Source organism: Metabacillus niabensis, assembly GCF_020524345.1.
Classification (GTDB): domain Bacteria; phylum Bacillota; class Bacilli; order Bacillales; family Bacillaceae; genus Metabacillus; species Metabacillus niabensis_B.
In genome coordinates this window covers 1-190467 of the sequence record NZ_JAIVLH010000013.1, presented here as the reverse complement: position 1 = coordinate 190467, position 190467 = coordinate 1, and the positions used below count along the sequence as shown (strand labels likewise).

At 36.5% G+C, this 190467-nt stretch carries 157 protein-coding genes, 5 pseudogenes and 2 riboswitches; of the genes and pseudogenes, 29 read left to right on the top strand and 133 right to left on the bottom strand.

What is annotated here, in order from left to right; genetic code table 11:
* Positions 1–1218: pseudogene (locus tag LC095_RS15645) on the top strand (IS110 family transposase); the annotation flags it as partial.
* Positions 1219–1408: 190 nt separating this feature from the next.
* Here the strand turns inward: LC095_RS15645 and LC095_RS15640 are convergent.
* From LC095_RS15640 to LC095_RS15615, 8 genes are all read right to left on the bottom strand, one after another.
* Positions 1409–2080, bottom strand: a complete 672-nt coding sequence (locus LC095_RS15640; protein ID WP_226529031.1) for a hypothetical protein — start codon at positions 2078–2080, stop codon at positions 1409–1411.
* A 184-nt stretch (positions 2081–2264) separates the two neighbouring features.
* Complete coding sequence (locus LC095_RS15635; RefSeq protein WP_226529030.1) at positions 2265–2660, bottom strand: DUF6262 family protein; 396 nt, start codon at positions 2658–2660, stop codon at positions 2265–2267.
* Entirely contained in the window at positions 2653–3771 is a 1119-nt protein-coding gene (locus LC095_RS27110; protein ID WP_319005805.1) for a tyrosine-type recombinase/integrase, read from the bottom strand. Before LC095_RS27110 ends, LC095_RS15635 begins: the two co-directional genes overlap by 8 nt.
* Before the next feature lie 69 nt (positions 3772–3840).
* A complete protein-coding gene (locus tag LC095_RS27105; protein ID WP_319005804.1) occupies positions 3841–4305 on the bottom strand; it encodes a hypothetical protein in 465 nt (154 codons plus the stop codon).
* 48 nt (positions 4306–4353) lie between these two features.
* The gene (locus tag LC095_RS27100) at positions 4354–4791 is read right to left on the bottom strand and encodes a transposase (RefSeq protein WP_319005803.1); all 438 of its coding nucleotides are present in this window, start codon (positions 4789–4791) and stop codon (positions 4354–4356) included.
* A gap of 30 nt (positions 4792–4821) precedes the next feature.
* Positions 4822–4962 carry a hypothetical protein gene (locus LC095_RS15625; protein ID WP_226529037.1) on the bottom strand — a complete coding sequence of 47 codons (141 nt, stop codon included), beginning with the start codon at positions 4960–4962 and terminating at the stop codon, positions 4822–4824.
* A 232-nt stretch (positions 4963–5194) separates the two neighbouring features.
* Complete coding sequence (gene ltrA, locus LC095_RS15620) at positions 5195–6997, bottom strand: group II intron reverse transcriptase/maturase (RefSeq protein ID WP_226529029.1); 1803 nt, start codon at positions 6995–6997, stop codon at positions 5195–5197.
* A gap of 1366 nt (positions 6998–8363) precedes the next feature.
* The gene (locus LC095_RS15615; protein WP_226529028.1) at positions 8364–9296 is read right to left on the bottom strand and encodes a DnaD domain-containing protein; all 933 of its coding nucleotides are present in this window, start codon (positions 9294–9296) and stop codon (positions 8364–8366) included.
* A 1057-nt stretch (positions 9297–10353) separates the two neighbouring features.
* Here LC095_RS15615 and LC095_RS15610 point away from each other — a divergent pair.
* Both LC095_RS15610 and LC095_RS15605 read left to right on the top strand, forming a co-directional pair.
* A complete protein-coding gene (locus LC095_RS15610; RefSeq protein WP_226529027.1) occupies positions 10354–11838 on the top strand; it encodes an aldehyde dehydrogenase family protein in 1485 nt (494 codons plus the stop codon).
* A gap of 342 nt (positions 11839–12180) precedes the next feature.
* Complete coding sequence (locus tag LC095_RS15605) at positions 12181–13140, top strand: DUF3231 family protein (protein WP_226529026.1); 960 nt, start codon at positions 12181–12183, stop codon at positions 13138–13140.
* A 215-nt stretch (positions 13141–13355) separates the two neighbouring features.
* On the opposite strand, the gene LC095_RS15600 is transcribed toward LC095_RS15605, so the two are convergent.
* From LC095_RS15600 to LC095_RS15570, 7 genes are all read right to left on the bottom strand, one after another.
* The gene (locus tag LC095_RS15600) at positions 13356–14534 is read right to left on the bottom strand and encodes an MFS transporter (protein WP_226529025.1); all 1179 of its coding nucleotides are present in this window, start codon (positions 14532–14534) and stop codon (positions 13356–13358) included.
* Between the two features lie 112 nt (positions 14535–14646).
* Positions 14647–15210 (bottom strand): TetR/AcrR family transcriptional regulator, encoded by a 564-nt coding sequence (locus tag LC095_RS15595; protein WP_226529024.1) that lies wholly within the window; start codon positions 15208–15210, stop codon positions 14647–14649.
* Positions 15211–15540: 330 nt separating this feature from the next.
* Entirely contained in the window at positions 15541–15969 is a 429-nt protein-coding gene (locus tag LC095_RS15590; RefSeq protein WP_226529023.1) for an organic hydroperoxide resistance protein, read from the bottom strand.
* 52 nt (positions 15970–16021) lie between these two features.
* Positions 16022–16450 carry an organic hydroperoxide resistance protein gene (locus tag LC095_RS15585; protein WP_319005807.1) on the bottom strand — a complete coding sequence of 143 codons (429 nt, stop codon included), beginning with the start codon at positions 16448–16450 and terminating at the stop codon, positions 16022–16024.
* 115 nt (positions 16451–16565) lie between these two features.
* Positions 16566–17387 carry a D-alanyl-D-alanine carboxypeptidase family protein gene (locus LC095_RS15580; RefSeq protein WP_226529022.1) on the bottom strand — a complete coding sequence of 274 codons (822 nt, stop codon included), beginning with the start codon at positions 17385–17387 and terminating at the stop codon, positions 16566–16568.
* A 128-nt stretch (positions 17388–17515) separates the two neighbouring features.
* Positions 17516–17959 carry a carboxymuconolactone decarboxylase family protein gene (locus LC095_RS15575; protein WP_226529021.1) on the bottom strand — a complete coding sequence of 148 codons (444 nt, stop codon included), beginning with the start codon at positions 17957–17959 and terminating at the stop codon, positions 17516–17518.
* 13 nt (positions 17960–17972) lie between these two features.
* Positions 17973–18629 carry an FMN-dependent NADH-azoreductase gene (locus tag LC095_RS15570; RefSeq protein WP_226529020.1) on the bottom strand — a complete coding sequence of 219 codons (657 nt, stop codon included), beginning with the start codon at positions 18627–18629 and terminating at the stop codon, positions 17973–17975.
* 207 nt (positions 18630–18836) lie between these two features.
* On the opposite strand from LC095_RS15570, the gene LC095_RS15565 reads away from it, so the two are divergent.
* The 5 genes and pseudogenes from LC095_RS15565 to LC095_RS15545 form a co-directional block, all read left to right on the top strand.
* Positions 18837–19328, top strand: a complete 492-nt coding sequence (locus LC095_RS15565) for an RrF2 family transcriptional regulator (RefSeq protein ID WP_226529019.1) — start codon at positions 18837–18839, stop codon at positions 19326–19328.
* A 331-nt stretch (positions 19329–19659) separates the two neighbouring features.
* Positions 19660–21174 carry a spore germination protein gene (locus LC095_RS15560; protein ID WP_226529018.1) on the top strand — a complete coding sequence of 505 codons (1515 nt, stop codon included), beginning with the start codon at positions 19660–19662 and terminating at the stop codon, positions 21172–21174.
* Positions 21164–22243 carry a Ger(x)C family spore germination protein gene (locus tag LC095_RS15555; protein WP_226529017.1) on the top strand — a complete coding sequence of 360 codons (1080 nt, stop codon included), beginning with the start codon at positions 21164–21166 and terminating at the stop codon, positions 22241–22243. Before LC095_RS15560 ends, LC095_RS15555 begins: the two co-directional genes overlap by 11 nt.
* Positions 22243–23355 (top strand): GerAB/ArcD/ProY family transporter, encoded by a 1113-nt coding sequence (locus tag LC095_RS15550; RefSeq protein ID WP_226529016.1) that lies wholly within the window; start codon positions 22243–22245, stop codon positions 23353–23355. The genes LC095_RS15555 and LC095_RS15550 overlap by 1 nt, the downstream gene beginning before the upstream one ends.
* A 166-nt stretch (positions 23356–23521) precedes the next feature.
* Positions 23522–23716: pseudogene (locus LC095_RS15545) on the top strand (aldehyde dehydrogenase family protein); the annotation flags it as partial.
* Between the two features lie 194 nt (positions 23717–23910).
* Here LC095_RS15545 and LC095_RS27275 read toward each other — a convergent pair.
* The 6 genes from LC095_RS27275 to LC095_RS15515 all read right to left on the bottom strand — a co-directional run bounded on the left by LC095_RS27275 (position 23911) and on the right by LC095_RS15515 (position 30599).
* Positions 23911–24138, bottom strand: coding sequence for a putative holin-like toxin (locus LC095_RS27275; RefSeq protein WP_226529015.1), 228 nt, complete (start codon positions 24136–24138; stop codon positions 23911–23913).
* 188 nt (positions 24139–24326) lie between these two features.
* Positions 24327–25121, bottom strand: coding sequence for a fumarylacetoacetate hydrolase family protein (locus LC095_RS15535; RefSeq protein WP_226529014.1), 795 nt, complete (start codon positions 25119–25121; stop codon positions 24327–24329).
* Positions 25122–25338: 217 nt separating this feature from the next.
* Positions 25339–26751, bottom strand: a complete 1413-nt coding sequence (gene nhaC, locus LC095_RS15530) for a Na+/H+ antiporter NhaC (RefSeq protein ID WP_226529013.1) — start codon at positions 26749–26751, stop codon at positions 25339–25341.
* A 102-nt stretch (positions 26752–26853) separates the two neighbouring features.
* Entirely contained in the window at positions 26854–28287 is a 1434-nt protein-coding gene (gene aspA / locus LC095_RS15525; RefSeq protein WP_226529012.1) for an aspartate ammonia-lyase, read from the bottom strand.
* 59 nt (positions 28288–28346) lie between these two features.
* On the bottom strand, positions 28347–29360 hold the full coding sequence (locus LC095_RS15520) for an asparaginase (RefSeq protein ID WP_226529011.1): 1014 nt from the start codon (positions 29358–29360) through the stop codon (positions 28347–28349).
* 234 nt (positions 29361–29594) lie between these two features.
* A complete protein-coding gene (locus LC095_RS15515; protein ID WP_226529010.1) occupies positions 29595–30599 on the bottom strand; it encodes an asparaginase in 1005 nt (334 codons plus the stop codon).
* A gap of 419 nt (positions 30600–31018) precedes the next feature.
* Between LC095_RS15515 and LC095_RS15510 the strand changes: the two genes are divergently transcribed.
* Positions 31019–31387, top strand: a complete 369-nt coding sequence (locus tag LC095_RS15510; RefSeq protein ID WP_226529009.1) for a helix-turn-helix domain-containing protein — start codon at positions 31019–31021, stop codon at positions 31385–31387.
* A 582-nt stretch (positions 31388–31969) separates the two neighbouring features.
* Here LC095_RS15510 and LC095_RS15505 read toward each other — a convergent pair.
* Positions 31970–32421, bottom strand: a pseudogene (locus tag LC095_RS15505) (hydroxylamine reductase); the annotation flags it as partial.
* On the opposite strand from LC095_RS15505, the pseudogene LC095_RS15500 reads away from it, so the two are divergent.
* Positions 32422–33154 (top strand): annotated as a pseudogene (locus tag LC095_RS15500) (aldehyde dehydrogenase family protein); the annotation flags it as partial.
* Between the two features lie 882 nt (positions 33155–34036).
* On the opposite strand, the gene LC095_RS15495 reads toward LC095_RS15500, so the two are convergent.
* The 4 genes from LC095_RS15495 to LC095_RS15480 form a co-directional block, all read right to left on the bottom strand.
* Positions 34037–34804, bottom strand: coding sequence for an ABC transporter ATP-binding protein (locus LC095_RS15495; RefSeq protein ID WP_226529008.1), 768 nt, complete (start codon positions 34802–34804; stop codon positions 34037–34039).
* A 155-nt stretch (positions 34805–34959) separates the two neighbouring features.
* Complete coding sequence (locus LC095_RS15490; RefSeq protein ID WP_226529007.1) at positions 34960–37302, bottom strand: FtsX-like permease family protein; 2343 nt, start codon at positions 37300–37302, stop codon at positions 34960–34962.
* Between the two features lie 402 nt (positions 37303–37704).
* Positions 37705–38379 (bottom strand): NAD(P)H-dependent oxidoreductase, encoded by a 675-nt coding sequence (locus tag LC095_RS15485; RefSeq protein WP_226529006.1) that lies wholly within the window; start codon positions 38377–38379, stop codon positions 37705–37707.
* Positions 38380–38552: 173 nt separating this feature from the next.
* Entirely contained in the window at positions 38553–40226 is a 1674-nt protein-coding gene (locus LC095_RS15480) for a sigma-54-dependent Fis family transcriptional regulator (protein WP_226529005.1), read from the bottom strand.
* Positions 40227–40555: 329 nt separating this feature from the next.
* Between LC095_RS15480 and fdhA the strand changes: the two genes are divergently transcribed.
* The 4 genes from fdhA (at position 40556) to LC095_RS15460 (ending at position 45007) form a co-directional block, all read left to right on the top strand.
* Positions 40556–41770 carry a formaldehyde dehydrogenase, glutathione-independent gene (gene fdhA, locus LC095_RS15475; RefSeq protein ID WP_226529004.1) on the top strand — a complete coding sequence of 405 codons (1215 nt, stop codon included), beginning with the start codon at positions 40556–40558 and terminating at the stop codon, positions 41768–41770.
* Between the two features lie 12 nt (positions 41771–41782).
* Complete coding sequence (locus LC095_RS15470) at positions 41783–42541, top strand: MIP/aquaporin family protein (RefSeq protein WP_226529003.1); 759 nt, start codon at positions 41783–41785, stop codon at positions 42539–42541.
* Between the two features lie 628 nt (positions 42542–43169).
* Positions 43170–44036, top strand: coding sequence for an endonuclease/exonuclease/phosphatase family protein (locus tag LC095_RS15465; RefSeq protein WP_226529002.1), 867 nt, complete (start codon positions 43170–43172; stop codon positions 44034–44036).
* The gene (locus LC095_RS15460) at positions 44036–45007 is read left to right on the top strand and encodes a metallophosphoesterase (RefSeq protein ID WP_226529001.1); all 972 of its coding nucleotides are present in this window, start codon (positions 44036–44038) and stop codon (positions 45005–45007) included. The genes LC095_RS15465 and LC095_RS15460 overlap by 1 nt, the downstream gene beginning before the upstream one ends.
* A 116-nt stretch (positions 45008–45123) precedes the next feature.
* Here the strand turns inward: LC095_RS15460 and LC095_RS15455 are convergent, their stop codons facing one another.
* From LC095_RS15455 to LC095_RS15410, 10 genes are all read right to left on the bottom strand, one after another.
* The gene (locus LC095_RS15455; protein ID WP_226529000.1) at positions 45124–45849 is read right to left on the bottom strand and encodes a GntR family transcriptional regulator; all 726 of its coding nucleotides are present in this window, start codon (positions 45847–45849) and stop codon (positions 45124–45126) included.
* A gap of 59 nt (positions 45850–45908) precedes the next feature.
* Complete coding sequence (locus LC095_RS15450; RefSeq protein WP_226528999.1) at positions 45909–46733, bottom strand: PfkB family carbohydrate kinase; 825 nt, start codon at positions 46731–46733, stop codon at positions 45909–45911.
* Positions 46734–46739: 6 nt separating this feature from the next.
* The gene (locus LC095_RS15445) at positions 46740–47630 is read right to left on the bottom strand and encodes a carbohydrate ABC transporter permease (RefSeq protein WP_226528998.1); all 891 of its coding nucleotides are present in this window, start codon (positions 47628–47630) and stop codon (positions 46740–46742) included.
* Between the two features lie 5 nt (positions 47631–47635).
* Positions 47636–48520 (bottom strand): carbohydrate ABC transporter permease, encoded by an 885-nt coding sequence (locus LC095_RS15440; RefSeq protein WP_226528997.1) that lies wholly within the window; start codon positions 48518–48520, stop codon positions 47636–47638.
* A gap of 73 nt (positions 48521–48593) precedes the next feature.
* A complete protein-coding gene (locus tag LC095_RS15435; protein WP_226528996.1) occupies positions 48594–49877 on the bottom strand; it encodes an ABC transporter substrate-binding protein in 1284 nt (427 codons plus the stop codon).
* A gap of 35 nt (positions 49878–49912) precedes the next feature.
* Complete coding sequence (locus LC095_RS15430) at positions 49913–50887, bottom strand: SIS domain-containing protein (protein ID WP_226528995.1); 975 nt, start codon at positions 50885–50887, stop codon at positions 49913–49915.
* Positions 50888–51335: 448 nt separating this feature from the next.
* The gene (locus tag LC095_RS15425; protein ID WP_226528994.1) at positions 51336–52094 is read right to left on the bottom strand and encodes a CPBP family intramembrane glutamic endopeptidase; all 759 of its coding nucleotides are present in this window, start codon (positions 52092–52094) and stop codon (positions 51336–51338) included.
* Between the two features lie 245 nt (positions 52095–52339).
* Positions 52340–52987: a vWA domain-containing protein gene (locus tag LC095_RS15420; RefSeq protein WP_226528993.1), complete on the bottom strand. Its 648-nt coding sequence runs from the start codon at positions 52985–52987 to the stop codon at positions 52340–52342.
* A gap of 85 nt (positions 52988–53072) precedes the next feature.
* Complete coding sequence (locus LC095_RS15415) at positions 53073–54068, bottom strand: macro domain-containing protein (protein ID WP_226528992.1); 996 nt, start codon at positions 54066–54068, stop codon at positions 53073–53075.
* Positions 54069–54268: 200 nt separating this feature from the next.
* Entirely contained in the window at positions 54269–54433 is a 165-nt protein-coding gene (locus LC095_RS15410) for a hypothetical protein (protein ID WP_226528991.1), read from the bottom strand.
* 291 nt (positions 54434–54724) lie between these two features.
* On the opposite strand from LC095_RS15410, the gene LC095_RS15405 reads away from it, so the two are divergent.
* Both LC095_RS15405 and LC095_RS15400 read left to right on the top strand, forming a co-directional pair.
* Positions 54725–55999 (top strand): erythromycin esterase family protein, encoded by a 1275-nt coding sequence (locus tag LC095_RS15405; RefSeq protein ID WP_226528990.1) that lies wholly within the window; start codon positions 54725–54727, stop codon positions 55997–55999.
* Between the two features lie 848 nt (positions 56000–56847).
* The gene (locus LC095_RS15400; RefSeq protein ID WP_226528989.1) at positions 56848–57492 is read left to right on the top strand and encodes a ThuA domain-containing protein; all 645 of its coding nucleotides are present in this window, start codon (positions 56848–56850) and stop codon (positions 57490–57492) included.
* 363 nt (positions 57493–57855) lie between these two features.
* Here LC095_RS15400 and LC095_RS15395 read toward each other — a convergent pair whose 3' ends face one another.
* Positions 57856–58590, bottom strand: a complete 735-nt coding sequence (locus LC095_RS15395) for a polysaccharide deacetylase family protein (RefSeq protein WP_226528988.1) — start codon at positions 58588–58590, stop codon at positions 57856–57858.
* Positions 58591–58889: 299 nt separating this feature from the next.
* On the opposite strand from LC095_RS15395, the gene LC095_RS15390 reads away from it, so the two are divergent.
* Positions 58890–59822: an alpha/beta fold hydrolase gene (locus tag LC095_RS15390; RefSeq protein ID WP_226528987.1), complete on the top strand. Its 933-nt coding sequence runs from the start codon at positions 58890–58892 to the stop codon at positions 59820–59822.
* A 975-nt stretch (positions 59823–60797) separates the two neighbouring features.
* On the opposite strand, the gene LC095_RS15385 is transcribed toward LC095_RS15390, so the two are convergent.
* The 5 genes from LC095_RS15385 to LC095_RS15365 all read right to left on the bottom strand — a co-directional run bounded on the left by LC095_RS15385 (position 60798) and on the right by LC095_RS15365 (position 65274).
* Positions 60798–62081 (bottom strand): TRAP transporter large permease, encoded by a 1284-nt coding sequence (locus LC095_RS15385; protein WP_226528986.1) that lies wholly within the window; start codon positions 62079–62081, stop codon positions 60798–60800.
* A gap of 1 nt (position 62082) precedes the next feature.
* Positions 62083–62565: a TRAP transporter small permease gene (locus LC095_RS15380; RefSeq protein WP_226528985.1), complete on the bottom strand. Its 483-nt coding sequence runs from the start codon at positions 62563–62565 to the stop codon at positions 62083–62085.
* A gap of 108 nt (positions 62566–62673) precedes the next feature.
* A complete protein-coding gene (locus tag LC095_RS15375) occupies positions 62674–63711 on the bottom strand; it encodes a C4-dicarboxylate TRAP transporter substrate-binding protein (protein ID WP_226528984.1) in 1038 nt (345 codons plus the stop codon).
* 86 nt (positions 63712–63797) lie between these two features.
* Complete coding sequence (locus tag LC095_RS15370) at positions 63798–64973, bottom strand: UxaA family hydrolase (protein WP_226528983.1); 1176 nt, start codon at positions 64971–64973, stop codon at positions 63798–63800.
* Complete coding sequence (locus LC095_RS15365) at positions 64960–65274, bottom strand: UxaA family hydrolase (RefSeq protein WP_226528982.1); 315 nt, start codon at positions 65272–65274, stop codon at positions 64960–64962. The genes LC095_RS15370 and LC095_RS15365 overlap by 14 nt, the downstream gene beginning before the upstream one ends.
* A 331-nt stretch (positions 65275–65605) precedes the next feature.
* On the opposite strand from LC095_RS15365, the gene LC095_RS15360 reads away from it, so the two are divergent.
* Positions 65606–66310: a FadR/GntR family transcriptional regulator gene (locus tag LC095_RS15360; protein ID WP_226528981.1), complete on the top strand. Its 705-nt coding sequence runs from the start codon at positions 65606–65608 to the stop codon at positions 66308–66310.
* A 57-nt stretch (positions 66311–66367) separates the two neighbouring features.
* Here LC095_RS15360 and LC095_RS15355 read toward each other — a convergent pair whose 3' ends face one another.
* The 3 genes from LC095_RS15355 to LC095_RS15345 are packed head-to-tail and all read right to left on the bottom strand — an operon-like array spanning position 66368 to position 69095.
* Positions 66368–67258 (bottom strand): fumarylacetoacetate hydrolase family protein, encoded by an 891-nt coding sequence (locus LC095_RS15355; RefSeq protein WP_226528980.1) that lies wholly within the window; start codon positions 67256–67258, stop codon positions 66368–66370.
* Between the two features lie 34 nt (positions 67259–67292).
* Positions 67293–68063 (bottom strand): SDR family NAD(P)-dependent oxidoreductase, encoded by a 771-nt coding sequence (locus tag LC095_RS15350; RefSeq protein WP_226528979.1) that lies wholly within the window; start codon positions 68061–68063, stop codon positions 67293–67295.
* An 18-nt stretch (positions 68064–68081) separates the two neighbouring features.
* Complete coding sequence (locus LC095_RS15345; protein ID WP_226528978.1) at positions 68082–69095, bottom strand: zinc-binding alcohol dehydrogenase family protein; 1014 nt, start codon at positions 69093–69095, stop codon at positions 68082–68084.
* A 147-nt stretch (positions 69096–69242) separates the two neighbouring features.
* On the opposite strand from LC095_RS15345, the gene LC095_RS15340 reads away from it, so the two are divergent.
* Positions 69243–70109 (top strand): AraC family transcriptional regulator, encoded by an 867-nt coding sequence (locus LC095_RS15340; protein ID WP_226528977.1) that lies wholly within the window; start codon positions 69243–69245, stop codon positions 70107–70109.
* 149 nt (positions 70110–70258) lie between these two features.
* On the opposite strand, the gene gucD is transcribed toward LC095_RS15340, so the two are convergent.
* The 9 genes from gucD to aspD form a co-directional block, all read right to left on the bottom strand.
* Positions 70259–71731 (bottom strand): alpha-ketoglutaric semialdehyde dehydrogenase GucD, encoded by a 1473-nt coding sequence (gene gucD, locus LC095_RS15335; protein WP_226528976.1) that lies wholly within the window; start codon positions 71729–71731, stop codon positions 70259–70261.
* Positions 71732–71776: 45 nt separating this feature from the next.
* On the bottom strand, positions 71777–72673 hold the full coding sequence (locus tag LC095_RS15330; RefSeq protein ID WP_226528975.1) for a fumarylacetoacetate hydrolase family protein: 897 nt from the start codon (positions 72671–72673) through the stop codon (positions 71777–71779).
* 471 nt (positions 72674–73144) lie between these two features.
* The gene (locus tag LC095_RS15325) at positions 73145–73378 is read right to left on the bottom strand and encodes a hypothetical protein (RefSeq protein WP_226528974.1); all 234 of its coding nucleotides are present in this window, start codon (positions 73376–73378) and stop codon (positions 73145–73147) included.
* A 9-nt stretch (positions 73379–73387) separates the two neighbouring features.
* Positions 73388–74572 (bottom strand): Ger(x)C family spore germination protein, encoded by a 1185-nt coding sequence (locus LC095_RS15320; protein ID WP_226528973.1) that lies wholly within the window; start codon positions 74570–74572, stop codon positions 73388–73390.
* Between the two features lie 23 nt (positions 74573–74595).
* Entirely contained in the window at positions 74596–75693 is a 1098-nt protein-coding gene (locus LC095_RS15315) for a GerAB/ArcD/ProY family transporter (RefSeq protein ID WP_226528972.1), read from the bottom strand.
* Positions 75694–75698: 5 nt separating this feature from the next.
* Positions 75699–77336 (bottom strand): spore germination protein, encoded by a 1638-nt coding sequence (locus LC095_RS15310; protein ID WP_226528971.1) that lies wholly within the window; start codon positions 77334–77336, stop codon positions 75699–75701.
* Between the two features lie 31 nt (positions 77337–77367).
* Positions 77368–78462: a GerAB/ArcD/ProY family transporter gene (locus tag LC095_RS15305; RefSeq protein WP_226528970.1), complete on the bottom strand. Its 1095-nt coding sequence runs from the start codon at positions 78460–78462 to the stop codon at positions 77368–77370.
* Positions 78463–78714: 252 nt separating this feature from the next.
* Positions 78715–79200, bottom strand: a complete 486-nt coding sequence (locus LC095_RS15300) for a DUF1456 family protein (RefSeq protein ID WP_226528969.1) — start codon at positions 79198–79200, stop codon at positions 78715–78717.
* Between the two features lie 226 nt (positions 79201–79426).
* Entirely contained in the window at positions 79427–81052 is a 1626-nt protein-coding gene (gene aspD / locus LC095_RS15295) for an aspartate 4-decarboxylase (protein ID WP_226528968.1), read from the bottom strand.
* A 519-nt stretch (positions 81053–81571) separates the two neighbouring features.
* On the opposite strand from aspD, the gene LC095_RS15290 reads away from it, so the two are divergent.
* Entirely contained in the window at positions 81572–81781 is a 210-nt protein-coding gene (locus LC095_RS15290; RefSeq protein WP_226528967.1) for a hypothetical protein, read from the top strand.
* Between the two features lie 64 nt (positions 81782–81845).
* Here LC095_RS15290 and LC095_RS15285 read toward each other — a convergent pair whose 3' ends face one another.
* The 33 genes from LC095_RS15285 to LC095_RS15120 form a co-directional block, all read right to left on the bottom strand.
* Positions 81846–82283 (bottom strand): GNAT family N-acetyltransferase, encoded by a 438-nt coding sequence (locus tag LC095_RS15285; protein WP_226528966.1) that lies wholly within the window; start codon positions 82281–82283, stop codon positions 81846–81848.
* A 34-nt stretch (positions 82284–82317) separates the two neighbouring features.
* The gene (locus LC095_RS15280) at positions 82318–83352 is read right to left on the bottom strand and encodes a cysteine synthase family protein (RefSeq protein ID WP_226529034.1); all 1035 of its coding nucleotides are present in this window, start codon (positions 83350–83352) and stop codon (positions 82318–82320) included.
* 74 nt (positions 83353–83426) lie between these two features.
* Complete coding sequence (locus LC095_RS15275) at positions 83427–84887, bottom strand: argininosuccinate lyase (RefSeq protein ID WP_226528965.1); 1461 nt, start codon at positions 84885–84887, stop codon at positions 83427–83429.
* Between the two features lie 16 nt (positions 84888–84903).
* Positions 84904–85422 (bottom strand): sterol desaturase family protein, encoded by a 519-nt coding sequence (locus LC095_RS15270; protein ID WP_226528964.1) that lies wholly within the window; start codon positions 85420–85422, stop codon positions 84904–84906.
* 146 nt (positions 85423–85568) lie between these two features.
* Positions 85569–88091: a non-ribosomal peptide synthetase gene (locus tag LC095_RS15265; RefSeq protein ID WP_226528963.1), complete on the bottom strand. Its 2523-nt coding sequence runs from the start codon at positions 88089–88091 to the stop codon at positions 85569–85571.
* Positions 88092–88120: 29 nt separating this feature from the next.
* Positions 88121–92581, bottom strand: coding sequence for a non-ribosomal peptide synthetase (locus tag LC095_RS15260; RefSeq protein ID WP_226528962.1), 4461 nt, complete (start codon positions 92579–92581; stop codon positions 88121–88123).
* 12 nt (positions 92582–92593) lie between these two features.
* Complete coding sequence (locus LC095_RS15255; protein WP_226528961.1) at positions 92594–93307, bottom strand: thioesterase II family protein; 714 nt, start codon at positions 93305–93307, stop codon at positions 92594–92596.
* Between the two features lie 91 nt (positions 93308–93398).
* Positions 93399–96509 carry a cyclic peptide export ABC transporter gene (locus LC095_RS15250; protein ID WP_226528960.1) on the bottom strand — a complete coding sequence of 1037 codons (3111 nt, stop codon included), beginning with the start codon at positions 96507–96509 and terminating at the stop codon, positions 93399–93401.
* A 108-nt stretch (positions 96510–96617) separates the two neighbouring features.
* Positions 96618–103964: a non-ribosomal peptide synthetase gene (locus tag LC095_RS15245; RefSeq protein WP_226528959.1), complete on the bottom strand. Its 7347-nt coding sequence runs from the start codon at positions 103962–103964 to the stop codon at positions 96618–96620.
* A gap of 42 nt (positions 103965–104006) precedes the next feature.
* Entirely contained in the window at positions 104007–111275 is a 7269-nt protein-coding gene (locus tag LC095_RS15240) for a hybrid non-ribosomal peptide synthetase/type I polyketide synthase (protein ID WP_226528958.1), read from the bottom strand.
* A 29-nt stretch (positions 111276–111304) separates the two neighbouring features.
* Positions 111305–112723 (bottom strand): aminotransferase class I/II-fold pyridoxal phosphate-dependent enzyme, encoded by a 1419-nt coding sequence (locus LC095_RS15235; RefSeq protein ID WP_226528957.1) that lies wholly within the window; start codon positions 112721–112723, stop codon positions 111305–111307.
* A 28-nt stretch (positions 112724–112751) separates the two neighbouring features.
* Positions 112752–117275, bottom strand: a complete 4524-nt coding sequence (locus tag LC095_RS15230; RefSeq protein WP_226528956.1) for a non-ribosomal peptide synthetase — start codon at positions 117273–117275, stop codon at positions 112752–112754.
* 86 nt (positions 117276–117361) lie between these two features.
* On the bottom strand, positions 117362–118630 hold the full coding sequence (locus LC095_RS15225) for an ATP-grasp domain-containing protein (RefSeq protein ID WP_226528955.1): 1269 nt from the start codon (positions 118628–118630) through the stop codon (positions 117362–117364).
* A gap of 28 nt (positions 118631–118658) precedes the next feature.
* On the bottom strand, positions 118659–119354 hold the full coding sequence (locus LC095_RS15220) for a 4'-phosphopantetheinyl transferase family protein (RefSeq protein ID WP_226528954.1): 696 nt from the start codon (positions 119352–119354) through the stop codon (positions 118659–118661).
* Positions 119355–119454: 100 nt separating this feature from the next.
* A complete protein-coding gene (locus LC095_RS15215; protein ID WP_226528953.1) occupies positions 119455–120177 on the bottom strand; it encodes a thioesterase II family protein in 723 nt (240 codons plus the stop codon).
* A 558-nt stretch (positions 120178–120735) separates the two neighbouring features.
* Complete coding sequence (locus tag LC095_RS15210) at positions 120736–121887, bottom strand: enolase C-terminal domain-like protein (RefSeq protein WP_226528952.1); 1152 nt, start codon at positions 121885–121887, stop codon at positions 120736–120738.
* Positions 121888–122466: 579 nt separating this feature from the next.
* Entirely contained in the window at positions 122467–123429 is a 963-nt protein-coding gene (locus tag LC095_RS15205; RefSeq protein ID WP_226528951.1) for a Gfo/Idh/MocA family protein, read from the bottom strand.
* Between the two features lie 93 nt (positions 123430–123522).
* Entirely contained in the window at positions 123523–124362 is an 840-nt protein-coding gene (locus LC095_RS15200) for a sugar phosphate isomerase/epimerase family protein (protein ID WP_226528950.1), read from the bottom strand.
* Between the two features lie 62 nt (positions 124363–124424).
* Positions 124425–125399 carry a Gfo/Idh/MocA family protein gene (locus LC095_RS15195; protein WP_226528949.1) on the bottom strand — a complete coding sequence of 325 codons (975 nt, stop codon included), beginning with the start codon at positions 125397–125399 and terminating at the stop codon, positions 124425–124427.
* Entirely contained in the window at positions 125396–126406 is a 1011-nt protein-coding gene (locus LC095_RS15190; RefSeq protein ID WP_226528948.1) for a Gfo/Idh/MocA family protein, read from the bottom strand. Before LC095_RS15190 ends, LC095_RS15195 begins: the two co-directional genes overlap by 4 nt.
* A gap of 41 nt (positions 126407–126447) precedes the next feature.
* Positions 126448–127425, bottom strand: a complete 978-nt coding sequence (locus tag LC095_RS15185) for an ROK family protein (protein WP_226528947.1) — start codon at positions 127423–127425, stop codon at positions 126448–126450.
* 28 nt (positions 127426–127453) lie between these two features.
* Positions 127454–128266 carry a carbohydrate ABC transporter permease gene (locus tag LC095_RS15180; protein ID WP_226528946.1) on the bottom strand — a complete coding sequence of 271 codons (813 nt, stop codon included), beginning with the start codon at positions 128264–128266 and terminating at the stop codon, positions 127454–127456.
* A 17-nt stretch (positions 128267–128283) separates the two neighbouring features.
* Entirely contained in the window at positions 128284–129225 is a 942-nt protein-coding gene (locus LC095_RS15175) for a carbohydrate ABC transporter permease (protein ID WP_226528945.1), read from the bottom strand.
* Between the two features lie 126 nt (positions 129226–129351).
* A complete protein-coding gene (locus tag LC095_RS15170; protein ID WP_226528944.1) occupies positions 129352–130611 on the bottom strand; it encodes an ABC transporter substrate-binding protein in 1260 nt (419 codons plus the stop codon).
* A gap of 126 nt (positions 130612–130737) precedes the next feature.
* Positions 130738–131952 carry an ROK family transcriptional regulator gene (locus tag LC095_RS15165; protein ID WP_226528943.1) on the bottom strand — a complete coding sequence of 405 codons (1215 nt, stop codon included), beginning with the start codon at positions 131950–131952 and terminating at the stop codon, positions 130738–130740.
* Positions 131953–132407: 455 nt separating this feature from the next.
* Positions 132408–133973 carry a SagB family peptide dehydrogenase gene (locus LC095_RS15160; protein WP_226528942.1) on the bottom strand — a complete coding sequence of 522 codons (1566 nt, stop codon included), beginning with the start codon at positions 133971–133973 and terminating at the stop codon, positions 132408–132410.
* Positions 133974–133990: 17 nt separating this feature from the next.
* Positions 133991–135937: a TOMM precursor leader peptide-binding protein gene (locus LC095_RS15155; protein ID WP_226528941.1), complete on the bottom strand. Its 1947-nt coding sequence runs from the start codon at positions 135935–135937 to the stop codon at positions 133991–133993.
* 2 nt (positions 135938–135939) lie between these two features.
* The gene (locus tag LC095_RS15150; RefSeq protein ID WP_226528940.1) at positions 135940–137844 is read right to left on the bottom strand and encodes a putative thiazole-containing bacteriocin maturation protein; all 1905 of its coding nucleotides are present in this window, start codon (positions 137842–137844) and stop codon (positions 135940–135942) included.
* A 145-nt stretch (positions 137845–137989) separates the two neighbouring features.
* Positions 137990–138292, bottom strand: coding sequence for a heterocycloanthracin/sonorensin family bacteriocin (locus LC095_RS27270; RefSeq protein WP_404810054.1), 303 nt, complete (start codon positions 138290–138292; stop codon positions 137990–137992).
* 239 nt (positions 138293–138531) lie between these two features.
* On the bottom strand, positions 138532–140829 hold the full coding sequence (locus LC095_RS15135; protein WP_226528939.1) for an ATP-dependent DNA helicase: 2298 nt from the start codon (positions 140827–140829) through the stop codon (positions 138532–138534).
* 145 nt (positions 140830–140974) lie between these two features.
* On the bottom strand, positions 140975–141928 hold the full coding sequence (locus LC095_RS15130) for a DUF4097 family beta strand repeat-containing protein (RefSeq protein WP_226528938.1): 954 nt from the start codon (positions 141926–141928) through the stop codon (positions 140975–140977).
* Positions 141929–142525 (bottom strand): DUF1700 domain-containing protein, encoded by a 597-nt coding sequence (locus LC095_RS15125; RefSeq protein ID WP_226528937.1) that lies wholly within the window; start codon positions 142523–142525, stop codon positions 141929–141931. It lies immediately after the preceding gene.
* Complete coding sequence (locus LC095_RS15120) at positions 142518–142838, bottom strand: PadR family transcriptional regulator (RefSeq protein ID WP_226528936.1); 321 nt, start codon at positions 142836–142838, stop codon at positions 142518–142520. The genes LC095_RS15125 and LC095_RS15120 overlap by 8 nt, the downstream gene beginning before the upstream one ends.
* Before the next feature lie 244 nt (positions 142839–143082).
* Between LC095_RS15120 and LC095_RS15115 the strand changes: the two genes are divergently transcribed.
* Entirely contained in the window at positions 143083–143559 is a 477-nt protein-coding gene (locus LC095_RS15115; RefSeq protein ID WP_226528935.1) for a DUF2975 domain-containing protein, read from the top strand.
* 10 nt (positions 143560–143569) lie between these two features.
* Positions 143570–143803 carry a helix-turn-helix domain-containing protein gene (locus tag LC095_RS15110; protein ID WP_226528934.1) on the top strand — a complete coding sequence of 78 codons (234 nt, stop codon included), beginning with the start codon at positions 143570–143572 and terminating at the stop codon, positions 143801–143803.
* A gap of 229 nt (positions 143804–144032) precedes the next feature.
* On the opposite strand, the gene LC095_RS15105 is transcribed toward LC095_RS15110, so the two are convergent.
* Together LC095_RS15105 and LC095_RS15100 are read right to left on the bottom strand one after the other, a co-directional pair.
* Positions 144033–144989, bottom strand: coding sequence for an alpha/beta hydrolase (locus LC095_RS15105; RefSeq protein WP_226528933.1), 957 nt, complete (start codon positions 144987–144989; stop codon positions 144033–144035).
* 102 nt (positions 144990–145091) lie between these two features.
* Positions 145092–145271, bottom strand: coding sequence for a hypothetical protein (locus tag LC095_RS15100; protein WP_226528932.1), 180 nt, complete (start codon positions 145269–145271; stop codon positions 145092–145094).
* 37 nt (positions 145272–145308) lie between these two features.
* On the opposite strand from LC095_RS15100, the gene LC095_RS15095 reads away from it, so the two are divergent.
* Positions 145309–145899, top strand: coding sequence for an MFS transporter (locus LC095_RS15095; RefSeq protein WP_319005806.1), 591 nt, complete (start codon positions 145309–145311; stop codon positions 145897–145899).
* A 96-nt stretch (positions 145900–145995) separates the two neighbouring features.
* Here LC095_RS15095 and LC095_RS15090 read toward each other — a convergent pair.
* Both LC095_RS15090 and LC095_RS15085 read right to left on the bottom strand, forming a co-directional pair.
* Positions 145996–146722 (bottom strand): annotated as a pseudogene (locus tag LC095_RS15090) (DUF421 domain-containing protein).
* On the bottom strand, positions 146722–147420 hold the full coding sequence (locus LC095_RS15085; RefSeq protein WP_226528930.1) for a carbonic anhydrase: 699 nt from the start codon (positions 147418–147420) through the stop codon (positions 146722–146724). The pseudogene LC095_RS15090 and the gene LC095_RS15085 overlap by 1 nt, the downstream one beginning before the upstream one ends.
* A 263-nt stretch (positions 147421–147683) precedes the next feature.
* On the opposite strand from LC095_RS15085, the gene LC095_RS15080 reads away from it, so the two are divergent.
* The gene (locus tag LC095_RS15080) at positions 147684–148184 is read left to right on the top strand and encodes a YhcN/YlaJ family sporulation lipoprotein (RefSeq protein WP_226528929.1); all 501 of its coding nucleotides are present in this window, start codon (positions 147684–147686) and stop codon (positions 148182–148184) included.
* A 149-nt stretch (positions 148185–148333) separates the two neighbouring features.
* On the opposite strand, the gene LC095_RS15075 is transcribed toward LC095_RS15080, so the two are convergent.
* From LC095_RS15075 to LC095_RS15065, 3 genes are all read right to left on the bottom strand, one after another.
* Positions 148334–148558: a cyclase gene (locus tag LC095_RS15075; RefSeq protein ID WP_226528928.1), complete on the bottom strand. Its 225-nt coding sequence runs from the start codon at positions 148556–148558 to the stop codon at positions 148334–148336.
* Positions 148559–148645: 87 nt separating this feature from the next.
* Positions 148646–148918, bottom strand: coding sequence for a DinB family protein (locus LC095_RS15070; protein ID WP_226528927.1), 273 nt, complete (start codon positions 148916–148918; stop codon positions 148646–148648).
* Between the two features lie 330 nt (positions 148919–149248).
* A complete protein-coding gene (locus LC095_RS15065) occupies positions 149249–149782 on the bottom strand; it encodes a dihydrofolate reductase family protein (RefSeq protein ID WP_226528926.1) in 534 nt (177 codons plus the stop codon).
* 117 nt (positions 149783–149899) lie between these two features.
* Between LC095_RS15065 and LC095_RS15060 the strand changes: the two genes are divergently transcribed.
* Complete coding sequence (locus LC095_RS15060; protein WP_226528925.1) at positions 149900–150835, top strand: helix-turn-helix transcriptional regulator; 936 nt, start codon at positions 149900–149902, stop codon at positions 150833–150835.
* Positions 150836–150968: 133 nt separating this feature from the next.
* Here the strand turns inward: LC095_RS15060 and LC095_RS15055 are convergent, their stop codons facing one another.
* The 6 genes from LC095_RS15055 to LC095_RS15030 all read right to left on the bottom strand — a co-directional run bounded on the left by LC095_RS15055 (position 150969) and on the right by LC095_RS15030 (position 156653).
* Entirely contained in the window at positions 150969–152144 is a 1176-nt protein-coding gene (locus tag LC095_RS15055) for a hypothetical protein (RefSeq protein WP_226528924.1), read from the bottom strand.
* A 175-nt stretch (positions 152145–152319) separates the two neighbouring features.
* Positions 152320–152715 carry a GNAT family N-acetyltransferase gene (locus tag LC095_RS15050; RefSeq protein ID WP_226528923.1) on the bottom strand — a complete coding sequence of 132 codons (396 nt, stop codon included), beginning with the start codon at positions 152713–152715 and terminating at the stop codon, positions 152320–152322.
* Between the two features lie 50 nt (positions 152716–152765).
* A complete protein-coding gene (locus LC095_RS15045; RefSeq protein ID WP_226528922.1) occupies positions 152766–153332 on the bottom strand; it encodes a hypothetical protein in 567 nt (188 codons plus the stop codon).
* 359 nt (positions 153333–153691) lie between these two features.
* A complete protein-coding gene (locus LC095_RS15040; protein ID WP_226528921.1) occupies positions 153692–155317 on the bottom strand; it encodes a DUF4179 domain-containing protein in 1626 nt (541 codons plus the stop codon).
* The gene (locus LC095_RS15035; protein ID WP_226528920.1) at positions 155298–155861 is read right to left on the bottom strand and encodes an RNA polymerase sigma factor; all 564 of its coding nucleotides are present in this window, start codon (positions 155859–155861) and stop codon (positions 155298–155300) included. The genes LC095_RS15040 and LC095_RS15035 overlap by 20 nt, the downstream gene beginning before the upstream one ends.
* Positions 155862–156128: 267 nt before the next feature.
* Positions 156129–156653: a GrpB family protein gene (locus tag LC095_RS15030; protein ID WP_226528919.1), complete on the bottom strand. Its 525-nt coding sequence runs from the start codon at positions 156651–156653 to the stop codon at positions 156129–156131.
* A gap of 274 nt (positions 156654–156927) precedes the next feature.
* Here LC095_RS15030 and LC095_RS15025 point away from each other — a divergent pair, with 274 nt between their 5' ends.
* Genes LC095_RS15025 through LC095_RS15015 form a run of 3 tightly spaced genes read left to right on the top strand, consistent with a single transcriptional unit; the run spans position 156928 to position 160771 of the window.
* Positions 156928–158427: a spore germination protein gene (locus LC095_RS15025; protein ID WP_226528918.1), complete on the top strand. Its 1500-nt coding sequence runs from the start codon at positions 156928–156930 to the stop codon at positions 158425–158427.
* Positions 158417–159637 (top strand): Ger(x)C family spore germination protein, encoded by a 1221-nt coding sequence (locus LC095_RS15020; RefSeq protein WP_226528917.1) that lies wholly within the window; start codon positions 158417–158419, stop codon positions 159635–159637. Before LC095_RS15025 ends, LC095_RS15020 begins: the two co-directional genes overlap by 11 nt.
* A gap of 15 nt (positions 159638–159652) precedes the next feature.
* Entirely contained in the window at positions 159653–160771 is a 1119-nt protein-coding gene (locus LC095_RS15015; RefSeq protein WP_226528916.1) for a GerAB/ArcD/ProY family transporter, read from the top strand.
* 646 nt (positions 160772–161417) lie between these two features.
* Here the strand turns inward: LC095_RS15015 and LC095_RS15010 are convergent.
* From LC095_RS15010 to LC095_RS14895, 25 genes are all read right to left on the bottom strand, one after another.
* On the bottom strand, positions 161418–162620 hold the full coding sequence (locus LC095_RS15010) for a CbiX/SirB N-terminal domain-containing protein (protein WP_226528915.1): 1203 nt from the start codon (positions 162618–162620) through the stop codon (positions 161418–161420).
* Between the two features lie 61 nt (positions 162621–162681).
* Positions 162682–163521, bottom strand: a complete 840-nt coding sequence (locus LC095_RS15005; RefSeq protein ID WP_226528914.1) for a class I SAM-dependent methyltransferase — start codon at positions 163519–163521, stop codon at positions 162682–162684.
* A 293-nt stretch (positions 163522–163814) separates the two neighbouring features.
* Positions 163815–164369, bottom strand: coding sequence for a nitroreductase (locus tag LC095_RS15000; protein WP_226528913.1), 555 nt, complete (start codon positions 164367–164369; stop codon positions 163815–163817).
* Positions 164363–165124 carry a uroporphyrinogen-III C-methyltransferase gene (gene cobA, locus LC095_RS14995; RefSeq protein WP_226528912.1) on the bottom strand — a complete coding sequence of 254 codons (762 nt, stop codon included), beginning with the start codon at positions 165122–165124 and terminating at the stop codon, positions 164363–164365. The genes LC095_RS15000 and cobA overlap by 7 nt, the downstream gene beginning before the upstream one ends.
* The gene (locus LC095_RS14990; protein ID WP_226528911.1) at positions 165121–165750 is read right to left on the bottom strand and encodes a bifunctional precorrin-2 dehydrogenase/sirohydrochlorin ferrochelatase; all 630 of its coding nucleotides are present in this window, start codon (positions 165748–165750) and stop codon (positions 165121–165123) included. Before LC095_RS14990 ends, cobA begins: the two co-directional genes overlap by 4 nt.
* A complete protein-coding gene (locus LC095_RS14985) occupies positions 165719–167104 on the bottom strand; it encodes a cobyrinate a,c-diamide synthase (protein WP_226528910.1) in 1386 nt (461 codons plus the stop codon). The genes LC095_RS14990 and LC095_RS14985 overlap by 32 nt, the downstream gene beginning before the upstream one ends.
* Positions 167101–168237: a cobalt-precorrin 5A hydrolase gene (locus LC095_RS14980; RefSeq protein ID WP_226528909.1), complete on the bottom strand. Its 1137-nt coding sequence runs from the start codon at positions 168235–168237 to the stop codon at positions 167101–167103. Before LC095_RS14980 ends, LC095_RS14985 begins: the two co-directional genes overlap by 4 nt.
* Positions 168230–169012 carry a precorrin-4 C(11)-methyltransferase gene (cobM, locus tag LC095_RS14975; protein ID WP_226528908.1) on the bottom strand — a complete coding sequence of 261 codons (783 nt, stop codon included), beginning with the start codon at positions 169010–169012 and terminating at the stop codon, positions 168230–168232. The genes LC095_RS14980 and cobM overlap by 8 nt, the downstream gene beginning before the upstream one ends.
* Positions 169012–169716, bottom strand: a complete 705-nt coding sequence (gene cobI / locus LC095_RS14970; protein ID WP_226528907.1) for a precorrin-2 C(20)-methyltransferase — start codon at positions 169714–169716, stop codon at positions 169012–169014. The genes cobM and cobI overlap by 1 nt, the downstream gene beginning before the upstream one ends.
* Positions 169713–170909 carry a precorrin-6y C5,15-methyltransferase (decarboxylating) subunit CbiE gene (cbiE, locus tag LC095_RS14965; RefSeq protein WP_226529033.1) on the bottom strand — a complete coding sequence of 399 codons (1197 nt, stop codon included), beginning with the start codon at positions 170907–170909 and terminating at the stop codon, positions 169713–169715. The genes cobI and cbiE overlap by 4 nt, the downstream gene beginning before the upstream one ends.
* Positions 170884–172020, bottom strand: a complete 1137-nt coding sequence (locus LC095_RS14960) for a cobalt-precorrin-5B (C(1))-methyltransferase (RefSeq protein WP_226529032.1) — start codon at positions 172018–172020, stop codon at positions 170884–170886. The genes cbiE and LC095_RS14960 overlap by 26 nt, the downstream gene beginning before the upstream one ends.
* Positions 171995–172669 (bottom strand): precorrin-8X methylmutase, encoded by a 675-nt coding sequence (locus LC095_RS14955; RefSeq protein WP_226528906.1) that lies wholly within the window; start codon positions 172667–172669, stop codon positions 171995–171997. The genes LC095_RS14960 and LC095_RS14955 overlap by 26 nt, the downstream gene beginning before the upstream one ends.
* Complete coding sequence (cobK, locus tag LC095_RS14950) at positions 172650–173426, bottom strand: precorrin-6A reductase (protein WP_226528905.1); 777 nt, start codon at positions 173424–173426, stop codon at positions 172650–172652. The genes LC095_RS14955 and cobK overlap by 20 nt, the downstream gene beginning before the upstream one ends.
* A 9-nt stretch (positions 173427–173435) precedes the next feature.
* Positions 173436–175058 carry a precorrin-3B C(17)-methyltransferase gene (gene cobJ, locus LC095_RS14945; RefSeq protein WP_226528904.1) on the bottom strand — a complete coding sequence of 541 codons (1623 nt, stop codon included), beginning with the start codon at positions 175056–175058 and terminating at the stop codon, positions 173436–173438.
* A 140-nt stretch (positions 175059–175198) separates the two neighbouring features.
* Positions 175199–175377: riboswitch (cobalamin riboswitch) on the bottom strand.
* Between the two features lie 113 nt (positions 175378–175490).
* The gene (locus LC095_RS14940; RefSeq protein WP_226528903.1) at positions 175491–176246 is read right to left on the bottom strand and encodes an ABC transporter ATP-binding protein; all 756 of its coding nucleotides are present in this window, start codon (positions 176244–176246) and stop codon (positions 175491–175493) included.
* On the bottom strand, positions 176246–176965 hold the full coding sequence (locus LC095_RS14935) for an ABC transporter ATP-binding protein (RefSeq protein WP_226528902.1): 720 nt from the start codon (positions 176963–176965) through the stop codon (positions 176246–176248). Before LC095_RS14935 ends, LC095_RS14940 begins: the two co-directional genes overlap by 1 nt.
* Position 176966: 1 nt before the next feature.
* Positions 176967–177794 (bottom strand): ABC transporter permease subunit, encoded by an 828-nt coding sequence (locus tag LC095_RS14930; protein ID WP_319005802.1) that lies wholly within the window; start codon positions 177792–177794, stop codon positions 176967–176969.
* Positions 177795–177807: 13 nt separating this feature from the next.
* Positions 177808–178737 carry a nickel ABC transporter permease gene (gene nikB, locus LC095_RS14925; protein ID WP_226528900.1) on the bottom strand — a complete coding sequence of 310 codons (930 nt, stop codon included), beginning with the start codon at positions 178735–178737 and terminating at the stop codon, positions 177808–177810.
* Positions 178738–178746: 9 nt separating this feature from the next.
* Positions 178747–180294 (bottom strand): ABC transporter substrate-binding protein, encoded by a 1548-nt coding sequence (locus tag LC095_RS14920; protein WP_226528899.1) that lies wholly within the window; start codon positions 180292–180294, stop codon positions 178747–178749.
* Positions 180295–180486: 192 nt separating this feature from the next.
* Positions 180487–180686: riboswitch (cobalamin riboswitch) on the bottom strand.
* Between the two features lie 78 nt (positions 180687–180764).
* Complete coding sequence (locus tag LC095_RS27085) at positions 180765–181385, bottom strand: hypothetical protein (RefSeq protein ID WP_319005801.1); 621 nt, start codon at positions 181383–181385, stop codon at positions 180765–180767.
* 39 nt (positions 181386–181424) lie between these two features.
* Positions 181425–182231 (bottom strand): serine hydrolase domain-containing protein, encoded by an 807-nt coding sequence (locus tag LC095_RS27080; protein WP_319005800.1) that lies wholly within the window; start codon positions 182229–182231, stop codon positions 181425–181427.
* An 84-nt stretch (positions 182232–182315) separates the two neighbouring features.
* The gene (locus LC095_RS14910; protein WP_226528898.1) at positions 182316–182870 is read right to left on the bottom strand and encodes a TetR/AcrR family transcriptional regulator; all 555 of its coding nucleotides are present in this window, start codon (positions 182868–182870) and stop codon (positions 182316–182318) included.
* A gap of 205 nt (positions 182871–183075) precedes the next feature.
* Positions 183076–183687, bottom strand: a complete 612-nt coding sequence (locus tag LC095_RS14905) for an FMN-binding negative transcriptional regulator (RefSeq protein WP_226528897.1) — start codon at positions 183685–183687, stop codon at positions 183076–183078.
* Positions 183688–183709: 22 nt separating this feature from the next.
* A complete protein-coding gene (locus LC095_RS14900) occupies positions 183710–184228 on the bottom strand; it encodes a GNAT family N-acetyltransferase (RefSeq protein ID WP_226528896.1) in 519 nt (172 codons plus the stop codon).
* A 23-nt stretch (positions 184229–184251) separates the two neighbouring features.
* Entirely contained in the window at positions 184252–184704 is a 453-nt protein-coding gene (locus LC095_RS14895) for a MarR family winged helix-turn-helix transcriptional regulator (protein ID WP_226528895.1), read from the bottom strand.
* A 120-nt stretch (positions 184705–184824) separates the two neighbouring features.
* Here LC095_RS14895 and LC095_RS14890 point away from each other — a divergent pair, with 120 nt between their 5' ends.
* Positions 184825–185274, top strand: a complete 450-nt coding sequence (locus LC095_RS14890; RefSeq protein ID WP_226528894.1) for a GNAT family N-acetyltransferase — start codon at positions 184825–184827, stop codon at positions 185272–185274.
* A 62-nt stretch (positions 185275–185336) separates the two neighbouring features.
* Here LC095_RS14890 and LC095_RS14885 read toward each other — a convergent pair whose 3' ends face one another.
* The 8 genes from LC095_RS14885 to LC095_RS26835 form a co-directional block, all read right to left on the bottom strand.
* Positions 185337–186440, bottom strand: a complete 1104-nt coding sequence (locus tag LC095_RS14885) for a GerAB/ArcD/ProY family transporter (RefSeq protein ID WP_226528893.1) — start codon at positions 186438–186440, stop codon at positions 185337–185339.
* A gap of 386 nt (positions 186441–186826) precedes the next feature.
* Positions 186827–187300, bottom strand: a complete 474-nt coding sequence (locus LC095_RS14880) for a GNAT family N-acetyltransferase (protein ID WP_226528892.1) — start codon at positions 187298–187300, stop codon at positions 186827–186829.
* Positions 187301–187402: 102 nt separating this feature from the next.
* On the bottom strand, positions 187403–187657 hold the full coding sequence (locus LC095_RS14875; RefSeq protein ID WP_226528891.1) for a hypothetical protein: 255 nt from the start codon (positions 187655–187657) through the stop codon (positions 187403–187405).
* Positions 187658–187785: 128 nt separating this feature from the next.
* Entirely contained in the window at positions 187786–188274 is a 489-nt protein-coding gene (locus LC095_RS14870; RefSeq protein WP_226528890.1) for a hypothetical protein, read from the bottom strand.
* Between the two features lie 86 nt (positions 188275–188360).
* On the bottom strand, positions 188361–188831 hold the full coding sequence (locus tag LC095_RS14865; RefSeq protein WP_226528889.1) for a GNAT family N-acetyltransferase: 471 nt from the start codon (positions 188829–188831) through the stop codon (positions 188361–188363).
* Between the two features lie 276 nt (positions 188832–189107).
* Entirely contained in the window at positions 189108–189554 is a 447-nt protein-coding gene (locus tag LC095_RS14860; protein WP_226528888.1) for a hypothetical protein, read from the bottom strand.
* A 127-nt stretch (positions 189555–189681) separates the two neighbouring features.
* Positions 189682–189894, bottom strand: a complete 213-nt coding sequence (locus tag LC095_RS26840; RefSeq protein ID WP_264196055.1) for a DUF3231 family protein — start codon at positions 189892–189894, stop codon at positions 189682–189684.
* A 53-nt stretch (positions 189895–189947) separates the two neighbouring features.
* Entirely contained in the window at positions 189948–190286 is a 339-nt protein-coding gene (locus LC095_RS26835) for a DUF3231 family protein (RefSeq protein WP_264196054.1), read from the bottom strand.
* Positions 190287–190467: the final 181 nt, after the last annotated feature.

The window sequence follows — 190467 nt, the reverse complement described above, 5'->3', positions numbered from 1 at the left end:
GGATGTATCTAAAGGTGAGAGTCAGGTACAAGCATTCTTGGATAAAGGTCAACCTTATCGTAAAAGTTTTAGTGTAAAGCATACTGTGGAAGGCATTGAGAATTTATTAGAATTCTTAAAAGAGATTGAAAGAGTAACTGATGGTAAGAAACCTTCGGTTATATTAGAATCGACAGGACATTACCACTCTCCTATTATTCAATTTTTGGAGGAGCAGCAATATGTTTATATAATGGTGAATCCACTTATTTCTCATCGTGCAAGGAGTACAAGTTTAAGAAAGGTAAAACAGACGCTGTCGATGCCTATCTTCTATGCGAACTATTCTATAAAGAAGAAGTTGAGCCGTATAAGAAAAGAGGTATCCAACTCTTAAATCTTCGTAATCTTACAAGACAACAAGAGACAATTTCAGGTATCTCTACACAAACCAAGGTACAGCTTTTAACAGTCCTAGATCAGGTATTTCCTGAATATAGGGGTGTCTTTGGTGACTTATATTCAAAAGTTTCTTTACAGACGCTTTCCTTATTTCCTACTTCTGAACATGTACTAAATACGACCGAATCAATCTTAACTGACAAGATTGTATCTTTATGTACCAGACGTTCTGAAAAGTGGGCAAAAGAAAAAGCACAAAAGCTTATGGAAGCAGCATTACGAAATCCATTTCAAACCAACTTGTATGAAAGCCATATTTTTAACTTAAAGATGTTAATTTCCATTGTTCTTCAATATCAAGAGCATCTATCAAAATTAGAAGCAGAAATAGATGCCCTCGCTAAAGAAATGGAAGAATATAAGATTATCCAGTCTATTCCTGGTATCGGAGGTAAGATTGCGGCAACAATCATTTCCGAAATTGGAGAAATAGATCGGTTTAATCACCCTAAAAAATTAGTTGCCTTTGCAGGAGTAGATCCTAGCGTTTACTCTTCTGGAAGATTTACAGCAACCCAAAATCGTATAACTAAAAGAGGATCCAGAAGGTTAAGGCAAGCATTATATATGGCTGTATACTGTGGAATTCGAGATGCCCGAAAGCAAAAGACGAGCGATACTGTTATTCCTCGGAATAAAAAATTAAGAGCGTTTTACGATAAAAAACGCGACGAAGGTAAACCATATAGAGTAGCAATTATCGCTTGTGTTAATAAGCTTTTACACTTGATTTATGCGCTTTTAAAGAACAAGACCACTTTCCAAGAATTAGCTTAAGAACTATATTTAACAAAATAAAACAAAACCTTCCAATTATGAAAAACAGGAAGGTTATTTGGCATACTCATTTTTAGTATATCATCTATATTTTAATTTTTTTATTGAAAAATGTTGACAACTATTAGCTGGTTTTGCTGAAGATTGATCTTAGACAAAAGCTACCTATTAGTTCAAATAACAAATTAAGTTAATAATTATATCTAAAAGTCTCATAGTTACCCGACTTGACAACAGTTTTAAATTCTTTTCCACCCAGTTTATCCTTTAACATAGAGTCAATCATATCTTCTTTAATGTTGTAATGTCTCTTATTTAGAAAGCTTACACTTCTGATTGTCGGATGGTCTAATATTGGTGACAAGTCCCCATCTAACACATTAGTATCAACAAATCGAAAGTCAATTAGCTTAGGAAATTGATTTAAAAAATGTAAGTTCTCAAGATTACCACAAGAATTAAGGGCAAGAACACGAAGATTTTTAAGAGAGAATAATTCCTCGCTTGGGGCGAATTTTTTTGATTGATCAATGCGTAAATGTTCTAGGGTATCTGCTAATCCAGACAAACCAAAATCATTTTCTAATTTAGTACAATAATGTAATTCTAGACGTTTTATTTTATTCATTTTATCTATCCCTAGGAAATCTTTTATATTGGACCAACTTAATTCTAGATAGAGGAGATTCTCTGGAAAACCTACAAAGTTGCCCCGCTTATTCTTTTTATGATGCCAAAGAGTTAAATATTGAATATTTTCAAGTTGCCTCTCATTAAATTTATCTTCTTTTAAGTTTATGTTAGCCTGAAGATTATTTGATATTTGTTCAAACCAAATCGTATTATTTCTCCAATTATCCATTTTGAATCTCCCCTATTTACACCAATATTTCTTTTATCCTTCATTTGTACTTATTAAACTAAACTGATCTTTAGGTTTGAGTGTAACTCTTCACAATTTCAATTTCATTCTGATCTTCTCCAATCTGGCCTGTTTGCGGAACAAATTAAAAATTTATTCTTCAACTAAACTCCTTTAGTTGAATTTATAACTTCGCAAAATAGTCAGAAAGTTTTTCTTTTTCTTTATCACGTAGTTGTTTGTTTTCATTCTCCAGTTCTCTATTCCTTTTTTCCAACTTTTCAATCCTTCTTTTAAGAGATTCGATGATGGCGTTTTGATTATTTTCATCACGTTTAATCCTAGAGTCTACATATGCTTTTTCTTGTTGATTTCGCAAGATATTTGTACGTTCTTTAATCTTTGAATGATTATACAGCGTAGCTTTACTCACTCCAGCTTCTTCTGCTACACTATTAAAGTTTATTGCCTTAGAATTCTTTGAAAGGCGTTTAATAGCATCGTCAACCTTTTTCTTGGTTGCCTTCTTTCGGTCCTCATGTAACTTCTTTAATTGCTCTTCACGATCAAAATTATTCATGTGCAACACCTATCTTTTTTGTCCGTTCTAATTGTCTCTTCATGCGGTCAAATCGACCAAAAATAACATTTCCATCTTTGATTGTTTCGTAAATATTTTGGTACCTTTCCAAGTTCTTTTCGTTTGCTTTAACCATATCTTCACGACCATATTCTTTCGACGCTTCAATCCACTTTGTAGTTGTTTCTATGAGAAGCTCGTACTTCTTAACGTCAAAACTTGACATACCTACTGCTAAATCAAAACAAGGTTTTCCATCGTTTGCAGTAAGACAAGGGGGTTCTGCTGCTAATGGGCAATTCCCATTGATTCTTGCACGACAGGTCCCATAAGGGTTATCTAAGGCATTTAACTTCTCGTCTTTCCACAACATATCAAGAATGTCTTTAGGGACATCTTCCCTTTCTGAGATCTGGTTAATTTCCCCATTTATATCAAAGGTAAACACACCTTGTTTCACAACCTTCTCGAACTCTTTACGTTTGGTATCATCTAATAGCCGAGCATATTGCAAAGTCATTTCGGGTGATGCATGGGCTAATAACTCCTGCACCGTTAAAATATCAGCTCCACCATTTAACATTTTTACTCCAAAAGTATGTCGAAACTGGTGAGGTCTGAAGCGAAACAAATTGCCTGATTCATCAGTAATATTCTTTTTTAAAGCTAATTTGTTTAGTTCTTCTCGAACAAAATTCTGGCTAAAGGGTCTTCCCTTACGGGGACCTCGGTAGCGAACAAAAAGGTATCTTTCAGGATTGTTATCATCATTGCTGTTTTGCTTAGAACGGTCAATTAAAACGGCAATTATATCTGCTAGATGATCATCAATGGGTATTTTGTGACCTATTACATACGTCTTTTCAATATCTGTTGTAAGATTTGATTTTCCGTTTATTTTACCTAAACAATCCTGAGTCAATTCCAATGTATCGCTTAAGCGAAGCCCTGTTTTGAAAGAGATCCAGACAATTGGCTGTACATCTGGATGAAGGTCATTTAGATTATTAAACAGTTGTTCCAATACATAGTCAGGTATGTAATCAATATCATCCAATGATTTTTTAGGGAGATTAGGAAAGTCTTCAGGATATATTAAACAAAACACCATTTCTTCAGGTGCAAAATCTTCGAACTTCTCTAAAATTTGAAGATCTCTTATAAAAGCACGAACACACTTTTATGCTTGACGAACATATTTTTTAGGGTTGGAATTTTTCTTATTTAATTTGGTTTTAGTATGCTCCTTTAACTCTTCTATGTACGTTTCTATATGCTTTCTTTCAAGTTTTTTAAAATCGTTCCATTTAGGATTTTGTTTTGCAATTGAGTTTAAAAAAGGAATAGTGTATGTTCCATAACTTCGAGCTGTACTCCAGGTGAAGTTTTTGCCGCTGATTAGACGACCTTTTATATATTCTTTAAATATCTTACTAAAATTTTTATTCTCTATATTTGAAAAATCAATGCAATGACAACTAGTTGATTCATTGAAATCTATCCCGTATTTTTTATTCAGTACCCGTACATCCCATCGATCCCTCTCCCATTCATCACGGGTATCAGTTAATTGAAAAAGTGTATTATAAATCCTTGCTAAAAAGCCATCTATTTCCGTACGGGCTACGATCTCTTCCCCTCTCATCTTCTTGATGTAACTCGTCTTTTCACCTTTACCATTCAACCAAAAGGTTCAAAGCTTTTGCTCTTTATTGATGTCTAAATCAAGAAGGGAAGTGAGATTTGGGTGCCTCTCGTTTAAATATTCAGCCAGTTTTTTTAGCGAGCCTGATATACTTTTAAATATAGTCCTTATTCCCCAACGGTCTGAAAAAATTTGATTGTAGTAAACAAACTTAATCTCCATGTTGACGTTTGGATTTGCACAGTTGAAGTAAATGTTATTTACTATTCCTTTTCTCTTGTTATATTGCTCTTCAAAATTAGGGCTTTTACCAATCTCATGTATATTCCAAACATCATTGACTAAAAAGTAATCATCATTCACAATTCTTCTTGTTACTTTTCCATCGTTGGAAATATCTTTAACCTCGTAAGTGGATAGAGTGGAAGTGATCAAGTCCCAATATTCACTTTTGAGGATTGAATTATTTGGTATGATTTTATCCAATGTTTGTCCTCCTAAAATACTAATCTACCTCTAAAAAGGAACTACCTCGTCAGGAATACCTGATTGAAAAATTTCCTCTTTGTTCTCTATGCCTCGCCCAATTTCAAAGGCAGGAGAGGCTTTCTCCCAATCCTTACGAATATCATCTTCAGAAGGGTGAACCATTGTCAAATATATCAACGATCTCGTTACCCATTAGAGTGTAGGTATACTGATAACTTGAAGGAATCTGCGTTTCTGTATTCGGATATGTGATGAATGCTTCAAAATTCGTAGCTCCACCTGCACTACGAATCGCGTCTTATAGCAATAGGTAAGATTTTGATGTTATCTCCGTCTTTTCCCCTGCTCCGCACGGTACGTGCGACTTTCATCGCATACCGCGTTCCATCTTAAAATTCTTTTAAGATAAACTAAATAAATTACATTCTTTACGAAACTTGTTTACTTTCTCCAATTGTTTTCCATTCAATCGGAGACGGTTCATATATTTTACAATCGTTTCAGTAGTTGTTGCGTGTATAAGTTTATGGATGTCTCTGTCTATGCCTACTAAATTTCGATATTCATCAGTACCACCTAAGCTTACAGGTTTTATGTGATGGAAGTGAACTTCATTGGCATATAAGAATTTGCCAGTTACTGAACAATTCCCTTTTTGGGCTGAGTATTTAGATAGTTTGTTATCTGCTAGTTCAACTGAATTGTGTTCATATATTGTTCTAGCAATTTTGTGAAGTTCTATCGTTACGTCAACTTTAAGCTCAGTGTGTATTTTGAGTCTACCATTTTTAGTATAATTGCATATATCTTGTTTAAAATTCATAACATTCTTAGTTTGAATATCCATTACTGGATGAAGATATAGGTCACACACTTTAAATGTTTTATAATTATTCTTGTTGAATCTTAAGTATGTTTCATCTGGTTTTAGAGGTATTCCATATTTACCTACTGTTCTTAATCGATTGTATAAGGTTCTGGAAATCTGATGGGCTATTTTTATGAAATCAATGTTTATGTGGGTTGCATATTTGTAGTAGTTTTTGATTCCCATTACATATATGTTGTACGCACTTACGTTTTGGCGAATAGGGTTTTTATGTATCGTCTTGATTAGTGTTCTAAGCTTGGTTTTGATACTTTCTACCTTTTTATCCTGTACGAAAGTGTGTGCTACATATTTTGACTTTTTCTTCGTTGCCTTGATTTTAAAACCAAGGAAGTCTGAGGTTCGTCTTCTTAGGTTAGTAATTTGGGATTTTTCAATTGATATATCGAGTTTAAGATTGTCTTTAAGATAGTTTTTGACTGAGTGAAATATACTATTTGCTGTTTTGCTGTGTCTTGTGAAGATTTTAAAGTCATCAGCGTACCTTACTATATACATTTCTTTAAGTTTGGTACTTTTTAAAGCTCTATATTTCTTGTCATTTCTACTATATTTATGGTTTGTTACAAAGCTTTCCCATTGGTTACTAATCCACCAATCCAGTTCATTCAAGACGATATTGGAAAGAAGTGGGGATAGAATACCGCCTTGTGGTGTACCTTTGATTGGTATTCCTTCTCCCTTGATGGGTGCTTTTAACATTTTGCTCACTATCTTTAGAACTCTTTTATCTTTGATTCCTATGTCATACATTTGTTTTAACAATTTTGTATGATTTACGTTGTCAAAGAAACCCTTAATATCTACATCTACTACAAAATGCAATCCATTGTTATTGATTAGGTGTTGACTTCTTGCCATAGCGTGGTGCGTAGACCTATTTGGTCTAAACCCATATGAGTGATTGTGAAATCTAGCCTCACATATTGGTTCCAAGACTTGTTTGAACATTTGTTGAATAATTCTATCTCTTATAGTTGGGATACCTAACGGTCTTAACTTCCCGTTAGGCTTTGGTATCTGAACCCTTCTAACAGAGTTAGGTTTGTAGTCTTTTAGAATTGCTCTAATTTCATCAATAAATGTTTCTTCATCAATAATCTTGTAGTCGTCTATGGTCAATCCGTCAGTACCCATAGTTTTACTTCCCGTGTTTGCCTTTATATTTCTGTATGCAAGTAGTATGTTTTCCTTGGATGTTATGATTTCGTATAATCTAAGACCATTGGTGGCTTTTTTCTTGCTTCTATCATATAACCAATCAAACGTGTCTTGCATATCATAATATTCATTGTGTCGTAACGACGTACTCATCGATGGTTTGTTGTTCTCCTTTCATAAGAAAGTCCCATCATCTTACCTGACCCTATGAGTTTCATTTAAATAGTTTATTAATCGAAAGTTAAGACTTGGGGCTATCCCTCCACTACTTATTATCATAGTTTCATAGGTAATGTGCCCCTACTTTCACAAAGGTAAATTCACTTCGGTGTTATAATCACCTTATAGAAACCAGTCCGATTAGTAGTCGTTTGAGTAACTGTCCTTTGCTTACAACGTTCCGATTGACTTAGCTGTACATATATCCGTAGGTGCTTACTATGAGCCTGTTAATTTATATCCTCATTGTTAGATATCCCGAATTTCTTAACATGGATTCATACTTTTCGGTAATTAACTCTGTTAAGTACAGACATAACATTTCTGTTAAGCAGCGTTCTAGACCCTTACATTCGCAAGTTCGTCAGTTCTGAATGAACATTCTCACCATAGATATTTTATAGCACTCCGACCTATCTTACACTCAACCACCTCTGGTTGCATTTCGTGGGTAGGGTATTAACCTTTATTCCTTACGGTGTAGTCTCAGCCGACTTTACCACGCTTTAGACCCTACATAACTACTAATTATATAACGCCTAGTGGAGTATCAAGTAACTCGTTTCAGCCGACATGACGGCTTTCATTCCAAGTTTCAGTCAATCAGTTAGATTAAATTGTTTTAATCCTCTCATTTCGTGCTAGGCACTTGTAGAGAAACGTTTCGCACCCATATAAGCTTGATCACCGTGTCGATTGAGTATGCTATCTTGTGGGGTAATATTATAAGCATTCGATACCCCTCCGATTGAATCAGCAATGATATGTCCTTCATCTAAAACGTCACTTTCGACAACAGGAACTTTAGCCTCGTCAGAATAGTATCTACCAGAAGACCTAATAGCTTCTTTACTTTTTTAACTACCTATCCACCATATATTTAAAAAGTATAGTGGGTAGATTTTCTTGTCATAACCTACATATTTTTTGTTAGTAACTCTTAATTTCGAATCACTATTTTGGAGAGTAAGGGACTACTGTTTCAGTAAATTAACAGCTGTAACGGGTAATATGTTTTTCTTTTCCCGTTCCTTCCAACGATCAAGTATGAGCTTTTCTATACTCTCAAATTTTAACATCCGTATATGATGCTGCTATGAAGATAAGACATTCAGCCAAATTATTCGAGTTCTGGTATGGTTGTTAAGATGATTAAATCAATATTGGTTACATTCTACCATTCTACGCACCAGTAATTCCTGATAACATGTTCCTTCCATATTCTTGGATTTTATAACAATATCCTTAAGCAGGTATTCCACCTTAATTCAGGTACCTAGGAACGACTTTTCCGTAATCCTCACCAATCCTCACCTGCTGTTATATCAAGGTTTGCTTCAGTTGGAATTGCTCTTCCAGTAGGAAATGAATGCTTATTTTTAGAAAAATGCTTTTGGTTCTCATGATAAGAATCAATTTCTTCAACGGTCAGTAATGATTCATTTCTCCAGTTTTTCAGAATCCCCACGATATAATTGAGCTTTCTCTTATTATTCGCACAGGCAATCTCCATAGCCTTTAGAATCACAGCTTTTGGCTGTAAAAAGCTAGAATTTTCTAGCCAGGATATCAGCTGCTGTTTCCCATTAAAGTTCGTAAGGCCAAAGCCATTGTTGTCCCAAAATCCAAAAATTTCTTTCACATCTTGTGATTGAGTTTGTGTTAGGTCCTCTATTTCTGGATTATGATCTATACTTGACTGTTGTCGAAGTACAGTATCACGAGGTTTATTTTGATCGTCAACTTCAACACTCTCAGTATCTGGATATGTATTATCATCAAGTTGATGGCTAAGTTCCTTCTCTACATCTTGTTTACAAAAAGATTCATATAGGCTGCTAATTTCCCCTTTTGGAATGGTTTCGGCAACGTATGAAATAAGCGAGGTATCCTCTACATCTTTTAATTCAGTTTTTATACAATCCATAACAGGCTTCCCGCCCTTATGCAGGTTATCTTTCCCCCAGTTTTTAATCGCGAGTTCCCTTGTAATCGGATTGTAACGGATTAACTTGTGATGCTCGATGAATCGTTCCATTAATGATTGTACAGTCTCAATCGAATACCCTAAATCGAACGCCATTTGTTTCTTCGTCATTCGATATATACCTATTTGCGTCGTATTTGAATTCGTAAGAAGATAAAGGTAAAAATACTTATCTTCAGGAGTCATTTCTTCTAAAATAATCGGATTTTTCCAAAAATCACCTCTCACCATACGATATTTTGCCATTTTCAACCACTATCCTTTCATCTTGTAATATTCATTTCACAGAATATATAGGGAAAGTGAGATGAAAAGTAGCGGATTAAAATGTGAATATTTTGTGACATTTCCTTTCTGGTAACTATTCCTCTCTTGGTCTAAAAAAATTTGGTAGAAATACTGATTATAAAATAAAAAACGTTCCTCACAATGGTAAGAACGTTTTATGCTAAACAACAACTACCTTCACCTCGTATGTTTTTTTGAAAATGTGATTGACGCTCTTCTTCTTGATTATTATCTATACTGGGTTTAAAGTTTTTCCTTTTTGTTGTTGTTTTTATTTTTCATTTTCTTTTCTTTTTATTTTTGTCCACGCATCGTAGAACGACGCATGAAAGGATCTACTACATCACCATATTCTGTTTCTGATTCAGTAATATCTCTCCTTCCTCATACGTATTTGGTATACCTATTTAACAATAATATTTACATGCAAATTAACTTTCTTATTAATACTGTCTTACCAACTTTTTCAATGTTGATCTATTTTTTCAATTTTTGCACTTGAGTTTTCCACTAATTTCGACTCAAAACTCAAATAATTTTCCATCCTTTGTAGTAACAGCTCACTGAAATGTAGAAGCTCGATTTATGTTTACCTCATCAATGATAGTAAAATCTACTCTTTCTCTTTGAAATCTGGAATAATATTATTTGTAATTTCTCTCTTTGTTTCATCAAAGTCACTTTGAGGACTTATCTTGGATATATACCGATAGTAACTCTTATTATAGATAGATCCTATTATTACATTTGTCAAAAAAGCAGCCCTCACAACTTGCGTTTACATGACAAATTTCACAAGCCTTTACTAACTATCATTCTAGCAGCTTCGACAAATCTTGACTGTAACAGTCAACCACCCTCAATCACTTTGTCAAATTATATCTAAATATTTGGAAGCGTTTTCCTTGCACTTCTTCCTCTTACTATGTAAAACTAGTTTTGTAAGTGTAATATTTTGACACTTATTTTTTCTTGTGTCGACCATTACATAATACAAATCATGAGGAGGAATAGCATGAGCCAATTAGTCGTTCAATTAAGAGAAAGAGTAGAAAAGTTTCTGAATGGAAAGAAGAAGCTCTTTATTAATGGAGAGTTTGTGGAAAGTGTTTCGCAAAAAACATTTGAGACATATAACCCGGCTACAGGTGAAGTGCTAGCACATGTATTTGAAGCAGGACCTGAGGACATCGATTTAGCTGTTAACGCTGCTCGCAAAGCCTTTGATGAAGGTCCATGGTCTAAGATGGGAACTGCTGAGAGAAGCCGCTTAATGTACAAGCTGGCAGATATAATGGAAGAACATAAAGATGATTTAGCTCAATTAGAAACATTAGATAATGGTAAACCAATTAGAGAAACAACGAATGCAGATATTCCTTTAGCGATAGAACATATGCGATATTACGCAGGCTGGACAACAAAGATCGTCGGACAAACAATTCCTGTCAATGGGCCATATTTTAACTATACCCGTCATGAGGCTGTTGGTGTAGTTGGACAAATTATCCCTTGGAACTTCCCGTTATTAATGGCAATGTGGAAGCTGGGAGCTGCTTTAGCAACTGGCTGTACAGTCGTATTAAAGCCTGCAGAACAAACACCTTTATCAGCCCTATACTTAGCAGAATTAGCTCAAGAAGCTGGATTCCCGCCAGGTGTTCTTAATATTGTTCCTGGTTTTGGTGAAACGGCAGGTCAACCGCTAGTCGATCATCCAAAAGTAGATAAAATTGCCTTCACAGGATCAACTGAAGTTGGAAAACTCATTATGGAAAAGGCTGCTAAAACGTTAAAACGAGTTACACTTGAATTAGGCGGAAAATCTCCGAACATCATTTTACCTGATGCAGACCTTACACAAGCCATTCCTGGTGCATTGAACGGGGTTATGTTTAACCAGGGGCAAGTTTGCTGCGCTGGATCTCGCGTGTTCGTTCAAAAGAAACAATTCGATAATGTCGTGGCAGACATGGTGAGTCATGCAGAAAAAATCAAACAAGGATCAGGAATCCACGCTGATACGGAAATTGGTCCACTTGTTTCGACAGAACAACAAAACCGGGTATTAGGCTATATTGAAAAAGGAATAAATGAAGGTGCTGAACTATTAGTAGGTGGATCAAAACCGTATGAAGAAGGTTACTTCGTCTCTCCTACTATTTTTGCAAATGTGAATGATGACATGACGATTGCGAAGGAAGAAATCTTCGGTCCAGTCATTTCAGCTATGCCTTATGATGATATAGATGATCTGATTGCTCGTGCAAATAACAGTGAATATGGACTAGCTGCCGGTGTTTGGACAAGGGATGTAGCAAAAGCCCACTATATTGCGGAAAACCTTCGTGCAGGAACTGTATGGGTAAACTGCTACAATGTCTTTGATGCTGCGTCACCATTTGGCGGTTACAAGCAATCGGGTATTGGCCGTGAAATGGGATCTTACGCATTGAACAACTATACAGAAGTTAAGAGTGTTTGGATTTCTAAGAAATAAGTAACTGAATGATCTAAGAAAATGGCAATGTTTTTTCAAACATTGCCATTTTTTATATACCGAGAAGCCCAAAATACCTTTTCGTACAAAGTCATACACAATCTATCGTTTAAGAATCAAACATATAAAGTCTGTCCATGATTCTGTTAGTTAGCTGATAAAGACTATTTCTTCCTCTTCCCTTTTATTTTAACAAGACATGTAAAGTATTCGTTAAAAGAGGGTTCTGCAATCCCATCATTATACTCGAGAGTCTTAAAATCTCTTCCCGATAATGAATATTCAAGAATAATATTGACAAACTAAAAAAGAAATTGGACCTTTTGGGGGTATAACTTAACAATGAACGTTAATGAATTAGGGTTTCTTTGGTACTTAAAATCAAGTTCAAACATGATGAAATTTTTATTAAAATATCTTTGCGATACTGCTGAGGATACTAATTTAAGGAATATTTTAAATGAAGTTTATGAAATCTCTACATATCAGGAGCATGAGGCTACTCAATTATTATCTGAGGAAGGTTATAAAGATACACCTTTCTTCAAAGATGATGATCTTTATAATTCAACAGCAAAGCTTTTTTCAGACCAATTAATTATAGAAATCTTAAAGCATATAACAAGTAATGGAATGCAGGCGCTTACTGCTCAATATGTTGAATTAACAGATTATAAAGTGAAGAATTTTTATAAAAAATTACTTGATGATATTATTCAATTAGATTTTTCTCTATTAAAATTGCTTAATGATAAAAATTTATTACAAGATAATTCCTTTTCTTACAAAAAAGCAGATGACAGGGACGGGAAACTATTCAAAGTTGCAGCAACTCAGCAACGACCACTTAATGCGGTAGAATTGGCAACTATGTTCGGTTCTCTTCAATGTAACAATGTTGGAGTTGCTCTTTGTATTGGTTTTTCCGAAGTCGCAGAGGATATGGACACAAAAAAATTTATTTTAGAAGGAAGTAAGTTAGCATTTTACCAATCAGCCTTTTTAACGGATATCTATAGAGAAAATGGAATACCTACAACAACTGGTCTAGAGGCACACGTTAATAAAGTAAAGGAATCACCTTTTTCAGATAAATTAATGGCAAACTTAATATTGTTCCTAAATCCAGTAAGTATAAGAAATCTACAGAATGCAGTAGTTTCCAGTTATAAAAACGATCATATAGAGTCTTTAAAGGAGCTAATCAGGATGGTCGAAGACTACTCAGAAAAAGGGCTAAAGTTATTAATTAGGAAAAATTGGTTTAATGAACCTCCTGTCTCTAATTGGTCACACAAATAGATGCATAAAGCGTATAAATACGAGACAATATAAAACACCTTTGAATTGTTACTCTTAAAAAAGTAATAGTTCGAAGGTGTTTTTGTATGGATAAAATAAAATCAAGAGAAACAAACTGGTTTCCCCTTCATCGCTGGCTAACCTATGGTGTCACGATAATTTTGGGATGTTGCAATTCTTTTTCTACTTTAACATGTAAAATGCGTGATAATGATTTATTTTGATGTAACGATAGAATCACGGTTAAATTTAATTGAATAAATCAGCACATATACTACGATTAACACAGCAAACAAGTTTAACACGATCAGCGAAGTGTTTAAATTGAAAAATTGAGTAAGTGCTCCTACTCCTATAACCGGAACGATAAATCCAGAGTACGCGCACAAATAAAAAGCCGAAATGACCCTTGACTGCGCTTCTGGTTCAGGTAACTGACCGGCAAAACGTAACGAAATTTGAAAAGTCCATCCGCCACCGATCGCCTGGATGAAAATGCCGGTCCAGAGTATAGGCAAGCTTGATGTTAAACCAGAAGAAACAATAAACCATGACCCGATCACAAGAAGCAAGATGCCGAATCGGATACGTATAACTGGATGATTCGGCCAAGGTATGAACTGAGCTAAAGCTGCTCCACTTAGAAGCACGAAAATGATCAAACCTGAAACGGAGAGGTTAGACGAGTGAATGACATTTTTAACGAAAGTAGGAATAAGGGAAAACGCTATACCTTGTATTGTGAAAACAGTGAAGATAGGCAATCCGGCCATTGACCAAAAATGAGAACGAATATTACTAGGTACACCAAGTGATATCTTCGTTTTTACACGTTTTTGCTCAAGAGATACAACATCTTTAGGAATTGTTTCCAGTATGATGAGCGAAATGATAAGCAGAACGAGCAGAATCCAAAATGGCAATCGAATTGACGGCACAAGTTGTAAATATTGTAAGATTAGACCTGCAATAGCTGGGCCCAGACCAAAGCCAACAAGAATTGTAACTCCTGATAACTTGAGAACCGTGCTCACTTTTTTTGATAGAGTTTTCTTCATTAAAAAAGCAACAGCTGTACCTGTAAAGGCTCCGTACGCGATACCTTCCAAAAGCCTGGCAACATAGAGCATCCAGACATCTATACTCCAAAGGAATAACAGGGTGGATAGGATGGAGATCCATATGCTACTGCGAATAACCCTTTTTAGTCCCCATCTGCTACCTTTGGCTCCAGTGACTAGCAAAGTCGGCAATAGGAAAGCAGCATATATGGCAAACAAGACCGTGATTTGCAAACTGTTCAATTGAAAAGTCTCACTATACAACGGAAATAATGGTGTAATAAAGGTTGCACCACTCGACATTAAAAGAGAAACGAATAGCATTCTTTTCATTACGATACTCCCAACTTTCTAATATTATTTCTCCCAAATATTTTTAATTAGATGGTTGATAATTTATCCTTACTTACTAGAAGGTAAGTATTCGATAATAAAAAAACCGTTCTTACGAATTTCTTAAGAAACGGTTTACCTGGTTTTGTACTGAAACTAAAACATCGTCACCTAACACTCGTCTGTATAATAATGCTCCTTTTATACTTGATAATATCGTTACCGCTAACGATTGAACGTCTTCAGAACCATTTATAATCTTTTCGGTTTGTGCCTGAGAAACTATTTCTTTCATTATTGTAAGTTCCAGCCTGCTAACTTCCTCAATCTTTTCTTGTAAGGAATGTGGCAATGATTCATAATCCGTTTGTAACGATGAGATTGGACAAATTTCAGTACACTCAAACCTCTCAGCTTGTTGCTGAATAAACTTCTTAAGTTTCTCTTCAGCAGAAACCGCCGGATTTTTAATTAACAACAATGAGTTTTCTAAGCTTTTTGAAAGACGTTCGGTAATTGCCGTACCTAAATCCTCCTTTTTCTCAAAGTGATAATGAATACTTGCCTTGGTCACCCCAAGTTGTTTAGAGATGTCATCATAACTAAAGGCTACATACCCTTTTTGCTGAATCAGCTTTATTGCTAAATCTACGATTTGTGTTTTTCTATTTTCCATATTTTTATATTAACTTACTAATAAGTAAGTGTCAATGTAGAGCATACTGAGTCAAAATTTATATAAAAATCTCTTTTCGGAATTGTTGTGCTACCTTTCGACCTTCAACCTGCTACTAAATCAATTATTGTCATGACAAACACGACTGTGCTGGCAATCCAGCCTGAGCAGCAAGGCTGAAGTTACAGACCATGCATCACCGACAAGTATGCCATACTCACAATCGTGTCATTATGTGCAAAGGTGATTAATCCTCTCCGGATAATCAACTAGTTTGCGTATTCTCTCATCTTATTGCTAAGTTGCTGACGATACTCTAACAGTAAAAGATTAACCAACAACGTTCGATATTACTTCGATATTTCCATGGGTTGCTTTGGCATAAGGGCAAACCTTATGAGCTTCCGCAACGATTTCTTCTGCTACACTAGTTTCTACGCCTTTAATCGTGATGTCCATCGTAATTGCCAGCACATACCCATCTTCCACATCCTTGCCGAGCGTCACATGTGAATCAATTGTTATACCCTCTGTTTTAATATTTCTTTTTCTTAGAACCGTACCCATTGCACCTTCGAAGCATGCTGCAAATCCTGCAGCAAACAGTTGCTCCGGATTGGTTCCAGCTCCGTTACCACCTAATTCCTTGGGATATCTTAAGTCAACGTTAAGATTCCCATCATTAGAAGTTGCTTTGCCTTCTCTTCCGCCTTGAACATTTACAGTAGCTGTGTACAATTTTTTTTCAATTTTCATCATTTTTGAAACACTCCTTTTCATACTGGATTATTTTGTACTCTTTGTTCGCAAATTATCCAACAACGTTCGATATTACTTCGATATTTCCACGGGTTGCTTTAGCATAAGGACAAACCTTATGAGCTTCCGCAACGACTTCTTCAGCTACACTAGTTTCTACACCTTTAATCGTGATGTCCATCGTAATTGCCAGCACATACCCATCTTCTGCATCCTTGCCGAGCGTCACCTGAGAATCAATTGTTATACCTTCTGCTTTAATATTCCTTTTTCTAAGAACCGTACCCATTGCACCTTCGAAGCATGCTGCAAATCCTGCAGCGAACAGTTGCTCCGGATTGGTTCCAGCTCCGTTACCACCTAATTCCTTGGGATATCTTAAGTCCACGAAAAGATTGTTATCAGTGGAAACTGCTCTGCCTTCTCTTCCGCCTTGAACGTTTACAGTAGCCGTGTACAATTTCTTTTCCATTTTCATCATTATCAGAACGCTCCTTTTCATAATTAATTCATTTATATTAATGTCATATTGGTGCACACTTGGGTTAAACAATTTTTTTAAGATTACCAATTTTGACTTCATAAACATCACCAAGTTAAATCTTTTTCACCTTTTGGAAATATTCTTCTAATGTAAGATTATTCTCATGAATGACTGCCGCCTTTTCCTTCCCAACATAACGTAAGTGCCATGGTTCATATTGATAACCGGTAATTAATTCTTTCCCTTTAGGATAACGGATAATAAAGCCTGCTCTATGAGCATTTTCTTTCACCCATTTTCCTTCTTTTGTTTCACTGAATTCTTCTTTTAACCCAGCACCTTTGCTTGTTACATCAATTGCCAAACCGGTTTGATGCTCACTTTTTCCTGGTAAAGCCACAGCCTGCAGCGCCTTTTCAACACCTTTTTTTTCTTTTTCGGCATTAAATATTTCCTGCTGCCTTGAATACGATCTATATCCTGATACAGCAAACAATTCAATTCCATCTTGTTCAGCAAGAGCAAATAATTCCTCTAATGCTCTTGCTGCCTCTTCTCTCAAATAACGCTTAGGTACATCTGCGTCGCCAAAAGAAAACTCTACATTAGGAACAACTAAGTTAGCAGGTACATATGATTCCGGCAAGCTGAACTCTTTATTTAGCATAACAAGTATATTGGCTGGATTTTCAATCATTTTATGACCATTTACCTCTTTCACTACATTAAAATATTGTGAATCTAACAAGAAGTCTTTATCAATTTGTTCTTCATTTTGCTTTATATTTTGTTCTATATTGTTTTTTTGACCAGGTTGTATATTATCCTGTCCCTCATGTTCACCCCTAATAGAAATTCCGTCAGGTAATGAGAAATTCATACACGCGGATAATGATACACTCAGAAGGAAAATAGCCGATTTTTTTAAAATCATTTGATCACCCTAACTTCGATAGATGACATTCAACAACTTAATTTAACTTCAATTACTTACTAGTAGGTAAGTTATCTTCCAAAAAAAATTTTTCTAAGTTAGATTCCTACTTTTCTTTCTTTAAAGTATTAATTTTCAGCTGCTATATTCCCCATTGCAATAGAAATTCTATTCCAACTGTTGATTTGGTTAATTATTAGAACAAGGTCCACATATTCTTTTTCACTAAAGTGTTTACGGATACGATGATATAAGTGATCAGGTACACGTTTATTCGGTATTAAAGTCACATGTTCAGTTAACTCTAAAGCTGCTTTTTCTGCATCAGAGTAAAATGTGCACTCTCTCCAAGTACTGATACAATATAAGCGTTGCTCCGTTTCTCCCATTTTTCTAGCATCTACTGTATGCATATTCAAACAAAATGCACAGCCGTTGATTTGAGATGCAAGAATTTTAATGAGCTCACGAAGTTTACGGTCTATACCTGTCGTTTTAGTATATTTCTCCATTTCCATCATTATATTAATTGCTTCTGGAGCTACATTGTAATAATCAATTCGTTGTTCCAATTTTATCACCACCTTATAAAAGTATATTTTCTTGTGCCGCTAATCTAGAAGCAGCTTCTTCAGCTTCTTTGTTTGCTTTTTGTAATACTTCATTTGGTTCTAGTAATGCAGTTCCTTGTGCCCTAATGATTTGATAATCTTCAATACCAAGGAAATTGAACATTGACTTCAAATATTTATGAGAGTATTCCACTTCTGTATACCAATCATCATTTGTATAGATTGACCCACTTGCTTGTATGACGAGCATTCTTCGCCCATCTTTCAGTAGTCCTACTGATCCATTTTCAGTATATTTAAACGTTTCACGAGCGATCATAATATTGTCCATATAATCTTTTAATTTTGATGGAATATTAAAATTATGCAAAGGTAAAACGATGATATACGTATTTGCCCATTTAAATTGCTGTAAGATTTCAGCCATACGCTCGGTTACTATTTTCTCTTCTTCCGTTAGCTCCTGTTCTTTCCGTTGTTTATCCCAGGCACTTAAAACTGTTTTATCTATCATAGGCACTTCATCACTATATAAGTTAATCTGTTCAATTGCGTCACTAGCAGGAATTAATTCTTTATACGTTTTCAAAAAGTGGTTAAAAACTTGTATGCTCATTGAAGATGTATCATCTATTTTTGGATGTGCATTAATGATAAGTGTTTTGTTCATTTACATTACTCCTTTACAATGAAATTCAGGTTACAATTAACGATCAAGTTAATCGACGATTAACCTTGTCTCCAATATAAGGTCTATCTTTACTTTTGTCAAATGAATAAAATTTACCATAAAAAGATTTATTTTAATTGACTAACACTTTAAATACTCCTAAGATACAATTTGATAAGCTTTAAAATGAAAAGTAGGTGAGTTTATATGCAATATAGTGTTGGCGTTGAATATGCATTACATTGTCTAGTTTATTTAATTGATGTTCCTACGGATGAAAGTATTGGGATAAAGGATCTTGCAGTATTCCAAGGGCTCTCTGAGACATTTCTTTCAAAAGTATTTGGTAAGTTATCTAAAGCTGGTATCGTAAGTTCTGTCCCTGGTGTAAAGGGCGGATATCGATTATCTAAGTCCCCGGAAGATATCTCCTTTTGGGATGTAGTTAGAGCAGTTGAAGGTCCAAAACCTATTTTTCAATGTAAAAATATTAAAGATAATGGGTATTTGTATAGAGAAAACTGTTGTACAGCCCCCTCCTCTTGTACCATCAATTTAGTTATGCTCTCTGCGGAAGAAAAAATGCGTGATTTCTTGCGTAGTAAAACACTTGCATGGTTAAGTGAAGAGCTTGATCGGGTCTTATCCAAACAAATACGTGAAGATACGAGGAAATATTTTTTGAAGGGCGACATATAAAACAAACCTCTCGCTATTCCTTAATTAAGAGGAATTTAGAGAGGTTCTTTTTTCGTTCCTTGTCTTTTAAAAACAACAACCAATTTTCAATTCACCTCCCCGTTCGTATTATAAGCTAGCCGTGATAGAACGAATCCACCCTGGCATCCTATCCCCTTTTGAGTTTTCCTGTAAATTACGAAAAAGAACCACATGTCGTTTTTTAATTTTTATACCTTTCATTATTTCATTTCTCCGTTTGTCTACATCAATAATAAAAATGGTAAAGTGAATACAATTTGTGTTAGTAAAGATAATAAATATTGACTGTAAATTAAGGAGTTCATTTATTATGTTTAAGAATAAAAATAATCAGAGCCATGCAGAAAATCAAACACTTGCTGAAATAGTGAAAAGAGCTAAAAAATCATTTGATTTTAAAGAGCTAAAAAAAAACATTTCAGGAATCCAGATATTTATTTTATATTTCACTTCACTTATTGATCAAAAGACGATGGAACGAGTCCTTCTTCCATATATTAATGAATATGAAAAAAACAAAGATCAAACTCTGGATATATATCAATTTAAAAACAATCTTCCTCTTGAAGATGTAATTAAGACTCTTGATACAAAAGAAATTGAAGAGAAAATCCATCAAGGTTATGCCCTAATAAAGTTTGAAAATACCTCAAAAGATTGTCTTTTAGTGAATGTAAGCAATTTATCTAAAGGGATTAGAGAAACGAATGAAACTGAGAATGAGTTTAATGTTATAGGTCCAAAACTAGGGTTTGTTGAAAGTCTTGATACCAACATTCATTTACTCCGATCTAAGTTAAAATCTCCTTTATTAACTACTGAAGAGATCGTGCTAGGCACTCTGTCAAAAACAAGAGTTGCCATTGTTTATTTAGATGGTATTACTAATGAAAAACATATAGAAACCGTAAAGAAAAGGCTCTCTGAAATAGATTTTGATATTATTTGGGATACTTCTGCATTAATCCAGTTAATTAAAGAAAATTCTCATACTCCTTTTCCTCTTTATTTTTCTTCAGAGAGGCTGGATAGAATTTCTTATACAATCACTTCAGGCCAGGTCGTTATATTTAGCGATGGCTCACCATACGCAATATCCGGACCTACTACCATATTCGATTTTTTTCTCTCATCTGAAGATTATTATTATAACTGGATTATTGGTTCTTTCTTTCGTATCACCCGAATACTTGCGATCATTTTTTCAATCTTTTCTACCTCCATTTATGTTGCGGTTGTGACGTTTCATTATGAAGTTATTCCCGCAGATTTACTAGGTCCGTTAATAGAGTCAAGAGCAAACGTTCCATTTCCGCCGTTGCTGGAAGTTCTTTTTTTAGAAATGACAATTGAATTATTAAGAGAGGCAGGAGCCAGATTGCCAACTAAGGTAGGACAAACATTAGGAATCGTAGGAGGTATTGTCATTGGGCAGGCAGCAGTTGCTGCAGCACTGACAAGTAATATTTTATTAATTATTGTCGCTTTATCAGCCTTAGCTTCATTCACTACACCAACTACCGTTATGTCCAACACGATTAGAATATTAAGATTTCCCTTTATCATCATGTCCTCAATTCTAGGAGGATTAGGTATTGTAATAGGACTAGCAGCATTACTATGTCATTTGTTTAAACTAAAATCGTTTGATACTCCTTACATGGTTCCTTTATATCCGTTTCGCCTTAATAATTTAACAGATAGTATTATAAGGCCACCCTATAATAAATTAAACAAAAGACCAGATTATTTGAGACCTATAGATAAATTGAAATACTCCCCTAAAGAAAGAAACAAAAAGAAGGATGATATAAATGACGAATAACATATTTGTACCTATAGGTTTTGTTATTATATCTCTAATCCTGGTTGGATGTGTACCTCACAATACTATTAATGAAATTTCTTTAATGCATAATGTAGGCTATGACGAAGAAGATAAAATGTTAAAAGCAAGTGTCGTTTATCCGAATTATGATGAAAGTAATAAACCTGCTTTAATGACATCTGTTGCTGAAAATCCTTCTAGTCTGCATGAAGAACTTGGCCATAAGTCTCAATTCCCTTTTGAAATAGGTCAAGTAAGATTAATGATTTTTGGAGATAATCTAAGTAAAAGAGGTTTAGCAGAGGTATTGGACACCATCTGTAAGGATCCAAAGATCGGTATTATCAGAATGGCAATTACAGATGGATCACCTGATAAAATACTCAATCAATCCTTGAATGAGCGTCCGCTATTTTTAATGAATTTGATTGATAAAAGTATTGAAAATGAAGGTATTCCTGATTCAAACCTCCATGTCATGTTTGACCAGTATTTTGGCAGCGGAATTGATATGTCCTTTCCAAATCTTACAGTAGATTCTCAAGGAACAGTTAAAGTCGATGGAATGGGGATTTTTAAAGATGATAAATTAGCACTAAAGATTTCAGATAAAGAAACATTCTTATTAAAATTAATGACAGACAAAAACAAACGGGGAGTTTACAGTTTTAGCCTCAACATGAATGGACATAAAGCAAATATTGGAGTCAGAACGATTGAGGGAAAACATAAGGTGAAAGTCAACAAGGAAAAGGCCAGAAAACAAGCCAAAGTGAAACTAAATTTAGACGTAGAACTTGATTCTTTGCCTGAATGGATCAATTTGGAAAAGGAAAAGGATCTAACATCTTTTAAAAACGCCTTACAGAAATCCATTTCAGACGAAGCTGAATCACTTCTTAAGGATTTTCAATCTAATGGTGTAGATCCTATAGGTATTGGAAGATTAGATAAAATCAATCACAAAAATTGGTCAGAGAAAAGTTTTTACGAAAAGATTTATCCTAGTATTACATTTGATGTAAAAACTAAAATTGTTGTTAGACAAACCGGGGTGGGAAAATAGTGACCGTAAAAGTAGAAAAACAATTTCAAGTTTCGGGATTTTTCACATTTTTTCTCATTCACTCTTCACAAACTGGAGTTGGCATTCTAAATTTTCAAAATCAAGTTATTAAAGGTGCAGAACAGGATGCATGGATTTCATTACTAATAACTGGTGTTATGACCCATATCATACTCTATATTATCTTTAAGCTTTTAGATGAAGAAAACAGAGATTTAGTAGCTGTTCATCACTATTGCTTTGGGAAAAAGGCGGGTAATATGTTGTCCGTCTTTACACTGGTCTATTTCTGGTTAGCATCTTTAACGGTTTTTCGCGCATATATTGAAGTCATCCAAATATGGGTATATCCTACAATAAAAACGTGGCAACTTTGTTTAGTATTCGGTCTTTTATTTTATTACATAATATCTAGTGGATTCCGTACTTTAACCGGTTTTAGTTTCTGGGGAGTTATTTTACCTTCTTTTCTGTTCTTTTTAATTTATTTCCCAATGAAGCATACGAATTATACTTATTTACTCCCAGTGTTCAGTCATTCTCTCAGGGATCTCTTTGAATCTTCTAAAGCTTATTCCCTGCTTTTTCTTGGTTTCGAATGGATACTCATGTACTATCCATTTATTAAGGATTCGAATTCTAAAAATATTTCTAAATGGGCACATTTTGGGAACTTATATACCATCATTGTGTATCTAATTGTAACTATGATTTCATTCCTATATTTCAATCAAGAAGTTCTACAGCAATTGCCTTGGGCAACTCTAATGATGGTAAAAATCGTTAAATTTTCCTTCCTGGAAAGATTTGAATATGTGTTCATTTTTATATGGTTGTTAGTAGTTTTATCACCTATCTGTATTTCTTTGTGGGCATGTACAAGGATTGCAAAAAGAGCTTTTTCAATGCCCCCAAAAAAGACTTTAACACTTTTACTTATTGCAATAATGCTTGCTTCCGTTAACTTTAAAGAGTTCAAAAGTATTGATCATATCATCAATCTTACGGCTAATGTAGGATCTGTTTTTATTTATGTATATTTACCATTCCTTCTTGTACTCAAATGGATTAGGAATTATTTTCAAAAAAATATTAATTCTTCTGGAGGTTAGTAGATTGCTCAGATGCCCAACTTCCACATAGCCATTAATAATTGGAAGTTCTAAGGAAGCGATTTATTTCATTTATACGTTTATATATTACAACGTAAATCAGCTGAACAGTGTATCCTTCTCAAAATATTTTGTTTGTTCTAAAGGATGCTTTTAGTCATTAAAGACAAGGGATGTGGCAAAAGCCCACTATATTGCGGAAAACTTACGTGCAGGTACTGTATGGGTAAACTGCTACAATGTCTTTGATGCTGCATCACCATTTGGCGGTTATAAGCAATCGGGAATTGGCCGTGAAATGGGATCTTACGCATTGAACAACTACACTGAAGTTAAGAGCGTTTGGATTTCTAAGAAATAACAACTGAATTTCTTGGCATCTCTAACACAATGACTTTTCAACATAGATATCTTTGGTTATAATAATAGTAGATTTGAATAAACTAAAAAAAAGACTGTTCGGTGCTGTAACACCAAACAGTCATACAATAGCAGGTTCCCTACAAGGGAGTCAGCGTTTTAAGGTAAAGGGCTCACCCTATTGAACTCCAACGCTCAAGGGTGGGTTATTTTTTGTACGTTTAAAATAGATAAATTGGCAGCTAGAAGATGACTCGACGTAGAGGCCAATTTTAAGTCTAAAGTATAAGGGCAACTACGCACCACGCTTCGCCTTTCAGGCTCGCCATTCGGCGAGTTTTCTTTATCTCTAAAAGATATGATTGACAACACCAAACTTGCAAATGCAATCATAAGCATTAGCGTTTGAAATACTGTCAACATAAGCATCACCCCCTTTTCTACGGGGTAACGCTGACCACCCTTGAGTTTACCTAACTATCGCCATTCTATTATACCACAAAATAGAACGTTTGTTTTGTTCCCTTCGAGTTTCAGGCCCACTAAATGCAGTCTTCCAAATTCCTCAAATTATTTTAAATCACATATTCAATATTGCTTTGCTAGTAGATTTACTTTACATAGTTACAAAGCTTACCAATATTCTCCACTTCAACTACTACTGTATCCCCAGATTTCATTGGACAACTCCCTGAAGGTGATCCAGTAGCTAGAACATCGCCTGGCTCAAGTGTCATAACTTGTGAAATCCAACTGATGAGATAAGGAATTGAAAGTGTCATTTGATTCGTATTGCCATCTTGTACTACTTTTCCATTTAAGGTTGTAACAATTCTTAGATTGGTTGGGTCGATCCCTGTTACAATGTATGGACCCAAAGGGCCAAATGTATCGAAACCTTTGCCTCTTGTAAATTGAGGGTCAGATTTAGTAAGGTCTCTTGCTGTCACATCGTTAAAAATAGTACAGCCAAAAAGATAATCTAATGCCTCTTCTTCTTTTATATTTTTGCCCCGTTTTCCAATTATAAGGGCTACTTCCCCCTCCATTTCTACCTGTTCGGTTAAGGTAGTGGGAGGAAGAATGATTTCACCCTGATCCGCTATGATCGAAGAAGTAGGTTTTAAAAACAATAATGGTTCACGAAGGTTAGCCGTTCCCCCAGTCTCTTTTGCGTGTCCAGCATATGTCCAACCAAAATTGACAATTTTCGATGGGGATACTGGCTCTACTATCTTTACTTCATTATATTTAACCCTTACTCCGTCATACTTTAGCTCATTGTTAACAATTTGTGTAAAATCACTAGACAATTGTACTATATCATCACCTTCAATAATTCCATAATACTCTTTCTCACAATGTAGATAACGTACAATCGTTTGTGTTTTTTGTAATGTCTTCATTTATCAAAATAACCCCTTTACTCAATTTAAACATGTTTACGGTTTAATTTATTTTATCCTTATTTTTAGCTATTTCTAGGTAACCAATGACTATGACCATTTTCATTTTCAAGCTTTCTAAAAAGGGGACAATTTAAAGATTCCTTCCCTTTATGGAGTGAAAAAAGCATTGAGGATTCCTCAATACTCTTAACTAAAAGACTTAATGATCATTTAATTAAAATGTTTGTTGAATCTGTCCTTCGCCTTGTTTCTGTTTGACGTACCAGATACATTTCCCTGTATAGCCATATATAATTGCTAGGGCAATTGAGACAAAGCTTAACCACATAAATGGAACATAAGCAAAGGTAGAAACACCTAGAATACCAGCCATGAAGATTCCGTTGTCCGTCCAAGGAATCATTCCAGAGGTTAATGTCCCCCCGACTTCTGTGTTTCGAGCTAATACCCTTCGGTCAATGTTTAAGTTGTCATAGCTTTCTCCCATAATTTTAGGAGTCAAAATTAATGAAACATACATAGCGCAACCAAAAATATTCGCAAAAAATGCAACAATTATAGTGGATAATGTTACATTTCCAGCTGATGTTAAGAAACTCTGAAACTTGGAAACAATCACTTTTAGAACTCCTAAATGCTCAAGAAGACCACCAAAACCTAATCCAAATATGATGACAGCGACTGAAGCAAGCATTCCTTCTATTCCACCACGGTTCAGAAGTTTATCCATAAACTCAACTCCTGTGTTAATAGAAAAACCGTTATAAGCAGTACCAACAGCATCGGGGACATTCATGCCTTGGAACACAACTGCCCAGATAGCCCCAAGAAGAGCCCCTATAGCAATAGAAGGAACAGAAGGTTTTTTCATAGCAAGCATCACAATAACAAATATAGCAGGTATTACCATCCAAATTTGAATATTGAATGTATCAAGTATTGCTGACTTTAAAAATTCTACTTTATCTAAATCTGTGCTATCGCCAGCATATATAAATCCTGCTACAGTAAATAGGATTGCTGTAATAAGGTAGGCAGGAATGTCTAGATATAACATGGCACGTACGTGTGCTATAACATCTACTTTTGAAAGGGAAGCTGCAAGGACAGTACTGTCAGAAAGTGGAGATAGTTTATCACCAAAGTATGCTCCTGAAAGAACTGCTCCAGCTACAAGAGGAAGAGGCATACCTAATCCTTCTCCAATTGCCATCATAGCAATGCCAGCTGTTCCCACCGTTCCCCATGATGTACCTGTAGCTAAAGAAGTGATTGAGCAGACAACTAATGTTGCTAATAAGAAAATACTTGGATGTATAAATTCCAATCCGTAATAAATAAGCGTTGGTACGACTCCTCCTGCAATCCATGTCCCGATTAGAGCACCGACTGCAACAAGTATCAATATTGCCTCAAGTCCGTTTGAGATTCCGGTTGTTATGGCTTTCTGCAGCTCATCATATCGGTACCCTAATCTCATTCCAAGTAAAATCACAAGGAACCATGAAATAAACAGTGCCAACTGTATGGGTAAATCGAAAAAGGCAGTAAACGAAAATACAATGACAAGAAACAACCCTAATGTACAAACAATTTCTAAAATTGATGGTAATCGTACATTTTTCACTTCTATTCCTCCAATAACAAATTATTATGTATCCTCTAAAAATAGATATTTTCTTGTACGTAACCCGCTTCCAAGATCATGCTAGTTGTATTGAGATATTGTTTACTCTCGATCAAAAAGTGATACCCCTGCAATTCCTGGATTTGTCATTTCGTAAGGATTTAAAATCAAATCAAGCTCTTCCTCTGTTAGCACATCATATTGAAGGCAAAGCTCCCTTACAGATTTCCCCTTCAAAATGGCTTCCCTAGCAATTCGAGAGACTACTTCGTACCCTAAATGAGGATTAACAGCTGTAATAATACCAACACTCTTTTCTACGTATTCCCTCATTCTATCTTCATTTGCTTCGATGCCTATTAAACAGTAATCTGTAAAGCTTTTAAAACCATTTCTCATAATACTGATAGATTGTAATAAGTTAAATACAAGTACAGGTTCCATTACGTTTAACTCTAACTGACCAGCTTCAGAGGCCAGACAAATTGTATGGTCATTTCCTATCACTTGGAAGGCAATTTGGTTAATTAACTCTGGCATGACTGGATTGACTTTTCCAGGCATAATAGAGGATCCAGGCTGGCGCGCCGGCAAACTAATTTCTCCTAGTCCTGCCCGAGGTCCGGATGCCATTAACCGAAGATCGTTTGCAATTTTTGACATGTTCATCATACACACCTTTAATGCAGCAGATACCTCTGTATAAGCATCTGTATTTTGTGTTGCATCAACGAGATGCTCTGCACCAACGATCGGAAACCCACTAATATCTGCTAAGTAGCTTACAACATATTTAATATACTTAGGGTCTGCATTTAATCCTGTCCCTACAGCTGTAGCTCCCATATTAACTTCATATAAATGCGTACGTGTTTGTTCAATTCGCTTAATATCTCGTTCTAGTACTCGACTATATGCCTCAAATTCTTGACCAAGGCGAATGGGTACAGCATCTTGGAGGTGAGTACGTCCCATTTTTATAACATGGTCAAATTGTTTAGCTTTGCTTTTAAAAGCCTGCAACATGTCGTTCATCGTATCAAGAAGCTGTTTTAATAAGTTAAGTGTTGCGATATGAATAGCTGTTGGAAACACATCATTTGTAGACTGTGACATATTCACATGAGAGTTTGGACTCAAGTGTACATATTCACCTTTATGATGGCCGAGTAGCTCTAGAGCACGATTGGCAATCACTTCATTTGTGTTCATGTTCATAGAGGTACCTGCACCGCCCTGTATTGGGTCAATAATGAAATACTCGTGCCATTTCCCTTCCAGAATTTCATCTGAAGCTTGAACAATGACTTCACCGATTCCACTATATAAACGTTTTGTTTCCATATTGGCTAATGCAGCTGCTTTTTTTATCATAGCTAGGGCGTTGATCATCTCTTCATGTATTCTGTATCCTGTAATAGGGAAATTTTCTATTGCGCGTAACGTTTGTATTCCGTAATATACATGTTCCGGAATTTCCTTTTCACCAAGAAAATCACGTTCCATTCTATACCTTTGACCAGTTTCTCTTATCATTTCTATCATTACCCCACTTTCATTTACTAATTGAATAATAAAATCATATTTTTACCTTTTTATAAAACTACCCAATTATTTTCCTGAATTTGCAAATCATTTGCTACAGGTGTTTCCATTATTTTTTTCACTTGTTCCAAATTACTTGTCTTACCTAATGCCCACATTAATTTAGGGACAATAGCTTCTGTGTTCATATCTCTTGAAGAAATAATGAGTTTTTTGGATATCTTTCTTCCAACTTCATACCTTTGTAAGTCGGTCCCTTCCTCAAGGCACTGAGTTGTAATCACTACTGCAACCCCAGCTTCTATTAGTTCATTTATTTTTGGAAGTAAATTTCTCTTTTCAAATGGAATCCCGCCATTTCCGTAACTTTCTATTACTACACCTCGATAAGAGTGTTTAATATAATCGAAAATATCTGGGGTTATTCCTGGAAAAAGCTTCAGTAAAAGGACATTACTACAAATGGAGGTATCTAATTTTAATAAACCGTTCTGTTTTACCGGGGTATTCCCTAAATAGGTAACCTCTGAACCCTCTAAACGAGCGATGTAAGGACAGTTAATACTCTTGAAAGCGTTATTACTTTTTGATTTTACTTTGACCGCTCGAGTGCCACTAATCACCTTTCCATCAAAAACAACATAAACTCCACTAATACTCTCACAAGCAAACCTAATTGCATTCATCATATTTTTCCTTGCATCGGTTTCCCCATAACTAATAGGAACCATAGATCCCGTTACGATTACTGGCTTTGCTAGATTTTGTAGTATATAGGAGAGTGCTGATGAAGTATAACCTAACGTATCCGTTCCATGGGTAATAACAAACCCATCATACTGGTCATATTTGTTATAAATAGTTTGTGCAATTTCCACCCAGTATTCAGGCTGCATATTTGTACTATCCACATTCATCAACACCATACTGTGAAGCAATAATTCCTCTTTATATTCCGGTAAATAACCAATGATATCTTGATCTGATATTCCTGGTGTGAGACCATTTTCACCTTCAACTGAAGCTATTGTACCACCAGTAGTTAATAAAAGAATTCTTTTCATAATTCCACCTCTTACATAAGTAATTTCTTTTCCCTGTGAGTCATAACCATTTAAAGGATTGTTATCGGACTCGTATTGAGAACTTTTAGTAAAAACAAACATTTTTGTTTGCGATTCGCGAACAAAAGGACATAGATATCCAATTTTTCAATCATTTTAGAAATACATTTTGAGAGGAAGAACACTTTGAAGCCAAAGGAACTAGCCCCTCTTGTTTTAAGATCTAAAGAATCGTTATTTTTTCATATTATGTGGTGTAATGTCATAAGCAATAGGTTTTGCCATGATGTTCTTCACCATTTCAGTATCGTTTGACTGGCCTAGTGCCCACATTAATTTTGGAATAATTGCTTCAGTATTCATATCCCGTGTACGAATGATCATGTTATCAGACACTTTCCTGCCAACTTGGTAAAGCCCTAGGTCCTCACCTTCTTCAAGTACTTGGGTTGTAAACACCATTGTAATACCAGATGCAATCAGTTCATGTATTTTCTCAACTAGACTTCTCTCTTGAAAAGGGATTCCCCCGGTTCCAAAACTTTCAATAACGACACCTTTGTATAAGTTCTTTATATAGTCAAAAAGTTCAGGTTTCGTTCCAGGATGCAGCTTTAACAAAAAGACATCTGGACAGATAGAAGAGTTAAATTTCATTCTCTTACCTTTTGTTGTAGGAATTTTCATTTGATATGTAACTTCAGAATGATTCACACGAGCAATATAGGGGAAATTAATGCTTTCAAAAGCATCATAGCTTTTCGTCCTTAATTTGACTGTTCTTGTCCCGATAATCACCAGTCCATTAAAAACAGTAAAAACACCACCAATATCTTCACACGCAAACCGAACAGCATCACTAATATTTTTCTTAGCATCTGTACGCTTATAATTAATTGGAATTTGAGAACCTGTTATCACAACTGGCTTCGCAAGATTTTGTAGCATGTACGAAATGGCTGCTGACGTATATGCCATAGTATCTGTTCCATGCGTGATAACAAATCCATCATACTTATCATAATGTTCATTAACAGCTTCTGCTACTTTAACCCAAGATTCTGGTTGCATATTCGTACTGTCAATATTCATTAGGTTTTTACATTCTACTTTATATCTAATATGTTGTTCAGGTAAATAACTGGCAATTTCCTCAGCAGGGATTTCTGGATATAAACCCTCTTTCCCTAATACAGATGCAATAGAACCTCCAGTAGTTAACAATAGGATTTTTTTCATATGCACTCCTCCTTCTAAAAGACCTTTTTTTCCTGTATTTTATCACATATAATTACTTTTTCGAGGTATTCATTATCTTTACTTTTTCTTGAAGCAAAGAACATAAGGCAGTTTTAGAGTAAACTAAGATTACTAGATTGTTTTCTAGGTATAAAAACGAATAATGTTAACTTTTTTATGTCTAAGATTATGTAAATAAATAATCTTATGAAGCTAAAGAAACTCTTTTTTGAATTCGCTTCCAATTAAACATTCCAAAGCAAAAATTCGCGCTTCGAGAACTTGTAATTAAATTCTAGAGAATTATCAGGAAAATTACAAGAGTTTTTATTCAATTCGCGAACATTTTATGTTTTACACATGCAAGCTTATTATAAATAATGTTATAATAAAGGGAATTATTTTGGAGGATATGAAAAATGTTAAATCGATTAGCTGAATTACGAAAAAGTAGAAAGTGGTCAATGCAATATATAGCCGACCAGCTAGAAATTGCCAAAAGTACATATGCAGGATACGAGTCTGGTTATCGCGAGCCATCACTTGATACGACAAAAAAGATTGCAGAATTATTTAAAACATCCGTTGACTATTTATTAGAAAAAACAGATGATCAACACTTTCCCCCACTACAAGTGAAGGAAAATTCCCCTGTGGAATTAACAGATCAAACTCAGTTGGCTAACATTCAGCTGGCAATCGATGAAAAAATCTTGTCTCCTGAAGAACTTTATCATTTTATTGCATTTATACGAGCAAAACGTGAAATTGAGAAAAATGGAATTTGAATGATGTTTTGTCTTTTTTCTTCCTTTAAGCAGCCTCTTGATCTCCCAAATGCTGCTGTCATTCACGATTGACCCTAACATAGCGCGTATCATCGACATCAAAAATGATCGTATCCATTCACATAACCCCCCCTCATATTATGATGTTAATAACTTGAGATAGTAACTTGATGATGAGTAAATCTTCTAAAAATTTCACCCTTCTCACTTTCAACAATTTTATTTTCTGTGTGTATTCAATCTTATTTTTCAAATTAGTTAACGAAGAAATTGGTTTGATTTCCAAAGGGGGTAAAACCTGGACAACTCAATAACAAGGAAACATGAACTACTTTTATTGAATATTTAGGGAGAGATCCCCAATGGCTGCATGATCAAAAAAAAGAAAATGTGCCTCTTGATGATATTACCCTTGTGACTGAAGATCAGTTTGGTCATATAAAGATTTGTTTGTATAAGTAAAACAAATCTAGAACTTTTCGATATGTGTCCTAAAATATGTTGTTCTTTTTATAGCAAAAAAACACTTCGCTCTTCCTACGAAAAACGAAGTGAAATATCAAGCACTAGTTCTCTATAAATTTAGTTCACACCAACGTTCATAAACATATCCAAATCATCTTTTGTATTCGTAATGCTTCCTACACCAAAGTTTTCTACTAAGAAGTTTGTGACATTTGGTGATAGAAATGCTGGTAATGTCGGCCCAACATAAATGTTTTTCACACCTAGATAAAGGATTGATAAAAATACGATGACGGCTATTTGCTCATACCAGGCGATATTATAAGACAATGGAAGATCGTTAACACTCTCCAAACCAAAGGCATCCTTTAGTTTTAATGCTGTCATAACAAGTGAATAAGAATCATTACATTGACCAGCATCAAGGACTCTTGGAATACCATTGATATCACCCAAATCAAGCTTGTTGTATCTATATTTGCACAACCAGCTGTTAAGATGATGGTATCCTTAGGAAGTTCTTCTGCAAACTCTTTATTATATGTTCTACTTTTATGGCGTCCATCACATCAACTGAAGTTGGAAAGCTCATTATGGGGAAGGCTGCGAAAACGTTAAAACGTGTCACGCTTGAATTAGACGGAAAATCTCCGAACATCATTTTTACCTGATGCTGATCGCATTAAACGGGGTTATGTTTAACCAGGGGCAGGTTTGTTGTGCTGGATCCCGTGTGTTCGTTCAAAAGAACAATTCGATAATGTCGTGGCAGACATGGTAAGTCACGCAGAAAAAATCAAACAAGGATCGGGAATCCACGAAGATACAGAAATTGGTCCACTTGTTTCGACAGAACAACAAAATCGGGTATTAGGCTATATTGATAAAGGTGTAAATGAAGGTGCTGAACTATTAGTAGGTGGTTCAAAACCGTATAAAGAATGTTACTTCGTATCTCCTACTATTTTCGCAAATGTGAATGATGACATGACGATTGCGAAAGAAGAAATTTTTGGTCCAGTCATTTCAGCTATGCCTTATGATGATATAGACGATCTGATTGCTCGTGCAAATAATAGTGAATATGGATTAGCTGCCGGGGTTTGGACACGGGATGTGGCAAAAGCCCACTATATTGCGGAAAACCTTCGTACAGGAACTGTATGGGTAAACTGCTACAATGTCTATGATGCTGCATCACCATTTGGCGGTTACAAACAATCGGGTATCGGCCGTGAAATGGGATCTTACGCATTAAACAACTACACGGAAGTTAAGAGTGTTTGGATTTCTAAGAAATAAGCAACTGAATTACTTAATAAAATGTCAATGTTTTTTCAAGCATTGCCATTTTTTATATACAAAGAAGCGCTAAATCCTTTTTATACCAAATCAAACACACTCTATCGTTTAAGAGCAATCATATTTGGTCTGTCCTAGAATTCATTAATTAACTGACAAAACCTATTTCTTCCTTTTCCTTTTTCTAATTGGAAATTCATTATTCCGAATTACCATCTAATCAATTGAGTTTATTTCATATCATATCTTACAAATGACTTTCCAACATAAATATCTTTGGTTATAATAATAGTAGTAATTTGCAAAACTAAAAATGACTGTTCGGTGCTCGAACACCAAACAGTCATACAATAGCTAGATTCCCACCAAGGGGAATCAGCGATTTTGGAAGATTACTCACCCTATCGCCGTGCAAAAGCTCAAGGGTGGGTTTTTTTTTGTACGTTTAAAATAGATAAATTGGCCGTTAGAAGATGACTCGATGTAGAGTCCAATTTTAAGTCTAAAGTATAAGGGCAACTACGCACCACGCCTCGCCTTTTAAGGCTCGCCATTCGGCGAGTTTTCTTTATCTCTAAAAGATATGATTGACAACACCAAACTTGCAAATGCAATCATCAGTATTAACGTTTGAAATATTGTCAACATAAGCATCAGCCCCTTTCAATCCGGGGTAACGCTGACCACCCTTGAGTTTACCTTGCTATTGCAAGTATATTATAACATATAACAGAACACTCGTTCTACAACGATGGTCTAAAATAAATTTTAAAAACAACAGGTAAAGATGTAAGATTTTTCACTAAAAATATGTTTTACTTGATTGTCTATATTAGAAGTCTGATAAATTCCCCATATGCTTTATGCGAATGGAACCAAAAATTAAAAACCATTTTCCACTAACCACTTCATAATAGTTTCTTCTCTTCTCTTTACATCACCAAGCTGCGGATCGTATTTACGCATTTTCTTTTGTGCAACAATAGTTCCATCTACCATAAACAATACTCTTTCCGTTTTGGCTGCCACCTTAACATCATGCGTAACGAGCATGATGGTTGTCCCTTTCCTATTAATCTCTGCCAGAATGGCCATAATGTCTGCGGAGGCTTTGGAATCTAATGCTCCGGTTGGTTCGTCTCCAAATAGGATATCCGGATCATTGATCAATGCTCTGCAGATCGCCACTCTCTGCAGCTGCCCGCCTGAACCTTGAGTGATTTGATGATCAGCAAGCTTTTCAATTCCCGTCATTTTCATCAGCTTTTTTGCTTTTTGATAGACAGCATGTTTATCCGCCTCTTTTGATACAAGAGCAGGAAACATCACATTGTCAATTAATGATAGATTTTTCAATAAATTAATATCTTGAAAGATAAATCCCATGTTCTTCAAACGAAGCTGTGCAAGTTCTTCTTCCTTCATGCTGCTGATTTCCCTGCCGTTAAATGTCACACTGCCGGAAGACATTCGATCCATTCCGCTTACATTATAAAGCAATGTGGATTTCCCGCTTCCGGATGGTCCCATAACCGATATGAATTCACCTTCTTCTATATCCAGGTTGATATCCTTCAAAATATGAAGTTCATGATCTTTCCCTAATGCTACTTTTTTGTTCATCCTTCTTGCTTCTACTATATGGCTCATCGATATTCCTCCCATGCAAAATATGAAGATCAAAGTCTATTTCCTCAGAGGATTCCGGGATGTTTTTTCAGGGTAAAACAGTTGGTATCAATACACAGGAGATTTCTTCTGGTTCTCCAGAAATGCCGTCTTTACCAGTAGCATGGTTAGTCCTGTTATCTTCTTAAAGCGAGAGATATATCATCTTTTACGTGTATCTTACATGACATAAATATCGTCAAACCAACGAATAAAATCAGCGCTAACGGACAAAGCAGCCAAGTCTCCCATATAATATGGACAAATTCAATTTTTGCCGCTCCCATATAGGACATGGCCATACTGACCAGAAACTCCCCTACTACATTCGACATCAGCACGCCAAGTATGATTCCCACTATCAGGACCATCATTGTTCCGGCCATATATTGATAACTAATTTGCTTTGATGTTAATCCGACACTTCGCATAATGGTGTTCTGCGACATATCTTTTGATAAGAGCATCCGAAGGAATAATGCTGTGATGAAGACAGCTATGATAATCGCGATGGCGATTCCCCCTATCACTACGGTACCCATCTGCTCGATGATATGTCCAAGCGTTTGCTGTGTATATTCACTGATATCATTTACCTGAGCCGAGCTATAAGCATTCTTGTAGTAGTCCATTTTCTCAAGTTTATCAACACCAGGAGCCAAATTTAGGCTCACAATATACCAAAGAACAGCCTCTTCATTTACGCCAAGACTCGTATGACCCTTTGCTGTTTTACCGCCATTTGTAATATCTTGATAAATGCCCGTTACTTTCAATGTCTTTTCTGTCTCGCCAGCCTTTACGACTACTTCATCTCCCACTTTCTTGTTTAATCCATCACTTCCCGCATTTGCATAGGAAAGTGAGATCTCCCCTTCACCCTCTGGTGCTCTTCCTTCCAAATAGGTTAATGGAAATACGGAAAAATCACCCGTTTCAATATTCATATAGTCCCAGGTACCTTCCGCATTTTTGACCTGATAGGAGCTTGTAATGTAGGCAGCGTGTTTTTCAACATCTGAATCATTCTTCAGTTCGTCCTGCAGATTTTCAAAATTTTCTGTAATCGTATCTGTCTTTCGAAGATCGATTCGCATGTCGGATTTCCCTACTCCCATGTAGGTGGAAAATTCCGGTGAATTCAAGGTGTTAAACATATTTAGGGGAAGAATCACGATACATGTACATACGATAAAAATAACAACCAGCAGCCTGTATAATTTGAATCGTTTCCATACATCTCTCAGTCCCATGTAAATATTGGTGCTGAAAAATTTGTTCTGAAGCAGTGGAAAACTGTATTTTCTGTTCTTTCCGCTTTCCAAAGCATCTTTCCTTAAAGCTTCCACCGCAGAAATCTTGTCGATTCTTTTGAGGACATTTTTGCAGTAGAACACAATCATGAAGTAGACAAATAACGGAGCAATAAGAGATGGGATATATTGTAAGTCGCCTGATAAATCTGAAGATAGGTAAAGTCTCATATTCCCGTTAAATAGATTGACCACTGCAAATGACATGAGATAGCCTATGATACCGGCAGCTATTGACATGACTCTGTATTTGTTTAGATAAATCTTTTTTATATCTTTTTTGGATAGTCCGATTGCTTTCATCACACCGATTTCTCTTATATCTTCATCAATTGTTGCCAGAAACGTAAGTCTGATACAGAGCGACGCAATAATAATCAACAGAATACTGATCAGTATGATAACCATTGCAACTGCGGCATCTGACATGGCATTAAATAGTAGAAAAATAGTTCCTCCTACTGTAGGCCCATTTGCCGGAAGACCAGATTCGATATAAGCAGTTTGAACAGCAGCAGTATCCCCATTTTCATTCAACTTAAATTCGATGAGATATTCCAGTTCCATCCCCTCGATTTCAAGCATTTCATCATAGTCATTCTGATTGATCACAAACCGTTTCGAAGAAGTAAGAGAAGAGTTCATTTCATAGTCTCTTGCATAATCTGAAATGACAAACAATTTTTCGTCCTTTCCACTTTTGATCCTAATCGTATCACCTATTTCTAAGTCATACTGTTCCATAAAATAAATAGGAACCGCAACGAACCCTTCCTTTACATCCAGCTTTTCATTATCCAGGTCCAATATAAAATCAAATTTCTCATTTTGTACAACAAATGAAATATCCTGTACCGTTCCAGCCATCGTTTGATTGTTACCTAAATGAATAGTATGTCCATCCAAAGTCAGAAGCTCCATCGTTTCCTGCATCGCTATATGCTCACGCTGTTCTTCTGTAAATCGATTGATTTCTGTCTGGTCATAATCTCCTGAATGCATCTGCGTTATGTCTGCTGGTATGGCACGTTCTTGTAATTCGGACATCGACTGAATGAGATTTGTCATGTTATGAATAGCACTTGCCGCCAAAATAACAGCCATTGTGATAAAGACAAATACTGCTGTTGTTACCATTTTGTTCCTAATAAAATCATTCTTAACCATTTTCAAAAACATTTTCTTTTCCTCCCTCCTGTATGCTTTTTTACAAAAGGTCCCATTAAATTTGGCCATTTAATCATCTGAACATTTTGAAATGATTCTATATTTTTACTATAAAATAAATATCACCTTTTTTTAAGCTTCCCAAGTCTGATGCTTGACTACGACCTGAGAAGTATAGCTTTCTACAATCGCATATAAGCACTTAACTGAAGAATATATGCTATGATTTGCTCTTCCTTATTATGGATAAAGGCAAAAAAAGACACGAGCCCGGTATTTAGCCTTGCTCGTGTCTAGGAGACTGCTTGTAATATTCGTGGTCTAATTTCTGCATCCGTTCAGAAACGCGAATGCATTTTGAGGTTAGACTTGCAAAATTCCTTCATGTTTATCATTATTAAGTTAGTTAATCCACTCTACAACATCTTCCATAGCACGACGCGTTTTCGGACGTACCGGATCCTCTTCGCGATAGCCGAAGGCAACCATAGCTGATACGGCAAGCTTGCCATCTTCAAGTAGTCCTTCCTTCTCTAAAATCTCATTTACTTTGTCATAACTAAAGCCTTCAATCGGACAAGAGTCAATGCCGATTTGAGAGGCAGCTGTCATCATATTGCCCAGTGCAATATATGTTTGCTTGCTCGCCCAATCAAACAATGCCCGGTCGCTTTCAAACAGACGCTGATCTTCCTCTTGAAAGCTTCTATATCTAGGCTTCAATGTCTCAAGTAAATCATCAGGCATCTGCTTCACGTGCTTCTGCAACTTCTGCACATACTCAGAATCATACCTTACATCTGTACGCGCAAGAATCAAAACAAAATGGCTTGCAGTCGGCAGTTGTCCTTGGGCACCCCATGAAACCTCTCTAAGCTTTTCACGAAACTCCTTATTTTGTACAACAAGGAATTTCCACGGCTCGTATCCAACCGAACTTGGAGACAAACGGCCTGTTTCTAAAATGAACTTAAAATCTTCCTCAGAGATTTTCTTCGTTGGGTTAAATACCTTAGTTGCATGGCGAATATTGTATGCAGCAAGGATATCTTGTTTTTTAGCTTCATGATTACTCATGTTGAAATCATCCTCTTCTTCATAGATTACAAAAACCAAGTTTGTTCAAGACATATTGTATATAAATTAGCTTACTCTTATCAAAGAATTAGCTCTAACTTTCAAACTAATCTCTCTTTCATCTTCTTCCTCTAAGAGTTTTTTTTCTTCAATTTCACCAGTCTCCCCTTGCTTCACAACTCATACTTCTTCATTTTAAGATACAGCGTATTCCGGCTAATCTCCAACATCCTTGCAGCTTTACTTATATTCCATCCAGCTGATGTTAGTGCTTGGGTGATGGCCTCTTTTTCCGTCTGTCCGAGTGAAGACGATTTTTTTTCTACACTTGCTAATGCTTGATTTTCCTGTTCATACAAATCTTCAAAGTGTAAATCACCCGCCTTAATCTCGTTTCCTACGGCCAAAAAGGAGGCTTGAATGAGGACACTTTTAAGTTCTCTGATGTTTCCTGGCCAATGATAAGCGAGGATTTTTTGCTTTGCTTCATCTGATAACGTGACCGATGAATGGTCTAATGTGTGAATGAAATGCTCAGCTAATTCAAGGAGGTCTGTTCTGTCTTTCAGCGGCGGGAGGGTAATAAAAATTCCTTTTAGCCGGTAGTACAAGTCCTCTCGAAACCGCCCTGCTTTCATTTCTTCACGTAGGTTTTTGTTTGTAGCCGCGATAACCCTTGTGTTAATCGGGATGACTTTGACACCACCGACTCGTGTCACAATATTTTCTTGTAAGACACGGAGTAAAGCCGCCTGGGCCTTTAAGGACATATCGCCAATTTCGTCAAGAAAGATGGTTCCCCCATTTGCTGCTTCAAATTTTCCTGGAGAGCCTTTGTGATTCGCTCCTGTAAATGCCCCCTTTTCGTAACCAAATAATTCACTTTCGATAAGATTTTCTGGGATCGCGCTACAATTAACAGCAACAAATGGTTCCGCAAATCGTGTGCCGTGGCTATGTAATGATTGTGCAATAAGTTCCTTTCCTGTCCCGCTTTTCCCGTAAATAATGACAGGGAAATCAAAAACAGCCGCCTTTTTAATCATATTGCGAACCTTTTCTATTTTAGGACAAGAGCCAATGATATCCGAGGTGCTGTATAGTTTTTTTGCCGAATCGTCTTTCTTGTTTGCTTTGTTTAAAGAAACGACGGAGCTGTAGACTTTCTGTGATTCATCAGAGATGACCTCAACCGAGTAACCTTTTGCGACATGAAACTCATCACCTATGCAATCTTCTCCTAGCATTAAGCGGGCTTTTTGATTGGCGCGAATGATCATATTTTCACGGTCAAGGGTAAGAAGCGGAACCGTTGATAAGTTTGATGATACCTCAAGTTCTTTTAATGCTAACACTTTTTCTTGCTTCGTCTGGTCAAGAAGTAGCCGGGTCTGTATACTTTCGGCCATCATTGTTGTTAAGGAAATCATAAAAGGGTGATACATCTCTTTTTTTGCACTAATATTAATCGCACCAATTAACTCACCAGCTGGAGAATAAATGGGACTTGCTGCACAAGTAAGGAAGTGATTTTTCACATAGAAATGGTGCTCAGCATGCGTAATGATTGGTTTCTTTTCATAGATGGCGAGCCCCATCGCATTGGTGCCTTTTCTTTTTTCAGACCAATTGGAGCCAACTGGCAAATAATCAATCGTCTCATTACGTTCCAGATGGCCTATTTTGTGAATAATCGTTCCATTTCGATCAACAATCACCGTGACAAGTTCGTGTGAGTGAATGGCAGGATAAAGGGTCTCTAAAATGAATGTTGTGTGCCGAATCATCGACTGATTTTCAGTTAATACCTCCTGTAAGGCATTACCGGTTAAAATTGAGTCGTCCATAGGATCGTAGGGTGAAAGTCCAAAGTTTTGACAACGCTTCCAAGAACGGTCGATTATATCAACCCGCTCGACAAGGTACTCCTGTAGCATTTGCTTGTCCCCCTTTAAATAGTAACGGTTTCTCTAAGTCTATTATACTACTAGGGTAAATATTTCCAAGTATAAACGAACAACTGTCCTAAAATAGGACAGTTGTTGTTCAGAAATTAAACAGGTTAATACCCGTTCATTATAAAAAGTGGCTCTAAATAAAAATTTTGGAACTTGGCACGCTTCTTGCAGTATATAAAGTGAACTACCTTACATTTATCTTAAGGGGGAATTGCAAAATGAGTGGTAACAGAGCAGTCGCATATATAAAACCAGGTAAGGTGGAAATACAGGACATAGGTTTTCCTGATTTAGAGTTAAGAGATGGTCCAGGTGTTAATCCACTGAATGTTGGTCGTAAATGTAACCATGGTGTCATTTTAAAAGTTGTCACAACGAACATTTGTGGAAGCGATCAACATATGGTGCGCGGAAGAACAACCGCTCCAACTGGACTTATTCTTGGACATGAAATTACAGGTGAAGTCATTGAAGTTGGAAGTGATGTTGAGTTCATTAAAAAAGGTGATCTCGTATCTGTGCCGTTTAATATTGCTTGTGGGCGCTGTCGTAGTTGTAAAGAGCGTGACACTCATATTTGTGAAAATGTAAATCCTGATCGTCCGGGTTCAGCGTATGGCTATGTTGATATGGGCGGATGGGTCGGAGGTCAGTCTGAATATGTGATGGTTCCGTATGCTGATTTTCAGTTATTAAAATTCCCAGATAAAGATCAGGCAATGGAAAAAATAAAAGATTTAACCATGCTCTCAGATATATTTCCAACAGGTTACCATGGTGCTGTCAGTGCCGGAGTCAAACCAGGTTCGACGGTTTATATTGCGGGAGCAGGTCCGGTTGGGTTAGCAGCAGCGCACTCAGCTCAATTACTCGGTGCCGCTGTCGTCATTGTCGGTGACCTGAACGCGGAGCGTCTTCAACAAGCAAAAAGCTTTGGATGTGAAACTGTAAACCTTCGTGACCATCCGGATCTTGGTGAGCAAATCGAACAAATTTTAGGGGTTCCTGAAGTCGATTGTGCTGTTGACTGTGTGGGATTTGAAGCATCAGGACATGGAGCAAATGCAGGCGAAGCGCCCGCAACCGTACTTAATTCAATTATGACCGTAACACGTGCTGGCGGTAGACTTGGTATTCCAGGGCTTTATGTGACTGGGGATCCTGGTGGAATTGATGAAGATGCACAAATCGGAACATTAAAGGTGCGTCTTGGCCTTGGTTGGGCAAAAGCACATACCTTTGTTACTGGGCAAACACCTGTGATGAAATACCACCGTGACTTAATGGCAGCGATCCTAAGTGGAAAAGCACAAATTGCGAAAGCTGTAAATGCAACGGTTATTTCGTTAGATGATGCGCCAAGAGGATACCAAGAATTTGACCAAGGTGCAGCGAGAAAGTATGTCATAGACCCTCATGGACTTGTAAAATAAAGGAGGTCTCTCATGGAACCCCCAGTTCTGTTCAAACGATGTGTGGCTGAAGGTATTGGAACTGCTTTACTCGTACTCATTGGTGCTGGAACAGCGGCGTTTAATGGGGTTATTACAGCAAGTAATAATGCGGCGACGACGCTTGCAGATATCGGCGTGATAAGTGTTGCCTTTGCGATTGTCGTCATGGCGATGATTTTTACAATTGGAAGAATCTCCGGATGTCATATTAATCCTGCCGTTACAATTGGTTTAGCAGTCACCGGTCACTTTGCTTGGAAAGAGGTTCCCGCGTACCTCATTGCTCAGTGCGTTGGCGGTATCATCGGTGCAATGGCAATTGTTGCTGTTCTTGGTATGGATGGTATCCACCTTGGAGGGTTAGGTGCAACATCACTTGGTTCTAGTACGGGCTATGCACAGGGCATGGTTGTGGAAGCGATCGCAGCATTTGTCCTTATGTTTGTGATTATGGGGATTGCTGTTGATTCAGAAGCCCCGGGAAACTGGGCAGGACTTGTGATTGGATTGACGGTAGGCGGACTTATCATGTTTACAGCTGGGGCAACTGGTGCTTCGTTTAACCCTGCTCGGACTTTTGGTCCCTATGTGATGAATAGTTTAGCAGGTGGTACGATCAGTTGGGCACAGTTCCCGATTTATGTGATTGGACCGATTTTCGGTGCGATAGGTGGAGCTGTTGCTTATAAAGGGTTAACGACAACAAAGCAGCAGATGGTGGGAACTGACCAGCACTCTGTTAAAGGATGAATCGTTAAAGTGTTTGAGGACTGTGTGACGCTTCGAGGCTTGTGATAAAATACCGTTTATAATTAGCCAATTTTAGTTAAAGGCAAAATTTCAGATTCAATACTTAAATTTAATGAATTCTACCTTTGAAGGGAAAACCATTGCGGTTTTCCCTATTATTACGCTACTAAAACTGCCATTCATATCTTGACTGCTATTAAAGCTAATTTACTTGCATAGACACACCTCTCCCCCCTAGCTCGTTAGAGACCATGAAACCTTTTGAACTCCGAATTTCCCTTCTATGGAAGCTCCTTTTCTATGAACTACTCAGTTTTTGATACTAAGTAAAATTCTACAAGAATTCTTATAGCTTATTTTAGATACACTCATCTCTTTGTTGGCATTCCTTACATTTTTTAATATATGTTTATAACCTCCCTTATGTTTACTTCTATGTTAAAGCTTGTCCCAATTGCAGGTTTTGTCATAGTAACTCCTTCCCTTAGGAATATATACACAGGCAATACGGCTTGCCTTAACAAACATGTAATAGAAGCTACATTCTGTTTTTACGTTAAATCAACAAAGGCTTTAATTTCATCTGTTAGCATCAAATGGTAATCAAAGTTTATTAAGGAGGTAATGAATGGTGGTTGGATTAAATCGGATAACAAGTAGGAAATGGAATTTACTCATTGTATTTGCGGTGCTTTTGCTAGTTTTAGGATTTAGCAATAATACCTTTGCCGATGGACATGGTAAACCAGTAAACATTAACGTGATGTCCTTTAATATTCATCACGCTGTAGGAGAAGACGATGTTCTAGACTTAGAACGAATTGCAAAAATCATCGAAGGATCCAATACAGATATCGTTGGTTTGCAAGAGGTGGACAACCATTGGTCAAGCCGCAGTGATTTTCAAGACCAGGCAAAATTACTGGCTGAACGTCTTGGCATGTTTTACACCTATGCAGCAAACCTTGACTATGAACCTTTACATGATGGAGACGAGCGTCGTCAATATGGCACCGCTATTTTAAGTAAATATCCAATACTATCATCTGAAAATCATTGCTTAACAAAAATCGGAAACACGGAACAACGCGGTTTATTAGAAGTAACCATCAATGTGAAGGGTAACCATTTACATATTTATAATACCCACTTGGCATTAACGTCTACTGAGCGCGAAATTCAAATCAATGAAGTTGTAGAAATTGCAAACCAATCAGAAGGACCAAAAGTGATCTTAGGAGATTTAAATGCGACTCCAGAAAGCATTGAAATGAAATCCATGTATGCTCATTATCTTGATGTTTTTGCAGATCAGCCGACTGCTTATACTTATTCTGCTGAAAATCCTACAAAGCGTATCGATTATATCTTTACATCAAATGACATTGAAACAGTGAATACCGAAGTGATTCAAAGTTTGGCTTCAGACCATCTTCCAATCACAGCTGAAATCGTATTGGACCGTGAGCAGCCATATTTGAATGGAAAGAAATAATGATTATTGGTGAAAAAGAAAGGAGCATATTTATGTTGAATGAGCAAAAAGAAAGAACAGGTCTTGGAACCAAAATGAAATACCTAACGGCGACAGCCGTACTTGGGATGGCCCTTTCAGGTGCTACATCCGTATTTGCTAAAAGCGAAGAAAAGCCAAAACTTGAATTTGGGATTGTTCCGGATGCCCAGTATTGTGACTGCGAAATAAATGGTACGCGCTACTATACGAATTCATTGGACAAGCTGATGGAAGCCGCTCAAACATTTAACAGTCAAGAGGTCGATTTCACTGTTCAAACGGGTGATTTAATCGACAGAAACCTTTCCAGCTTTTCAAGTATTCTACCAATCTACAACACTATCGAAGGCCCGAAGTATCATGTCCTTGGCAACCATGACTTCCCTGTGACAACCGATGAAGTGGTTGACATACTCGGCATGAAGAACCAATATTATGACTTCAAATTCAAAAACTGGCGCTTTGTTGTGCTTGATACCAATGATCTAAGCCTTTACGCGAACCCGGTAGATTCAGAAAAATACCAACAAGCCCAAGATATGTACAATTCGTTAAAGGCTACTAATGAAATCAATGCTCAAACATGGAATGGCGGGGTCAGCGAGGAACAGTTAACATGGCTTCGCGGAGTCCTGGAAAAAGCGTCACAAAGACAAGAAAAAGTAGTGGTATTGTCCCACATGCCTGTGTACCCTGAAAATAACCACAATGTTTGGAATGATGAAGCAGTCATCGCAGAACTAGAAGCAGCCGGAAATGTTGTTGCTTATTTCAACGGACATAATCACGCAGGCAATTATGGAGTGAAAAACGGAATTCACTATGTAAACCTCAAAGGAATGGTTGAAACCGATGACACAAACTCCTACTCAATCGTTCGCGTATACAAGGATCGATTGGAAGTCGATGGTTTTGGACGTGAAATAGATCGGATGTTAAAAATACAATAGTAAAACAGAGGGACGGTTCTTTTGCTTCGTGATTGAAAACAAAAGAACCGTCCCTACTTCTACGTCTTACCCTGCCAAAAATAGAGGGACGATGTACCTGTCCCCGTGTCCCACATTCAGTAATCCGTCTCCAGTCGTAACTTTACACGGTCTGCGATTAAATGGTAGTTTGAATAATGGACAGGGATTGATTCTTCGTTATAAATAATTTTGTCTACTAAAATGATCGGTGTCATTCGATTGACTTCCAGGTGCTTTTGTACCTCTTCTGTTGGATGTACAAATTCAAGATCTTTACAAACTTTTTTGAACTTTATTCCATACTCGTCGTTTATAATCTTAAAGGTTGAACATTCTGATGTTATTTTATCTTCAATTGAGGGGTAAAGTGCTGTTGGAAAATAGGCATAATCCAAGCTTAAAATCTGGTCATTTCGGTAAACTTTTCTCACCAATTCAATGTACTCATCGAATTTATTGTTAAATTTATGATTAATATGGGGAGTACCCTTTATTTTCACCATTGATATAATGTCTTTTTTAATAAAATCACTCTTTGTCGTCAAGCCTTCGGTGTATCCCTGAAAATGTAAAAGGTGAATTTCTTTACGGACTGTATTCACAAATGTACCTTTTCCCCGAATAATTTTAAGAACACCTTCGTCTACTAATTCTTTGATTGCACGACGAATAGATATTCTGCTTGCCTGAAAAATGTCACATAATTCCGCTTCAGTCGGAATTTGATCACCTTGATTTAACTGATTTGATTCAATATATTGTTTAATACCGGTCATAATTTCTTCATATAAATAATTTTGAATTTGATCGCGGTTACTCATTACGTTCGCTCCTATATGTTTAACGTTACCATTTATTATACATTAACTTTGGATAGCCGTTAAACTTTTTGTATTTCTTTTGGGTAACCGAATCCACCGTATTCTTGGCATGTTTTTTCAGCGGAGCTTGTTCCTTTCGCAATTGCCACTTTTATGTCATCACCACTTATATAAGAAGTTAAAAAGCCTGCGATTAAACTGTCACCAGCACCCATTGTGTCAACCACATTAATTTCCTTTAGCTTCTGCTCATAAATCTCTCCATTTTTGATAAAAATCGCCGGCCTTCCTCCTCTCGTCAATCCAATGATTTCAAATTGAAAAGTACTTACATTTTTTATAAAACGTTTGATCTCTTCCTCTGAAAGCTCAGCAGCTGAGAAAAAAGCATAAGAAATATATGGAGCAATCGATTCAATATAAGATAGGTCCTTCCTATTTGAAAAGTCATACGATATTTTTGATACTTGTGACAATTTAGGTAGTTCACTTTCCATGGAGGAATAGCAGCTCACATGGCTTAAATCAAAGGTTTTTATATAATCCAGCTCTTCTTGTACGAGCTGAATTTTAAATCGATGTTGTACGGTATTTTTAGGACCGCCAACAAATACACGGTCATGATCTTCTGTTAATGTCACTTGCGGCTGTCCTGTAATACCCGAAACGTCGCGTGAAAAACGATAATCGATGCCTTCTTGTCTTAGTACATACTTAATATGATCTGCAGGCTCATCGTTCCCAAATATACCAATATATGAAACTTCACAAGCCCCATTTCGTTTGGCGTTTACGGCTACATTGACACAGTTACCGCCGGGATAATAGTTATTTTGATCCAAGTAGCAGTCAACTACGTTATCACCGATTGTTATTAGTTTCATAGTTTATCATCCTTTCACAGATCCTTCTGCAAGACCTCTAACCAAATATTTTTGTAAGAAGATAAGTAGAACAATCATTGGGACTGTTGCAATCACCATACCTGATAACAATACACCCCAGTCTGTCCGAAGAGCATCTCGAAAGACCATTAAACCTGATGGGATCGTTTTTAATTCACTGGAATTAATGAAAACGGTGGCGAATAAGAATTCATTCCAGGCGAAATATGCGGTTAAGATAACAGATGTTACGTCAATAGGTAATGAAATTGGCAAATAAATACGCCAATAAACACCAAATTCTGTACACCCATCCATTAAAGCAGATTCAGATAACTCTTTAGGTACTGTTAAAAAGAAAGCCCGAATCAATATAATGGTTAAAGGTAATCGATAGGCTACATAGGTCAAAATAAGTGCCCAATGTGTATCTAATAAGTTTGTGATTGTTAAGATTTCAAATAAAGGGATTAAGGCAACTTGTGGGTTCATCATTAACCCGCCAAGAATAAATAAGAGTGACGCGTCAACCCATCGATTTTTATATCTGGATATGACGAACGCAGCCATAGATCCTATTATAACAGTTAACACAACCGTTAAAGCGGTTACATAAACACTATTGATAAAATAACTCGAAATCCCTTTCGACCATGCCATAGAATAGTTTTCAAATGTCCATTCTGTTGGTAAAGCCCACACATTACTGTAGATTTCCTGATAACTTTTAAATGATGAGATCAACATCCAAAATAGCGGATAGAGAATGATAACCGCAAAGCTCAGCAAACCGAGCAAGACGATATTTTTGGTGATTCTTAAATGAACTGGGGTTTTCTTTTTATTTGTAGGAAGGGTACTCGGGAATGTTGACTTCTTCAAATTCGTTTTTATCATGTCTTTCAATCCTCCTTCCCTGTTTTCGATACTTTGATTTGTATAAGCGCAAATACAGCAGATAGTAAGAAGATAAGAGTTGCTAGCGTTGATGCATAACCCATGTCATCTTTAATAAAGCCTGTTTGATACATGTGAACCGCTAATGTGATAGAACTATTTCCCGGGCCGCCATTTGTGAGAATATAAGGTTCATTAAATACTAGAATCGATCCTGTCACAGTCACTAATAAGTTAACAAACATCGCTTCTTTTACTTGTGGCACTGTTACACTAAAGAATCTTCGTATTTTTCCAGCACCATCTATCTCTGCAGCTTCATATAAATCCTTTGGAATTTTCTGAATCGCAACGATAAACAACATAGTAATAAGCCCAATACTTTGCCATTGGGACATGGCGATCACACTATAGATGGCCGTTGTTGAATTACCTAACCACGGCTTTGCAAAATGATCTAATCCAACTAGTTCTAGGAAACTATTTAATAACCCAATTTGGGGATTATAGACAAATCCAAATAATAAGGCAATAACAGAGATTGAAATCATAACCGGCATAAAATAAATAACCCGTAAAGCTGGAGCGAAGCGTCTAAAAAATTTATCCTCTAAAATAGCAGCTAGTACTAACGCAAAGAACACTTGCAGTAACACGGAAATGATGGCATATTTGACATTATTGTTTAATGCAATGAAGACTACCTCATCAACAAGTAATTCTTTTATTTTACTGAAACCAACAAACTCTTTCGACTGAGAAAATACACTAAATTCAAAAAAGCTATTATAAAAGTTTTGAATAAGTGGTATGTAAATAAAAAGTCCTAAAAATAAAATGGTAGGTAACATGAATAAGATTGGTGTTATTTTCGCCTTTTTTAGCTTCATTTCAAACCCCCCGCCCTTATTTTGAAGAATTGCCCTAACTTTTTCATATCTTAGTTAGGGCAATTCTCTTTTTTTATTGGTTACGTAATTTAGCAGATGCTTCCTGTACTTTTTTCATAATTTCTTCTGGTGTCGTTTGACCAGTTGCTAATTCTTGACCACCTCGCATGAAAATATCAGCTATTGTTATATCCACTGCATTATCAAACCAAGGGGTCGAATCTGATGCATCCAGAATAAGTTGATAGGCTTCCAGACTTGTTGGATTGGAGGTTTCTTCTGTTACACCGCCTTTAACAGCATTCATCTGACCATCTGCTTTCGTAAATGCTTTAGCCGTTTCCTCTGAAGTCAGAAACTTTAAAAACTCTACGGCTTCAGGCGGAGCATTTTTACTTAACATCCATCCTTCTGGTGCACCAGTAAGTGATTTAGGTCTTCCTTTTCCATCTTCAACTGCCGGGAAATTAAAGAACCCAAACTCCACATCGCCAGCTTCTTCTACATATCCAACCTCTGCAAATTGCATATAAAGAACTGGAACTTCACCAGCAGCAAACATATTTCGAGCTGCTTCATGATCAATAGCCGTTGAAACTTCCCCCATGTAAGTAGTTAACTCTTTAAAGATTTCCAGCCCACGAATATATCCTGGATCTGTATATTCACCTGTCTCGATGTTGTAGTCTTTAAGAAGAACATCATTTTCTATAACTCTATCAAAGATCGTTCCCATGTAATGAGAGATTGCCCAACCATTTGTTAAACCTTCAACAACTGGTGTTTCATAGCCGGCTTCCTTCAGTTGATCTAACGCATTAATAAGGTCTTCATATGACTCTGGTACCGCTATTTGATGTTCTTCAAATATCTGTTTGTTATAAAAGAATGCTTTACCATCAACAGTAAACGGTATTCCATATGTCACATCATCGAACGTAAATCCTGCATATTGGGACTCGATAATATTTCCTGACCATTCTGTATCCTCCGCCATGATATCATTTAGCTCCATAATACGTCCGGAACTTACTAGATTTGCGGCAAATGTATCTGACCATGAGGTGAAAACATCAGGAAGATCATCATTTGAAACAAGTACTCTAATTTTCTCTTTATAAGAATCATTTAAAACAGAATCAACATTAATTTTTACATTAGGATGGAGCTTTTCAAATTCTGCAATTTTCTCATCATAAAATGATTTTCTAGGTTCATTCGGCCACCTATGAAAGAAATCAATCACCACTTGATCACCATTAGATGCTTCGCCATTGCTTTCATTGGAGGAAGAACATGCTGCTAAAAACATAGAGCTAGCTAAAATAATAACTAAAAAGCTTAAAAACTTTCTCATTCATTATTTCCTCCCCGTAACCAATTTTTATTCTATTAATAGTCCATTTTCCACATATATCTTCGTACTGATAATGGGTGTCCAGTGTGTTCAGCTAAACCATCAGCGTATAAGCGTAATACAGGACCTGCTAGAGCTGAACCAAAATACTCTTTAAGATCTTCGTCTACGCCACTGTAATCAAACTCTTTTATGTTAACAACCTCAACTTTGTCGCTGAATTTTGTGACAAAATCAAGTGCGCGTTGATCAAGTGGTGTACTTGGTCCCTCTCCAACTACAACTAAAAATGGTACATCATCATCCGTGACTTCAAATGGTCCATGGAAATATTCACCTGCATGAATAGCATTTGAGTGAATCCAAAGCATTTCCATCAACAAGCAACTTGTGAATGAATAAGCATGATAGATATATGCTCCACTTGCCATTGTGTAAATCACTTTATCACGCTTATATTTCTTTCCAAAAGTGTCAGCTACATCTTTATGCTTTACCTGGTTGCTTTCTATTAACTGACCTAGCTTTGATAATTGTTCTACACCACGGAGATATTTTTCTTCCCCAGTAAGTTGATGAAGCAATTTAAAGAGTAACGTGTAGTACATCCCTATTTCACCATCGATTGCATCCGATCCATCTTTGTAATTGTAATGAATCGTATAGTCTGATTCTTGACACAGAGGAGATTCAACTTCCATTGAAATCGCAACAGTTAAAGCACCTTGTTCTCTAGCATATGTAGCAGCTCCAACGGTTTCCGGCGTTGTACCTGAATGAGATCTTAGTATGACAAGGCTGTTTTCACCTAATGCTTTTGGTGCACGATGTATGAATTCATTTGATGTATAAACAAAGCTTGGCATGTCAGTATCCTTCGTTATAAAATAATCCCCGATCGAAAGCGCTGCCATTGAACCTCCACATGCAACAAAGAAAATGTTTTTAATATCCTTCCCTTCCACAGCCCTGATAACGTTTTCAATTTGTTCTACATGTTCTTTTTTCATACTTTACCTCTCCCCTCAAGTTTTAACTTAGATTGGTAGGAAGTTTTTCGTCCTCACCTATCACTCTAAGATATTATGATGTCATATAACATCATCTATAAGGTTATAGTACATCATATGATGTCATAGGTCAACGGTTTGTTTATCATTTTCTGATAACTAATTTGAAAACCATGGGATGTTCTAAGAAAGCCTACTCTTATTCATAGGGAAAAGCATCTGACTTAAGAGGAGTTATAATGATTGAGGATGAAAAATTCACAAAAAAATACAGCCAAATATAATGGCTGTTATTGTCCAAAAACGAGATCAGATTTATTTCTTTTTTAAAATAAAACACCACAAGTTCGTAGAGTACTTGCCGAGTCCTTTCCTATATTTGTTCACTTTAACTGAAAATGTTAACATCTTTCTGCCAGAGCTTATTTTTTTAGCTAATATATGTACCCTAAATAATAAATCCGCTGTATACCATTCCAATATTAATGACGATATGAAAAATAATACTTGGATAGATGCTGTTTGTTTTAAGTGTGATTATTGCGTATATGACTCCTGCAATTGAAATCAACAAACTAAGGGGAATAGAAAAACCAATTGCAAGATGGAGAAGTCCAAAACCAACACTTGTAATTAAGACAGCAAACCCTCTCGATGTGTTTTCACTGATAGCCGAAAGCATAACCCCTCTCCAAATAACTTCCTCTAAAACTGCATTTATCAGAGAAAAAAATAGACAAAACCAGAAAAGCGATGCGATATAATCTACATCTTTTTGAACAATAAAATATAAATATACAATTCCATTAACTACTATTCCAATCATCCAAAACCAAAATATATTAATCTTATGAAACGGCAAGATAATCGGATCTTTCCAATCAGGTTTTGAATTATACCAAGACACTTTCTTCTTGTAGAGAAGTAAATGAAATACGATTCCTATTAGAATCACAACAAGCAAAAGACGATTAACAATAATCTTGAATTCCTTTGAAATTGTCAACGCATCAATGAAATGATTAGAAACGATAAATATGACAAAACTAATTAAAAATGATAACAATAGAGAAGTTATAAATCGCTTTTCCTTATTGGTAATAAACAAAAATAGGAATCCAATAAATACAAAAGACGAAAAAACGACTTGATGATAAGAAATAGATATAATACCTATAAAAAACAAAGCCGCAATAACAACTAACATAAACATCCCCCCTTTCAACCTTCATTTTAAATTTTAACATAAATATCCAGTTGGGACAGAGGGACAGGTCAAATGGTCCACCATTTATTTGAAACAGAAATTTTGGTAGACATAAAATGTATTTTTCACTAATTCACTCGGATTAAAAATTCCCCGCTAATTTCCATGCGGGAAATTACTTTCGACTAATATAAATTTATCTCTAATTTATAACAAATGTGGACCTTCTCTTTATTTTAATTCATTTATTGTGAACGACGCTCATAATCGCGCTCAATCCCTTTTTTCCAACTCCGATCAATTTCCTTCCCAGCTCGAAGCTTTATGACAGCTTCGCTTACAGACTCATAATTTAATTTTGTTCCTGAGCTGTCTGCATGATAGTCAACAGCAAAGTCCTCTTCAATTCCAAACTGTGCAGCCGTTGCAATGGCATCAATATTTGCCCCTAGGAAGATAAAGTCCCATCCATCCTTCGCTTTTTGATGTTGTATCATCTTCTTTATTTTGGTGTAGGAATATTCACGACTTGCATTTTTCATTCCATCTGTAGTAATGACGAAAAGCACCTTATCTGCTCGTTGTTCCTTACGGGTGTGTTTTTGTACATTGACGATTTTTTGGATGGAATAGCCGATTGCATCCAGTAATGCAGTTGTTCCAGCTACCTCATAATCCTTTTCACCCAATGAATCAATACCTTTAACATTGATTCGATCATGTAAAATCTCATTATGATGGTTGAATAACACAGTTGTAACAAAAGCTTCTCCTTCAGCCTTTTTTTGCTTGTTTAGCATTGAATTAAAGCCACCAATTGTGTCTGTTTCAAGTCCTGCCATAGACCCGCTTTTGTCTAAAATAAAAACGATTTCTGTTACATTCTTTTTCATCTTTGTCATCCTCCACTTATCAATTATTTATAAATGTAGGATACTAAGATTTCAACATGAATTGGTCGCTTTGAAAGCGACATTTTTAAGCACCTAGTATAGGTTGGTCAAAAGCAAATAGTGCTTCATTTATTTCGTGAATATCATACTTGCCTTGTTGGATAAAAAATTCAATAATTACATCAAATTTCCTACTACGTGACAAGGTATAACCCGCGGCAGACAGTAAATCGTTTGTTTCCGTTTCATTTAGTTTTAACGCAACCGCAAAAGCAATGGCTGTTTTCTTTTTTGGTGTGTAATCCGTTGCTTTTCGTATTTTGGAGAACAAACGACGGTCAACATTTGCTCTTTTATAGGTCTCAACATCTGTCATTCCTCTTTCATCTATCAGTCGAAGCAGACGCTGTGAAAATGTCTCTTCCAGTTCCTCTATCAGATGTGCAAGACTAAAATCCATCTCACTCTGTTTTTCATAGAGATCATCTAGGATAGCCTCAGACTCCATTCCAAAACGGTCATTACAACGACTAAACGTGGCTTCTGCTTCCTCAACAAAATGCTCATCAATATATTCATTGATTGATGTAAATAGCTTTTGACTTAATTTAAATGTAGTTTTATCGAATACAACTAAATATACAAGCATGTCATGGTGCAATAAATACGTACTAATTGTAGAAACTGCAATTTGTAGTGCCTGTTCTTTTGGATACCCATAAATACCTGTCGAAATCATTGGGAATGCAACAGACTCACAGTTATATTTTTCAGCTAGCTCGAGGGAATGCTCATATGACTTCTTCAACAGATGTGATTCTTGATGTGTACCGCCCTTCCAAATAGGTCCTGGTGTATGAATAATATATTTTGCAGGTGTATTAAATCCATCTGTGATGACAGCTTGTCCAACAGCACATTTCCCAATCTCATCACATGCTTTTTTTAATTCGTGAACGCCGGCAGCTTGAAAAATAGCACCACAAACACCTCCACCCATTTTCAATTCTGTATTAGCAGCGTTAACAATTGCATCTACGTTCATCTTTGCAAGGTCATTGCGGACAATTTCCAATGGCATGGGTTTAGTCTCCTTTCTTTAAAGCTTTATTTGAAACACGTTATGAGTATTTGATTTTATATACTTTAAAAATTGGTTCTATATTGAGATAAGTTTAACATGTAAATCTTTTTACCTTCTATGTAAGTCAAAAAACTGTTCAGCGCTGGTACACCAAACAGTCATACAATACAAAAACCTTGTCTTGCCATTATGATCGTTTAGTATCTAGGCAGATTCATATAAGGAAAATAAGGATATTTCACAAGAGTGTCTGGATCATAATCAGGTTTAATAATATATGTAGTATTCTTCGTTAGCTTTGGAGATAAACTTGCGTTACACGAACCATCATAATACATTGGTTTTGCCTGCTCTTTACTCATGTTTTAACCCCTTTTATTTAAATTTCCTTGCCACCTATAAGAGCGAGGACCTATTCTGACCAAATGATAAACTCCTCCCCTATAGATCTATAATACTATCTAAAAATAAGTCATATTTCCTGTATTTCGAGAAAATTTAGTTTATTTATGTTCTATATTCACAACATCTCAATCTTTAAACACTGGGCCTTATTTAAATATAAATAATCCATATTTATACAAAATTTAAAGTTAGTCATGTAACATCTAATTAAGGGATCCAAAGAATTCTTAGAAAAAAGGAGAAAGTTGATGATAAACATGACATTTTTAAAAAGCTGTACTTTGTTCATAGCAGTACTTTCTTTTACTGCTTTTTTATCAGGTTGTGGGAAAGGCGATGCCATAGATAACGCGGATCAATATACTTCAACTGTGGATCAAATGGACATTCCGAATGATGTTGAAGTTATAGGGCTCGGAGAAGCAACACATGGAAATGTTGAATTTCAAGAGTTAAAACAAACGGTCTTTGAAATGTTAATGAAGAAAGAAAGTGTTCGCATTTTTATCTTGGAGGGAGATTTCGGAGGCGGACAGCAGATTAACAACTTTATAGTAAATGGTGAAGGTACGGCTGAGGAAGCTGTCAATACACTTGATTATAGTATTTATAAAACCGAACAAATGATTGATCTAGTTCAATGGATGCATGATTATAACGAAACGGTTAAAGTGGATGAGAAAATTCGTTTTTATGGTAATGATATGCAGCGCTATGACTTCACTAAAAAGGAGCTGCTTGATTATTTTGCAGTTGTAAACAAGGACACTGCAACTAAATATGAAGAACAATTGAAAGATGTTTCCAACGAAACTATGCGGGAATTAACTACTGAACAATTAGAAAAAGTAGATCAGACGATCAATGATATCATACAAGACTTACATTCAAATAAAGCCATTTACTTAGAGCATTCGTCTCCAGAAGACTTTGCGTTTGCCACAGCTAATGCACAAAATATGAAGCAACGTACACAGCTGTTTTTAAATGATAAAGATTACACACATCTTCGCGATCAATATTTAGCTGAAAACTTACAATGGATTATTGAATTTGAAAAAAAACGTGGAAATGAGAAAGTATTCTTCACAGGACATAATGGCCATGTTGAAAAAACGTCTGCCTCACCTGCCGGATATAAATCGATGGGACATTATGTAGATGATGTATTTGGAGAAAAGTATTTTGCAATTGGTACTGACTTTATAAACAGCAAATTTCAAACAAAGAACGGAGGTTCTAACGAACGGAAAATTTTCAAGCTAGAGAATCATAATGAGTTAGTTGATGCATTCAGTGACATTGAGCAAAATATCTTTTATGTTGATTTTGAAAAGAGCCGTGAGTCTGATGAATTGTCGACTATCATTTCAAAGAAGCAAAAAATGGCGAATATAGGGGATGAATTTCGTACATGGTATAGGTTTATAAAGATGTTTTATACGATTGATATGATACCTGATCAGGCTTATGACGGTATAATCATAGTAAAGAAAGCAACACCAACTAAAGTGGTCGAGTGAAACTAGATGGAGAAAGCCTTTTATATTCTACCTTAATATATCTATTAAAAAATGAGGTGCGGTTCAAATGATTCATTTTATAAACAAGAGAACCGTGCCCCTGTTTTCCTCTGTTTTATCAGTTTCGTGAACGATCATGTTCATCACGTTCTATTTCTTCTTTCCAGCTTCGATCAAATCTTCTTTCACTTCGAAGATTTCTTTCGCCTCACTTCCAATCTCAACAGTCAATTTTGACCCAATAATAAAGTCACAAAATACTTTCAGCATACCCAATGTCGAATTTTATCTCATTATTAGGAATCCTCCTAACATTCCCCATTTCTTTCATCAGTTGACGTTTTACCATTTTTTCATTAGAAATAACAAGGAAAATTTATTCTAAGGGAGAATTATGTATCGGTGTAAGTGTATTCATAATTATAGACATAGGGAGATGGAATAAAATGAAACAGACTGTTTACATAACAGGTGCTGACAGAGGATTAGGACTAGCTTTGACAGAGGTTTTTCTAAAATCTAATTTTAAGCGGATATTTCCTCAGAAGCTGCTAGCTTAACAGATTCTTGGCGAAAAAAAGAATGTGGCATTGTATGTCCAAGTCAGCTTTAAACATGTAATTAACGATATTACAAAATCAATTAGTGGAAATTGGAGTTAAGGTTTTAGCATTCCATCAAGGATATGTAAGAACGTATATTTTCGGAGAGTTTAAGCCAAAAGCAACGATCGATGCAATAGAATAGGTAACTGGAATTAAAGAGCAAATTTTAAAGGCTCCTGCAATTGAGAACATATGTATTGATTATCAAGGAAATAAATTGAACTGGTAAGGGTGGTATAAACGATGGTGAAAATAGTAGCATTACTAGGAGATTATTGGCATATTGCTGATGATGCAAAGGCTGGATTAGAAGCAGCAATCAAACGATTAGTAAACAAGGAAGTAAATCTTCAATTCATTACGCATGAAGAGGTTTCAAAAGCCCTCGATGAAAAGCCTGACTTATTCATCAATGCTAAAATGGATCAATTAAATCCAAAAGATGAACGCGTGATCACATGGCTAACGGATGAATTGGATAAAAAAATTGTAAATTACGTAGAAGATGGAGGGAATGTCTTAGCATGGCATGCTGGTTCAGCAGGATATGAACCTGAAAGCAACTACATTCAAATGCTACGAGGATATTTTGAGTATCATCCACCAGGACTTCAGGATGTTACCTACATGTTGAAGGAAAATGAAAAAAGTGGAGATAATACTTTTTCCCTTTCCGATGAGCAGTATTTTGTCCAATGTGATGTAGCTAATACAGAAGTAGACCTTTGGAGTACAGGTGTAGATGGCGATTCCATCGCAGGCTGGAAACATTCCTATGGAAAAGGAAAGGTATGCTGTTTGACTCCAGCTCATACGAAAGATGGGATGTTAAATGAAAACGTCTCAAGATTGTTAGCAGAAAAAATTAATTGGACGATATCTAAATAAACACTGGATCGGAGGGATAGGTAATTGTCCCTCCGATCCCAATATGTGGTATCCAAACTTATACTTCTTACACAGAATTAATATTGCATCTCGTATATCCTACATAATATATTAAAGGATAATAATAACCTTTTTACTTTTTGAAGAGTTTAATCGTAATTAATCTAAAAGATAGAGGGGGCTGCTGCTAAATTCTTGCAGCTCCTCTACTATTATGAAGAGCAATTTATTTTAGATCTCAGTTAAGAGAAATTGGTAGCGTAAAAAATTAGTTTACATAATATTATTCCTGCTTACTAAAAGACTACACCTTGGTGTACCAAAAAGGCATTATAGAATCTGATGTACAAACCCTTACTCCCTCTACCTCCCTTCAACAACCTTTGCAAACTCATCAAGGGTCGTTGAATTCTTAACATAAAGGCGTGGTAAAAGATAAAGTTCATCTTTATCTCCCTTTTCCGAATATAATTCAGGAGTTGTTGTGAGTCCAAACGAATAATACTTTTTGGTTTCTGCAATAACCTTGTCGTTTGTATTGCCGTATGGATATGAAAGTGCAATGACAGGTTCTTCTGTTATTTTTTGAATCTTATCTTTAGATCCTTTTAGCTCTTCTTCAAATCCATTTATTTTCGTCAAATCTGGATGTGTTGCCGTATGAGATTGAATGGAGAAGATACCTGAATCGACCATCATTTTTATTTCCGATTTCGATAATCGGTTTGAACGACCAATAAAATCAGAAATAACAAAAATCGTTCCCATTGGTTTAAATTGTTCATTTGTTAGATTTTGAAGGATTTTAAATGCATGTAAATTATTTTTGTATCCGTCATCAAAGGTAATAAAAATAGGTTTTTTCACTTTCTCAATGTCTTTCCACCTATCAAACGTTAGTAAAGTAAAGCCGTGATCTCTTAGATAAATCATTTGTTTCTCAAAGTTTTGCGGGGTTACATATAATTCTTTTGAACCAAGTCCTTTAAATTCATCGATTGAATGGTAAACTAATATAGGGACTTTCCGCTGTGCAGTAGTTTGTGTTGGTAGCATTAAGATTACACAGCTAATAAACAACATGATCATTGTTTTCATAGAAAAACACCTCACTTTATCAAAACTTTGTTTTCTCTATATTTTTTCTTTGTAATACGAGAGATATACAATGGATGTTTTTATAAATATCATTTTAAACAATTACAATAATTGACAGCGCTTCCATTTCGAATTATACTTACCTTTAAGTTAATAAATTTGTGAAGAGAACTTGGAGACACACTAGATTACTATCTTAAGATTTATTTAGTATGTCTTTTTTTGTTTTCTTATAAAGGCACTACTATGGGATATTCATCTTAAAAATCTATGATTATAACAAAAACTGGAGGTATTTTATGTCTTTTCAAGAACTGAGTTTCGAATCATTTACTCAACAGGATTCCATTAAGGCTTGGATTTACACTCCTATTCGTAAACCTAAAGGAATTGTTCAGCTAGTACATGGTTTTGGTGAACATTCACGTCGTTATTTGCACATGATATTGAAGCTGAATGAAGCTGGCTTTGTGGTCGCAGCCGACGATCATGTCGGACATGGAAAGACGGCCTCAGATTCAGGAAACTGGAGTAATTGGGGAGATAAAGGATATATGACAATGGCAGAAGATGAGCATACTCTTCGTAAGATTGTACAGGAAAAGTATCCTCATTTACCCTACTTCATGTTTGGGCATAGTATGGGCTCAATGATTGCTAGAGGTTGTGTGGCAAAATATGGAGAAGGAATTGATGGATTGGTTTTATGCGGTACTTCAGGTGTTTTTCCAAAAGCTGGTGAAATGGTTCCTGCACTGAAAAAGCTTATTGACGAAGGTAAAGGAGATGAAATTAATCCTGATTTACTAGGAGAATTTTTAGGTTGGATGACAGAACGGATTGACAATCCTTCTACACCAAATGATTGGATTGCTGGCGACCCTGACATAGTTGCTGACCATGCAAATGATCCATTTAATAACTTCACATCACCTCCTAATATCCGATCATTGTACTATTTTGCTATGATGATGGAAACAATTGTTGGGACACAATGGGCTGAAAAAGTTCCAGTGTCTGTTCCCGTTTACAACATTGCCGGAGATCAGGACCCTGTAGGACTTTATGGAGAAGGTGTTAATGCAGTATCTAGTTGGTTAGAAGCAACAGGACATCAAGTAAAAACAAAAATATATTCAGGCTATCGACATGAAATCCATAACTACAGAGATATTCGAGATGAAGTCGAGGATGGAATCATAGAATTTTTAAATAGTATTGTTCATAAATAGCGAATGCATCAGGTTCGTTGTCCCTGCTCCAGAGTAAAAAAAGGGACAACGATCCTAGAACCACTTCCTTTAAACTCTTCGATTGATTGGTAAATTAAAATCGGGACTTTTCGTTGTGCATAAGATTGAGATGGAAGCATAATGATGAGAAAACATAGTAGAAATATTGTAATAGCTTTCACAGATTTCCTCACTTTACATTGTTATTTTTCCAGTTATTGTTCCTCAATAATTCTTCATTATTACTTCATCATGTTCTACGAATCCTCTATCTACAATGAGAGTTTGTTATTCCTCTTCATCAACAAAATTACAATTATTAAATAAACTTTTGTTATTTCCATTTTTATAATTATTAAACTAACTATCTCATTAACTGTCCGTCATTAACCTCTATTATTTCACCGGTTTTGTTAATGTGCTTACTCCACCTTTGATGCTGAATATGCAATACTATCTGCGCCCCTTCATTTTTGCCACGATCGAAGTAGTAATAATAATTCGGCCTTCCCTTGCTTTTTGTTACGAGATAGACAGATTTTAAATTCACATCAATAATTTGATCCCATAACTCTTCATCTATATCATCTAATCTAGATCTTTTAAATAATGCACCGCATTATTTATTAAACAATAGCATCTGCTTCGTTTTCAAAAAATGCTATAGCCGTAGATCTTACGATACCTGTGCTGCTTCCAGTAATCCATACAACTTGACCTTTAAATGAATCTATATAATCACCCTTTTTATCTATATTTAGTATATTTTCGCATTCCAGTTAAGCTTAAGAATTAGTTCGTTCCATTTCGCTCCAGACACAAGATTCGCCCGGGGAGGAGCTGAGCCTCCTCAGCTTCGCCTGCGGGTTCTCAGCCTTTCCTCTATTTCCAGCAGGAGTCAAGTGTCTTACGCTTCATTCCACTATTTTTAATAATATAGTATTCAAAGGCGCAACAATCTTTAGAAAACATGCTTTATTTAAATGTAGTTGGTAACCAAAGAGAAATACTTGGAACAAATGCAATTAGTAATGCTGCGATGATTAAGATAATTAAGAACGGTATACTACTTTTGATAAAGTCTTCAATTTTTGTACCTGTAATTGAACAGGTCGTGAACATGATCGTACCAAGTGGTGGCGTCATTGTTCCTATACTAATACATATGATAAAGAAAATACCAAAATGCACTGGATCAATTCCATATTGCGCAAGCATTGGCATGAATAACGGGGTTAGGATAATAATTGATACATTTCCTTCGATAAACATCCCCACTATTAATAGAAAAACAATAACAACTATGAAAAACAGAATAGGTGATGATACATTTGTGACCATAAACTCTGTCATTTTTTGTGGTACTTGTTCCAACGTTAAGACCCAAGCAAAAGCAGAGCCCGCAGCAATAATGATGATAATCGAAGCTGACGTGTAAACCGTCTCAACAAGTGCACGTACTAGTTGTTTTAATTTCATTTCACGATAGATCACTAAACCTAGGAATAACGCATAGAATACAGCAATTGCTCCTGCCTCTGTTGCACTGAAAACCCCTAAACGAATTCCACCAATAATAATAACTGGTAACAATAGGGCAAAAAAAGCATCTTTAAAAGATAGTAATAGGTCTTTCGCTGTAAAACGTTCTTTATTGTCTGTTTCAAGATTATGTTTTTTTGAATAAAAATGAACATAGATCATGAAAATGATACATAAAACAATTCCTGGTAAAACTCCTGCTAGAAATAAGGAACCAATTGAAATATTACCAACATACCCATACATGATTAAAGCAATTCCTGGTGGGATAATTGGTGTAATTAAGGAGGTTGCGGCTGTTAATACCGTTGCAAATGAACGACTATATCCTTTTTTCTCCATTTCAGGAACTAAAACCTTCGATTGCATGGCAGCATCTGCTATATTTGAGCCGGATAATCCACCCATAAGCGTACTTAACACGACATTTACCTGTGCTAATGAACCTGGTAACCGACTCGTTAAAATTAGAGCAAATCTTAACATTCTAGATGTAATTCCGGTGTAATTCATTAAAATACCTGCAGTAATAAAGAAAATAATCGCTAAAAGAGGAACAGATTCAATCCCCCCGACCATACGTTGAATCAAAATAGAACTTGAAAAATTATCAATGAAAAAAAAATACACTGCGGTACTCATGATTAATGCAAAAGCTATTGGTACGTTTAGTAAGAACAAAATTAGAAGAACAGATAGTACGACAGCTAAAGCCACTTTATTCTCCCCCTTCTTTTTTCAGCTCTGATTTTAGATTTCGAATGAGTAATCGGGTAAAATGAATAGCTGTTAGAACCCCCCCAATTGGTACAGCAATATCAATATATTGGTAGCTTATTGCTAAAATTGGTGTGACTTTACTTTGTGCTTGTGCTGTTAAACTGCTTCCAAGATAGATTAATACATAGAAAAGGGCTGTATAAATGGCGAGGGCCCTAATAATGATGGCGGTAATTTTTAGAGGACGTGGCATTTTATTGACAAAATAATTGACACCGATGTGGTTATCACGTTTCATGGCCGAGCTCATTCCAACAAAAACGAGCCAAATAAATAATCCGACTGAAATTTCTTCAGCCCATGCAACAGGACTATTTAACACAAACCGTAAAAAAACATTTATTACAGTAAGAGAGATAATAACAGCTAGTGCGAGTGTTGATATAATATCATCAATGGGATCAAATATTTTTTTTATCATAACTTTCCCCTTTTACCGAACAATTTTAGCTTTCTCATAAACTAGTCATATGATTTAAGAAAGTAGGATTTCCTTCATAAGAAAATCCCACTCATTTCTACTATAATATTATTGTTTATTTTCTAGTAACGTTTGGATTTTATTATATAACCCTGGAGTCCAATCTGGGAACGCTTCATACACGCTACCTACTTTTGCTTTAAAAGGTGCGATATCTACTTCATGAACTTCTACACCCTCGTTTTTAAATTCGTCTAATACTTTATCTGTTTGTTCTTCTAATACAGTACGTCCGTATTCAGCTGCTTCATTACCTGTTTCTTTTAAGATTTCTACTACATCAGCAGGTAATGATTCGATAAAACCAGTTCCTGCAATCCAAGATGTAATGAATTTTTGGTGACCAGTTAACGTTAAGTGTTTCGAGATTTCTTGTGCTTTTACACCTTGTAAAACTGGAAGTGGGTTTTCTGCACCATCAATTAATCCTTGTTGTAATGAAGTATATAAATCTCCAAGTGGAGTTGGTGTAGCCGTTGCACCTAGAGCTTCAAATGTTTTAATTGACATTTGGTTGTTAGGTACACGGATCTTTAACCCAGCTAACTCCTCAGGTGTTGTTACTTTTTCATTTGTCATTAAATGACGAATACCATATGCTGTGTTACCGTTTACAATTTCAATATCTTGTTCTCTTAATTTATCTGTTAAATCTGCATACCAATCAGTAGTTGTTAAGTATACTAATTCATCTAAATTTTCTGTTAAGTATGGAGCTGTAAGAATCCCTGCATCTGGGACATAATCCATTAAAAAGTCATAACCAGCCATAACAATAACGTTATTCCCCATTTTTGCCTGTTCTACAACATCCTTTTCAGCGCCTAATTGTGAACTTGGATAAAGATTTAATACGATTTGTCCATCACTTGCTTCAGCAGCTAGTTCTTTCCATTTATTTGCTTGTTGATCAATAGGCTCTCCTGGTTGATTACCATAAGCCACATTAATTTCAATTTTTTCTTTTTCAGAATCTCCACCACTTGATGAAGAACTACTCGAATCTCCTGAAGTTGAACCTGAAGAACATGCACTTGCCATGATCAATAAAAATACCATTAAAAATGCTACTAATGATTTTTTCATTTTCCATACCCCTTTTCTTTAGACTTTTTTTATGTAGGGAGACGTTTTCATTCACTTATAACCTTCGTTCCCCAGTAAATCTGTTATTAAAATGTTGGGCCAATTCTCCAGATACCAAAATCATGCTGTTTAAGAATTTCTGCTTTTGTAAGCTTGCCTGAGCAAACCATTCCGATTTCGTCAAAGATTCGTTTTCCAACATCTTCAACAGTTTCTTTGCCATCAATGATCGTACCAGCATCAAGATCCATATTTTCAGACATTCTTTCGAACATTGGTGTATTCGTCGATATTTTAATTACAGGAGCAATTGGTGAACCAGTTGGTGTCCCTCTTCCACTTGTAAACAAAACAACTTGCGCACCACCAGCAACCATCCCCGTTAGTTGCTCGATATCATGACCAGGCGTATCCATCCAAACCAACCCTTTTTCCGTTGGAGCTTCAGCATAATCGATGATTTCATTTAATTGACTCGTCCCAGCCTTATTTGCTGCCCCTAAAGATTTCTCTTCTAGTGAACTTAATCCACCTTTTATGTTTCCTGGACTTGGATTTCCTGTTCTAATATCAACGCCCATTAAAATGGATCGGTTTTCCATTGCTTCGATAATTTCATAAGCACGTTTGGCAACTCTATCATTTTTAGCACGATTAGCTAATAAATGTTCTGCCCCTATTAGTTCAGTCGTTTCAGCTAAGATTGCCGTACCTCCCTTTTCTACAATCATATCGCTCACAACCCCAACCGCAGGATTTGCTGATAATCCTGAGCATGCATCAGAGCCACCACATTCTGTTCCAATAATTAACTCATTAAAATCGCACCATTCTCTCATTTGTGCAGAAGCCTCTTGTACTAGTTTAGTAGCTGCTTTTGCGCCTTCAGCAATTGCTGATAAAGTCCCACCATGATCTTGAATGGAAACCATTTCCACTCGTTTACCTGTTTTAGCAATTTCACCTGCTACACTTCTAGCTTGATGTGTTTCACAGCCTAATCCTAAAACTACAACCCCATAAACATTTGGGTTAAGTCCTAATCCTACGTATGTACGGAAAGTTTGTTCATAATCTACTCCAACTTGAGCACAACCATGTTGATGAATAAACGATACTGTTCCATGTACAAGTTCAGTGATTTGCTTTGCCGCCTGAGTTGCACAAGTGATTGTTGGTAAGATGAGAACATGATTTCGTACCCCTACTTTTCCATCATGACGTCTATACCCTAAAAATTGTCTTTTATTATTTGTTTCCAACAACTTTGTCACCTCTTCCTCTCACACCTTCTAAGTTATGAACATGAACATGTTCGCCTTCCTCTATCTCTCTTATTGCTTTTCCAATAACTTCCCCATATTTCAAAATCGTAGATCCGGCAGTTACCAGTTTAATAGCAAATTTATGCCCAAATAATATGGTTTCTTTTAATATAATTTCCTTTGTTTTCTTATCTGGTAAAGTAACTGTTAATTTCGTTTCAGCTGGTATCTCTTCTAATGCAACAGCTACACTGTCTTCTGACCTCATTACAATTGTCCGATAGTTTTTTTCCTTCAAAATAATCATTTCTCCTTTATTCAACTAGTTATAAAGTGGTAGGTAGTGTGGTAGTACCACACTAGTGATTTGATTCAATCAGGTTGGTCCTCATTTATAATAACAACAGTTGATTCCAGGTATATAATAACGCTTACATTTCTTGGTTCTCTGGTAGTACCACGCTTAAAAATATCATATCATCATCATTCTGGCTTTTCAATGGAATTTTCCTACTTTTTAGAATTAAATGAAAACTGTTTAATTATCTCTTTCTTTTATCCTTTATTTTTATTAAAATAAATCCAATGGTATATTGGTAGTACCAGTTTATTGTAAAGGTGGCTTTAAAATGGTTAAGATCAATCCAATAAAAAAAATAACAGTTACAGAACAAGTGATGGAACAGATTGCTTCATGGATCACATCAAATGAGTTAAATCCTGGTGATAAACTGCCTAATGAACGTTTATTGGCTCAGGAATTTGGAGTGAATCGTGGAAGAATTCGGGAATCTTTACGCGCCCTTGCCCTAATTGGATTAATCACAATTAAACCCGGTGAAGGCAGCTTTGTAAATAAAAGTGAATCTCCCATTCCTGCTGAGACCATTGGATGGATGTATTACAATGAAATAGACAATCTAGATGAAATATATGCTGCTAGAAAACTAATTGAATCCGAGGTTTTTCTTGAAGCATCTAAACACATGACGGATGATGATATAAGGATTTTAGAAAAAAAATTAGTTGAATTAAAGAGTTTGTCCGTTAAAGAAAAGAACATTCAAGAGTTTCAACATTTACTGGATGAATTCGATTTACACATGGGATCTTGTAGCAAAAATAAAATCTATAACAAATTAATGCAAACAATTGTGCATCTTCGCTATGAATCGATGTTAAAAATTCTTAATATCCCAGGTGCATGGGAAAATAGTATTGAATGGAGAACAAAACTTGTTTTAGCGATTAAAGATCATGACGATACACTGATAAAAGAAGCGATTCAGCTTAATTTCACAAGAGCGAAACAATTCTATCGAAAAGCTGATTAAAACATTGCTCGAATTTTCCCCGAAAGTAAATTGATACTTTCGGTTTTTTTCTCTTTATTACACTTCTTGCTTAAATGAATTCGTTAAACTTCCAAGCTTTTCAATTTCAATCGTAACCTCATCACCTTCTTTTAAATAAACTCTTTCTTTTTCCGGCATTCCTAAAATGACCCCTTCAGGCGTTCCTGTAAAAATGATATCTCCTGGACTTAATGTCATATGATCAGAAATATAGCTAACAATTTCATCACACTTAAAAATCATATCTGAAGTAGTAGAATTTTGTCGTACCTCACCATTTACGATGGCTTTTATTTTTAATTGATTTGGATCACCAACCTCATCACTTGTAACTAAGTATGGGCCAATTGGGCTAAATCCATCACAAGATTTACCTAATAGCCATTGAGGTGTACGGAATTGTAAATCGCGAGATGATAGATCGTTGGCATTGCAATATCCAAAAACATACTCCAAAGCATCTTCTTTAGAGACACGCTTTGCTTCTTTTCCAATGACTATAGTTAACTCTGCCTCATAATCATTTTCTAAAGAATTGAAAGGTAGACTGATCGTGTCATGATGGGCTGAAATGGTATTATCGAATTTATTGAAAAGAATTGGATATTCTGGCAATGGCATATTTGATTCTTCAGCGTGTTTTTTATAATTAAGCCCTACGCAAATGATTTTTCCCGGTTTAGGGACAGCAGGACCATATGTGATTTCCTTTTCATCTAAAAAGATGCTTTCTTCACTATGCTCTAGCGCACCTATTACCAATGCTTGAAGAGCTTCAACATTGCTTTGATTAAGAAGGGTTTCTTCTATAGATTGGGGTACTTCTGCATTCAAAAGTTTTGCCGCTTCTTCAACATGTAAAACACCTTTATCCGTTTTAATTCCAAGCTTTAATTGGTTATCTTGCTTAAAAGTTAATAATTTCAAGGTAATGTTCCCTCCACATTTATAAATTAATAAATTAGCTAGATTTACCGTTCACAACTCCACCGTCTATCATAAACGGGGATCCCATCATAAACTTCGATTCGTCTGAAGCCAAATATAGTGCTGCATATGCTACATCAATTGGTTTACCCAAATCTCCACTCAACTGTCTTTCTTTAATCTTAGCAATAGCTGCCTCTGGGTTTGGATCTTTTGATAAGTAGTCTTCAACAAAAGGGGTATAAATAGTACCTGGCATTAAAGCGTTTACTCTTATGTTATATGGTGCGTAATCAACTTGCATTGATTTTGTTAATGATAAAACAGCTCCCTTACTAGCAGCATAAGATGCTCGATTTGCTAATCCTATTTCTGCGATACAAGATGACATATTAATGATTGAACCAGCCTTGTTTTTCATCATTAGAGGGACAATCGCCTTTGAAACAAGAAATACACCTGTAACATTTACATCAAGGACTTTTTTCCAAGTAGTAAATTCTATTTCATGCAGAGGTCCAATTCCACTAATCCCTGCGTTGTTGAACAAAATATCTAAAGATTTATAGTCTTTTTCTATTTTGTCTGCCATTTCATTGACATTTCCTTCATCCGTAACATCGACTTTGATAAATGAAGCTTCACCTATGTTCTCCTTTATTTCCTGTACAGTTGCACTTCCTGCTTCTTCATTATTGTCAGCTACTATAACCTGTGCTCCTTCTTTCGCAAACAGTAACGCAGTTTCTTTCCCTATACCAGAACCCGCTCCTGTAATTAAAGCCAGTTTATTTTTTAATCTCATAAGGTTCCTCCCATATGGTCACACTTCAATAATAGCTTTTATTATATTGTTTGTCGGATTTGTAACTACTTCAAAGCCAGCTGCAATATCATTTAACTTTAAACGTTTTGTAATAATCGGATTTACATCTATATCTCCATTATTGACGCATGAAATAACGTACTTGAAGTCTTCCCGTGTTGCATTTCGACTTCCTAGTAAACTCATTTCCCTTTTATGAAATTCAGGATCGTTAAATGTGATATCTTCCTTTACGAGTCCAACATAAACGAGTAAACCTCCATGACTAACATATTGAAAGGCATTCATCATTGATGACTTATTGCCAGTTGCATCAAAGACAACCTCTGGAAAATCTCCATTTGTAATCATTGTTATTGCTTCAACCGGATCTTCACGTGCATTAATCGTAAAATCAACCTGTGCCCAATCCTTACAAAATTGGAGCCTCTCTTCGTTAATATCCATTGCAATCACTTTTGCTCCCGCAAGCTTTGCAAATTTCATGACACCTAATCCAATTGGGCCACCACCAATAACAAGAGCAAATTGATTATCCCTAATTTTTGAACGCCTTACTGCATGTGCTCCAATACTCAAAGGTTCAATCATAGCACCTTGATCAAAACTAATGCCATTTATTTTTATCACATGATCAATAGGTAGTTTGATATATTCCTTCATACCACCGTCAATATGGACACCAAATACTTTCATATTTGTGCAGCAATTCGTTTTTCCTTGACGACAGGCAATACACTTTCCACATTCTAAGTAAGGAAGCACGGCGACTGAATCACCAGCTTTTAATTCACAATCATTCACACCAACTTCTACAATTTCACCTGATAATTCATGTCCTAACACTCTTGGATATGTAAAGAATGGTTGATTACCATAAAAAGCATGAATATCTGTACCACAAATTCCTATACTCTTAACCTTAATAAGCACTTCTCCTTGATTAATCAACGGTATCTCTTCTTCTTTTTCTGCAAATCGTTTCGGTTCTTCACAACTTATGACTTTCATGCTTCACACCCTTTTAGAATTAAATGAAAACGCTTTAAATAAATTATATACATCATTAATAAAATATAAAATTGCGAATATTGCTAATTTGTACCCTATTTTGATATATTGAAAGAAACTACAAGATCGTTTAAGGAGTTTATACGCATGAAACCTTTTAAGAAAAATTTTGATTTACAAGACTTTGTTCCATTTAGATTTGTTTACTGCCAAACCAAAACTCCTGAAAGTGAGTTACCGAATCATTTTCATGATTGGTATGAAATTGTTTATGTTTACGGAGGAAAAGGCACATTTTTCATCGATTATAGTTTTATAGATATGGAAAAAGGAGATTTTTTTGTTATCCCAGCAAATACAATTCACTACTCCATTCCAAATTCCGAGAGCCCAATAACTTCATCTGCCATTTTTTTCAACCCGCTATTAATAGCAAACCAAAGCTCTAGAGACACATTTTCTTATCTACAAATATTTGATGAAAGTTCACGTTTGAATAATTATCGCTATTCATTAAATAACGAGCAGCAAAAACATATAGAGACTTTGATTGATAATATTGAAAGTGAGTTTACTCAGAAGAAATTTGGTTATAATCAAGCGGCTGTCTTACAATTACAGCTAATATTACTCCATATCAATCGTTCAATCATACATCAACATTCATCGTATACTTCTACACAAAAAGGCATCCCTATGTGGTTAAGAATGATTTTGGAATATATAGAAGAACACTTTTCTGAAAAGATTACTCTTTCTTTTCTAGCAAAATATGGGAATGTTAGCTCTGCCCACCTAAGTCGGGTATTCAAACAAATGACTGGATTAAATGTATCGGAATATATCAAAATGAAAAAAATCTTAAAGGCAAAACAATTATTACTTAAAACAGAAGAAAATGTGTCAAGTATTGCTGATCAGTGTGGCTTTGAAAGCATGCCTTATTTTCATAGAACCTTTAAAAAAATGATGGATATGACACCTTCCCAATATCGAAATTCAACAAAAGCTTAGGATCATAATCTGATCCTAAGCTTCTGTTATCTTGCCTATCTCCTTACCTCTATGTTTTGGTCGAATATTGGATTCATAAAAAAAGAGTAGCCGCATTCCATAAATCAACCGTGGGTTAAGAAGGCATTTAATCAATTACAATATAATTTTTAAGACCCCTTCACAAAAACAGTCTTAATTGAAGTATAGAATTCTTTGGCTGCTTCACCTTGTTCACGAGTGCCTGTACTAGAAGCCTTCATTCCTCCAAACGGAGCTTGCAGTTCAACACCAGCACTTTCCGCATTAACACGAACAAGACCTGCCTCCATATCATCAATAAAACTTAGGAAGGAGCTAATATTTCTTGTAAAGATGGACGCACTTAAACCGTATTTTGAATCATTGGCAACATCAATTGCTTTTTCTAACGAATCTACTTTCATTAACGCTAATACAGGTCCAAAAATTTCTTCTTGCGCAATACTCATGTCAGAGTTTACATTTTCAAAGACTGCTGGACGAACAAAGAAACCATTTTGATATTCGTCATCAGTTAGCACTTCACCGCCATAAATAAGTGATGCACCTTCTTGCTTACCTTTTTCAATATAGCTGCATACCGTGTTGAATTGGCCCTCACTTGCACATGGTCCCATCCAAATACCATCTTTCAATCCATCACCAATTGTAATTTCATCGATTTTATTAAGCAGTAATTCTTTAAATTGATCATAAATATCTGCCTCAACAATCACACGACTTGTTGCCGTACATTTTTGTCCAGTAGACTTTAAGCCGCCGCTTAATACAGCATCAACAGCTAATTGTAAATCGGCATCTTTTGCTACGATTACTGGGTTTTTACCACCCATTTCAAGTTGGAATTTAATTCCTCTTTCTGTTGCTGATTTTGCTACATTTTTGCCAACACCTTCAGAGCCGGTAAACGTAATTCCGTTAAGTAAAGGATGATCGATAAGTCCTTGGCCAATAACGGAGCCAGAACCTGTAATAAAATTTAGAACCCCTTGCGGAAATCCCGCTTTTGCAAAGCATTCAACAACTTTAGCAGCAGTTACTGCAGCCTCTGTAGCTGGTTTAAACACAACGGTATTTCCATACACTAATGCAGGTGCTATTTTCCAAATAGGAATAGCTACAGGGAAGTTCCATGGTGTTATAACACCGACAACACCTAAAGGAGTTCTTCTTGTAAACATAAGTGCATCAGGGTCTGTTGAAGGAATTGTGTCCCCATCTGAACGCATTCCTTCTCCTGCATAATAACGGAGTATAGCCACTCCTCTTGCCGTTTCCCCTTTTGCTTCTGGTAATGTTTTACCCATTTCACGAGTCATCGTTTCTGCGATATCCTCTAGGTTTTCCTCAATAATATTGGCCACTTTATATAGAAATTGACCGCGAGCAACTTGACCTAACTTACGCCACTCTTTTTTGGCATTATGTGCTGCATTTACAGCTTCGTCTAAATCAGCGTCCGAAGATTTTTGTACAAGACCTACAACCTCTTCTTTATTTGCTGGATTATAGCTCGCAATCACATCATGATCAGAAGCTTGTTTCCATTCATTATTAATAAAATTTAAAAATGTTTGTGCTGCTGTTTTTGTTTGACTCACAAAAATCCACTCCCTATTAAAAAATTAATTTATTAAAAATCTCCCTTAGTTAGCAACAGATTCTTTTTTCACTAGTTGTTTAACCGGATTTCTAAGAGTGCCAATTTCTGAAATTTCAATTTCAATGATATCCCCGTCATTTAATGTGAATTCATTAGGAGGTACGATGCAAGTTCCAGTTAACAGTACTGTGCCATCAAAGATTTCGTTATCAAGTACCAAGTATGAAACTAATTCATCGAGTTTTCTTTTTAATTGATTTACATAAGCCATTCCCTCAAACACCTTTTCATCATGACGGAGAATGCGGCAAGTAATGGTTAATTCATATGGATCATCTACAGCATCCGCTAGTAAGATTGCTGGGCCAATTGAACATGAGTTTTTCCACATTTTTGCTTGTGGAAGATAAAGAGGATTTTCGCCTTCAATATCACGACAACTCATATCGTTCCCAGCTATATACCCTAGAATTTTTCCGTTTTTATTCATAACTAACCCTAATTCAGGTTCAGGGATTTGCCAATTCGAATCTGATCGAAGATAAACTTCCTGTCCCGGACCAACCGTTCGTGCTGCTGTTGATTTAAAGAAAATTTCCGGACGTTCAGCTTCATAAACTTTATCATAAAATGTCGTAGCATCCAGTTTCCCTTCTGTTGCTTCATAATTTCTAGCATCCCGGCTTTTTTCGTATGTAACTCCAGCTGCCCATACTTCAGGTGCTTCAAGGGGTGTAGTAAGAATGGTATTTTCATATTTTTCAACTGGCTCATTAGTCGTAAACTCTTGAGCAAATCCTAATACTGTCTTTCCTTGTTTCTCTGCATCGTGAACAAAAGACATAAAATCAGGGTATGGTAAATCAAATACAAAACTTTCATTATTAACTACTGCTAATTGAAGTGTTGCTTCATTTTTCTTATAACGGATAATTCTCATTAAAAACCCTCCCATTTTATATTATAAAACTAGGTTTTGTTATATAGATAAAAATAGGCTAAGGCCCATTTATCATATCCTTTTATATCCATACCCTAAATACCACATCAACAAATTTGAAGCCCCAAGGAATGCTTTCCATTCTCTTCACCCGATCTTACTTCCAATTAATAAAATTTGTACTTGTTAAACCAGACATTACACCGCTTACATTTATACATTGTGCAATAAGTAGTTCTATAATATAGAACAAATAGTTATATTATAGAACGTTAGGTTCATATTATTATATTTTGTTTTATTTTTCAATAAGAATTTTCCAATTTTTAATGTGTAGACAAGAGATCCAGGGTGTTATTTCTGCTGTTTTAGAGGCATGTATTATTTTATTGCAAATTAAAGAAAACTTCTCAACCTAACATTTCTTCTTCCACATTTAAAAGGCCTCTATTTGTTCAATTAACATGACATTTACATTTCTAATACTCCCTCAATCCAACGTCCGATCGGTTCAAAAATAAAATCTACACCGTTAATTAACGGTACAATCGGTAATGATGCCGGTTCAGCAATTCCCATATAAGTTGAAAAGAGAATTAAGAAAAGAAACAAATAACGTTCGCGCTTCTTTTTATCTCCTATAAATGATTTCATCCCAATAGCAAACAAGACGATATGAATCAGAATGATGAGTGAAACAACCATGTGTCACACCTACTCTCCCATTATTTTTTCAAACGGATCATTGATCATTCCAGTTCGTTCAACAGAAGCATTAATAGTAAGTTTTAATTCAATTTCTGTTAGTTTTTGGTCCCAATCTGGTTTCAATTTTTTCCACTCCTTTGGATATTTTGCATGAATTTTGCTACCGAATTGGAAGACATCTGCTTGTAGTTCTTTTGCGGCTTCCCATGTTGTGTATATATCTACTTCAATTTGTTTTTCAATTTCTTTTTCTAGCTTTTGGATATATTGTGGTTGTGTTAAATCCATATTACAACCTGTTTCCTGTAATACTCCTTCAGGTTTAATCTTTGCTTGAATAATAATTTTGTCTTCTTTGATAATTGGTTTTATTTTTGTTTTTGATCGTTCAACCTGAAAAGTTGATGTTGTCTCTTCATTTTCTGAACAAGAAAATGGGATAACGGTATTGTTGATTTCATTATTAATCCAATTAATTCCCTTGCTCTCATTTTGATCTAACCAACCTGCAAGTTTACCTTTTTTAAAGACACCAATGTCACCAATTTTTAAAACCGTTGATTTTGTTGTTTTCTTTAATGCATCTAAAGATGATTGCTGTTCTCCATCTTTTCCTTTAATCGTGATTTCTGGTGCAATAGCATTGGCAGATGAACTAACAAATGATTTTGCAAATTCACTTAATCTAATTCTTTTAACAGCTGAAAGATTGTCTTCTGTTTTTCGAAACATTTGATCGATTCCGTTTGCTGAGATTTTTTCCTGTGGTAAAAGTATTTCCAATATATCTCTGGGATCACCTTTGCTTAACGCAATATCCATCGTTTCTCTTGTTTCTCCTTCTCTTAAAAAAAAATCAATTACTTCGGATATTCCTTTTTCTTTAGCAAGATTTTCACTAATGATAAGAACTCGATTATGGGCAAAGAATGGTGTGCGGGGTGATTCCAAGTTTATTTTTTGTATTGCTTCAAGGACGGTTGTACCTGATGTTGAAAAAACAGATATAGGAGAATTCCCTCCTCCTCCTCCTCCTGTTTGTGTTGATATAGCTGAAGGGTTAATAACCTGAAATGAAACATGATATTTATCTTCCTGCCAATCGATTGAAGTACCGATAATCACACTAAGTTCATTTAGCTCCAACCGATTCCAACAACCAGTTAGAAGGACCATGAGTAAAAAAGACATAACGAGATGCAATGACTTCCACTTCATAATTTCACCTTTTTTTTTCTGTTTTTTAGAAATCCTATAAAAAATAAACATAACGGGATAAGGATGTTAAAGAAAAGAGAATATGATATACCGGCAAAATGCTGATAGAGTGCATATTCAGATTGATTTTTCCAGGAATTAAGACAAAAGGATAAGACCAATAAACCAAATGGGAATAAAAAAGGCTGTTCTTGTTTAATACGAAAGGTTTGGAAGAAACAATGCAAACTGCTGAATAAAAAGATTGTAAGTTTCATCATCATTGTGCCCATCCAGACTGCGATAAAAAGAGCATCAATTCGTTCAATAAAATTAGCCACTTCAATAATTCGGAATACACTAAATGTTGGATAATGATACATTGGCAAAATCTCGGCACTAAATACGGCAACCATACCGACCAGTGTCCATGTTAGAGTAATACCTGTTATCACAATTCCAATGACCGCTACTTTTCTTACGTCTTTGTTATGCTGTAAATACGGAGCAAGTACCAATATGATCGCCACTTCAGCGACCCATGATAAAACAGGAACACCTCCTAAAGCAATTTTGTTCCATGATGTATCAAACATAGGTAACAATTGACGGAAATCCATTTCTTTCAAGTAAAACAATGTACTAAATGCAAATGTCAGAAAGCTTACAATGATGATGATCCAATTCACTCTCGAAATCACTTCAATGCCATGATAAATCGCGTACAGTGCGATAAGAATCCCCATACCTCCAATCACAACAGGAGGTGTTTGCTCCATTACAGTATCTACCATAAAATAAATAAATGATCTTAATACAGAGATTGCATCCAAAAAATAATACAGACTCAGCAGCAACCCAATGATCATCCGAAAAAAAATGCCTAATTTATTCTCGATGATGTCGAAAATGGTTAACCCGGGATTTTTTATAAACACTGTACTATATATAAACGCAAGGATCATACCAATTCCAGTTGTTAACACAATAGAAATCCAAGCATCTTTATCCGCATACTTAAGCAAGATGGATGGTAAGCTTAAAAGAGCTGAAGGCACGATCGTACTGACAATAAATAAGATCCCCTGCCAATTCGTTATTTTCACCTCCGACATAAACATCATTCCTTTTGTGATTCGTATTCTTCATGTGATTCATTGTTTTGCACAGTTGCTTTCATCGTCGTTGAACGTGTTTTATCATCAGGATTCCCAATCAGTACCGGCCGGTTTTTCATTGCCCACCACGGCACACGAACGAAGACATCTTTTTGGTTTGATGGCATAAATGGTGCTAACGGCATTAAATAAGGTACACCAAACGAACGCAATCCAACTAAATGAATAAGGACGATCAACAATCCTGACATTATTCCAAATAAACCAAGCGTTGCAGCTAGTAGCATAAACGCAAAACGAAGTAATCTGGCTGCAATCGCCATATTAAAATGTGGAGCGACAAAGTTAGATATTGCCGTAAACGAGACGATAATGACCATCGCGGCACTAACTAATCCTGCTTGTACAGCTGCTTGCCCTAAAACAAGGGCACCAACAATGGAAATCGCAGGACCAATGGCTCTCGGCATTCGCACCCCGGCTTCCCGAAGAACCTCAAATGTAATTTCCATGATTAACGCTTCAACAAAAGCAGGAAACGGAATCCCTTCCCTTTGTGCCATTAAACTTACAAGCATTGTTGTTGGGAGCATTTCTTGGTGGAACGTAGTAATCGCAATATACAATGATGGTAAGAGCATTGATACAAAGAAAGAAGAAAAACGCATAATGCGAATAAATGTAACAATATCATAACGATGATAATAATCCTCACTAGCCTGAAAAAATTTAAAAAAAGTTACAGGAGCCATTAACACAAATGGTGTCCCATCAATTAAGATTGCGACTTGGCCTTCTAAAATCCCACCTGCAATCGTATCCGGACGTTCGGAATTTGATATGGTTGGAAAAGGCGAAAAGGTGGAATCTTGAATAAATTCCTCGATATATCCACTTTCTAGAATACTATCCGTTTCAATTCGTTTTAAGCGCTGCTTCACTTCTTCAAGGACTTTTTCATTCACAACACCTTTGAGATACATGATCACCACTTTTGTCTCGGTTACTTTTCCAATTTTCATATTTTCCATCCATAAATTCGGACTCTTTATTTTTCTTCTTATTAATGTTGTATTTGTATTTAAATCTTCCGTAAACCCTTCCTTTGGCCCCCTAATCACAGTTTGTGATTGTGGTTCTTCTACTCCTCTATGTTCCCATCCTAATGTTGAAACTGTTAGAGCTTGATGAGCACCTTCAATGAAGATAATCGTGTCTCCAGCAAAAAGCTTCGATAGGAGTTCATCAAAATAATCGACTTCTTCTACATTACTCGTTTTGATCACTTTTCTTTTAATAAAAGAAATCACATCTTTTTTTAATAAAATCGACTCTGTTGTAGTCAATTCCAGTTTATCCAGTATCGAATTCATAATGGCATTGTCAATTATGTCATTATTCGCAAGACCACTAATATAAACAACCGACATGCTGACTCCAGCCATATAGGATGGTTCAAGTCCTCTAATAATTAAATCAGGTGCATTTCCTGTAATATCTAATAATTTATTGATATTTTTTGTAAGATTCACCGAAATCGGTGCATTATGCTTAGCAGAATCAAATGGAAGATGTTTATTTTTTTCCTCATTCTTTTTTGGTATATTGCGTTTAAATAGGTTTGTTAATTTCAACACCATTACACACCTCCCTGTAGTTGAGATGAAATTATCACTTTTTCGGCTTTTTATTTAAAAAGCTATTCACATACATCAATACGAAAAGAAGCAACGGGATGAGAATATATACAAATGGCATAACATAAACAGTCATGTATTCTATGCCGAACCAAATTTGTAAAGTAAAGTTTTTTTCTAAAAAGGCCCCTGCAAAAATTAAGGCTCCAATCGGTAAGATTACTTTCTTATACTCTTTTTTTATGAATTGAGAAAGAGCTAGAACAGCAGCTAAATAATAAGCTGTTTGTTTAATAAAGACACTTATAAAAAGAACCAAAACAAAAAGCGGGTCCATTCTCTCGATGATTCCACCTATTTCAATGAGACGAATACTAGATAACAATGGAACGATATTCACTTTAGATAGTGGACCAAGAGCTGTGAGAATCATAATGTTCATCCAAATGATAAAAAATCCTGAAAATAAATATGTAGAAATCGTTATTTTTTTGATTCCTTTTTTATCTTCGAAATATTTAAAGTACATTAAAAACATAAACATTTCACTAAAGGGAAAAGAAAGAACCTTAGGTATTCCTGCTTTCATGACAGAAAATATTCCGTTTTCCAGGACAGGTAACATATATTCGAAGTTCAAAACTCCCGAACTGAAAAATAAAATAAAGATAACAAAATAAATAAATAAAAAAAATGGGAGAATAAATTCACCGATACGAAAAAATGTTTCAATCCCCTTATATACTGCATATGTCGAAATGATAACCAAAACAAGCATAACCATAGAGATTGGCGTATCAGGTAAAAGAGTAAGCAATATAATATCTCCGAACTCTCTTACATTTCGTGTCGAAGAATAAGTGAAAAATAGAATATACACGATGGAGATGATGGCACCAAGATATTTTCCGAAATAAGATGTAATTAGTTCAATAAGATTTTTATCCGGTTCTTTAGAATGAATGGTAAGTGTTATAAAAGCCAATATTACTAATCCCGCAATCATCGCAATAAAAATCGCAATCCATGAATCCTGCTTCGCCTCTCCACCAAGATAAAACAAAGAAGCACTACCTATCTCATGCAAAATAATAATCGCCGCAAGCTGATACTTACTAATTCTCTCCATCATCAACCCTACTTCTTATAGGAGTAATAACGTTAAATTCCCCCAATTCAGACAGAAAATACATACGTTTGGGTCAGAGGGACAGGTCCCTCGTCCCCCCATTAATTGGTAGCCAAAAATAACTGATAGCATAAAAAAAGACTATTCAGTGTTTTCACACCAAACAGTCGTATCCATATAGTTTTACATTATTGTTTTGTCGTACCTTCGTAATAATATGTATGACAATACACAACCTGCATTACGTAATACCTATCCCCTGTATCTGATAGCTAGCCCTTTTAAGAAGTTTCTGGCGAATTTATCTCCGCACTCCATGTAATTCTTATGCCCTTCTTTTCGTAATAAAGCTCCAAGTTCACCTTTTGTAACCCTTATTCCAGCACCTGCAAAAAGATCTATCATATCCTCTGTTGTTAATGCCAATGCTATTTTGACTTTTTTCAATAGAAGATTATTCACATTTTCACGGTTAAATGGCGTTGGTTCAGATGCATCGGGTTGTCCCGGTTTTGGCCCTCTTTTGAAAACAATAAGGCCATTCAAAAACGAATCGAACATAGTATTTGTACATAATATTTGATCACTATTTTCATTATTTTCATCTGTCTTGGTGAGAATCTGTATCACCTCTGGTACAGATACCTCCTCTCCGCCGAGTTTAAATATTTCTGCCATTTCTTTATTTTTTAATTCCAGTGCATATCTCAGCCGAATTAATATATCGTTATTATCCATTTAATGATCTCCTTATTTTTTCCATAAATTGAAATTTTATTTTTATGAATGAAAGCTGTCTCATTTTATCACACTTCCGAAAAATAAAAAATGCACCACATCACCCACAATTTTATCCTTTAATTAATAGAATCAAGGATAAAGTGAGGATTAGTGCATAATGAATTCTACTATATCGAAAACGGAAAACGCTTCCGATCATGTCATTACATTGAATAAAAACTTCCTAATTTCTCATTCCCACTTTCTTTTTCCATTCTACAACGTACTCATCGAGCACATTTTTTAATTCCTGACCAATACGTGAATATGCTTCATCATTTAAATTAGCAAGTGACACACGAATAGACCATTCTGGAGCAAAAAATCCTTCACCACTTAATAAGACTATGGCTGACTTTTCGGCAAGGCGATATAAGATATCGACCGGTTTATAATTTTCTTTGAGGAAATCAATAAATCCTTTTTCATAATGATGATGGCACCAGATTTCCAAATCAATCTCTGTGTAATAGTCTGCATCATTCGGTAAATGCTTCTTCGGTAATCCTAGTCCTTCGTATAATAGATTCATTCTTCTGTGTAGGATATCTATTGTTTTTTGCTTGTACTCATTTTTAGTATCGAGCAAAGCAAAAATTGAGAATATCGCCATTTGCACTTGTTGTGGTGTAGATAGCCCAGCTGTGTGGTTCATTGCTACGTCCCTGCTATCTGCTACCATTCGATCTATAAAGGTAAGGTGTTCCGGATTTTGGGTAAGGGAAGCATATCTCTTATTTAAAACAACCTTCTCTTCTTCCGGAAGCTCATTAATCAATTTATCAAACACATTTGTCTTGTTAATCGCGATTGTACCTAAACGCCAACCTGTTACACCAAAATATTTTGAGAATGAGTACACTCCGATTGTATTAAAAGGTAAATCTACCATTAGCGAGCGAAATCCTTCAATAAACGTGCCGTACACATCATCGGATATAATCATTAAGTTAGGGTTATGTTGTTTTACTATTTGGATGATTTGTTCGACCGATTCTTTTTTGATTGCAACAGATGGTGGATTGCTTGGATTTACTAAAAAGAGTGCTTTGATGTCCTGATCTTTTAGCCTTTCTAATTCCTCATATGGATATTGCCATGTATGGTGTCCCTCTTCATCTATTTCAGTTGCATTAATATTTACAAGTTCGTAATCATTGTCCGGTAGCTCCGGAATCTCTATGTATGGCGGAAAAATCGGGACCATAACTGCTACTTTAGATCCTATAGGTAACAAGTGATTTTTATATAAAGAGTCAAACGTGTAGCACATCGCTGCCGTTGCCCCTTCAACAGCAAATAAATCAAACGAACCACATGAAGTATCTTGACCGCACAGCTCTTTAGATAAGAAATCATGCACAACTTTTTCGGTTCTAACAAGCATCCGGTCAGGATTAGGATAGTTATCACCAATGATTCCATCTACCAATTCATATAGCCATTCATCTGGTTCAAACTGTTTTGTATTGATTCCGTAATCAACGATATTTTTAAGCAATGAAATTCCCGGTACGTGATTATTTTCATGTACATATTGATTGAAACGTTCTGCTATTCCAATTCGGCTTGGCATACCGGCTAAATCGCCTTCATTCCATACTCTTCTGGATTCTGTCACAGCAAATTGACCAAGAGCAAAAAATGCTTCCCGGGGTGCTGCTGCAATCCAGTTTGGATTTCCACGACCAGCATCAAGCATCGTTCTCGTTATTCTCATTTTGCCTTTAGCTAAATCAATTAGCTTGTCCTTTAACTCAAATGGACTTATTTTCTCTGACACACGATGTTCATTCTTTCGTTCAATCATCAAAATCCTCCTAAATAGTATTCACGTAGAGTTGATAGTTTTTAATATCTTCAACCCTGACATGTTTATGTGTGAAAGAAATAAAAGTTGTAAGGGTTAGTCAAAGACCCCGTCACGAGTATGCTTTCCTTTTTGTTGGGAATTTTATAAGGTATCTATACATACTCAGTCATCTAAGTAGGGAGGTAGTCTATTTGGTTCAAACGAATCCTATTAATGTATCAGAAATAGGTTTAATCTGGCAGACCTATCAAGAAAAGACCTTATTATGAGATTTTTGGAATACTTTATTGAAAAATCAGATGACCAATAGGCTAGGAATATTTTGGGAGGATTATGGCAGGAGCAAATTTTTATGTCAACGAGATGGAACAGTTGTTTTCTGATAAGGTATGGTTAAACCGGTTGGTTTTTCAAAAGAGGATGTTTTTTAGATGCTCCCAAATTATACGACAATGGTTTTGATATTATGTTTGTCCGTATATTAAAGGAAGTGAGATGGGACTTTACACTTTAGGTATGAATATGACTTACAAAAAAAGAGTGATGTCGATTTATGAGGGACTTACCACCGTTACTCAAAAGATTTATAAGCTATCAACTACTTATTTACTTGAAAGGGGAATTCTTGCACTTCCTCCGAAAGTAACTATGCCGAAAAAGACAGAATTTATTAAAGATAAAAAATATAATGGAAAATCGTACGGAATCATTAAAGGAAGAGATTAAAGGGACGAGGGGACAGGTTTGTTGTCCCTAGGAAATTGGGACAACAAACCTGTCCCTCTGTCCCTTACATACTCCTGCTTAAAAACACTAATCGTTCTATTTGAGAAAATCCGTGCTTTTTGTAAAAGTCTTCAGCCGGTATCCCTCTGTCAGTTAATAGTGAGATCATGCTTACTCCGTCTGTTTCTAATTCTTTTATTAAGTCATTCATCATCTTTGATCCAATGCCTGAATGTTGTTTGTCTGCCACTACACACATTTCATTGATGAAAAATTCGTCTCCACTCCACCAATGTTTTAGAGTTCCGAAAAGAAATCCAATCATTTCTTCCCCATCATAAGCGACAATCCCTTTAAAACCGGGTGTATGTGTGAAGTCTGCTAAATATTTCTTAGCCGTTTCTTTTGTCCATTCATCATTCCACGGTTCCTGATTAAAGACTTCCATAAATGTGTTCGTACATGCCAGGAGGTCCTTTTCTTCAAATAATTCTATTTTCATTTATATGTCAACTCATTTCTAATTGTAATCGGTCTTATATTTTTACAACTGTATGTTCACGATATGATGCGTAAGACCATGAATGAACAACATCATTTTTATCTACTTGTTTTGGATCAAAGTCGAGTTTCACATTCATTCCTTTTGTTTTAAGGAAATCATGATTGTAAATAGTGTTTGCATAACGGTCACCGCGATCCGGAAATATAGCAGCTATTTTCGTGTTTGGTTCGACAAAGCGGCTTACCCATCGGGCAACAGCATAAACAGAACCGGAAGAATTGCCCGCAAATATTTTTTCATGTCTTGCGAGTACATGTGTAGCAGCGTACGCCTCTTGATCATTTAGCCAGTGTACCTCATCAATTAAAGTATGATCAACATTTCTGGCAACTAATGAGTTCCCAATACCGCCCTGAAGTCGGTCAGGCCTATCTGGTTGGCCAAAAATAACACTTCCTGTTGCATCAACCGCGATTACTTTACAATTTGGATTGTATTTTTTTAATTCCCGTGCTGTTCCAGAGATAGATCCTCCAGTTCCGACTGCAACGATCAAGATATCTACTTGTCCAAGATCATCAATCAACTCTTGGGCTAAACCGGTATATGATTCAGGGTTAGAGGGATTTTCATACTGTCTTAACCAATATCCATCCGGGTGTTGCTCCAACAATCTATGCAATAATTCCAAGCGGCCTCCTTGCCATCCTTGAGCTCCCATTTTATCCACCACATGCACATGACAACCTAGAGAGTGTAATTTTGCTAGAGTGATTGAATCTAATCTTGGATCTGTGACAATATGGACAGGGTGGCCAAGTGAAGTACCAACTAGTGCGATTCCGCATGCCAATGTGCCTGATGAACTTTCAAAAATAGGTTGGCCATCCTGTAATTCACCGGACTCCTTTGCTGCAAGAATTGCGTTCTTTGCCACTCGATCCTTCATACCAAATGGGTTCTGTAGTTCTAATTTTGCGTAAACTTCCCCCATCGACTGCTTATCAAGACGAAGTTTAACTAAAGGAGTATTTCCAATGGTTTCGATAATGTTTTGATACAAGATCCTCACACCCTCAGTCATATTTTTCTTACTTTTTCTACCCAGAAGCTAGGCAATCGAAATTCCACTCTTGTTTTTTATTTCCTTATAAGGTCTGTGATTTGCTTTTTCTGTTCTCTTAAAATAGCTTTTTGTTGGTCAATCAATTGCTTGGTTTCGAGTGGATTCGTTGAGCCTTGAGTCTTTTTTCTTGAAAGACTTTCCGTGACGCTAAAGATTTCTATCAACTGATCTTCAGTGAGTGACGACGTTTTATATCCATACTCTACGCATAATTCATTTAAACATGAAAGATCTACTTCTATTGGTTTACGATTTTGTTCATTCATGGCTACTATATATTTCCCTGATATAATTTGGGATTGACGATATGGAATTGAACATTGCAATGTTAGCAAATTAGCTAGAGAAAAACCTCCGAAAAAATCATTTGCACACATTTCATACATATGTTCCTTATTGAACTTCATCTCTTTGATTACAGCCTCATAAAGCGTCAACACACTTTTTATACATGTAATCATCGGGTAAAAATTACTTCCGCCTTCTTTAGCTGTCTCTACAAGATTTGTAAAAGGTGTATTACGCTGTGCATTTAGCATGTCAAAATAATAGGAATTGATATGTACACTACGCCCGCGGATTCGTTCCAGAATCGGATAATTCTTTTTTTGCGGCATGGCCGATGATATTCCTGACATTTCATCAGGCAAAACAAAGAATTTGTATTCACTGCTGCCCCAAGTAATGAGATCTGTGATAAATCGACTTATTGCAGTTGCTAAATTCGAACATTCTGCAGCAATTTGCAGCATCCAATCCTTTGAAGCTACACTTACTAATGCATGTGAAGAATCTTGAAAGCCTAGTTTAATCGCCATTTCAGCTCGATTCCATTCAAGTTCCATGCCTGACATTGCTCCTGAACCTAATGGACATTTATTAATCTCATCATAGATTTTAATCATTCTATTCAAGGACTTTTGCAGGACTTCACTAACTGCTGTAAAGTAAAAACCAACTGTAATGATTTGAGCTGATTGATAGTGAGTATAGCCTGGCATAGGAACAGACAAATTGGCGTTTGATAATGTCAGTACTTCTTCAATAAGTTCTGTTAGTTCTTCCATGATTGTCACTAAATTTTCCCGAGCAAACATGATCTGTGCAGTAGCTTGTACATCATTCCGACTGCGGTCAACATGCCAATTAGGGACAGGATGTTTCAAACGGGATTCAACATACTGTTCGATAGCAAAGCAGATGTCAGACATATTACTTTTTGGATCTGCCGTGATGTTTTCTTTTGTTATTTGATTTAGCAGATTGACGATTTCAACCATCGATTCTTTACTTATCAGGCCCAACCGTTCATATTCAATCGTCATGACTTCTTCGATCAGAATATAATAGGGTAATAAATGCTTCAATTCATAGTCAAATTGGGGTTTTAATATCTCTTCATGCAATAGCTTGCTCGGAGAAGCAGAAATTCTTCCTGATAGTGTCTCTTCATGAAACAAATTATTTACTTTCAACCCATTCTCCCTCCATTCATTTCATTTGAGTCATGTCTTTACCTTTCATTTTTTGTGAATGACTTGGCTTTTGATGGGCTGTACCGAATAGACGGTCCCATAAGGTAATAAAAAAACCGTAATTAGCACGATAAACCTCATGATGTTTGACATGGTACTGCCCAATTGCAAAGTAACGCGTAATCCTTCCCTTAATATTCGGGTTATGATCGACAACATTTCCAGCCAAAAATACCTCGTAAAAATAATGAAAGACGAGTAAAATCACACCGGGTACAGGGTCTATTATTGCTATGATGACAACTGGTAGAGTCAACGTGATCCAAACATCCAGTGAAGCTCTCCATGATCCGAACCAGAAGAAAAAGTTTGGCCATTCAGGGAGAAACGAATCATCATACTTTACCCTGTGATGAACAAGATGGATTTTTAACAATGGATTTTTCTTACTAGGGATATGCGCAATTCTGTGTATTACATATGAATATAAACTCCAGATTAAAAAATAAATAACCAGTTTTACTAGTAAGATCATGAGAGATTTATCCCCGCTCTCTAAAGAAGATTAAAATTCGGAAAAAAGATAAAGACCTTCTTTAGAAAGCTAGTATTCTAAATCCAGTGCTATCTCTTTCTCCGTGATCCAGAGTCCAAAGGTAATTTTTTTAAAAAAATCCTGTATTAATTTCTCTGCTTCCATTTGTTTTCTAGGAAACTCGCAATAGTTGGGTATTTGTACAAATCCATTGTATTGACTGGATATCCGGCTTGTTGCAGCTGTTCAGCAAGCAGAATTAACTTTAGTGAGTGCCCACCTAATTCAAAGAAGTTGTGATCAAGTGAGATTTGTTGAATCCCTAATATATCCGTCCATATTGCAGCAATCTTCCTTTCTTCCTCACTTTGGGGAAATCTATCATCTTTTTCTTGTTGGATCCCAAAATGAAGGTCAGTTGGAACTGGAAGCTTAGTAACATCCAATTTACCACTTACTGTTAATGGAATTCGTTGAATCGGAACAAATGCAACAGGAACCATATATTCCGGTAAGGTTTCCTTCAAATACATTTGAAGATCGTAGACATCCGCATCTGCTTCTTCTGTTTGGACGATATACGCACACAGTATTTGTTCCTTGTTTACTTCAATTGGAAGAACAACTGTTTCAAGAATATCCTTATGATTAAGTAGGCAGTTTTCAATTTCACCAAGTTCAATGCGATATCCACGTAACTTCACTTGTCGATCTTTACGTCCTAGAAATTCAATGCTGCCATCATCCCGCCATCTTGCAAGGTCACCTGTTCTGTAAATCAAACGATTTTCCTGATCTTTATCTGGTATAAAATTTTCACATGTTGTTTCTGGTTTATTTAAGTAGCCTCGCCCTACACCATTTCCAGTTATGCACAATTCGCCAAGTACCCCTATTGGCTGAATCTGTCCGTCTACCCCGATTATCTTGACATTTGTACCCTTGACTGGTTTACCGATTGAGATATTGCCTTTTTCACCAATTTTCACATCATGTGCTGTCGTTAACACTGTACATTCAGTTGGACCGTATGCATTAACCAGTTTTAGCTTAGGATTCATTTGGAGAGCTTTGTCTGCTAATACAGCTGATAGCGTCTCTCCGCCTGTTAATAGTTGGGTAAGTTCTTTGAATAACTCAGGTCGATGGCTTGCTACATGGTGAAAAAGGGCAGTTGTCAAAATAGCTGAGTTGACCTTATATTTCTGAATGGCAGATTCTAATTTCATAGGTTCTATTAAGGTTTGTTTGTCTACGATCACCAGGGTGCCGCCATTCAGTAAGGTCCCCCATATTTCGAGAGTTGATAAGTCAAACACAACAGATGATGCCTGTAACATACAAGTTTGAGAATTGAATATTAAATAGTCCGGATCACCAACTAAATGAATGACATTGCGCTGTTCAATCAATGTCCCTTTTGGAAATCCTGTTGTTCCCGAAGTATATAACAGATAAGCCAAATCCTCTGATTTAGTAGAGTACGAGATGTCTAGTTGTTGATCCTCTTCTTCCAGTAATTCATTGACTTGTAGGATAGGTATTGAATCAGTTGTCAGGTTTTCCGTTTCATGATTAGTAAGTAATAATTTTGCTTTACTATCATTTAAAATGTATTGAATTCGCTCATTTGGATAATCGATATCAAGTGGGACATAGGCTCCTCCCGCTTTTAAGACAGCCAAAATCGATACGATATAATCGATCCCGCGATTCATGTAAACTGCTACAAATTCATTAGGCTTGATGTTCCAATTATTTTTTAGTACAGCTGCTAACCTGTTGGATTGATGATGCAGCTCCCTGTAGGTCATCTGTCTGTCCTTATCAATTAAAGCGACCTTGTCCACATGATTGGCGATTTGCTGTTCAAAAAATCCAACTATTGTCTTTTTTTCTTCAGCCTTCGAAAGTTGTATGTTGAATTCGTTCAAGATCATATGTTCTTCTTCTGGCAGGCAAATCGACAATTCCTTGATAGGTTTGTCGATTTGACGTACAGCTACTTGAAGAACATGATTAAAAGAGTGTAGGAATAGTCTGATGGAATCTTCCGCATAATACTCAGATGGATACTGCAGTTTGATCCCCAACTTCCCCTCACTTCGACAGAATAAAATCTGGAGTGTCTGTTCATTTATTTCACTTGAAAATGGTGCGTGTAACCCTTCAAAAGAAGCGACGAAATTGATCAAAGAATTTGTTTCATCATCTACAGATAATCCAAGCTCACTTATCAGCAAATCTAATGGAAACTGTTGATATTCATAGGCAACAGCCAGCCTTTCTCTCACTTGGAGCACCCATTCTTTGAAACTCAATTCCGATTCTATTTTGCTACGGATTGGCAGGATGCTTTCACTCTTTCTCTTTTCATCTTGATGAGGTGAACCTATTACAAAATCCTGATAGCCTGAGTATTTATACAAGCACACGTTGAGACCGGCGAACAAAAAGCAATACCAGAGAAAGTCTGATTCTTTGCAGTATTGTGTAAGGCTTCTAAATGTATCATCAACTATATTCGTTTGTACCATACCGATTGCAGGTTGCATTGTGTTGGATGTCCTGAGTTCATCGGGTAAAAGCATGTTTGACGGCTTTTCACCTGAGAGCTGCTCCACCCAAAACTCCCTCATTTTGACCGTTTCTTCTGTTAAAACAAACATCGTTTCCTTCCCCCTTTTCGCCATTTGAATTAAAACGAAAATGTATCAGCTAAATTCCCCCTGTATTCATCATTGTTTACAGCTTTATCAGCATTGAGCTGGAGCTGAATCAATGTTTTATCTAGATCACCGTGTCCCATACTTTCTAAAAGGTTGATAAAATGTCCTTCCATTTGTGTAATCGTTTCGCTTTTGAATAACTGTGTACAATATTCAAATGTGAAAGTGATCCTGCCTGATTCTTCTTTAGCGACTAAAATCAAATCTATGATACTTGTGTTTCTCTGTTGAAGATATGGAACAAAGCGCAATCCTTCCAAGTTAATTGGAGGAATGTCCATATTTTGCAAAACAAAGAGTGTATCAAATAATGGGTTACGATTAACTGAAGGGCTAATTTCCATTTTCTCTAATAACTGTTCTAGCTGATAATCTTGATTTTCAAATGCCTGAATTGTATTTTCCCGTACTTCCTGCAAAAATTCCCGCCATGTTTTGTGTGCGGAAGGGTAATTACGGAGCGGCAGTGTATTCGTCACCAAACCGAACATTTGTTGAAATTCCGCTTGATTGCGCCCTGCAACAGGAGCACCAATAATCATATCTTCCGCACCTGAATATTTGTATAATAATGTATAGTAAGCAGTAAGTAATACAGTATAGAGTGTGGTGTTTTCATTTACTGCCAATTGCTTTAATCGTTCTGTTAGTTCTTCTGAAATTTGGAAATCCACCAATTTACCTTCATACGTTTTTTCAGAAGGACGCTGAAAATCCAGTGGCAAATTCGTGGTTGGGATGGTACCTTTCATGACCTCTAACCAGAATTTTTCTTGTTGTTCCCATTTTTCTGTTTTAGAAAAGGACTGTTGCCATATTGCATAATCCTTATACTGAAATTCTAACCTAGGTAGTTGACCTCCATGGAACAAGGTAACAAACTCTTTAACTAATAATCCCAAAGAAAAACCATCTGAAATACTATGATGTATATCAAAGATTAGTAGATGCTTATCATCAGCTACTTCAATAAGTCCAATTCTGAACAAAGGAGCTTCTGAAAGATCATACGGTTGAACAAAAGTATTGATAAGATCTGGTATTTGCTCCTCTGTTCCCTTGAACATTGTCAGTTTTGATTCTAGCTTTTCAATTATCTTAAACATCAGCCCATTCTTCGTTAGGTGGTAAGACATTCTTAGCGAGTCATGCCTTTCGATCAATTGTTGAAATATATTTCTCACTCGATTAATATCCAGTTTTCCTTCTACCCAATAGATATCTGTAATGTTTTGGCTTGTATCAGAAACCCGCTTCATTTTGTCAACAATCATCATTCGTGTTTGCTGAGATGTTGCCGGGTAATACTCTCGTTTCTCAACCGATTTTACTTCTATGCCGGCACTTACTTTTTCTCTACTTCGAAGCAGCTTAGCTAAATCTTTGATTGTTGGATGTAAAAACAGATCATTTAAGCCAATGTCCACATTTAATACCTTTCGGAGTTTTGCTACAACAAGAGTAGCTTTTAAAGATTGTCCACCGACTGCAAAGAAATTATCTTTAACACCGATCGCATCTATTACTAGTATCTCCTGCCACACTTGGACAATGGTTCGTTCTAATTCATCCTCAACTTGTTGCCTTTCTGTAGGAATTGGTGCAAATTCAGGAGTTGGCAGTGCCTTTTTGTTAATTTTGTTATTCGCTGACAATGGCATTTTTTCTAGCTGCATGTAAAGTTCAGGAACCATAAAATCAGGTAGTTGCTGCATAAGCATACTTCGCATTTCCAAAGAGCTAATCAATAATTCTGCAGTATAGTAAGCACATAGCTTTGTTTCTTTATTCGCTGACTTTATCGGTATCACAACAGATTCCAAAACGTCCGGGAGCCCCAATACATGCTGATTAATTTCTTCTAGCTCGATTCGATACCCTCTAATTTTCACCTGATCGTCTTGTCGACCAAGGTAGATTAAATGACCGTCAGAGCGCCATTTCACTAAATCTCCAGTCCGGTAAACCCTTTTCCCTTGAAGAGAAGGAACAGTGATGAATTTTTCTTCTGATAAATCACTTCGATTCGCATACCCGCTCGCTACTCCATCACCGCCAATAAACAATTCTCCTGCCACGCCAACAGGTACAGGTTGAAGAAAAGAATCTAAAACATAACAGCTCGTATTCGAGATAGGTTTGCCGATTGGAATGCTTCCCGTTTCGAAGCCTGTTACATCATAAACGCTCGTATATGTTGTATTTTCAGCTGGTCCATAGCCATTCTTTAACTTCACATTTGGATGATTCTGTTTAAGCAAGCGAACATGTGGAGGTGACATCACTTCACCACCGACTATAATGGTATCAAGCGTATTAAAAATATTCGGGTCTTGATTTAGCAAGTGATTAAAGAGCGCTGTAGTTGGGACCATCAGATTGATTTGGTGTTTTAATAAAAAGGGTTTTAAGCTTTCTGCATCAAGGTAGTTTTCCTTATTTGTAAGATACAAACTTCCTCCGTTTAGTAAAGGAGCCCAGGTTTCAAATGTAAAAACATCAAATCCTAAAGCACAGGTTTGAAGCAATCGTGTTTGGTGATTTAATACTACATAATTAGTTTCTTTGACAAGGCGGGATATCCCCCTGTTCGTCACCATAATTCCTTTTGGTCTGCCAGATGTTCCAGAAGTGAAGATCATAATCGCAGTGCTATCTGGATCTGTAGATAAGGTAAGATTTGTCTTCCCTCCTGTGTACAGCATTGGATTTTGTAAATCAATGATCTCCAGATGATCAGAAATATCCTGCTTGATAGCCCCTTGTACCAGAAGCCATTCGCTCCCGCTGTCTTCTAGCATGTTTGAAATTCTTTGACTAGGATAATCCGGTTCAATTGGAACATACGCAGCTCCTGTCTTACTAACGGCAAGCATACCAACGATTAATTCCATGGATCTCTCAGCCATTATTCCAACAGCTTTTGTATTCGAGATTCCTCTAGCATGTAGTGTACGAGCGAGTTGGTTAGCTCTTTCATTTAATTCACGATATGTATAACTATGGCCATCGTATAGAACAGCAGGTTGATCTGGATGAAGAGTTGCCTGTTCCTCAAATAATTGAGATATTGTTTTAAGAGGAAAATCTGTTGTTGAATCATTGAATTCTTCAAGAATCTCCTTCTTCTCTTCTAAGCTCATGATTTCAAACTGATAGAGAAGTTGATCAGGAATTTCAGCAGCTTGTTCGGCAATGTTTGCAAAGTGCTGTGTGATTCTTTCTGCTGTTTGTTTTTCGAACAATTCCGCATTATATTCCAGTTTTCCAGATATCCATCCGTCTTTTTCCGTTAGTTCTAAGGTTAGATCGAATTTGGCACTGCACGACTTTAGCTCAAAAGGTTGAAAGTGTAAGCCATCCATATCAACATGAGCTGTGTCCATATTCTGCAAAACAAACATGGTATCAAATAAAGGATGTCTGTCAGACGAACGATTGATCTTAAGCTTTTCGACCATTTGATCTAATGGATAATCTTGATTTTCATATGCTGCTAGTGCTGTTTGCTTCACTTCTGACAGCAATTGGCGAAATGACATCGTTCCCCTTGGTTTAATACGAAGGGCGAGCGTATTGACAAACATCCCAATCACTGGTTCCAGCTCTGCATGCCTGCGGCCGGCAATTGGAGTTCCAATGACAAGGTCAGTTTGTGAAGTATATCGATGCAGAAGGGCTGTATATAAGCTAAAAAGCACCATGAACAATGTCGCGTCTTCCTTGCGGGCAAGCTCTTTCAATTGATTGATGACCGGTTTTTCAATTTGAAAATATACATACTTACCAATCCCTTCGTTCTTAACAGGACGTACAAAGTCAGTTTGCAGATCTAAAACAGGGAGTTCATCTTTGAATTGCCCCATCCAGTAACACTCTTGACTGCGAGTTTCTTGTTGGTTAAACAAATCGTTTTGCCACATGACATAATCGACATATTGCACATCAACAGGTGGCAGTTCCATGCCCTTATATAACAGCATCATTTCTTTCATGATCGTTTGAATGGAGATTCCGTCCGCAATAATGTGGTGGATATCAAAAAACAGGTAACAGTTATCATCTGATGTGTAAATGATTTTCACACAAAATAGTGGTGCTTGATCCAGTTGGAATGGTTTAATTAACTGGTCTATACATACATGAAGATTATCTTCTTCTACATTCAACACGTCTAACTTAAATGACACGTTATCTAAAATAATTTGAGAAATATCGTTATTTTCAAGATCAGCTTCAAAAGTGGTTCTCAACGATTCATGTCGCCTGATCAGCTTCACCATCGCTTCTTCCAGACGGTTATTATCCAATTTCCCGTCTACTTTAAATACAGTAGGAAGGTTATAAGCAGTGCTTTGCGGATTGAATTGTTGCTGAATATACACTCGTCTCTGTGCAGACGAAGTCTCGTAGCATTGTTTCATTTCCATCTTGTCATTCTCCTAACTAGAAATTATTTCAGGAATCGACTGATTGATGACTGAGACCAATTCTTCTTTTCTGGTATGCAGGAAAAAATGATCACCTTTTACCCATACAATCTTGCAATCATTGTTAGAATGATCTCTCCACGCTAGTATTTCTTCCTCACTGATTTCATCCTGCTTCCCGCTAAAAATAGTGACGGGACACTTCATTTTTTCTTGTTTGGGCATAGAATTATATGTATTCATAATGCGAAGATCTGATTTAAGTACTTGTCTGAATTTTTTAGCCAGTTCCGGGTGTTTCGCGATCTCATTTGGTATATCTCTACTTTGTTGAAATAACTCTCCAACCTTCTTATGAACAAGCTTGGATAAAAAACTTTTTTTTCGGGCATTTTGGGCAGGTGCCGGACGGCCAGAAAGAAATAAATGCCGAGGCTGTGGAAATCCCTCTTCACTTAGCAAATAATAGAGTTCATACGCCAAGACCGCCCCCATGCTGTGACCAAAGACCACATATTGTTTACCTCTTGCATAATGTGTTATTTGGGCTGCAAGATCGTTCCTCATGCTGGTGAAATCCGAATCAAAAGGTTCGTCATATCTGGCTCCTCTGCCGGCAAGTTCAAGCGGATAAAGTTCAATATGATTTCCAAGTAGCTGTTTCCATTGCAAATAAATGGTGGCTGAATCACCTGCATAAGGAATGCAAAACAAAATGGTTTTCATTCATTTTCACCTCTATTCCTCCAATGACCTACAGGAGTTATGAGTGATGAGGATATACAAAAAGGCTTAACCACTCACCTATAACTTCTATTTATATAGATTTTTGAGCTGCCGGTTCCAGTACCGACATTTGTCCCATGTCCATCTTAATCATGTGATCAGCAAGATGAAAATAATGATCGTCATGGGTAATAGCAATAATACATTTCCCGCTTGCTTTCATTTCCGGCAATAGAACTTCGTAAAAGAAACGACGATATTCGGGATCTTGATCTGCGGCCCATTCATCAAATAAACAGATCGGCTTGTCCTCAAGATAGGTGATGAGGAGGGCAAGCCTTTTTTTCTGACCTGTTGATAGCTTTGTCGTACTAAACACCCCATTCTGTATCTTAAGCTTATCTTGTAATTCCAAGCGTTCCAGGTAATCATTCATTTCAACTTCCTTTGCTTGCCAATCTATACCGTAAAAACGATCAAACAAATGATAATCTCCGAAAATAGCAGAATAGTATTGCCCTAATTCCATTGGTGAAACCGACTCACCATTTAGGATTATATGACCAGCATCTGGTTCATACAATCCTGTAAGCAGCTTAGCGAATGTTGATTTCCCACTGCCGTTTCCCCCTGTAATAAAAACAATGGATCCACTTCGAAACTCATAATTAATTGGACCTACCTCAAAGCTTGAATGAGTTGCATCATTTCCCACATTATAGCTGTATGTCACGTCATTCATCTTTAATTGAACAGACTCAGTTTCATTGAAATTATGGCTATCAGTTGGATGTTCCACGAGTGAATTCAACTCTTTATTCATCTGCTTGATTCGATCCCAGCTTACTCGAATTTGCGCAAAGTGTGGGACGCTATCAAGCAACTGATTGACAGGACCTGTCATGTATAAAAAAACAAATACATAGTTGCTAAGCATAATTTGATCCATCTGCTTAAAGATCTCTGGAAAAACAAAAACAACACAACCAATGACCAGGACAAATAACAGTTCACCTAATACGAAAATATCGGAATAACGCAATTGGTATATGTTTCGCTTTTCTTTGTAACTTTTACAGCTTTCCTGAATTCCTTTACGGAAATCACGACGTTTCTTGATGTTCAGTGTAAGCTCTTTGAAACCATTCAGCATGTCTGAGATAAAACCGAAAAAAACATTTTGCAAATCACGCGTTTCCTCCATGATTTTGTTGGCCCGGTTACCGACAACTAAATACAGAATGGCTAAAAAGACGATGATGACAATGGAAAGGAACAACGCGTATACATTCATCACACCTAGATAAAGAAAGCAAAAAACAAGTGTTATTAAATTCGTTGCACCTGAAATCACAATTCCGATGGAACGGCTAATAACCTCAGTATCATTGTTAAGTGTTGCCTCGACACGTCCGCGTTCCATTCCTTCCAATATTGAGAAACGCGTATTCAATAACTTATCAATTAACTCGATCCTTTTTTCATAAATAATCTCGTTAGTCAGATTTACAAGAATAGCCCGTACATAGCGTTGTCCGACCACATACATCACAATAGCTATGACAAAGTAGAAAAGTAAGCCATTTGTTAAATTGTTTGTTCGGACGATTGATTCATTAATGATAAAAATAACAAAGGCATTCCCAACACCGCTTATTACCCCGAGGACAATGGGTTTTAAAAACGATTTCTCCTTCTTTTTCGGAAAAAAGGTGAGAAGCAAAGAATAAATCGCATATAAGCCTCCTGCTATGATGATAAGCCAAACAGCCGTTAATACTGTTCCTGGCATCCAAACTTGGATAAACCGCCATGTCAGCTTATAAAACAAAATGTCAGGCACTTTATAAATAGCCATTGCCACAGCTCCAAGCACAAGCAAATGAAGCAAAAGAGAGAAATAAGATCGGATCTTGTTAAAAACTCCGCGTCGTTCTCCTCTAATAATGGCTCTAATTGTTGTAAGCACATATATAAATATAATGATGCTAATCGGCAGCAAGGCAACAATCAGTCCAACAGCAATAGAATCTACTTTTTTATATGTGTCTGACGTTACCAATGGTGGTTCTTCCCCAATCAATTGATGAAGAATTCCTTGACCAATGACCTGGGTGTAATCTGTGTTAATATTCGCTAAAACAACAACCCCAATTTCCTCACCTGGACGCATACTAATAAACGATGAAAAAGTAGGGTTATTTCCGGCATGTGAGATTTCACCTTTACCCTTCTGAAACACATCCCATCCTGCAGCATAAGAGGAGCCATTGAAATCCGGTTTGACAGAGCGGTTTGCAAGATGGGAAGCATCGATTAGAGAGAAATCGAAGCTTCCATCACGTATAGCGCCAAGTTGAATTTTAAGCCATAAAGCCATATCCCGAGCATTGCTCATGACATATCCCGCTGGTGCATTACCCACATAATATGGCGGTTCATATGGACGTGGATCAGTATAGCCAAATTTATATCCTGTCGCTGCTTCTTTTGGCACATCAGGTTCTTTCATTACAAATGTATCTGACAGTCCTAAAGGTTTAAAAATTTGTTCCCCCATATAATCGGCAAAGGATTGTTCTGTAAGCTTTTCAATCACAAGACCAAGAACATCATAATTGATTGTTGCATATTCAAAGCTTTCACCAGGCTCCCTGTTTAACTGGTAATCTTCGAGAATACGTACTGTATTCTCTAGTGCGTCCTCACCATAGCCTTCTGGGAGCTTTCCTATTGTCTCAAATGGAATCCCACTAGTATGATGAAGCAATTGCTCGATTGTAATCACCGCAGGTTTTCCATTAAACGTAACCTTCAGCCAAGGGATATAGTCTTCAACAGGATCGCTTAGTTTCAACTTACCTTCTTTCTCAAGCTTCAACACCGCAAGAGCTGTAAAGGCCTTGCTATTAGAGCCGATTTCAAAAACAGTAGCATCTGACACTGGTGTCTTTTCGGATAGATCAGAATAACCAAATCCCTGCTGATACAATGTCTCTTTTCCATTTACAATCGTGACAGACATGCCGGGTATTTCTGCTTTCTTCATTTGTTCCTGTACCCACTGCTCGATTTCACTTATCCGTTCAGGTGATACATTTGGTTGAACATCAGCAATGGTGAATGCTTTTTGAGGAAATAAAAGAAACAGAATCATCATAAAAAAACAGATTGTTAGTTTTTGTAAAATTGGAGAATTCAATGGTTATTCTCCCTTCAATTCACCGTAATCTTCCGGATCTAATTTTTGTGTTCCATATATACTTTCTCTAGAAAGCAACATCTAACCAACTATTCTAAAGATAAGCCTTTAATTTTTTGTTCTTACACGACGTTCGACTTTTTTAAAACGAATCCCTGTATCATTACTCGGTTCGATCTTTTTGTTTTCAATAACTGTTGCCAAGCTGCGAATCGTGAGAGCTTCAAACATTTCCCTAAGTGAGAGCGCACATTCAAATGTTGTGTTAATCCGTGCTACAACAGCAGTTGCTTTTAAGGAATGTCCCCCTAACTCAAAGAAACTGTCAGTTACACTGATCTCTTCCAGTTGTAATATTTCTTTCCAAATCTTCAAAACAATTGCTTCTGTTTCAGTTTGAGGAGCGACCAATTCCCGTGTTTGTTCCTGAAAGGTTTCCTGCTGAATTAAAGCTTTTTTGTCTATTTTACCGCTAGCAGTTAATGGCATTTTCTTAACGAAGTTGATCTGCTGTGGCACCATGTAGTCCGGTAGCCTTTGTTTTATATCATCTAGCAGTCCTTCAGGGTTTATTGGTCTCCAACCACATTCTTCTTTTTTAGCTGGTAGAAAGTGTTGGAACCATACACTCGGATCCTTGTAGACTCCACCACCTTTTTCAATGTCGATCCAAACAGGCTGTAACGTATCCTTTAGGTGGTAATAGCCGGTTTTTGAAAATGTTGTATTTGCCCAATGTTCCCAATCCTCTATACTACCCTCTATACGTTGTGAGGCTTCCGCATTTTTCAAGATTTCCCCACCTGCTTTGATATGTGTTCGCAGCCAATGATCAACAGGAAATCCATCTTCTCTAGTAAGTTGACAATATTCAGAAAATGAATGTTTAGGATATAAGCTTTTACCCGTTGGACGAACAGGCAGGATGATACGCTTCAGCTTATGTCCAGCAGCAATCTTCTTGAATGCTTCGATAAGTATGGATGCAAAGCCTTGCCCTTGATAGTTTTCATTAACGACACCAGCTAATACAAGTAAGGTATCAGGGATGGTATTCTTATCCGATTGTTCCATTCCGCGTACCAGTCCTTCATCCCATCCATCAGGCAGATCATCAAGTGTACCGTTCCATCTGATCGGTACGGTATTACCGACAGCTGCAATATCCCCATTTTCGAGTGTTAGCGCAAACTGGTAATCTGGAAATCTATGAAATAATTTCGGCCAATTTGCTACCATGATTTCATCTCCGAAAAAATAAGCCGGCCAAGCTTGTCTATGCAGACGATTCATCCCATCCTGTAAGTCAGGTATTTGTGAAATCGTAAACAGATTGAGCTTTTTGTCTTCTTTAAATAGTTTCATTTCATCTGCAAGCTCGACATATGCAATCAGTCCATCTTGACGTTCGTCTTTCTGATGTACGATAGCTGAACGGCCGATTTCAGGATGCTGCATAAGTACGGTTTCCACTTCTTCTAATTCCACCCTGTTGCCGCGAACCTTTACTTGATTATCTTTTCGTCCGATATACTGAATCATTCCATCTTTCAAATAGCGGACAATATCTCCTGTTTTGTATAGTTTGCTATCAGGTTCATTAGAAAATGGGTGATCAATAAAGCTTTCTTCCGTTTTTATAGGATCGTTCAAGTAACCGCGGGCCAGACCATCAGATTGAATATATAACTCACCTGGAACACCGACCGGTACAATATTCAACCATTCGTCTAACACATACAATTTCGTATTAGCGATCGGCCTGCCAATTGGAACGATATCACCTTCATATTCCCTGTTACACTCAAATACTACAGAATCAACAGTCACTTCTGTTGGCCCATAGTGATTGCTTAATCGGCAATTGAACTGCTCCTTGAATTTGTCATGTATTTTACGTGTTAATGGTGCTCCGCCACAAATGACATACCGTAAAAACGGTAACTCAGGAATCTCGTTATTCCGTCTCGCATGTATAAATTCCTCCAACATGATAGGAACAAATTGAAGAAATGCTACCCGATGTTGATAGGCCAGTTCACCTAGTGCGTACACATTTTTTAATTCTTCCTGTTGGGGTATGACAATTTTAGCCCCTTGAGCTAAAGGCCAAAATATTTCCAATAACGATGCATCAAAAGAATATGGTGTCATCATCAGCACTGAATCCTTTAAGCCAAGCGGATACTCTTGCGTTAACCATGTGAAAAGATTAACAACACCCCGGTGTTCAATTTCTATTCCTTTAGGTTTATTCGTCGTACCAGATGTGAACAATACATACGCTAGATGATGTGAATTTATCTGGTTGTTGACGTTATCTTTTGGCATTGTAGAGAGTGATAGCTTTATACGATCATATTCTAGAATTCTTCCATTGAACGCTTCTATGCTAGAGCTATTAAAGCTATTTGTAACAATGCATGATAGTGAGGCTGTCTTCGAAATCTCCAACTTCCGTGCCCCCGGCAACTCTGGGTTGAGCGGTACATAGACTCCTCCTGCCTTCATGATGGCAAGAAGTGAAATGATCAGTTCAGCAGAATGTTCGAACATGACTCCGATCTTTTCTTCAGCCTTCACACCTAAACTAACCAAATAATGAGCAAGTTGATTTGCCTTCTCGTTTAGCTGGTTATACGTTAACGTATATCCTTGTTTATACAACGCAGGTATATCCGGCGTTTTGGCAGCTTGTTTTTCAATTAGTTCATGAATGCACAGTTGATTCTCGTAATGTTGTTCGGTTTTATTCCACTCAACCATCATGTTGTGCTTCTCCATCTCATTAACCATTTGGTACTTTTTGATTGCCAAATCAGGCGAAGCAACTACCTGCTCTGTTAGCAAAATGAATTGCTCGACCAAACGCTCTGCTGTCGATTTCTTAAAAAGATCACTATTATAATTCAAATTGATTTCGATGCCATGTTCCAGCTCATCAAATGCAAATGAAAGATCAAATCGTGAGCTATCTTCAACAAAGTCAAAGATACGCGGGTTAAAGCTCAAGCCTTCAAAATGAAGTGATGTTAATAATTTCTGTTTATTATTCTGCAATCCATACATAACAGAAAATAACTTAGACCGTGATAAATCTCGATCTATTTGCAACTGATCGATGACGAAATTACTCGGATAAAGATGATTTTCATATGCTTCAATGGCCGTTTGCTTACTGTGTTCAGCCAATTGTGCAAATGTCATATTCTCTGTAATGTTACAGGATAACGGAATAGCAGTAGCAAACAATCCAATCATATGCTCAAGATTGATGTCATCTCTATTGACGATTGGCGACCCAACGGTAAAACGATTTTGTCCGCTAAGTCGGTGCAGCTGTAAATTGAGTACCGATAGCAAAAACATATACAGCGTCATGCCATTTTGCTGACAGTAGGATTCAATCTTTTGCTGTAAATCATTTTCAATATTGGCGAGAATCGTTCCCCCATTAAATGTGACGACTGGAGGCCGCTGATAATCTGTCGGCAACTCAAGTGGAGGAGGAACATCAGCAAATTTGTTTAACCAATATTGGCGTTCTTTCTCAAGTGACCCATCACGGATTGATGAATTCATCCATTCAGCGTAATCCGTATATTCAATTTGCAGTTGGGGTAAATCTGGTATTCTGTTTAATGAATAAGCATTATATAGTTCGCTAAGTTCTGAAACAAGATTCATAGATGAAGTCTCATCCCAAATAATATGATGTGCAGCAAACATCATCAAAAATTGCTTTTGTCTATATTCCACTAATCTAACCGAAAACAATGGTCCTTTTTCAAAATCAAACACTTGATTATTATGGGTATATGCAACTTTTCGAATATCCTCATTCAATTCATTCTCTAACACAAAGTTCCGATTTTCATAAATGTTATCTAATTGAAATGGTAGCTCACTTGATACGATTTGCTGAGGTACTCCGTCTTTATTTCGAAAACGGATGCGTAATGCTGAATGGCGACTTATCAGATGCTGCCATGCTTTCTCAAAGGCTGCTAAATTCATCTCACCTGTAAACATTAATTCAAAGCTCACATTGTAAAACGGATTTTCTGGTTCAAGCTCGTGAAGATACCATTCAGGCAATTGAACTGGAGCCAAATCGTATACTTCTTTCTTAGGATATTGACGAATTTGATTTCTGGTTATTTTTATTTCTTGACCTGTTTCAAGATCAATAGCAGCTGCCAGATCTTTAAGGACAGGGGTAACAAAAATTTGCTGTAGTGCCATTGATATGTTAAATTGATCACGAATACGATTGACAACTTTAACTGCATTGATTGAATTTCCACCAATATGAAAAAATTGATCTTCTCTACTTATTTGATTCTGTTCCAAAATATCTTTCCAAATAAGTGAAAGCTTTTGTTCGGTCGTCGTGTTCAACTCAACCGATTTAGGATTTATTGAAATTTCCTGTTCCGCCACTTGCAGAAGCATTTTACGATCAATTTTCTCGCTTGTCAGTAAAGGCATTTTGTCAATCTTGATATTGATTGCAGGTACCATATAATAAGGAAGCTTTTCCTGCATATAGCTTCGCAGCTGGTTTGAATCCAGTTGGTGCTTGCTTGTATAAAATGCAATTAGAATGGAATCACCGTTATTTTGTTTTTTGACGATAACGGCTGCTTCACTAACCCGCTCATGTTGATTGATGGTTGCTTCTACTTCTCCAAGCTCAATTCTGAACCCGCGTATTTTAACTTGAAAATCAATTCTGCTTGTGAACTCAAGACTTCCATCCGGTAACCAACACCCGAGGTCACCTGTCCGGTATGCTGTTTTTTCATTCGATTGCAGTGCAAAAGGGTTTTCAATAAATTTCTGTTCAGTCAATTTTTGATTTTTCCAATATCCTTTGCCTACCCCAATACCTGCGATCAAGATCTCCCCTTTAACCCCGATAGGAGCTAACTGATTAAATTGATCCACAATATACAAACGCATATTTGGAAGAGGCTTTCCTATTGGAATTCGCGTATTTTGTTGCTCATTATTCTCTTCTTTCCTCATGACATGCTGTGTGACATCATCAGAGCATTCAGTCGGACCATACGCATTAATCAACGGGATATCAGGGAACATTTCAAACCAGTTTGTCACTAACTTACTAGGCAGTTCCTCCCCATTTGTAATCATCCAACGCAATGTGGGAAGCCTGCGTTCGTGCTCTTTCATGCCATTTACTGTATCCAGGAATGCATATAACAAAGATGGTACTGTTTCAATTACAGTAATATGATGTGAGCGTAAATGGTCAAATAACAACTCCTGATCACGGCCTGCTTCAAATGTAATAATGGATGTTTCTCCACCGGCAAGAAGTGCAACTAATGATTGCCAGATTGATACATCAAAGCTAATGGAAGCATTTTGTCCAACAATATCCTCCTTTGTCAATTGCAAACTGTCTATTTTGCAATAGAGATGATTGATCATCCCGTTATGTCGTACGATCGCTCCCTTTGGATTTCCGGTTGAACCAGACGTATAAATCATATAGGCAGGGTGATCGGAACATATCTCCAATTCAGGATTATTTGACGGAAAAGCTAAGATCTGTTGACCTGTAAAAAGCTTGTGAGTTTTACCTGAAACATGCAGCTCATGCCCATACATATCAGGACAAACGACTGTTTCTACTTTATCTGTGTCAAATGCAGTAACACGTTCTACAAATGATTCTTGAGTAATTAGACATGTTGTGGCACTATCGTTCAAAACATACATCACTCGTTCGTCAGGAAGGTTCGGATCAATTGGTACATAAACCGCACCACACTTAAATATGGCCAGTAAAGACGTTAACCAAAAAATATTACGCTCACTCATCACTGCAACAATTTCACCCGGATTAACATCTTGACTGATAAGGAAATGGGCTAATCGGTTAGCTCTTTCATTCAATTCGTTATAGGTCACCTTTTCATCTAAGTAAGAAACTGCATAACGATTCGGTATTTTACGTACCTGTTCTTCAAACAACATAGGAAACGAAGCATGTACTGGGAAATCCATTGTTAAGTGATTAAAATCCTTCAAAATTTGGTTTCGTTCTTGATCTGAGAGCATGTCCATTTGACAGATTGGTTTGTCAGGATGTTCGATTGCCTGTTGAACAAGCTTTAGAAAATGATTGCCCAATCTTTCCATCGTCTCTTGATCGAATAAGCTTGTTGCGTATTGAATATACCCTTCAATCTTTCCTTCCTTTTGAAACAATTCAAAAGCGAAATCAAACGGAGAGTAACGGATGGTATTAAGCGAATGTTCAAATGAAATCGACAAACCAGGTACTATTTCCCTTATTTCTTTTTCATCGGAATGCAGGGTGTGCATTTCAAAAAGAACATCATAGACTGGGTGTCTGCTGCTGTTTCGTTGTACCCCTAAATCTTCAACGATTTTATCAAAAGGATATGCTTGGTTTTCCTGGATGGCTAAAACAACTTTTTTGATTTGTTTCACAAACTCCTGAAATGTTTCTTCCCCTTTTACCTGATTGCGGACCGGCAGCGTATTGATAAAGCTCCCAATCACAGACGTAAGTTCAGGATGGAATCGGCCGGAAAACGAAGTTCCGACAATGATGTCATCATTACGGGTATATTTTGCAAGGAGCACATTCATAACTCCAAGCAAAAACATATAGACACTGACATCCAATCGTTCACAAGATTTTTTTAAGTTTGTGAGCCATTCACCTTCAATAATTATTGGAATGGCCGCTCCCTTATAGGACCTTACTTTTTCACGTTGACGATCAAGTGGAAAGTTTAGATCAGGAAGCTCGCCAGATAACGAATCCAACCAAAACTCCCTTTGCTCTCCAAGTTCACTTGTTGACGGATGTAACATGCTATTATGCCAATGGGCATAATCACTATATTGAATGTTCGGTTCAGGGAGCGGATTTGACATCATGTTTACATTCGCACGGTACAAAGTCATTAACTCTGATAGGATAATGTCAAGCGCCAATCCATCAGCAATGCTATGGTGTGCAACGATTAAGCATACATGTTTTTCGGCGGAAAGCCTATATAACAATACTCTTACCAATGGAGCCTGTCTGAGATCGAAAGGTGTAGTTAATTCTTCTTGGATCCATTGTTCCACTTGGACTTCTGGTTGATCAGGATTCACTACTTTAACGGGTACTGATATGTCCAATTTTTGAAAAACAAGCTGCAGTGGAGTTCCATTTTCTTCTTTGAAACACGTACGCAGCGATTGATGCCGGTCTGTGAGATCTTGAATCGTTTTTTGAAAGATGGAAACGTCCAATTGTCCGGTAAGGGTAAACACCGTTGAAACATTTGACATTGAACGGATCGATTCATCATTGGAATAGTCAAACTGGTCCAAGAACCAAAAACGCTTTTGAGTATGAGAGACTTCATATTTATCGAAAGTTTGGTCAGTTTGTGTTTTCATCTTGTGAACTTCCTTTCCTTGCTATTACTTGTCACTCTCGTTTCATAAGGGTGTTGCTTTAGGAATGGAACTGATCTTTTCTTTAGATTTCGGCACATTTAATTGACTATGAACAAAAAGGCTAAGAGAATTGATCGTATCATGTTGAAACAATATATTTGCATCCAGCTGAAGTTGGTACTTTTGTGATAATTCGTAGGCAATATCGATTCCTTGTATGGAATCCCCGCCAAAGGAAAAATAGTTTTCATGTATATCAGGCTCTTCTTCTAATTCCAATACATTGGTCCAAGTAGTCGCAACAAAACTTCTAATTTCTTCAATCGATTCACTAGTGCTCGTCTGTTCAACTGGTTGTTGCATGTCATCCTGTAGTTCTTTTGACAGTTCAAAAAAGGCAATGTTTTTAACTTCTTCCAAATCCTGACTGTTGAATCCTGTAACAAGAGTATGGCTTAATTTCATCCTTAGCAATTTATGGAAAGCAGCTACACCAATCTTCGGATCAAAACCTAGGATTAGTGGTGATAATCGTTTGATGTTATGAATCATGGATTGGTCATTATCTTCTGTTGCTGCTTTTCCCATTCCTGTTAACTGCCAACCGCCCCATTGAATGGAAATGAAATTCCGTCCATATTGCCTTTGTTTTAGAGCATATTGATCCATAAAATAATTCGCACTTGAATATGGACTTTGATTCGCTTCTGGCAATACCGCATCAACAGACGAAAATAAAAAGAAGAAATCGAGCATCTGATCACTCAGTAACAGATCCAGAAAAACTGTGCCATATACTTTTGCGTCATAGACTTCATGGAAGTCATCAAGTGTGGCATCTTGAAGTGACACATGCTTCCCTTTCAAACCGGCTGTATGAATAACTCCGTCTACTCTTCCGTAAGTTGTCTTAATCTGTTCAATAACTAAACGCAAACTTTCGTAATCTGCTATATCTGTTGTATAGTATTCGACTTTTGCTCCCATATCTGATAATTGATTTAATGAGTCAAGCTGGGTTTGATTTAACTTTTCATGTTCAGTCCTTCCAAGGATTAGAAGGGTAGCATGTATGTTTGTTGCGATTGAATGGCAGATTTCCATACCAATTCCACCTGTCCCACCTGTCACAAGGTATATTCCGTCATTCCGGAAAAGTTCCCTCGGAGGAACCGTGATCTTTTGTCTTTGTAACTGCTTCACATAGCGAATACCACTGCGATAAGCAGATTCCTTCAATCCCTGCTCCCAAATCACCTCTTCATACATACAATAAGCAATCATCTCTGGTGTTTGTTCATTCTCAGAAAAATCGATGGAATAAGCGTTTAACTGTTCATATTCCTTATTGAGATTCCGGTTAAGTGATACTGTAAAACTTTGCATCGGATTTACAGGAGAATCACCTGATACTATTTTGTCGGCATTAAGGGTGAGTTGGAACATAGAAATCGGGTTATCCTTTGATCTCAAACCTAACTGTTTTCCTAGATCGGACACAGGTTGTACATGTTTGTCTACTATTGAAGCGAACTGCCCGGGAAGTCTATATAACGGATCTTGACTGTTTGCAATCTGGTTATGTTCTGGCAAGCAGACATAAGCACCTATTTTATGACCGTTTTTCTCCAGTACACGTAACACGTTTTCCAGATCTTGACTGTTAAGATTATTAATCTCAAACTCTTCTTGATTTAGTTGAATAAATCGTGTTCCATAATTGATTTTCACGACGGTTAAACCATCATTTCGTAACCTTTCAGCAAGTCTGTTTTGCAAAACATCATTATGACCAGCAATTAAAATAGATCCATCGATTTTCCGTTTTTTTCCCTTTATTAATTCAACCGGGGTCCATACCAATTGATGAAGTAAAGGCTCTTCTTCTTTTGTTTCATTCTTAGAAACATGAGTCATATTTTTGTTTTTAATTCTCACTTGACTCAGATCAAACCAATACGATTTGCGCTCAAATGAATAGACTGGTAGTGACACGACATTGCCGGATTGAATTGCTTCAAATGACAAATTATGTCCTGCCTGGTAAAGATGAGAAAGAGTAGTTAGAAAACCAGCCTTTCCCCCTTCTATTGGAAAGACATCGATCTTCCATTCATACTGGCCGTCTAATACGAGTTCTTCAGATGGACGTAAACCGACCGAAAGTATGGTATCTTCTGTTTTAAATTCTAGTCTTCTCGATGCATCATTTTCATATTTTTTTATGTTTTTCACTATGTCTGCGAACGTTGTAGAACCACTGTGTAAATCAGCAGCTGCAGCACCAACTCCCACTCCAGTCACAGCAAAGTTTAATCCAGTCCGGCTAAGAAGCTTTGTTATACCGGTCAAAAAGGAAAGATAACTCACTATTCGTTGTAAATAATCTTGTTCAGAGTAAATAGCTATAAGTTTGTTACATTCTTCGATCTCTTCACTACTTAAGAGACCTGATTGGCATAACTCTGCGAACAATTTTTCGGAACCTTCATGATAATTTTGCAACAATACGGTTACAGACTTTGGCTGTTTCGCCTCATATATATCTGCATTTGTCATTATCAGCAGTTTCTTGCTCAATTCTGAACCATTTTGTACAACAGTTGAAAACCTGTAACGCTGTTGACTTCGACGGCAATTTAGCGTGTAACTGAGATCTTCAAGAAGAAGTTCATTCCTTTCTTCCAAATATGTATGAAGATCATCAATTTTCTTTGTTAATAAAGCTTTAGATGATTCTGACACTGTAATCAGGTATGGACCCTTGTTTTGATTCGTTTTCACTTCAGTAGTATCAGATGGTGTTGTTTCGAACTTTTCCAACACGACATGTACATTCGTTCCACTTAATCCAAAGGAACTAACTCCGGCTCTCGCAGGGTGAGTACTTTGTGATGTTAGAGGACGTAATTCGGTATTAACAAAAACCGGTGATTGTTCAAAATTAATAAACGAATTTAAATTGGATGCATGAAGGGTTGCCGGGATTAGATTATGTTTCAAGCTAAGAGCCGCTTTTGCCAAGCCTGCTAATCCTGCAGCACTATCCAAATGACCTATATTCGATTTAATCGATCCGAGGCCGATAAATTGGTTCTGATCGGTATAAGATTGGTATGCTTTTTGAATACCTTTGATTTCAATTGGATCACCAAGCTTTGTCCCAGTTCCATGTGCTTCAATAAAGGAAATCGTAGATGGATCAATTCCGGCATCCTTCCACGCATGCTGCAATGTTTCTGCTTGTGCATCAGGACTTGGCGATGTGATGCCGTTTGATCTGGCACCATCCTGAACAACTGCACTTCCTTTAATAACAGAGTAGATCCTGTCATGATCATGTAAAGCTTGTTCAACTGGTTTAAGGAGTACACAGATGCATCCTTCTCCCCCAATTGTTCCATCTGCTTCATCACTAAATGGCTTGCAGCTTTCTGTAGGTGATACAATACTGGATTCCATCGCTTCTTCACGGTTTACAGGTGAAATATCCAAATGAATACCGCCTACCATTGCCATTTCACATTCATTGTTTCTTAATGATTGTATGGCTGTATGTAAAGCAGCTAAAGAAGATGAGCATGCCGTATCAATAACTAAAGAAGGTCCATTAAATCCAAAATGGTATGACAAACGTCCTGCTAAATTAGCCGGAAGATTACTAGCAAACAATTCATCTATCTTTACGTCTACATATTGATGATAAGTAGGCAGTACAGCCCCCATAAAGACACCAACTGAACGATTTTTTACTATTTCACGAGTATAGCCCGCATCTTCCAAAGTATGATATGTTGTCTCGAGCATCATTCTTTGGTTAGGATCCATATATTTGGCGATCTTTGGTGAAATGTCAAAAAACTGAGGGTCAAACTCATCAAATCCCTCTAGATAGCCGTAACGTAAATAGTTCTTTCCTTTATATCCTGTTGGATCTAACTTTTTTCTAGATTGCGGGATTTCTTTAATGGTTTCTCGGCCTTCTTTCAGCAACTCCCAGAAGGCGTCAGGTCCAGTTATACCTGGTAAGCGGATTCCTATTCCGATAATAGCGATATCTTTGTTATTCATCTGGTTATTTTGCTGATCCTTATCAGAATAAACGGGTTCCGTTCCGCTTTCCTTAGTTGGTGTTGCTATATAATCTGACAATTCAGCTATAGTATGATATGTGAAGAAATCACTTATTTCTAGCGATATATCCGGCATTTCTTTCTTTATCTTGCTATAGATCCTCATTAGTTGAATAGAGTTACCACCAAGTTCAAAAAAGTTAGAATGGATCCCGACTCTAGGGTGGTTTAGGATACTTTTCCAAATTTCAACAAGTTTGCTGTCCAACTCATGACGTGGCAAACTATTGTCATGGTGACTTTGATCTTGTTCAATTTCAAATTGCTCAAGTACTTGACGATTTATTTTCCCATTAGGTGTCTTAGGATACTCTTCAACATATTGATAAAAGGCTGGAATCATATAGTCCGGTAAATTGGATTCCAAAAATGTTTTCAGTTCACGTATTTCAGGCTTCTTGGCAGATTTCAGAAACGCACAAAGTACTGGATGATTCTGCTTGTTTCCTTGTACGACCACGACAGCATCCAAAATCAAAGGATGTTGAAGCAGTGCATCTTCAATCTCCCCAGGTTCAACACGGTATCCGCGAATCTTTATTTGATTATCAATACGGCCAATATATTGAACATTCCCATCAGGTAACCACTGTCCGGCATCACCTGTCTTGTACATTTTGACTCCAGGAACATCACTGAATGGGTTTGGAATGAACCGCTCATCCGTTAGTTCAGACTGATTCAGATAGCCTTTGGATAAACCGATTCCGCTAACACAAATTTCACCAGGAACACCAATCGGACATAACCGATGATCCTTATCCAAAATATAAACGGTTAAATTGCTGCGGGGTTTACCTACAAGTGAGATCTCGTTGTCATCATCCCCTGCAAAATGATAGGTACATGTTTCGACCGTTGTTTCGGCAGGTCCGTATCCGTTTATGATTTTCCCATTGGAATTAAGCAGCTTTTTACATTTCCGAACAAGACTTATTGGTACATATTCACTTCCTAGGGATAAGGATGTTAAATCGGGTAAAACAGGGATTTCGTCCTCTTCCTCAGCCTGCTCCACCAACACGTTCATCACGACAGGAATCTCATCCAAATTATTGATCTTATGTTGTTTTAGATACTGTAAATACTTCTTTGCATCTTTACGGACGTTTGGGTTAAGCAGATGCAAGGTTCCTCCTGAAACTAAAGGCGGAAAAATTTGTTGGACCGAGCTATCAAACGCATAAGAGTTGGATAACAATACTTGATAACCAACTTTATGTTCGTATTCCTCCACAGCCCAAAGGACAAATTCGGTAAATGCCTGCTGATCGATCATGACCCCTTTTGGCCGTCCTGTTGATCCTGATGTATAAATGACATAGGCCAATGAAAAATTAACGACCTTCCTGTCTGTTTCTTCTTGTGTACTTTTAGTTTCATTGTTAAAAGTTTGGCAGTTGCCATCATTAAGAATAACAGTAGATGATGCCATGCTACCCGCCATTTCCAAGTGTTGTTCAGACGTTACAATCGTTTTGACTTGACTATTGTTTATAATGTATCGAATTCGTTCCTCAGGATAATGAGGATCTATCGGCAAATATGCACTACCTGAACCAAGCACTCCCATGATGGCTGTCATCATATCTGTCGACCAATCCATCAGAATACCCACGATAGATCCTTCACCTTCACCTTGTTGTTGAAGATGGTTTGCAAGATGTTCCGCTCTCGTTGCTAACTCACGGTAAATGATCTGATCTTCTTTGTATACAACTGCTGGCAACTCAGGTGTTGCTTGTGCTTGTTGAACAAACAATTCATAAACAGTCTTCTCCTGATTATGATAGAATGTTTCGGTTTGGTTAAATTTCTGTAAGAGTTGATTTCTCTCTTCTCCTGTCACAAGCTCTATAAATGACAACTTTTTATCAGGCTGTGTGGTGATCTGATCTAAGACGACGAAAAAGTGATTTGCCAGCTTTTGAATTGTCTGCCTGTCAAACAAATCTGCTTGATAATCAAGTTTTAATTCCGGTTTGCCTGCTAACAGAAATGAGACAGTTAATTCGTAATGATTTACTTCTTCTTCCTCATAGCCTGTAATGGTAAAACCAGTATAGTTGCCTTCTGAAAGTTGTTGATCAAGCGGATAATTCTCAAACACCAGGAAATGGTTGAAAAGTGGTTCAGACCCACTTCTTTGAACAACAGATTGTATGTCACTAAGTGGTAAGTGTTCGACTTCTTTGAGTCGAATTAATTGCTGATGAACGTTTTGTACATAATTAACCGCTGTTAGGTTTCCTTCACTTTTTACAATCACAGGAATCGTATTGATAAACAAACCGACCATCTGCTCAACCCCGCTTAACTCTTCCGGTCGCCCCGAAACAGTTAAGCCGAAAATGGCTTCATCACTGTTATTGTATCGTTGCAGCATTAGCCCCCAAGCAGCATTGATCACCGCATTTACCGTAATCCCATAGTCTTTGGAAAATGATTCAATCTTCGGCATGATTTCTTCCATAGACAAGGATTCATGTTCAACATTCTTGTCCAATTGCTTACTATGCGAACGTGTAGGTAATTTTGTATAAGTTGATAATGTGTTCAACTCTTGTTTCCAAAATTCACCTGCTTGTTGATGGTTGTAATTTTGCAGCCATTTTATGTATGATTTATATTTTGGTTTATTCTGCTTCTTCACTTTTTCATTTCTTGTGATCTGCTCATAGGCTTGGAACCATTCGCTAAGAAGGAGTCCGAGTGACCAGCCATCTAAAATGATATGGTGAAATTGCAGTAATATACGGTACTTTCCTATGTCTTTTCGGCATAAGACCACTCGCAGTAACGGTCCTTTTGTTAAATCGAATCCCTTCTTTTGTTCTCGCCTTTTAATGATTTCGATTTGGTGCTCCTTTTCTGCAGCAGATAATGCAGAAATGTCCTCTTCTTCAATTTTGACTGCCATCTTCTTCAAGACAATTTGTACGGGCTGATTGATTTTCTCCCAGCGAAAAACAGATCTCAAGCATTCATTTTCCTGTGAAACAATTTCCAATGCCTGTTCCAATTGTTCTTTTACCACTGTTCCTTCTACCTGAAGCATCACTTGGCTAATATATAGTGGAAGCTCAGTGTCTTTTAAACAATGGTATAAAATACCTTCTTGTGTTGGCGACAATGCGATAATATCTTCAATCAGGCTATTGGTCTTTTGTTGAGTCATGCTCTCCCCTCCCTTAAATGCTTATCTTCCTAGACATGCTGATGTGTGTACATGTTTTCAATCTTTCGTAAATTTCGAATGATATTTTCCACATGATCATGAATGAGAGTGATGCGAAACCACGTTTCATTGGAGTGGACCGGAATCCCAAATACATTTCCTGGAAGCACCCCGCATTTTGCTTCATTAAATAATTTATTAAAAAAAGCATGGTCATGATCGGAATGCAGTTCAGGATTCATTTTGATAAAAAATACATTACCGATTTTCTGGTTTACATAATCAGTGAACACATTGGACTGTGTGACAAAATCAATGAGCTGTGTTAATGCATCCTCTTGAATATCGTTTGATCGTTTAATCCTAGTTTTATAGTTTTGATACAAATCCAATTCAGTCATTTTATTAAAAAGTTGTTCACCACTTACTTGCTGACTCCATCCGAATAAGCCTTGCGTAAAAAACTTCATATCTTCAAGGACTGGTTCCTCTTTAACGATCGTTTTGTATTTAAAATATAAATTCAATGCAAAGTATACGAGTGAATGAGTATTCAGACTATTTTCCATAGATGAGATCATATATTTGTACTTTTCTGTAAGGCGTGGATCTCCAAACCAATAACCAGTACGATAACCGGAATAAAATGGAGTATCTTTCGAGCATCCGTATACTTTGACGACATAATCCAAACGGTCGGTCAAATTAAAGATTTCTGTAAACCCCCTCTCCCGGGGAAAGACAAGGTCTTGATATATGTTATCTGCAATAAGATATACTTCATTTTCCTGGCATAGCTTCACGATTTTCTTTAATTCTTCCACATTATCGCCTTCATACGTTGATTGCGCAGGATTGTTGGGATAAGTAATAACAACAGCTGCCGTTAAAGGAGAAATGACACTCTCTATTTCTTCACAAGTTGGTAAAAAATGATTCTCTCGTTTTGTATGTACATATCGAGGTGTTACTTTACCTTGCAGATTTGAAAGCTGAGCTGTATAGACAGTATAATTTGGTAGAATTAAAACCACTTCGGGTTTTTCCGTCATTCCTTCCTCTTGCTTGTGCTTTAAAATGGCATTTATTACACCATTCATGACATTTGTGCAGCCATTTCCACAGCCGATTCCCGCCTGATTCACTAGGTTTCTCGCAATCTCCTCCCGGCCTGGTGCATGCTCGAGCAGTCTAGCTAATTCCAGTGCACGGATCAATTCATGCATCTCTGTATAGCCGTCCGGTGATGTATAGCCAGGTTCGATTGAGTGCAGATTTGCCATCTCGGTTCTTGTGAAAATTTCAGGAAATAGATTGATATTAAAGTTCATATTATCCAACACATCGATCTTTTCACGCCTGTCAAAAATAATGCTCCAATATTGAATCAATCGTTGGTACATTTCTAAATTTTCAATGTCTTCTTTGTAATAAGCATTTATCGACACAGAAACACTTCTTTCTATTGGGAGATTTTTAGTCCATTAATAGTAAGTCCAAATCTTCCTGATCTAACTTAACCGTGTCAAAATCAGATGGAGTAAACTCAATATTTTGTTTGTTCATGCAATGATCCACGATTTCTGTCAGCTTGTTGATCCACTTCTCCATAAATCTCGATATCCATTTCTCACTGAATTGACTAGTAGCATATGTCACAGACAATCGCAGCTGACCTTCAATGATCATCACAGATATATCTAGTAAAACGTTGAAGTTATTCATTTGTCCGAGATCATGACCTGTGAATTCCTCTGACAAAGTAAACAGGTCAGAAGTCTCCAAATTGTTAAAATCACCAAGATAGTTAAAGCGAATGATCTGTTGTTCGTTCGTTTTCGGTAGCTGTTGCTTACTTATATAGCGTTTTACTAAATAATCGAATCCTTTTTTCGGAACCTGGCGAAGCTGTTCTTTCACTGTTTTAATCTGGTCGGCTAACTCAAAATTTGGTAATGTTACTAAAACAGGGTAAATACTTGTAAACCACCCCACTGTGCGGGAAACATCGATCTCATCGTTCATTTCTTCTCGCCCATGTCCTTCCATCTCGAAAAGGATGGTTTGGTTATTTGTCATTTGCGACATTGTTATAGAAAGCGAGCTTAGTAATAAATCAACTGGTTCTGTTTGGTAAGCAGTATTCGTATGGAACAATAATTGTTCTGTTACATCTTTGATCACTTTTTGACTGACTGTTGCAGTCTGCTTCATTAGTTGTTTACTTCCGTCCGTTCTGACAATGAGTTGAGGGCTTTGATGTGCCATGTTTTTCGTCCAATAGCACTCATTTTCTGTATGTAAGCTGTCAGCATATTCTGTCACCTGTTTCGTCCATTTTTGATACGAGCTTGTTTTTGGTGGAAGCGAGATTTTTAGTAATTGCCTCTTGCTGTCTAAAATTGTTGCCAAATCCTCAAGCAAAATTCTCCATGAAATACCGTCAACAACAAAATGATGTGCGGTAATTAAAAGCCGGTTGCCTTGATTCCCTAAATAAAAGATAGCCGCTTTAATTAATAAACTGGTTTCAAGATCAAATGAGGATTTTAACTCCCTACCAATTTCAGCCATTTTATGAAGCTGGTGTTGGTAAGTCAATTCAGACAAATCAAAGGTTTTTAGCTGCACATGTTCATCTAAATGCTTTGGGTTATAATAGAAAACACCATCAGAACGAAGATTAAGCCGCAAGCTATCATGATGTTGTACTAAAACGTCCATAGCTGTTTCGATGTCTTTGGATTGTACTAACTTATCAAGTCGCAGCAATACAGATTGATTGTAATATTCCGGCTGTTGATAACCTTGATTAAAGAACCAATGATAGATCGGGGAATAGTCCAATTCTCCCTCCATTGGTGCTTGCTCATTTTCTTCGTTGGCATGTTCTTTTCTTTTCATATTAGCTGCCATTGTCGCTATATGCGGATAGGCTAATATGTCTTTCGTTCTAAGGACATAACCGATTGTGTTCAAACGAGATGATAATTGAATCGCTTTAATCGAATCACCACCAAGCTCAAAAAATTGATGGTCCAATCCAATGGTGCTAATTCCCAGTACATCCTCAAGAGCAGCTACTAACAGGCCTTCTTTATCAGAAAAAATGAAAGCTTCCTGGCTCATTTCCTCTTGGTTACCAGTAGGATCTGGAAGTTTCGAACGATCGATTTTCCCATTTGTTGTTAATGGAATTTCATCCACAGACATGATATGCACCGGAATCATATATGCCGGTAGTGAAGAGCTCAGGCTTGCTTTTATGACAGATGGGTCCATATTTTCCTTAGAAACAATGTAAGCAGACAACTGCTTACGTCCATCTGGCATTTCGCATGCCGTTACATATGCATGTGTGATAGCTGGTAAAGCTAATAATCGAGCTTCTATCTCCTCTAATTCAATCCTGTATCCATTTATTTTGACTTGATGATTTTTTCTACCTACATATTCAAGTAACCCGTTTTCGTTAAAACGTACCAAGTCACCAGTTTTGTATAATGTCTTACATGTTAAGAAATGATCCTCTATGAAATGACTTTTTGTTAAATCATCACGACACCAATAGCCTTTTGCCACTCCATCACCGGCAATGTAAAGCTCACCAATGCTTCCCATCGGTAGAGGCTGGTGATGTTCATCAAGGACATATAGCTGCACATTATTAGCTGGTTTGCCAATCGGCACCGAATGACCGGTATCTGTTTTTGGATCATATTTATGAATCATACAACCGACTGTTGCTTCTGTCGGTCCATATTCGTTAAAGATAGAAATGGTTCCTTGAAACTGATCATATACAGTTTGCGCTGTTGATACTTTAAGATTCTCTCCCCCGACAATTAGCGTTTGAATTGAGCTGTCTTTATAACATTTCTCATGAAGCAGAGCTAAATGAGCTGGTGTAAGTTTAAGTACGGTCACTTTGTTTTCTTGTAAAATATTAAATAATACGAACCCGTCTTTCGGTTCTTTATATATTCGAATTTCATGCCCTCCAATTAATGGTGTGAAAATGGATGTGACAGTTAAATCGAATGATAAGGGGGAATATAAAGCAAAAACAGCTGGTTTTTCATTTACGTACACCCTATTTGCCCACCAACAGTAATTTGTCAGGCTGCTATGTCTGATCATTACACCTTTGGGTCTTCCTGTTGAACCAGAAGTATAGATCATATAAGCCAAATCATGTGGTTCAGGCTGTCTGACATGATGATCTATATATATCGTTTCATCCATATTCTCCAACTCTGCTACATGTAAAATCTGACCATCAAAGTGAATCTCCTCTGGAAGATCGATATTTATCACGATACAAGTCAAACAGCTGTCTTCTATAATTTCTGTAATCCGCTCGTCTGGATAGGTATACTCGATCGGAACATATGCTGCCCCTACCTTTAAAATGGCGAAAATTCCGGCAATAAGTTCCATAGAATGTGAGCCAAATACTCCGATTCTGCTCTCAGGTCCAATACCTATTTGGGCAAGCTTACCTACAAGTTGACCAATTCTATTGTGCAGTTCCTCATAGGTCCAATGGTTTGTCCCACAGCTTAGGGCAACCTTTTCCGGGGTAAGCCTAACCTGCTCCTCAAACAATTCCACAACCGTTTTATCTTTTGGATAAGGTCTTGTTGTTTGATTATATGAAACTAGCATTTTTTCTCGTTCTTCTTCAGTAATGATAGAAAGATCTCGAACAATGGAATTCGTGTTTTCCATCACTAAATGTGCTAATTGAACTAGTCTACTAGACATCTGATCAATATCAGTCTCGCGAAAAACAGATGTTTGATAATCAAATTCCAATGAGAGTTGGTTTTCCGCCCATTCATTTATGACAATTTGCAATGGGAATACTTGCTGACCCGGGTGTATTTCGGTTAATTCAAATTGGTAACTGAACAATTGATGAGATGGAGAAAATGGATAATAATTAACAACGACTTGAAACAAAGAATCATACCCGTGCTTCTTAAGCTGCAGATCTTGAATCAGGAGGTCGAATGGGTATTTTTGATGATGATAGGAATTGCGGATTTCTCGCTTGACCGTTGAAAGCAGGTCAAACACTGAGGCATTTTGATCTAGATGAAATAACAAAGGAATGGTGCTCGTAAACATGCCAATTGTCTGTTTTTCCTTAGCTCCTGAGCGATTGTACACAGGCATACCAATTGTGAATTTCTGCCTTCCGTACAATTTATGTATAGATAAAGAAACTAAAAAAACAAAAAAATCATTTACTGAACAATTATTCTTTTTCGTCCATTGATAAATGGAAGTTGTTAATTTACTGTCAAGAGAATATGCTTTTCTTTTAGCCTGGAGCTGATCAGCGTTAAACTGAAAAATTGGCTCCGGAATTAATTGAAATTTATTGAGCCAATATGCTCTGTCTTTAGTTGCACGTTTAGAATCGAGGTATTTCTTTTCTCGAATAATAAATTCTGTATAAGAGGTATTTTCTATGTGATAAATAGGTTCACCCTTTGATAACTTCTCGTAGTTGCTGCCAATTTCTTTCGTCAAAATCTCCATAGACCAACCATCAAAAATGAAATGATGTAATTTAGCGAAAATTCCCCAATGATCATCGTCCATTTGATAAATTGCGAAATAATAATGCGGTTGACCATTCAATAGTAACGGCGTATTCTTCTGTTCTTGTAGCCACTGATTGAATGAATGTTGCCGATCAGCTGCACGACGAAAGTCAACAACATTTATTTTTGTGTCATGGATGTTTGAAATTGATTGGACTGTTTTCTCAGATTGTTGGGCTATGATAAGGCGAAATGCTTGATGCTTTTGAATGACAGTGTGAATGGATTGGATCAGTAGTTTGGCGTCTACAAACCCTTTAATATCTCCAATACCACAAATATGATGAATCGACGTATCAGTGTACAACTTTTCATCGTACCAAATCCTTTTTTGCGGATGGCTTAGCGGATAATAGTGTTTCTTTTCATCTGTTAGATGAATCATTAAGGTGAAAACCTCCTCTTCAACTGAATATCCTAACTTCTGTTACTTCTGACACGACCTATCCCATATCAAAAATAACACGTTTATCATATATCGAGATTTGAGATTAATTGAGACTGTTGTTCTTGTTTCACATCCACCTTTATCATGTTTATTGCTCTGTCCAATAGTAGACTTGTATCTTCATATGAAGTTGTTTTTGCAATAATAAAACCAAGACGATGTGATGCATTTTTAGGAACGTGGACTTGATCTCCTGCTTTTGAAGTAAGAGTAACCTGCTGTATTCCATCTAAATTCTTAACTTGATCGACTCCTAGAATTTCTACTAATTCACCCGGTTGATCGGAAACGATAAAATGAATCCCCGCACATCCTGTATGGTTTATTTTGATGATAAGCGTTTTTTCACCGATTGCACTCTTAGTTTGCAATTCTAGCAAATCAACTTCTGTCACAGCTTGAATTAATTCCGGAATCATTCCTCCTGCAGGTCTGGCATTTATTTCAATAATTGCACAACCTTTTTTTGTCCATTTTATCTCTGTATGTGTTACGCCATTGACAAATCCAATCGCTTCTAATGCTGCTGATACAGTCTGAATGATTTCACTCTCTAAATCACTCGTTAATCGTGCAGGAAAGATATGCTTGTATTCAATAAAATATGGATATCCTTTCACATGTTTTTCTGTTATTCCAACACAACTTGATACACCCTGCCACGTAAACATTTCAACACTATACTCTTGATCATGTAAAAATTCTTCTACAAGAACAATTTTAGAAGGTGCTTGTCCACGAGCATTATGAGGTTTATTAATAATTAAGTGGAATTGTTTGACTGCTTCTTCTTTTGTTTCACAAATACGAACATCGTTAGAACTGCTTTCATCTGTAGGCTTAACCACACACGGCAGACCGATATTTAATATTTCTTCCTGTAACTCTTCAACAGAATGAACTGCTCTAAACATTGGTTGTTTTATTTTCGCCTCTGATAAAGCAAGCCGTGTTTTATACTTATTACGGCATAGGGTCAATACATCGGGAGGGTTTCCAGGCAGACCAAATATCTTAGTTAGTTCTGAAACAATGGTTAAATAATACTCACTTGTCGTCATGATTCCGGAAATTTCTTCAGAGGTGAAGGTTGATTTGATTACTTGGATTAAGTCAGTAACAGAGTTTGTATCACAGGATATAATTTCGCAACCTGTTTCATTCAATCCCACATAAACATCTGGACGTTGTGTTAAAAATACAGGATCATACCCCCATATTTTCGTCTTATTTAATAAGATCATTCCGGTCCCTGTCGTATTAGACTCCACAAACAGAAGTTTTTTCCTCATCACTTATCACTCCATATCTTAACAACCATTAGTTTGAGATTATATTTTGAAAACGAAATGCTAAATCATTTGATGATTTCATATGTATTTGTTCAGGAAATACGGAAGTCCGGGCACAAACTGATAACGCATAACTGTCATCAATTTCATACTGATGAAAACACAAATTTTCATTGTCAGAACTGGTCTGCAATCTAATTTTCTCATCAACAAAAACGATCGAAAAAGACTGAGGTGGTATTGATAATCCCTTGCCAACCGCTTTTATATAACTTTCCTTTAATGTCCACACCTTATAAAAATGCGCCAGTGTGTTTTCTTCAGGTTGTTCATCTAATTGCGTCTTTTCTAATTGTGAGAAGCAGTAATCCGTTATTGCAAGATCAATTGGTACAATTTCTTCAATATCGATTCCAACAGGTAACTCATCAAAGACTGCTACTACCCAATGACCTGAGTGTGATAGATTAAACTGTAAGTTTGGAAATCCAGCTATTTCGGGTTTTCCAAACTTATTTTTAACAAAAGTGATCGTGTCATTACTTAATCCCCATTTTTCCATCACATAAGTCCGAACAAGCAACTCACTGAATAACGACCGCCATTGATCTTCGGGAAACTTAAAGTGACGAAGCATTTTTCTCCTGTCAGGACTCAAGTAGGTACTTAATCTATTACACAAGCACTGATCGACATCTTCAATTCGTACTGCAACAATTTCCATTTACATTAACCTCAAAAGTTATTTTCACAAAATGATTTTCATCTACGTCAATAACGAATATGTTTGTTGAATCTGACTTTTTAATTTTACTCATTGCTTTTCACGATAAAAAAGATGTCAAACGATGGTAGATATACTGCTGTAGTTTTGCATCTTGAGTGCGAATGAAAAAATGATCACCATCATACATTTTCACCACTACTGTACCTGAAGTTAATTCACTCCATTTTTCCAAACTTTCCATCGAAGTAAGATTATCCTGATAGCCACCTAAGATTGACATTGGACATTTTAATGGCTCTCTATTAATAAAGTTATATGTATCACAAAGTTTAAAATCTCCTCTAAGAACAGGTTCGTAAAGTTCAAGCGCCTCAGGGTTCTCAAGAATTTCCTTTGGCGTCCCTCCAAGAGATCGCAGCTTTTTAAGAAACATCTCTCTTGGCATATTATGAAGGAGTGGTTGCTGATTCTCCAATTGTGGTGCACTTCTTCCAGATAGAAACAGATGGGTAGGTGAAATTCCATAGTCTTGCTGTATCTTATGTGCTAATTCATATGCTATGAGCGCTCCCATACTGTGTCCAAAAAAAGCAAAAGGTGTATATAAGTATTCACGAAATTCATACGAAAGCTCGGAAACTAGAAGATCCATTTGACTAATAGGCATTTCAGTGAATCTTGTCTCTCTACCTGGCAAAATGGCTGCATGCACTTCAATATCCTCATTAAAGTCCCAATGTCGATAAATGGAACTTCCTCCACCTGCATACGGAAAACAAAAAAGCTTAATTTTCGGGAAAGCTCGAGGATTTCTGCACATAAACCAGGAAGAACAGGCGTTTCCCATTTACCTCTCCACCTTTTACTGATAAATAATATTGATTTTTAAGGAAAATAAATAATTATTTTAATATTCTAAATTATAAACCAACTGGAAGAAAATGAACATAATGCCAAAGTATGGGGATTGTTTATACAGAAATAGGTATTTCTCCCAGTTATTTTTATAGTAATTTTATTTTATATAAGCATAAAGAAACGGGTTATCCTATATGAATAACACAATTAAAAAGGTATTACGTCCTATGTTAAAGACTAAATTTGTGATTACGAACAAGACACTTTTATAAATGGAAAAAAAGCTTCCGAACTAACAATTAATAAACATGTTATAAAAGATGCTCCCTATTGCAGTTTCCGTTTAGGGATTAAGGAGGATGCCAAACACGTTGGAGGAATTAGTCTTTTCGGCCATAAGTTTGAAACTATAGACAAGATTTACTTATGAAACTCACTTTCTAAAATTTTTTTTAAGTTACTGATATAAGTAAATAAAGATCCACTCCTATTTAATAAAGGTGTGGATCTTTATTTGAAATTACCTTACAAGTTTTTTACAAAGTTTCCATCCGGATTTTTCTACCATTTTACTGTAAAAATGATGATCCAATTCAATACCGTATCCTGGTTTATCGGGCACTTCCACCTTTCCTTCATTAATAATGTAGTTAGAACCATCGATTCCTTCAACATTTATTTCATCCCATTCGATGAATAAAAAACCTTTAATTAGTGGAGCTAAATGCCCCAATACATAATTTCCATATACACACCCATAACTGTGTGGTGCTGTATATACATTTGCTTTATCAAGTTCCTGACCTAAATTTTTCCACTTATGAAAACCATAGTGAAGGATGTCATACTGTATTGCATCTAAATAACCCTTTTTCGCCCAATCAACTATTTGTGGTGCGGAATTTCCTTCACCGTCTGTTACAAGTACATTCAATCCCTCATTTTGAATCCAATTCTTTAAATTTTCAAGAAGAGGTGGATCTTCATGAAAGGCTTCCTCGATCCATGTGATGTTAGAATGGGCAGTTGCCTTCAGAACATATTTTGTAAGGTTTAAGTTATAACCATTATTAGCGTCAATCATAATTTTAGCCTCAGGACCTACTGCTTCTCGAACTCCATTTATAATGGCAATGTCTCTTTCTGTCCCCTTATCTAGAGGCATGTGCATTGCTCCCCGTCCAACTTTAATTTTGTATGCTCGATGTCCCCGTGCTTTTCCTTCTAAAGCCTGCGATTGAATCAGTTTTACCGCATCATCATCGTCCTCGAGGTGGAGGTCATCAAAATAGAGAGAAGTATCATAGCATGGAACACTTATTTTTAAATCTGTGTCACCTATTAATAACTTATAAACAGGCTTGTTCTTTATTTTTCCTAACCAATCTAATAGTGGAAATTCAATATCATAATGAAGGGGACTTACCTCTCCCCTATTATTAAATAACTCATCAACCTTTTTACCTAAAAGTTCCTGTGCTCGTTGCTCATTAATACGGGACCAACCAAAGCCTTCTTGCCCTCCAATTGTTACCCGGACGAGGTCTAAAGGAACACTATCTCCATGAACACCAAGGCGTGCATTACACCCTGCAGCACGTATCCTTTTACCTGGTAGCTTGCACCATTCCAGTCTCTCAATTTCTTCATTGGCTATATTTGACATATCCATATAATTCTCTCCTTTATATCAATCTATTATTTAGTTTCTGTAAAGGATATACATTTTAAAATTTGTTTTGAAATAGTAAGAAGGTTATATATTGCATAATTACTTTAAGGCAAAATAATAACACCGGAATCCACATCGCTTTCTATTATTCGCTATCAGCCCTTATAAAATATTTTCACTATAAAAGTTGTTTTATAACAAAAACATTGTTCCAAAAGATACAGTTTCCTTTATTATTGTTCCCTTGTTTATATTTATGTTCTACTTATCAAAATAATCTAAAAGTTGTTATAAAACTAAATAAACATCTAATATCCTATATCAATCTTTAATTACTTCTCTCTCTTTTAATCAACTCTTTAAAAGTACGTGGAAAATGCTCTATTTATCTTTAGACTTTTTAAGGTAAGCGCTTTAAAATAGTGTCAATACATAAAATATTCGTTCAATAAATAAAAAAGACTGTACGGTGTTGGAACACTCTACAGTCAAAACTCTTCTAAGTTGCTTCTAAACTCTAATTTCTGTCTCGATAAGAATTATTTGAAACCATATTAAATTTCAGACTTCGTTTCTGAATTATAATTGAACAATTATACCTTTTTCATTTGATCTATTAGCTGCAAGAGTCACGTTTAGTGTTTTAAGTCCATTTTCATAGGATGATAGAATGAAATCTTTATTTTTCGTTTTGACTGCGTCAATAAATGCATGATCTTGTATTTCATAGAAATCGACCTTTGACGAATAAGTCGTTGTTTTTTCTCCATCAATGATCGTTACATCTGTTCCATTCACTTCCACTCGGAAACCATTTCCCATTACCTCCAGGCCCATTCTGTGATCGGGCTGTGTGAGGGAACAATCTAAATGTCCTACCGCATCCGTTGCAAACGTAACATTAATAGATGAAACATCAGGGATATTCATTCCCTGTATATCTTTTAAGACATGTAGATTCATATCAGCAGAAACCGAAACGATATCTCCAGCTAAATAACGCATTATATCTACAATATGGGTGGCCTGTTCTACAAGCTGTCCGCCTGATTTTTCCATTTCCCTAAACCATGGCGTTTTGACAAAGGATGTTAAATAATAGCCTCTTACCATGGCAATCTCTTTTCCTGACAAAAATTCTTTTGCGATTGCAACAGTATCTAAGTAACGTAAACAATAGCCTGTCGCACATAGAATTCCGGCATCGTTGATTGCTTCTAACTTTTTCTCGACGGAATTCATATCCAATCCTACCGGCTTTTCAACCATCAAATGAATCCCAAGGTGTGCTGCCTTCTCCTCCATGTCACCATGTGCAAATGGAGGAACACAGATAAATAAGGCATCCAGGTTCTCATTTGAAAGCATCACATCAAAGTCTGTATAAGCACTCGCACCATATTCTTCCCCTGCTCGTCGTGCATTTTCCTCAGCAATATCGCAAACCGCAGCAATCGTTGCATCCGGGTTTTTTGCCATGTTTCGCATGTGGACAGCTGCTATTCCTCCTACGCCAACAAATCCAACCTTTACTTTTGACATCATTCTTCCCCCTTAAAGTTTTACATGGAATAAAAAAACAGAAAACTCTCTGCTAGATAGATAGGTTAAAAGAGAGAGCATCTGTTCACATCGTTAACTCGTCACCGATTCTTGCAAATTAAAAATGAACTCCATATTTCGTGAGGTATCCACAGCTAAAGGTCGAGGATCAAGTTTGTAAGGTGTGATTTCAGCTGTTATCGTATCGTTGTAGTCAATTTCTTTTAGTGCTTCAATAACATTGCGCCAATTGACATCACCTGCGAGTAATGGGACGAATCCGGTAATGTTTCCAACAGACGTATTAAAATCTTTTACATGTATTCTTTTAATCCGATGCCCTAACATTCGAATCCATTGTTCCGGGTAGCCGAACTGCAATACATTTCCGACATCAAAATAAGCTCCAGCATAATCAGAATTTAATTCGTCAATGTAGTTCACCATTTCAAGTGGTGAAAGTAAAAACTTATTCCACACATTTTCAATCCCAATCGTCACGTTGTTCTTCTCTGCCAGTGGAAGCAGTTTTCTAAGTTCAATCTGACTGCGGTCATAGCATTCAGAATAGGTTATTGTTTCTGTTACAACGCCCGGGACAACTAAAACGGTATCAATTTCCATCACAGCCGCTAATTGAATTTGCTTTTCTACCACTTTTCTACCTTGTTCCCTAATAGCTCCATCTGGATGACTAAGTGGACATTTCCATAATAAACTGGTTGATAGACTTTTCACTTTTAGATCATAGGTATCTGCAAGCTTTACGATCTGCTTTGCTTCCTCTTCTGTTGTTTCCATTGTTAGCCCTATACCGCCAGCATCATAAACATTTAATTCTACTGCATCAAAGCCTGCATCGAGACTATATTCAAATACTTGTTCAAGTGGAGTTCCTTCAGGATAGCACCATTGATTGATTCCCTTTAACATGTAAAACCACCCCTTCATGAAAAGAGGTCATCCCCTTAACTAGAAATGACCTTTACAATTTTTTAAACAAGAGATACGGGCTGTTTCTTTTCGGAAGATTCATAGGCTGCGATTGCTACTTCTAACGCCTTGAGACCATCTTCACCTGTAATGGAAGGAACCCGATTTTCTTTTACGGTTGTAATAAAATCAGCGACTAACGCATCGTCCATGTTGTCTCCCCAGAAATCCCACTGTGCACCGTCTTGATTACTATAGACAGCTGTTTTCTGTTCGAAGGCATCAACTACAAGCGTACCATTTGTGCCGATGATCTCCAATGTGACATCTCCCCATGTTGGGTAGGTTTTGTTACGGGACCAGCTGCAATCTAATGTGGCAAACATGTTATTATCAAATTCCATTGTCAATAAGCCACAATCATCAATATCATACTCCGAGATTTTGTGATCAACTTCAGCATAGACCTCGGTTACTTCTGCACCTGTATACCAACGAATCACATCAACGACATGGACCGTGTGATCGATGACAGCACCTCCACCTGATTTTTCCTTATCGACAAACCAGCCTCCAGGATTTGTTCCACGATTTGTTCCTTTAATCGCAATGATTTTCCCAAGCTCGCCATTATCAATGATTTTTTTTGCGTTTACGATTGGTGTGTTAAATCTTACCGGAAAAGCAGTTTGAAGAATGACATTGTTTTCCTTACATACTTGGATCATTTTTTTCGCGTCTTCCACTTTTGAAGCTAGTGGCTTTTCACATAATATATGAATCCCTTTCCTGGCAGCACTTACAACATGCTCGATATGAAGACTGTTTTCAGAGGTAATAATAACAGCTTCTATATCTTGATCTAATAATTCACGGTAATCCTCAAAGTACGTCGTCTGAAATTGTGCAGCTACCTTTTCTCCGCGCTCTTGATTGTCGTCTGCAATCCCAACTAGTTCAATTCCGTTTATTTTCTGTAATGCGTTGGCGTATCCGAATGCATGACCATGGGCAAAACTTATCATTCCGACTTTCATCGAATAACCTCCTTTACTTTTTCCTCATTTAAGACAACAGGTTTACCTGTTTCAATTGATTCTAAGGCAGCTAAAGAGATTTCCATTGCTTTCACTGCATCTTCTGCCGTTACTATTGGTTGTTCGTTATTCTCGATACACTGTATAAAATGCTGCAGTTCCATAAAATAAGGATTATCTTTTAACGGACTTTCAGGAACGGCAACACCACCTGTACTGCTGCTATTCCGTCCAGTCACAACAGGCTGAACCTTTGAACTATCAAATTCAATAATTCCACTTTTACCAGCGATTTCAAATTTCGTTGTAAAGGTTTGATGTGCCCAAGTTCCTTCCACGTGAGCAATGACACCGCTTTTGAACCTCAATGTGACGAGCGCATATTCTACTCTTGAATAAACACGCCCTTTGCTACTTTTCGCGTATACCCGTTCTACTTCACCGAAACACCATCTTAAATAATCAAAATCATGAATAATCATGTCTAAAACCAAGCCGCCGCTGCTGTTAAAATCAGCGTACCAGTCATTTGAGGCATTTGGAAAACCGCCACCTCGAGACGTTCTGACTACCGCCGGAGAACCGATTTTATTCGTATCAAGTAATTGCTTTGTTTTAACATACTCTGGAAAAAACCGTACAACATGCCCAACAAAAAGTTTTACATCCTTTTCTTGACAGTAGGCAATCATTTCCTTTGCATCTGACAACGTTCTTGCAAGAGGCTTTTCACAAACAACATGACTGCCTTGATTAGCAACCTTCATCAAGTATTCCTTATGAAGTGGGGTCGGTAAGCAAATGGACACGACATCAATCTTTCCAATACTTGCTACTGCCTCCTCATATGTACGAAATGCTTTAGCCCCAACCTGCTCTCCCAGCTTTTGTGCTTTCGGATAATTAGTGTCAACAATTCCCACTAACTCGACGTTTGTTAATTTTTCATAGCCCTGAGCATGAACGGATCCCATTGTTCCAGCCCCAATAACAAGTGTTTTAAACACAAGCAACTCCCCTTTAACCTTTTTAAATGAAACAATTCTCCTTACACATTAATACTTGGTTCAGTTCCTTCATTTAGAAAAAATAAACCTGATGCTCCCATCACACCTGCTCTTTTCCCTAACACAGTTTTGCTTATCACAACATCTCTACTCATTTGAGTGATACTATTACCCCTTACATATTCTTCAACTGTTGGTAGAATAAAGTCAGACATATTCATAATTCCACCTCCAAAGACGATGGCCTCGGTATTGAATAAATGGATTAAGCTTGTTACACCCGCTCCCAAGTATTCACCAACTTCATGAAGTAATGAGATCGAAAAAGAATCACCTTTTTCAGCAGCTATCGCGATCTCTTTATTTGTTATTGTTGATCGTGTTTTAAGATCATGCAGCAGGCTGGTGGAATTCTTTAGTCGTTGATTTGCCAGCCTTGCAAGTGCTGTTCCTGAAGCATACCGCTCTAAACAACCTCTGTTTCCACATACACACCGTTCACCTTTATGAACGATGGTGATGTGTCCAAATTCACCGGCACTATCATGGATTCCAGTTATCAGTTTGCCGTCGCTAATGATTCCCGCTCCAATGCCGGTGCTTACGGTAATATAGATAAGATTTCTTTTACCAATACCTGCACCCCAAATCCATTCGGCAATGGCGGCGGAATTCGCGTCATTACAAACACGAACAGGAAGGTGAAAGTGACCTTCAAGTAAGGCTCCAATCGGATAGTTTTCCAACCCTAAATTATTGGCATAGACTACTTTCTGTCGCTTCGAATCTATGACACCCGCCGAAGCAACGCCAATTCCTCTTAATCTACTCCTATCTACATGGTCGATTAATTGTGTAATCGCGTTAACTAGAGTAAATGAAATATGATTTGAATCGTGTATAGACGTTTTGCATTCCAGTTCTCTGATTACCTTACCATCAACCGAGATGAGCGCTACTAATAGTTTTGTTCCTCCTAAATCCACCCCGATTGCTAGATCTTTTTTCTCTAAGCTCATCTGTATCCTCCTAAGCAATTCTAGTAACCTATCTTCTAACACCTTGTAAGGCAATTCCGGAAATGAGATGTTTTTGGAACAAGATAAACATGATTAGCATCGGAATTGTTGAAAGTACAGCTCCAGCCATCAGTAACGGATAATCAGTTGAATATTGTCCTTGGAATGCAGCAATTCCAACTGAAAGAACTCTCATATTCTCAGAACTAGTCATCACAAGCGGCCAGAGGAAATCGTTCCATGCTGCAAGGATAGTAAAGATACCTAGTGCAATGAGTGCCGGTGTTGCATTCGGGAGAATGATCCTCCAGTAGATACCGAACAATGAACATCCGTCCATCGTTGCTGCTTCGTCCAGTTCCTTTGGTATCCCCATAAAAAACTGTCTTAATAAAAAGACACCAAAGGCACTAAACATACCAGGTACAATTAATGCATAAAACGTGTCAATCCAACCAAGCTGTGTTAAGATTGCATAATTTGGAATTAAAATAACTTGTGGAGGAACCATCAACACAGATAGAATCGCGATAAAAATGGTATTTTTAAAAGGAAATGTTAATCGTGCAAAGGCAAATGCAGCAAGCGAACATAAAAACAACTGTGCGATCGTTCTGCCAAATGTTAAAGCAATTGTGTTTATATAATATTTCACAAAATTAACACTCTCAAAAACTTCTGCATAGTTTTCAAATTTCCATTCTTTCGGTAAGATGGTTGGCGGTACCTGCATAGATTCTCCAAATGTTTTCAGCGAAGTGGAAACCATCCATAAAAACGGTACAATCATGATAAATGCCCCGAATATCAGCAAAATATGATTACCTATTTTTAATTTCATTTGTTAACAACTCCTTTTTATCCATCATAATGGACCCACTTCTTCTGGAAGACAAATTGAATGATTGTAACCGCCAGAATAGCTAAGAATAAGAGGAAAGCTTGCGCAGAAGCCATGCCCATTTGTGAATACTCAAAGCCTGTTTCATATACCCCGAATACAACTGTCCGTAATGGGTCTAACAGGGCCGTACTTTCCCCAATCATAATATAAATTAAATCAAATACTTGGAGCGAGCTAATCATCCCTGTGATGAATACGAAAAATAAAGTTGGTGTGATAAGAGGCAGTGTAATGTTGAAAAACTGTTTTATTTTTGAAGCACCGTCTATTTGTGCAGCTTCATAATAGGTTTTATCGATTCCTTGTAATCCAGCCAGAAGGAGAATGACATTATTTCCGACCGTCATCCAGACGTATACTAAAATAACGGAAACCAGAGAAATATTTGGATCAAACAACCATGACGGTTGTGGAAGCCCTAATGAACCTAACATGTAATTAATAAGTCCATATTCCGTGTTATATAGCCACTTCCAAACCATTCCAACTGCGACAGGCATCGTGACAACAGGTAAGAAGTAAAGCGTACGGTACATCACCATTCCTTTAATTCTTTGGTTCAGCAGCAAAGAGATAATAAGAGCAAAAATAACAGAAAGCGGGACAGAGACAATCGTAAAAACGATCGTATTGAGCACTGAACGAATAAAGGATTCATCATTTAGTAATGTTATGATATTTTCCAGCCCAACATATTCTGCCGTACTAATGCCATTCCATTTCGTAAACGAGAGAGCAAAAGACGCAATCGCCGGAAACATATAAAAGACGAAAAGGCCAAGAACAATCGGAGCTATAAATAGATATGCCCATAATACTTCTTTATTCGGCTTCTTTTTTCTCACCTTAGGTAGTACTGGTTCCTGTCTTTTCTCAGTAGCTAACGAATTTTCCAACTAAATCTCTCCTTCCATTTTAGATTTTTTCTCTTCCCTTTATTCAATAAAGGGAAGAGATTAAACATCTAGATTGAGAAGGGATTCAGCCATTTTCATATGTGATAGTCCCTTCTCAAACCTCTATTATTCTTTTTGTTCTTCTTCTAATATGGCATTCATTTCCGTTCCAATTTTCTCTAACGCCTCGTCAATTGTCTGTTGACCTAAAAAGGCTGCTTGGATTTCTTTTGTTTCAACATCTTGCCATTCTGCGGTACGTTTTGATACTGGATAAGCAGCTCCTGACTCTTGAGCATCAATAAAGACTTGTAAATCCAATGATGGTAATGATTCTTTCCAAACATCACTCATCGATTTAATCGCAGGGATTGAAAAACCCGTTTCAGCAATTACGCGGTTTCCATCTTCATTTGATAAATACTTTACTAGTTCCCATGTTAAGTCTTCATCTTTTGTTTTTTCATTCATTGCCCAGCCAATACCATGGACAATGGTTGCTTCCTGCTTTCCTGCCGGAAGTGGTGCAACTCCGACAGAGTCTCCTAATTCCTCCGTATATGTAGAGGCTTTAACATTGATTGCCGGTATCATTGCAAGTTTATTGGAAATAAATAATTGATCAACTTCTGTTTCAATTTGTGATTGTGTAGATGGAGATATACCTTTATCCTGTAAATCTTTTAAAAAGGTGAAAGCTTCTTTAGCCTCTGGGGTGTTAAATCCTGAAGTCGTTTTGTCATCACTGATGACAAAACCGCCTGCTTGGTGCATTAAGTTGTAGTAACCTGGCTGACTTGATACAGTATGTGCGGCATAGCCATATATGCCTTTGTCGGGGTTTGTTAATTTTTCGCCGGCAGTTTTTATGTCTTCCCATGTCCAAGATTCATCCGGGTATTCTACGCCTGCTTCGTCAAAAATTTCTTTATTGTAAAATAGACCAACAGCATCAACAAAATAAGGTGCAGCGTATAACTCTCCTTCTAATGAATAAAGATCCACAACAGCCGGGAAATAAGTATCTTTGTTAAATGAAGCATCTTCTGTAATAAATGATTCAAGATTTTTAATTAAGCCTTGTGTTGAATATTGATAAAAGTTCGGACCATTCATCCAGAATACATCTGGTCCACTTCCTCCCCCTAAACTTGTTTTTAATTTTGTCCAATATTCTGCAAATGGTGTATACGTGACATTTACTTCAACATCCGGATGTTCTTTCTTAAAGGCTTCGATTGAGGCATCAACTGCATCGCCTGCATTTTCATCCCATAATGCAACCTCTAGCGTTTTCTTATCTTTTCCACTACTAGAATTCGAACTACATGCTACTAAAGAGATAATCATTAATGTTAGCACGATCCAACTAACTATCTTTTTCATTTTTCCCTGCACCCCTTTTTATCCTTTGATTGACAAACCAAAACCAGAGTAAAGCTGAAAAACGACCTGTTGTTCTAAGATGTAGTGTCATTCTAGTAGTACCACCCCCTTAAAGGTTAAGATATATTAAGAAATTTCAAATTTAAACTTTCCATGAAGCAGCACAGCTGCCGATCCGAGTAATTCAAAATCAGGGCCAAGTGATGTACTTTGGATGTTAACCCGATCTTTTAATACCGGAATCACCTTATTTGCTACCATTTCATTAATTCGTTTTAATAGTCGCGGATTATCTTGTACTATACTTCCACTTAAGATCACAACTTGTGGATTAAACATATGAACAATATTTGTTACGGCAATAGAAAGGTATTTCACAACCTCCTCCAAAATTTCCACTGCCAATTCATCTTGACGGTTAATAGCCTCAATAAATGTCTTTGGTTTGATTTCGTTTAAATCATTTTGTGAAAGCTCTTTAATAATTGTGTTAGAACCTGTCGTGATGATCGCGGATACGATTTTTGAATATATGGTCGGCCAATTAGTGTAGTTTTCTAGACAACCTTTGTTGCCACAATCACACTTCACCCCATCTTGAACGACAGTTGTATGACCAAATTCACCTGAGCTGCCAAGAAAACCACGATAAATCGAACCATTTATTAAAATACCGGACCCTACACCATCACCAATCGTTACATATAGTAAATCTTTATAATGGCTGAATGATCCAAAAAAGTTTTCTGCTAAGACATATGCATTTGCGTCATTATCAACGAAAGTAGGTAAGCCAATTTTTTCCTCAATTATGTTTTTCAACTCAACGTTATATAGTTTCAATTTTGAGTTATAAGAAATGACTCCTTTATTTGCATCCACGATCCCTGGAGTGATAATTGAAATCCCCTGGCATTTTTCAAGATCCGTCTTATTCTTCGTAAAGCTTTCAACAATTCCTAATAAAAGCAGAATCATCTCATCTCCAAGGCAATTGTTCGTAGGGTGTACTTCTTTTTTTAGAATGTTTCCTTCAAGATCCATATCTGCAATTTTAATACAAGAGTTCGTGATCGATACACCAATGACTAAGTGGGCTTTCGGATTAAAGCGAAGTAATACCGGCTTTCTTCCTCCACTTGAACTTCCAACTCCATCCTCATAAACAAGCCCTTCATTTATGAGCTCAGCTACAGCAGATGTAACCGTTGTCGGACTTACCTTAATGGCTTTGGCAATTTCAGTTCTTGAGATTGCACCACGTTTACGAATTGTATCCAATATTAGCGATCGATTTAACTCCTGTATTAACCTTAAGTCCCCTGTACGTTGAATATCCATGTGTTTTTCCTCTTTTCACCACTTACTTTTTCCAGTGACTTTAATTAGTTTCCCGAATAATATATGTCATTATTTTATATAAAACAATATAATCCCCGTTGTTTATGAGCATACATGAGAATTCTAATGATTTCGACATGTTTGTAAGACATCCTCACAACAATTCTCCATCACTTACTTTCTCCATTGCCTTTATTAAGTATAATAAATGATCGAACATAAAATGTAAACGCTTTATTTTTTATTTTTCTTAATTTATCGAAACTTCTTTATACTCATACTATTTCTTCTTATTGACCTACTTCCACCCAATATTCTTAGTGATATTTTTTGTAGACCATTAAAAACATGTTCAACTCTTAATTAATATACGAACCATGAAAACCTTGAAAGGCAAGAGCCAATCAAGGTTTATAGTTTTATTATTCGTATTTTCTTTGAAGCCCTTTATTCTATTAAGTATGAAGCCTTCCCATCAACCATGGTCTTTGTCGATAAGGTCCAATAGGTATTTGAATAAAACTAGTTTTTCCAAGAGAGTTCAAGTTGTATAGTTGATCGCTTAGATGAACGTCAAAACCGAGGAGCGGGTGGCCACCCATTTCAAGGGCTGATGCCGCTAATAATAATTTTTGGACGAGCATTCCCGCTTCCATTTGTTGAATACGATATCCTCTGTAGCCAAGTGAATCCTTCTCGTAATCCTTATCACCAACAACATGTATGGTGATTGGTACTTGCAGGAGATTTACATTACCTAATGACATGCCTGATTGCAGTATGAGTCTGTGGTCCCCTGGATTTACCAGGTGCAATGTGTGTGCACTATTGTCATAGAAATAAGCTCCATTAGCGATCCCTTCTATATTATATAAACAGGCAAAAATAGAGACACGTGGTTCATTTATACTTCTTTGCTCTATGTCATTACGATAACGGAAAGATGCTGTTGCCTCATTTAGAAGGTGGGCAAGTTGATTTAGACTTACCTTTCCTAAAATGAAGTCCATATCAGGTGACATTCGCTTTTGACAGATTGATTTGAAATCATATGAAAGCCGATTAACCAGAGGTAAAGGTACCACCTTTCCCTCAACTGTTCTATTCTCCTTTTCCTCGATCCATCGAAAAGTAGCAGAATCAAGCATAGAAGCTTCATTCAATCTTAGTAACATTGGAAACTCTTTTATTCTCTTTGATTTAATATAATGTTTATGGTGTATAGGAGTTAATTCTTGTAAAAGTTCTGCAGCTAAGACATTCACGCCATGACGGTTTCCTGTCCAAATGGTTGGTTCTACTGATAGCGGAATGACGGCATATGTGCTTTCTTCTTGTTCGGCGAGCCCAAGAAGATGGTTTATCGCACGATCAAGATATTGATAGTACACACCGGATGCAAATCCAAAACGCTTAGCCACTTCTAATAACTGCCCCATCAGTACACCTGTATCTAACCCATGGAGACGGTAAGCAAAATTATTGTACTTGAAAAAGTTTTTCCAAAACATCGTGGAGATAAAAGCAGTGCCAAAGCAAGATGTAAGATCACATCGGTATCCTAGCGTCCGGGTAAGATAATCGTCAAAATTGCCTTCTCGCAATAGAACTAAGCGGTGGTGAGAGGGATCAAAATGATAAATGCCTTCAGGTAAGTCGTCAATTTTTAAATAGACGTATAATTCGTTTGGATACAACCCTCCACCTGAAGGAGCAAACCTTCTATAAGATTGCATCACTTCCAGATTATTCTCTGTCGAATCCATCGGGAAAACTGATTGGTTAAATTGAGTGATCCCATAAGCATACCAAAGAAAGTGACCGATTTTCCTAAGATCTGGCTTTTCTGGAGCATCCTGACCTTCCAGCGTTAATGGGATATCCAAAGAAAGCGGAATTTCGGGTAAGTCATAGAAAAGCTTGTAAGCTAGGGGGTCATCTTCCCATTCCACCTCCCAGTTTGGTATGCTAGCCTTATCGACGTCAAAATGTAAATTGTGCAAAAACTCATCAAGATTCATCCTTCCATCCTCCCTTCTTATGGAAACGGATGTGGAAGTGGATTAAGCTCTTCATATGTCAGTGGGTCTGTCATATACCCTAATTCCATAGGAACCCGCAATATCCGCTCTAAACCTGATACGCGCTTTAGATGATGCCCAAAGGTCATCGGCACCATTCCGGGTATGAGCACTTTTACACAATGCAATCCGTTTTGTTTAAGTTCAGGTGTAGTCTGATCAACGACAATGACATCCAAGTTTACGCTCCGTAACGCTTGAAGAATATCTTGAAGATCTTCTGTAAGATCAGCATGATTTGACTTCCACTTGAATTCTTCGTTAAATGCTTTTGAAGGTGAGTGATTGTTAAGTAAAAAATGCAACCGTTCTTCAGCTTGTGGTAATCCATACAGCATACCATGGTCATCCATCAGTTGGACTAAAGAAGAATCTTGTAACATACGGACATAGTCTTCTTTGTTTGCTTCCAGTTTGTCATCCAGTGTCAACATCATGCCAGCCAACTCATGAACAGCCGTTTTCACAGCCCGCACTGGATCCAAATGAGCCCCGGCTGCGCAGATTAGGTTTAACCCTTTTTGCTTTTTGTTTTTTGCTAATGCGACAATGCTAGGAATTCCGTGTTCCATTGTAGAGTTATATACATATAGATCATATCCTCCAACTGTACTCATCCGCTCAATCATCAACTTTAGTTCTTCATCTTCAGTAGAATATGGATCGATACGTGGTAAAGCTAATTTTGCGTACCAGGTCATAAGAAACGAATCACGTTCAACCACTTCCATAATGCCGTAAAAAATGGCTTCTTCTAAACTTCCTCCTAGTGCACACCCGTTGGAGGTTTCATAGACAAATCCCCGTGACCCGCAGCCCAAACTGTAATAAGCAAGTAACTCTGGGACGAGAATCGGTCGATCCTGTAAAAAGGAATAACCCCAGACCCAATTCATTGAACGTTCAGAATCAAATTTTTCAAAGGGGAATCCCGGGCGTTGATACTGCGCTTCTTCATGTACACCAACCGATTGGGGATTTAAGGCTTGATCTTTTACATTTTTATAAGAATCATATACCACCGTCCGTTTTCCACGTGGCTCGAGACCACAGTATCGTTCCAATCCTTCTAAAATGGCAGTTAATTCACTTGCTGCGTAAGAATTTGTACGGCCGGCTGTACCTTCATCTCCCTCGAATAATGGTAGATTGACAGTTACATCCGCAAATGGAGGCACGAGATTATACATCTTATCATTAAGCAGACCTGTTCGAGAATCAAGATAGTCTTTGGCTAACACATTTTTCAGGTCATCTAATGAACGGGTACGGTAACTTTCCATGCTGATCTTGGGACTTTGCTGAAGGGAAATTCGAGCGAATTCCGGTGAATCATCAGGTATGGAACTACATACCGTACATTGTGGAACAGGCAGGAAGGAATGCCATGAACTCTTCAATGTTTTTAGGTTGATGAAACCAATCCTCTTCTCTACTTGATTTTGTTTTTCTTTGATAAACCTCTGAATCTCTGTTTTAAGGAGATAAACCATCTGTAATAACCCTGTCCGTGATATCCAGGCTTCATTTTGTGTTTTTCCAGTGTCCTCTAAATTTTTATGCATCTGCCACATCTCTCTACGATGTCTTCCGGTTATAATTCGGCGCAGATCCGCGCATTGAGAACAACCTGAAATTTCAGGATAAACCAAAGGTCCTAAAATACCTTCTCCAAATGATACACACCCTCGAAGCCATGGGGTATTGCTTGAGCTAAACACATGTTCTGAGATTTGATGAATAGAAGGATTCCATTCATCATGTAAGACCAGAGCTAAATCAATGGTTTTTGGTACGACTGGATCAACATGTGCCTTTCGTACAATCAGAAATTCTGAGGATAACTCCTTACAAAAAAGGTCTGCCAGCAAGCCCTCACCAACAACCAGCAAATCAGCACTCACCATCATTCCTCCTCTCTTACCACAACTCCAAATATCCCTGCTAAACCTTCTTTTATAATCGGCTCAAGTTCCAGTTCAAAAACATCAAGTTGCTTTCCATTTCGGCCCAATACAACCTTTGCAGATTGCAACAGCATAGATTGTTTCTGAGTATCACCATCAGGTATAGTAAGTTGTATAGGTGCTTTTTCGTTAAATAGCACGGATGATGCAATTAAACCTTTGGAATTTATCGGCTCCTCTTTGTTTTGTGATTTAAAAAGAGCCTGTTGCAATGCGTTTCTTAATGAAAATGTTATATTCGTATCTACACTTCCATACCACCCATTTTTCGTCCCAATCCATACTGCAGGGAAGCCATGGACTTCATCACCTAATCCTATCAACGGCTCACCCTGGATCGTTGTTAAGGCCTGTAGATAAAACCTGCACCGTTCATCTTCTACTAAATTCAACTTGATTCGAGTCAGAGAAACAGTATTGTTCGTCTGATTTCTTTTCATCTCCTGTACTAAACACTTTTGTAATCCTCGATAGACACTTTCCGTAAATGTTTCACCTGCTCCAATTTGAACATATGTTGGCAGATCGTACGTGGCCGTTAATCGAATTGCATATGCTTCAATTCCAGCTAGACCCGCTTCCCTTCTAGCATCTTCGTGTGTTAGTCCCGAACTGATGACACTTTGCAACAACTCAGCAGGTCCATCAGACAACGGATCGATTGCCTGGACCCGGCACTGTGCTAACGGAAGCTGCTGCAAATCTTCCTCATCCCAGGTATGGAAAATCCCTGTTGCCTTTGATGTTAACTTATTGAAAAAAAGAAGTAATTTTCCTGATTCTTCTTTTTCCAAATCTTCCTGAATTCGTTCATCAAAATCGCCGACTACAATTTTAGTTATTCTATTTTCACTACTATCTAGTGGATGAGGAAGAAATGTATGCCAGTTCCCTTCCATCGTTTCTAAATCCAGTAAATAGTATTGATTATTCTGTTCCCGTTCCGTCACTCCGGTAATGTCTTTAAATAATTCAAATACAATGAGATTAGAAAGCATTGCCCCGGCTGTGGAGGAAAAAGTTGAAATTGGATTTGCTTTAAAGAGTTCTGTTCGATGGAGTCTGCGCCATGCAGATTCCCAACAATACTCTGAGCTTGGTAAAACTACAGGCCCCGCCATCCCAATCTGCTGTAAACATAAAGCCGGGATAAATACTTTCTTTTCTTCTCTACAAATCGTATGGAGAAGTTTTAGCTCTTCTACATTCCCCTCTTCTGACACGTATAATATATAGTCAAACGGCTCCACAATCTCTCTCCATGTACTTAGTGAGATCTCCTCAACTGTAACCTCCGAATCAGTTTTTCGAGCATGTGCCACGAGTTCATTCAACCGCTGTATATTTGTCTGTTTCCTATCTGTTATAAGTATTTGAAACTTAGGTAATCCGGATTCTAGTAATGCTGAGATCAATGAAACAAACATATCTCCTGAACCAACGGTCAATGCTTTTACCTGACGATAATTCTGAAATCGAAATGCTGCAGAATCTACAAAACTATCAATAAATTCAATTTGTGAAGCATACTTTTTGAGGACCTGTTCAGACAATTGGTACGGATGGTCCCGACTTACATCTTTAACAAATCCATTTTGATACAATGTTTCAGCAATTTCGTACACTCGATCACGATAAGGTCCTGTTAATCCTGTTGTCAAACTCTCTAAAGTATTTTCTCCATTGAACATCGGTATAAGATTCTCAACCCACTTATTAATCATACTGCCTTCCATACGAAACGAACTTACATTATTCCGAAAATATACACCGCTGTTAGCTTCAGGGAGAAAAAATGTGTCCCTTTTCACCTTCAGACGCATAGAAGGGGATAAATTTGTCATAACGATCCTCCTTAGCCGCAGTTGCTATTGTCTTTCAACATACATTACTACCATTTTATGAAAGGCTATTTGTCCGTTATGTCAATCAGAAAAAGCCCCTACATCCTTATGTAGAGGCTTGCCGTAATTATTACCGAATTTTATTCTATCTTCCTCCGCAACGGCCTCCGCCGCCTCCGCCACAGCGACCACCACCGCAACGGCCACCACCACAGCGACCTCCGCCACAACGGCCTCCACAATTAAAACAACTGAAACAACTAAAGCAATTATAACAGTTGAAACAGTTATAACAGCTAAAACAACTATAACAGCGGAATACCCCCCCTATACCAACGTACAGTCTTTCATCATCATAATAATATTGATTCGGGTCATAAGGTACAGCCTGAGTAGCTTGGTAATCTCCGAGATTTAACATTTGAAGATCCTGTTGAAAATTATTCATTAAGTAAAACCTCCTCATAATACTTACCTGGGACCAGTGACAAGCAACGGACAAATAAATTTAAACCTGTTTTTTGGTAATCACATACTTCTTCAACAAATTATGTAAATTGGGTGGGTATTGTTACTGGTGAAAGAGCCTAATTATTTATGAAATTTTAATAGGTTAACGACTTGCTCGGCACGCAATAAAAATAGAGAAACGACTAATCGTTTCTCTTAAAATAATTAAGTTATTTATCATTCCGGGAGATTTTGAACATATTCAAAATCCCTCCATTCCCTCGGTAAAAGGCCTTGATATTTCTGAGTTAGAAACCGATCGTCAACAAGTACTATTACGCCGGTATCGGTCTCAGATCTGATTAATCGGCCACCCGCCTGTAACACTTTGTTCATGCCGGGGAAGGTATATGCGTAATCATAACCATTTTTTCCCATTGTTTGAAAATAATCTTTCATAATATTTCGTTCCAGGCAAAGCTGTGGTAAACCCACACCGACAACGATGACACCATTCAGCCTATTCCCTTTTAAGTCAACACCTTCAGAAAAAATACCACCTAATACAGCAAAGCCTATAAAAGGTTCTGAACTTTCTTCTTTAAACTCTTCTAAAAATTGCTCCCGTTCTTTTTCATTGAATTTGTTCGTCTGAATAATGCTACGAATGTCAGGACAGCTAGTAGTAAAGTCTTCATATACACTGTTCATATAGTGATAGGAAGGAAAGAAGATTAAATAGTTTCCGCTACGTTCTTTCAAAAGCTTTGAGAGCATACCAATGATTGGCTTTTTTGAATGTTCTCTGTCTCGGTATCGAGTCGATAACGGTTGAAGGAATATCTCGGTTTGTTCTTTTGCAAACGGTGAAGGAATTGAAATGGTGTAATCCTCTGACGTACCACCTAACATATCCAAATAATACTGAAATGGTAAAAGTGTGGCAGAAAAATAGACAGTTGTCCGAAACTTATTACTAACCTGCTGCAAAAGATGGGAAGGATCCAAACAGAACATTTTTAGATGAACCTCATTTTTCTCTGTTTCAACATAAGTAACATATTGTTTATCATAGAGATTTGATATTCGAACAAATCCCGTTGCAGCAAAATAGGTTTCTAATAGAAGGGATTGCTCAACTTGTTTTGTATGTTGTAATAATTCTCTCTCTGCCTTGTCTACAAATTCTTCGAGTATATTGATCAGATGTTCATCCAATTCCTGCCACACAAGATGTCCTTTTTCAGAACACTTTTTCTTCAGTTCAATAAAATATTTATTTAGTTTATGAACAGATTCGTACAAATCAGACCATCTATAGATACGTTTTAATGAAAGAAAATCTGATTTTTGTAATTGAGCTGAAAACATCTCTCTGGCTCGATCAACCAGATTATGAGCTTCATCGATTAATAAAGCGGACTGTCGTTTATGTTCATCAAAGAATCGCTTTAGTGACACTTTCGGATCAAAAATATAGTTGTAATCACAAATAATCGCATCTGCTACAAAGGCTAGGTCTAAGGAAAATTCAAATGGACAAAGTGTATGCTTCCTCGCATATGCCTCGATTTTTTGACGATTAATAAACGTTTCATGTGAGAAAATATCGAGAACAGCCTCATTTATGCGATCATAATATCCATTCGCAAACTCGCAATACTCCTTTTGACAAATGGTTTCCTCTTTAAAACAAATTTTTTCCTTAGCTGTAATCGTAACAGCACTCATACACACCCCCTTTTTTTTCATAAGTGAAAAAGCTTCTTCTGCGGTTTGTCTTGTGATGGTTTTTGCTGTTAAATAAAACATTCGATCCAGCTTGCCTTCACCCATCGCCTTCACTGTTGGGAAAATTGTCGAGATGGTTTTTCCAATACCGGTAGGTGCATTTGCAAAAATATTCTTTTCCTCTGAAATGGTTTTATAAACTACACCTGCAAGCTTGCGTTGCCCCTCTCGATATGTTGTAAATGGAAATGATAGTTGATTAATACTATGATTTCTTTTCAATTGATGGTTTTGCATAAAAGATGCATACGGAAAGTATTCATTCACTAGCTCAGATACAAACTGTTCAAGTTCTAGAAAAGTAAAATGTTTTTGGAATTTTTTTTTCTCTTCTGTCACAGTGTGTATGTAAGTTAATTGAACAATCATTTCTTTTAGTTCATGATCTTTTGAATAGATATAGGCATAAACCTTTGCCTGTGCCCAGTGTACAGGGACTGATTCTTCCTCTATTTCACTCAAGTCTTTTGAAGTTGACTTAATTTCATCAATAAAGATTTTATCATCACGAAATAGCAACCCATCACATCGACCTTCAATGATGAACATTATTTCTTTATACTCAATTTCTGTTTTTAGATAGACTTCTTTCTCATCATTTTCTTGATACGTCTTTTGTATGGCTTTATGAGCTTTTGTCCCTTCGGTAAGGGTTGTGGCAGTCCGAAATCGTTGATCAATACTACCGCTTCGAAACACATATTCAACTAATGAACGTACAGAGAGCTTTATTTCAGGTTGCATATTATCACCTAATAGATAAGAATAGTTGTATCGTATAAAGTATACCAGACATTGATAAAAATAAAGGTGGTTGGAGTGATATAAGAATAAATAAAAAAACAGCATCCCGATCTTTCCCGGTTTGCCGTCAATATTACGGGTGATTCTATTTATCTAATGTGATCTCAACATCACCATCATTTGAAAGAATTGTTATTTTATCATTCGTATCTACATTGTTCGATGCTATTGTTTCAAATTCATCACCGTTCACTACTATATCACCAAAATCATTCTGAATATGATAATTTAGTTGGGTTTCTTTATTCGTCAATTCCAGTGTCATATCGCTAAAGCTGGTTTCTATATTTGTTTTCCCCATGAGCTGACCATTTATATAAATTTCCCCGTCAGAGCTTTTAATATTTGTGCCATGACTTGTAAAGTCACGTAATGAAATTTCACCAAAATCATTTGAAAGCTCTGCTTCTTTCGCAATATTAACTGTATTTAATTCAGCGTCACCATCATTAATTTCTAGTGTTAAATTGTTTGTAGTTACGTTTGAGGCGTTACTATCTCCAAAATCGTTTTGTATCGTTACACTTTTAGACTGAATGTCCTTGATGTCTACATCTCCATCATTGGATAAGATGGTCAATTTATCGATTGTCATTTCGTTCAGCTTTATATCTCCAAAATCATTCGCAATGCTAACATCGTCAAATTCTTTATCAGCTGGAACATAGATTTTAATAATTGTTTTTTGAATGTTTCCAATAAAGTTCATGGTAAATGTAAATTCTGCATGTGATGTTCGATCTTTAATCGTTAGTGTTTCATTTTCAACTGTATGTGTGATTTTTGTACCTTCTAAACTCTCAATCTCCAATTTATATTCATCAGAGGGAATAACCTCTAGTTTGGCGTCCGCGAGAGCTACCTCCAAATTATTGAATTCTTCCAATCCCCATTCCTTATTCTGTCGATCTTCTTTTCCTACTGCTTTCAACCCATTATCTGTTAAGATAATCGAAAATTTAGTTCCACTAAATAATCCTATGACAGCAAGAAGGATGCCGATCATCATCATGGCGAGTGCGACTTTCGTGTGTTTCATTTAGATCCCCTCCTTACGTCTAATCATTTTATCTAACAGCCTTTTCAATACTTTCACAATTCCTGTGCTAGTCTTCTTGGAGAATTGTAGAAAAGGAGAAAATAATAGCACACCTATTCCAATTGTTATTAAACCGATACCACTAAAGAAAATGGATGTTTGCCAATCTTGTGCGATGACCGACAAGCCAGCAAACAAACTGAACAATCCACTAATTGGTAAACTTACAACAAGGATAAAAAAAGTAAGAATAGCTACTCCACAAACAAGCATGAGGGTAAATACTAGACAAATGATCACAAGGACAAGAGGCAAAGCGATCGGCGAGGCTAGAATGGCCAGGATGATAAACCAAATGGCTGAAAAGCTCTTTTTCGTTGTACTATTTTGGTTATCCAAGTCTTTTATTGCATAATCCGCCAAAATTTGTGATGCAACATAAGATGGCGAACCTAATCTTGCAATCACTGATTTTATATCTTCTTCACCTGCTTCATCAAAATACTCACGATAATAGTCGATTGCTTCTTCTATTTCTTCACTTGGCAATTTTTTGATTTTTGCCCGAAGCTTTTTTAAATATTCTTCTTTACTCACCATTTATTCCTCCTAATAAAACAGATTCAATTTTCCGTTTGTGTTCTACCCATTCTCTACGGAGTTCTTGGAGCTTTTCCATTCCACTTTCAGTAATCCGGTAATACCGGCGATTTCTTCCTTGAAACGGACGGTCATATGTTGTTAAATAATCTTTCTTTTGCAATCTGCGAAGTACCGGGTAAAGTGTCGATTCTGAGATATCCATTATTTCACGTACTTGCTGAGTGAGTGAATAGCCATATGCATCTTCTTTTGCCAACACAGCAAGGACGCAGGCATCAAGTAAAGAGGAACCCAATTGGAATGACATTTGAACACCCCCAATTTGTTTTATAATATTATACGGCGTATATTATTAGAATAAACATATTATACGCTGTATAATATCTCTTCGTCAAATCCAATTTTGGATAAATTTGTATTTGTCTATATTAAACTTAATTTGACTATTTATTTACAACAAAATAATCATAAATATAGATAATTATTTATTGTAATTCAATAAATAATGTGATAAATTTATAAACGAAATTTAATCTGTGAGGTGCTTTTTTATGAAAATTGGTTCAACACTCTTTTTAAAGGCAGCTGTCTTCCTTATCGGAACACCTGTACTAGCTTTGATTATTTTTGGATTAGTTCAATTAGCTAATAATCCGGCAAATCCCGATTATGCCCATATCCTGTATCCCATTGTGATCGGAATGTATATATCAGCAATCCCTTTTTTCATTGCCTTGTTTCAGGCATTTAAGCTTTTAAGCTATATTGACAAAAACCAAGCTTTCTCGGAATTGTCTGTTAAAGCCTTAAAGGTAATCAAATTCTGCGCATTAACCATCACCGGTTTGTATGTAGTCATCATTCCATTTGTTTTCCTTCTAGCAGAATTAGATGATGCGCCAGGACTTATCATCATTGGAATGATCCCTATCTTTGCATCACTCGTTATTGCTGTATTCGCCGCTGTTCTTCAACGTCTTTTGCAAGAAGCAATTACAATCAAATCTGAAAATGATTTAACGGTCTGAGGTGAAATTAATGGCGATCATTATTAATATCGATGTGATGTTGGCGAAACGAAAAATGAGTGTTACAGAGCTTTCGGAAAGAGTTGGAATCACGATGGCGAACCTTTCTATATTAAAAAATGGCAAGGCAAAGGCTGTTCGTTTTTCCACTTTGGAGGCAATTTGCAAGGCTTTAGACTGTCAGCCTGGAGATGTTTTGGAGTATAGAAAGGATGATGAGGCGGATGGTAATGCATCATCTTAAGTCTGAACCGGGTTATTGACCTTTTAGAGCTATGTATGTAGGTTGAATATAAATAGGGACAGTGTACCTGTCCCTATGGTCCTTCACCATTTTTTAATAAAATATGTTTTATTTGCGATTATTGAATTATATTTACCATTAGACATAATCCGTCAAATTCCGACCTTATCTAAGTACGAATCACACCCATACAGTATCGTCCTGTTTTTTATCATAACCCTTTAAATGTTTAACGCTTATGTTCTAACTCCATTAATTCAAATGGTGTTAGTTCAGGAAGCTCCAAAGCAAATCTCTTTTCCAACCACGCTTCCGCTTCAACAATCCATCTAGCCGCATCGCGATCCATTTGGCTTTTCGCCTGTGATGTAGCTTGATTCGACAGGCTTAAACCATGGGGTCCTTTTTCATAAATGTGAACTTCATAAGGAATGTTTTTATCGGCAAGTGCATGTGCCATCCTTAGAGTGTGTTGTGCTGGTACTAATGTATCCTCTGACGTCGCCCATAAGAACATAGGTGGCGTACTTTTCGACACGTGGAAAACCGGACTTATTTCTTTAAGTGTTTCTTCATCAGGTTCTTTGTTGCCTGTAAAAGCGAGATTAGCAGCTTCAAATAGCTTTGAATCGATAGGACTTTTTGGGAACGAACGCATGAAAAGATAATCACTTAATGTGTAACCCAGAATCGTGGCAGCGGGTTTGAACATTTCCGTTTTTTCATTGAAATATTCATTTATAATTGGCTTATCCCAGTACACGGAATACATAGCACAATTATGTGCTCCAGCTGAGAATCCACAGATGGCAATTTTATCTACATTTACAAGCCACTCTTCAGCATGTTCCCTAATTGTCAGCATCGCTTTTCCTATTTCTCTCATAGGTGTGGGGTGAATGGAGTGTTCTTTCACTTTCATTTCCTCTTGAAAATTTAAAAATCCAACCTCTCCTCCCATATAGGTTGAATATCGAAGGACAAAGGCATGATATCCCATAGCTGCAAACCTTAGTGCCACTGCTTCTCCTTCTCTGTCTGAACAGGCTAAATAGGCTCCTCCCGGACAAATAAGAATAGCAGGTCTCTTCTTTCCACCCAATAATTCCGGTGAATCTGCGATCACATATGTTGTTAGTGTTACGTCATCTCGGTTTTCATAGAACTTTATCACTTCAGATTTCATTGATTCTCCCCCTTGTTTATTGATTTACTCCTATCACTTCACATGTAATCGATCTCGATGCGCTTTTTACAAGATCAAATTGAATTTACAATTACTCCCTGTTTAAATTTTAGCATGATGTTTTTCATTTATTGAAGTACCATTTACAATTTTATTAATTTTTTCCAGTATTTCATCAACTTGACTAGAAGTAATGCCTGTTTCCGGTGGAACGTTGCATTCTCCAAACGTCATGCCTTTCATTATTTGAAACGCAACGTGTGGTGGCATTTCACCGTGCATAAAATTGGTCTAGTAACTTTCAACTACTGCTTTTGCTATCTTAGTTTGGTGTTTGGCTGCAGTAGGATATGGATTCATGTTCGCTTCTTCTGTGTACTTCATGATGTACTATATTGGTAGACCTGATTTATTATCGTTATATATGGGGATTATTTCTATAGGTGCATTAGTCCCTATGGTAGTATTAATGCCTATCGCATTAAAAATATTTAAAACAGCTCAAAAAGCAATGTTAATTACTCAACTGATTACTATTGTTTTCTATGGTATCGCATTTATATTCGGTGAGAACCTAATCTTATTGTATTTTTGCTCCTTTTTCGCTACAGCTATTGGTGCCATGTCAAATGTATTAGTGAATATTTTAGTAAATGATACAATTTACTTCATTTATTTAAAAGAAAAAACATCTTTATATGGAACGACCGCTTTTCTGAAAGGGTTTGCGCAAAAATGTGGGAACACGATTCCTAATACAGGGATTTTAGCATTACTAGCTGTTTCAGGATATATCCCAGGTGCGATTGGTCAACAACCGGACGCAACCATGTTTACGTTGCACTTTGGTCGTGTTGGTATCCCTGCCATCATTTGCTTGGTAATTTGTATCATGTTTATTTTTCCATAATCACAGCGAAAAGCCCTTAATACCTAAAGTGAGAACTTAGGTTTAGGGCTTTTTTCATTATAAATATTTACTAGAAACTTACTAGAAACATCAATTTTAATGTCTTATCTGCACATCCGTTATATTATTGTCGCTTTTCAATGATACGTCCAATTCATAATTTGCTTTTATTGATGCTAAGAAGATATCAGAAGTTTTCAGCCCCTTTTTCTGTAACTCACGTAAAAGCCACTTTTCTTTTAGATTTAATTGAGAGAGAACATTACTTTCTATGTTACCTTCCACAATAACAGGATAAGCAATACTTCTTGATATCTTCTTTATTCCTATATCCTCTATAGTGACAGCAGATTTATGAGATTTTTTAAAAGCAGTGAGTTTTCCATTTGGTTCAATTAACGCTAATTCTACATCATTGACATCCAAGATATCTTTTTCTCTTAACATTTGTAAAACATTGTCTAATGAATACCGAATCTTTTTTAAATTCTTCACAACAAAAGAGCCATTTTGGACAACAATTGTGGGTTCAAAGGTAATAAGTCGCCCAAATAATCGATTTTTCAGTTTTAATTTCGAAACAACAATTTGTAAACCACCTATTGCTGATATCGACAAAAACGTATATAAGTGAGGAATATCAGGATCAGCAATATCTGCGCCAGCTACAGCACCAAGCACGATAATGATCAAAAAATCAAAAAACAGGAACTTCACCTATTGAGCGCTTCCCCATAAACAAAGTCACAATTAATAGCAAAGGAATAATAGAGATAATCCTTCCAGAGATCTTCAAAATATCTACTAACGTTTCTGATTCCATTATTTCCTATCTCCTAGGTATCCAAGAGTTAGTTCTCTATGGGTATTAACAATTTTTTCGTTGATATTAAAATAATGGTATGATTCTGTATTACTTGGAAGATCATCAGCGTCCTCTTGATTAGTAATCACTCTCCCAGCTTGGACATATCTGTATTTAGGTATCGTAACCCCAATTATTTTTGCTCCCGGTTCTATGACAACATTTTCATGAACATAAGTATCAAAAATAAGACATTGCATACCAATAAATACATTAGAATCAATTCGTGCTGGTCCAAAGATTTGAGATTGTGGAGCTAACGTACATCTTTCACTTATATAAACAGAAAAAGGTGAATTGTCTTTAAAAACTGAATTCATAACTACATTACTTCCAAATTCAAAGTTTTTCATTCCATGAATAACAACCCCATCCTGAATATTGGAATATTTTCCAATATGGATTTTCAACCCTTCGTCACCTCTGATAGATGAAAAAGGTCCTACAAACGTTTCTTTTTTTATATTTACACTCTCGATAATTGAGGCAAAATGGTGTATATATGCTGTTTTGTCTATAACAGGAGTATCTTGGTTAAGATTAAAAGTTGTTTGTGTATTTGGAATTACGTTGTCCTTCTTATTAAACATCTCTATTGCTTTTCCTACAAGTGAAGTTGCAATAAGCCCCATGAACAATTTATTTTTCGTCTTCATTTTCTCAACCACCGTTCATTCTTATTAAATTTAAAAACCTTTTTTTATTTTATGATTAGAATGTTTTCTACTTTGGTAAATAGAAACACTATTGTCTGTGGTAGGAAATGATCGTAAAGAAAAAGGACTAATACATTCTCTTTATTGATGGTGATCAGACTTGTAGGACACAAAATAATAGAGCGACAATAAACTTTTTCAATTACATAAAAAAAATAAAATTGGTCACTCTATTATCGAACTTAAATTTAGGAGGGACTTTGATGAAATTACTTAAACAAATTTCAATCTGCTTGTTCGCCATAGCCTTCATTACTGGTTGTGCAATGAATGATGAAGCAAGAGATGACAATAAAACTGCAAACAACAACGACAACAACACAAATATTCAAAATGTTGCAAATCGAAACAACAACAATAACAATAATACAAGAATGCAGGTTGCAGATGAAGCACAGGATAAAATTGAAGACTTATCAGAAGTAAGACATGCCAATGTTATTGTTACGAATAGAAATGCATATGTTGCAGTAGTACTCAATGATGATTCAAAAGGCGAGGTAAGAAAAGAAGTTGAAAATAAAATCTCTGAACAGGTAAAATCTACTGATGACAGTATTCGGAATGTTTTTGTGTCAAGTAATCCTGATTTTGTTGATCGTATGGGAGATTACGGAAATAAAATCCAAAGCGGAAAGCCAGTACGTGGATTATTCGAGGAATTTAATGAGATGGTACAAAGAATCTTTCCGAATGCACGCTAAAAGGATATATTTATAATAAGGGGGCACCGGTTAGGCCCCCTCAATTAAGTTTAAAGCATAAAAAACATCCTATAATTTCATTAATCACAGTGAAATAAAGAAAGGCTACCTCATTAGGCAGCTTTTTATCATGTAAAGTGTATAGATCATTATTTTGGGTTATCATGATTTCGTTTATGTTTTTCATTTATTATTTTCTTGTTAAGTATGCGCACTTCACCGACCATTAACAATCTCATATCCTCTACAATATACCTTGCTAATTCTTCGTCAGAAATATCATTTCCCTCAATATCAAGACGGAATTCCTGCCCTTGTATTCCGCCACCATTCGTAAACTCGATTTCAAAGTCGAAAAGAACTCTTTTATCCATTTCTCATCCACCTTTTTAAATTATATTAGATTAGTATAAATTCACATTAGAGGAAGACAAGCTAATGTTTATTTTATGAAATTCATTTCAGACAACCCCAATATGTCTGTATCTCGAGAAATATTGTCCAAGTAATCGAGTCATTGTAGCAATTTGTCCTTTATGATGTGATTCATGAGTAATTGAATGAAATAGTAACTGATGTGGCGATTTTCTAATAAATTCACTGCCTGCTTTCCAAGAAGGCTCTTTTTCGATAGGCTCATCAAATTTGTTTCTGAATTGCTCTAATACTCTCTCTACATATTCATCCACTTGTTTAAAATAGCGTTGAAAATCATCTACCTTCATATTATTCATTACTTCCTTTTGTTAATAATGGAGATGTTGCTTATGAAAGCACAAAAGAACCTTGCCATGCATATAGCAGCCTGCCACATGAACGAAAGTATCTCTAATGCTCTGAAAACCAAATTCAAATTCTTTTGTAATTGCATCTTCAGACAATTCTCTGCATTGTTCTTATAAGATTTGACGTGTTTGTTTTATCCATTCATATTCTTTCAAAGCATCCTCCTACCCCTTCGAAGTAAAGGAAATTTTTTCTTTTTACTATACACCAATTGTTCCGATATTGAAATAAGCGCCTTTCTTCATTCAAGAAAAGCACTTAATCGGTGTTGTGCCAAGTCATTTCTTACCTTTATTCACCTTATAATATAGTTGTGCAAACTGTCCATACCGTTTTATATCAACTAAATTCAAATCTATTTGTGGTTTCTTTTGATTAAATAAAGGGATACCAGATCCTAAAATATGAGGTGTAACAGTGATGATATATTCGTCAATTAAATTTCCTTTTAAAAACGAATCAAGTAAACACCCTCCACCAACCATCCATATTTTTGTACCTTCTTGCGCTTTTAACTTTTTTGTAAATTCAACAACATCTTCGTTCACAAAATCCACATTTTCATTTGAACCTTTTTCTGTAGTGGAGAAGACATAGCATTTTTTATCGGGATAAGGAAATGGTTTCATATGTTTTACTATATAATCATATGTCTTTTTCCCCATGATTACTGTATCAATGGTTTGATACATGTCCTGGTATCCCGCGTCACCTTCCCCCTCGGTGTCTTCTAACCATTGTAAGTCATCATCTTCTTTTGCAATAAACCCATCTAAACTTGCGGCAATGAATAAAACAATTTCACGTGACATCCTTTGATCTCCTTTTTTTTATAGAATTTCCCTTATTGATAAAATCATAAGGTATACACTATACTAACTGTAAAACATGACAAGTAATGGCATGATTAACGAAAAAAGGTGAGGAAAATGGCAAAATCCAAGCGACTTTTAGATATTCTACTGTTTGTTACGGCTAAAAAAAAATTTACAGCGCAGGAAATAGCAGATGAATTTCACATATCTATTCGTACTGTACATAGATACATAGTAGATTTATGTGATATAGGATTGCCGATTTATGCTGAACAAGGACGGAATGGGGGTTATACCGTATTAACACATTCTTTTCTTCCCCCTATTTTATTTACTGAAGAAGAAGCTGTTTCAATCTTCTTTGCTTTTCAATCGCTAAAATATTATCGAAGTTTGCCATTCGAGGCTGAAATTACCTCGGTTGAACATAAATTATATAACTCACTTCAAAGAGAAGCAAAATCAAAAGTAGATAAAATCCGTTCACATATTGCATTTTGGAACCCTAAGCGAACAATTGATTCGCCATTATTAAATGAAATGTTAGAGTATTCTATTGGGAATAGAGATGTACATATTCATTATGAATCTAAAACAGGAGTAAGGGAAAAACACATTCGTCCAATCGGTGTATATGCACATGATGGATTATGGTATTTACCTGCTTACGATTATGATAAGAAAAAAATTTTACTATTCCGTGTAGATCGTATTCTTTCCATCATATCGAACGAAGAAAATAAAGATAAATTCATGAGTTTAGAAGATTGGTTCAATTTTCAGGAAGTAAAAAAACCAATTCGGTTGCATGTTTATTTAACAATGGAGGGCGTGCGTCAATGTAAAAGTGTTCCTTACTTTGAGGGGGTTGTTGTCACACAAGAAGATGGAACTGGTTACATAGATTCAATCATTGATAAAGATGAACTTGATTTTATATCACCCCTATTTTTAAGACTTGGACGTCATACACGAATAATAGAACCAAAGGAATTAATAGATGGAATACGAAGGCGTGCTGAAGAGATTTTAACTATGTATCAAGAATAAAGAAGCTTCAAGACATTATTTGTCTAGAAACAGTTATTGTCTTTATAATATAACTTAAAATCAAAAATAAGAAAGAAATCAACCATAATGTTTCCTTCTCCTTAGATTTTTAGTTTTGTCCGCTTGCAATACTTTAATTCTTAACAACAAAGTCTAATAAATGACTATTCTCAATTGGTATTTCTGCTTTAAGATCGAATGAGGTATTGTCAATTATTAATAGTTTTTCTTCTTTTTCGTTTGAATTAACGATATAAATTTCACCGTTTTCTGTATCTTGATACAAAAACCTATAGTTGCTATCTTGTTCAAGATATTCCTTATTAAGAGGTTCAAACTCTGGTTCAGGTTCATATGTCATTAGACCAATGATGCTTCCTTTTTCTGGACTATAAACATGATATAACGCTCTATTATTATCTATTAATAATTGACTACTTTCGTCATTGAAAAAGATATCTTCTTTGCTCATACCTTTAAAAGGTTCATAGATGTTGAATTCAAAATTTTTGTCATAAGAAATGACTTTACCTGCTTCACCAAGTACAAAGGCATGTTCTTCTGTTGCATATAGTGGATACATATCTGCGTTTTTACCGCTATTCATATACTTAACACTTTGGTCTTCTAAGTCAATCACACCAATACCTGAGTTTACATATTTATCATGATCACCATATTGTCCACTTGTACCATAAAGGATTTTATTGTTAAACTCTAAAAGCGGCGTCCACTTTGGTGGATTCCCATACTCTGTTTCAAAACTTTTTTTTGATGTGAAGTTAGAAATAGATACATTGAATTCATTTGTTTCACTATCGTTGTTTTGTTCTCCTGTTTTATGTGAAACCAAAGTTTGAAAAAGTACACTCTCTCCGTAATGCATTATGTGATCAACACCAACTTCATAATCAAAGTAATCCAATTTTACTCTATCAAATTGTTTCGTTGGAATGTCATAAATGTAGTAGTAATTATCAATTGTTGCTTCACCAAAAAGAGAAATATATAATTTATCTATACTATTTGGTTTCTGATGCACACTCATTCTTCTAAAGTATTTATCTTCTATTTCATATTCCTGTACAATTTTGCCGTCAATTGTTACTTCTTTTACGATGGTGTTCTCTTGTGAAACCCTTATGTCAGCTGGGTAAAATAAAAAATAATTCGTATTATCGCTGCTAATTGGTTCGAAATTCTCAATCCCATTAATAAGTGTTCGATCCCTATTTTTTGGTAGCAGGTAATATGTCACTGCAATTACTATTACTAGCACTATAGCTACAATCGAGTATCTTTTTTTCATACATATCCTACCCAACTTTACATTGTTTTAGATTTTATCAGGAAGTGATGTTCCAACTGTCTTTCATTTCGCCAAATTAACTCGTTCTATTCTTTACTTAGTACATCCTTGTTCCAGAATGGTGTTTGATAGTTGAAGATAAAAATGAAGAATATCAACATAGTGAATCAAATTTTCACGTATATGATTGCCAAACTCCTCCTGAACCAGGTGTAAAGCCACATGCTTTATAAAAGTTAGTCTTGTTTTGCTCATATGATACTGTTACAATTCCCAGCCCAAAACGTTCAGACTCACGCAATAATTCCTTTACTAAAGCTGTACCAATTCCTTGCCCCTGATACGTAGGATGAACGATAATATCTTCCATATAACCATGTTCTAAGCCCATTCCACAAACATAACCAAAGGCAATCAGTTTATCATTTTGTTCCCTAACCCCTGCCCAGAAATTACAACGTTCAAACAATGTCGGGTAATCTTCTTCTCGTCTACTCCAACCAACAAGTTCTCTTAAATCAGGTACTTCATTCGTGTCTATTGGTATATTTATAATGACTTTATCATTCATTTATACCTCTCCTTACTCATAAGCAATATGCTAAACTATATATTGAAGTTCTATTCCCCCCTTATATGCGCCACCAAATTGTGAACCACATCTTTAAAATTAACATAAAAATTTTTTATAGGAATAACAGCAAAATATGAAGCTACCTCTATATCAACTAATAAACATTCATCATAAATTAAACAAATACTTAATTCTTTATTTGGACTCATTCCTTTTTGGGAAAGTAACTTCGCCAGTTCTTCATATACTCTATGACTTTTTTCGTCAATAGATCTTTCTAGAGAAAGCTGTCCTGCGAAACTGCTCCACCATACTTTAAAAGCCTTATAAATTTCCAAATAATCCTTTAAACTACAGGGACTATTTACAAACAATCTATTGTAAAATAAATCTGCTTCTTCATAGAAAATTTTCACACTATTTATATGATCGTCACATATTCTTTCAGATACTTCATTCCACAATTCTTCAAACTTTAATATAAATTCTTTATCGAAAGCCATATTTGAAGAAACATAAGGAAATCGATACTCTTCTTTTTTATGATTTTGATTGATAAAGATATTTTGGATATATATCAAAAAATTTAATGCACAGGATGCTTCTATTCTCATTATCAATGAATTTCCGATAAATTTCTCCTCCTGTTTTGACAACTATAAGTAGTTTTGTATTAATCACTTAAATGAAGAAATTATTATGTATTTTAATTACAATTCTATTTATATTTTAACATAAATAACCAAATATTCTATAATATTGTAGTTCATTAACCAGGCTGTTTGAGGAATAAGTATCCAGCAATCATTGCTAGTATTGTAGAACAATACAGTTACGTTCCATATTATGTAGATACACTTATAGAGGGACTATTTCCAGTAAAATCTTAACATCATATACATAAGGAGTATATATTTTCACCCTCAAGAACTTAAGTCTTAAGGGTGAATTTTCGCTCCTCACGGTACCAGTATCAATTTGAAGAAAATAATGGTACTTTCCACTTATCTTTGACCTCATAATACCTAGTCACAGAAAGTAAATGCAATGTTAGTTCTTCAGGAATTTCATCTAAATCATATGAAACGAGATCAATAGTTGTTTTATAACGACCGTTCTCATCTTTTTCATCGAGAATGGATCCGCTAGGATAAGTGAAATAATTTTTTCCTTTGTCATCCACTAAAACCCAAGCTCCAAAATCTGATGCCGGCATTTCTTTGCCGCCTTCCATTTCAATTTTAAACATCGTTTCCTTTTTAATTGGGATGAGCGATTTACGTAGCGAATATATACTTTGTTTTTTCGCCTTTTTAATCGTTATATAATTACCCTCGTATTCAAATGAGACAGGTTTTTTCTTCAATTCTTTTGGTTTGATTTTAATGGAAAAATCTGAAGGCACTGTTTTTATCATCCCATCTAACACAAAGGACAATTTGGTATCCTCTTTTTGCGGGATAAATGACTCATTCCACGCATTATGACCGATTTGTCCCATCGGTGTGCCTGTACCTTGTAGCATTCCTAAATCACTCGGGTGTCCTTTATCTTCAAAGAAGGTATTATGGTGATATATAGCTTGATTTTTCTCATTCTCAATATGATATTGAATGGCCGTTCCAAAGTTAGTAAAAGAGTCTGTGCTTTCTTCACCAAATTTCTCTTCAAGCTGCTTTATCTTTTCTTCAATTCTTGCTTGTTCTTCTTCCGCAAAAGACGTTTCATACAATAATTCATTTGAAGAAGGTGCAAATCTTACTTCCTTCATGTTAATGGTTACTCCATGCAGGCTTGTTTTTGCATCATTTAATGAGAGAGTAGTTGTGTTTTTAAGACTCTCTTTTAAATCAACAGGAATCTCTAACTCCCAGTTACCCATTTTTCCATTTAGCTCGACTAAATCAAAATTTACGGTAACCTTTTCTAATGCTTCTTGTTCACGTAATGAAAATTCGATTAGCCCGTAGTCACTTCCTTCTGACCAACCCATGCTTAATCCATCAAGTTTTTTTCCATATTGATCACTTGCCATGATGTTGTTCTTCGAATCAGTTAATTCAATATACGAATCTTGTAATTGTCCTTTTTCATTTAAAATTTGATAGGATAACGCAACACGGGAAGAATCGGCAAAAACATCTTCCACTTTTAAGGTAATCCCTTTATCTGTTACTTCTTGATTGATTCGTTTTACTAACCCTGCCTCAGATGCCATTCTTAAACCTTCATCCACTTGTTCTGTTGAGAAAAGGCCACCTATCCACTGTGCGAAGCTAGGGTGTAGTGTTGTCCCTAAACCAATCGCTAATACAGCTCCAGCTGCTACAAGCGTCATACGCTTCCAGGGACGCCTCTTTTTACGGGCAGCAGTCTGTCCATAAGGCTCCAATTCGTCAAGGACTAAAGAAGCAAAATCATCAGTTAATGTTGGAGTTTGTAAAGTTTCTTTTAAAAATTGTTGTTCCTCCGTGAAGGCATTGACTACTTGCATACAATCTTCACAGTTTTTTAAATGAGTGCGTATATCAACATATTCTTGTTCTATTAATAGATTATCAACATACTGTGAAAGTTTATCACCCGTTGGACAATTCATGAAAATAGCCTCCTCCACATTTTACGGTATCTCTCATTTTTTTCTTCGCTCGATGTAGTTTATTACGAACGTTTGATAGAGGGAGCTGGACAAGCTCACTTATTTCGATATAGCTTAAGTCATTTACATATCGTAAGAGAATAATTAATCTCTCATCTTCTGGCAGGGTTGCAATTAACCGTTCTAGCTGTCTATTTTTCTCATTTTTCAAGAAAATGACTTCAGGATTATTAGAGTTCACAACTTTTTCTTCGTTTATTTCTACTTGCATCATTTTATAGCGTTTTTTTCGGAACTCATCCATACAATGGTTAATTGCCACCCGATACATCCAACTGGAAAACGATCCTTTTCCATCAAATTTACCTAACTGGTGATATACTTTGATAAAGGCTTCTTGTACTAAGTCTTGTGCATCCTGTGGATTTTTTGTCATTCGTAAAATCGTGGCATATAACTGATTTTTATATTTATTAATAATGTGTGCGTAGGCATCTTTATTGCCGGATAGCACTTCTTGAATCCATTGGATTTCCTCTTCCATTTTGTCCTCCTGACTATACTCCATGTGCATTTCTCGCTTTTAAATCTCATCTATTATAACGAGTTCATCTATGAAATAATTTCATTTCATAAGAAAATAATTTTTCAAATAAAATATGCATCTATAAATTAGACACAAGAATGGCTGTCGGAACTTTACCGACAGCCTGTACACTCTAAAATATAACAACCATTCGTTTAAAACCTTACCACATACAGCTATCAAAAAATAACTTTTAAAACACGCCTATCTATTCCTACAAATTAATTACTTGTTTTTCTCGTTCCTCCATCGGAGAGATTTTTCAACAAGCTCATGAACAAATGCTTCTTTTCCTTTTTGATATTGATGTGTATGATCCTTGAACTTATTAGCTAATTGAATTTTTAAATCTCCATATTTCTTTGCTTCTTCGGGGTGGTTCAATAAGTAGTGTTTAAAACTTAAATGTATTTCAATATTCTCGTTACCAATTTGGTAAATATGTACATGGTGTGTTCGTTTATCTTTACCTTTAGGAAAGTATCTTCTTCCCGAAATACCGTTTTCACCTCTAGGTTCATATCCAAAAGTTTGCATTTTATCATTGTTTACATCAACATTTTCAATATCTTTAACAATCATTAAGATATCAATTATTGGTTTTGCATAACCAATTACTGGTACAGAGGTACTTCCAATATGAAAAATATCTACCAATTCATTGATGAAGATTTCTTTAAGTATTTTTTCTTCTTTACTGTATAATTCTTCCCACTTTTTCGTCCAAGGGACAATTTCAGTTTTTCTCATTTATAAAGCACTTCTTTCCTTTTTAACTTCTATGTTTAAACTCTACAATATTCATCATTTACTTAAAATAACCCTTCTCCTTCTTCAAGTAACATGCCGAGTTAGTTTAGGAGTAACAATACACAAACATTTTTGTTTACTTATGATCCTAAAAAAAGCCACTTGCATAAAAAATCAAATTCTTGCCAATGATGTTTGTACAGATGTGGTTCTAGTACGCCTATTTCCCAATTACTTTTATTGGTGTTAAACAGATAATGAGGTGAATTTACACTTGAAGGATAAGAATCGCCATTTAGCTGCTGATAAAATCATAAACATTGATGAGGATCTTCAAGTTAATCTTGATCACTTAAAAGATGAATTCGGAATCAGTAGTGATCTTTCCATCAGAATAGTAAATCAACATAATAATCAAAATAATATCGCGATCATTCATCTTGATGGTATTGTTGATGAACAAAAAGTTAACGATCATATATTGGACCCAATAATTAAAATCTGTAATCGTCAACTAACTATAGAACCAGATCAAATAAGTACCATCATGAATAATATTATCCTTACAAAAACTTCAACGATCTATTCTTGGGATAAACTTATATCTTCAATTCTATCTGGGAATACGATTATTTTAATTGATAAAGAAAAGAAAGCAATCGTATCAAACACACAAAAATTAGAATCACGATCTATTAGTGAACCGACAAGCCAAACTGTGATTAGAGGGCCAAAAGATAGTTTCAATGAAAATATTAGTCAAAATATATCACTTGTTCGTTTTAGAATTCAAAATAAGAATTTAAGAGTATTAAGCACTAAAGTAGGATCTGTTACGAAGACAGATGTGATGATCATGTATATAGAAGGAATTGCAGACAAAGCAATAGTCAATGAAGTTTACTCGCGAATCAAAAAAATAAAAATTGATCGGGTGCTTGAATCAAACTATATAGAAGAACTCATTCAGGACAATAAAAAAACAATCTTACCTCAATTAATAAATACAGAACGGCCTGATATTGTAGCAGGAAACTTAACAGAAGGAAGGATAGCCATTTTTATTAATGGAACTCCTTTTGTACTAATTTGTCCAGTGAATTTTATTTCGTTCTTTCATACACCTGAAGATTATTATAACAATTTTTATTATAGTTCCCTTGTGAGAACACTAAGAGTAGTAACATTTATTATTAATTTATATGCATCATCTTTATATCTAGCTTTAACCACTCATCATCAGGGCTTAATCCCAACTACCTTACTTGTTTCTTTAATGGCCCAACGAGAAAAAATTCCCTTTCCTGCGGTGTTTGAAATACTTTTAATGGAAATCGCATTTGAAATTTTACGAGAAGCAGGTATACGAATGCCTAGGGCTATCGGTCCCGCTGTTTCGATTGTTGGAGCACTTATCTTGGGACAAGCTGCAGTGGATGCTGGGTTTGTATCGGCCGCAGTGGTAATTATTGTTGCAACGTCAGCAATCAGTAGTTTCACTCTCCCGAGTACGAGCACTATGAATTTAGCACGGATTTTACGTTTTTTATTCTTAATTAGTTCTGCCTTTATTGGGCTATTAGGTGTGTTATTAATGACACTCACTTTTTTATTACATTTAAGTAGTTTAAGATCATTTGGGAAACCTTACTTCGCTCCCTTTGCACCTTTGGAAATAGATGGACTAAAGGATAGTTTTATCCGAACATCCTATTCATCAATGGAAAAAGAACAAGAGCACCTTTCCTCTTCCAAAAAGTCAAATGATTCTTAACTTACTGAAAGGAAAGCCTATGAAGAAAATTTTGTTGAGTTTGATATGTTTGTTGTTATCCAGTTGTTCAAATTATAGAGAACTTAATAACCTAGCTGCAATCATTTCAATAGGAGTAGACAAAGGAAAAGAGGATGGGTATCGTGTGACCTTTCAAGTAGTAAACCCAGGACAATTAACCAAAATAGGAGGTAATTCACCTGGTTTACCCTTAATTAATTATCCTGTAGAAGGAGAAACTTTGAACGATGCATATCGAAAATCCTCCGCTATTATCCCGAGAGAAATTATAACATCACATCTTTCCCTCCTCATAATAGGAGAAGAACAAGCAAGAGAAGGTATTTATCCTTTACTCGATTCTTTTGAACGTGCGAAGCAAACCAGATCAAGTGTATTAGTATTCATTTCGAGAGGCATGTCTGCCGAGGAAGTTTTGGAAGTGGTAGAACCTATTGAGTCAAACCCTACTAAAAGCATGATAAGTACAACAGAAAACAACAAAAAAATGTATGGAATTGGAGATTTAATACCTATATATGAGCTTGTCCATTTGTTCTCATCAGAAGGAAAAGACCCAATCATTACGGGCATAAGTCATAGTAAACCTAAAGAAGGAGAGAGTCAAAGCCAGAATTTAGAGAAAATGACACCGTCTGTTATCGAAGTTAATGGAGTAGGATTATTTAAAAATGATCGCTTAGTTCGCTGGTTAGATGGTGAACAAGCAAGAACAGCTCAAATGATCTTATCAGAAAGTAAGAGTACTACTTTTCCATTTTCTTGTTCACAAATTGATTCTGGTAGTAATAAAGAAAAATTAACATTAACAACTCGAGGCATTAGCTCTACGTTAACAACAAAAGTTAAGAATAGTGAAATTTTATTAACGATAGATATAGTTCTTCCAGCAGACGTTAGTGATTTTAATTGCAATATGGATCTAGAGGACCCTAAGACAATCGAAAGATTAGAAGAGACTCTTGAAGAAGAGGTTAAATCGCAAATGAATCAAGTAATGGAAACAGTCCAAAAAGAACAAACAGATGTTTTTGGATTTGGTGAAAAGCTTTCTAAAAGCAACCCTAAGTATTGGGAAAAACACAAAAAAGAGTGGGATGATTTATTTTCGAAAGCCTCCTTCTCAATTAATATCAATTCAAAGATATCGAATACCGGAATGCGAACGAATACTTTTGAGATGAAATGAAAGGAGTGAAAACCAATGCCAAAGATTCAAATTGGCCAAATTCCATTTTTTTGTATGATGGTATTGTTTTTATTCGGCACTGCGGTTTTGTTAGACATAGGCAGCGGAGCCATGCAAGATGCTTGGCTAGTATCTCTTATTTCACCATTGTTTGGCGGAGCAGTGTTTTATTTGTACTATTATCTATTTACGAAGTTCCCCGACAAATCATTGATAGAATATACCAAGATTATTTGGGGGAAATATCTGGGATCTATAGTTGGTTTTTTTTATATTATCTATTTTATATACATTGCTGCTCGAGTACTTCGGGATTTCTTAGAAATGTTAGTCATTTCTCCATATTTTAGAACATCCATGACTACACTTGGAATTTGTATTATACTTGTATTAATATATGCGGTTAACTTGGGGATAGAGGTATTTTCAAGAGTGGCTGTTATCTGTTTTGTCATCATGTTAGTTTCCCTGTTCGTAATTAATACAATGTATGTGATTGGAGGATACATAACACCTGATAACATCGTTCCTGTATTAAGTAATGGCTTGAAACCGATAATACATGAGGTATTTCCTCTCGGCATAACTGTCCCGTATGGAGAACTTATTACATTTACGATGCTTCTCCCCTATATTAACAATAAGAAAAAAGTGATGAAGACAGGACTATTCGCCATTGCTTGTACGGGACTATATCTTACATTTAATATGCTTATGCTTATTTGTGTGATTGGACCAGATCTTATTATTCGATCTGCTTTCCCTTCACTTACAGCGGTTTCAAATATAAACATAGGTGACTTTATTCAAAGGTTAGATCCTTTTATTATTACATTAATGGTCATCTTAGGTTTTGTGAAAATAACTACTTTTTTCTTTTGTGGTGTAATGGGGATAAACCAATTGTTTTCAATGAAACCCCATGTAGTAATAAATTACTCAGTAGGTGGAATGATACTGTTTTTTTCGATTATTATAGCATCTACCTATCAAGAACATTTGAAGGAAGGGTTGGATATAGTTCCTTATTACTTACATATACCGTTTCAAATAGTGATTCCATTTTCGTTATTACTCACATTGTTAATGAAAGAGAAGATTTTGAAGAAGCCATACAAAGCACAAAGCACATAAAGAAAGCACTTACTTTTCTGACTTTATATATGAAAAGAACGCGTATGTATATATTGACAAAAAGATAACTAATAATACTATATCTTCTCCTTTGAATAATTCCATTTGATCTTTCAGTATATTTAGTATCATCAAGGCATTAAATCCTTGACTTATATCTAAGGTTATTATTAGAAGTAAACATACACACATAACAACAAGTAGAATAAAGATGGCGATCAATATTTCCTCTTCCTTTCGTATTAAGATAAGCACTACCAACATGATTGACAAAATGTAAAGAAATTATATTTATCTTTTAACATCAACCTACCTACTGTATTGCTTTGGAGAGATTTAGATAATTAAGACAAGTAAACACCTCCTGAATCGTTTAATATATCACGATACTTGGAGGTGTTTTTCACGAGAGAAAAGGTCATTATATAGAATAAAAGATGGAAAACTGTATAAAAGAAAAAAGTAGGCTATACCTATACCACTCTTAGATTAGTATACACTTATTTCTCAAGATATATATAAAGACGCTTTATGTTTGTTCCGAGAGAATAGCCGGAAAAAAGACCGGTACGACAACACTTTTGCAGACATCCAAGTAGGTACAACATGAAAAACCGGATATCAAACAAATCCGGTTGTCTTTCCTCTAATTATGGTGATGGTGATGATGTTCATACCCATGTTCTTCCGCATATTTACGGAAATTTTCTAAATCTTTCATTCCAGTGGAAGTACCGTTTATGGCCTGATTCATTCGTTCCAACAGTACCGTTCTTAACTTTGGATGATAACCAAAATACTGAGCAATATCAATTGTTACATACGGATAAATCTCCTTAAACTGTTCTGCCATTTTGTTCATTCTTTCCATTAAAATTCCCGTAAATAAAAAATATGGCAGCATGATAATTTTCTTTGCACCTAATTTAATGCATCGTTCCATCCCATCCTGCACAGTTGGCGTGGTGACCCCCATAAAGGCACTTTCAACAATAGGTACATGTAATTTCTCCCACAATAATCTGCTGATTTTATAAAAATCACCATTTGCATATGGATCGCTGCCGCCTCGTCCAATTAATAAAATTGCTGTGTCCTCATGCTTTTGATCCACATCAAAACCAGCTTCAGTAAGTCTTGTTTTTAAAATTTCAAACACTTCATCATGAACACCTATCGTTTGGCCATAGGTAAATCGAACATCTGGGAAATGCTCTTTCGCATGTTCAATTTCTGCAGGAATGTGTAGTTTTGAGTGTCCTGCATGTAATAAAATGATTGGAATGACATGGATTTCATCTGCACCTTTTTCGATACACAACTGAATCCCATCTTCTATATTTGGTGAAGCAAATTCTAAAAAACAGGTTTCTACTAAAAAGGCTGGATCAATGGATTCTTTCATTTGCCCTACAAATTCTCGAACTTCTATATTTCCTGCCTCAAGCCTGCTGCCGTGTCCAACAAATAATACAGCTTTTTTCATCGGTGAATTACCTTTTTTGTATTTTTCAATTCCTTTTATGCGCTCTTTTCTGCGTTTCCGCACACCTTGTTCCATTGAATAAATGATTGCATCTTCTTTAACTTCTTCATGAACAATATCTCGTGCAGTTTCTTCATGTTGAACCGAATACCATGTCCCTTTTGGGTAATCAATTACGACGCATTTATCTTTACAGCGACCGTTACACCGTGTACGGGATGTATGAATATGCTCATCTAAACGGTTTTTTCGGATTTCGTCTCGGATTTGCTGCGTGACCTCCTCAGCTCCTGCTCCCATACAGGTTGCTCCATTGCAAATGAGTAAGTGACGCTGCATTTGCGTTAAATTCCAGGTTGTCATAAAGTGTGATCTCCCCCTTTTCCATCATCTTGTACCCATATTAGTCATGTCAAAACGGTATTTAGTCATTTAATCTCACAGGGTCCCAACTAATAATCGCAGCATAGAATGGATACCGGTAAACATACTGGCCACCCTCCATTACTATAAAGCGTTCGAGAGATTCTTTTACATGTGCCATATGAAACCGAGATGATAAGATTTTTTTGCTTTGTGCTTCATATAATTGCTGCATTGTATCATAACGATACTCACGCTCCAGCTTGATCATTTCACAATTTGCATAAATCCCCAACTGATACAGCATATTGACAATGGTAATATAATCACGGCGAGGGTATTTAATGTCATAGCCAAACTGCTCATCTAATAGTATGTAATGCGGCTGAATAGGTCCTGTTGTTAAGCCAATAATGGCGCGCTTCTTGGCAAGCCTGTTCATTTTCTTCAGGGCCGCATTCATTTCATACATACGATAAAAGCAGTTCACCCCCAAAACAACATCATGTTCCTCAATCTGCTCTTCTTCCCATTTACTATGAACGAACTGAACATTCTCATCGTTTTCAAAGTATTGTTTTAAGTAAGTCAGTACACTTTCAGAACCATCAACCAACGTTAAACTTTTTACATCTTTATGGAGTTGGAAGGTATAGTTGCCCCATCCGGGTCCAATTTCAATACAAGTAGAATTTTGCGGAATATGCTGTTTCATTTTTTCGTAAATTTTTTTTGCATATTCATCAGTTTGCTTGTATGTTTTTTTCTTCATGGACTCAGCCCAATATGCTTCTTCCAACTCATCATCAATCATTCTTTCTGGCATTTTGCCATGCCAGTCTAACATGCCTTCTTTCCACAGCTTTTCAAAATCAAATTGTAAAGGGGATTGTTTTATCATTGAATTTCTCCTCAATTTTCACAACTAAATGGCAATTCTTTTTGTGTTTGCATCAGCTACCCTTACTACATATAAATCTTTTAGATGACTCAACTTGTACCATAACTGATATACAGGGCTGCAATGATTGACGCTTTCTGAGTATCACTTGCCAAATACTCTGGTCACCGCATGACAGGGTTTCTTTTGCCTAGCTCTTACCATATTAAGATGGAAATCTTCATTGTAGCCCCATTTCGGTTGCCTTTATAGGCAAAATGCATCACCTGTTTTTCTGCCATGTCCAAACCTTCTTATAACCAAGTTGTTTTTTCTGCAAATGGAGTACGCTTTTTTTCGGTAGTAATTTCTTCTGCAGGATACCCAATACATAACGTCCCGATTAATTGCTCCTCATCCGATGCACCAATAAATTGATGTAATGCTGTTTCATGAACTAAGCCTACACCTCGTGTACGCCATACCATTCCTAACCCCAGGTGTTCGGCCATTAACCACATCGACATAATCGCACTGCTGACGGCAAAGGTATTATCTTTTGTTGCACCTTCATCGTGATCAACAATGGCAGATGTCACCACAATGACAAGAGGAGTTTTTTTCATGGCTTCTATTGAGCTTTCCACTAAGTGTGGTTTTGTTGGGAAACGCTTTTGTAAATAATCCAGCGCCACCTGCTCATAACGTTTTAAGCTGTCTCCTTGTAATACGTAAAAATGCCAGGGCTCACGCATACGGTCATTTGGTGCATACGTTGCGGCTTCTAGTAATGTCTCGATTTTGTCACGTTCCACTTCACACGTTTTAAATTGGCGAATCGCACGGCGTTTTTTTAATGCATCTAACATAATTCATGCTCCTTTTCTCTAAACCAGGTAATTTGATCACGCACCCGAACCACTTCGCCAACTAATATCATGGCTGGATTCGTGATACGATGTATTTGAATATCTTGTGCAATCGTGGAGAGATTGCCTGTAATCGTACGCTGATTTTTGGTTGTTCCCCATTCAATAACGGCAACAGGGGTTGTTTCACTCTTTCCAGAGGTTATTAAGCTTTTCGTAATATGTGCGATATTGCCAATGCTCATATAAAAGGCAACCGTATCGATTTGAGCAAGCGCGGACCAATTTAAATAATCCTGCTCCTTTTCAGGGCGGCCATGACCTGTCACAATCGCAAAGCTTGCAGCATGATCACGATGTGTGACAGGAATCCCCGCATAAGCAGGCGCCGCAATTCCAGCTGTAATACCTGGCACGATTTCAAATGGAATATCTGCTTGCCTTAAAATCGCTGCTTCTTCCGCCCCACGTCCAAAGACAAATGGGTCACCGCCTTTTAAGCGGAGAACCTGCTTGTCAAGGTTAGCTTGTTCCACTAGTACACGATGAATTTCATCTTGAATCAGTCCATGCCTGCCTGGTTCTTTTCCACAATAAATCAGCTCGGCGTCTGCTTTCGCATGGTTTAATAATTCAACATTCACCAGACGGTCATATAAAATCACATCTGCTTGCTGAATGCACTCCAGTCCACGAATCGTCAATAGTTTTGGATCACCAGGACCAGCTCCTACAATATATACAAATCCGCTCACTGTTTTTCTCCTATTCGCTGTTGCAGCCACTCTTCACATTTTTGTTTTTCACCTTGCTCCATCCATTGTTCTAACTGTGGATCCAGTAGCTCTGCTAATAGCTGTTTTTTCGTATCCCTCGTAAACAATTGTAAAATTCGCTGACGTGCTTCCTTTAAAAAAGAAACATACTGAGCGTAATGTCCTCCAAATTGCTCTTCTAAATCCGCCTTTACTTGGCGTGTTAGTCCTGGACTTGCTCCAGAAGTTGATACAGTCAACACGAAATCACCGCGGCGAACGACTGCTGGATTGATGAAATCGACACGTCCTTTAGCATCCGCACGGTTGAGTAATTGCCAATGCTGGGCCGCTTCTTCTACGGCAGTGTTAACCTCTTCGTCATTTGTAACCGCGAAAATCAAAGCTGCATCATCTAAATCAGCAGCATCAAATACTTTTTCTTTCCATGTCACATGTCCTTCATTAATATAGTGCTGCAATTTTTCAGTTACCACTGGGCTTATCACTGTTACCAGCGCCTTTGTTGGCAATAGTGCCTCCACCTTTTGACGTGCTACTTCTCCTCCCCCAACAACAACAACCTTTTTATAGTCAATATTCATTAATAGTGGGAAATAATTCATTGTTTACCTCCAAACATGCTGTCAGCCAATTTTTCACAAGCTGTGGATTCGAAGCAAAATGAAAATGTGTATATCCAGCAACAATATTTTTATGTAGGTATCCTTCCTGTTGAGCACGAAAACGGCCTTTACTAAAATAAGCAGGTGATGTATACTTCCCCTCATATGTTGAGTAATGGAACTCATGCCCTTTTGCCTGCTCCTCTTCATTAATTAGAAAGTTGCCCGGAACACCTGTAATTTCCCGGTAGCCAAGTGCCGCTAATTTATCCTGCATTCGCACACGTCCCGGTATCATCCCGAGCATCGGGAATACCTGTCCTTGACGATTCACAATTTCCTCTGTTAAATACATAAAACCGCCGCACTCCGCTAATGTTGGCAACCCTCGCTTAAGCGCTGCTCTTATTGATTGCATCGTTTTTTCATTTTTCGCTAAGATTTTAGCAAACTCTTCCGGGAACCCGCCGCCAAAATACAGCCCCTGCGCTTTTTCAGGAACTTCCTCATTTTGTAATGGAGAGAAGTAATGCAATGTAGCACCATAAGCACGGAGTAATTCCAAATTTTCTTCATAATAGAAGTTAAAAGCAGCATCCTTTGCCACTGCAATATGTACTTCTTGTTCTTGCGGCTTTCTATCAAAAATAGATGCAGAGACTTCCAATGATTGTGTTTTTGTTATTTCTAGCAGTTGTTCAATATCCACTGTCGCTTCGATGGCTTCTGAGAGTCTATCAAAATAGGAATTTAAATCGCCTCGTTCAATGGCTGGAACTAACCCCAGATGACGGCTTGGCATCATTGGTACAGCTCCTTTTGGTAAATAACCAATGACTGGAATTCCACATTCTTGTTCAATCGCTGCTTTAACAATATCAAAATGACTTTTACTTCCTAACTGATTAGCAATAACACCAACAATCGTTGAATTTTCATCTAACATTTGAAATCCTTTGACGATCGCAGCCGCACTTCTTGCCATACTTGCCGCATTAACAATTAAAATGACAGGGCTGTTTGTAATCTCGCTAATATGAGCAGCAGATCCTTCATTTGTTAATGGTGATTTGCCATCATAAAAGCCCATGACTCCTTCAATAATAGCTGCATCTGCATCCTGGCTCGCTCTTGCAACTATGGCGCGAACAGTTTCATGGGACATCATGAAACTATCAATATTACGAGAAGGTCGTTGTGTAACAGCAGTATGATAGGTTGGGTCTATATAATCTGGTCCGCATTTAAAGCCCTGAACGATTAAACCCCGCTTCATAAGTACACTCATGATACCGATTGTTAACGTTGTTTTTCCTACACCGCTACCAGTGCCGGCCAGAACAAATCGATTCATCGTATTTCCTCCTCAAAGTTGACGCGTGCAATGGATATAGTCACATTTCCACTTTTCTTTTTCTCCAGCAGTAACTCCTTTGCCTTCGCATACCGCAATGCGGCCGGTTCACTGACCCCATATGCACCTGTATATTTAAAGACGGTTTCCGATGGGTTTTGCGTCTTAATTTCATTTAGCTGATCTGGGGTGTACGTGACAAAATGCCAGTTATGTTTAGCTGTTAATTCAAGCAGACCTGTTTCGTTTTTCTTTAAATCAATGGTCGCAATTGCTTTGACACTTTTTTTACTTAAACAAAGCTCTGATAATGTTTCATCTATGACTAGTTCAATCTCTGCCATTGTTGTACCACGATTACAGCCTATACCTAGTACAATTGATTTTGGTCGATAGATAACTCCTTTTTCAAGCAGTACCTCTTCATGTGCCTCAATTAATCGATCTGTAATAATCAGTGCCGCTTGGGGCTTCGCTTTGGTTGCTTCTTCGATCGTTGGATAAATGATTAAATTCTCAGGCATTGAGCATTTGTGCATCCACCAATTTTTTTCTCCTGTTTCCTGCACGATCGCAACATGCTCTTCATTAACTACCGATGCACTAACAGGTGTTAGCTTTTCTTCACAATCCCATATCCACCCAAATTGGGCGCCAAATAAATCAACTGGGATCGTTTTTTGAACATCTGATGCGGTTGTAATCACGGGTACAGCATCGATCGCATGGGCAAATTCATGTGTTAAGGCATTGGCACCTCCAATATGACCCGATAATACGCTGATGACATATTGTCCTTTATCATCCACTACTAACACTGCAGGATCTTTCTTTTTATCAATTAATAGCGGGGCAATCATGCGTACGACAGCACCTAGGGAAATGATGCAAATGATGCCTTTATATTGCTGGAACAAAGCAGGAAGTAATAAACGGACCGTTCCATCAAATAACTGAATTTGACGCATGTCTTCATCGCCCTGTTCGAATTTCTTCATATAATATAAATCTGCATACGGAAATTTTTCCGCGTAGCTTCTTGCATGTGCCACTCCATGTTTCGTGATCGCAACCAGTGCATAAGGTTTTCGCTTTACAATTACAGGAATTTCTCCTTCACATAAACTAATCATTTTCCTTCACACCTTTGCGGAAGCCATGAGTAAAGGTTTTATCATATAGCTTCGAACGATACTTTTTTTCATGGATTTGCGGGTCTAATGCCCAGCCTGCCAGAATCATCGCATGTTTGCGTATTCCATTAACACGCATTGCTTCATCTAATTCAGCCAGTGTTGTTCGCACAATTTTTTGATCAGGCCATGAAGCACGCTGCACAACAGCAACTGGTGTATCATCTCTCCAGCCTGCAGCCTGCAGTTCTTTGGTGATTTTCTTTGTTAATGTTGCACTTAAAAACATGGCAATTGTACAGTGATGGCTTGCCAGTGCCTGTAATTTTTCACGCTCAGGCACCGGTGTCCGCCCTTCAGCTCGTGTTAAAATAAGCGTTTGGGTTAAATCAGGAATCGTCAGTTCTGCGCCAACAGCTGCTGCAGATGCAAAAACAGAACTTACGCCCGGAACAACTTCATAGCTAATCTCATGTTGCTTCAATAATGCTACTTGCTCCATCGTTGCCCCGTACATCGCGGGGTCGCCTGTATGTAAACGAACAACCTTTTTGCCTGCGTGAACACGATCGACGATACAATCCACCATTTCCTGGAGATGCATCCCTGCTGTGCGGATTATTTCAGCTGACTCCTTCGCTTCCGCTACTAACGTTTCGCTTACAAGTGAATCGGTATACATCACAACATCCGCTTCTTTTAATAGCTTTAAACCTTTCACCGTAATTAAATCCGGATCTCCCGGACCTGCTCCGATAATCCAAATTTTCTTCATTATTTGCGCACCACCATACATGACAAGTAATTTAATTCTGCACCCTGAAGCTCATTGATCTTCCAAATGACCTCTTCATCAGATGTAACTTTTGTAACCACATGTGCTTTTTCTAATAAATTCATTTCCTCTAATAGATTGAGCATTGCGTCTAATACTTTTGCTACTTTGATAAAGACAATCCCATCGTGAGTTTCAATCACTCGGCGCATTTCTTCCATATCCTCTGTAGCAGGTATCATGGCCACATAATCATCTCCATCGGCCAATGCAATCCCTAAACGATTAACAGAACCATTCAATGAAGAAATACCTGCTACCGTTTCAATTGGAACATCAGGGTACATCGATTTCATTAGGTTCATTAAATGAATAAATGTGCTGAACAGCATCGGATCCCCTTCTGTTACAAAAGCTACATCTTTTCCTTGTACTAAATAGCCATAAATTGCTTCCGCAGATTTCGTCCATTCTGTACGGAGGGTATCCTCATCCTTTGTCATGGGGAATATCAAGCCAAGCATCTCTTTTTCCGCTGGATTAATATATACTTCAACAATACGATGGGCATAAGATTTACTACCCTTTAATTTTTTGGGATAGGCGATGACCGGGCTTTCCTGCAATTTGCGAAATGCTTTAACGGTGATTAATTCCGGGTCTCCCGGTCCAACACCTAATCCATATAAAGTTCCTATTTTCATTCTTCTTTTCCTTTCTTTGCTGTCACTATATAGATTGGATTTAAGGGTTCAAAACGTGTTAAATGTAAGATTGGCTTACTTTTTGAAAGTTGTGCTTGTAATATTGTTACTTCACATCCTAATATTTTTAGATGCTGTAGTGCTTCTGCCAGGTTTTCGATCGTTGCAATATTCATAACCAGGCGTCCATCGGGCTGCAATCGTGAAATACATGTTTGTAATAAGTGCTCCATATTCCCACCGTTTCCACCAATAAAAATTGCATGTGGGTCTGGAAATTCATCCAGACGGTCAGGTGCTTTCCCCAGCACTGCAACAAAGTCTGTACGGTGTTTTAATTGATTTTGCAGACAGTTTTCAAGGTCACCCTCATTTTTTTCAATTGCATATACAGCACCTTCCCGAGCTATTTTTGCTGCTTCAATCGCAACTGAACCTGTGCAAGTTCCTATATCCCATACAATGCTATTCTCTTTAAGTCCTAACTCCTGCAGACAAAGTGTCCGGATTTCTCTTTTCGTAATGAGTCCTTTATCTGGCTTCCTTTGAAGAAAAGCATCATCCGGAATTCCAAGAGAAGCGCGTTCAACCGTTGTGCGCTGTCTTAAGATCACAATATTCAATGGAGAAAAGGAGCTTTGTTCCATTTCGTCTAAATTGAAAAAGCGGCAGCGCTCCTTCTCACCTTGTAAATTTTCAGCAACAAAGGCATCATATTCTGTCATGCCAAAACGCTTTAAATACGTTGCGATTGCATTAGGAGAATTTGTTTCATCTGTTAAAACAGCAACTTTTTTACGACCATCAATTTTTTGCGCAAATCCTTTAATGGTGCGGCCATGCAAACTGACAATAAACGCATCCTGCCAGCTTTCCTGCATTTTAGAAAAAGCGAGCTGTATCGAGCTTGTATATGGATAAATTTTTATTGAAAGTTTTTTCGCAAGTAAACTGCCAAGCCCATAAAACAGTGGATCACCGGATACTAAAATAACGACATTCCTTGTTTCTTGCTCTAATTCAGCTATTAATGCAGTTAAACCACCTTTGATTACTTTTTTCTCTTTTTTTAATTCCGGGAAAAATGCTAAATGACGCTCTCCGCCTACAAGTACATCACATTCATTGATCCAGTCAACATATTGGGGAAGCAATCCTTCCGCGCCATTATCCCCTATACCAATCATCTTCATCCAATTCATCAATGTTCTCAGCCTTTCCTAAACAATCTCCATTCATTGCGTACAAGGTTGTTGACACGATCATGTCAGTATTCATATGATTCAGCGCATAATAGCAACAGTTTTTGCAGAGTGTTGCAAAGAATGCTTCATTTCCTTGAAGCATTTCCCCCACCTGTGAAGCGGTATTTGCCTGTAAAATTTCCTGCTGTGTCTCTTCATCCACACCCACTTTATTGGCAAGGCCTGCTAAAAACTCAAAACTTATCGGTGCGCTTTTTGAGTGAACCATCATAACGCCTTGGGCAACTTTTGAGAACTTCCCCATCATCCCTACTAATGAGACCCTAGGAATCTTCTTGCGTGCAATATTTTTCAATGTAAAACCGACAAAATCGCCCATTTCAATAAATGCTTCTTCTGGTAGGTGAGGATACTGTTGCATTGCATATTTTTCACTTCGTCCACCTGTTGTAATGACTAAATGCTCACATCCTGCTTCTTTTGCTACATTGATCGCTTGTACGATAGATGCCATATACGCAGAACTTGAAAATGGTACTACTGTTCCCCGCGTACCTAATATTGAAATTCCTCCGTTAATGCCTAAACGCCCATTCAATGTTTTTTGAGCAATCTCTTCACCGTCAGGTACGGAAATGACCACTTCAATTCCGCAATCCAATTTATATTTTTCTATTGCTTCTTTTACAACACCATTTATCATTTTACGAGGTACGGGGTTTATCGCTGCTTGTCCAACTGGTACAGGCAATCCAGCTTTTGTCACTCGCCCTACACCAATCCCGCCATCTAAATGAATACCTTTTTCTTTTGAATAACAGACGGTACTCTGAATTCGAGCTTGATGTGTTGCATCAGGATCGTCACCGGCATCTTTGATTGTTTCACACATTACCCTGTTATCTAATACTTCATATGCTGTTACTTTAAATGTTGCATACTGACCAACCGGTAAATAAATCGTGACTTCTTCTGGTACCTTTTTTACGACAAGAGCCTGCAGTGCTGCCTTTGTCATTGCTGTTGCACAAGCTCCTGTCGTGTAGCCGTGACGCATTTGTGAAGGATCTTTTTTATTTCGTTTCTTTTGCTCGTTCATCCGCCATAATCGAAATGGCATTAAGTGCAGCGACCGTCACTGTACTGCCACCCTTTCTCCCTGTGTTCGTAATAAATGGAATTCCTTCAAGAACAGCTAACTCCGCTTTCGACTCTGCTGCTGATACAAATCCGACGGGCATTCCAATAATTAAATCCGGTTTTGCCACACCTTCTTTTATTAAACGAATTAACTCCAGCAACGCGGTTGGTGCATTGCCAATGGCATAAATTCCTCCTTGATGTAAACGCGTTGCTTTTTGCATGGAAATTATAGCCCGTGTTGTTCCTTGTGCCTTTGCTTCCTTTGAGACATCATCATCCGCAATATAACAATGCAAGTCCCCGCCATGCTTTTGGAATCTCTTACGACCTGAACCACTTTCGATCATTTGCACATCCGCCACTACATGACGACCCGCTAAAATGGATTGAATCCCTGCCTCAATTGCATCCGATGTAAAAATCATACTGCGGCCTAACTCAAAATCTGCCGAAGCGTGAATGACACGCCGAACAACTAACCATTGCTCATCTGTAAATGGATGATCGCCCATTTCTTCTTTGATAATGGAAAAGCTGTAATCATAAATTTTGTCTGGATCTACTGTTACAGGAATAAATTTGGTATTAAAGTTTGTGTTTGCCAAGAATATAACCTCCCAATAATTGAGTTACTTCTTCAAAAGAAGTACAAAAGTTTTCATATTTAATCGCTGGACGTTTGATTAAAATAACAGGAATCCCTAATTGGAGAGCGGCTGTCATTTTTTCATCAACAGATCCGACTTTGCCGCTTTCCTTTGTAATCATCAGCGTCACATTGTATTGCTCACATAATGCTTTATTTAAAGATTCAGAAAATGGTCCTTGTATCGCAATAATGTCTTTTTGTTTTATACCTAAACGATTGCATTTTTCCATGTTTCCTACATTTGGGAGCATTCTGCAAACAAGCCGGATATCTTCATGCAATAAGTGTTTGGTGAATACTTCCAATGTTTTGCTACCTGTTGTCAGCATGATGGTCCCTTTATGAGATTTAGCTAAATTAGCTGCTTCTTCATAACTTTCAACTTCTGTTATGAGAGGCGAAATAAATTGTTCTTCTGGCCTTTCATAACGTATATAGGGGATATCACAAGCATTTGCAGCTGCCATTGCGGTTTTTGACGCTTCTTCAGCATATGGATGGCTGGCATCGATGACACAGGTCATCTTCTGCTTTTGAATCATTGCCATCATGTCATCAATTGATAACCTTCCGACTTGATAAGGAATATCTTTTGCATGTAAGCTTTCTGCTGCAGATTCTGTAACAACTGTTGCTATTAAGGGATACCCTAGATTTTGCAATTGAATGGCTAATGCTCTTGCATCACTTGTGCCCGCTAAGAATAAAATCATGTGATCCTCCTAATCTCCACATGGTGCCGGCTCGATTTCAATTTTGGAGCTCATATCCTGATAGGTAAAATCTTGAATTCTTTTCACACGTTTAAAATATTTAAAAAGACGTTCATTTGGATGGGCATTTTGTTTATACTCATCTATCATTTTCGTTAATAACGGCAGCAACTGATCTGGTTCAATTCCTTCTGCTACTGGCTGTGCAGCATGTGCTGTTCTGCCAACCGGCTTTGCACCAATAAATAAATCAAATTTTTTCTTGCGGTAAACAATCCCGATGTCATCGAATACAGCCCGATAACAGGCCATCCCGCAACCGTTGAAACCAATATGTAATTCTTTTGGAAGCTTTAAGCCTCCCAATTTCGATGATATTTCTTCTGCATATGGAATAGATTCAGCTTTTTCACCGTAGCAAAAATCACAAGCTTTTAGATTCAAAACATCTCCTACAGGCATGACAAGTAAATCATTATGTTCAAGTTTTTTTACAATCGATTCGGGCTGATCAGTTGGAACTTTAAGTAAAAAACGATGATCTGGTGTATATTCCATGGTGCCTGTCTCGCCAATGGTTTCTGCCAATACGCTCATTTGCTTTGGGGTAATAAATTTATTGGCAACACCAGGTGAAACAGCAAATTCAAATATTTCTTCGATCGTCTGCTGCACTAATTGCGGAGGTTTTGTTTCCGATTTTGACACCAAGGATAAGGCCTTTAAGGCTAAATCTAATGAGCTAACATCCTCTTTTTTTCTATCAATTTGTTCATAACCAGCTTGTGCTTCGCCTGTTTCTTGATTTAATGCCCATGGTTCGGCTTCCTTTTTCAAACGCTGATGCGGTTTTAAGCTCTGCTTTTCCTCACCTAACGTATATTTACGCTGATAACCCCGAGGTGTAATGATTTTATTGTCATAAAAGAAAGTGGAAGAATTCCCAATTATCACCGTTGTCAGCATTCCGATATCATGTTCTAACATTTCATTTAGTGTTGTCAGCACAACATTTTGATTGGCACGATAGGCACTTTTCACAAGACCAACAGGTGTTTCTGGAGAACGATATTTTAATAGAATATGTTGTGCCTCTACTATTTGGCGTGTTCGCCGACCGCTCTTCGGATTATATAAAGCTATAACGAAATCAGCCATCGCAGCTGCTTCAATGCGCTTTTCGATTACAGTCCAAGGTGTTAAATGATCACTTAGACTGATCGTGCATGAGTCATGCATGACGGGAGCACCCAATAAACTCGCACAAGAATTAATAGCTGAAATACCCGGTACAATTTCTATCTCAATTCCATCTTTTTCTTTCCACCCCTTCTCAATCAACACTTCATACACTAATCCAGCCATGCCATAAACACCTGAATCTCCGCTGGAAATGACTGAAACGATTTGACCTGCTTCTGCTTTTTTTACTGCATCCTGTGCACGTGACACTTCTTCTGTCATACCCGTACTAACAATCGATTTTGCTGTGACCAAATGTTCAATTAGCTCAACGTATGTTTTATAGCCGATAATACAATCACTTTGCTGCAAGGCAACTACAGCTCGATTTGTAATATGCTCACGATCACCAGGACCGAAGCCAACAACAAAAATTTTCCCCTTTTTCATAGGCTTACCTCCAAATAAAAAATGCCTGTACTCCTTTTAAAAGGAATACAGGCATGTGAAATAGCAGTATTAAAAAAAGCATACTAAATACACAAAAACAATAGGTATCATTGTCCCGCCTATACTTCTCCCTCCGAAAAGCAAGTGTCGTTTAAATAAGCAGGTTTCCTGACTTAAGCTTCTTTTTACTCTTACACCTTCCCGATATCTCAGTGGTATTGTAATTTCATCAGCTCTTACAGTTGCGGGGGCAGTACTAGACTTTCACTAGTTTCCCTTTTACCTCACAAATGTGAGCACTTATTTAAATTAATTATTAAATTTTTTATTAATATAACATACAATCTCGTAAGTTAATATACTATTTTTATTTTGAATTTATTAAAGCTTATATAGAACATCCCTTTTTAGGTTGATATCATGCTTTATACATTAGCTCATTGTGTCAAAAAGTAATTGTGAATATGGGTGCTCTAGCTGCCCCCGTTCCCAATGAGTAATAGTCTCTACAATTTCTCCTTGATGCATCACTTCTATACGTTTACATAGTTGTTTAGCGGACTGTAAATCATGAGTAATAAATAGATAACTTGTCCCATTTTGCATTTGAAACAATCTCAAACTTTCTACAATTGATTGTTGAGAAGGACGATCCAAGCTAGCGATAGATTCATCCAAAACAATGAGTTTTGGCTTAACGGCTAAAGCTTTAGCTATACATATACGTTGTTTTTGCCCACCACTTAATTGATTAGGAAAATACTTCAAAAATGACGTGTCCAAGCCAACTACATACAAAAGTTTCATACATTCTTCATACCAATTCTTTTTATCTGGAAAAAAATTACGAATAGGCTCTGATAGTATTTCTTCAATACGCATTTTAGGATGCAATGACGCTGAAGAATCTTGCAATACCATTTGTATATTTTTATAGAATGTACTACCTTCCAATTGTTTTGTGTCAATACTATGTCCATTCCATAAAATTTGCCCGGAGGTTTGTTTCTCCATTCGCATAATTAATTTTGCAAGGGTACTTTTTCCGCTCCCACTCTCACCTACAAGCGCTACACTTTCCCCTTTTGAAATGGTTAAGCTAACATTGTTGACGGCCATTTTCTTCTTACTTTTCCCTCTTCGAAATCGAATAGAATACTCTTTTGTCACTTGCTCTAATTCTAACATTAGGAAAAAAGTACCCCTCCTTCATTCATATGAATGACACGATCTGCATACTTATTTATACTGTTTTCATCATGAGAAATAAGAAGTACCGTTAATCCTAAATTACGTTGTAACTCCTTTAATAACCTTAATACTTTTTCACGATTTACTATATCAAGTGCAGTTGTTGGTTCATCAGCAATTAATATTTTCGGCTTTAAACTTACGATCATCGCTAATAATACTCGCTGCCTCATTCCCCCGCTTAACTCGAATGGATATGAATGAAGAATTTGTTCCGGTTCGGAAAAACCAACTTGAGTGAGCAAATGATGTAATAATTGTTCAACTTCTTGATTTGAACCTAGCTTTCTCTGTCGAATTGTCTCTACCATCTGCTTTTTTACTAGCCTAATCGGGTCTAATCCGTTTAATGAATGTTGAATCATCATGGCAATACTATGTTTTCTTAAATTTTCAAATTGCTTCTCACTAAATTCCACAATATTTTTCCCTTCAAACAGAATTTTTCCTTTTGTTACATGTAACCCTTTGTCTAGCAATCCAACTATTGCATTTGAAACAATACTTTTACCCGCACCACTTTTACCAGTCATTGCAACTATTTCTCCTGGATATAACATGAAAGAAGCATCTTGAATAATCACTTTTTGCTGCTGTCTATGTTTATATGTAACTTCTATATGCTCAACCTTTAATAATGGGCTTTCTTCCTCCATTTTATGCCTCCTTCCCTACTGTCCTATTCATTATCCCTAGTTTTTCACTTACTAACTGACATGCTAGGACAAATAAAACAATAGATAAACCAGGGAAGAACATAACATGTGGAGAAGACTGGAAATAATCAATAGCATCATTTAGCATTGCACCCCAATCAGGCGTGGGGGGCTGAGTTCCTAATCCCAAAAAAGAAAGACCGGCAATATTCAAAACAATCTTGCCCATATCTAAAGCACTAAAAACCATAATAGGCATCCCTATTTGAGGTAGTATGTAACGTTTTAATATACGAAAATGAGTATTTCCAGCCATTCTTGCTGAGAGGATATAATTTTCTTGAGATATTTTTACAACAAGACTCCGAATAAAGCGAACATAACTTGCCCAACGAACGACTACAATGGCGAACAGCATATTTACTAAGCCGGGACCTAATAAGCCTACAATTGCAATCGTTAGGACAATATCCGGAATAGCTAAAGTGCTATCGATGATCCGCATGATAAAATGATCTGTACGTCCTCTAACATAACCTGTTAATAACGCAATTGGAACACTAATTAACATAGTAAAGAACATGATGATTAAAGCAGATGTAACACTTATTCGAACACCAAAAATAATACGAGATAAGATACAACGGCCCAAATGATCTGTTCCAAAAGGATAAACCCAACTTGAAGACTGTAATCTAGCAGCCAAATTTATGGCTATTGGATCATGAGGTGCAATCCATGGTGCAAATAATCCTAACAAACAAAAACCAACTAGGATTCCACCCCCTCCAAGCAAACCGATATTTACTTGCTTGAATCTCTTCCACATCCTCTGCATCCTCCTATCGAACTTTTAAACGCGGATCAATGAGTAAATAGATAAAATCTACTAGCATATGAATAACGACAAATATAATAGCTGCAAAAACAACGTAGCCTTGAATAACAGGATAATCTCGCATATTAATAGATTCTATGACGTATCGACCTAAACCCGGCCATGAAAAAATTGTTTCTACAATGATACTTCCACCTAACATATATGCAAAGCTTGTGCCAATCATCGTTACAATTGGTAATAACGCATGCTTTAATACTTGAAATATTAAAACCCTATTTTTTGATATCCCTCTTGCTCTAGATGCCTTAACAAATGGTTGCTGTAACATTTCAAGCATTTGTATGTGCAAAACACGAGCATATACTGCCCCTAGGCTTAAACCTAATGTTGTCGCTGGTAAAATTAAATGTTCCAAATCATTTCTTCCCATTGTTGGTAACCAACCAAAATGAACCGAGAAAAGATACATAAATAGGAATCCTAACCAAAATGTAGGTATTGCTGAACCTAATAGTGCTAAAACACGCCCTATTTTATCCACTACTCCATTTTCATAAACAGCCGTAGAGATTCCCAAAACTAAGGTCACAACTAACATTACCACAAGCCCTGCAAATGCTAGCTCTAACGTAGCAGGTAACCTTGCAAACAACTCACTTATGACAGGCCTTTCTGAAACAAATGACACGCCCCATTGCCCAGTAAATATTTGCTGTAGCCATTCAATGTATTGGCTGCCTATAGAATTTGTTAAGCCTAGTTCACTCTTAAGTGCATAAATAGCTTCATCAGAAACAGGAACACCATTGGCTTTTAACATTATCGTAGCCGGATCTCCAGGCGAAATTCTAACCAATAAAAATGTTAGCGTCGCAACACAAAATATAACAAGAACTAATTGAGTAATATGTTGTAGAAAAAATTTTTGCATCATATCTAATTATTCTTTGTCAACATTAGCATTATTGTAGTAATACTCAATTGAAAATGCCTCAAAGCCTTTCAAATTTTTGTTCACCGCAAATACAGTATTTGGATATACAATATATGAATGAGGTACTTGCTTTCCAAGTTCCTCTTGAATTTGGATTGCTAAAGCATTGCTCTTTTTTGTATCAGTTGTTTGATGTAATTGATTGATCATTTCATCAACTGTCTGTGAAGCAAAATGATTTTTGTTTGATGAACTATCCGATTTATAGAAAACCTCTAAGAAAAAATTTGGACTACCAGTATGAGCTGTAAGCATACTATACATGGCTAAATCCCATTCTTCCTTATCCAGTGTTTCATCAATATTTTCTACTTGGCGAATGTTTATTTTCATCCCTTGTTCAAGTAATTTGCTTTGAATAACCTCTGCCATAACAGTTAGCTCAGGACGTTGTGGGAATGATAAGAGAGTGGCTTCAAAAACATTTCCGTTTTTTTCCCATAACCCATCTTTGCCTTTCGTCCAACCATCTTGGTGCATGAGTTGTTCAACAGAAACGTTCTCCTGTGTTTCACTTAATTGTCCAAATGGTAAAACTGGTGAAAATGGACCAACTGCTACAGTTCCTTGACCTTTCATAACACCTTCTACAATTTCTTGGCGTGGAATTATTGAATCGACAGCTTTACGAATAGCTAGTTGCTTAAATATTGGAGATTCCAAGTTGTACATCATTAAGTGAGTTCGTAATGATTTAGCTGTTAAAACCTCAAATTTTTTATTTTTTTCTAGAACTTCAATATTATCAACTGATATATCGGTTGCACCATCTACATCTCCGGATTGTAAAGCCATTAAACGCGTATTACCGTCAGCAATAAATTTAATCGTTACTTCAGCTAGTTTTGCTTTTTCACCCCAATAATCTTCATAACGATTTACAATTAGAGATTCGTCTTGGTTAAATTGTTTAATCATATATACACCTGTAAACGCAGGATAGGTATCCTTTTTATCAAGAGAATCTACATCCACGACAATCGTACCTGGGGCTGCTAAGTTTGAGATTAGTGCTGCATTGATTTCTGTTGTTTCAATTTTTAACTCTGTTTCTGATACAACTTCCATTGATTCAATTTTTAATAAATCTTTTGTTCCTTGGTTTTTTTCAATGGCACGTTGTAAAGAATTCTTTACTGCCTTTGCATCCATTACTTTTCCGTTATGAAATGTTACATTTTCTTGCAAATGGAACAACCAAGTACGATCGTCTACTTGCTCCCATGATTTTGCCAACCATGGTATTGGTGTTAAATCTTCGTTTAATTTAATTAATGTTTCCGCAGTTCCTGATCGCATTACCTCCCAGCTATCTTCACTATGTGGATCTAAGCTTGATGGACTCCAAGTAAACGCTAAGCTAGCAGTCTTTTCACCCACTTCTTTATTTTCCTTAGCTACTTGTTTTTCCTCTTTAGAAGAGCAACCTACTAATGCAATAATGAATAATGCCAAAAAAAACCATGTAGCCAACCTTTTGTACCTTTTCTTCATCTCTTCTCCTCCTAAAAATAAATAGTTTACAACGGCTGTTTACTTCTGTGCACTCAGGATAAATAAACCAAAATAAAAAGCACTTCTGACTTAAGAGGTCAGAAATGCCTTAGAAAGATACACAGGTAGTGTCTATAAATCCACAAAATATAATAAGCAAAACTAGCCACCTCCCTAATCTCCCGTAGGTCTATCAGTGTTGTTCATATAGGCAGGTCTCCTGACTTATCTTCTACACTACTTGCGCCTTCCCGCTTTTTTCAAAAAAAGCAGTGACATTTTGCAAGTGGCTCTAAAATTACAGTGGCGGGAACCGTGTCGGATTTTCACCAAACTTCCCTTTTAAGCTATCTATCTTCAAGAAGGATAGCACCTATAGAAAAGATTATGAAGTTTTTTACATAATACCATACAATTTTGAAATAATGGTAAAAAATTAAGACAAAAGATTTTAGAGGGTTCCAACTCTGTTATAAACTAGTTTCATCTTCATGGATCCTTTTCTTAAAGAAATTTCTCTTTTTCTTTTTTAAGGTCATGATAGAAAGTAATATAAACCCATTACAAGCAAATACAGCAACTAGACATTTAATTAAAAAAGCTGTGTCAGGTGCATAATAGGTAATGGTATGCCAAGGTGCACCGAATATATAGGTTAAAGCAGGTATTATAGTAATTGAACATATAATGGACGATACTCCAATGACAATCCACATTTTTTTCCGTATGGTGCTTTTTCTCTTTAAGACAAATAGATTCCATACAGACAACATGGCAAGTAAGATCGTACAAAATAATGTTATCCATTGCATGTGATGAGTTACCTTTGGACTTTCAGGTAACTTACCGTTTTCAATAATTGCTTTAATACCTTCTTTCATATAAGTTGTTTGTAGCACTTCAGAAAAATTATTCTTATTCGTCAGCAATATGAAACCATACTTCTTTTCAGGGTTAACCAAAAGTTCAGACCGTGAATCAGGTGTTTCTCCTCCATGGAAGATATAAGAATCATTTTCTTTTGTAGAAATTCTCCAGCCTAATCCATAATACATGTCTTCTTTTCTTGAAACTTGGGGGGAAATGTACATTTCAAAGTATTGTTTAGATAGTAAACCTTCTCCCTTTAGTTAGAATTGTATATATTTCGCCATATCATTCGGAGTAGAAGAAATATACCCATAAGGAGCCCCACTATCATCATACATGTTCTCACTTTGTATAGGTTTTCCAAACCATGATTGAAATCCTGGTTGATATCCTAGTTCAGAGGCACTTTTATAATTCGAGACAGTTTGGTTCATACCCAGCTTGAAAAATAGTTCATCATTCATAAACTCAGTAAAAGATTGATTTGAGACATTTTCAATAATCTTCCCTAAAAGCAAATAGTTAGCTGGACTATATTGGTGCACTTCGCCTGGTTCATGATTGAGTTCTACGTTATTAAGTTTTTGAACTGCATCGCTTATGGCGTCTTTTCCTCTTAAGTTTAACTCAGCTATTTTTAAACCATCAAAAGCACTTATACCACTTGTATGTGATAAAAGATGGCGTATTGTGATTTTATTTTCATGACCATTTTGTTTGTATGTAAATGATGGTATATACGTATCAATTGTCTGATCAAGTTCGATCATATTCTGCTGAACTAATATCATAATTCCAAGGCTTGTTAAAGGTTTACTAACAGAACCTAATGTAAACAACGTATCATTAGTTACAGGAGAACCATCGCTTTGAACACCCCAATTTTCTTGAAAAACTAAATCTCCATCCTTGATCACGACAAGTGATGCACCAGGAATGTTGTATTCGTCAATAGCATCATCCATAAATTTCTTTATGAATTCTGCCTGATTGTTACTTACTGCGATTGTAGAGATAGGGCTGACAAACAATGTAAACAACATTATAGATAAAAGTACTTTTTTCATTTTTCAACACACCTTTTTCACATGTAGTTTGTAAAGAATCTATTTTAATTGGTCAACCAACCAATATGTGCGTTAATAAAAAATCTATTCATTCAAATAGATTTCGACTAATCTCCCTAACACTTCATATGCTTCATCTATATTAAAATCTTTATCTAATATTTTCTGCAATGCGAGGCCATCAAAACAGGCTAACAAAATACTGGCTATTCCTTCATGATCTTTTTCCGCTCCACTAAGTTTCTGTAAGGGTTTACTTAAGCTTTCTCTTCCAATGCTTAAAATTGAAGCTACTTCTTTTTGAATATCCTTATTCTTTAAGCCTAAAGAATATAATTCATAACGCATTCTGTACCATTCAGGATCCTCTTCTGACCTGGATTTTATCTCGTGTAAAGTGTCAAATGGAGATACATCATTCACATCTTTCCCTGTGTACTTGTTATGATATCCCTCTTGAACATAATTCTGAACGGAAAATAACACTTCTTCTTTATTTTTAAAATAATAGTGAATGAGTCCAGGTGTTACATCAGCTTCTTTAGCAATATCCTTTATTGATGCATTATTATACCCCTTATTGGCGAAAACCTTATAAGAAGCATCTATTATACGTTGTTTCTTATCTTCCTTACCCATATTTCACCTCCATAGTTTGGTTAACCAACCAAATTATAAAACTTAGCTACTCGTAAGTCAAACTTTTTAAAAAACCCCTTTTTCCATAAAAAAAACCGGGAGGCGCATTACTCCCTGTTTTAAAAGCTGTTCAACAATTAGGTACATCTTATTCTTATTACGCTTAAAAAACTAATCTCATAGAGTGTGTTAGAACACTATACATTTACTTTTTTAGATTTGTCTTCATTAATTTGGCGATCTGTTGCTCATCTGTCGTAGATTTTTGCTCGAGTTGATTAATAACTAGCTCTTGTCTCTCTAATGAATGGTTTTGACTTAATTTACATTTTCCTTCTATCCTATTAATCTTAATTTTAATACCTTGGACTCCTTTATTCATACCAGCCAGAAACTCAGGATTCACATCTTGTAAACTATATGAACTGTCTGAAGCTTCATATTTTATTACCATGTCATGTAAGGAAGCTAGTAACTCCTCTTCATCCTCTAATAGCACTACTTCTCCATATACATGAACTGTCACGTAATTCCAGGTCGGTACTGCCTTATTCGTCTCATACCAAGATGGTGAAATATAACAATGAGGACCATGAAAAACAGCTAGCACCGTTTGATCTTTACTATCTTTCCACTGAGGATTTGGCCGAGCAAAGTGTCCATATAAGTATGTCTTCTCCTTGTTCAAAATTAACGGTAAATGAGTGGCAAATGGCATTCCGTTGTTTAAAGAAAATAGTGTCGCAAAACTATGATCTTTTATAATATCGTAAGTAACTGTTTCATCTGTGATTTTAAAATGTTTTGGAGTATACATCATAATCCACCTTTCGAAGAAGTTATATGAGTGTTTTGGTCATAATAAAGTCCGTTTGTACATCATCACCCATATAAAAAGAATGAGTTCCTGTTGGAGAAAATCCCATTTTCTTATAAAAACCAATAGCATTTTGATTGTTTTCCCATACACCCAGCCAGATTTTCTGTTTATTACATTCCATTGCGAGTTCAATCGCTTTATTTAGTAGATATTTACCAAGTCCATGTTTTTGAAATTCCTTTTTTATATAAATTCTCTCAATTTCAAGTGATTCATCACCCATCTCTTCAGACTGGGCATCATTGATATTAACCTTTAAATATCCAGCTACTTCATCATTGAAATAAACAAAAAAGAATTGTGAAGATCTATTGGATAACTCTTTTTCTAGTTGATGCAAGTTAAATGCCCTTTCCAAAAAATCATTCAAATTTTCTGGTGAATTATGATGCTTAAATGTCTCGGTAAATGTTACATAACTAATTTCTTGAAGCATGCTCAGATTCTCAATGGTACATTTTTTTATCGATATTGTCATTCATATGTCTCCCCTATAGATGATTAATAATTTCTCTTGTTTCCTTTCTTAACGTATTCCCAATCGACTTCTACATTTTTCCTGACTCTATGAAGTAGATGATAAATAGTCTCTGCTTCAATATCAGTAAATCCCTCTAATGCCACATGATTTGAATGTTCATTTTCTCTTTTTATGAAAGGATAAACGTTTTTCCCTTTCTCTGTTGGAAAAAGCTTTTTTATTTTTTGGTTATATTCATCATTTTTCTTCTCAATAAAACCATTTAGTTCAAGCTTTTTTATAGCACGAGCAGCAGTTGTTCGATCTACTTTTATGATCTCAGCTAGTTTTTCTTGAATGATTCCTGGACTTTCACATATTCTCACAAGGTACAAATACTGGCCTTTTGTGAGGTCATATTCTTTAAATTCTATATTGCTTATAGAGTCCAACGCCCTGGCTATCATACCAATTTCCCGTAAAATTTCTCTCATGATTACCTCCACACATTCATTTTTGTTGCATTTACAATAAAAATGATCTATATTAAATGTAAGCTATTTTTGTTGTATTTGCAACAATATAACTGTATTAATCTTAAAGGACTGAAAAAAATGTTTATTAAAAAAGTTATACTTGATGAAGATTTAAAGGCAGTATTTGCTATTCGAAAACAAGTATTTGTGGAGGAACAAGGCGTACCTTTAAATGATGAATATGATCAATTTGATACATTAAATGGACTTTGTGAGCACATTTTAGTTCATTACAATGATCAGCCAGTCGGAACGGGAAGACTAAGGGTTGTCGATGGTGCAGGAAAAATAGAAAGAATATGTATCCTAAAGCCGTTCCGTAAATTGGGGCTAGGTAGAGTTATGATTAAAGCATTGGAAGAAATTGCGGAAGAAAAGGGAGTATTGCAGGTTAAATTACATGGACAAACACAGGCAGAGGGTTTTTATAAAAAACTTGGTTATCAAATCTCATCTCCCATATTTATGGAAGATGGAATTCCACACTTTTTAATGGTAAAAGAACTGTCTACTAGAGAGATTGTTTAAAGACAAAATTGCTCTTTGTGATAATGGGCTAATTCACTAATTTTATCCATCTAAATAATTTATTACTTTACGTTTGATTTCATTTTTTTCCGCAAAATAGAAATCACCAATAGGACTGCTGGAAGAAGAAACCCAATCGTTAAAGCAAATGCCACCCATACCCTATTGTTAAATTCAGCTTCATAAATTGTATTAGGATACATAATGAGTGAATGTATAACTAATAGCAATACAAAGGGTACTAAAAAAGGCCGATAATCAGTTAAACCTAAAATTTGAGCTGTACCAATAATACTTGCATAAAAATATAGGATTATTTTGAAAAAAAGGGTTATAAACCATATAATTGCAACAATAACTTCAATTCTTTCCAGAAAATCAGCCAAACTGATTTTCTTTGCTAACACATAACTTGGAAATGCAACACGGGAAGTTGTATCAGCACCTAATACACCAATACTAGTAATTGTAATGACTGTAATAACAATTCCGCCTATGATATTAGCAGTTATGAACATCCTACCAATCTTATTTTGATTATTTATTAATGGTATTAGCATTGTAAATACTACACAAGGCATCCCGGCTGTGCTTGCATATACAATTGCTCCATCAGTAACTGTTTTTAAATCCGCCTCAAAAACAGGCTGAATATTTGTCATCTCTATCTGAGGAATAATAGCGATTACAAGGAGGAGTAATAATAGAACGATCCAGGGAAAAAAGATTTCCACCGTTCTGGCTATTACTTCTATTCCTAGTCTCAAACCATATAAAATAACAAGTGCAAACACAATATTTAATATTTCAATTGGAGATTCAGGCATTATTTGAGTAACCATAAAATTCCCCATATCAAATAATAAACTCGATGCACCAACAAAAGAAAAATACACAAATGTAACAGCAATTATTTTACCTAGCCATTTCCCCAATATTATTTCACAGTATTCAGCAAAATTGTAACTCGGATACTGTTTAGCTAAAATACTAAATATAATAATGATCATAATTGATATTCCTATTCCGAATAGTGAGGCTATCCACGCATCCTGCTTAGCTATACTGGCTAGTTCAGAAGGAGTAAGGAGAATAGAGCTTCCTATCGTAAAAACAACCACTAATAATCCGAATTGAAATGGTGAGATTTTTTTGTTATCTATCAAAAATGATTCCACCTTTTTTCAAGCTATGTAGACACCTCCTATTCTTTCCACGAATATTACAATTTAGTCTAAAATAAAGGGGCATAACCCTCTAATGGTTTTTTAGTTTTATCCACTCGCTTTTTTTTTTAAGTCTTAAGCCATAAAAATCACTATTCCTTTGTATGTCATTTAACAGCTCTGTATTATGAAAGATACCTATCTAAATTTTGTTTAATGTGGTCGTTCTATGGGAAATAACTCACCTATTTTCACCATCTAATTGGATACCAGCTTTTTGAAGAAGGAAGTATTAGAGCCTTTAAAGATCAACTATGCCCACAGCTTCTTCAAGTCTAGTCCTTAAATCATTAACTACTTAAGTAGTTACATCTATTATCAATATATTAAATAAAGAATTCCATTTCATTACTTTTAGGAGTGAATCCTACCTTTTGATAAAGGTGTTTTCCGTTATCGGAACTATGTAACCATACACGTTTTACACCAATATTTTTACATTCATCGATACAACTCTCAAGCAACTTCCTTGAAATCCCTCTACCTCGATGTTGAGGGATTGTATACATATTGAGTATGTAAGCCTCCATACCATTTAAATTTTCTAAATAAGGAGGTCTTTTAATGATAACTACTCCACTAGCCCCTACAGTTTCTCCGTTACACCTAGCAATATAGGAGATAAATTCATTATTAGAGATAGCTTGCTGTAAATATTCTTTTGTTGAAGATCGTACCAGTTGTTCTTCTTGGCTTGATTTTATTTCACCTAATTCTTTTAAAAGTGCTATTCGTAAACAGATCATGCTGTCAATGTCCTTTATCGAAGCTCGGATAAAGTCACAATGAATACCCGACATAAATATCTCCTCCTTTAAGAACGTTACCTTTTAAATCGATACAGCTTTAATAGTCTCCGTGAATTGAATATTTCTTACACATGTCAAAACAATAATACTTCCTTACCTATTGTTCGGTTTAATTAATACGTTCTTTAGAAGTTCCAATATCCATAATAAGGAAACTGTGAATAATGCACTCTCACATGCACTTAAGCCACATACAAACAATAGTGTACCGAAATCTTCAATTTCATTAAATTTATATAATTGAAGTTCCCAACTGGAAAAGATATGATAATAAGCGCTTAAAACAAATATTACAGGGAATACATACCAAAAGGATTCTTTTATCCTTTTAGACAATTGTAATTCCAAGATAAATTACCTCCTTTGCACTTTATATCACCATAAAAATCCTAAACATTTTTAAAGGTTAAAAAACTATTCAAGATAAGCGTTCAATTGCTGAAGAATATCTTACCTTGAAAGTGGCGAGTAAAAATTTATTGATTAATAGGAACACGTTTTTCAAATGACAGTCCCAAATAGCGATAGTTTATAGTAACCAAATTTATTTCTTTGTTATGGATAACACTTAAACCATAACTTTTATCATCTTCAGTAGCAGTACCGTTATTAACTTTATCTAACTGTGATGATGGAGAGGTATTTGCCTCAATTAATACGTCGTTTATATTCGTAATGCCATACTCCCTCGCCTCACCATCAAAATTTTCAGCTACAATGAAGCCTTTTAACGGATTGCTCAACTGAATATTTTTATCTTTTGGTTCTTCATTGTTATTTACTAAGACGTCGTTAATCTTAACATGACTAAAGCCTTTATTTCCTATACTTATAACAACGAATGTTAAATCCCCTGATGAAGCAATTGTTCCACTAACTAGTGGAGGATTAATTTTTATAAAAGAAAAAATACCAATTAAAAGAACGACCAGAATAAAAATTGGTATCAAAATTGTCTTTTTCAATTCCATAGCCCCCATTTTTTAGACAGATCTTACCATTAACGATCCTGTCAATCTTCTAATATGATAAAAATTGATAAATGTTTTAGTTAGTTTAATAACATGTAGTTTTTCAGTTCTATATAGTGAGTGGAATCTGGATATAGATCTCCCTTTAAAAACCCAACAGAGGAATAAAAATGATCCGCTTGTTTGGTATCTGTGTGCAGAACTACTATTTTATAATACTTTACTGCTTCCTTGATTATTCTTTTTATTAACAAGCTTCCAATACCATTTCTCCTATATTCTTTTGTAACATAAAACCTTCTTATTCTACCTACATATTGTTTTTGTGAATAAGGATTTTTATTAAGTCCACCGATGGCAATCAGTTCTTCTTTTTCGTTAAAAACACCAAACAGTGCCTCTCCAGAATTGCGAAAAGTGTTAGACCCATTTTTATAATCATTTACTAATCTTTCAATAAAGCGGAAACCCTCCTCTTTGCTTTGCTTTATTAGAATAGTTAAATCATAGCTAAACAGATTATTTAGCTGCTTTACTTTATATATCTCCATATATCCTCCATAGCAAAAGGCTTATCATATTGCCAATCCATTAAGGTAGCCCGGCTTGTTAATATGTTAAATGAGTAGACTATGTAATACATGATCTACTCATTTTTTATTTTTTGTGTTTGTAGCCGATTACATTAATTGTTGTGTGACCTTGTATATCTTAATTGCTTAATCAATCTGGGTTAACACCGAAGTTGGATACCTGTCCCAAGAGACGTATGATTGTTCGCCCCCCGTAATGAACATTACTACAAAATTACAGGTAATTACTATTAGTTACTTAATACTTAATATCTTTTTTAGTAAAACCCCTACAAAAACCCCAGGAATTACACATAACATTGGAAACCAAACTGTTCCCAAACTTACTCCAAATAGCTTTACCCTAGCTGAATACATAAGTCCAACAGTAACAAAAAACGCACACACTACAAAGGGAATATAGGAATAAGGATCCCTGTCTCCACCTGCATCCTTATACGCATCCCACATCGAAAAGAAGTAAACACAAGGATAAAACATGAGCCATTGGTATTCGGTATGTTCAATAGCTTTACTTATATCCCCATTAAAACTATAATAAATAATCTTATTAAATTGGGATTGAATATTGATGATAAATTCCAATAATATAAATATGATCCCTTTTAGATATTTTCCGTTAAGTAATTGACCGAAACCTGGAAATGCTATACTCCATAACAATTTTTCTTTTGAATTCACATTCGTATGACCCTTTTTTTTAGATTTTTATGTTCGATTTCATATATGATCAATATTCATAACCTTATTATTTATCGTTCGTTCCTTTTTATACCATGACTCTACTCAATCTTAAATCTATACCTTTTCACTTCATTAACTCTTCTCTATCAGGTGCATGAGGGGGCCTTTCCATCCAAGCATGCTTAATTTGGAGATTTAAACCGTCCTCTGCGTAAAGTCCAATCTCTCCTTGTAAACGTACATAATCAGCAGCAATATCACGTCTTGGACTAGCGGAAATGGCAGTTCCATAGTTTCCCATACCTGCAGCTGACATCATGGAAATTTGATACAGCATTAATTTATCAGAGAAAGGCGATTCTGTTATGTCTTGAACTTGTGCATCCCAGGTTACAGGGCAGGAAGATCACTTTCTTGTAAATATTTACTTAAAACTTCAATTTGTTTCATTGAAATCTCTTTGCCCCTTATTAAATAATCTCTAACATCTTTTGAGTTCACAACCTGAGCAAAACCAGTTATAACTGCTGTGCCTATATAGTTCGTTTGAATATTAGAGTAAAGATGAGTGATCTCCGGAGCTGTTATGGGTCTTTGTTTCCCCCACCACCCAGCTAGGAAGTGTTGCCTTTCAACCATATCCACTTCTTGCAGATATGGAATATAAGGTGACCGAACTTCGAGACCCTTGGAAAGAAGGAGATCTGTTGTCTCATTAAATAATTCCATTGTAGAGGAAATGCAAGACATAGAGTGTTCTCTAATGTCTTTACGGAATGGATGTGGCAAAATGAATCGGCTACACTAAACTAGACAGGAAAATTAAGGTCAAGTAGACTACAGATATTATACTCGAGGAGAATCTACGATGACTAAAAGAGAACGTCGAACATTTAATGCAGAATTTAAA

Bases quoted from the DNA above. Each gene is read 5' to 3' on its own strand.
- LC095_RS26835 (WP_264196054.1), bottom strand. From the start codon at position 190,286: ATGGAATTATTTAATGAGACAACAGATCTCCTTCTTTCCAAGGGTCTC.
- LC095_RS15225 (WP_226528955.1), bottom strand. From the start codon at position 118,630: ATGAGGAAAAAACTTCTGTTTGTGGAGTCTAATACGACAGGGACCGGA.
- LC095_RS15060 (WP_226528925.1), top strand. From the start codon at position 149,900: ATGGCAAAATCCAAGCGACTTTTAGATATTCTACTGTTTGTTACGGCT.
- LC095_RS15535 (WP_226529014.1), bottom strand. From the start codon at position 25,121: ATGAAGACATTACAAAAAACACAAACGATTGTACGTTATCTACATTGT.
- LC095_RS15300 (WP_226528969.1), bottom strand. From the start codon at position 79,200: ATGGATAATAACGATATATTAATTCGGCTGAGATATGCACTGGAATTA.
- LC095_RS15635 (WP_226529030.1), bottom strand. From the start codon at position 2,660: ATGAATAATTTTGATCGTGAAGAGCAATTAAAGAAGTTACATGAGGAC.
- LC095_RS15080 (WP_226528929.1), top strand. From the start codon at position 147,684: ATGAAATTACTTAAACAAATTTCAATCTGCTTGTTCGCCATAGCCTTC.
- LC095_RS15215 (WP_226528953.1), bottom strand. From the start codon at position 120,177: ATGTGCAGAAATCCTCGAGCTTTCCCGAAAATTAAGCTTTTTTGTTTT.
- LC095_RS15465 (WP_226529002.1), top strand. From the start codon at position 43,170: ATGGTGGTTGGATTAAATCGGATAACAAGTAGGAAATGGAATTTACTC.
- LC095_RS15560 (WP_226529018.1), top strand. From the start codon at position 19,660: ATGTTTAAGAATAAAAATAATCAGAGCCATGCAGAAAATCAAACACTT.
- LC095_RS27085 (WP_319005801.1), bottom strand. From the start codon at position 181,385: ATGTACATTTCCCCCCAAGTTTCAAGAAAAGAAGACATGTATTATGGA.
- LC095_RS15485 (WP_226529006.1), bottom strand. From the start codon at position 38,379: ATGAGTAATCATGAAGCTAAAAAACAAGATATCCTTGCTGCATACAAT.
- LC095_RS15205 (WP_226528951.1), bottom strand. From the start codon at position 123,429: ATGTCAAAAGTAAAGGTTGGATTTGTTGGCGTAGGAGGAATAGCAGCT.
- fdhA (WP_226529004.1), top strand. From the start codon at position 40,556: ATGAGTGGTAACAGAGCAGTCGCATATATAAAACCAGGTAAGGTGGAA.
- LC095_RS15010 (WP_226528915.1), bottom strand. From the start codon at position 162,620: ATGACAACCTGGAATTTAACGCAAATGCAGCGTCACTTACTCATTTGC.
- LC095_RS15310 (WP_226528971.1), bottom strand. From the start codon at position 77,336: ATGGTGTTGAAATTAACAAACCTATTTAAACGCAATATACCAAAAAAG.
- LC095_RS15230 (WP_226528956.1), bottom strand. From the start codon at position 117,275: ATGATTCATCTAACAGATGAAAAGAAACACTATTATCCGCTAAGCCAT.
- LC095_RS15390 (WP_226528987.1), top strand. From the start codon at position 58,890: ATGTCTTTTCAAGAACTGAGTTTCGAATCATTTACTCAACAGGATTCC.
- LC095_RS15380 (WP_226528985.1), bottom strand. From the start codon at position 62,565: ATGATAAAAAAAATATTTGATCCCATTGATGATATTATATCAACACTC.
- LC095_RS15350 (WP_226528979.1), bottom strand. From the start codon at position 68,063: ATGAGATTAAAAAATAAACTGGCTTTAATTACAGGAGCGGGTTCTGGT.
- LC095_RS15440 (WP_226528997.1), bottom strand. From the start codon at position 48,520: ATGAAGCTAAAAAAGGCGAAAATAACACCAATCTTATTCATGTTACCT.
- LC095_RS15320 (WP_226528973.1), bottom strand. From the start codon at position 74,572: ATGTCTTTTTTACTCATGGTCCTTCTAACTGGTTGTTGGAATCGGTTG.
- LC095_RS15035 (WP_226528920.1), bottom strand. From the start codon at position 155,861: ATGGAAGAGGAAATCCAATGGATTCAAGAAGTGCTATCCGGCAATAAA.
- LC095_RS14980 (WP_226528909.1), bottom strand. From the start codon at position 168,237: ATGATTAGTTTATGTGAAGGAGAAATTCCTGTAATTGTAAAGCGAAAA.
- LC095_RS15455 (WP_226529000.1), bottom strand. From the start codon at position 45,849: ATGAGTAACCGCGATCAAATTCAAAATTATTTATATGAAGAAATTATG.
- LC095_RS15590 (WP_226529023.1), bottom strand. From the start codon at position 15,969: ATGATGAAAATTGAAAAAAAATTGTACACAGCTACTGTAAATGTTCAA.
- LC095_RS15415 (WP_226528992.1), bottom strand. From the start codon at position 54,068: ATGCCATTGGAAATTGTCCGCAATGACCTTGCAAAGATGAACGTAGAT.
- LC095_RS14940 (WP_226528903.1), bottom strand. From the start codon at position 176,246: ATGTTAGAATTAGAGCAAGTGACAAAAGAGTATTCTATTCGATTTCGA.
- LC095_RS15210 (WP_226528952.1), bottom strand. From the start codon at position 121,887: ATGGATATGTCAAATATAGCCAATGAAGAAATTGAGAGACTGGAATGG.
- LC095_RS14900 (WP_226528896.1), bottom strand. From the start codon at position 184,228: ATGACAATATCGATAAAAAAATGTACCATTGAGAATCTGAGCATGCTT.
- LC095_RS14910 (WP_226528898.1), bottom strand. From the start codon at position 182,870: ATGGGTAAGGAAGATAAGAAACAACGTATAATAGATGCTTCTTATAAG.
- LC095_RS15160 (WP_226528942.1), bottom strand. From the start codon at position 133,973: ATGAATCTTGATGAGTTTTTGCACAATTTACATTTTGACGTCGATAAG.
- LC095_RS15445 (WP_226528998.1), bottom strand. From the start codon at position 47,630: ATGATAAAAACGAATTTGAAGAAGTCAACATTCCCGAGTACCCTTCCT.
- LC095_RS27110 (WP_319005805.1), bottom strand. From the start codon at position 3,771: ATGGTGTTTTGTTTAATATATCCTGAAGACTTTCCTAATCTCCCTAAA.
- LC095_RS15105 (WP_226528933.1), bottom strand. From the start codon at position 144,989: ATGAAATCTGAAGTGATAAAGTTCTATGAAAACCGAGATGACGTAACA.
- LC095_RS15480 (WP_226529005.1), bottom strand. From the start codon at position 40,226: ATGGACGACTCAATTTTAACCGGTAATGCCTTACAGGAGGTATTAACT.
- LC095_RS15510 (WP_226529009.1), top strand. From the start codon at position 31,019: ATGTTAAATCGATTAGCTGAATTACGAAAAAGTAGAAAGTGGTCAATG.
- LC095_RS15115 (WP_226528935.1), top strand. From the start codon at position 143,083: ATGAAAATTGGTTCAACACTCTTTTTAAAGGCAGCTGTCTTCCTTATC.
- LC095_RS14990 (WP_226528911.1), bottom strand. From the start codon at position 165,750: ATGAATTATTTCCCACTATTAATGAATATTGACTATAAAAAGGTTGTT.
- LC095_RS15410 (WP_226528991.1), bottom strand. From the start codon at position 54,433: ATGAGTAAAGAGCAGGCAAAACCAATGTATTATGATGGTTCGTGTAAC.
- LC095_RS14920 (WP_226528899.1), bottom strand. From the start codon at position 180,294: ATGAAGAAAAGGTACAAAAGGTTGGCTACATGGTTTTTTTTGGCATTA.
- LC095_RS15400 (WP_226528989.1), top strand. From the start codon at position 56,848: ATGGTGAAAATAGTAGCATTACTAGGAGATTATTGGCATATTGCTGAT.
- LC095_RS15615 (WP_226529028.1), bottom strand. From the start codon at position 9,296: ATGGCAAAATATCGTATGGTGAGAGGTGATTTTTGGAAAAATCCGATT.
- LC095_RS14905 (WP_226528897.1), bottom strand. From the start codon at position 183,687: ATGTATACTCCAAAACATTTTAAAATCACAGATGAAACAGTTACTTAC.
- LC095_RS15605 (WP_226529026.1), top strand. From the start codon at position 12,181: ATGAACGTTAATGAATTAGGGTTTCTTTGGTACTTAAAATCAAGTTCA.
- LC095_RS15130 (WP_226528938.1), bottom strand. From the start codon at position 141,928: ATGAAACACACGAAAGTCGCACTCGCCATGATGATGATCGGCATCCTT.
- LC095_RS27105 (WP_319005804.1), bottom strand. From the start codon at position 4,305: ATGAGAGGGGAAGAGATCGTAGCCCGTACGGAAATAGATGGCTTTTTA.
- LC095_RS15055 (WP_226528924.1), bottom strand. From the start codon at position 152,144: ATGAAAAAAAGATACTCGATTGTAGCTATAGTGCTAGTAATAGTAATT.
- LC095_RS15515 (WP_226529010.1), bottom strand. From the start codon at position 30,599: ATGAAAAAAATCCTATTGTTAACTACTGGAGGTTCTATTGCATCTGTA.
- LC095_RS15520 (WP_226529011.1), bottom strand. From the start codon at position 29,360: ATGAAAAGAATTCTTTTATTAACTACTGGTGGTACAATAGCTTCAGTT.
- LC095_RS15600 (WP_226529025.1), bottom strand. From the start codon at position 14,534: ATGAAAAGAATGCTATTCGTTTCTCTTTTAATGTCGAGTGGTGCAACC.
- LC095_RS14960 (WP_226529032.1), bottom strand. From the start codon at position 172,020: ATGAACGAGCAAAAGAAACGAAATAAAAAAGATCCTTCACAAATGCGT.
- LC095_RS15565 (WP_226529019.1), top strand. From the start codon at position 18,837: ATGCAATATAGTGTTGGCGTTGAATATGCATTACATTGTCTAGTTTAT.
- LC095_RS15580 (WP_226529022.1), bottom strand. From the start codon at position 17,387: ATGATTTTAAAAAAATCGGCTATTTTCCTTCTGAGTGTATCATTATCC.
- LC095_RS27080 (WP_319005800.1), bottom strand. From the start codon at position 182,231: ATGAAAAAAGTACTTTTATCTATAATGTTGTTTACATTGTTTGTCAGC.
- LC095_RS15065 (WP_226528926.1), bottom strand. From the start codon at position 149,782: ATGTCACGTGAAATTGTTTTATTCATTGCCGCAAGTTTAGATGGGTTT.
- cobM (WP_226528908.1), bottom strand. From the start codon at position 169,012: ATGAAGAAAATTTGGATTATCGGAGCAGGTCCGGGAGATCCGGATTTA.
- LC095_RS15195 (WP_226528949.1), bottom strand. From the start codon at position 125,399: ATGAAAGTCGGAATGATAAGTTTTGCCCATGGTCATGCATTCGGATAC.
- cobI (WP_226528907.1), bottom strand. From the start codon at position 169,716: ATGAAAATAGGAACTTTATATGGATTAGGTGTTGGACCGGGAGACCCG.
- LC095_RS15305 (WP_226528970.1), bottom strand. From the start codon at position 78,462: ATGGAGAGAATTAGTAAGTATCAGCTTGCGGCGATTATTATTTTGCAT.
- LC095_RS15395 (WP_226528988.1), bottom strand. From the start codon at position 58,590: ATGAAAACAATGATCATGTTGTTTATTAGCTGTGTAATCTTAATGCTA.
- LC095_RS15460 (WP_226529001.1), top strand. From the start codon at position 44,036: ATGATTATTGGTGAAAAAGAAAGGAGCATATTTATGTTGAATGAGCAA.
- LC095_RS14930 (WP_319005802.1), bottom strand. From the start codon at position 177,794: ATGTGGAAGAGATTCAAGCAAGTAAATATCGGTTTGCTTGGAGGGGGT.
- LC095_RS15430 (WP_226528995.1), bottom strand. From the start codon at position 50,887: ATGAAAAAAGAACATGTAGAACAAATTGAAAACGTTATCAGGGCTGTG.
- LC095_RS15405 (WP_226528990.1), top strand. From the start codon at position 54,725: ATGATAAACATGACATTTTTAAAAAGCTGTACTTTGTTCATAGCAGTA.
- LC095_RS15260 (WP_226528962.1), bottom strand. From the start codon at position 92,581: ATGGAAATGAAACAATGCTACGAGACTTCGTCTGCACAGAGACGAGTG.
- LC095_RS14890 (WP_226528894.1), top strand. From the start codon at position 184,825: ATGTTTATTAAAAAAGTTATACTTGATGAAGATTTAAAGGCAGTATTT.
- LC095_RS15640 (WP_226529031.1), bottom strand. From the start codon at position 2,080: ATGGATAATTGGAGAAATAATACGATTTGGTTTGAACAAATATCAAAT.
- LC095_RS15470 (WP_226529003.1), top strand. From the start codon at position 41,783: ATGGAACCCCCAGTTCTGTTCAAACGATGTGTGGCTGAAGGTATTGGA.
- LC095_RS15245 (WP_226528959.1), bottom strand. From the start codon at position 103,964: ATGAAAACACAAACTGACCAAACTTTCGATAAATATGAAGTCTCTCAT.
- LC095_RS15490 (WP_226529007.1), bottom strand. From the start codon at position 37,302: ATGGTTAAGAATGATTTTATTAGGAACAAAATGGTAACAACAGCAGTA.
- LC095_RS15425 (WP_226528994.1), bottom strand. From the start codon at position 52,094: ATGTTAGTTGTTATTGCGGCTTTGTTTTTTATAGGTATTATATCTATT.
- LC095_RS15270 (WP_226528964.1), bottom strand. From the start codon at position 85,422: ATGATCTTACTAGTAAAACTGGTTATTTATTTTTTAATCTGGAGTTTA.
- LC095_RS15345 (WP_226528978.1), bottom strand. From the start codon at position 69,095: ATGAAAGTCATAAGTTGTGAAGAACCGAAACGATTTGCAGAAAAAGAA.
- aspA (WP_226529012.1), bottom strand. From the start codon at position 28,287: ATGATAAGAGAAACTGGTCAAAGGTATAGAATGGAACGTGATTTTCTT.
- LC095_RS15170 (WP_226528944.1), bottom strand. From the start codon at position 130,611: ATGAAAAAGATAGTTAGTTGGATCGTGCTAACATTAATGATTATCTCT.
- LC095_RS27275 (WP_226529015.1), bottom strand. From the start codon at position 24,138: ATGTTGACAGTATTTCAAACGCTAATGCTTATGATTGCATTTGCAAGT.
- LC095_RS15075 (WP_226528928.1), bottom strand. From the start codon at position 148,558: ATGGATAAAAGAGTTCTTTTCGACTTTGAAATCGAGTTTACGAATGGT.
- LC095_RS15005 (WP_226528914.1), bottom strand. From the start codon at position 163,521: ATGATAAAACAATCCCCTTTACAATTTGATTTTGAAAAGCTGTGGAAA.
- LC095_RS14880 (WP_226528892.1), bottom strand. From the start codon at position 187,300: ATGTCGGGTATTCATTGTGACTTTATCCGAGCTTCGATAAAGGACATT.
- LC095_RS15290 (WP_226528967.1), top strand. From the start codon at position 81,572: ATGAATATGACTTACAAAAAAAGAGTGATGTCGATTTATGAGGGACTT.
- LC095_RS15165 (WP_226528943.1), bottom strand. From the start codon at position 131,952: ATGGATATTCAACGTACAGGGGACTTAAGGTTAATACAGGAGTTAAAT.
- LC095_RS15325 (WP_226528974.1), bottom strand. From the start codon at position 73,378: ATGGTTGTTTCACTCATCATTCTGATTCATATCGTCTTGTTTGCTATT.
- LC095_RS15585 (WP_319005807.1), bottom strand. From the start codon at position 16,450: ATGATGAAAATGGAAAAGAAATTGTACACGGCTACTGTAAACGTTCAA.
- LC095_RS14935 (WP_226528902.1), bottom strand. From the start codon at position 176,965: ATGGAGGAAGAAAGCCCATTATTAAAGGTTGAGCATATAGAAGTTACA.
- LC095_RS14985 (WP_226528910.1), bottom strand. From the start codon at position 167,104: ATGAATCGATTTGTTCTGGCCGGCACTGGTAGCGGTGTAGGAAAAACA.
- LC095_RS15050 (WP_226528923.1), bottom strand. From the start codon at position 152,715: ATGAATGATAAAGTCATTATAAATATACCAATAGACACGAATGAAGTA.
- cbiE (WP_226529033.1), bottom strand. From the start codon at position 170,909: ATGAAGATGATTGGTATAGGGGATAATGGCGCGGAAGGATTGCTTCCC.
- LC095_RS15000 (WP_226528913.1), bottom strand. From the start codon at position 164,369: ATGTTAGATGCATTAAAAAAACGCCGTGCGATTCGCCAATTTAAAACG.
- LC095_RS15555 (WP_226529017.1), top strand. From the start codon at position 21,164: ATGACGAATAACATATTTGTACCTATAGGTTTTGTTATTATATCTCTA.
- ltrA (WP_226529029.1), bottom strand. From the start codon at position 6,997: ATGAGTACGTCGTTACGACACAATGAATATTATGATATGCAAGACACG.
- LC095_RS15040 (WP_226528921.1), bottom strand. From the start codon at position 155,317: ATGAATTGTCCAACGGGTGATAAACTTTCACAGTATGTTGATAATCTA.
- LC095_RS15120 (WP_226528936.1), bottom strand. From the start codon at position 142,838: ATGTCATTCCAATTGGGTTCCTCTTTACTTGATGCCTGCGTCCTTGCT.
- LC095_RS15110 (WP_226528934.1), top strand. From the start codon at position 143,570: ATGGCGATCATTATTAATATCGATGTGATGTTGGCGAAACGAAAAATG.
- LC095_RS15285 (WP_226528966.1), bottom strand. From the start codon at position 82,283: ATGAAAATAGAATTATTTGAAGAAAAGGACCTCCTGGCATGTACGAAC.
- LC095_RS15315 (WP_226528972.1), bottom strand. From the start codon at position 75,693: ATGTCGGAGGTGAAAATAACGAATTGGCAGGGGATCTTATTTATTGTC.
- cobK (WP_226528905.1), bottom strand. From the start codon at position 173,426: ATGATTTTATTCTTAGCGGGCACAAGTGATGCAAGAGCATTAGCCATT.
- LC095_RS15495 (WP_226529008.1), bottom strand. From the start codon at position 34,804: ATGAGCCATATAGTAGAAGCAAGAAGGATGAACAAAAAAGTAGCATTA.
- LC095_RS15135 (WP_226528939.1), bottom strand. From the start codon at position 140,829: ATGCAACCTGAAATAAAGCTCTCTGTACGTTCATTAGTTGAATATGTG.
- LC095_RS15360 (WP_226528981.1), top strand. From the start codon at position 65,606: ATGGTTAAGATCAATCCAATAAAAAAAATAACAGTTACAGAACAAGTG.
- LC095_RS15420 (WP_226528993.1), bottom strand. From the start codon at position 52,987: ATGAAAAAGAATGTAACAGAAATCGTTTTTATTTTAGACAAAAGCGGG.
- nikB (WP_226528900.1), bottom strand. From the start codon at position 178,737: ATGCAAAAATTTTTTCTACAACATATTACTCAATTAGTTCTTGTTATA.
- LC095_RS15100 (WP_226528932.1), bottom strand. From the start codon at position 145,271: ATGCACGGTGAAATGCCACCACACGTTGCGTTTCAAATAATGAAAGGC.
- LC095_RS15255 (WP_226528961.1), bottom strand. From the start codon at position 93,307: ATGAAAACCATTTTGTTTTGCATTCCTTATGCAGGTGATTCAGCCACC.
- LC095_RS27270 (WP_404810054.1), bottom strand. From the start codon at position 138,292: ATGAATAATTTTCAACAGGATCTTCAAATGTTAAATCTCGGAGATTAC.
- LC095_RS15045 (WP_226528922.1), bottom strand. From the start codon at position 153,332: ATGAGAATAGAAGCATCCTGTGCATTAAATTTTTTGATATATATCCAA.
- LC095_RS15330 (WP_226528975.1), bottom strand. From the start codon at position 72,673: ATGAGAATTATCCGTTATAAGAAAAATGAAGCAACACTTCAATTAGCA.
- LC095_RS26840 (WP_264196055.1), bottom strand. From the start codon at position 189,894: ATGCTGTATCAAATTTCCATGATGTCAGCTGCAGGTATGGGAAACTAT.
- aspD (WP_226528968.1), bottom strand. From the start codon at position 81,052: ATGATTGAACGAAAGAATGAACATCGTGTGTCAGAGAAAATAAGTCCA.
- LC095_RS15595 (WP_226529024.1), bottom strand. From the start codon at position 15,210: ATGGAAAATAGAAAAACACAAATCGTAGATTTAGCAATAAAGCTGATT.
- LC095_RS15375 (WP_226528984.1), bottom strand. From the start codon at position 63,711: ATGAAAAAATCATTAGTAGCATTTTTAATGGTATTTTTATTGATCATG.
- LC095_RS15020 (WP_226528917.1), top strand. From the start codon at position 158,417: ATGATTCTTAACTTACTGAAAGGAAAGCCTATGAAGAAAATTTTGTTG.
- LC095_RS15610 (WP_226529027.1), top strand. From the start codon at position 10,354: ATGAGCCAATTAGTCGTTCAATTAAGAGAAAGAGTAGAAAAGTTTCTG.
- LC095_RS15200 (WP_226528950.1), bottom strand. From the start codon at position 124,362: ATGTTAAAGGGAATCAATCAATGGTGCTATCCTGAAGGAACTCCACTT.
- LC095_RS15340 (WP_226528977.1), top strand. From the start codon at position 69,243: ATGAAACCTTTTAAGAAAAATTTTGATTTACAAGACTTTGTTCCATTT.
- cobJ (WP_226528904.1), bottom strand. From the start codon at position 175,058: ATGAAAAAGGGGAAAATTTTTGTTGTTGGCTTCGGTCCTGGTGATCGT.
- LC095_RS15185 (WP_226528947.1), bottom strand. From the start codon at position 127,425: ATGAGCTTAGAGAAAAAAGATCTAGCAATCGGGGTGGATTTAGGAGGA.
- LC095_RS15030 (WP_226528919.1), bottom strand. From the start codon at position 156,653: ATGAGAAAAACTGAAATTGTCCCTTGGACGAAAAAGTGGGAAGAATTA.
- LC095_RS14865 (WP_226528889.1), bottom strand. From the start codon at position 188,831: ATGGAGATATATAAAGTAAAGCAGCTAAATAATCTGTTTAGCTATGAT.
- LC095_RS15570 (WP_226529020.1), bottom strand. From the start codon at position 18,629: ATGAACAAAACACTTATCATTAATGCACATCCAAAAATAGATGATACA.
- LC095_RS15150 (WP_226528940.1), bottom strand. From the start codon at position 137,844: ATGACAAATTTATCCCCTTCTATGCGTCTGAAGGTGAAAAGGGACACA.
- LC095_RS15180 (WP_226528946.1), bottom strand. From the start codon at position 128,266: ATGAAATTAAAAATAGGTAATCATATTTTGCTGATATTCGGGGCATTT.
- LC095_RS15220 (WP_226528954.1), bottom strand. From the start codon at position 119,354: ATGGAAATTGTTGCAGTACGAATTGAAGATGTCGATCAGTGCTTGTGT.
- LC095_RS15240 (WP_226528958.1), bottom strand. From the start codon at position 111,275: ATGACTCAACAAAAGACCAATAGCCTGATTGAAGATATTATCGCATTG.
- LC095_RS15070 (WP_226528927.1), bottom strand. From the start codon at position 148,918: ATGAATAATATGAAGGTAGATGATTTTCAACGCTATTTTAAACAAGTG.
- LC095_RS15015 (WP_226528916.1), top strand. From the start codon at position 159,653: ATGCCAAAGATTCAAATTGGCCAAATTCCATTTTTTTGTATGATGGTA.
- LC095_RS15435 (WP_226528996.1), bottom strand. From the start codon at position 49,877: ATGAGAAAGTTTTTAAGCTTTTTAGTTATTATTTTAGCTAGCTCTATG.
- LC095_RS15450 (WP_226528999.1), bottom strand. From the start codon at position 46,733: ATGAAACTAATAACAATCGGTGATAACGTAGTTGACTGCTACTTGGAT.
- LC095_RS15265 (WP_226528963.1), bottom strand. From the start codon at position 88,091: ATGTTTGTTTTAACAGAAGAAACGGTCAAAATGAGGGAGTTTTGGGTG.
- LC095_RS14895 (WP_226528895.1), bottom strand. From the start codon at position 184,704: ATGAGAGAAATTTTACGGGAAATTGGTATGATAGCCAGGGCGTTGGAC.
- LC095_RS15085 (WP_226528930.1), bottom strand. From the start codon at position 147,420: ATGAAGACGAAAAATAAATTGTTCATGGGGCTTATTGCAACTTCACTT.